At 40.2% G+C, this 230,686-nt stretch carries 220 protein-coding genes, 5 tRNA genes, 1 other RNA gene, 3 pseudogenes, 1 riboswitch and 1 other annotated feature (1 of these 231 cut by a window edge); of the genes and pseudogenes, 192 read left to right on the top strand and 37 right to left on the bottom strand.

Features of this window, described 5'->3' with window-relative positions; translation table 11 throughout:
- The 26 genes from PCY06_RS02610 to PCY06_RS02485 all read left to right on the top strand — a co-directional run.
- Positions 1-495 carry the 3' end of an ABC transporter permease gene (locus PCY06_RS02610; protein WP_008809356.1) on the top strand. The gene continues 723 nt to the left of window position 1, outside the view, so 495 of the gene's 1,218 nt are visible here — the last part of the coding sequence; the start codon falls outside the window, past its left edge; it ends in the stop codon at positions 493-495.
- Positions 496-513: 18 nt separating this feature from the next.
- A complete protein-coding gene (locus tag PCY06_RS02605; RefSeq protein ID WP_008809355.1) occupies positions 514-1,170 on the top strand; it encodes a response regulator transcription factor in 657 nt (218 codons plus the stop codon).
- Complete coding sequence (locus PCY06_RS02600; RefSeq protein ID WP_012130501.1) at positions 1,167-2,528, top strand: HAMP domain-containing sensor histidine kinase; 1,362 nt, start codon at positions 1,167-1,169, stop codon at positions 2,526-2,528. Before PCY06_RS02605 ends, PCY06_RS02600 begins: the two co-directional genes overlap by 4 nt.
- 638 nt (positions 2,529-3,166) lie before the next feature.
- Complete coding sequence (locus PCY06_RS02595) at positions 3,167-6,340, top strand: CocE/NonD family hydrolase (protein ID WP_082307539.1); 3,174 nt, start codon at positions 3,167-3,169, stop codon at positions 6,338-6,340.
- 391 nt (positions 6,341-6,731) lie between these two features.
- On the top strand, positions 6,732-10,016 hold the full coding sequence (gene rexB, locus PCY06_RS02590; RefSeq protein WP_082307540.1) for an ATP-dependent nuclease subunit B: 3,285 nt from the start codon (positions 6,732-6,734) through the stop codon (positions 10,014-10,016).
- Positions 10,013-13,663: a helicase-exonuclease AddAB subunit AddA gene (addA, locus tag PCY06_RS02585; protein ID WP_301387057.1), complete on the top strand. Its 3,651-nt coding sequence runs from the start codon at positions 10,013-10,015 to the stop codon at positions 13,661-13,663. The genes rexB and addA overlap by 4 nt, the downstream gene beginning before the upstream one ends.
- A gap of 33 nt (positions 13,664-13,696) precedes the next feature.
- Complete coding sequence (locus tag PCY06_RS02580; protein ID WP_061601354.1) at positions 13,697-14,002, top strand: DUF4298 domain-containing protein; 306 nt, start codon at positions 13,697-13,699, stop codon at positions 14,000-14,002.
- A gap of 473 nt (positions 14,003-14,475) precedes the next feature.
- Positions 14,476-15,534 carry a histidinol-phosphate transaminase gene (hisC, locus tag PCY06_RS02575; RefSeq protein WP_082307542.1) on the top strand — a complete coding sequence of 353 codons (1,059 nt, stop codon included), beginning with the start codon at positions 14,476-14,478 and terminating at the stop codon, positions 15,532-15,534.
- 55 nt (positions 15,535-15,589) lie between these two features.
- Positions 15,590-16,579, top strand: a complete 990-nt coding sequence (locus PCY06_RS02570; RefSeq protein ID WP_061601352.1) for an ATP phosphoribosyltransferase regulatory subunit — start codon at positions 15,590-15,592, stop codon at positions 16,577-16,579.
- Positions 16,576-17,220 carry an ATP phosphoribosyltransferase gene (gene hisG, locus PCY06_RS02565; protein ID WP_082307543.1) on the top strand — a complete coding sequence of 215 codons (645 nt, stop codon included), beginning with the start codon at positions 16,576-16,578 and terminating at the stop codon, positions 17,218-17,220. Before PCY06_RS02570 ends, hisG begins: the two co-directional genes overlap by 4 nt.
- Complete coding sequence (gene hisD, locus PCY06_RS02560) at positions 17,217-18,509, top strand: histidinol dehydrogenase (RefSeq protein WP_082307544.1); 1,293 nt, start codon at positions 17,217-17,219, stop codon at positions 18,507-18,509. The genes hisG and hisD overlap by 4 nt, the downstream gene beginning before the upstream one ends.
- A gap of 11 nt (positions 18,510-18,520) precedes the next feature.
- Positions 18,521-19,105 carry an imidazoleglycerol-phosphate dehydratase HisB gene (gene hisB / locus PCY06_RS02555; protein WP_082307545.1) on the top strand — a complete coding sequence of 195 codons (585 nt, stop codon included), beginning with the start codon at positions 18,521-18,523 and terminating at the stop codon, positions 19,103-19,105.
- Between the two features lie 34 nt (positions 19,106-19,139).
- Complete coding sequence (hisH, locus tag PCY06_RS02550) at positions 19,140-19,763, top strand: imidazole glycerol phosphate synthase subunit HisH (protein WP_082307546.1); 624 nt, start codon at positions 19,140-19,142, stop codon at positions 19,761-19,763.
- Positions 19,741-20,463 (top strand): 1-(5-phosphoribosyl)-5-[(5-phosphoribosylamino)methylideneamino]imidazole-4-carboxamide isomerase, encoded by a 723-nt coding sequence (hisA, locus tag PCY06_RS02545; protein WP_082307547.1) that lies wholly within the window; start codon positions 19,741-19,743, stop codon positions 20,461-20,463. Before hisH ends, hisA begins: the two co-directional genes overlap by 23 nt.
- Before the next feature lie 2 nt (positions 20,464-20,465).
- A complete protein-coding gene (hisF, locus tag PCY06_RS02540) occupies positions 20,466-21,224 on the top strand; it encodes an imidazole glycerol phosphate synthase subunit HisF (RefSeq protein WP_082307548.1) in 759 nt (252 codons plus the stop codon).
- Complete coding sequence (gene hisI, locus PCY06_RS02535) at positions 21,224-21,568, top strand: phosphoribosyl-AMP cyclohydrolase (RefSeq protein ID WP_082307549.1); 345 nt, start codon at positions 21,224-21,226, stop codon at positions 21,566-21,568. Before hisF ends, hisI begins: the two co-directional genes overlap by 1 nt.
- 126 nt (positions 21,569-21,694) lie before the next feature.
- Entirely contained in the window at positions 21,695-22,009 is a 315-nt protein-coding gene (gene hisE / locus PCY06_RS02530; RefSeq protein WP_082307550.1) for a phosphoribosyl-ATP diphosphatase, read from the top strand.
- A gap of 33 nt (positions 22,010-22,042) precedes the next feature.
- Entirely contained in the window at positions 22,043-22,792 is a 750-nt protein-coding gene (locus tag PCY06_RS02525) for a PHP domain-containing protein (protein WP_082307551.1), read from the top strand.
- 212 nt (positions 22,793-23,004) lie between these two features.
- On the top strand, positions 23,005-24,267 hold the full coding sequence (locus tag PCY06_RS02520; RefSeq protein ID WP_045773250.1) for a UDP-N-acetylglucosamine 1-carboxyvinyltransferase: 1,263 nt from the start codon (positions 23,005-23,007) through the stop codon (positions 24,265-24,267).
- 47 nt (positions 24,268-24,314) lie between these two features.
- Positions 24,315-24,866, top strand: coding sequence for a GNAT family N-acetyltransferase (locus PCY06_RS02515; RefSeq protein ID WP_060553376.1), 552 nt, complete (start codon positions 24,315-24,317; stop codon positions 24,864-24,866).
- A complete protein-coding gene (gene spxR, locus PCY06_RS02510) occupies positions 24,859-26,136 on the top strand; it encodes a CBS-HotDog domain-containing transcription factor SpxR (RefSeq protein WP_060553377.1) in 1,278 nt (425 codons plus the stop codon). Before PCY06_RS02515 ends, spxR begins: the two co-directional genes overlap by 8 nt.
- A 21-nt stretch (positions 26,137-26,157) precedes the next feature.
- A complete protein-coding gene (locus PCY06_RS02505) occupies positions 26,158-27,015 on the top strand; it encodes a methionyl aminopeptidase (protein ID WP_008809335.1) in 858 nt (285 codons plus the stop codon).
- A gap of 148 nt (positions 27,016-27,163) precedes the next feature.
- The gene (locus PCY06_RS02500; RefSeq protein WP_060553378.1) at positions 27,164-28,057 is read left to right on the top strand and encodes a YihY/virulence factor BrkB family protein; all 894 of its coding nucleotides are present in this window, start codon (positions 27,164-27,166) and stop codon (positions 28,055-28,057) included.
- A gap of 97 nt (positions 28,058-28,154) precedes the next feature.
- Positions 28,155-28,817 (top strand): hypothetical protein, encoded by a 663-nt coding sequence (locus PCY06_RS02495; RefSeq protein WP_060553379.1) that lies wholly within the window; start codon positions 28,155-28,157, stop codon positions 28,815-28,817.
- A 118-nt stretch (positions 28,818-28,935) separates the two neighbouring features.
- On the top strand, positions 28,936-29,385 hold the full coding sequence (locus PCY06_RS02490) for a MarR family winged helix-turn-helix transcriptional regulator (protein WP_060553380.1): 450 nt from the start codon (positions 28,936-28,938) through the stop codon (positions 29,383-29,385).
- Between the two features lie 17 nt (positions 29,386-29,402).
- Complete coding sequence (locus tag PCY06_RS02485) at positions 29,403-30,110, top strand: B3/4 domain-containing protein (RefSeq protein WP_060553381.1); 708 nt, start codon at positions 29,403-29,405, stop codon at positions 30,108-30,110.
- Between the two features lie 94 nt (positions 30,111-30,204).
- On the opposite strand, the gene PCY06_RS02480 is transcribed toward PCY06_RS02485, so the two are convergent.
- Positions 30,205-30,627, bottom strand: a complete 423-nt coding sequence (locus PCY06_RS02480; RefSeq protein ID WP_046165391.1) for a GNAT family N-acetyltransferase — start codon at positions 30,625-30,627, stop codon at positions 30,205-30,207.
- A 31-nt stretch (positions 30,628-30,658) separates the two neighbouring features.
- Positions 30,659-31,096 carry a GtrA family protein gene (locus PCY06_RS02475; protein WP_060553382.1) on the bottom strand — a complete coding sequence of 146 codons (438 nt, stop codon included), beginning with the start codon at positions 31,094-31,096 and terminating at the stop codon, positions 30,659-30,661.
- Positions 31,097-31,124: 28 nt separating this feature from the next.
- Positions 31,125-31,259: riboswitch (PreQ1 riboswitch) on the top strand.
- On the opposite strand from PCY06_RS02475, the gene PCY06_RS02470 reads away from it, so the two are divergent.
- From PCY06_RS02470 to PCY06_RS02420, 11 genes are all read left to right on the top strand, one after another.
- A complete protein-coding gene (locus PCY06_RS02470; RefSeq protein ID WP_045635190.1) occupies positions 31,257-31,766 on the top strand; it encodes a QueT transporter family protein in 510 nt (169 codons plus the stop codon). It overlaps the preceding riboswitch by 3 nt.
- A 146-nt stretch (positions 31,767-31,912) precedes the next feature.
- Positions 31,913-33,871, top strand: coding sequence for an NAD-dependent DNA ligase LigA (ligA, locus tag PCY06_RS02465; RefSeq protein WP_060553383.1), 1,959 nt, complete (start codon positions 31,913-31,915; stop codon positions 33,869-33,871).
- 9 nt (positions 33,872-33,880) lie between these two features.
- Entirely contained in the window at positions 33,881-34,837 is a 957-nt protein-coding gene (locus PCY06_RS02460) for a diacylglycerol kinase family lipid kinase (protein WP_012130475.1), read from the top strand.
- Between the two features lie 18 nt (positions 34,838-34,855).
- On the top strand, positions 34,856-37,153 hold the full coding sequence (gene pulA / locus PCY06_RS02455; RefSeq protein WP_082307553.1) for a type I pullulanase: 2,298 nt from the start codon (positions 34,856-34,858) through the stop codon (positions 37,151-37,153).
- 189 nt (positions 37,154-37,342) lie between these two features.
- Positions 37,343-38,725, top strand: a complete 1,383-nt coding sequence (sufB, locus tag PCY06_RS02450; RefSeq protein ID WP_045635193.1) for a Fe-S cluster assembly protein SufB — start codon at positions 37,343-37,345, stop codon at positions 38,723-38,725.
- A 239-nt stretch (positions 38,726-38,964) separates the two neighbouring features.
- Entirely contained in the window at positions 38,965-39,231 is a 267-nt protein-coding gene (locus tag PCY06_RS02445; protein WP_082307554.1) for a chorismate mutase, read from the top strand.
- Positions 39,228-39,602 (top strand): fluoride efflux transporter CrcB, encoded by a 375-nt coding sequence (gene crcB, locus PCY06_RS02440; protein ID WP_082307555.1) that lies wholly within the window; start codon positions 39,228-39,230, stop codon positions 39,600-39,602. The genes PCY06_RS02445 and crcB (PCY06_RS02440) overlap by 4 nt, the downstream gene beginning before the upstream one ends.
- Positions 39,599-39,925 carry a fluoride efflux transporter CrcB gene (gene crcB, locus PCY06_RS02435; protein WP_082307556.1) on the top strand — a complete coding sequence of 109 codons (327 nt, stop codon included), beginning with the start codon at positions 39,599-39,601 and terminating at the stop codon, positions 39,923-39,925. Before crcB (PCY06_RS02440) ends, crcB (PCY06_RS02435) begins: the two co-directional genes overlap by 4 nt.
- Positions 39,926-40,040: 115 nt before the next feature.
- On the top strand, positions 40,041-40,388 hold the full coding sequence (gene rplS, locus PCY06_RS02430; protein ID WP_008809321.1) for a 50S ribosomal protein L19: 348 nt from the start codon (positions 40,041-40,043) through the stop codon (positions 40,386-40,388).
- 39 nt (positions 40,389-40,427) lie between these two features.
- Positions 40,428-40,499, top strand: a tRNA-Arg gene (locus PCY06_RS02425).
- A gap of 49 nt (positions 40,500-40,548) precedes the next feature.
- Entirely contained in the window at positions 40,549-41,265 is a 717-nt protein-coding gene (locus PCY06_RS02420) for an alpha/beta hydrolase (protein ID WP_082307557.1), read from the top strand.
- A 432-nt stretch (positions 41,266-41,697) separates the two neighbouring features.
- On the opposite strand, the gene PCY06_RS02415 is transcribed toward PCY06_RS02420, so the two are convergent.
- Positions 41,698-43,896, bottom strand: a complete 2,199-nt coding sequence (locus PCY06_RS02415; protein ID WP_082307558.1) for an LTA synthase family protein — start codon at positions 43,894-43,896, stop codon at positions 41,698-41,700.
- 240 nt (positions 43,897-44,136) lie between these two features.
- Here PCY06_RS02415 and PCY06_RS02410 point away from each other — a divergent pair, with 240 nt between their 5' ends.
- The 23 genes and pseudogenes from PCY06_RS02410 to PCY06_RS02300 all read left to right on the top strand — a co-directional run bounded on the left by PCY06_RS02410 (position 44,137) and on the right by PCY06_RS02300 (position 68,285).
- The gene (locus tag PCY06_RS02410; RefSeq protein WP_082307559.1) at positions 44,137-45,300 is read left to right on the top strand and encodes a class I SAM-dependent rRNA methyltransferase; all 1,164 of its coding nucleotides are present in this window, start codon (positions 44,137-44,139) and stop codon (positions 45,298-45,300) included.
- Positions 45,297-45,974, top strand: a complete 678-nt coding sequence (gene aroD / locus PCY06_RS02405) for a type I 3-dehydroquinate dehydratase (RefSeq protein ID WP_046165407.1) — start codon at positions 45,297-45,299, stop codon at positions 45,972-45,974. Before PCY06_RS02410 ends, aroD begins: the two co-directional genes overlap by 4 nt.
- Positions 45,964-46,821: a shikimate dehydrogenase gene (locus tag PCY06_RS02400; RefSeq protein ID WP_082307560.1), complete on the top strand. Its 858-nt coding sequence runs from the start codon at positions 45,964-45,966 to the stop codon at positions 46,819-46,821. The genes aroD and PCY06_RS02400 overlap by 11 nt, the downstream gene beginning before the upstream one ends.
- 77 nt (positions 46,822-46,898) lie before the next feature.
- Entirely contained in the window at positions 46,899-47,966 is a 1,068-nt protein-coding gene (aroB, locus tag PCY06_RS02395; RefSeq protein WP_082307561.1) for a 3-dehydroquinate synthase, read from the top strand.
- 89 nt (positions 47,967-48,055) lie between these two features.
- Positions 48,056-49,222, top strand: a complete 1,167-nt coding sequence (gene aroC, locus PCY06_RS02390; RefSeq protein WP_082307562.1) for a chorismate synthase — start codon at positions 48,056-48,058, stop codon at positions 49,220-49,222.
- Between the two features lie 16 nt (positions 49,223-49,238).
- Positions 49,239-50,345 carry a prephenate dehydrogenase gene (locus PCY06_RS02385; protein WP_082307563.1) on the top strand — a complete coding sequence of 369 codons (1,107 nt, stop codon included), beginning with the start codon at positions 49,239-49,241 and terminating at the stop codon, positions 50,343-50,345.
- A 17-nt stretch (positions 50,346-50,362) separates the two neighbouring features.
- On the top strand, positions 50,363-50,701 hold the full coding sequence (locus tag PCY06_RS02380; RefSeq protein ID WP_008809305.1) for a YlbF/YmcA family competence regulator: 339 nt from the start codon (positions 50,363-50,365) through the stop codon (positions 50,699-50,701).
- Between the two features lie 115 nt (positions 50,702-50,816).
- Positions 50,817-51,731, top strand: a complete 915-nt coding sequence (locus PCY06_RS02375) for an L-lactate dehydrogenase (protein WP_045503566.1) — start codon at positions 50,817-50,819, stop codon at positions 51,729-51,731.
- A gap of 137 nt (positions 51,732-51,868) precedes the next feature.
- Positions 51,869-53,152, top strand: a complete 1,284-nt coding sequence (gene aroA / locus PCY06_RS02370; RefSeq protein ID WP_082307564.1) for a 3-phosphoshikimate 1-carboxyvinyltransferase — start codon at positions 51,869-51,871, stop codon at positions 53,150-53,152.
- The gene (locus PCY06_RS02365; protein ID WP_082307565.1) at positions 53,145-53,630 is read left to right on the top strand and encodes a shikimate kinase; all 486 of its coding nucleotides are present in this window, start codon (positions 53,145-53,147) and stop codon (positions 53,628-53,630) included. Before aroA ends, PCY06_RS02365 begins: the two co-directional genes overlap by 8 nt.
- Positions 53,621-54,448 carry a prephenate dehydratase gene (gene pheA, locus PCY06_RS02360; RefSeq protein ID WP_082307566.1) on the top strand — a complete coding sequence of 276 codons (828 nt, stop codon included), beginning with the start codon at positions 53,621-53,623 and terminating at the stop codon, positions 54,446-54,448. The genes PCY06_RS02365 and pheA overlap by 10 nt, the downstream gene beginning before the upstream one ends.
- Before the next feature lie 14 nt (positions 54,449-54,462).
- Entirely contained in the window at positions 54,463-55,794 is a 1,332-nt protein-coding gene (locus tag PCY06_RS02355; RefSeq protein WP_082307567.1) for an LCP family protein, read from the top strand.
- A gap of 85 nt (positions 55,795-55,879) precedes the next feature.
- The gene (gene rlmD / locus PCY06_RS02350) at positions 55,880-57,238 is read left to right on the top strand and encodes a 23S rRNA (uracil(1939)-C(5))-methyltransferase RlmD (RefSeq protein ID WP_105165134.1); all 1,359 of its coding nucleotides are present in this window, start codon (positions 55,880-55,882) and stop codon (positions 57,236-57,238) included.
- A 174-nt stretch (positions 57,239-57,412) separates the two neighbouring features.
- Positions 57,413-57,708, top strand: a pseudogene (locus PCY06_RS02345) (23S rRNA methyltransferase); the annotation flags it as partial.
- A 53-nt stretch (positions 57,709-57,761) separates the two neighbouring features.
- Positions 57,762-59,192, top strand: a complete 1,431-nt coding sequence (locus PCY06_RS02340; RefSeq protein WP_105165135.1) for an N-6 DNA methylase — start codon at positions 57,762-57,764, stop codon at positions 59,190-59,192.
- Between the two features lie 14 nt (positions 59,193-59,206).
- A complete protein-coding gene (locus PCY06_RS02335; protein ID WP_105165136.1) occupies positions 59,207-61,492 on the top strand; it encodes a sensor histidine kinase in 2,286 nt (761 codons plus the stop codon).
- Between the two features lie 15 nt (positions 61,493-61,507).
- Positions 61,508-62,125: a chemotaxis protein gene (locus PCY06_RS02330; protein WP_082307568.1), complete on the top strand. Its 618-nt coding sequence runs from the start codon at positions 61,508-61,510 to the stop codon at positions 62,123-62,125.
- A gap of 5 nt (positions 62,126-62,130) precedes the next feature.
- Complete coding sequence (locus tag PCY06_RS02325; RefSeq protein WP_082307569.1) at positions 62,131-62,712, top strand: HNH endonuclease; 582 nt, start codon at positions 62,131-62,133, stop codon at positions 62,710-62,712.
- A 455-nt stretch (positions 62,713-63,167) separates the two neighbouring features.
- Entirely contained in the window at positions 63,168-63,911 is a 744-nt protein-coding gene (locus PCY06_RS02320; protein WP_082307570.1) for a CPBP family intramembrane glutamic endopeptidase, read from the top strand.
- A gap of 154 nt (positions 63,912-64,065) precedes the next feature.
- Entirely contained in the window at positions 64,066-64,872 is an 807-nt protein-coding gene (locus PCY06_RS02315; RefSeq protein WP_082307571.1) for an alpha/beta fold hydrolase, read from the top strand.
- Between the two features lie 244 nt (positions 64,873-65,116).
- Positions 65,117-65,734 carry an SAP domain-containing protein gene (locus tag PCY06_RS02310; protein WP_082307572.1) on the top strand — a complete coding sequence of 206 codons (618 nt, stop codon included), beginning with the start codon at positions 65,117-65,119 and terminating at the stop codon, positions 65,732-65,734.
- A 39-nt stretch (positions 65,735-65,773) separates the two neighbouring features.
- Positions 65,774-66,628, top strand: coding sequence for an ADP-ribosylglycohydrolase family protein (locus PCY06_RS02305; RefSeq protein ID WP_082307573.1), 855 nt, complete (start codon positions 65,774-65,776; stop codon positions 66,626-66,628).
- Between the two features lie 115 nt (positions 66,629-66,743).
- Entirely contained in the window at positions 66,744-68,285 is a 1,542-nt protein-coding gene (locus PCY06_RS02300; protein ID WP_060970418.1) for an ABC transporter ATP-binding protein, read from the top strand.
- Between the two features lie 234 nt (positions 68,286-68,519).
- Here PCY06_RS02300 and PCY06_RS02295 read toward each other — a convergent pair whose 3' ends face one another.
- Positions 68,520-69,386, bottom strand: coding sequence for an Rgg/GadR/MutR family transcriptional regulator (locus PCY06_RS02295; RefSeq protein ID WP_082307574.1), 867 nt, complete (start codon positions 69,384-69,386; stop codon positions 68,520-68,522).
- Between the two features lie 89 nt (positions 69,387-69,475).
- On the opposite strand from PCY06_RS02295, the gene PCY06_RS02290 reads away from it, so the two are divergent.
- The 12 genes from PCY06_RS02290 (at position 69,476) to PCY06_RS02235 (ending at position 79,870) form a co-directional block, all read left to right on the top strand.
- Positions 69,476-69,628, top strand: a complete 153-nt coding sequence (locus PCY06_RS02290; protein ID WP_185768101.1) for a hypothetical protein — start codon at positions 69,476-69,478, stop codon at positions 69,626-69,628.
- Position 69,629: 1 nt separating this feature from the next.
- A complete protein-coding gene (locus PCY06_RS02285; protein WP_082307575.1) occupies positions 69,630-71,216 on the top strand; it encodes an ABC transporter ATP-binding protein in 1,587 nt (528 codons plus the stop codon).
- Positions 71,217-71,589: 373 nt separating this feature from the next.
- Positions 71,590-72,264 carry a hypothetical protein gene (locus PCY06_RS02280; RefSeq protein WP_082307576.1) on the top strand — a complete coding sequence of 225 codons (675 nt, stop codon included), beginning with the start codon at positions 71,590-71,592 and terminating at the stop codon, positions 72,262-72,264.
- Between the two features lie 66 nt (positions 72,265-72,330).
- Complete coding sequence (locus PCY06_RS02275; protein WP_301387056.1) at positions 72,331-72,999, top strand: hypothetical protein; 669 nt, start codon at positions 72,331-72,333, stop codon at positions 72,997-72,999.
- Positions 73,000-73,143: 144 nt separating this feature from the next.
- Positions 73,144-73,812 (top strand): hypothetical protein, encoded by a 669-nt coding sequence (locus PCY06_RS02270; protein WP_328287959.1) that lies wholly within the window; start codon positions 73,144-73,146, stop codon positions 73,810-73,812.
- A 67-nt stretch (positions 73,813-73,879) separates the two neighbouring features.
- On the top strand, positions 73,880-74,134 hold the full coding sequence (locus PCY06_RS02265; RefSeq protein ID WP_225791190.1) for a hypothetical protein: 255 nt from the start codon (positions 73,880-73,882) through the stop codon (positions 74,132-74,134).
- A gap of 94 nt (positions 74,135-74,228) precedes the next feature.
- A complete protein-coding gene (locus PCY06_RS02260) occupies positions 74,229-74,951 on the top strand; it encodes a hypothetical protein (protein WP_082307577.1) in 723 nt (240 codons plus the stop codon).
- A 755-nt stretch (positions 74,952-75,706) separates the two neighbouring features.
- A complete protein-coding gene (locus PCY06_RS02255; RefSeq protein WP_082307578.1) occupies positions 75,707-77,464 on the top strand; it encodes a glycoside hydrolase family 13 protein in 1,758 nt (585 codons plus the stop codon).
- Positions 77,465-77,547: 83 nt separating this feature from the next.
- The gene (locus PCY06_RS02250) at positions 77,548-78,045 is read left to right on the top strand and encodes a hypothetical protein (RefSeq protein ID WP_082307579.1); all 498 of its coding nucleotides are present in this window, start codon (positions 77,548-77,550) and stop codon (positions 78,043-78,045) included.
- A 46-nt stretch (positions 78,046-78,091) separates the two neighbouring features.
- A complete protein-coding gene (locus PCY06_RS02245) occupies positions 78,092-78,634 on the top strand; it encodes a ClbS/DfsB family four-helix bundle protein (protein WP_082307793.1) in 543 nt (180 codons plus the stop codon).
- Between the two features lie 33 nt (positions 78,635-78,667).
- A complete protein-coding gene (locus tag PCY06_RS02240; RefSeq protein WP_082307580.1) occupies positions 78,668-79,513 on the top strand; it encodes a DUF4300 family protein in 846 nt (281 codons plus the stop codon).
- 45 nt (positions 79,514-79,558) lie between these two features.
- A complete protein-coding gene (locus PCY06_RS02235) occupies positions 79,559-79,870 on the top strand; it encodes a hypothetical protein (RefSeq protein ID WP_072074187.1) in 312 nt (103 codons plus the stop codon).
- A gap of 95 nt (positions 79,871-79,965) precedes the next feature.
- On the opposite strand, the gene PCY06_RS02230 is transcribed toward PCY06_RS02235, so the two are convergent.
- The 3 genes from PCY06_RS02230 to PCY06_RS02220 form a co-directional block, all read right to left on the bottom strand.
- Positions 79,966-80,556, bottom strand: coding sequence for a hypothetical protein (locus tag PCY06_RS02230; RefSeq protein WP_082307581.1), 591 nt, complete (start codon positions 80,554-80,556; stop codon positions 79,966-79,968).
- 122 nt (positions 80,557-80,678) lie between these two features.
- A complete protein-coding gene (locus PCY06_RS02225) occupies positions 80,679-81,479 on the bottom strand; it encodes a hypothetical protein (protein ID WP_061593232.1) in 801 nt (266 codons plus the stop codon).
- An 11-nt stretch (positions 81,480-81,490) separates the two neighbouring features.
- On the bottom strand, positions 81,491-82,195 hold the full coding sequence (locus tag PCY06_RS02220; RefSeq protein ID WP_046165434.1) for an ABC transporter ATP-binding protein: 705 nt from the start codon (positions 82,193-82,195) through the stop codon (positions 81,491-81,493).
- Positions 82,196-82,457: 262 nt separating this feature from the next.
- Here PCY06_RS02220 and PCY06_RS02215 point away from each other — a divergent pair, with 262 nt between their 5' ends.
- The 4 genes from PCY06_RS02215 (at position 82,458) to lepB (ending at position 88,846) form a co-directional block, all read left to right on the top strand.
- Positions 82,458-85,559: a DNA polymerase III subunit alpha gene (locus PCY06_RS02215; RefSeq protein ID WP_082307582.1), complete on the top strand. Its 3,102-nt coding sequence runs from the start codon at positions 82,458-82,460 to the stop codon at positions 85,557-85,559.
- Between the two features lie 71 nt (positions 85,560-85,630).
- Positions 85,631-86,641 carry a 6-phosphofructokinase gene (gene pfkA / locus PCY06_RS02210; RefSeq protein WP_008809277.1) on the top strand — a complete coding sequence of 337 codons (1,011 nt, stop codon included), beginning with the start codon at positions 85,631-85,633 and terminating at the stop codon, positions 86,639-86,641.
- Between the two features lie 52 nt (positions 86,642-86,693).
- Positions 86,694-88,199, top strand: a complete 1,506-nt coding sequence (gene pyk, locus PCY06_RS02205; RefSeq protein WP_045635229.1) for a pyruvate kinase — start codon at positions 86,694-86,696, stop codon at positions 88,197-88,199.
- An 89-nt stretch (positions 88,200-88,288) separates the two neighbouring features.
- A complete protein-coding gene (gene lepB, locus PCY06_RS02200; protein ID WP_082307583.1) occupies positions 88,289-88,846 on the top strand; it encodes a signal peptidase I in 558 nt (185 codons plus the stop codon).
- A gap of 101 nt (positions 88,847-88,947) precedes the next feature.
- On the opposite strand, the gene PCY06_RS02195 is transcribed toward lepB, so the two are convergent.
- A complete protein-coding gene (locus PCY06_RS02195; RefSeq protein ID WP_082307584.1) occupies positions 88,948-90,135 on the bottom strand; it encodes a cation diffusion facilitator family transporter in 1,188 nt (395 codons plus the stop codon).
- Positions 90,136-90,337: 202 nt separating this feature from the next.
- Between PCY06_RS02195 and pcrA the strand changes: the two genes are divergently transcribed.
- The 19 genes from pcrA (at position 90,338) to PCY06_RS02100 (ending at position 108,793) form a co-directional block, all read left to right on the top strand.
- Positions 90,338-92,626, top strand: a complete 2,289-nt coding sequence (gene pcrA / locus PCY06_RS02190) for a DNA helicase PcrA (RefSeq protein ID WP_082307585.1) — start codon at positions 90,338-90,340, stop codon at positions 92,624-92,626.
- Entirely contained in the window at positions 92,623-93,021 is a 399-nt protein-coding gene (locus tag PCY06_RS02185; RefSeq protein WP_045635234.1) for an NUDIX pyrophosphatase, read from the top strand. Before pcrA ends, PCY06_RS02185 begins: the two co-directional genes overlap by 4 nt.
- Positions 93,022-93,119: 98 nt before the next feature.
- On the top strand, positions 93,120-94,400 hold the full coding sequence (locus tag PCY06_RS02180; RefSeq protein WP_061595938.1) for an O-acetylhomoserine aminocarboxypropyltransferase/cysteine synthase family protein: 1,281 nt from the start codon (positions 93,120-93,122) through the stop codon (positions 94,398-94,400).
- A 36-nt stretch (positions 94,401-94,436) separates the two neighbouring features.
- Entirely contained in the window at positions 94,437-94,853 is a 417-nt protein-coding gene (locus PCY06_RS02175; RefSeq protein ID WP_082307586.1) for a GNAT family N-acetyltransferase, read from the top strand.
- 328 nt (positions 94,854-95,181) lie between these two features.
- A complete protein-coding gene (locus PCY06_RS02170; protein WP_105165138.1) occupies positions 95,182-95,793 on the top strand; it encodes a TetR/AcrR family transcriptional regulator in 612 nt (203 codons plus the stop codon).
- Positions 95,794-95,811: 18 nt separating this feature from the next.
- Positions 95,812-97,578, top strand: coding sequence for an ABC transporter ATP-binding protein (locus tag PCY06_RS02165; protein ID WP_082307587.1), 1,767 nt, complete (start codon positions 95,812-95,814; stop codon positions 97,576-97,578).
- A complete protein-coding gene (locus PCY06_RS02160; RefSeq protein ID WP_125369538.1) occupies positions 97,571-99,316 on the top strand; it encodes an ABC transporter ATP-binding protein in 1,746 nt (581 codons plus the stop codon). Before PCY06_RS02165 ends, PCY06_RS02160 begins: the two co-directional genes overlap by 8 nt.
- 135 nt (positions 99,317-99,451) lie before the next feature.
- On the top strand, positions 99,452-100,582 hold the full coding sequence (hemW, locus tag PCY06_RS02155) for a radical SAM family heme chaperone HemW (RefSeq protein WP_082307589.1): 1,131 nt from the start codon (positions 99,452-99,454) through the stop codon (positions 100,580-100,582).
- A 3-nt stretch (positions 100,583-100,585) separates the two neighbouring features.
- On the top strand, positions 100,586-101,326 hold the full coding sequence (locus PCY06_RS02150) for an acyl-[acyl-carrier-protein] thioesterase (RefSeq protein WP_048775732.1): 741 nt from the start codon (positions 100,586-100,588) through the stop codon (positions 101,324-101,326).
- Between the two features lie 11 nt (positions 101,327-101,337).
- Positions 101,338-102,108, top strand: coding sequence for a TIGR01457 family HAD-type hydrolase (locus PCY06_RS02145; RefSeq protein WP_082307590.1), 771 nt, complete (start codon positions 101,338-101,340; stop codon positions 102,106-102,108).
- Positions 102,101-102,721, top strand: a complete 621-nt coding sequence (locus tag PCY06_RS02140) for a TIGR01906 family membrane protein (protein ID WP_082307591.1) — start codon at positions 102,101-102,103, stop codon at positions 102,719-102,721. The genes PCY06_RS02145 and PCY06_RS02140 overlap by 8 nt, the downstream gene beginning before the upstream one ends.
- Positions 102,722-102,744: 23 nt before the next feature.
- On the top strand, positions 102,745-103,701 hold the full coding sequence (locus PCY06_RS02135; RefSeq protein ID WP_082307592.1) for a CPBP family intramembrane glutamic endopeptidase: 957 nt from the start codon (positions 102,745-102,747) through the stop codon (positions 103,699-103,701).
- Positions 103,702-103,807: 106 nt separating this feature from the next.
- On the top strand, positions 103,808-104,497 hold the full coding sequence (locus tag PCY06_RS02130; RefSeq protein WP_082307593.1) for a hypothetical protein: 690 nt from the start codon (positions 103,808-103,810) through the stop codon (positions 104,495-104,497).
- A 123-nt stretch (positions 104,498-104,620) separates the two neighbouring features.
- Complete coding sequence (gene rpsP / locus PCY06_RS02125; RefSeq protein ID WP_008809260.1) at positions 104,621-104,893, top strand: 30S ribosomal protein S16; 273 nt, start codon at positions 104,621-104,623, stop codon at positions 104,891-104,893.
- Positions 104,894-104,911: 18 nt separating this feature from the next.
- On the top strand, positions 104,912-105,151 hold the full coding sequence (locus PCY06_RS02120) for a KH domain-containing protein (protein ID WP_008809259.1): 240 nt from the start codon (positions 104,912-104,914) through the stop codon (positions 105,149-105,151).
- 347 nt (positions 105,152-105,498) lie between these two features.
- A complete protein-coding gene (locus PCY06_RS02115) occupies positions 105,499-106,050 on the top strand; it encodes a putative immunity protein (RefSeq protein WP_061596894.1) in 552 nt (183 codons plus the stop codon).
- Positions 106,047-107,396: a TrkH family potassium uptake protein gene (locus PCY06_RS02110; RefSeq protein ID WP_012000707.1), complete on the top strand. Its 1,350-nt coding sequence runs from the start codon at positions 106,047-106,049 to the stop codon at positions 107,394-107,396. Before PCY06_RS02115 ends, PCY06_RS02110 begins: the two co-directional genes overlap by 4 nt.
- A 10-nt stretch (positions 107,397-107,406) precedes the next feature.
- Complete coding sequence (locus PCY06_RS02105; RefSeq protein ID WP_061596895.1) at positions 107,407-108,072, top strand: TrkA family potassium uptake protein; 666 nt, start codon at positions 107,407-107,409, stop codon at positions 108,070-108,072.
- A 166-nt stretch (positions 108,073-108,238) separates the two neighbouring features.
- Complete coding sequence (locus PCY06_RS02100) at positions 108,239-108,793, top strand: GNAT family N-acetyltransferase (protein WP_008809255.1); 555 nt, start codon at positions 108,239-108,241, stop codon at positions 108,791-108,793.
- Positions 108,794-109,046: 253 nt separating this feature from the next.
- Here PCY06_RS02100 and PCY06_RS02095 read toward each other — a convergent pair whose 3' ends face one another.
- The gene (locus PCY06_RS02095) at positions 109,047-109,505 is read right to left on the bottom strand and encodes a hypothetical protein (protein WP_045503390.1); all 459 of its coding nucleotides are present in this window, start codon (positions 109,503-109,505) and stop codon (positions 109,047-109,049) included.
- 198 nt (positions 109,506-109,703) lie between these two features.
- Here PCY06_RS02095 and rimM point away from each other — a divergent pair, with 198 nt between their 5' ends.
- The 4 genes from rimM (at position 109,704) to PCY06_RS02075 (ending at position 115,545) form a co-directional block, all read left to right on the top strand.
- Complete coding sequence (gene rimM, locus PCY06_RS02090; protein ID WP_045503387.1) at positions 109,704-110,222, top strand: ribosome maturation factor RimM; 519 nt, start codon at positions 109,704-109,706, stop codon at positions 110,220-110,222.
- Entirely contained in the window at positions 110,212-110,943 is a 732-nt protein-coding gene (gene trmD, locus PCY06_RS02085) for a tRNA (guanosine(37)-N1)-methyltransferase TrmD (protein WP_082307594.1), read from the top strand. Before rimM ends, trmD begins: the two co-directional genes overlap by 11 nt.
- Before the next feature lie 316 nt (positions 110,944-111,259).
- The gene (locus PCY06_RS02080) at positions 111,260-112,192 is read left to right on the top strand and encodes a zinc ABC transporter substrate-binding protein (RefSeq protein WP_045503381.1); all 933 of its coding nucleotides are present in this window, start codon (positions 111,260-111,262) and stop codon (positions 112,190-112,192) included.
- Between the two features lie 8 nt (positions 112,193-112,200).
- Complete coding sequence (locus PCY06_RS02075) at positions 112,201-115,545, top strand: pneumococcal-type histidine triad protein (RefSeq protein WP_045503378.1); 3,345 nt, start codon at positions 112,201-112,203, stop codon at positions 115,543-115,545.
- 170 nt (positions 115,546-115,715) lie between these two features.
- Here the strand turns inward: PCY06_RS02075 and pepT are convergent, their stop codons facing one another.
- Complete coding sequence (gene pepT, locus PCY06_RS02070; protein WP_082307595.1) at positions 115,716-116,942, bottom strand: peptidase T; 1,227 nt, start codon at positions 116,940-116,942, stop codon at positions 115,716-115,718.
- Positions 116,943-117,084: 142 nt separating this feature from the next.
- Here pepT and hemH point away from each other — a divergent pair, with 142 nt between their 5' ends.
- Together hemH and PCY06_RS02060 are read left to right on the top strand one after the other, a co-directional pair.
- Positions 117,085-118,185, top strand: a complete 1,101-nt coding sequence (hemH, locus tag PCY06_RS02065) for a ferrochelatase (RefSeq protein ID WP_105165139.1) — start codon at positions 117,085-117,087, stop codon at positions 118,183-118,185.
- Positions 118,186-118,264: 79 nt separating this feature from the next.
- A complete protein-coding gene (locus PCY06_RS02060; RefSeq protein ID WP_061596898.1) occupies positions 118,265-118,474 on the top strand; it encodes a hypothetical protein in 210 nt (69 codons plus the stop codon).
- A gap of 156 nt (positions 118,475-118,630) precedes the next feature.
- Here PCY06_RS02060 and PCY06_RS02055 read toward each other — a convergent pair whose 3' ends face one another.
- A complete protein-coding gene (locus PCY06_RS02055; protein ID WP_012000697.1) occupies positions 118,631-119,278 on the bottom strand; it encodes a hemolysin III family protein in 648 nt (215 codons plus the stop codon).
- Complete coding sequence (locus PCY06_RS02050) at positions 119,253-119,717, bottom strand: DUF1836 domain-containing protein (RefSeq protein ID WP_045503364.1); 465 nt, start codon at positions 119,715-119,717, stop codon at positions 119,253-119,255. The genes PCY06_RS02055 and PCY06_RS02050 overlap by 26 nt, the downstream gene beginning before the upstream one ends.
- Before the next feature lie 120 nt (positions 119,718-119,837).
- Here PCY06_RS02050 and yaaA point away from each other — a divergent pair, with 120 nt between their 5' ends.
- Positions 119,838-120,566 (top strand): peroxide stress protein YaaA, encoded by a 729-nt coding sequence (gene yaaA, locus PCY06_RS02045; protein ID WP_082307596.1) that lies wholly within the window; start codon positions 119,838-119,840, stop codon positions 120,564-120,566.
- Between the two features lie 226 nt (positions 120,567-120,792).
- On the opposite strand, the gene PCY06_RS02040 is transcribed toward yaaA, so the two are convergent.
- Complete coding sequence (locus tag PCY06_RS02040) at positions 120,793-121,341, bottom strand: NADPH-dependent FMN reductase (RefSeq protein WP_105165166.1); 549 nt, start codon at positions 121,339-121,341, stop codon at positions 120,793-120,795.
- Between the two features lie 84 nt (positions 121,342-121,425).
- Positions 121,426-121,872, bottom strand: coding sequence for a MarR family winged helix-turn-helix transcriptional regulator (locus PCY06_RS02035; protein ID WP_045635360.1), 447 nt, complete (start codon positions 121,870-121,872; stop codon positions 121,426-121,428).
- 81 nt (positions 121,873-121,953) lie between these two features.
- Here PCY06_RS02035 and PCY06_RS02030 point away from each other — a divergent pair, with 81 nt between their 5' ends.
- The 9 genes from PCY06_RS02030 (at position 121,954) to PCY06_RS01990 (ending at position 131,643) form a co-directional block, all read left to right on the top strand.
- Positions 121,954-122,442 carry a DUF5590 domain-containing protein gene (locus PCY06_RS02030; protein WP_061602111.1) on the top strand — a complete coding sequence of 163 codons (489 nt, stop codon included), beginning with the start codon at positions 121,954-121,956 and terminating at the stop codon, positions 122,440-122,442.
- Positions 122,439-123,617: a pyridoxal phosphate-dependent aminotransferase gene (locus PCY06_RS02025; RefSeq protein WP_082307597.1), complete on the top strand. Its 1,179-nt coding sequence runs from the start codon at positions 122,439-122,441 to the stop codon at positions 123,615-123,617. The genes PCY06_RS02030 and PCY06_RS02025 overlap by 4 nt, the downstream gene beginning before the upstream one ends.
- 3 nt (positions 123,618-123,620) lie before the next feature.
- Positions 123,621-124,082: a hypothetical protein gene (locus PCY06_RS02020; protein ID WP_082307598.1), complete on the top strand. Its 462-nt coding sequence runs from the start codon at positions 123,621-123,623 to the stop codon at positions 124,080-124,082.
- A gap of 235 nt (positions 124,083-124,317) precedes the next feature.
- Positions 124,318-124,782, top strand: a complete 465-nt coding sequence (locus tag PCY06_RS02015; RefSeq protein ID WP_048774647.1) for a hypothetical protein — start codon at positions 124,318-124,320, stop codon at positions 124,780-124,782.
- 216 nt (positions 124,783-124,998) lie between these two features.
- Positions 124,999-125,364 carry a VOC family protein gene (locus PCY06_RS02010; protein ID WP_061595919.1) on the top strand — a complete coding sequence of 122 codons (366 nt, stop codon included), beginning with the start codon at positions 124,999-125,001 and terminating at the stop codon, positions 125,362-125,364.
- 21 nt (positions 125,365-125,385) lie between these two features.
- The gene (gene asnS, locus PCY06_RS02005) at positions 125,386-126,732 is read left to right on the top strand and encodes an asparagine--tRNA ligase (protein WP_061595918.1); all 1,347 of its coding nucleotides are present in this window, start codon (positions 125,386-125,388) and stop codon (positions 126,730-126,732) included.
- Positions 126,733-126,890: 158 nt separating this feature from the next.
- Positions 126,891-128,078 (top strand): MFS transporter, encoded by a 1,188-nt coding sequence (locus tag PCY06_RS02000; RefSeq protein ID WP_061595917.1) that lies wholly within the window; start codon positions 126,891-126,893, stop codon positions 128,076-128,078.
- A gap of 96 nt (positions 128,079-128,174) precedes the next feature.
- Positions 128,175-129,917, top strand: coding sequence for an ABC transporter ATP-binding protein (locus PCY06_RS01995; RefSeq protein ID WP_082307599.1), 1,743 nt, complete (start codon positions 128,175-128,177; stop codon positions 129,915-129,917).
- Positions 129,907-131,643 (top strand): ABC transporter ATP-binding protein, encoded by a 1,737-nt coding sequence (locus tag PCY06_RS01990; RefSeq protein WP_061595915.1) that lies wholly within the window; start codon positions 129,907-129,909, stop codon positions 131,641-131,643. The genes PCY06_RS01995 and PCY06_RS01990 overlap by 11 nt, the downstream gene beginning before the upstream one ends.
- A 119-nt stretch (positions 131,644-131,762) precedes the next feature.
- Here the strand turns inward: PCY06_RS01990 and PCY06_RS01985 are convergent, their stop codons facing one another.
- Entirely contained in the window at positions 131,763-132,350 is a 588-nt protein-coding gene (locus PCY06_RS01985) for a DUF4097 family beta strand repeat-containing protein (RefSeq protein ID WP_061595914.1), read from the bottom strand.
- Complete coding sequence (locus tag PCY06_RS01980) at positions 132,337-133,740, bottom strand: MFS transporter (protein WP_061595913.1); 1,404 nt, start codon at positions 133,738-133,740, stop codon at positions 132,337-132,339. The genes PCY06_RS01985 and PCY06_RS01980 overlap by 14 nt, the downstream gene beginning before the upstream one ends.
- A 190-nt stretch (positions 133,741-133,930) precedes the next feature.
- Here PCY06_RS01980 and PCY06_RS01975 point away from each other — a divergent pair, with 190 nt between their 5' ends.
- Together PCY06_RS01975 and PCY06_RS01970 are read left to right on the top strand one after the other, a co-directional pair.
- The gene (locus PCY06_RS01975) at positions 133,931-134,566 is read left to right on the top strand and encodes a TetR/AcrR family transcriptional regulator (RefSeq protein WP_046165477.1); all 636 of its coding nucleotides are present in this window, start codon (positions 133,931-133,933) and stop codon (positions 134,564-134,566) included.
- 332 nt (positions 134,567-134,898) lie between these two features.
- On the top strand, positions 134,899-135,627 hold the full coding sequence (locus PCY06_RS01970) for a TraX family protein (RefSeq protein ID WP_061595912.1): 729 nt from the start codon (positions 134,899-134,901) through the stop codon (positions 135,625-135,627).
- A 280-nt stretch (positions 135,628-135,907) separates the two neighbouring features.
- Here the strand turns inward: PCY06_RS01970 and PCY06_RS01965 are convergent, their stop codons facing one another.
- The 3 genes from PCY06_RS01965 to PCY06_RS01955 form a co-directional block, all read right to left on the bottom strand.
- Positions 135,908-137,434, bottom strand: a complete 1,527-nt coding sequence (locus PCY06_RS01965) for an ATP-binding cassette domain-containing protein (protein ID WP_061595911.1) — start codon at positions 137,432-137,434, stop codon at positions 135,908-135,910.
- A gap of 382 nt (positions 137,435-137,816) precedes the next feature.
- The gene (locus PCY06_RS01960) at positions 137,817-138,785 is read right to left on the bottom strand and encodes an NAD(P)/FAD-dependent oxidoreductase (RefSeq protein ID WP_061595910.1); all 969 of its coding nucleotides are present in this window, start codon (positions 138,783-138,785) and stop codon (positions 137,817-137,819) included.
- A gap of 111 nt (positions 138,786-138,896) precedes the next feature.
- Entirely contained in the window at positions 138,897-140,213 is a 1,317-nt protein-coding gene (locus PCY06_RS01955; RefSeq protein WP_061595909.1) for an FAD-containing oxidoreductase, read from the bottom strand.
- A gap of 192 nt (positions 140,214-140,405) precedes the next feature.
- On the opposite strand from PCY06_RS01955, the gene PCY06_RS01950 reads away from it, so the two are divergent.
- The 6 genes from PCY06_RS01950 to rpsU all read left to right on the top strand — a co-directional run bounded on the left by PCY06_RS01950 (position 140,406) and on the right by rpsU (position 144,633).
- Positions 140,406-140,759: a DUF1304 domain-containing protein gene (locus PCY06_RS01950; protein ID WP_061598807.1), complete on the top strand. Its 354-nt coding sequence runs from the start codon at positions 140,406-140,408 to the stop codon at positions 140,757-140,759.
- 108 nt (positions 140,760-140,867) lie between these two features.
- The gene (locus PCY06_RS01945) at positions 140,868-141,245 is read left to right on the top strand and encodes a BlaI/MecI/CopY family transcriptional regulator (protein ID WP_008809223.1); all 378 of its coding nucleotides are present in this window, start codon (positions 140,868-140,870) and stop codon (positions 141,243-141,245) included.
- A gap of 14 nt (positions 141,246-141,259) precedes the next feature.
- Entirely contained in the window at positions 141,260-142,699 is a 1,440-nt protein-coding gene (locus PCY06_RS01940) for a M56 family metallopeptidase (RefSeq protein WP_008809222.1), read from the top strand.
- A 205-nt stretch (positions 142,700-142,904) separates the two neighbouring features.
- The gene (locus PCY06_RS01935) at positions 142,905-143,636 is read left to right on the top strand and encodes a polyphosphate polymerase domain-containing protein (protein WP_008809221.1); all 732 of its coding nucleotides are present in this window, start codon (positions 142,905-142,907) and stop codon (positions 143,634-143,636) included.
- 10 nt (positions 143,637-143,646) lie between these two features.
- Complete coding sequence (locus PCY06_RS01930) at positions 143,647-144,330, top strand: DUF4956 domain-containing protein (protein ID WP_008809220.1); 684 nt, start codon at positions 143,647-143,649, stop codon at positions 144,328-144,330.
- 126 nt (positions 144,331-144,456) lie between these two features.
- The gene (gene rpsU / locus PCY06_RS01925) at positions 144,457-144,633 is read left to right on the top strand and encodes a 30S ribosomal protein S21 (RefSeq protein WP_000048054.1); all 177 of its coding nucleotides are present in this window, start codon (positions 144,457-144,459) and stop codon (positions 144,631-144,633) included.
- A gap of 108 nt (positions 144,634-144,741) precedes the next feature.
- On the opposite strand, the gene mscL is transcribed toward rpsU, so the two are convergent.
- Complete coding sequence (mscL, locus tag PCY06_RS01920) at positions 144,742-145,122, bottom strand: large conductance mechanosensitive channel protein MscL (protein WP_008809218.1); 381 nt, start codon at positions 145,120-145,122, stop codon at positions 144,742-144,744.
- A 205-nt stretch (positions 145,123-145,327) separates the two neighbouring features.
- Between mscL and dnaG the strand changes: the two genes are divergently transcribed.
- The 8 genes from dnaG (at position 145,328) to PCY06_RS01880 (ending at position 151,465) form a co-directional block, all read left to right on the top strand.
- Positions 145,328-147,109: a DNA primase gene (dnaG, locus tag PCY06_RS01915; protein ID WP_020992610.1), complete on the top strand. Its 1,782-nt coding sequence runs from the start codon at positions 145,328-145,330 to the stop codon at positions 147,107-147,109.
- A gap of 2 nt (positions 147,110-147,111) precedes the next feature.
- The gene (gene rpoD, locus PCY06_RS01910; protein ID WP_008809216.1) at positions 147,112-148,224 is read left to right on the top strand and encodes an RNA polymerase sigma factor RpoD; all 1,113 of its coding nucleotides are present in this window, start codon (positions 147,112-147,114) and stop codon (positions 148,222-148,224) included.
- 52 nt (positions 148,225-148,276) lie between these two features.
- A complete protein-coding gene (locus PCY06_RS01905; protein WP_008809215.1) occupies positions 148,277-148,615 on the top strand; it encodes a metal-sulfur cluster assembly factor in 339 nt (112 codons plus the stop codon).
- Between the two features lie 114 nt (positions 148,616-148,729).
- Positions 148,730-149,077, top strand: a transfer-messenger RNA (tmRNA) gene (gene ssrA, locus PCY06_RS01900).
- A gap of 8 nt (positions 149,078-149,085) precedes the next feature.
- Positions 149,086-149,173: transfer RNA gene (locus tag PCY06_RS01895), tRNA-Ser, on the top strand.
- Between the two features lie 217 nt (positions 149,174-149,390).
- Positions 149,391-149,771, top strand: a complete 381-nt coding sequence (locus PCY06_RS01890) for a CidA/LrgA family protein (protein ID WP_008809214.1) — start codon at positions 149,391-149,393, stop codon at positions 149,769-149,771.
- Entirely contained in the window at positions 149,764-150,462 is a 699-nt protein-coding gene (locus PCY06_RS01885; protein WP_008809213.1) for an LrgB family protein, read from the top strand. Before PCY06_RS01890 ends, PCY06_RS01885 begins: the two co-directional genes overlap by 8 nt.
- Before the next feature lie 433 nt (positions 150,463-150,895).
- On the top strand, positions 150,896-151,465 hold the full coding sequence (locus tag PCY06_RS01880) for a TlpA disulfide reductase family protein (RefSeq protein WP_008809212.1): 570 nt from the start codon (positions 150,896-150,898) through the stop codon (positions 151,463-151,465).
- 150 nt (positions 151,466-151,615) lie between these two features.
- Here PCY06_RS01880 and mnmE read toward each other — a convergent pair whose 3' ends face one another.
- Positions 151,616-152,989: a tRNA uridine-5-carboxymethylaminomethyl(34) synthesis GTPase MnmE gene (gene mnmE / locus PCY06_RS01875; protein ID WP_082307600.1), complete on the bottom strand. Its 1,374-nt coding sequence runs from the start codon at positions 152,987-152,989 to the stop codon at positions 151,616-151,618.
- 232 nt (positions 152,990-153,221) lie between these two features.
- Between mnmE and rpiA the strand changes: the two genes are divergently transcribed.
- The 10 genes from rpiA to PCY06_RS01825 all read left to right on the top strand — a co-directional run bounded on the left by rpiA (position 153,222) and on the right by PCY06_RS01825 (position 162,719).
- A complete protein-coding gene (rpiA, locus tag PCY06_RS01870) occupies positions 153,222-153,899 on the top strand; it encodes a ribose-5-phosphate isomerase RpiA (protein WP_061410659.1) in 678 nt (225 codons plus the stop codon).
- Between the two features lie 12 nt (positions 153,900-153,911).
- Positions 153,912-155,123, top strand: coding sequence for a phosphopentomutase (locus PCY06_RS01865; RefSeq protein WP_082307601.1), 1,212 nt, complete (start codon positions 153,912-153,914; stop codon positions 155,121-155,123).
- A 116-nt stretch (positions 155,124-155,239) separates the two neighbouring features.
- The gene (locus tag PCY06_RS01860) at positions 155,240-156,049 is read left to right on the top strand and encodes a purine-nucleoside phosphorylase (protein WP_053794576.1); all 810 of its coding nucleotides are present in this window, start codon (positions 155,240-155,242) and stop codon (positions 156,047-156,049) included.
- 4 nt (positions 156,050-156,053) lie between these two features.
- Positions 156,054-157,289, top strand: a complete 1,236-nt coding sequence (locus PCY06_RS01855; protein WP_185759687.1) for a chloride channel protein — start codon at positions 156,054-156,056, stop codon at positions 157,287-157,289.
- Positions 157,286-157,996 (top strand): GMP synthase, encoded by a 711-nt coding sequence (locus PCY06_RS01850; protein WP_012000656.1) that lies wholly within the window; start codon positions 157,286-157,288, stop codon positions 157,994-157,996. The genes PCY06_RS01855 and PCY06_RS01850 overlap by 4 nt, the downstream gene beginning before the upstream one ends.
- A gap of 333 nt (positions 157,997-158,329) precedes the next feature.
- Positions 158,330-159,043 carry a purine-nucleoside phosphorylase gene (deoD, locus tag PCY06_RS01845; protein ID WP_082307603.1) on the top strand — a complete coding sequence of 238 codons (714 nt, stop codon included), beginning with the start codon at positions 158,330-158,332 and terminating at the stop codon, positions 159,041-159,043.
- Complete coding sequence (locus tag PCY06_RS01840; protein WP_082307604.1) at positions 159,040-159,801, top strand: hypothetical protein; 762 nt, start codon at positions 159,040-159,042, stop codon at positions 159,799-159,801. Before deoD ends, PCY06_RS01840 begins: the two co-directional genes overlap by 4 nt.
- Positions 159,802-159,812: 11 nt before the next feature.
- Positions 159,813-160,544 carry an NAD-dependent protein deacylase gene (locus PCY06_RS01835; RefSeq protein ID WP_082307605.1) on the top strand — a complete coding sequence of 244 codons (732 nt, stop codon included), beginning with the start codon at positions 159,813-159,815 and terminating at the stop codon, positions 160,542-160,544.
- A gap of 130 nt (positions 160,545-160,674) precedes the next feature.
- Positions 160,675-161,694, top strand: a complete 1,020-nt coding sequence (locus tag PCY06_RS01830; protein WP_082307606.1) for a hypothetical protein — start codon at positions 160,675-160,677, stop codon at positions 161,692-161,694.
- 38 nt (positions 161,695-161,732) lie between these two features.
- Positions 161,733-162,719, top strand: coding sequence for a hypothetical protein (locus tag PCY06_RS01825; RefSeq protein WP_082307607.1), 987 nt, complete (start codon positions 161,733-161,735; stop codon positions 162,717-162,719).
- A gap of 143 nt (positions 162,720-162,862) precedes the next feature.
- Here PCY06_RS01825 and PCY06_RS01820 read toward each other — a convergent pair whose 3' ends face one another.
- Positions 162,863-163,771 (bottom strand): LysR family transcriptional regulator, encoded by a 909-nt coding sequence (locus PCY06_RS01820; RefSeq protein ID WP_082307608.1) that lies wholly within the window; start codon positions 163,769-163,771, stop codon positions 162,863-162,865.
- Positions 163,772-163,958: 187 nt separating this feature from the next.
- Here PCY06_RS01820 and PCY06_RS01815 point away from each other — a divergent pair, with 187 nt between their 5' ends.
- The 10 genes from PCY06_RS01815 to nt5e all read left to right on the top strand — a co-directional run bounded on the left by PCY06_RS01815 (position 163,959) and on the right by nt5e (position 174,570).
- Positions 163,959-164,765 (top strand): dihydroorotate dehydrogenase electron transfer subunit, encoded by an 807-nt coding sequence (locus tag PCY06_RS01815; protein WP_082307609.1) that lies wholly within the window; start codon positions 163,959-163,961, stop codon positions 164,763-164,765.
- Between the two features lie 9 nt (positions 164,766-164,774).
- Positions 164,775-165,713 carry a dihydroorotate dehydrogenase gene (locus tag PCY06_RS01810; RefSeq protein WP_082307610.1) on the top strand — a complete coding sequence of 313 codons (939 nt, stop codon included), beginning with the start codon at positions 164,775-164,777 and terminating at the stop codon, positions 165,711-165,713.
- Between the two features lie 249 nt (positions 165,714-165,962).
- On the top strand, positions 165,963-166,655 hold the full coding sequence (pyrF, locus tag PCY06_RS01805) for an orotidine-5'-phosphate decarboxylase (protein ID WP_008809197.1): 693 nt from the start codon (positions 165,963-165,965) through the stop codon (positions 166,653-166,655).
- 78 nt (positions 166,656-166,733) lie between these two features.
- Entirely contained in the window at positions 166,734-167,363 is a 630-nt protein-coding gene (gene pyrE, locus PCY06_RS01800) for an orotate phosphoribosyltransferase (protein WP_061593183.1), read from the top strand.
- Positions 167,364-167,497: 134 nt separating this feature from the next.
- A complete protein-coding gene (locus PCY06_RS01795) occupies positions 167,498-169,051 on the top strand; it encodes a glycosyltransferase family 39 protein (RefSeq protein ID WP_082307794.1) in 1,554 nt (517 codons plus the stop codon).
- 2 nt (positions 169,052-169,053) lie between these two features.
- Positions 169,054-169,806, top strand: coding sequence for a DUF4336 domain-containing protein (locus tag PCY06_RS01790; RefSeq protein WP_061598805.1), 753 nt, complete (start codon positions 169,054-169,056; stop codon positions 169,804-169,806).
- 34 nt (positions 169,807-169,840) lie between these two features.
- Complete coding sequence (locus tag PCY06_RS01785; protein ID WP_082307611.1) at positions 169,841-170,494, top strand: uracil-DNA glycosylase; 654 nt, start codon at positions 169,841-169,843, stop codon at positions 170,492-170,494.
- Positions 170,495-170,502: 8 nt separating this feature from the next.
- On the top strand, positions 170,503-170,967 hold the full coding sequence (locus PCY06_RS01780) for an 8-oxo-dGTP diphosphatase (RefSeq protein ID WP_082307612.1): 465 nt from the start codon (positions 170,503-170,505) through the stop codon (positions 170,965-170,967).
- A 12-nt stretch (positions 170,968-170,979) separates the two neighbouring features.
- Positions 170,980-172,248 carry a dihydroorotase gene (locus tag PCY06_RS01775; RefSeq protein WP_082307613.1) on the top strand — a complete coding sequence of 423 codons (1,269 nt, stop codon included), beginning with the start codon at positions 170,980-170,982 and terminating at the stop codon, positions 172,246-172,248.
- A gap of 141 nt (positions 172,249-172,389) precedes the next feature.
- Positions 172,390-174,570 (top strand): cell surface ecto-5'-nucleotidase Nt5e, encoded by a 2,181-nt coding sequence (nt5e, locus tag PCY06_RS01770; protein ID WP_082307614.1) that lies wholly within the window; start codon positions 172,390-172,392, stop codon positions 174,568-174,570.
- Between the two features lie 17 nt (positions 174,571-174,587).
- Here the strand turns inward: nt5e and plsY are convergent, their stop codons facing one another.
- The gene (plsY, locus tag PCY06_RS01765) at positions 174,588-175,232 is read right to left on the bottom strand and encodes a glycerol-3-phosphate 1-O-acyltransferase PlsY (protein WP_046165506.1); all 645 of its coding nucleotides are present in this window, start codon (positions 175,230-175,232) and stop codon (positions 174,588-174,590) included.
- Between the two features lie 162 nt (positions 175,233-175,394).
- Between plsY and parE the strand changes: the two genes are divergently transcribed.
- The 12 genes and pseudogenes from parE (at position 175,395) to PCY06_RS01705 (ending at position 185,710) form a co-directional block, all read left to right on the top strand.
- Positions 175,395-177,338, top strand: a complete 1,944-nt coding sequence (gene parE / locus PCY06_RS01760) for a DNA topoisomerase IV subunit B (protein WP_082307615.1) — start codon at positions 175,395-175,397, stop codon at positions 177,336-177,338.
- Between the two features lie 51 nt (positions 177,339-177,389).
- Complete coding sequence (locus PCY06_RS01755; protein WP_012000638.1) at positions 177,390-177,740, top strand: hypothetical protein; 351 nt, start codon at positions 177,390-177,392, stop codon at positions 177,738-177,740.
- 140 nt (positions 177,741-177,880) lie between these two features.
- Positions 177,881-178,714 carry an aminoglycoside 6-adenylyltransferase gene (locus PCY06_RS01750; RefSeq protein ID WP_012000637.1) on the top strand — a complete coding sequence of 278 codons (834 nt, stop codon included), beginning with the start codon at positions 177,881-177,883 and terminating at the stop codon, positions 178,712-178,714.
- Positions 178,695-179,429: a CPBP family intramembrane glutamic endopeptidase gene (locus PCY06_RS01745; RefSeq protein ID WP_012000636.1), complete on the top strand. Its 735-nt coding sequence runs from the start codon at positions 178,695-178,697 to the stop codon at positions 179,427-179,429. The genes PCY06_RS01750 and PCY06_RS01745 overlap by 20 nt, the downstream gene beginning before the upstream one ends.
- 52 nt (positions 179,430-179,481) lie before the next feature.
- A complete protein-coding gene (gene parC / locus PCY06_RS01740) occupies positions 179,482-181,932 on the top strand; it encodes a DNA topoisomerase IV subunit A (RefSeq protein WP_012000635.1) in 2,451 nt (816 codons plus the stop codon).
- 173 nt (positions 181,933-182,105) lie between these two features.
- Entirely contained in the window at positions 182,106-183,128 is a 1,023-nt protein-coding gene (locus tag PCY06_RS01735) for a branched-chain amino acid aminotransferase (protein ID WP_012000634.1), read from the top strand.
- A 98-nt stretch (positions 183,129-183,226) separates the two neighbouring features.
- A complete protein-coding gene (locus PCY06_RS01730) occupies positions 183,227-183,457 on the top strand; it encodes a DUF2969 domain-containing protein (protein ID WP_008809182.1) in 231 nt (76 codons plus the stop codon).
- Between the two features lie 53 nt (positions 183,458-183,510).
- Positions 183,511-183,591: transfer RNA gene (locus tag PCY06_RS01725), tRNA-Tyr, on the top strand.
- 50 nt (positions 183,592-183,641) lie between these two features.
- Positions 183,642-183,713, top strand: a tRNA-Gln gene (locus PCY06_RS01720).
- Between the two features lie 163 nt (positions 183,714-183,876).
- On the top strand, positions 183,877-185,082 hold the full coding sequence (gene rpsA / locus PCY06_RS01715; protein ID WP_008809181.1) for a 30S ribosomal protein S1: 1,206 nt from the start codon (positions 183,877-183,879) through the stop codon (positions 185,080-185,082).
- A gap of 85 nt (positions 185,083-185,167) precedes the next feature.
- Positions 185,168-185,239: transfer RNA gene (locus PCY06_RS01710), tRNA-Arg, on the top strand.
- A 53-nt stretch (positions 185,240-185,292) separates the two neighbouring features.
- Positions 185,293-185,710 (top strand): annotated as a pseudogene (locus PCY06_RS01705) (NUDIX hydrolase).
- A gap of 43 nt (positions 185,711-185,753) precedes the next feature.
- On the opposite strand, the gene PCY06_RS01700 reads toward PCY06_RS01705, so the two are convergent.
- Positions 185,754-186,740: an L-lactate dehydrogenase gene (locus tag PCY06_RS01700; RefSeq protein WP_008809179.1), complete on the bottom strand. Its 987-nt coding sequence runs from the start codon at positions 186,738-186,740 to the stop codon at positions 185,754-185,756.
- Between the two features lie 196 nt (positions 186,741-186,936).
- Between PCY06_RS01700 and gyrA the strand changes: the two genes are divergently transcribed.
- The 3 genes from gyrA (at position 186,937) to radC (ending at position 190,913) form a co-directional block, all read left to right on the top strand.
- Positions 186,937-189,390 carry a DNA gyrase subunit A gene (gene gyrA / locus PCY06_RS01695; RefSeq protein ID WP_012000631.1) on the top strand — a complete coding sequence of 818 codons (2,454 nt, stop codon included), beginning with the start codon at positions 186,937-186,939 and terminating at the stop codon, positions 189,388-189,390.
- A 3-nt stretch (positions 189,391-189,393) separates the two neighbouring features.
- A complete protein-coding gene (locus PCY06_RS01690; protein WP_060970992.1) occupies positions 189,394-190,149 on the top strand; it encodes a class A sortase in 756 nt (251 codons plus the stop codon).
- Between the two features lie 83 nt (positions 190,150-190,232).
- The gene (radC, locus tag PCY06_RS01685; RefSeq protein WP_045503208.1) at positions 190,233-190,913 is read left to right on the top strand and encodes a DNA repair protein RadC; all 681 of its coding nucleotides are present in this window, start codon (positions 190,233-190,235) and stop codon (positions 190,911-190,913) included.
- Positions 190,914-190,932: 19 nt separating this feature from the next.
- On the opposite strand, the gene PCY06_RS01680 is transcribed toward radC, so the two are convergent.
- The 6 genes from PCY06_RS01680 to PCY06_RS01655 form a co-directional block, all read right to left on the bottom strand.
- Positions 190,933-191,598, bottom strand: coding sequence for a redox-sensing transcriptional repressor Rex (locus PCY06_RS01680; RefSeq protein WP_041789693.1), 666 nt, complete (start codon positions 191,596-191,598; stop codon positions 190,933-190,935).
- An 84-nt stretch (positions 191,599-191,682) separates the two neighbouring features.
- Positions 191,683-191,916, bottom strand: coding sequence for a DUF4649 family protein (locus PCY06_RS01675; RefSeq protein ID WP_060553542.1), 234 nt, complete (start codon positions 191,914-191,916; stop codon positions 191,683-191,685).
- A gap of 34 nt (positions 191,917-191,950) precedes the next feature.
- Positions 191,951-192,298 (bottom strand): DUF1831 domain-containing protein, encoded by a 348-nt coding sequence (locus PCY06_RS01670; protein WP_045503199.1) that lies wholly within the window; start codon positions 192,296-192,298, stop codon positions 191,951-191,953.
- Positions 192,288-193,415 carry a cysteine desulfurase family protein gene (locus PCY06_RS01665; protein ID WP_082307616.1) on the bottom strand — a complete coding sequence of 376 codons (1,128 nt, stop codon included), beginning with the start codon at positions 193,413-193,415 and terminating at the stop codon, positions 192,288-192,290. Before PCY06_RS01665 ends, PCY06_RS01670 begins: the two co-directional genes overlap by 11 nt.
- Before the next feature lie 9 nt (positions 193,416-193,424).
- Complete coding sequence (locus PCY06_RS01660) at positions 193,425-194,381, bottom strand: ribose-phosphate diphosphokinase (protein WP_105165167.1); 957 nt, start codon at positions 194,379-194,381, stop codon at positions 193,425-193,427.
- A gap of 71 nt (positions 194,382-194,452) precedes the next feature.
- Entirely contained in the window at positions 194,453-195,022 is a 570-nt protein-coding gene (locus PCY06_RS01655; RefSeq protein WP_301386954.1) for a CYTH domain-containing protein, read from the bottom strand.
- Positions 195,023-195,120: 98 nt separating this feature from the next.
- Between PCY06_RS01655 and PCY06_RS01650 the strand changes: the two genes are divergently transcribed.
- The 6 genes from PCY06_RS01650 to PCY06_RS01625 all read left to right on the top strand — a co-directional run bounded on the left by PCY06_RS01650 (position 195,121) and on the right by PCY06_RS01625 (position 200,379).
- The gene (locus PCY06_RS01650) at positions 195,121-195,786 is read left to right on the top strand and encodes a GTP pyrophosphokinase family protein (RefSeq protein ID WP_061601304.1); all 666 of its coding nucleotides are present in this window, start codon (positions 195,121-195,123) and stop codon (positions 195,784-195,786) included.
- A complete protein-coding gene (locus PCY06_RS01645; RefSeq protein WP_012000622.1) occupies positions 195,770-196,594 on the top strand; it encodes an NAD kinase in 825 nt (274 codons plus the stop codon). Before PCY06_RS01650 ends, PCY06_RS01645 begins: the two co-directional genes overlap by 17 nt.
- Positions 196,584-197,471, top strand: a complete 888-nt coding sequence (locus PCY06_RS01640) for an RluA family pseudouridine synthase (protein WP_301386953.1) — start codon at positions 196,584-196,586, stop codon at positions 197,469-197,471. Before PCY06_RS01645 ends, PCY06_RS01640 begins: the two co-directional genes overlap by 11 nt.
- 21 nt (positions 197,472-197,492) lie before the next feature.
- Positions 197,493-198,470 (top strand): phosphate acetyltransferase, encoded by a 978-nt coding sequence (gene pta / locus PCY06_RS01635; protein ID WP_301386952.1) that lies wholly within the window; start codon positions 197,493-197,495, stop codon positions 198,468-198,470.
- A 65-nt stretch (positions 198,471-198,535) separates the two neighbouring features.
- Positions 198,536-199,684, top strand: a complete 1,149-nt coding sequence (gene mutY, locus PCY06_RS01630) for an A/G-specific adenine glycosylase (protein WP_082307619.1) — start codon at positions 198,536-198,538, stop codon at positions 199,682-199,684.
- A 29-nt stretch (positions 199,685-199,713) separates the two neighbouring features.
- Positions 199,714-200,379: a hypothetical protein gene (locus PCY06_RS01625; RefSeq protein WP_225791191.1), complete on the top strand. Its 666-nt coding sequence runs from the start codon at positions 199,714-199,716 to the stop codon at positions 200,377-200,379.
- Between the two features lie 107 nt (positions 200,380-200,486).
- Here PCY06_RS01625 and PCY06_RS01620 read toward each other — a convergent pair whose 3' ends face one another.
- The 5 genes from PCY06_RS01620 to PCY06_RS01600 form a co-directional block, all read right to left on the bottom strand.
- Positions 200,487-200,834 carry a PedC/BrcD family bacteriocin maturation disulfide isomerase gene (locus PCY06_RS01620; RefSeq protein ID WP_082307620.1) on the bottom strand — a complete coding sequence of 116 codons (348 nt, stop codon included), beginning with the start codon at positions 200,832-200,834 and terminating at the stop codon, positions 200,487-200,489.
- Between the two features lie 111 nt (positions 200,835-200,945).
- Positions 200,946-202,664 (bottom strand): phospho-sugar mutase, encoded by a 1,719-nt coding sequence (locus PCY06_RS01615; protein WP_053794585.1) that lies wholly within the window; start codon positions 202,662-202,664, stop codon positions 200,946-200,948.
- Positions 202,665-202,900: 236 nt separating this feature from the next.
- Positions 202,901-203,464 (bottom strand): ECF transporter S component, encoded by a 564-nt coding sequence (locus tag PCY06_RS01610; RefSeq protein WP_045773368.1) that lies wholly within the window; start codon positions 203,462-203,464, stop codon positions 202,901-202,903.
- The gene (gene coaC / locus PCY06_RS01605; RefSeq protein WP_082307621.1) at positions 203,448-203,999 is read right to left on the bottom strand and encodes a phosphopantothenoylcysteine decarboxylase; all 552 of its coding nucleotides are present in this window, start codon (positions 203,997-203,999) and stop codon (positions 203,448-203,450) included. The genes PCY06_RS01610 and coaC overlap by 17 nt, the downstream gene beginning before the upstream one ends.
- Complete coding sequence (locus PCY06_RS01600; protein WP_082307622.1) at positions 203,996-204,688, bottom strand: phosphopantothenate--cysteine ligase; 693 nt, start codon at positions 204,686-204,688, stop codon at positions 203,996-203,998. The genes coaC and PCY06_RS01600 overlap by 4 nt, the downstream gene beginning before the upstream one ends.
- 152 nt (positions 204,689-204,840) lie before the next feature.
- Here PCY06_RS01600 and PCY06_RS01595 point away from each other — a divergent pair, with 152 nt between their 5' ends.
- The 23 genes from PCY06_RS01595 (at position 204,841) to rplL (ending at position 224,723) form a co-directional block, all read left to right on the top strand.
- Entirely contained in the window at positions 204,841-205,365 is a 525-nt protein-coding gene (locus tag PCY06_RS01595; protein WP_012000612.1) for a hypothetical protein, read from the top strand.
- Positions 205,366-205,547: 182 nt separating this feature from the next.
- Entirely contained in the window at positions 205,548-207,218 is a 1,671-nt protein-coding gene (locus PCY06_RS01590; RefSeq protein ID WP_082307623.1) for a formate--tetrahydrofolate ligase, read from the top strand.
- 71 nt (positions 207,219-207,289) lie between these two features.
- Positions 207,290-207,826 (top strand): GNAT family N-acetyltransferase, encoded by a 537-nt coding sequence (locus PCY06_RS01585; protein ID WP_082307624.1) that lies wholly within the window; start codon positions 207,290-207,292, stop codon positions 207,824-207,826.
- A complete protein-coding gene (locus tag PCY06_RS01580) occupies positions 207,823-208,431 on the top strand; it encodes a DUF5052 family protein (protein WP_008809155.1) in 609 nt (202 codons plus the stop codon). The genes PCY06_RS01585 and PCY06_RS01580 overlap by 4 nt, the downstream gene beginning before the upstream one ends.
- A 3-nt stretch (positions 208,432-208,434) precedes the next feature.
- On the top strand, positions 208,435-209,088 hold the full coding sequence (locus tag PCY06_RS01575; RefSeq protein ID WP_046165532.1) for a DNA alkylation repair protein: 654 nt from the start codon (positions 208,435-208,437) through the stop codon (positions 209,086-209,088).
- Positions 209,085-209,609 carry a GNAT family N-acetyltransferase gene (locus PCY06_RS01570; protein ID WP_008809153.1) on the top strand — a complete coding sequence of 175 codons (525 nt, stop codon included), beginning with the start codon at positions 209,085-209,087 and terminating at the stop codon, positions 209,607-209,609. Before PCY06_RS01575 ends, PCY06_RS01570 begins: the two co-directional genes overlap by 4 nt.
- Before the next feature lie 228 nt (positions 209,610-209,837).
- The gene (locus PCY06_RS01565; protein WP_037622288.1) at positions 209,838-210,023 is read left to right on the top strand and encodes a hypothetical protein; all 186 of its coding nucleotides are present in this window, start codon (positions 209,838-209,840) and stop codon (positions 210,021-210,023) included.
- 243 nt (positions 210,024-210,266) lie between these two features.
- Positions 210,267-211,343, top strand: coding sequence for an aspartate-semialdehyde dehydrogenase (locus tag PCY06_RS01560; RefSeq protein ID WP_082307625.1), 1,077 nt, complete (start codon positions 210,267-210,269; stop codon positions 211,341-211,343).
- A gap of 211 nt (positions 211,344-211,554) precedes the next feature.
- Positions 211,555-212,490 (top strand): 4-hydroxy-tetrahydrodipicolinate synthase, encoded by a 936-nt coding sequence (gene dapA, locus PCY06_RS01555; RefSeq protein WP_060553553.1) that lies wholly within the window; start codon positions 211,555-211,557, stop codon positions 212,488-212,490.
- Between the two features lie 53 nt (positions 212,491-212,543).
- Positions 212,544-213,143 carry a hypothetical protein gene (locus PCY06_RS01550; protein ID WP_060971010.1) on the top strand — a complete coding sequence of 200 codons (600 nt, stop codon included), beginning with the start codon at positions 212,544-212,546 and terminating at the stop codon, positions 213,141-213,143.
- Between the two features lie 290 nt (positions 213,144-213,433).
- Positions 213,434-213,772, top strand: a complete 339-nt coding sequence (locus PCY06_RS01545; protein WP_008808609.1) for an ATP cone domain-containing protein — start codon at positions 213,434-213,436, stop codon at positions 213,770-213,772.
- 114 nt (positions 213,773-213,886) lie between these two features.
- Positions 213,887-214,738: a ribosome biogenesis GTPase YlqF gene (gene ylqF, locus PCY06_RS01540; RefSeq protein WP_082307626.1), complete on the top strand. Its 852-nt coding sequence runs from the start codon at positions 213,887-213,889 to the stop codon at positions 214,736-214,738.
- Positions 214,725-215,489, top strand: a complete 765-nt coding sequence (locus PCY06_RS01535) for a ribonuclease HII (protein WP_082307627.1) — start codon at positions 214,725-214,727, stop codon at positions 215,487-215,489. The genes ylqF and PCY06_RS01535 overlap by 14 nt, the downstream gene beginning before the upstream one ends.
- A gap of 17 nt (positions 215,490-215,506) precedes the next feature.
- Positions 215,507-216,325 carry a PRD domain-containing protein gene (locus PCY06_RS01530; protein ID WP_082307628.1) on the top strand — a complete coding sequence of 273 codons (819 nt, stop codon included), beginning with the start codon at positions 215,507-215,509 and terminating at the stop codon, positions 216,323-216,325.
- Positions 216,322-216,900 (top strand): sugar O-acetyltransferase, encoded by a 579-nt coding sequence (locus PCY06_RS01525; protein WP_082307629.1) that lies wholly within the window; start codon positions 216,322-216,324, stop codon positions 216,898-216,900. Before PCY06_RS01530 ends, PCY06_RS01525 begins: the two co-directional genes overlap by 4 nt.
- A 126-nt stretch (positions 216,901-217,026) precedes the next feature.
- Positions 217,027-217,869: a DNA-processing protein DprA gene (gene dprA, locus PCY06_RS01520; RefSeq protein ID WP_048780056.1), complete on the top strand. Its 843-nt coding sequence runs from the start codon at positions 217,027-217,029 to the stop codon at positions 217,867-217,869.
- Positions 217,870-217,952: 83 nt separating this feature from the next.
- Complete coding sequence (gene topA, locus PCY06_RS01515; protein ID WP_105165140.1) at positions 217,953-220,046, top strand: type I DNA topoisomerase; 2,094 nt, start codon at positions 217,953-217,955, stop codon at positions 220,044-220,046.
- A gap of 110 nt (positions 220,047-220,156) precedes the next feature.
- Entirely contained in the window at positions 220,157-220,840 is a 684-nt protein-coding gene (locus PCY06_RS01510; protein ID WP_060971042.1) for a SatD family protein, read from the top strand.
- Positions 220,824-221,531, top strand: coding sequence for a DUF3307 domain-containing protein (locus PCY06_RS01505; protein ID WP_060971043.1), 708 nt, complete (start codon positions 220,824-220,826; stop codon positions 221,529-221,531). Before PCY06_RS01510 ends, PCY06_RS01505 begins: the two co-directional genes overlap by 17 nt.
- A gap of 19 nt (positions 221,532-221,550) precedes the next feature.
- On the top strand, positions 221,551-222,042 hold the full coding sequence (locus PCY06_RS01500) for a hypothetical protein (protein ID WP_061598776.1): 492 nt from the start codon (positions 221,551-221,553) through the stop codon (positions 222,040-222,042).
- A gap of 152 nt (positions 222,043-222,194) precedes the next feature.
- A complete protein-coding gene (gene trmFO, locus PCY06_RS01495; RefSeq protein ID WP_061598855.1) occupies positions 222,195-223,529 on the top strand; it encodes a methylenetetrahydrofolate--tRNA-(uracil(54)-C(5))-methyltransferase (FADH(2)-oxidizing) TrmFO in 1,335 nt (444 codons plus the stop codon).
- A 77-nt stretch (positions 223,530-223,606) separates the two neighbouring features.
- Positions 223,607-223,742: a sequence feature (ribosomal protein L10 leader region), on the top strand.
- 38 nt (positions 223,743-223,780) lie between these two features.
- Positions 223,781-224,281, top strand: a complete 501-nt coding sequence (gene rplJ / locus PCY06_RS01490; RefSeq protein ID WP_012000594.1) for a 50S ribosomal protein L10 — start codon at positions 223,781-223,783, stop codon at positions 224,279-224,281.
- Between the two features lie 73 nt (positions 224,282-224,354).
- Positions 224,355-224,723 (top strand): 50S ribosomal protein L7/L12, encoded by a 369-nt coding sequence (gene rplL, locus PCY06_RS01485; RefSeq protein ID WP_008808621.1) that lies wholly within the window; start codon positions 224,355-224,357, stop codon positions 224,721-224,723.
- Positions 224,724-224,971: 248 nt separating this feature from the next.
- Here rplL and PCY06_RS01480 read toward each other — a convergent pair whose 3' ends face one another.
- Together PCY06_RS01480 and PCY06_RS01475 are read right to left on the bottom strand one after the other, a co-directional pair.
- Entirely contained in the window at positions 224,972-225,226 is a 255-nt protein-coding gene (locus PCY06_RS01480; protein ID WP_002933831.1) for a hypothetical protein, read from the bottom strand.
- A gap of 482 nt (positions 225,227-225,708) precedes the next feature.
- Positions 225,709-225,903, bottom strand: a pseudogene (locus PCY06_RS01475) (IS30 family transposase); the annotation flags it as partial.
- A gap of 141 nt (positions 225,904-226,044) precedes the next feature.
- On the opposite strand from PCY06_RS01475, the gene PCY06_RS01470 reads away from it, so the two are divergent.
- Positions 226,045-230,686: YSIRK-type signal peptide-containing protein (locus PCY06_RS01470; RefSeq protein WP_301386951.1), on the top strand; the 4,642-nt coding region annotated here is incomplete at its 3' end.

The following is a 230,686-nucleotide window of genomic DNA, read 5'->3' as shown; positions in this document are numbered from 1 at the left end:
GCAAAAAAAGTTGGAGATTATCTCAATCAACAAGTCCCTAGTTCTGATTATATGTTTGGGGTGCTGAATTTACAGGAATTTGAACGCCAATTGGATAATTTGAACCAATCAAACTTTGTACTTTTGGCAGGTATTGCCAGCATTTCCCTTCTGGTTGGAGGGATTGGTGTTATGAACATTATGCTAGTCTCTGTTACAGAAAGGACTCGTGAAATTGGTATTAAGAAGGCTTTGGGAGCAAGACGAAAAATCATTCTCAAGCAGTTTTTAATTGAAGCAGTTATCTTGACCTTGATGGGTGGATTTATAGGAGTAGTGGCTGGAATCCTATCTGGTTTTGCTATTACTCAGTCACTGGCTTATCCTTACATTCTTTCCCTCTTCTCAGTCTTTGTAAGTTTGCTATTTTGTTGTATAATAGGGGTAGTATTTGGATTGCTACCAGCCGTCAAGGCGTCCAAGCTTGATCCAATCGAAGCTTTGCGCTTTGAATAGAAGTAATAAGGAGTCGTTATGTATAAGATTTTGGTCGTAGAAGATGATACTACTATCAACCAAGTCATATGTGAATTTTTAAAAGAAAGTAACTACAGTGTTACGCCTGTTTATGATGGCGCAGAGGCTCTACGTCAGTTTGAAGAAGAGACTTTTGATTTAGTCATTTTAGATATGATGTTGCCATCCGTTAGTGGTTTAGATGTCCTCAAGGAAATCCGTAAGACATCGCAGATCCCAGTCATGATTTTAACTGCTCTAGATGATGAATATACCCAGCTAGTGAGTTTTAATCACTTGATCAGCGATTACGTGACTAAGCCTTTTTCACCTCTCATTTTGGTGAAAAGAATAGAAAATATTTTACGTCGAACTGCCGTTTATTCTGAAATTGTCATCGGTGATTTGCGCGTGGTTTTAGAGGATTGTACGATTTTCTGGCAAGGAGAAAAGCTAGCTCTGACCAAGAAGGAGTATGAAATTCTAGAAGTTCTTGCTAAACGTAAGGGCCATTTAGTGACAAGAGACCAGCTTATGAATACTATTTGGGGCTATAGTGAGCTAGATAGTCGTGTCTTGGACAATCATATCAAGAATATTCGCAAGAAAGTTCCTGGAATTCCTTTGTCAACCATTACTGGTATGGGCTATCAATTGGGTGGAGATCAGGCGTGAAGATTGTAAAAAAGAATTTCCTGCTGACTAGTTCGATTATCTTTGTCGTTGTCACAGTAGTGCTAGCTAGTCTCTATTTTGCTATGCCAATCTATTATGAACAAGTAAAGAGTAGAGAAGCAAATCATGAATTTGAACAAGTGACTCAGCAAATGAAGGGAAAGTCGATTGACGAAATGAAATCTCTTCTCACTGATTATAGTCATAAAAATAATCGAATCTGGTTTAATTTGACAGATGCCAAAGATCAGGTCGTTTACCCGACTGTTGAAGTAAGTGAAACGCAAGATTCCTTACAACTAACAATCCTTCCTACCATGGCTGATGGAACAGCTAAGCATAAAAGTATCAGTAAGAAGCTTAAAACATCAGATGGAAAAATCTTGACCCTGCAGGGAGAATATTCTCTGCAGCCCGTCAGTGATGCCAGTCATATTTTGCTCAATCTCTATCCTTTTGTTTTAGTCGTATCCCTTAGCCTAGGAGGACTTTCTGCCTATCTTTACAGCCGGACCTCTAGTCAGCGGATAAAGGATATATCGGCTGCAACTCGTCAGATGACCAGTTTAGCGCCGGATGTTGTTTGTGTGGCTAAAGGAAAAGATGAAATCGCTGAACTCGCCCAGGATATCAATCACCTTTATGCCAACCTGCTGACAAGTATGGAAGCGTTGAAAGTAGAAAATGAAAAGGTTGCAGAGAGTGAAAGGGAGAAGGCAGAATTCCTTCGTATGACTTCCCATGAGTTAAAGACGCCAATAACCAGTATGATGGGAATGATTGACGGTATGATATACGGTGTGGGGGAATTCAAGGATCGAGATACCTACCTTCATAAATGTCGAGAAATTTTAGAAGAGCAATCTGCTCTGGTTCAGTCCATCTTAGCTATCTCTAAAATGGAGATGGGAACAGAGGTGACTGAGGAAGTCTTTTCGTTGAAGCAGGTTCTAGAAGAAAATCTCGGCGCCTACAAACTGATGGCAGACATGAAGCACTATCAGTTCCAAGTTAGTTTAGAAGAGGCTAATATGAAGGGCAATAAGATCTACCTGGTTAAGGCGATCAAAAACCTGATCGATAATGCATTTAACTACACCGTTAAAAATGGGAAAATCTCAATCCGCCTTGAAGAACACCTCTTGGTTATTGAAAATCAGGCTGAGCGCGTTTTAGATGAGACTCAGATTCAGCAGATTTTTCAACCATTTTACAGACCAGATTATAGCCGAAATCGGAAAGATGGAGGGACTGGCCTGGGACTCTTTATCGTTCAGCAAATTTTAGATAAGCATCAGTTTGCTTATAAGTTTGAAGCTGTTGATGGTAAATGGATGCGATTTAGCATTTCCTTTTAATTGAAAACTCTTAGACAAGCAGGAATAGACTTTACAATCTAATAAGAACACCACAGAACAATGTGGTGTTCTTATTTTTTTTTGATTTTGTGTAAAATAGACAAAGATAGATTGACAGCGCTTACATATAGTGTTAGAATGAAGCTGTAGTTTGCTGAAGAATAATAGTAAGAGGCCCTCAGAAAGCCTCTTTGACTGTAGTTAAATGAGAGTCAATAGGATTTATTTGATTAAGAGGTGTTTTCAGTATAACGTGAGTCTTAGAAAAGTATGATGAGTAGTTTGGCTTGATTTATCAGTAATTTGCTAGTTTATGTTTTGCAGTATCTGATACTAATTGGCCTTTAAAATAGTGTATTACAGTTTAATTTCCTAATTGTTTCTCCTCTTCAATGATCTTGCTTTCTATTTAAGTTTAAGAAATAGAGCAGATATTTCCAATAAGGAGGGGGAGTCATCTTGCCTTTTTAAAAGAGGCGTTTTATAAAGTGAAAGAGGGGTGGAGCGCTTCAAGCTTTTGAAAGTCCTGAATGTATTTAAAAATTTTTTCGTTATTTGTTTATCAGACGGCAGTGAAGGAAATTGTATCTACTAGCCTTGACTGCTGATTTTGAAAACATGGTATAAGGAGTCATTTTATGAAAAAATCAACCATTGTTTCGATTGTAGCTGCAAGTTTATTGATTAGTCCTCTTGTTTTGGCTCGTCACGTTCAAGCAGATGAAGTTGGCACAAATAGTGTCGAGCCAGTCTTGGCGACCGGTACGGATCAAGAGTCTAGTCCTGATAAATCGGTATCTGAGCATGTAGAATCAAGTGAGAATGCTGAAGTTAATAAGGAAAGCTCTACTGAAGGTGTAGGGCAAAAAGCGGTTGTTGAGGAAGCAATTGATTCCAATCAATCTATAGGTGAGAAGGAAAATCATTTCGATAAAGCAGTCCCCGAGTCTTCAAATGTGTCGGATAAATCAGCTACGGACAAGGGAGCGGTTCCTGAAAAGCCAGTAGCAGATACTGGTAGTGATACTGAAAAGAAAGTTGATTCAAGGATAGAGAACAATGCAACAGCTGTAGATTCGAGTAGAGAGCCAGGAAATGATAGAAGTGCTACTAGAGTGTCTAATCCACCTAAGACGACCTTAGCAGACTTGTCAGAAGTAACTGGTCAAGCAAGGACTGAGGAAGATTCTAAGAAGGAAGCAACAATCAGCGAAGCTGTTAATCAACTTTTGAAATGGGCATCGACAAAAGAAGGACAAGTTGGTTCAACTGACCAGGATCGTTTAGCCTTCGCTAAGAGTCTAGGAATGATTGACCAAAAGGCGAAAGGATCCGATCCAGTTACAGACCTTGTTACTATGGTTGCTGCAGCGAAAAAACTCCATGCTGCTTACAGAGCAGAGCGCAAGACACCTCTCTTTATGAATGGTAGAGCACAGCCTATTTTCCCATTTACTCGTGGTGATGATCCTGAACATTATTCATATGAGAATAGTGATATTGTCCGTTATGTTGTTTATGTTGAAACGGACTATGATACAGATGGAGATGGGAAACCAGACTTGGTAAAGACTTTCGTCCAAGTTCCAAAGGCTGCTGTTAAAGGTGATTATAAAGCTCCGACAATCTTTGAAGCTAGCCCATACGTTGCAGGTACGACAGAAGAACGTACCCTAGAAGGGCTGGGTCTCAAAGAAGGTGGCAAATTTGATATGGCTAAGCTCTATACCAAGCCAGACAAGAGAAAAGCAGTCAAAGAAGTTTCGACAGAAGAGGTTGCAAAAGCGACTAAACCTAAAGATTGGTACTATGTCAATCCACGTGAAAGCTCTGATGATTATACTCATTATGATTATGAAAACCTGAACTGGTACAATTATTACCTAGTCCGTGGTTATGCGGTTGTAACAAGTAGTGGATTGGGCTCAAAAGGGTCAGATGGAATCAATACAACTGGCTCTGATTTAGAAGTTGCTGCCTACAAGAGTATTATCGAATGGTTGAATGGCAAACGCAAGGCCTATGCAGATAAAACAAGCAATAGGGAGGTTAAGGCGGATTGGTCGAGTGGCAATGTTGCCATGACTGGTTTGTCTTGGGCTGGAACAACAACTTTTGGGGTCGCATCTACTGGTGTAGAAGGTCTTAAAACCATTGTACCGGCAGCGGGAATTGCCAGTTGGTATGATCACTTTAATAGTCAAGGATCTCCACTTGATACGGGAGCTTCAAATGATCTATCTTGGTTGTCTGTTTATACCTCTGGTCGGATTTTAGACAAGGATGACTGGGATAAAATTAAAGACTACTATGCTGCTTATATCACGAAACTCAACGAGCTGCAACACAAGGATGGTCATAATTATAATGAAGAATATGCTAAGCGTGACTATACCCTAAATGCAGCCAATCTAAAAGCTGCTCCCTTGCTGATCCAAGGGCTTAATGATGATAATGTTAAACCAAAACATTTTGAATTAATGCTAGAAGCATATAAGAAGGCAGGTATAGATCCAAAAGTATTGCTCCACCAAGGAAATCACGTTTATCCATCTACTCGCTGGGCAGGAACTACAGTGGCTGGTCAAGCCTTTAACGATTTAATGAACCAATGGTATAGTCATTATTTATTTGGTCTTCAAAATGGCATCGAACATCTTCCGCAGGTGACTGCTCAGGACAACCTAGATCCAACCAAGTGGCGTCGATTTGATAAATGGGAAACAGACAATAAAATCACTGCTCGTGCCTATTCCAAGAGAGAAGATGTGACTGTATCCAGTGATTTTTATGGTACAGGTGAAAATTGGACTACGAGAAACCAAGACGCAGCCTTTCATTCATCCGCCGTCAGTGCTTCATATGCAGCTCCTGTCGATCGTGATATTACCATTAAAGGCCATATTCCTCTTCATTTTAGTGCAGCCTTCTTGAAAGGTGATAAGAAGCATGCTCATGTCAGCGCGACTTTGATGGATGTATCTGATGAGGAATTTGATGTTGTCAAAGAAGAAATCACTTATGATAAGAACGGTTATAGTACTCGTACACTAGAAAAAGAAACGGTTGATGAAAAAGGAGATTGGCATGGTAGCAATCTAGACAGTCTTCCGGTTAAAGAATACAAGACGCATAAAGTGAAAAGCGTGGTTATTTCTAGAGGCTGGATGAACTTGGCTAACCCAGATTCAGGTTTTAATTCGGCAAGTTCTAGACATTCAATCGATCTAAAAGAAAATGAGTACCACAACTACACTATGTACTTGCAACCAAACTTGTATACTGTTAAAAAGGGTCATCGTCTGGTCCTAACCTTACATGCTTTTGACCCAGATTACATTTATTATGCTGATCCATACGAAGTCAAGTTTAAGACAGATTCTATTTCTGCAAAGATACCAATTGTAGAAGAAAGTCAATCTCTCTTACTTCGTTATCAGCCAAATGAGAAAGATACCGAGTACGCTAAGTTAGCAGACCGTATCCTAGCAATTGCTAAAAAGAATCCTGCAGTAGAAAAGGACAATCAGCAGGACAAGGGAAGTGGCTCTGATCTTAAGCCAGGAGGACAAATGGATCAACAACCACCAGTAGGACGGGACTCTATGGAATTCCGTAAAGAACAAAAGGTTGAAATCGCTAATCTTGAACACAAAGAAAATGATGCTTCTTCAAAAGAAGTGGCTCTTTCAAGGGAAGCAAGACTTCCTGAAACTGGTCAAAAAGCAAATTCTTGGTCAATCTATGGTATGCTAAGCTTACTTTTAGCCGGCTTATGGAAAGTGATTAGTGGACGTAAAGAAGAGAAATAATAGGATTGAATCATTTTATTTACACTTGGCTTTTCACTTCTTGCTTACTAGATTAAATTCTAAGCCTAAATAGGAAATACCGAACTCTAATGAATCTTCAGTAGTTTGGAGCAAACCGTTTTTATAGAAAAAAGACTGGTTTTGCAATCTAGCTGATAAATCGCACCCTGAAAGTTAGAAATGATCTAACCTTTAGGGTGTTTTCATTTGAAATATTCTAAGCTGGTTGAAGTTTCCGCTGTTTAAAAAAGTAGGAAAAATAAGTAGATGCAAGACGTCTCATCTAGTTGTTAGAGGATGAAAAAGGATTAGTTGAATGTGTATAGCTAAGAGTCAAATCCCTGCAAAAATGATATAATAAACCTATATTTTCTAGAGGAAAAGGCAGGTTATGAAATTACTTTATACAGATATTCGCCATTCTTTGACCAAGGTTTTAGTGGCTGAGGCTGAGAGTTTGGTGGCGACTGGTAAGCGAGTCTTTTATATTGCGCCAAATTCGCTTTCTTTTGAGAAGGAGCGGGCGGTTTTGGAGTGCCTGAAGAACAAGGCATCCTTTGCCATTACGGTGACGCGCTTTGCCCAGATGGCTCGGTATTTTGTCCTCAATGATGTTCGGCAGGGGCAGAGTTTGGACGATATTGGTCTGGGAATGCTGATTTATCGGACCTTGACAGAGTTAGATGATGGAGAGCTTAAGGTCTATGGACGGATTAAGAAGGATTCCCAGTTTATCCAGCAACTGATGGATCTTTACCATGAATTGCAGACGGCCCAGATGTCCTTTGCGGATTTGGAATTTCTTGAGGAGCCTGAGAAGCGAGAGGATCTGGTCAAGATTTTTACAGCGGTAACTGCTGCTCTGAATGAGGGTGATTTTGATTCGTCTTCTCAGATTGCGGCTTTTGCTCAGCATATTCTAGCTGGCGACACAGATGAGGAGCTGGCAGATTTGGCCCTGGTCATCGATGGCTTTACGCGTTTTTCTGCTGAAGAGGAATACTTGGTCGGTCTCCTGCATCGAAAAGGTGTGGAGATTGTCATCGGGACCTATGCCAGCCAAAAAGCCTATCGAGCAGCTTTTCGTGAGGGCAATCTCTATCAGGCCAGCGTGGATTTTTTGAGAAAGCTGGCCGAGGACTATCAGGTCAAGCCTGACTATATCCCTCATGCGGAAGCAGAAGATGCCTTTGGGCGGATTTCTAAGATTTTGGAGAGTCGTTATGACTTTTCAGAATCAACGGTTAGTCTTAGTGAGACGACAGACCGCTCGCAGCTTCAGATTTGGGCTACTATGAACCAGAAAGAAGAGCTGGAGTATGTGGCTAAGTCCATCCGGCAGCGAGTTCATGATGGTGTGCGTTATAAGGATATTCGTCTACTCTTAGGGGATGTGGAAGCCTACCAGCTTCAGCTCAAGACCATTTTTGACCAATATCAGATTCCTTACTATTTAGGGCGGAGCGAGTCAATGGCCCAGCATCCGCTGGTTCAGCTTGTTGAGTCTTTAGAGCGGCTCAAGTGCTATAACTTCCAATTGGAAGACCTGCTCAATCTCTTAAAGACAGGTCTCTACGGAGATTTGACTCAGGAGGAGCTGGATCATTTTGAGCAATATCTGCGCTTTGCGGACATTAAGGGAGCCGGCAAGCTAGCCAAGGATTTCACGGCTAATAGCCAAGGAAAATTTGACCTTGACCGTCTCAATCACATTCGCCGCCGGGTCATGGCTCCACTGCAAGACTTTTTCAAATCCCGCAGCCAGACGGCGTCGGGGCTCTTAGCTAAGTTTACGGAGTTCGTCCAAGCAGCTCGTTTGTCGGATAATTTGACAGCTCTGCTGCAGGGAGAAAGTCAGCAGGAACAGGAGCGCCATGAGGAAGTCTGGAAGGCTTTCAGCCATGTCTTAGAGCAGTTTGCTCAAGTCTTTGTAGAAAGTAAGGTCAAACTAGACGATTTTTTGGCCTTGGTCTTATCAGGCATGCTTTTGTCCAACTATCGGACGGTGCCAGCGACGGTAGATGTGGTCAAGGTCCAGTCTTATGACCTGATAGAGCCTCTAGCAGCACCTTATGTCTATGCGATTGGACTAACCCAGGAGCGTTTTCCTAAAATCGCGCAAAACAAGAGTTTGCTTAGTGATGAAGACCGGGCTCGGCTCAATGATGCGACGGATTCTCAGGCGGAATTGCAGATTGCTAGTTCAGAAAATCTCAAGAAGAATCGCTATACTGCTCTGTCGCTGATTAATTCTGCTACCAAAGAGCTGGTCTTGTCTGCGCCGGCCTTGGTCAATGAAGTAGAGGATAGCATGTCGACCTATCTGCTGGAATTGACTGCAGCTCCGCTTTCTTTGCCTATCATTGTCAAAAAGCCTCAGGCTTCCAGTGACGATATTGGTAGCTACAGAGCTCTCTTGTCTCAAATTATCGAGCTCCACCAAGAGGTGATTGACCGAGAGTGGACAGCAGAGGAGCAGACTTTTTGGGCGGTGGCTGTGCGGGTTCTCCGCAAGAAATTGGCAGCAGAAGGCATTAGCATTCCACAAATCAGCAAGGAACTGAAAACGGAGTCTCTGCAACCGGAAACTCTGCAAGCTCTTTATCCAAAAGATCAGCCCCTCCGACTTTCAGCATCTGCTTTAAACGAATACTTCAAAAATCAATATGGCTATTTCATCAGATACGTTCTGGGATTACAGGAAGAGTGGACTATTCATCCGGATGCTAGAAGCCACGGAAATTTTCTGCATCGAATTTTTGAGAAAGTACTTCAGGAGGATACTAGTCGAGACTTTGACCAGCGACTAGAAGTGGCAATAGACGAAACCATGCGGGAGACCGAATTTGAAAGTCTATACAATGAATCTAGCGAGAGTCTCTTTACTCGTCAATTGCTACTAGATACTGCTAAGTCAACTGGTCAAGTTCTGGCTCAGTCAGCTGGGATTGAAACGATTGGAGAAGAAACAGTCTTTGGGAACAGTAAAGAGCCTTTCCTTATCTTGGAAGATGGCAGAGCTGTTAGTGTTCGAGGCAAGGTGGATAGAATTGACCGTTTGCTAGCTGATGGGAGTCTGGGAGTCGTGGACTATAAGTCCAGTGAGACTAAGTTTAGCTACGAAAAATTTTTTAATGGTCTGAATTCTCAGCTTCCGACTTATCTAGCGGCTATCCAGGAACTCCAAGGTCAGCAGGAAGGTAGAGATCTTTTCGGTGCCATGTACTTGCAAATGACAGAGCCTATTGTTGCCCTTAAAGATACCAAAGAGCTAGGAGATGCGGTCAAGGAAGTTGCGAAAACCATGCAGTACAAGGGTCTCTTTTTAGCAGACAAGCTGGCCACTTTGGGTCCTGTTTATGAGAAGAGTAAGGTTAATAGTCTCAGTCAAGAAGAACTGGCTATTTTACTAGCTTATAATGAAATTCTCTATAAAAAAGTAGCTGAAGGCATTCTAGCTGGCCACTTTGAGATCAATCCCTATACAGAAAATGGCCGGAATATAGCACCTTATGTCGATCAGTTTAAGGCTATTACAGGCTTTGAAGCCAATCGCCACCTAGGCCAAGCCAGACAGTTAGATAAATTAGATTTGACTAAATTTGAAAAACGTCCAGTTGGTGAGAAATTGCGCCAAGCATGGATAGAAAAGATGAGGGAGGAGTTGAAAAAATGAGGAAGAAGTCTTTTTTAAGTCCAGAAGAAATCAGTCAGCTACAGCATTTTGAAGCCACTTCTAATAAAGAACAAAAACGGACTGCTGAGCAGATTGAGGCTATTTATTCCTCAGGTCAAAACATCCTAGTCTCTGCATCAGCTGGGTCAGGGAAGACCTTTGTCATGGTTCAGAGGATTATTGACCAGATCTTCCGTGGAGTATCCATCCAGGAACTCTTCATCTCAACCTTTACCGTAAAAGCGGCAGGAGAACTCAAGGAACGTCTAGAAAAAGAGTTAAGTAAAGTCCTCAAAGAAAGTCAGGATGAAGAACTTAAACAGCACCTAGCTCAGCAGTTAGCGGCTATTGCCACCGCTGATATTGGGACCATGGACTCTTTCACACAAAAGCTTCTTAATAAGTATGGCTATCTTCTGGGCCTGGCCCCTAATTTTCGTATTCTCCAGTCAGCTAGTGAGCAGACTATGCTACAAAATGAAGTCTTTCAGCAGCTTTTTGAGCAATATTATACTGGTGAGCAGAAGGAAATTTTTGAAAAGTTAGTCAAAAATTTCACGGGCAAGAAAAAGAACATCTCTGGTTTTCGCCAGCAAGTCTACGCCATTTACCAGTTTCTTCAATCAACCAGCAATCCTCAGAGATGGTTGCGGGACTTTTTCCTTAAAGGCTATGAGGAGACAGATTTTTCGCGTGAGAGAGACAAGATTTTACAGCAAGTGAAAAGGGCTCTCTTTGACCTCGAAGATTATTTCCGTTTTCATTTGGATCACGAGGGACGTGAATTTGCGGGAGCTAAATACCAGGAAAATGTGTTGCTTGCGCTAGATAAATTGGGGAGTTTGCAGGAATCGTCCTCTGAGCAGGACTATTTCCACGTATTAAAAGATGTTGTTCTTTTATCACGGGCTAGTGGCGGCCGAGCCTTGACCATCACTACTCGCAAGGAAGAACTAAAAGAGTTGGCTGATACCTTTAACCAAGGACGTAAAGAAAGAATCGAGCATTTGCGAGGTCTTGAGTCCAGCCTCTATCAATTTGAGTTCCTTGAGAAGTACCAGGATGATAGTCTGCCTCTTTTAGATTTGCTACGCGATTTCATGAGTGACTTTACTCGAACTTATCTGGAGCGAAAAAAAACAGAGAATGCTTTTGAGTTTGGGGATATCAGCCATTTTGCGATACAGATTTTAGAGGACTTCCCACAGGTAAGAAGCTTTTATCAGGAGCGTTACCACGAGGTCATGGTCGATGAGTACCAGGATACCAACCATACCCAGGAGCGAATGTTGGAGCTCCTATCTAACGGCCATAATCGATTTATGGTGGGGGATATCAAACAATCCATCTATCGTTTTCGTCAAGCAGATCCCCAGATTTTCAATGATAAGTTTCGGCTTTATCACGCAGATCCGAGCCAAGGGAAACTGATTGTCCTCAAGGAGAATTTCCGTAGTCATGTAGAGGTACTAGAAGCAACCAATGATGTCTTTAAGAGACTGATGGATGAGCAGGTCGGGGAAATCAACTATGATGAGACCCATTATTTGGTGGCGGGAAATCCGACGAAAGCATCACCTAATCCAAAAAATAGGGCTGAATTCCTCCTTTATGATTCGACGGTAGCAAGCGAGGAACTAAGCGAGGAAAGCATCTCTGCTGGAGAAGTGTCTCTAGTTATCAAGGAAATCATTCGACTGCATGAGGAAGAAGCGGTTGCCTTTAAGGACATTACTCTTTTAACGGCTTCTCGGACTCGAAATGATATAATTTTGGATGAGTTTGCTAAGCACAATATTCCTCTTGTACCAGATGGAGGAGAAGACAATTACCTCCAATCTGTCGAGGTCATGGTCATGCTGGACACTTTGCGAACGATCAATAATCCCTTAAATGACTATGCCTTGACAGCCCTACTCAAATCAGCAATGTTTGACTTTGGAGAAGATGAGCTGGCTCGAATAGCGCTACAGAAAAGTCAGGAAAAATCGCAGGAAAATCTCTATGAGAAGTTAGAAAATGCCTTGACTAATCAAGGATTGCATCCAGACTTAATCTTGCCAGACCTTAAAAAGAAGTTAGTTCTCTTTCAAAAGACGCTCTTATCGTGGAGAACCTTTGCTAAAACTCATTCTTTGTACGATCTGATTTGGAAGATTTATCAAGACCGCTTTTATTATGACTATGTTGGTACCTTGCCCAATGGAGCCCAGCGTCAAGCAAATCTCTATGCCCTCTCACTCAGAGCTAATGACTACGAGAAATCAAGCTTTAAAGGGTTGTCTCGATTCATCAGCATGATTAATAAGATTTTAGAGAACCAGCACGATTTGGCTAGCGTTCCCTATGCCGCACCGCAAGATGCGGTTCATTTGATGACAGTCCACAAGAGTAAGGGACTAGAGTTCAAGTATGTCTTTCTGCTTAATATGGACAAGGCCTTTAGCCGCCAAGATACCAGTTCTAGCATTATCTTGAGTCGTAAAAATGGGATTGGGATTAAATATATCGCTGATGTAGAGGTTGAATATCCAGAAGAAGTAAAAACGAGATCAATCCGTTTGTCGATGGACACGCTACCCTACCAACAAAATTTAGAAGAAATCAAGCTAGCTAGTCTTTCCGAGCAGATGCGCTTGCTTTATGTAGCTATGACACGGGCTGAAACCAAGCTCTACTTAGTTGGAAAAGGCAGTCAAGAAAAACTTGAGAAGCGAAGCTGGGGGCAGGTAGAAGAGGGACGTTTATCAACTTCCATACGTAGTCAGCTAACTTCTTTCCAAGATTGGATTTATGCTATACAGACTGTTTTTTCAGAAGATCAGCTTGCTTTTGATTTGAGATTTGTCAGCGATGAAGATTTGACTGCTGACAAGATTGGCCAGATCCACCATTCAAATCCCTTTGATGCGGATGATTTGACAGACAACCGTCAGTCCGATGATATCGGCAGGGCTCTGGATATCTTAGAAAGTGTAGATCGACTAAATAGCCAATATCGCTCTGCTATTGAGCTACCTAGTGTGCGAACGCCAAGCCAGATTAAGAAGTTTTATGAGCCAATCATGGATACGGAAGGCCTGGATATCATGGATGAGCGAGTAGCTTTTCGGCCTCAGCCTAGCTTTGTCTTACCTGATTTCGGCAGGAAAGCCAAAGTGACTGGGGCGCAAGTCGGTAGTGCTGTTCATGAGCTTATGCAAAGGATTCCTTTAGATCAGAAGCCGGACATGTCGGTTTTAAAATCAAGTCTGAAACAAGTTCAAGCAGAAGAGTCTGTAAAAAAACAGATTGACCTCAACAAGATTGCAAGTTTCTTTGAGACTCAGCTTGGTGAAATCTTGCTAGCTAACTCAGATAAGTTGCATCGAGAAGCACCATTTGCCATGCTTAAGAGGGACGAAATCAGTGGTCAGGAATTTGTTCTTCGGGGGATTCTGGATGGCTACTTGCTCTTTGAAGATCGAATTATCCTCTTTGATTACAAGACGGATAAATACAAGGAAGCATCTGAGTTGATAGCTCGCTACCATAGTCAGCTAGACCTATATGCTCAAGCTCTCAGTCGTTCATATGGTATTTCTCAGATTGAAAAATATTTGATTCTGTTGGGCGGTGAGCACTTGCAGGTGGTTCAGGTGGACTGATTGGTTGGTTGATTTCAGAAAGGAAAGAATTAGATGGAGCAGTTAGAACGAATTCAAAAAATGGAAGGACATCTGAATAAATATGCTCAAGTCCTAGCAGATGCTCAGAAAGCTCTAGATCAACTGGAGCGCTGTCAAACTGAATATATTCAGCTGAGGGACTATTATACTAGTCAGAAATTTTTTGATGATTTAGAGTTCTCGAATGGACCGGATTTCCCTGAAAATATAGCTTGCGGTGTCTTAAGCGAAGATGCTGTCTATGACCTAATGGGGGAGCATTTTGAAACAGCGATTAGTCTGCTGGATTTGTCCAGTTCCATGCTAAAAGAACGATAATATGTTTTAAAAATACAAATAAAATTAATAATTTTCATTTTTCTCTTGCTTTTTATTTAAAATTCATGTAGAATATTCAACAATAAATTGAAAGCGATGAGAGAAAAAGTCTAAGACAAGAAACAGAGAGTGCCTATTGGTGAGACGGCATCCAATCCTTAGACGACACATTCTTGAGTGCGGGTGCGAAATCTGTCAGTAGACCAAGACTAGTGTCCGACGGCTGATTACCGTTATCAATCTGGAGTCTCGTACTCCCAGAGGGTCCTCAGGCGACTGGGGTCCGAATAAAGGTGGAACCACGTGTCAACGTCCTTGCAAAGTTTTTTTGCGAGGGCTTTTTATTATATTTAAACTAGAAGATTCCCCTATTTTTCTTTAGCAAAGCGGTAAATTTCGTCTTTCATTTATTGGAAGTTCTAAAAGATAATCAGAGTCAGATAATGGCTAGTGTGTGAAAGAGAGGTGGCAAAATGGTTAAGCTAAAAGGTCTCAGGCAGATCAATCCTTATGTAGCGGGGAAGCAGCCCAATGAGCCAGATATGATTAAGCTCAATACCAATGAAAATGCTTATGGACCAAGTCCTAAGGTGGCAGAGACCCTGCAGAACTTTGATGCCCAGGAGTTGCGCAAGTATTCCAGTTTGGATCAGGCGGAGCTCTGTCAGGCTTTGGCTACAAATTTGGGTGTATCACCCGACCAGCTCATTATCGGTAACGGGAGTGACGACATCTTGTCCATGGCTTTTCTGGCTTTCTTTAATAGCGACGAGTCGGTCTTATTTCCGGACTTGACCTATGGTTTTTACAAGGTCTGGGCAGACCTCTACCAAGTGCCTTTTCGAGAAATCCCACTGACAGCTGATTTTGAGGTCCATCCGTCAGATTATTTTGGAGATAATGGTGGCATTATCCTAGCCAATCCCAATGCCCCAACGGGGATTTATCTACCGCTGAATCAGTTAGAGGAAATTCTGGCGTCCAATCAGGATGCGGTAGTGGTGGTGGATGAGGCTTATATTCACTTTGGCGGTCAATCTGCCTTGCCTCTGCTAGACACCTATCCCAACCTCTTTATCACACGGACCTTTTCCAAGGATGCTGCCTTAGCTGGTCTGCGAGTGGGCTACGGTATCGGTCATCCAGACTTAATAGCTGTCATGAAAGCTGTCAAGGATTCCATTAATCCTTACTCGGTGGATCTGTTGGCAGAGCGCTTGGCCCTTGCTGCGGTGGAAGATTGGGATTATTATCTGGAGACTGGCAGAGCCATACAAGAGACCCGAGATTGGTTTGCTGGGGAATTGTCTGCGCTGGATTTCCAAGTCCTGCCTAGTCAGACCAACTTTGTCTTAGCCCAGCCTAGTGGAATTTCTGTAGCAGAGCTTTTTCAGCAGTTAGAGGAGCGTCGGATTTATGTGCGGTATTTTCCAAAAGCAGAACGAATCAAGGATTTCCTGCGCATCTCTATCGGACGGCGAGAGGAGATGGAAAAAGTCCTGGCAGCTATCAAGGACATTTGCAGTAGCTGAGAGTTAGACTCAAAGCCATCCAGTGTAAAAATAGAGCAAGAAAGGAAAGCAGCCTATGAATAAAATCACCCTTCCGATTGGCATGCATGACAAGCTTTTCAAGAGAGCGCGTGTGACCTACGAGATTGAGCGGGACATTAGTGATTTTCTGATGGCTCAGGGCTTCAATCGGATTGACACACCGACTTTGGAGCACTTTGAGGTCTTCAGTGACCATGTGGAGCCCCATCATTATCATCTTTTCGATAAAAAAGGCGAGCTATTGGTGCTACGGCCAGATGTGACCAGCCAGATTGGTCGGGTTATTGCTTCGACCAGGGTGCATACGCCGACCAAGTTTTCCTATTCGGGCAAGGTCTTTCACTATCAAGAAGAGCTGCGCGGTCTTGCCAATGAGCTCAGCCAAGCTGGTATTGAGATTATCGGCTATCCAGCTCGCGAGGCAGTACTTGAGGCTATCAAGACAGCCAAGCAGTCGCTGGATTTGGCGCAGGTTAAGTCTTATCAATTTGAGTTTTCCCATGCAGCAATCCTGCAGACAATCCTAGAGAGTTTGACCTTGGATTCGCAGGAGGAGGCCCAGCTGCTAGATTATATTCGTAAGAAAAATAGGACGGGACTCTTTGAATTCACCCAGACCAGATCGAGTGGATTTGATGATTTTTTGCAGGAGCTGCCCCATCTGTTCGGCCCTAGCCAACAGGTTTTAGCCAGGGCTAGAGAGATAGTTGACAACGAGCGGATATTGATGGCTTTAGATGATGTAGAGCAGGTTCTGCAGAGCCTATCAGGCTTGCTGGATCAGACAACCATGGACTTGGGGCAGGTAGCGACCATGCCTTACTATACTGGATTGACCTTCAAGGTCTTTGGCGACCGAGTGCCAGATGCTTTTCTATCTGGTGGTCGCTATGATCAGCTTTTCAAGCGCTTCGGGGCAGCAGAGCTGACAGCTATCGGCTGGTCCCTAGACATTGACAGTGTTTATCAGGCCATTCATGATGACCTGCCGGGCGAGGGCGGAAAGGAAGGTGATGGCAGATGAGTCAGATTACTATTGCCCTGACCAAGGGACGGATTGAGGAAGATACGGTCAAGCTCTTGGCCCAGGCTGGCTTTGATATGTCCTTCATGGGAGACAAGGGGCGCAACTTGATTTTTGAAAGTCCAGACAGTCGCTTTCGATTTCTCTTGGTCAAAGGGCCTGACGTGACGACCTATGTGCGCCATGGAGTCGCTGATTTGGGCATTGTCGGCAAGGATATTCTCTTTGAGCATCCGACCGGCTATCTGGAACTGCTGGATCTGAACTTTGGCCTTTGTAAATTCTCACTGGCCTCGGTGCCCAGCTATGACCCTCATGATCATAAGCGCAAGCGGATTGCGACCAAGTACCCGACGGTGGCGACTAATTATTTTAATCAAAAGGGGGAAGATGTGGAAATCATCTCCATCCAAGGCAGTGTGGAGATTTCACCGGTGCTGGGTCTGGCGGATGCCATTGTCGATATTGTGGAGACGGGGCATACCCTGTCAGCTAACGGCCTGCTGGTTTTTGAAGACATTTGCCGAGTATCAGCCCGGCTCATTGCTAATCAGGCTTCCCTGAAAAATAACCCGGATATCATGCCTTTTGTGGCAAGGATTGAATCCCTAGTAGGAAGAAGAGAGGTGGCTTTTAAATGACAATTATCAAGCGTTTAAGCGGAAGTAACGAAGAAATTTCACGGATTTTATACGAAGAGCAGCTGCAGCTTAGTCAGCAGAACTTAGATGTGGAAGAAGCGGTGGCTGAGATCATAGAAAGAGTCAAACGAGACGGTGACCAAGCTTTGAGAGACTATACCAAGCTCTTTGACAAGGTTGAGGTGACAGACTTTGAGATTGGGCAGGAGCTGATTGACCAGGCCTTTGAGGAGATTGATCCAGAGGTCCTGGCCGCCCTGAAAAATGCCCAAGTTAATATCGAATCCTACCACCGCCAGCAGTTGGAGACTGGTTTTGAGGACAGTCCCAGTGAGGGTGTTATCCGTGGTCAGTTGATTCGGCCAATTGAGCGGGTTGGCACCTATGTACCTGGTGGCACCGCAGCCTATCCGTCCTCCGTCCTCATGAATGTTATCCCAGCCAAGATTGCTGGTGTCAAAGAAATTATCATGATTACACCGCCCCAGGAGCATTTTACCCCAGCGATTTTGGTCGCTGCCAAGCTGGCTGGTGTGGATCGGATTTTCCAAATTGGCGGAGCCCAAGGTGTAGCAGCTCTGGCTTATGGTACTGAGACCATTCCCAAGGTGGATAAGATAACTGGACCGGGCAATATCTTTGTAGCTACGGCCAAGAAGATGGTCTATGGTGTCGTGGGAATTGACATGATTGCTGGGCCTTCAGAGATTGGAGTCATCGCGAATCGTTCAGCCAGTCCTGTCTATGTGGCAGCTGACCTCCTGTCGCAAGCCGAGCACGACAAGCTGGCTCGGGCTATTCTGGTGACCGATTCAGAGGAGCTGGCGGACCAAGTCGAAGCAGAGCTAGATAGACAACTGAAAGAGCTGCCGCGAGAGGAAATCGCGCGTGCTTCGATTGAGAATAACGGCCGCATTATCCTTGCGCCTTCCAAGGAAGCCATGTTTGAGCTTATGAATCAGGTGGCACCTGAGCATTTGGAAATTGCCATGGACGATGCTTACAGCTATCTAGATCAGGTTGAAAATGCTGGCTCTGTCTTTCTGGGGCATTATACTAGCGAGCCAATTGGTGACTACTTTGCGGGAGCCAATCACGTTTTGCCGACAACCAGCACCAGCCGTTTTTCATCAGCTCTGGGTGTCTATGACTTCATCAAGCGCATCCAATACACCCAGTACAGCCGTGCTGCTGTAGGGGCAGCTGACAAGGATATTACTAGTCTGGCCTATGCAGAAGGCCTGCAGGGACATGCCAAGGCCATTGAAGCTCGCAGACAGGAAAAATAAAAGGAGTTGCCATGAGACAAGCTGAAATCAAGCGTAAAACACAGGAGACCGATATTGAACTGACTGTCATTCTCGACCAACAGGAGCCGGTAGCTATCGATACTGGTGTCGGATTCTTTGACCACATGTTGACCCTTTTTGCCCGCCACAGTCGAATTTCTCTGACGGTCAAGGCTGAAGGCGACCTTTGGGTGGACAGCCATCATACAGTCGAGGATGTGGGTATCGTATTAGGACAGGCTCTGCGTCAGGCTTTGGGAGACAAGGCAGGTATCAACCGCTACGGCACTAGCTTTGTGCCTATGGACGAAACCCTAGGCATGGCCAGTCTGGATTTATCCGGTCGGTCTTATCTAGTCTTTGAGGCTGATTTTGACAATCCCAAGCTTGGGAATTTTGACACCGAGCTAGTAGAGGAATTTTTCCAAGCCCTAGCCTTTAATCTGCAGATGAACCTGCACCTGAAAATCCTTCATGGCAAGAACAGCCACCACAAGGCGGAAAGCCTCTTTAAAGCGACTGGCCGAGCTCTGCGGGAGGCTATTACCATAAATCCAGAGATACATGGAGTCAACTCCACCAAGGGCTTGCTCTAGCTTGCCCTTCTGAGTGAAAGGAGTTGATGTAGAGATGATGATTGTTATTGATTATGACGCGGGAAATACTGCCAATGTCCTCCGTGCTCTGGCTCAGGTCGGAGTAGAAGCACGCCTGTCAGCTAATCCGCAGGAAATTTTAGCTGCCGATGGCTTGATTTTACCAGGTGTCGGTGCTTTTCCTGCGGCTATGCAGGAGTTGGAAAGGCGAGGGCTGGTCTCTGTTATCCAGCAGGCGGTGGCTGATGGCAAGCCTCTCTTGGGGATTTGCTTAGGCATGCAGCTCCTGCTGGAGTCTGGATTGGAGAATGGTCAAAGCTCTGGGCTGGGCTTGATTCCCGGTGTTTGCCGCCGGATTCCGGACCAGGCTGGTCTGCCTGTACCTCACATGGGCTGGAATGACTTAAAGATCCAGCAGTCGTCTGCTTTGACAGCTGGTCTTGATGGCCAGTCAGTCTATTTCGTCCATAGCTACTATACGGATGTTCCGGAGGAGTACTTGGATGTGACGGCTGATTATGGGCTGCCTATCCCAGCCATGATTCACCGAGGTTCGGTCTTTGGCTGCCAGTTTCACCCAGAAAAGTCAGGTGCTGTTGGCCTCGGTATCCTAGAGAAGTTTAAGGAGTATGTCTATGAAAATACTGCCCGCTATTGATATCAAAGACGGTCAGGCCGTCCGCCTTTTAAAAGGGGATTTTAGCCAGAAGACAGTAGTCAATCCCGATGTCTTGGAGCAAGCTCGAGTTTTCAAAGAAGCCGGGGTTAGCATGATTCATGTGGTTGACTTGGACGGCGCCTTAGAAGGTCGGGCGGCCAATCGAGATCTGATTGCCCAGATTAAAGCGGAAACAGGCCTAGCCATCCAAGTCGGGGGCGGCATCCGCAGTCTGGAGCAGATTGAAGATTATCTGGCAGTCGGCATTGACCGTGTCATTATTGGCTCTATGGCTGTTAAGAATCCTGAATTTGTTGATGCTGCGCTGGAGCGCTTTGGAAGCAGCAAAATCGTGATTGGCATTGATGCGAAAGAGGGGCTGGTTGCGACTGAGGGTTGGCTGGAGACCAGCAATCAGGACTATATCAGCCTAGCGCTGGCCATGGAAAAAATCGGCGTCCGCCTCTTTGTCTATACGGATGTGGACCGAGACGGGACTCTCACTGGTCCCAATATCCAGCATTACCAAAAATTGCTGGCGTCCCTCAAGCATGCTCATGTCATTGCTTCTGGCGGCATCCAGTCAGCGGATGATTTAGAAGAGCTGAAAAAGCTAGGCTTGGCTGGAGCCATTGTGGGCAAGGCCTATTACAGTGGACGAATTAGCTTGAATCAGATCAAGGAAGCAGAAAGGGGCTAGCCATGCTGAAAAAACGAATTATTCCCTGTCTGGATGTCAAGGACGGCCGGGTGGTCAAGGGCATCAACTTTGTCAATCTGACTGATGTGGGCGATCCAGTCGATGCGGCCAAGGCCTACTATGAAGCTGGCTGCGATGAGTTGGTCTTTCTGGACATTACCGCTACTCATGAGGAGCGGGATACGACGGTCGAGATGGTCCGGCGCGTGGCGGAGCAGGTTTTCATTCCCTTTACCGTCGGGGGCGGCATTCGCACGGTTGAGGACATGAAGCGGATGCTGCAGGCTGGGGCGGATAAGGTTGCAGTTAATTCCTCAGCACTGGCAAATCCTCAGCTTTTGGCTGACTGCGCTGAGAAATTCGGCAGCCAATGTGTGGTGCTGGCCGTGGATGCTAAGAAAGAAGCGGATGGCAGCTGGCATGTCTATCTAGCTGGCGGCCGCAAGGACAGCGGTCGCGACCTGTTAGACTGGGTTCAAGAAGCTGTCGGTCTTGGAGCGGGGGAAATTCTTTTGACCAGTATGGACAAGGACGGGACCAAGTCTGGTTTTGACTTGCCAATGCTGGAAGCCGTCTCTCAAGTGGTTTCCGTTCCTATCATCGCCTCTGGTGGTGCTGGCAGTAGCCAGCATATCCTAGAAGTTTTTGAAAAGACTGCAGCGACAGGTGCTTTAGCAGCTTCGATTTTCCATTATGGTCAGGTCTCCATCTCAGATACCAAAAAAGCCATGCTGGAAGCTGGATTGGAGGTGCGCCTCTAATGACAGAAGTAAAGTTAGATTTTCAAAAGCAAGGCGGTCTTATACCTGCCATTATCCTAGACCACACCAGCAAAGAAGTTCTCATGTTGGCCTATCTCAATGAAGAAGCCTACCATCTGACCCGCACCAGCGGTCAGATGTGGTACTGGAGCCGGTCACGTCAGGAGCTTTGGCATAAGGGGGCCACCAGCGGCCACTACCAGACTGTCAAAAAAATCACAGCTGACTGCGACCTAGATACCCTGCTGATCGAGGTAGACCAGCTGGGAGCAGCCTGTCATACCGGTGCTAGATCCTGCTTTTTCCATTCAATCTGGGAAGAGGATGGCAGCAAAGCTGACTAAAAGCTCCCTTACTTTAGTACTTGGTAAATGCAAAAATAAAACTAAGAAGTCAGTATCAAGCCACCAGCCTGCCATTGGAAAGAATTGCTTTTTATAGTAAAATAAGGACAGTAACAAGGAGATACTATGCTAGAAACTCTCTATCAAGAAGCCCTCAAACGCAAAAAAGAGCCCAAGGAAGGCTCCTATACCAGCTATCTCTATGACAAGGGGCTGGACAAGATTCTCAAAAAAGTCGGGGAAGAAGTGACAGAAGTAGTCATTGCGGCTAAAAATGCTGATAAGGACGAGATTGCCAATGAGACAGCTGATCTGCTCTACCATATGGCGGTCGCTCTCGTCGAGACTGGCGTCAGTCTGGAAGAGGTAGAGGCCGTCCTCCAGGCCCGTCAAGGCAAGCAGAGCCGGATTCATGACCGACCTGAAATTGACCAATACTAAACGGATATAAGATTTGCAGAAAGGCGGTCCAGCATGCGCGACAACCATCTTCATACCTATTTTTCCTATGATTCTGAGGCGGATTTCTGTGACTATCTGGACCATTACGAGGGCGAGATTGTCACCACTGAGCACTATGATTTGTCCAATCCCTACCCTTACGAAGCTGCCTCGCCCCACGATGATGTGCCTGACTATGAGGCCTATTCAGCAAAAATAGCAGAGCTGAACCAGCAATATTGCAACCGCATCAAAAAGGGCATTGAAATTGGCTATTACGCTCCGCGTAAGGGCGATATCTTAGCTTTCCTAGCGGACAAGGAATACGACCTGAAACTATTGTCCGTCCACCACAATGGCAGCTTTGACTATCTGGAAGAGCCAGTCCTGCAGCTGGATAAGATGGAATTAATTCCCCGCTACCTAAGAGAGTTAGAAGAGGCTATTGAGGCTGTACCAGCAGATGTCTTAGCTCATTTTGACTATGGTTTCCGAAAATTTGCGCTTACCGTAGAAGAGTTAAAGACTTTTGAACCAGAGCTGCGACATCTTTTTCAAAAGATGATTGACCACGATCTGGCCTTTGAGCTCAACTGCAAGTCCATGTATCTATATGGACACGAGGAACTCTATATCTATGCTCTCTCTCTAGTCAAGGAGCTTGGCGGTCAGCGCTTTTCAGTGGGATCAGACGGCCACAAGCTGGAGCATTTTAGACTGGGTTTTGATCAGATTCAGAAAATCTTGGAAGCCTTTGAAATTGGGGAAGATGAGCTCATCTAACGTCCGTTAGACCTGCCTATGCTAATAAAGAAACAAAATATGAAATAGGACGTTCTAAAAAGTGCCTATTTACCTAACTGTTATTCAAGAGAGAAGAAAGAGTCTTCTCTCTTTTTAAAATCTCTGTCTTACGAAAAGAATAGGCAAAAACAGGTATCTGTGATATAATAGATAGGAATTCTATGTATGAAAAAGCTTGAGAGAGAAATAAAATGAGAAAAATAGTGATAAATGGTGGCCGTCCTTTAAAAGGTGAGGTTACGATTAGTGGTGCAAAAAATAGTGTAGTAGCTTTGATTCCAGCTATTATTTTGGCAGATGGCATTGTGACTTTAGATGGAGTGCCAGCTATTTCAGACGTTGATAGCTTGATTGACATCATGGTAACCATGGGAGCTAGTGTGAAGCGAGATGGAGACAGTCTTGAGATTGATCCGCGCCAGGTTCAAAGTATGGCGATGCCCTATGGTAAAATCAATAGCCTCCGCGCTTCCTACTATTTCTACGGAAGTCTTTTAGGACGCTTTGGAAAAGCAACTGTAGGTCTTCCAGGTGGATGTGACCTTGGACCTCGTCCGATTGACCTTCATTTGAAAGCTTTCGAAGCTATGGGAGCTCAGATGACTCAAGAAGGTAATGCCATGCATCTGGAAGCCGAGACTGGACGCATGCGAGGAGCAAGCATTTACATGGATACAGTAAGTGTCGGTGCGACGATTAATACTATGTTAGCTGCTGTTCGAGCATCTGGTCGGACGGTTATTGAAAATGCAGCCCGTGAACCTGAAATTATTGATGTTGCTACTCTTTTGAATAATATGGGTGCCCATATTCGTGGTGCTGGTACAGATATTATCACAATCGAAGGTGTAGATAAGCTTCATGGGACTCGTCATCAGGTTATTCCAGATCGAATCGAAGCAGGGACTTACATTTCACTGGCAGCAGCAGTCGGCCAAGGGGTTCAGATTAATAATGTCTTGTATGAGCACTTGGAAGGTTTTATCGCTAAGCTAGAAGAAATGGGCGTTAGAATGACTGTCTCAGAAGACAGCATCTATGTTGAAGAGCAAAGAGAACTCAGAGCTATCAATATTAAAACCGCTCCATATCCAGGGTTTGCTACTGACTTACAGCAACCAATCACTCCGCTTTTGTTGAAAGCTAAAGGACGGGGCATGATAATGGATACGATTTATGAGAAGCGAATTAATCACGTGCCTGAGCTTGCTAAAATGACAGCTAAAATCTCTTCAACCAGTCATCAAATTATCTATGAAGGACCAAATCAGCTACATGGTGCTGCTGTAAAAGCTACTGACTTACGCGCGGGAGCGGCATTGGTTATTGCAGGTTTGATGGCTAAAGGCCGTACAGAGATTACCAATATTGAGTTTATCCTTCGTGGCTATTCTAATATTATTGAGAAGCTGAAAAATTTGGGTGCCGATATTGAGTTGGTAGAAGAAGCGTAAGGATACAAGAATAGGATATATACGAAAGTATTGTCTAAAGGTAGCTTATGAATATTTGGACAAAACTAGCTGAATTTGCTTTTATTGAAACAGACCGCCTGCTACTCAGACCCTTCTCTTACCAGGATGCAGAAGATTTCTATGCCATAGCCTCCAATCCGCAGAATCTGGAGTTTATCTTTCCGAGTCAGTCTGGTCTGCAGGAAAGCCAGTATGTAGTAGCTAACTTTTTTATGAAGAATCCTCTTGGTGTTTGGGCAATCTGTGATAAAGAAAGCCAGCAAATGATAGGTTCTATCAAGTTTGAGAAGTTAGATGAAATTAAGCAAGAAGCTGAGCTGGGCTATTTTTTAAAAAAGGATTATTGGGGAGGGGGACTAATGACCGAATGTGTCAAAGAGATTCTCTTTCTATCTTTTAGCGAATTTGACCTAAAAAGGCTAAGCATTGTCACTCATCAGGAAAATCTAGCTAGTCAGCGTGTTGCTCAAAAGGCGGGTTTTAAAATGTGTCGACAATTTAAAGGAAGTGACCGCTATACACGCAAGATGAGAGACTATATCGAATTTCGCTATGAAAGAGGTGATTTTTATGAGTAAACACCAGGAAATTATCGCTTATTTGGAGAAACTTCCTATTGGTAAAAGAGTCAGTGTTCGTAGTATTTCGAACTATCTAGGAGTCAGTGATGGAACGGCTTACCGAGCGATTAAGGAAGCTGAAAACAGAGGCTTGGTTGAGACTCGTCCTCGTAGCGGTACTGTTCGAGTGAAATCTAAAAAAGTTGTTCTAGAGCATCTGACCTATCATGAAATCGCTGAAATTACTCGTTCAGAAGTATTAGCTGGACAGGCTGGTTTAGATAAGGAATTCAGTAAGTTCTCTATTGGAGCTATGACAGAGCAAAATATTATGCGTTATCTGACTGAAGGAGGTCTCTTGATTGTTGGGGATCGGACTGAGATTCAACGCTTAGCTCTAAAGAATGAAAATGCTGTCTTGGTTACAGGGGGATTTCGAGTTGAAGAGGATATTTTAACTCTTGCAGATCGGATGGGAATCCCGGTCATGCGGACCCAGCATGATACCTATACAGTAGCGACAATCATAAATCGTGCGCTTTCCAATATCCAAATAAAAACAGATATTTTAACAGTTGAACAGGTCTATCGTTCTAGTCATGAATATGGCTTTTTAAGGGAAACAGATACAGTTCGAGATTATTTGGAGCTGGTGCGTAAAAATCGTTTCAGTCGCTTTCCGGTCATTAATCAGCATCAAATGGTGGTTGGAGTAGTGACGATGCGGGATGCAGGAGATAAATCACCCCATACAAATCTGGATAAAATTATGACAAAAAATCCTTTTATGACAGGTTTGAAGACGAATATTGCCAATATTAGTCAACGGATGATTGCAGAAGATTTTGAGATGATTCCTGTTATACGAAGCAATCAAACCTTGCTAGGAGTCATTACTCGGCGGGATATTTTGGAAAAAATGAGTCGGGAGCAGGTATCGAGTCTGCCAACCTTTAGTGACCAGATTGCTCAGAAGTTAGTTCAGAACGCTAATGGTTTCTCCTTTACAGTAGAGCCTTTTATGCTGGAAAATAACGGGGTTTTATCGCATGGAGTTCTAACAGAAATCTTAAATACTGCAACTCATCAGCTGGTGGCTTCTAATGGACGAAGTTTAATTATTGAGCAGATGATGGTTTACTTTTTACAAGCTGTTCAATTGGATGACTACTTGACTTTGACTTCCCGTGTGGTGCATGAAACAAGACGTTCAGCAATTATAGATTATGATGTCTATTTAGACCATCAATTAGTAGCTAAAGCGACTATGACAGTGAAAATAAACTAAGAAGAGGAATAAAATCTAAGAATGATTACAATAAAATCGCAACGCGAAATTGATTTAATGGCAAAAAGTGGGGAGTTTCTCGCTTCTATTCATCGAGGTTTGAGAGACTTGATTAAGCCAGGGATCGATATGTGGGATATTGAAGAATACGTCCGCAAACGCTGTAAAGAAGCAAATGCTTTGCCCTTGCAGATTGGTGTAGAAGGCAGCATCATGGACTATCCGTATGCTACTTGCTGCTCTCTAAATGATGAAGTGGCTCATGCTTTTCCCCGTCATCAAAAGCTGGTAGAAGGTGACATTATCTGTGTAGATATGGTTGTCGGATTGGTTGATAAGGCTGAATTAGATGTTTCAAAACTGGATTTTAATAAGGTCTCAGAAGTCAAAAAATACACAGAAAGTTTTCGTGGCGGTGTTGCAGATTCTTGCTGGGCTTATGCAGTTGGGAAAGTCAGTCCAGAAGCTCAGCAACTCATGGATGTGACCAAAGAATGTCTTTACCGAGGAATTGAAGCAGCACAAGTTGGTAATAGAATTGGCGATATTGGTGCAGCAATCCAAGAATACGCTGAAAGTCATGGTTATGGTGTTGTGCGAGATTTGGTTGGTCATGGAGTTGGTCCGACTATGCACGAAGAACCAATGGTACCCCACTATGGTCGAGCAGGACGTGGTTTGCGTCTAAGAGAAGGGATGGTATTGACCATCGAACCTATGATTAATACTGGTACTTGGGAAATTGACACAGATTTTAAGACTGGCTGGGCCCATAAGACTCTTGATGGTGGTTTGTCTTGCCAATACGAACACCAGTTTGTCATCACCAAAGACGGTCCAGTGATTTTGACCAGTCAGGGTGAAGAAGGAACTTATTAGAAAACATAGGAGGTTGGGATAAGGCGTTCCTAGCCTCTTAACTTTGTCCGATAGAGACTGAGAACCGTAGCAAAAAAGACTTCTTGCTATTAGAAAATAAAAAAGAAATAAATGATGGGCCTTTGCCCTAGTTTTAGAAAGGAAGCTCATGAAAAAAATAGTCGAAAAACTGAAACAACAGCATTTTTTACGGGCTTTTATAGGCTTTTATGATAAGTCTGAAATAGGCATCACCAGTATAGCTGTAGCCTACTATTTTTTGATTTCGGCCCTTCCTTTATTATTGGTTTTAGCCAATATTTTGCCCTATTTTCAAGTTCAAACGGATGCCCTCTTGAATTTGTTAAACGATATGCTACCAGATTCGCTTTATCCCATGGTGGCTAAAGCTGTGAAAGCCGTTTTTGGTCAGCCGTCTTCTGGTTTACTAGGTTTCTCCATCTTGTCAGCTCTCTGGGCTTTTTCCAAATGTATCTCATTTTTGCAAAAGGCTTTTAATAAGGCTTACGGTGTCACAAAAGGCCATGGCCTGCTTCGAAACCGCCTGTTTAGTTTTGTAGTGAGTATTGGTTTACAGATACTCTTGATCCTTTCCATGATTCTATCTGTTTTTGGTCGAAGTATTCTAACTGTGGTATACAATGTTTTTGATTTAGATGTCTCTTTTTACAGACAAATCACTACTATAACTGAAGGTCTTGTTTTCCTAGTTCTCTTTCTAACCTTAGTTGCTCTCTATTATCTTTTGCCTAATGTTAAGATAAACAAACTTCGTTACGTCTTGCCAGGAACCATCTTTGTAGTGGGAATTCTCTTTGGCCTATTGAATTTATTTAGTGCCTATTTAGAAGCGTATATGAACCACTTTATTAATGTCCGTTTTTTCGGATCAGTAGTTGTCATCATCATCATGTTATGGTTCATTATTGTTTCTAAAATATTGATTATCGGTGCTATTCTCAATGCGAGTATCCAAAGTTGCTCTGAGTCCGAGTTTCAATTAGATAGAATAGGAAGTTTTTCCTTTAAAAAGAAAGACTAGCCCAATGTCAATCTAACGGATGGCCAGAAAAAACTCCATAAAAAAGTCTTTTACTTATCACCAAACTTTATTAGCAGATGAGAAGGGAGAAACATCCATGAACTCTGAAAAAAATGCCGCAATACGATCAGAAGTTTTCAAGCAAGAGCTTGCTTCTAGTCTATTGTCTAAAAAGGTATCTACGATAAAGAAAGTAGCTAAGCAAATTAGACGCCAACGCATAGAAGGCCTGGATCAAGCATTAGCTGAAGCTCTGGACTTTGTTATGACAAAACCAAGATCATGGGAAGCTCAGCATGAGTTGATTTTAACCATTGCGGCGACAGAATGTACTAGCTTAATACCTTATCTGGAGAAATTAGTTCAAGGAAATTACTCAGCGACTGTTCTCTATCGAAGCTTGGCTTTAGCTATCGTATATTTGCAAAATAAAGACAGGAAAGAGTTGAGCTATGTATACTCTATATTAGAAAGTGGCAACCAGAACTTATTTGCTGGAGCTTTGCTAGGCTTGAATCAAAGAGAAGTTGTACTCAGTCATGAGGAAGTCCAAGACTTCTATAGTGTAGCTAAACGTGAAGTATACTTAGAGAACTTCAGGCAGGTCATTTCTCCAATTCAGGTCCTAGTATCAATGGCTTACCTGTTTGAGGACAGGGAGCGACAAGAACTGATTAGCTACTGTCAAGAATTGAATTCTGCATTTTTCTCTAGTATCATTACTAATCTTAATAAGAATAAGAAGATTCCTTACTTGTAAGGATTTTGATATAGATCTCTTAAAGAGGATTTTCCTCTTTTTTCTTTTTAGATGATTTTATTGCATTTGCAATAAAATATGCTATAATAGTTTCAAATAAAAGTTTAAAGGAGGGGATATGTCAGTATTGCGGGAAATTGGGATTATTGCCCGAGCTTTGGATTCCATTGCTAATATTGAGTTCCGTGACATAGAGCTAGCACGAGGTCAATATCTTTATCTGGTGCGAATCGCGGAGAATCCAGGAATTATCCAAGAGGAGCTATCGGAGCTGCTCAAGGTGGATCGCTCAACGGTTGCTCGCTCTGTTAAGAAGTTGGAGGCCAAGGGATTGATCCAGCAGAAGGCAACCAAAGACAACAAGAAGAACAAGGAATGGTTTGTGACGGAAAAAGGGGAAAAACTCTATCCTTTTATTCTAGCGGAGAATAACTATTCTGAAGAGACATCCCTGCAGGGCTTTTCTCAGGCGGAAGTTAAAGCCTTGGAGAAAATGCTGGTCCGAGTACGTGAAAATATCACAGGTGACTGGGAAGCCGTCAAAAAAGGACAAAAAAGAAACTATTAAGATTAAAGAGGTGCATCATGAATATTACAGTTGAAAAAGCATTTTGGGAAGTATTTCCAGAAGCGCAGATTAGTGTTTTAGTAGTCAAAGGACTGGATAATAGTGTGGATGAAAGTGAGGATCCATATTTCAAATCCCTGCTGGATAAGGGAGTGAAACGAGCTGAGGACTTTATCTTAGATGAGAACTTCACTCAAAATGAAGTCATTCAAGAGTGGCGGCAGGCCTTCAGCAAATTCAAGACCAAGAAAGGAGCGCGTTCCTCTATCGAAGCTCTGCTCAAGCGGGTTAGTCAGGGACGGGAATTTCATCCCATCAATCCTTTGGTCGATATCTACAACAGTGTTTCGCTCTCTTATGCAGTTCCTTGTGGCGGTGAGGATTTGGATAAGATTGTCGGAGGTCTTCATCTAGGAAAAGCCAAGGGTGGGGAAGCCTTTTTCCCATTGGGTGCTGAGAGTGACGCACCGGCACTGCCAGAAGAAATCATCTACTACGATGAAGAGGGAGCTGTCTGCCGTTGCCTTAACTGGCGAGAAGCCCAGCGGACTATGCTAACAGAGGAAACCAAGAATGCCATCTTGGTTATTGAGGCCATCAATAAAGAGCAAGCAGTACGCGCCCAAGCTGCCATGACAGAACTCCAGACTCTGATTGAGGACTATTTTGGCATCAAAGGTGAAATCACCCATCTGACTGCTGAACATCCCAATCTGGAAATTTAAAAATAAAAAAATCTGGATCAGAATTATCTGGTCCAGATTAATTTATGTAGGGTAGATCTTTTTTATAAATAGTTGCCAGAATCCCCCTTTCTCATCAGTTCTCAGGTCCTAAATCTTTCGTAAAATAGTACCTTTTTCCGCTATAAGGATATTCTTTCAGGGTAAATACTTCTTGATAACCATGTTTTTTATAAAAATCAGGTGCCTGAAACTGATAGGTATTGACGAATGAATAGGTGCAGTTTCTGACTAGGGCCTCTTTTTCCGCCTGATCCAAAATTTTTGATCCAATACCTTTCCCGCGAAGGTCTTCTTTGACAAATAGATATTCGATTTCAAGCCAATTTCCAAAAGTTTCTCCGGTCAAGCCAGCTATGAGATTTCCTTCTTCATCCTCTAAATAAATGTCCAGAGCTTGGCTTTCTGACGGTTCTCTTTTTGAGCGGTTATAGGTTCTGAGTAAGTTTCTCAGTTCTTCTCTTTTAGCTGAGTCACCATTTTCAAATTTCAAGTTCATTTCTGCCTCCATGGAGCTCTTTCCGAGGTCTTTAGTTCTTTTTCTCAAAGACAAAGAGTTTGCTGAAAACGTAGTTTAGAACAATAATAAGCACCTGAGCGATAAAGGTTTCAATAGTGTTGACCATTTTGATATTATGATTAACAAACTGGCCGATAATCTGCGGGAAGCTAGTCACAAAAATAAAGGTCAAGAGTAAATTTAAACCCATCGTAGCCAATCGGGCCGTGAAAAACTTGACTAGTCTATCAGGCCAGCCTTTTCTTTCCTGCTTAAAAACAATAGTGTCATTGGTCGCAAAGGCAAAGAGAATACCGAGAACATCACCGATTATCGTAGCTAGTATTTCGTTTCCGGTCACTTCATAGCAGAGCATACGGCTCGCAACAGATACGATAGTTGTTGCCACACCAAAAAAGAGATAGGATAGGATCTCGTTGTCAAAGAATTTTTTAATTAAGGATTTCATAAAGATAGTCTATCATATTTCAAATATTTATGCTATACTAGTTGAGTTGCCGAGTTTGTAAGGGAGAGGCTTGTCTTTCTTCTTATTCCTAGCAACCCTTGGCGCTTAGCTTCTTTCGCCAAGCATATTACACGCGGTAAAACCGCTAAAGGAGAATTTGATGAAAAAATTAACTGCCCGTGATATGGTGCAAATTGCTCTTGTAGCAGCTATTTACATTGCTCTTACAATCACACCACCCTTCAATGCGATTAGCTTTGGCGCTTATCAGTTTAGAATTTCTGAAATGATGAACTTTATGGCCTTTTACAATCGTAAATACATTATTGGTGTAACAATCGGTTGTATGATTTCCAATTTCTTTAGCTTTGGTATCTTAGATGTTTTTGTTGGTGGGGGGTCAACTTTAGTTTTTCTAACTCTTGGGGTTGTCCTATTTAGCAAAGTTAAGCCGGGCTATCTGCTCAACGGTTGGCTTCGAAAAGACTTCTTTTTGTTCTCTATTTTCTTTTCGATTTCAATGGTGACAATTGCTATTGAATTGAATATTGTTACTGGAGCACCATTCTTACTTACATGGTTTACAACAGCTATTGGAGAATGTGCATCTCTACTTGTCGGAGCTATCTTGATTGATAAAATCAGTAAGCGCATTGACCTAACCCAATAAAAACGAAAAGGCTTATTAGGTTTGTGAAATCTGAGGCCTTTTTTCTTGTCGTTAAAGCTAAGAGAAACTTTGATTGATAGGCCTTTTTCTTCGCTTTTTAAGGGAAAAAATAGGGCGAATAGAGATATTTATGATAAAATAAGAGTATGAAAGATAGAATGTCTGAGTTAGTTTCCCTGCTCAATCGTTATGCTCATGAATATTATACAAAAGATGCGCCAAGTGTGTCAGATAGTGAGTATGATCAGCTTTACAGGGAACTGGTTTCATTGGAAGAGCAATATCCAGACGAGATTTTACCAGAGAGCCCGACTCACCGAGTGGGTGGAAAAGTTTTAGATGGTTTTGAAAAATACCAACACCAGTATCCTCTCTATAGTTTGCAGGATGCTTTTTCACGTGCAGAATTAGTTGCCTTTGATGAACGAGTAAGAAAAGAATTTCCAGATGCGTCCTACCTTTGTGAACTGAAAATTGATGGTTTATCTATTTCACTGGCATATGAAAATGGTATTTTGGTAGCAGGAGCGACTCGTGGTGACGGATCCATTGGTGAGAACATTACGGAGAATCTCAAGCGTGTCAAGGATATTCCTTTGACCTTACCAGAACCCTTGACTATTACAGTACGTGGGGAATGCTATATGCCAAAGGCATCTTTTGATGCGATAAACCAGCTTCGTCAGGAAAATGGGGAGGCAGAATTTGCCAATCCAAGAAATGCAGCAGCAGGGACCTTGAGACAGCTGGATACATCAGTTGTAGCCAAGCGCAACCTAGCAACATTTCTCTATCAGAAAGCCAGCCCAACATCTGAAGCGACTCAGGAGGATGTCCTTGAAAAACTGAGTCAGCTTGGCTTTTCTGTCAATGAAAAACGGATATTGGCTAGCACTATAGACCAAGTCTGGGACTTTATCGAAAAGGTTGGTCAGGAGCGGGACAGTCTGCCATATGAGATTGACGGTATTGTCATCAAGGTCAATGACTTGGCGGTGCAAGAAGAACTTGGTTTTACTGTTAAGGCGCCTAAGTGGGCTATTGCTTATAAATTTCCTGCGGAAGAAAAAGAGGCTCAGCTTTTATCTGTAGACTGGACAGTCGGTCGGACTGGAGTGGTAACACCTACTGCTAATTTAACACCGGTTCAGTTGGCGGGGACTACTGTTAGCAGAGCGACTTTACATAATGTAGATTACATAGCTGACAAGGATATTCGTAAAGGAGATACCGTCATCGTATATAAAGCTGGAGATATCATTCCAGCTGTCTTGCGTGTGGTAGAAGGCAAGCGTGTTTCAGATGAACACTTGGATGTACCTAGCCAGTGTCCGAGTTGCCAGAGCGATTTGCTCCACTTTGAAGATGAGGTTGCCTTGCGATGTATCAATCCGCTCTGTCCTGCCCAAATCATGGAAGGATTGGCGCACTTTGCCAGTCGTGATGCTATGAATATTAGTGGCCTGGGACCGGCAGTGGTTGAAAAGCTCTTTGCTAAGGATTTGGTTCGAGATGTGGCAGGCATTTACCGCTTAAGCATCGAAGATTTACTCCAGTTAGAGAACTTTAAGGAAAAATCAGCTAATAAATTATATAATGCTATTCAGGCTTCTAAGTCAAACTCAGCCGAAAAACTCTTGTTTGGCTTAGGTATTCGCCATGTTGGTAGTAAGGCTAGTCGGATTTTACTGGAGAAATTCCATGATATTCCAAGCCTTGCTCAGGCAGAGCAAGAAGAGATTGCCAGCATTGATAGTCTTGGCATGGTGATTGCTAAAAGCCTGCACAGCTATTTTGCCCAAGAGGGAACACAGATCCTGCTGAAGGAGCTAGAAGAAGCTGGAGTTAACTTGGCCTACCTTGGTGAAAAAGTGGCTGCAGATGCAGTCCTATCGGGTAAAACAGTTGTTTTAACAGGAAAATTAGAAACATTAACACGAACACAAGCTAAAGAAAAACTTCTTCGTTTAGGAGCCAATGTTGCTGGCAGTGTTTCCAAGAAAACGGACTTGGTTATTGCTGGAGCGGATGCAGGTAGTAAATTGGCTAAGGCCCAAGAATTGGGAATCGAAATCCAAGATGAAGTATGGCTTGAACAGTTATAGAGGCACTGTATGAAAGATGTAATAAAACGAGCAAGACTCATTTACAACCCGACATCTGGTCAGGAAATTATCAAAAAGAATATTGCGGAAGTGCTGGACGTTTTAGAGGACGTAGGCTATGAAACCAGTGCTTATCAAACGACGCCAGAGCCTCTTTCTGCGCAAAAAGAAGCAGAGCGGGCTGCTAAAGCTGGTTTTGATTTGATTATCGCAGCGGGAGGGGACGGCACCATCAATGAAGTCGTAAACGGAGTAGCCCCCTTGGAAAATCGGCCTCGCTTGGCCTTCATCCCGACAGGTACAACCAATGACTATGCGAGGGCACTGAAGATTCCTATGGGAAAACCTGTCGAAGCTGCAAGAATCATTGCTAAAAATCAGACCATCAAAATGGATATCGGCCGTGCCTTTGGGCAAAAATATTTCATTAACATCGCAGCGGCCGGTACTTTAAGTGAGCTGACCTATCGTGTTCCAAGTGAAGCTAAATCTCGCTTGGGCTACTTTGCCTATGTTGCCAAAGGTGCGGAAATGTTGCCACGTTCTAAATTCCGCAAGGTCCGTATTACTCATGATCATGGTGTTTTTGAAGGTAAGATTTCACTCATGTTTGCAGCACTGACCAATTCTATTGGAGGCTTTGAGCAAGTTGCTCCAGATGCCAAATTAGACGACGGAAACTTTACCTTGATTTTGGTCAAAACAGCCAAACTTTTTGAAATGCTGGCCCTACTGATTCAGGCCATTAACGGTGGCCAACACGTGACAGATGTCAATGTCGAATACTTAAAAACAAGTAAACTAAAACTAGAAGTTTTAGACAGCAAAGAACCATTTATGCTTAATCTTGATGGCGAATATGGTGGAGATACCCCTGTTGAATTAGAAGTCTTCCACAATCACTTAGAATTTTTTGCCAATATCGATGAAATCAGCGACGATGCTCTTTGTTCAGAAAAATCATGATGAACCTAGGAGATAAAAATGCCAGACTACCAGGTCTTAGTCCATTACCATAACCCCACTGATGATTACCTTTCGTACAATATATGGCAGTGGCAGGAAAACCAAATCGGAAAGGAAGCTTCATTTTCTAATTTTGATTATTTTGGGCGAAGTGGACTTGTTACTTACCAAAGTGAGACAAACTTGGATTATGTCCATTTGATTATAAAAAAAGCAGACTGGTCAAGCCAGACCATTGATTATACCATTCGTCTCTTGCCGGCTCACCTGGTTACAGAAGTTTGGATTCTTGAGGGAGACCATCAAGTCTATTATTCTAGGCAGGCGGCAATCACTAGCCACTATTACAAATACAGAAATCCTCACGCTTTTGATATGGCGGTTTCTTCCAAGGAATTTGACCGTCACTGGGGCTATCAGGGAAGTTTAGGTGTCTTTTACCAAGCTGACAAGACTGAATTTAAACTTTGGGCACCAACGGCAAAAGCGGTTGAAGTGGTCATCTATAAAGATGCCAGCAACCAAGCCAGCATTTGGAAAACTATTTCTCTAAATAGAGGCCGAGATTTCTCAACAGACCACACAAAGAATACAATCGGAGTGTGGCAAGGGAGCATTTCTGAAGACCTAGCCAAGCGTGCCTACCAATATCGGGTGATCTTTGATCATGAAGAATACTTGACTCGGGATCCATATAGTCAGGCTACTAGTCCTGATGGTAAACGAACAGCTATCGTGACAGACCAAGAACGAAATCCACTTGGATTTCAAGTTAAGCAGGGACAAGAAGCCCACTGGCGCGTGAAGAATGCCTGCCAAGCAGTTATCTATGAGATGCATATCCGTGACCTAAGCCAGTCAGAAAGCTCAGGTGTCACACCAGCTTATCGCGGAACCTTCCTCGGTGCTTGTCAAACAGGTACGACAAATGGCACTGGTCAAGCGACAACCTTTGATCATATTCGTGACTTGGGTGTGAATTATGTCCAGCTCCAGCCCATTTCAGATCGTCATAAAGACTATGATGAAAATGGGCAGGTAACCTATAACTGGGGATACGATCCGCAGAACTATAATGCCCCAGAAACTAGCCTTTCTAGTAACCCATCTGATCCAGCTCAGGCTATTCGTGATTTAAAAACCTTGATTCAAGCCTATCATGATGCTGGTATCGGAGTGATTCTTGATGTAGTCTATAATCACAGTTACTCTACCTTTGACTCTCCTTTTCAAGCCAGTGTTCCCGATTATTACTATCGAATGAATCCAGATGGCTCTTTCCAGAATGGAACCGGAGTCGGGAGTGAAACCGCGAGCGAGCATGAGATGTTCCGTAAGTATATGATTGATTCACTTTTGTATTGGGTCAAAGAGTATAATGTGGATGGTTTCCGGTTTGATTTGATGGGGATCCACGATGTAGAGACCATGCAGATCATTCGAGATGAGTTGGACAAGGTAGACCCACGTATCCTGACTTACGGAGAAGGATGGGATATGGGGACAGGCCTCCTGCCTCAAGATAAGGCCAAGAAAGACAATGCCTATCAGCTTCTAGACATTGGATTTTTCAACGACAATGAGCGAGATGCTATTAAAGGTGCTGAGGTGTTTGGAACCTTGAAAGCTGGATTTGTCAGTGGACAAGGGACGGAAAATATCATTGCCAAGGCTATTTTAGGAAGTAGTGAGTTAGGTAGCTACCTCATGCCAAATCAGGTCGTCAATTATGTCGAAGCTCATGATAATTATAATCTACATGACTTACTAGAAGAATTCCATCCACATGATGATCTAGAAACGCTTACCAAGCGGATTGAACTGGCAACAGCCATGAATATTCTTATGCAAGGCTTAGCCTTTATGGAGCTAGGACAGGAGTTTTCTCGAACTAAGTTGGTGGGAACAGGACCAAATGGCCAGGTGACCCAAGCAGATAAAGAAAGAGCTATGAATAGCTACAATGCGCCAGACCAAGTCAACCAGGTGGATTGGAATCTACTTTCGAAACATCAAGACAGTGTCAATTTTATCCGCAAGATTATCCAACTAAAAACGACCAGGAAAGAATTTTCTTACTCGACTTACGAAGAAATATACCAGCATGTCTATGTTCGTCATGCACAGACAAATAGTGGTCTTATCATTTTTGAAGTCAAGGACAAGAAGCATTATTTAGTCGTCTTTAATGCTAGTGGCACACCTTATCGCTTGGAAAATGCGGACCAGCTCAAACTAGTCGTCAGCAATAACCGTAGCAAAATTAAGACAGAAGTTGAGAACTTAACTGCTAGCGTTTTTGAGATCTTAGCTTAAGTAGATTCATTTTAGATGACCTTATTTTATAAAATCATTGAAGCAGAATGGGAGAGATCAGATCCCTTCTGCTTTTTTGCTAGTTCAAATGGAACAACCGGCTCTTATTTTCTGACAATTCTAATCTAGAAGAGTATAATAAGAGTAGGAACCCATGTGATTCTTTCTGTATGGAGAAAGGAGGCTTTTATGCCACAACGTGATTATGCTTTCGGTTTTCATGATGATATAGCACCGCTTTATTCGACTGGAAAAGGATTGACAGAAGCAGTTGTTCGTGAAATATCCGCCATCAAAAAGGAACCCCAGTGGATGCTAGACTATCGCTTACGCTCTTTAGAGCTATTTAACAAATTGCCCATGCCGGACTTTGGTCCTGATTTGTCAGGTATTCGCTTTGAAGATGTCATCTATTACCAGAAACTAAGCGGAGAGCCAGCTCGTAGTTGGGATGACGTTCCTGAAGAAATAAAAAGGACCTTTGATCGTCTGGGAATCCCAGAAGCAGAAAAGCAATTCCTATCTGGTGCTGTTGCCCAGTACGAGTCTGAGGTTGTCTACCACAATATGAAGGAAGAATTCGAAAAGTTAGGAATTATTTTTACTGACACGGATACAGCAGTTCAAGAGTATCCAGAGCTAGTCAAGCAATATTTTGGAACAGTCGTGTCAAATGCTGAACATAAGTTTGCAGCCTTAAATGGAGCAGTCTGGTCAGGCGGAACCTTTATCTATGTTCCTAAAAATGTACACTGTCAAATTCCTGTTCAGACCTATTTTCGGATCAATGGAGAAAACGCAGGTCAGTTTGAGCGCTCCCTCATGATTATCGAGGAGGGTGGCTCCATCCAGTACATCGAGGGTTGTACAGCACCAACCTATACGACCAATAGTCTTCATGCTGCGACTGTTGAGATCATAGTCAAAAAGGATGCATTTTTCCGCTATACGACCATCCAAAACTGGTCGGATAATGTCTATAATCTAGTAACAGAGCGGGGCACTGTCGAAGAAGGTGGCACCTTGGAGTGGATTGATGGCAATCTAGGTAGCAAGGTTAACATGAAATATCCTTGCAGTATTCTCAACGGCCGTAATGCACGAACTTCTGTCCTCTCTATGTCCTTTGCCAACTATGGCCAGCACTTGGATGCAGGTTGTAAGGTCTTTCATAATGCACCCAAGACTTCCAGTACCTTGATTTCTAAATCAGTGGCCAAGGATGGTGGAAAGACTGATTATCGCGGTCAGGTTCGCTTTGGCAAGAATAGTGCTGGCTCCAAGTCGCATATTGAGTGCGATACCATTCTGATGGATGGTGAGTCCAGTTCCGACACCATTCCCTTTAATGAAATCCATAATTCCAACGTCGCCCTAGAGCATGAAGCCAAGGTTTCCAAAGTGTCTGAGGACCAGCTCTACTATCTGATGAGTCGCGGTATCAGCGAAGAAGAAGCCACAGCTATGATTATCAATGGTTTTATGGAACCCATCACCAAAGAACTCCCAATGGAATATGCCGTCGAACTCAACCAACTCATCAATATGAGCATGGAAGGCTCAGTTGGTTAAAAAGGTCCAGTGGACCTTTTTAATCTGCGGATAAAAACTCGCCTTTGCGGGTTCCCTTTAATCTAAGGTCCGGGGCAACCTTGAAATCTGTAGACAAGAATCAATTGTGATGATAAAAGAGGGCTCGCGCTAAGGGTCCTCTTTCTTACAAAATGCTTCTAAACTTGACTCACTTTCCAAGAAAACTAGAAAAACATCCAGAATTTTGATATGATAGGTAAAATATAAGGAGGTAACGAATGAATCTAGAAGAACTGAGACAAGAAATCAATCAAATAGACGATGAACTCGTAGTCTTGCTGGAAAAACGGATGAATCTCGTTAGCCAAGTGGCCACTTACAAGCAGAAGTCAGGTAAGGCAGTGCTGGACACTAAGAGAGAAGAAGTCATTTTAGGCAGAGTAGCAGATCATGTTGAAAATCCGGTTTACAAAGATACGATTCTTGCTACCTTTAAGGATATCTTGAAGAACTCCCGTGCTTATCAGGAGCAGAAAAAAGCATGAAGGAAGTGAAAAATTCTCTCGCCATCTGCTTAGCTGCTATGCTAGGTGGCTGGTTTCGTTATTTAATCTCTTCCTTCGTCACCTTCACTGGACATTTTCCCTTAGCTACACTCTTGGTCAACTACTTGGGGACCTTCATTCTGGTTTATTTGGTAAAGGGCTATCTAGCAAACAAGCAAGTGTCTAAACGTTTTATTCTGGCTATATCGACAGGCTTTTGTGGTGGCTTGACTACATTTTCAAGTCTCCTTTTAGACTCCATTAAACTGCTGGACGTAGGGCTATACACGGACTTTATCCTCTATCTAGTCTTGAGCATTGGCGGTAGTTTGTGGATTGCCTTGTGGGCGGGAAAGAAGGTGGGCCTATGATTTGGCTTATGATTACAGCTTGCGGTGGTGGCGCTCTCGTTCGTTATTTTCTTTCTAAGGTCAATAGCAGAGCTGTTTTGCCAGTAGGGACTTTGATGGCCAATTTACTAGGAGCTTTTTTGATTGGATATTTCTATAACCATGTTCAAGACAAGCAACTTTATACTATCCTAACAACTGGCTTTTGCGGTGGATTGACGACCCTATCTACTTTCAATGCTGAGCTGGTAGCTCTCTTTTCCAACAAGAAGAAATTCACCCATTATCTGATATTGACTTATTGTTTAGGATTTTTAGCTATTATTTTAGGAATTTTTATCTAAAAATCTTTACATTTACCGGAATTTTGATATAATATTCTTTGTGCAAATGGAGCACAAAAAAACGACTAATCCGCTTTGGTCATGAATCATAAGATTAGTAAGATAGGAGTAAAAAATGAATCCATTAATCCAAAGCTTGACTGAAGGTCAACTTCGTACTGATATCCCTGCATTCCGTCCTGGTGACACTGTACGCGTTCACGCGAAAGTTGTCGAAGGAACTCGCGAACGTATCCAGATCTTTGAAGGTGTCGTTATCGCTCGTAAAGGTGCTGGCATCTCAGAAAACTACACAGTTCGTAAAATTTCTAACGGTGTAGGTGTTGAACGTACTTTCCCAATCCACACTCCACGTGTTGATAAGATTGAAGTCGTTCGTTACGGTAAAGTGCGTCGCGCTAAATTGTACTACCTTCGTGCATTGCAAGGTAAAGCGGCTCGTATTAAAGAAATCCGTCGTTAATCTTAGAAAGCTCTGTCACATGGCAGAGTTTTTCTCTAGGTCCCCTTAGTTCAATGGATATAACAACTCCCTCCTAAGGAGTAGTTGCTGGTTCGATTCCGGCAGGGGACATTCTAAAAGCCTGTCTAAGGCTTTTTTTATACTTTCAGGAGGGAAAGTGATGACTTATTATTTTATTGGTGGTCTGGGATGCAATGTTTATTACCCACAAGACTTTTTTACAGCTCTAAAACTTCCTATTGTATATCTGGATTTATATGGTCAAGAAATTCGCCAAGAAGCAGACTTGGAAGAGTGGTTTGCTCTGCAGGTTGATTTGACTGAAGAAGTGACGCTGATTGCACATTCCCTAGGAGCTGATTTCGCGGTTTATTTGGTATCCGTCTTTCCTTCTGTTAAGAAATTAATTCTGCTGGATGGTGGCTACTTAAACCTAGACAAAATATGTAATCTGGAAGAAGAAATAGCAGATGCTCTTACCTATTTGGAGAAAACTTCCTATAGCAGTATTGAGGAAGCTGTTTCATTGGAGCGATACGAGGCAAAACATTGGTCAGAGAATTGTTCCAAAGCTGTTAAAGCCAATCTTGCCTTTAATGAAAAGTATCAGGTATGGAAGTTGGGAATTTCTCAGCAAATAGTGAAGAATTTGCTGACGCTGAGACGACTTATGTACGGATGTTTATCTAAGCTTAGAGACTGCCAAATCCATTTATTTATTCCTCAGCAAACTAAATCTGATCCTAGTTGGAAAGTTAAGGCTTTACAAGAACTTCCAGATAATGTTCAACTAGCAGAAGTTAAAGATTGCGGACACAATATCTATGGTGACAATCCTTTGGGGCTAGCTAAGATGGTAAGGTCTGTTTTAGATTGAGGGCTAGAATATAAAATAAAGAGAAGTCACTGTTGAAAGTCTCTCGATAGGGATTATTTAGTTTAGTGTTTTAAGTCTTAAGATAGAAATAACTATTTTTCTTCCTCTACTGCCTAATAACTCCCTTGTAAATAATTAAGAAAGCGTTACATTTTTAGTTGAGTTGTTTTGGATTTGGTTATAAAATAGTTTTAATATAATAATCTTTTCTTTGGAGTGTATAAAGATAACAGAGGGAATAAACAATCTCTAGAAAAACATTCTTTTGATGTGGCAGAAATCATGCATGGCTTCCGTTTGTCTCTCCTTTCATTGTGAAAATTTTTATGAACCAAAGATACTTATTTATTATTTATATAATATATTTAGTTGTTCTCTTTCATATCTATCCAAAAAAAAAACCACCTATTAGGTGGTTTTTTTCAGTATCTATCACTGCTTACTAGAAGAACTTGAGCTACTTGAGCTGTCGCTGCTGGATTCAGAACTGTCTTCTGAGGAGCTGGTGCTTTCAAATTGTTCTGGGTGGAGCGCTCGATAGCTTGGAGCATCAAAGAGATCAATAGTCGATTCGCCCTTGCGTTGGCTGTAGAGACTGGTTGATTGGTCTCCTTTTTCTTCCTCGATTTTCTTCAATGCTTTGAAAGAGTGGTTGTAAGAGTATTTCTTGACATCTACCTTGCCCAAGTCGTTACCCTTGTAGAAGCGAATCAAGTCACCGGTTTGAATAGCGTCACTAATCTTCAGCTGAGTATTGGCAGCATTACGAATGTCATCCAGTTCTTTCTTGATGGTTTCGTCTGGATTGGTAATTTCCTCACCGGTTTGAGTGTAGTAGGTCCGTCCGTTGAAGCTAGTGTATTTTGGTGTGACAAAGTTATTGCTGGATCGGAAAGCTGTAATTTGCTGATGCTGAGTTGATAGCATATCCTGGCCGACCTGAAGGTAGTTTTTAGAGTCAATACCCAGCAAATGCTCCAATGTTGGCAGCATATCTACTTGACCACCGTAGGTATCAATTATCTTTCCTTTGTCCATGCCAGGAATTACGACCATGTAAGGGACGCGCTGCATCATGGCATTGTCGTAGTTGGACCAAGTTTCAGAAGTCTTTCCTACAAGAGGGGCCAAGTTAGGATTACGGGTTTGGGAAATTCCAAAATGGTCTCCATAGAGAACGATAATAGAATTGTCATAGAGGCCGGATTTTTTGAGATAATCAAACAAAGCCTTGACAGAAGAATCTAAATAGTTGGCAGTAGCAAAGTAGCCATTGATGGTCTCATCCTTTGTCTTAGCCAGAGGGAATCCAATCTCGTCACCAATCAAGCTAGTCGTGTAAGGATAGTGGTTGGAAACCGTGATATATTTAACATAGAAAGGCTGCTGTAGACGCTCCAGATATTTGATAGAATCTTTCAGCATAATCTTGTCATTTAAGCCGTACTGGAAGGAGTTAGTGTCGTCCTGCTTAGTAAAGTAAGACGCGTCAAAGAAATAGTTATAACCCCATTGTTTATAGGCTGTATTACGATTCCAAAAGCTTCCAGCATTACCATGGAAAACAGCAGAAGTATAGCCGCCATTTTTGGAAAGAATAAAAGGTGCTGCTTGCTGAGTATTGGTACCACCGTAGTTAACCATGAAGGAGCCTTGGTTGAGACCGAAGAGTCCAGTTTCAATCATGGTTTCAGCATCAGAAGTCTTACCAGCCTTAACCTGGTTGAAGACATTTGAGAAAGCCAGAGTCGAATTGGAGTGGTAGAGGGAGTTGAGGAAAGGTGTCACCTCATACGCTTTTCCATCTGCCTGTAGCTTATAGTCGATCAGAAACTGCTGGAAGCTTTCCAGATGGACATAGATAACATTGCGACCTTTGGCAATGCCAAAGTAATCCTTGTTGGGTTCTGCATAGTGATTCTGAATGTATTCTTCTACAGGTTTCAAATCTTCAGCAGATGCTTTGGAGCGCTCCTTGTTGGCTTGATAGGTTTGATTTCCACTGTAGCCTAGAAAGGCTGGAAGTCCCAGTGCCCGAACGACATAGTAGTTTGAGAAACCACGGGTCAGGAGCTGAGGACGGTCAATTTCCGCCAAAAAGAGATTGGCTGTAAAGAGCATAGTAGAAAGTGCTGTGATGGCAAAGCTAGCTCTCTTATTAAATGGACGATGGTCAACCCTGATGAGCTTTTTATACATGAGGTAGCCCAGAATCGGAAAATCAATCAGATAGATGATATCCCATGGTCTAAATAGGCCGAGGGCAGCTTCACCCAAACCAGCAGAAACACTGCTGGAAGCCATCATGGTATTGACGGTTACAAAGTCACTGAATTCGCGGTAGTAGACGGCATTTGAAAACAGCCAGATAAAGAGCAAAGTATAAATAAAAATTGAAAATCCATAGAATATGGCGCTTCTTTTGAAATAAAGCGCTAAGCCAATAAATAATAAGCCTAAGGGTATAGGATTTACAAAGGCTAAGAAGGCCTGATAAAATCCTTGGATATCCAAATTAAAATCGACAGTGTATGCCCACATGGTTTTTAACCAGTAGAAGCAAAGCAAGGTCAAGACAAAACCTAGTCTGGTACTCATGAAATTGAGTAATTTCCTAGTCATTTTTTTCACAAAAGTACTTCCTTGTCTTATTTCCTAAATTTTTCTGTATCGTATTAAGTATATCACATTTTGCTTTATAGGGTGAACGAAAAGTATAAGCTTTGCCTAAATTAACAGTTAGTCATAATTTTCTGAGGTGAGCTGGTTAAGAGGTAAAAGAAGTAGGAGATAGAGGGAGCTAATGTTACTAAGGGCCTGCTTTACGTAATTTTTTTGAAATATTTCTCAATATTTGATATAATTTAGAATATGAAAAAGCTTACGGTTTCTCGTTATAAGGAAGAAAAGATTCGGCAGGGTGCCCTGCTTTTAGAAAAAGAAGACTTTCCAGAGCTATCTTTTGATCATCAAGCTGTGGAGCTGGTATCAAGCCAAGGAAAGTTTCTGGGATGTGGTTATATCTCAAAGCAGAACAAGGGACTTGGCTGGCTTGTTTCTAAGCAAAAAGTAGATTTTGATAAAGATTTTTTTATTTCCTTATTTGAGAAAGCCAAGGAAAAGCGTCGTTTTTACCGTCAGGCGGAGAATATTACTGCATACCGCCTCTTTAATCAAGAGGGCGACGGTTTTGCAGGATTGACTGTTGACCAGTACGGAGACTATGCTCTCTTTTCTTGGTACAATCCTTTTGTCTTTTCTTTAAAGGAAGAAATCCTTCAAGCTTTTCAAGAAGTCTTTCCAGAATTAATGGGAGCTTATGAAAAAATTCGTTTTAAGGGGCTGGACTACGAGTCAGCCCATGTCTATGGAGCTGAAGCACCAGAGGTCTTTACAGTTTTGGAAAATGGTGTGGCTTATCAAGTATTTCTAAATGATGGTCTCATGACTGGGATTTTTCTAGATCAGCATGAGGTTCGGGCCAGTCTTGTTGATGGTTTGGCCACTGGCAAAAGCTTGTTAAATATGTTTTCCTACACAGCTGCTTTTTCTGTTGCAGCTGCTATGGGAGGTGCTAGCCAGACGACCTCAGTTGATTTAGCAAAACGTAGTCGGGAACTGTCCGAAGCACATTTTCAAGCCAATGGTCTGACTTTAGACAATCATAGGTTTGTGGTTATGGACGTTTTTGATTATTTCAAATATGCTAAGCGACATGGCCTCAGCTATGATGTCATAGTGCTAGATCCACCAAGCTTTGCCCGTAATAAAAAGCAGACTTTTTCTGTCGCGAAAGATTACCATAAGCTTATCAAAGAATCACTGGAAATTTTAAATCCAAAAGGAATACTGATTGCCAGTACCAATGCGTCTAATGTGACGCGTGCTAAATTTAAGAAAGAAATTGAAAAAGGTTTTGCAGGAAAGCACCATCGTTATATCAAAGAATATGGTTTGCCGGCAGACTTTAGTTATAATAAGAAAGACGAAAGTAGTAATTACTTAAAGGTTTTTACGATTAAGGTAGAAGAATGAAGTTAGTTGTCTCTGTCACCCCTAGAAATTTAGAAGAAGCTCAACAGATCGACGCGCAACGTTTTGTGGATGCGGATTTGATCGAGTGGAGAGCAGATTTCTTGGAAAAAGAAGAAATCTTGAAGGTTGCACCAGCGATTTTTGAAAAATTTGCTGGTCGCGAACTGATTTTTACACTTCGGACCAAGGATGAAGGTGGTCATATTCAGCTATCTGATGACGAGTATGTGGAAATGATAAAAAAGGTAACCCAACTTTATCAACCAGATTATGTGGACTTTGAGTATTTCTCCCACAAGGACAAAATCGATGAAATGCTGGAATTTCCAAACCTGGTCTTGAGTTATCATAACTTTGAGGAAACTCCTGAAAATATGATGGAAATCTTGTCCGAGCTGACTAGCTTAACGCCTAAGGCTGTCAAAGTATCAGTGATGGCTAATAGTGGTCAGGATGTTTTGGACTTGATGAACTATACTCGTGGCTTTAAGACTTTAAATCCTGAGCAGGAGTATGTAACTATTTCTATGGGAAGGGTTGGACGCATCTCACGAATTGCATCTGATTTGACGGGTTCTTCTTGGTCTTTTGCTAGTTTAGATGAAGCAACAGCACCAGGGCAGATTTCTTTGAGCAGCATGAAAAAAATCCGGGATATTTTAAATGAAAATTGATGGATACACTCGTTTGGCTGCTGTCATAGCTAAGCCAATCAAGCACAGTATTTCGCCCTTTATTCATAATATGGCTTATGCCCTTACAGATACCAATGCGGTTTATCTGGCTTTTGAGGTGGATAGGAAAAATCTGGAACAGGCCGTTGAAAATATTCGTCTTCATCAGATGTTGGGAGCCAATATTTCTATGCCCTATAAGCAAGAGGTAATTACTTATCTTGATGAGCTTGATGAATCAGCCTTGCTTATTGGCGCGGTCAATACAGTAGTCAATCAAAATGGTCGACTTATCGGATATAATACAGATGGGCTTGGTTTTTTCAGAAGTTTGTCTAACTTTCATATCAAGGGAAAAAATCTGACAATTCTTGGCGCTGGAGGTGCAGCTTCCGCTATTATTGGTCAAGCTGTACTGGATGGAGTGGAAAAAGTCTGTGTTTTTGACCTTAGAGATAGATTGGCAGTACATCAAGAGAAAATAGAACAACTGTCTCGTCATCTGGGTCATCCCATTCGATTACTAGCTGTTGAAGATCTAGCAGCTCTTTCTGATGCAGTCAATCAATCAGATTTATTTATCAATGCGACAGGTCTGGGGATGGATGGAAAATCACTACCTATTCCAAGCGATTTTGCTTTTCCTAAGGGACTGTTAGTAGCCGATATGACCTATTGTCCGGCTGAGACACCATTTCTGCGCTTGGCTAGAGAGCAAGGCCTGCAGACTGTAAATGGTCTGGGTATGTTGCTCTATCAAGCAGAAAAAGCATTTGAACTAATGACAGGTAAAAAGATGCCATCTGAAGAAATCAAAAAAGCCTTGATAGAAAAATTGGAAATATAATTTATAGTAGATAGTATGGGACATTCTTGGACTTTGTAGGCTTTGGGTGTCCATTTTCATATATAAAGGAGGCGCGTATGAAACTGAATGTAAATCTTCCTCATCATCCCTATGATATCATCATTGAAAATGGGGCATTATCTCAGGCAGGAAATTGGCTGAGTCAGCTTTGGCAGCCTCAGAAACTAGTAATTATCACAGATAATCGGGTGGCTAGACTCTACGCAGAGAAGGTTAAATTGAGTTTGGAAGCTACTGGCTTTGAGGTCTTTACCTTTGATTTTCTTGAAGGTGAAGCTAGTAAAAATCTAACAACTGTTAATAAAGCTTATGAATTTTTGGCAAAGGTTGGTCTGACTCGTAGCGACGGTATTGTAGCCTTGGGTGGCGGAGTTGTTGGTGATTTGGCAGGTTTTGTCGCTTCGACCTACATGAGAGGCATTCATTTCGTTCAGATTCCGACCAGTCTGACAGCTCAAGTAGATTCTTCTATTGGTGGTAAGACAGGCGTCAATACTCCCTGGGCCAAGAATATGGTCGGAACTTTTACCCAGCCTGACGGAGTGCTGATTGACCCTCAAGTCTTGCAGACCTTGGGCCAGAGGGAACTGATAGAAGGTATGGGCGAGGTGGTCAAGTACGGCTTGATTGAAGACAAGGAACTCTGGGATGAGCTTTCAGAAATGGATGGCAGTCCAGAGTCGATTTTGGAGCATGCGGAGAGCATCATTTACCATTCCTGTGATGTCAAGCGTAAGATTGTGGTTGAGGATGAGCTGGATAATGGTGTCCGCCTTTATCTGAACTTCGGCCATACCATTGGGCACGCCATTGAAGCAACAGCAGGCTATGGTCAGGTCATGCACGGTGAAGCTGTAGCGATTGGTATGGTACAGGTTTCCCGTGTCGCTGAAAAGCAAGGCCTCATGCCAGCTGGGATTACAGAAGACATCATCCGTATGTGTCAGAAGTTTGGCTTGCCGGTGGATTACCAGCCTTGGAATGAGAATGCTCTTTATCAGGCTTTGACCCATGATAAGAAGGCCAGAGGCAACTCTATCAAGCTAGTACTGGTTCCTGAGCTGGGCTCGGCTAGCATTCACCAGATTCCGCTGGAAGAGATGAAAGAATTTCTGAAAAAATAAGTGCCTGATGGAACCTGAGACAATTGGACAGTTTGGATAATAAATAGACTGACTGCCCAGGTTTTCCATCCCAGAATAGGAGAAAATGTATGAGATACTTAACAGCAGGAGAATCCCACGGACCACGTCTGACAGCAATTATTGAGGGAGTGCCGGCTGGTCTTCCTCTGACCGCTGATTATATCAATGCTGAGCTCAAGCGCCGTCAGGGTGGGTACGGTCGTGGTGCCCGCATGAAGATTGAAAGCGACCAAGTCGAGATTACATCTGGAGTTCGCCATGGCTTGACCATGGGTGGCCCGATTACCCTCAATGTCACGAATCTGGATCATCAGAAGTGGTTGGAGATTATGAGTGTCGCAGATGTGGATGAAAAGAAAAAAGGGCTCCGCAAGATTACCAAACCACGCCCTGGCCATGCGGACTTGGTCGGAGGTATGAAATACCGCTTTGACGATTTGCGAAATTCCCTAGAGCGTTCTTCAGCTCGTGAAACGACCATGCGTGTAGCAGTCGGAGCAGTAGCCAAGCGTTTGCTGGAAGAAATCGGTGTAGAGGTAGCCAGCCATATCGTAACCTTCGGTGGCATTGATATTGATGTGCCGAATAATCTAACTGTAGCAGAAATCAAGGAAAGAGCCGCCAAGTCAGAGGTTTCCATTGTCAATCCTGAGCGCGAAGAAGAAATCAAGGCCTACATTGACCAGATTAAGAAAGACGGTGATACCATCGGTGGTGTCATTGAGACTGTCGTTGGCGGTGTTCCGGTTGGTCTGGGCTCCTATGTCCAATGGGACAAGAAGCTGGATGCCAAGATTGCTCAGGGAGTCGTGTCCATCAACGCTTTTAAGGGAGTTGAGTTTGGTGTGGGCTTTGAAGCCGGTCGTCTCAAGGGCAGTCAAGTAATGGATGAAATCCTCTGGTCTGAGGAAGATGGCTTCACTCGCAGAACCAATAATCTAGGTGGCTTTGAGGGCGGTATGACCAATGGTCAGCCAATCGTGGTGCGAGGTGTTATGAAGCCCATTCCAACCCTTTACAAGCCACTGATGAGCGTAGATATTGAGACCCACGAGCCTTATAAGGCAACAGTGGAGCGGAGCGATCCTACGGCTCTGCCAGCAGCGGGTGTTGTCATGGAAAGTGTGGTGGCGACAGTTTTAGCCACCGAAGTTCTGGAGAAATTCTCTTCGGACAATCTGGAAGAACTGAAAGATGCTGTAGCCCGCCATCGGGAATTTGTCAAGAACTTTTAGAAGTAAGGAGAAGGGCATGGAGAGAAAAACGGTCTATATCGCTGGTCTGGGACTGATTGGAGCTTCCTTGGCTCTGGGCATCAGGCGAGCTCATCCTGAGATTGAAATTCTCGGCTATAATCGAAGTGAGGAATCGCGCAGGGTTGCCTTAGAGCGAGGAATGGTAGACCGGGTAACGGATGATTTTGCCGCTTTTGCTCCATTGGCTGATGTGATTATTCTGGCTGTGCCCATCAAGCAGACCATAGCATTTATCAAGGATCTAGCGGATCTGAACCTGAAGGAAAATGTTATCATCTCTGATGCTGGCTCAACCAAGGCTGAGATTGTGGCAACTGCAGAAAAGTATCTGCAGAATAAGCCCGTCCGTTTTGTCGGAGCTCATCCTATGGCCGGAAGTCACAAGACCGGAGCCAAGGCAGCCCATGTCACCCTCTTTGAAAATGCCTATTATATCTTCACGCCCTCAAGCCTGACCAAGCCTGGTACTCTTGAAGAAATGAAGGACTTACTGAGCGGTCTCCAGGCCCGCTTTATCCAGGTAGATGCAGCCGAGCATGACCGAGTGACCAGTCAAATCAGCCATTTTCCGCATATCCTAGCCTCCAGCCTTATGGAGCAAACTGCAGCTTATAGCCAAGAGCATGAGCTGACCCAGTCTTTTGCAGCCGGTGGTTTTCGAGATATGACGCGGATTGCGGAGAGCGAGCCAGGTATGTGGACCTCTATCCTCTTGACAAATCCTCAAGCCATCTTGGAGCGGTTGGAAGATTTTAAAAAACAGCTAGACAAGGTAGCCGCAGCGATTGAGGCTAAGGACGAGACAGCTATCTGGGAATTTTTCGACCGAGGACGGCAGAGTCGCAAGCAGATGGAAATTCATAAACGAGCTGGTGTAGATAGCTTTTATGATCTTTTTGTCGAGGTGCCTGATGAAGAAGGAACTATTCTTAGCGTCCTAGAACTACTAAGAGGGATCTCAGTTGTCAATATTAGAATTAATGAGGAAAATAGAGAGGATACCCACGGTATTCTACAAATCACCTTTAAAAATCGTCAAGATTTAGAAAAATCTGCTAAAATAGTAAGAGAAAATACAAGATATCAGGTATTTTTAAATTAAAGAAATGGAGAAATACTATGTCAAATATTTATGATTTAGCCAATGAACTCAACCGTACTTTCCGTGAACTACCTGAGTATAAGGCAGTTTTGGAGAGCAAGGCAGCCATTGATGCAGATAGTGAAGCCAAGTCTCTTTTTGACGATTATATTGCTTTTCAAGGAAAAATCCAGCAATTAATGCAGACAGGACAAATGCCGACACCAGAGTTGCAAGAAGAAATGAAGTCATTTGGAGAAAAGATTCAAGCCAATGCGATTGTGACTGAGTTTTTCACGAAGCAGCAACAACTTTCTGTTTACTTGTCTGATATTGAACGTATTGTCTTTGAGCCAATTCAAGATTTGATGAAATAAAAGCTGACGGTCTGTTTTCTCTTTTGAGTCAACAGGCTTTTTGCTTCAAAGACTTGCATTTTGATGCTTTCTGAGTATAATGAATCATAACGAAAGGGAAATGGGAGGAATTTCTATGTCACGAAAAGTTGCTATTATTGGAATGGGAAATGTTGGAGCTGCGGTTGCCCACGGCTTGATTGCTCAAGGAGCTTTTGATGATTATGTGCTGATTGATACGAATGAAGCTAAGGTCAAGGCTGACGCTTTAGACTTTCAAGATGCTGCAGCCAATCTCAATCATCATGCCAATATCACAGTTAATTCTTATGAAGCCTTAGCAGATGCTGATATTATTATTTCAGCTTTGGGGAATATCAAATTACAAGATAATTCTAATGCTGACAGATTTGCAGAGTTGCCTTTCACTTCAAAAGAGGTGATTGAAGTTTCCAAAAAAATCAAGGAAGTAGGCTTTAAAGGGATTTTGATTGCCATCACAAACCCAGTTGATGTCGTGACCAGCTTATACCAGCATTATACAGGCCTTCCGAAAGAAAGAGTGATTGGGACAGGTACCTTGCTGGATACTGCAAGGATGAAGCGGGCAGTTGGAGTCCGTTTTGGAGTCGATCCTCGTAGCGTTTACGGCTATAATCTGGGCGAGCACGGAAATTCCCAGTTTACCGCTTGGAGCCAAGTTCGAGTTAAGGGGCAACCTATTAGCAAGCTGACTTCAGAAGAAGTTTTAGAAGAAATTGGCACGGAAGCTATGAAGGGCGGTCATACCGTCTTTTACGGGAAAAAGTACACTTCCTACGGGATTGCTAGTGCAGCTATCCGTCTGGCTTTGGCTGTCATTTCAGATGCCCATGAAGAACTTCCTGTGACAAATTACTATGCACCGCTTGATACTTATCTAAGTTATCCAGCTCTTGTTGGTCGTTCAGGTATTATCGAACAGTTGCAATTGACTTTGACAGAAGAGGAAGAAGCTAAATTAGCTCGTTCTGCCCAATTTATTCAAGATAAGTTTTCAGAACATATTTAATCAGTTAAAAAAGGACCTAATCCTATAACACTCTAATAGATTTAGAGTGTTTTTTGTCTTTAGAAAAGGCTGATCTTCATTTGTTTTCATGCTCTATTTGTGTTAAAATGAAAGGAAACAATTGTGCGAGGTATTCCATGAAACTAAGGACAAATGCAAAAGGTTTAAGAGGAAGTTTGCGTGTGCCAGGTGATAAGTCTATCAGCCATCGCTCCATTATTTTTGGAAGTTTGGCCAAGGGTGTCACCAAAGTTCATGATATTTTGCGTGGAGAGGATGTCCTCTCAACTATGCAGGTGTTCCGAGAGATGGGAGTTCAAATCGAGGATAAGGGAGATCTTGTTGAAATCCATGGCTGTGGCTTTGATGGTTTACAGGAACCTCAACGTCCGCTTGATATGGGGAATTCAGGCACCTCTATGCGCTTGATTGCTGGTGTTTTAGCTGGTCAAAACTTTTCTGCTCAGATGGTAGGAGATGACAGCTTGTCTAAGAGACCCATGGATCGTATCAGCCTGCCTTTGCGACAGATGGGAGTTGAGATTGCTGGCCAAACAGAGCGGGATTTACCTCCTTTGACCATTCATGGCAATCCAAGCCTAAAACCCATTCAGTATCAATTGCCTATTGCTTCGGCTCAGGTGAAGTCGGCCCTCATTTTTGCAGCTCTGCAAGCGCAGGGGGAGTCTCTGATTATCGAAAAAGACTTGACACGAAACCATACGGAAGATATGCTCTTACAATTTGGCGGCCAGCTAAAGGTGGACGGCAAGGAGATCAGAGTAGCGGGTAAACAAGAACTGCAAGCTCAAGAAGTCGTTGTACCTGGAGATATTTCTAGCGCAGCTTTCTGGCTAGTAGCCGGTTTGATTGTTCCAAACTCTAAAATCACTCTAACCAATGTCGGTATCAATGAGACTCGAACAGGCATCTTAGATGTGATCCAAGCTATGGGAGGCAAGTTGTCAGTGTCTGAGGTTGATGAAGTAGCCAAGTCGGCAACCATCACTGTTGAAAGCTCGGAACTTCATGGAACAGAAATCAGTGGAGAACTAATTCCTCGCTTAATCGATGAGTTGCCTATCATTGCTTTGCTAGCGACACAAGCTGAGGGACAAACCTTGATCCGAGATGCTGAGGAGTTGAAAGTTAAAGAAACGGACCGCATTCAGGTTGTAGCTGATGCACTCAATAGTATGGGAGCGGACATCCAGCCGACAGCGGATGGAATGATTATCCAAGGGAAAACACTTTTGAAAGGAGCTTCCGTTCATACATATGGAGATCATCGAATTGGTATGATGACTGCCATCGCAGCACTTTTAGTAAAAGATGGAAACGTGGAGCTTGAGAGGGCAGAAGCAATCAATACTAGCTATCCGGACTTTTTTGCTCATTTGGAGGGATTGTTAAGTGACTAAAATACTATTAGGTTTTATGGGAGCAGGAAAGACGACAGTTGGTCGTATACTGGATCCTAATTTTCACGATATGGACGAGTTAATCACTGATGAGATTGGTATGTCAATCAATGATTTTTTTGCCGTAAAAGGTGAGGACGCATTTCGAAAGATCGAAGCAGAGATGCTAGAGAATCTATTGATGAACCAGGCTGAAATTATTTCTCCTGGTGGAGGAATTGTGGTCAATCCACATAACCGAGACCTGCTTGAAAAGAATCCATACAATATTTATCTACGAGTGGATTTTGATACTCTGTATAAGCGCATTGAGAAAGATCTTGCCATGCAGCGGCCACTCTATTTAAACAATACACGAGAAGAATTTAAGAAAATTTTTGAGGCTCGTTTACCTCTTTACGAGAAAATTTCCACGCATATCATTGATGTGGCAGGAAAAACACCAGAAGAAATTGCGGAGACGATTCGATGCTTGTAGGCTATCTTGGGCCCAAGGGCTCTTTTTCTCATCAAGTGGCTCAGAAGGCTTTTCCAGAAGCACATTTAGAGCCCTATCCAAACATCACAGAAGTCATCAAGGCTTATGAAAGAGGTCAAGTGGACCTATCAATTGTTCCAGTTGAAAATTCGATTGAAGGAAGTGTTCATGAGACTTTGGACTATCTCTTTCATCAGTCCCAGATTCAAGCTGTAGCAGAGTTGATTCAACCAATTAAGCAGCAGCTCCTAGCCTGTCAGACTGATGGACCGATAGAGACCATCTTTTCTCACCCACAAGCTCTTGCTCAGTCTAAGACTTATATTCAGGAGCATTATCCGTACGTTAAGTTGGAAGTAACTGCTAGTACAGCTGCAGCAGCGCGTCTAGTAGCAAAACATCCAGAGAAGCCTTATGCTGCTATTGCACCAGAAACGGCTGCTGAGGAGTATGGCTTGCAACTTGTGGCAAGAGATATCCAAGAAATGAGTGAAAATTTCACACGTTTTTGGGTTTTAGGTTGTAAGAGACCGGAGTTCGCTTTAGAAAAACTTGCTCCCAAAAAGACCTTGGGATTGACTTTGCCGGACAATATACCGGGTGCTCTCTATAAGGCCTTGTCTGTCTTTGCTTGGCGAGGGATTGACTTGACCAAGATTGAAAGTCGACCTCTAAAGACAGCACTGGGAGAATATTTCTTTATCATTGATGTCAATGGTGAACAGGAGTCTCTGCTCCAATTTGCTCTGGAAGAATTAACAGCCATCGGAATTACTTATAAAATTTTAGGACAGTATAGTGTCCATCTTATTGCATAAATGTCGGGGGAAATATGGCGAAACAACAAGACAATCTGAGCCATCATGAACAATTACGTTTAGATTATTTATATAAAAACTTTCATTACTTAAACGAGCGGGAACAGGAAGAATATAACTATCTGATGCGTAAGGCTCAGGGAGAAATTTTTGAGCCTAGCTACAGAGAAGAGGAAAAACCTGTTTCTGACAAGTTGGAAGACTCTTTACCTGTTTACCCAAATAGAACAAGCCGCAGAAAAGATCGGCAACAGACTGAAAAAGCTGAGAGGCCTAAAAAACGGCGAATAGAAAAGCCAAGTCAGACTGACTCAGGTCCCGAGGGAGAGGAAAAGAAACCCAAAAAACGCAAGAAAAAATGGACCTTTGGTCGCGTTTTGAAATGGTTGCTTACTTTTATCGTTCTCGTATTGGCTGGAATGCTTGTCATGTTTATTAAAGGAGTCTGGTCAGTACCAGCTGAAAATAAACCAACAGCTGAAGTCTTTCATGGTGAAGATAGTCCAAATGGAACCAATATCCTTATTTTAGGGACAGATGGTCGTGTTGGGCAGACTTCTGACGAAACGAGAACTGATACCATCATGGTTCTCAATGTTGGGGGCAAAGATAAGAAACTGAAATTAGTCAGCTTTATGCGGGATACTCTCGTTAATATTGAAGGTGTCAGTCAGCCCGGCGAGTATGATCAGAAGCTCAACTCAGCCTATACCATTGGTGAGCAAAATAATCACCAGGGGGCAGAATTGGTGCGTGAAATGCTCAAGGATAATTTTGATATCAATATCAAATACTATGCTCTGGTAGACTTTTCAACCTTTGCGACAGCTATTGACACGCTCTTTCCAGAAGGCGTTGCTATGAATGCTCAATTTTCAACGATTGATGGCCAGCCTGTAACGGAAGTAGAAGTCCCAGATGATCTCAATATGAAGGATGGCGTGGTTCCCAATCAAACGATTAAAGTCGGTCCGCAACAGATGGATGGCAGAACCTTGCTCAACTATGCGCGTTTTCGTAAGGACGACGAAGGTGACTTTGGTCGGACTCGTCGCCAGCAGGAAGTATTGACAGCAGTGATTCAGCAATCCAAAAATCCAATGAAACTCTTTTCAGGCTCAGAGGCTTTGGGTAAGGTCTATGCAATGACCTCTACAAATCTACCTTACACTTTCCCTTTGACCAATAGCTGGTCTCTCTTGAGTGGGGCAGCTAGTGGAGTTGAACGTGTCACCATTCCTGACTTAGGTGACTGGCAAGATGCCTATGACATGTACGGTGGCCAAGGCCTCTTGATCGACTTTGAAGCCTATAAGGCTAAATTACAGCAAATGGGCTTGAGATAGATATCTATGATATAATGGAAGGTAGGACAAGTTTCTACCTTTTCTTTTTGGAAATGGCAGAGCGATAAAGCAGAAAGAGAAAAATATGTTAAAGAAAAATGATATTGTAGAAGTTGAAATTGTGGATTTGACACATGAGGGAGCAGGAGTGGCCAAGGTCGATGGCCTGGTTTTCTTTGTAGAAAATGCTCTACCGACTGAAAAAATCCTTATGCGAGTCCTCAAGGTCAATAAAAAGATTGGCTATGGGAAAGTTGAAGAATACCTTACACATTCTCCACATCGTAACCAAGACCTTGACCTAGCTTATCTACTCTCAGGTATCGCTGATTTGGGGCATCTAGCCTATCCAGAGCAGCTCAAGTTTAAAAGCAAGCAAGTCAAGGATAGTCTCTACAAGATTGCAGGAATTTCGGATGTAGAAGTTGCTGAAACGCTTGGTATGGTGAATCCAGTCAAGTATCGAAATAAGGCGCAGGTGCCTGTTCGTCGAGTGAATGGTGTCTTGGAAACTGGCTTTTTCCGTAAGAATTCGCATGACCTTATGCCCCTTGAAGATTTCTTTATTCAAGATCCTGTCATTGACCAAGTCGTGGTGGCTCTTCGAGATCTGCTCCGTCGTTTTGATTTGAAGCCTTATGATGAAAAGGAGCAGTCTGGCTTGATTCGGAACCTCGTTGTGCGACGCGGGCACTACTCAGGACAAATCATGGTCATTTTAGTGACAACTCGTCCTAAAGTTTTCCGTGTTGAACAGTTGATCGAACAAATCATCAAGCAGTTCCCAGAGATTGTGTCTGTCATGCAAAATATCAACGACCAAAATACCAATGCTATTTTCGGGAAAGAATGGCGGACACTGTACGGCCAAGACTATGTTACCGATCAGATGTTGGGAAATGACTACCAAATCGCTGGGCCAGCTTTTTATCAGGTCAATACTGAAATGGCAGAGAAGCTTTATCAGACAGCTATTGACTTTGCAGAGTTAAGGGAAAATGATGTGGTGATCGACGCTTATTCTGGCATTGGAACGATTGGCCTCTCTGTTGCGAAACATGTTAAGGAAGTCTATGGAGTTGAGGTCATCCCAGAAGCAGTTGAGAATAGCCAGAAGAATGCTGCATTAAACAATATCACAAATGCCCACTATGTCTGCGACACAGCTGAAAATGCAATGAAGAATTGGCTCAAGGAAGGCATCCAACCAACCGTTATCTTGGTTGATCCCCCACGCAAGGGATTGACCGAAAGCTTTATCAAAGCAAGTGCCCAAACAGGAGCAGACCGCATTGCTTATATTTCATGTAATGTCGCAACCATGGCGCGTGATATCAAACTCTACCAAGAATTAGGATATGAATTGAAGAAAGTCCAGCCTGTAGACTTGTTTCCTCAAACGCATCATGTTGAGTGTGTGAGTTTGTTAGTGAAACGCTGTTAAACCTCAAAAGGTTCACCCAAACCTTTTGAGTCCCACAAACGCATCATGTCGAGGCGGTATCACTGCTTGTACGAGCTGAGGCATCAGCGAAGTAGAAGCAGATGTTCTGCCCATGGGATAGCCGTCGTAGAGTAAGGAGTTTACGACTAAACGATACGGTAACAGCGAACTGCTGAGTGCGTAGTACTTTTGTCCAAACTCGATGTCGATAAGCATATAGATGGATAAATTAAGCTTAATAGGCTCGATTTGACAAGTGCTGAAAGTAAAACAATCAAGGAATATAAATGTTGAAAAAGTTTGATTTAAAGGTTTCGACACATTTTATTGCACAGATTAAAAAGAAATTTGGTATTGTACTGAGGGAGCATTATAATAAATTGGAAAAAGAGAATTAGTTTATTCCACAATGCATACCGGAAAAAGAGGAAACTATCATCGATGCTTTAAGGTATTTTAAGATGATTTAATAGAAAAGGTACTAATTCAAGTTAAAAATTATATTAAAAAGGAGAGCAAATATATGGAAAGTATTAATATTAATTGTCAAGTGTTTACTCCTCACAATATTGTCGTTGAGATATTAAATCAGGTCGGGTATATAGAAAAGCTATATGGAAAAAAGGTTCTAGAAAATTCTTGTGGTGATGGAGCTTTTCTTGTTGAAATTGTCGATAGATACATTATTGACTGCTTAAAACAAAATTTTTCTAAAGATAAAATAATCTATGGATTGGAAAATGATATATATGGAAATGAAATAGATGAGAAGCACAAAGTGAATTGTATAGATAATTTAAATAGGGTTGCGCAAAAATATAATATTGATTGTGTTAAATGGAATATTGCACAGAATGACTTTTTAAAAAGTTCTATTATCGAAAAATTCGATTTTATTATAGGAAACCCTCCGTATATAACATATTCAGATTTAAATAAAACTACAAGATCTTTCATTAAAAAGAATTTTATAGTGTGTTCAGATGGGAAACCAGATTATTATTATGCTTTTATTGAAATGTCTATAAAACTATTAGCTGATGATGGTAAATTAGCATATCTGATACCTAATAACATTTTTAAGAATAGATTTGCAGATAGATTACGTATCTTTATGTTACCTCATTTGTCAGTAATAATTGATTATACAACAGAAAAACTCTTTGAAAATAAATTAATTTCTTCTGCTATTATTATTTGTAATGGCACACAGAACAATAACGATATTCAATATGTAGATAAGGTAAAAAAGCGAGAAATAACATTGCATAAAAATAGTTTAACAAATAAGTGGATTTTTAGAAAAAAAGAAGTAGTTAAAAAAAAGGAAAAAAGAAAATTTGGTGATGATTTTAATGCAATGTGTTCGATTGCTACGTTATTAAATGAAGTATTTATAATAAAAAAATATGAAGAATATAATGAACATATATTGGTTAATGGGTATAAAATTGAAAAATCGGTATTAAGAGAAGCCGTTAGTCCGAGATCATTGCAGTATGCCCGAAAAGAATTTTTGATTTTTCCATACTCATATGGAGAAAATAATAGTATATTGCGCTTTGAAGAATCAGAGTTTATTCAACAATTTCCAGGAGTGTATAACTATTTAAAATCCTTTAGTGAAAGATTAAATAAGCGTGATAAAGATAAAAATGCACAATGGTTCGAGTTTGGAAGATCACAAGCATTAAGCCATCTTAATCAAGAAAAATTATTGTTATCTACTTTGATAACAGAAAAAGTTAAAATACATCACATTACTAAAAATCAAGTACCTTATTCAGGGATATGTATATATCAAAAAGGAGATTTGTCATTAGAAATTGCAGAAAAGATTTTGAAAAGTGATGAATTTTTAAATTATGTTTATGATATAGGGATTAATGCTAGTGGAACAACAATGAGGATTACAGCAAGAGATGTTATGAATTTTGAATATACTTTGGATTAGGAAGGGAAATTACCATGGAGAAGATACCATTCAATGTAGATGCTTATACAGCTCGTTTAATAGGACGGGAAAATGTATCAAAATTAAACGGTGCCATAATTGAATTAGTTAAAAACACATATGATGCGGATGCTACGATTTGTGTCTTATATTATGAAAAAACAACTAATTCGCTATATATCGCAGACAATGGTTGTGGTATGACAAAGGATGTAATTATAAAACACTGGATGACTATTGGAAGATCGACAAAAAAGTATAGATTTATTAGCAAATCAGGTCGAATACAAACTGGAGCAAAAGGAATTGGAAGGTTTGCTTTAGACAGGATATCTGATACATGTGAAATGTTTACTGTTTCTGCGGAAGGAAAGTTAATTTGGAAGGTTGATTGGGAGGATTTTTCAAAGAGTGATAATATTACAGATGTAACAGCAGATTTGTATGAACCAACTGAATCAATAGATGGGTTTCTTGATTCAGTTATTAATTACGAAGTAAAAAATATAATATTAAGTAATTTAAAAAACACGGGAACTATTTTTAGGTTAACTTCTTTAAGAGACTCATGGAATGATAATGTTATAAAAAAAATCAAGGACGATTTAATAACATTAATACCATATGAAATGAAAAGTGAATTTCAAGTATATTTCTTCGATGAACAAAACTCAAGTGAAGATGCTGATGTATTAGATGTTGAGAATGCTTTTTCCTATGATTATAAAATTAAATTTAATGTTCTGAAAGATGGAAAAACTTATATTGAGATACATAGAAATGAATTTGACTTTGGTGATAGATTTGATGAAATAATTACACAAGCTGAATTTACTTCAGAAGATGAACAGTATTTTAAAGGCAAATATATTTGTATAGAAACAAACTTTGCACATATGCTACCAAAACGTGGGGAGCAGTTTAAAAATACAATTGGTGAATTTTCCGGAGTTTTATATTTTGAAAAAGTGACTTCTTCAAAAACAGATGCTGAAAAATATTTCTATAAATTGTCGAACAATCGTAATAATAAGAGGGATATTTTTGGGGGAATAAAAATATATAGAGATAGTTTTAGAGTGAGACCTTATGGAGAACCCAAAACATCTGATTATGACTGGCTGCTATTAGCTGGTAGAAAAAATAAATCTCCTGCTGCACCTTCACATCAAACAGGTGCGTGGAGGGTTAATACTGATCAAATAATTGGATCAATTTTTATTTCTCGCATGAATATTACATTACCAGATCAATCCAATAGAGAAGGTATTGTAGAAACAAAGGAATTTGTATTATTAAAAGAATTTTTAATTAATGTAATTCAGGAATTTGAAAAAGATAGACAATATGTTTTTCGTAAGTTAGATGCTCGCTATGACAAAATAATGGAAGCTGCAAGGATACAAGCCGAAATTAATAAGAAGGCAGAAGAAGCAAAAGCAGCTAGAGAAGATAAGAAATTTTTAGGTGATAGCAGTGGACGCAATCAAAAGTCAGAATCTGCTAAAAATTTCATAGATCCAGAAGAAGCTAAGACTGTTTTAGATCATAAAGATACAGTTATTAAAAACTTAGAAGATGAGAATAGATTGCTAAGAACATTAGCTACAACTGGTATAGTTACTAACACTTATGTCCACGAAATTAAAGATATAACTCATAAGCTAAGCATGAAGATTGTTTTGGCTAAAGAAGCTTTGGAATTAGATAGTAACTTGCAAGATGTGTTAAAATATCTAAATGAAGCTAATGTAATGAGAGAATCATTAAGTTCATGGTTCAAGGTAACAATAGGTTCTGTAACACGCGATAAAAGAACTATGAAAAAAACAGATTTAAATCTTCTGATATCACAAACGGTAAAGTCATGGGAAGAAACACTTAAAAACGTTTCAATAGATATAGAATTTCAAGGTTCAGAAATACAATTAAAATGTTTTCCTTATGATATCGAAAGCATTTTTAGTAATCTGATTGCTAATAGTGTTAGTTCTTTTGAATCCTGTTTTTCAGATAATAAGAGTATAAAAATTGTAGTATCTGACTCAGATAAAGAAATTATTATCAAATACAGCGATTCCGGACAAGGGCTATCTGAAGCCTATAAAAAAAATCCAAGGAAAATATTAGAACCTATGGAAAGTGATAGAAGAAATGAAATGGGAGAAACTATTGGCACTGGTATGGGGATGTGGATTATAAATAGAACTGTTGCTGACTATAATGGAAGTATAGATTTATCTGATAATATGAAACATACTTCTGGATTCTATGCCACTATAAGATTAATAAAGAAATAGAAGTGGAGGGCTGACATGTATAGAATAGGATTTATTGATGATGATAGAAATTCATATGAGGATTATCGAGTACGTTTAGCAAGAAAAGATATTGAATTACTATATCCGGATGGCATTACTGAAATGCCAGAAATGATAGAGTGGCTTTTGTCTAATTGTATTAAATGTCTTATTATAGATTATAAACTTAATAATAAATTTAAGTTTTTAGGGACTGAATTAATTGCTTACATAAATGCGAAAGTCCCTGATTTACCATGCTTAATATTAACTAATTACCCTGAAGAATCGATACGTGAAAATTTAGTAATTATAAATTTGATTGAAGACAGAAATGTTTTAGCCGCAGATGATATAGAAGAGTTTACAAGAAAAATCAAACAGGCTGTTGATGTTTTTGAAAATAGATTACATAAATATCATATCAGTTATGAGGAACTGCTTAAAGCAAAGAAAAATGGTTCTATATCAGCAATAGAAGAAGAACAATTTATAGATCTGTATAAATTATTACGCGCATATGGTGAAGTAGATGACTTGCCAATTCAGCTTTTAAGTAGTGAAGTTAATCAGAAAATTGATGAAATACTTGGAAGAGTAAATGTTTTGGTAGAGGAAGTTGAAAACAGGTAAAAAGTATGCGAATACATGGAAAAAATGAAATCAGTAGAAGTGTTGATGTAAATCAAGAAAATGACTATAAAAAATATGTTCCTCAATTGAGAGAAGACTTTAAACATATATGCGGTTATTGTGGTAAACCAGAAGAGGTTACAACAAAAGGTTTTGAACCAGATCATTTCGTTCCTGACAGAATAGATTCAAGTAGAAAACTTGATTATTCCAATTTAGTATATTCTTGTTTCACATGCAATAGAAAAAAACTCGGCAAATGGCCAACGGAAAATAAAGATAAACCCAATGATGGAGAGTTTGGATTTGTAGATCCTGTATTAAAAGAATATGATACTCATTTAGGCAGAAATAAAGAAGGTAGTATTGAATTCTATACAAATATTGGTAAGTATATGTATAAAAATGCGTTTAGGTTTGATATACGGCCGATGAAGGAAATATGGAAAATTAGTCAATTGATTAACGCAAAGGAAAATTTATTTGAAATTAAGGATAAGCTCACATCAGAGGAATTGATGAAATATTTAGAATTAGATAAGGCTATAGAGGAGTTGAAGAAAATATTATTCGAAAAAAAAGAGTAATAAGATATGATTGCGGTTTTGACTAGATATTAAATCTATAAAATGATGTGTCATGATATAAATTTATATAAAAACAAATGCTGATATATATAGTTCATATACGATATTCTGAAGCGGTAAGTTTATTAGAGAAGTGTAACTGAACTTCAAAAGTTCACTTAACCTTTTGAGTCCTCCCATGCAACAAAATGAGACTGAAGGTCGAGAAGATTCCCTGGGGAGTAGCTTGTCGTAGAGTAAGGAGTTTACGACGAAACGATACGTTAACAGCGAACCGCCGATTGTGTAGCTTTTCTCGTAAAAGCCTAGAAATCTTGGTATGAATCAATTATGAAAAGCCTTGATTGTAAGGCTTTTTTGTGTTTTTATGATAGAATATAGGTAGTTATAATCGAGAGCAACTAAGAAGCAGTAACAAATATTACATATAAAATAATCAAAATAAGGAAGATAAAATGACAGAAATTGACAAAAAGAATTTAAAAAATTATCTTTGTTTTACATTTGGAATTACTTATATAGCTTGGGGGATTCTTGCCATCTTTACTCAATCTCATATTTTAGGATTAGAAACATTTATAGGGAGAATGTTACATATAGTAGGTGCACTTGGTCCAGCTATTGCAAGTGGCTTTTATTTGAAAAGAAATAATATAAAATTTAAACATTTTGTATTTAATAAAAGAAAAAATAGTAGTATTTATTTCATTATTCATTTGTTAGCAATTTTGATACTATTTTCTGTATCTTCCTTAGAATTAAACGGAGTATCAATTTATCTGATGCCATTATTCTTTATACAACTAATTTTTTTTGGTGGTGGACATGAAGAATTAGGATGGAGAGGAATATTACAACCATTACTTGATAAAAAATATACTTATTGGCAATCTAATTTGATTGTAGGATCAATTTGGGGAATATGGCATCTGACTTTATGGTTTATAGTTGGAGAAAGTCATCAAGGATTTCCTTTTATTTTATTTTTTATATATACATTATTTTTAAGTTTTGTTTTAGGGCTTCTTTACCGTCAAACGAAATCTGTGGGATACTGTATATTATTTCATGCATTCGCAAATTTGTTAAATCTCTATTTTGTGTTAAAAATTAATCTTATTTTTATTATCATTTTTATTGGTTATTTGATTTATACTATATTGGCGAGTAATAGAATTAGTAAGGAAACAACATTTTAAAATTTAGATCAGGATATCCATTATTGAAAGTAACGTGTGGTCATTCTAGATAATCAATGTTAGAGACTTTTCTATTTGATGAGACATCACTGCTTGTACGAGCTGATTAAACAGGGGTGTAGCTAGTGAAAGTCCTACAGTAAGGAGTTTAAACATGAAATTCCATGAATTTGGTGATAAGAATTTGCCTCCTATTTTACTGATACATGGTGGTGGCAGTTCTTGGTGGAATTATCTTCGTCAAGCACGAATCTTGTCAGAAGAATACCGTATTATTCTACCCACTTTGAATGGCCACGGCGAGGAATATCAACTTGATTATGTTTCTACTGAAGATTCTGCTTTGGAGATTCTAGACTATATCAAAGCAAACTGTGATGGGAAATTATTTGCAATCGGTGGTGTTTCACTTGGTGGTCAAATTGCCATAGAGCTTTTGTCTTTAGACAGTGAAATTGCTGAGAAGGCCATCATAGATGGAAGCCTCTGTATTCCTCAACCAAGGTTAGCTAAAATCAGCGTCTTTCTAGTGTCTCTATTTGGTAAACTGATGTTCAATAAATTCTCTTGCAAACTTCAGTTAAGCATGATGAACAAACTCTATCCTAAACTGGCTTATCCAGAGGAAATAAAAGCTTATTATTTGGAGGATTTGCCAAGGACGCCTATCAAAACATTGGTGACCATTTACAAAAACTATATGGGATGTTACAAGTTGAAAGATATGATTTCTGCTAGCAAGGCTCAGGTTCTGTATATCTATGGTGAAAAAGAATTGAACTGTGTGAAAGAATCAGCGAAATTATTTCATCAGCTACATTCAAACACAATTTTGTATGAAGCAAAGGGCTATAACCACGGTTATTTATCAGCTTACCTGCCTTATGAGTGGATTGATTTGGTGGTGCCATTTTTAAAGAGTGACTCATTAGAAATGTGTAACGAATCTGATATGCCATAAGGAGGAAACGGATGCTAGGGCAATTATTGGAAACATTGTAGGTTCAGTTTACGCATGGAACAATATCAAAACGAAGAATTTTTCCTTTATTTTGTGAGGATTATTTTTTCACGGATGATACGGTAAGTCCGAACCGCTGAATGTGTAAGCTTGTTAGCGAAACGTAGCTAGTCCTCAGAATAAAGAAACTAAAACTCCATTATTTAGAAATGAAAACCTAAACTGTTTTTAAGGAGGTGTTATATTGATAGAAAGCAGACCTGAGTTTGAAAAAATCACATCCTTTGATGAGTTTAATAAATACTATTGGTATCGTGATGAACTTTCACAGATATGCAAGTCATTAGGGCTTGAATATAGATGTACAAAACAGGAACTCAATCATATTATTGAGCAGTACTTTAAGGGGAAATTGATTAAAAAATCAACAGTGAAAAGGAAAAAGAAACAAGTAGAAGTCGTTGCCTTAGATACGCCCTTACTTGAATGTGGATTCTCCTTTAATGCACACTTTAGAGAATATTTTTCAACTTTAACAAGTGTTTCCCCCTTTAAATTTACTGCTGATATGGCTACAGCTTGGAGAAAAGTAAAAAGAGAACATGATTTAAGTTTTACCATTCAAGATATGTTAAAAGTTTATTATGGAAATTCAGATTATGCCAAGTATGATCATTCGGTTTGTCAATGGAATCAGTTTTTAAAGGATTTCTGTGCAGACGAAAATAGTGCCAACTACTCGAATAAACTAAAAGTAGCTTCTATTCTTTGGAAAGAAGTTAGAAATTCAAAAAATGAAAAAATTTACTCAAAGAATCTTTTAACTGAATATGCTGATAAAATAAGAGAGTATGACAAGTAGAAATGTCAGTCTAAACCAATAGTTCGTAAGGAGGATACCATGCTAGGAGCAATTATTGGAGACATTGTAGGTTCTGTCTATGAGTGGGATAATATTAAGACAAAGGATTTCCCTTTATTTCGTGAAGACAGCTTTTTCACAGATGACACTGTTATGACCTGCGCTGTTGCTGAGGCTATTATGAAGGGTGGTCAGAAAGATAACTTTATTGACGCCATGAAGAAATATGGCAAAATGTATCCCGATGCAGGCTACGGTGCTCGGTTTAGTAGTTGGATCAATAGTGACAATCGTGATCCTTACAATAGCTTTGGAAATGGATCTGCTATGCGTGTTTCTCCCTGTGCTTGGGTTATGGACTGTGGTTTTTGTGCGAGAACTGGTATGACACCATCAGCTAGGGAGTTTGCACGACTTTCTGCAGAAGTCACCCATAATCATCCTGAAGGTATCAAAGGCGCCATGGCGACAACTGATGCGATCTTTCTGTGTCGTTATTACTTTGGAGGTTATTGTGGGGATTATGAGCAACCAATCAACGACAATCCTACAGAGTGTAAAAGACGGATCAAGGATTATATTGAGCAGGAGTACGGTTACAATCTATCTCAAACTCTAGATGAAATCCGCCCTACTTACCGTTTCAATGAAACTTGTCAGGATACCGTACCCCAGGCCATTATTGCATTTCTGGAAAGTAGAGACTTCGAAGATGCTATTAGAAATGCCATCTCCCTTGGTGGCGATAGTGATACTCTTGCTGCAATAACGGGGAGCATAGCTGAGGCAGCATATGGTATTCCTGATTGGATCAAGGAAAAGGCCTATTCCTATCTGGATGAACCGTTAAAGGATGTAATTAGCCGATGGAAAAAGTTCATTCTAGGAGGATAATAGAGGCTTTTGGTGTTACATACACATTTTATACAAAATATTAAGCCCTTATATCCCTGTCTAGATAAAAAACGACTATCTAAGTTGGTAAATAACTTCAGGAGGTTTATGCGTTATGCTTAGATCTTATGTAACTAAAAAGTATTTATTCTTCTATTTTGTGGCGATTATGATTACCTGGCTGGAGGCTGTCATTACACCAGCTTTGATTCAGTATATTGTCTCTAGTTTTACCAATCACCAGTTGCATTTGCTGTGGCAGGTCTTGATTTGGGGGATTGTGGGAAATTTGATTCTCTTGCTGGGTTTGGCGGGGAAACGCTATTACTATGCACGAGTGCTGACGGACTTCAAGTCGGGCATTAAGCAGGCCATCTTTCAGACTTTCTTATATAGTCGTCGGATAGCGGATGAAGAGGTCTTGTCCGACCTAGAAAATGATGTGAAACAGCTAGAAAATAACTATATTGAGCCTACTGTCATTATCATTTCTTCTTTGGGATTTACAACCGTCTCCATCTCTTATGCACTCTGGACTAATTTTTATCTCGGCTTGCTCTTTATCATTTTTTATTCGATACCAGTTCTTTGTAGCAGCATAGGTTCTAAACGCTTGGATGCGATTACTAAGCAGAAGTCCATGGCTAACCAAGGCTATGTCTCTCAAGTGACCAATATGATTGCAGGTGCTCGTCCCATACGGCATTATCGGGCACAAAGCTTGTTTTACAAACGGTTTACCAAAGATTTACACAAGGCTTTAGAGCAAGAAGTCGCCTATGAAAAGCAACGGACTTTAAACAGTCTCTTTATCAATGGGATTGATGCCTTTTGCTCGGTCGCGCCGATTGTCATTGGTGGTTTCATGACCTATTATAACTACCTAACTGCAGCCAGCTTTGTTGGGATTTACCTAGTATCGCACAATATCGGCTACCAATTTCAGGAGCTATCTTATTTTATCAATACTAGAAAATCAGCCAAGTCTCTCTGTGATAAATTTCAAAAACTGCTGGGAGAGGAGTTGACGAATCCTTCTGTTCTTGAAGGTTCCGTCTTTCCTATCCAGCTAGAGCAAGTCAGCGTAGAGCGTGATGGCCAAGAAATCTTAGCCCCTTGTGACCTTACCATTGAGGAAGGGGAAAAGATTGCCATTATCGGAGAAAGTGGGTCTGGGAAAACAACCTTACTGAACCTCATCTATGGAGAAATCAAGACTAGTCAAGGTCGGATTCACTATCACGGACAAGAGTTAAGCTCGGATGAACTTTATCAGGCTGGAGCCTACATTCTCCAGTCCAGTCACGTTTTTGATGGATTGACACTGGAGGAAAATATCGCTTTGGGCCAAGAATTGGATTCTGTAAAGATGGAGGAAATTCTGCAGCAAACCGGTTTGAAAGGTCTCCAAGGCAAAACACCTAGCAACCAAACTCTGTCAGGCGGTGAGAAGCAGCGGCTAGAAATTGCTCGCGCGCTCTATCACAATCGTCAATTTATCCTGGCTGATGAGGTCAAGGCCAATCTGGATCTTAAAAATCAAGAGAAAATCAGTCAACTCCTTTTCTCTCTCCCACAAGCACTTGTAGAAGTGATTCATCACTACAGCGAAGAGGACTTGAAGCGCTATGATAAGGTGATAAAACTGGATAAATAGGATGATACATAGTTTACAACAAGGAGTGGCAGAGGCCACTCTTTGTTGTGAGTTGGTGAATAGGATATAAATAGGCTACACTGTATTAGACATAGAATTTCCATTCTAGTGGAAAACATTTTCTATATGGAGTCTAGTTTAGTGTAGCCTATTTATTTTATGCTGAGTATGAATAGATCAGAGGTGATTGCAACTTGAAAACTAGGATAATTTTTGGAAATTAAATAGGTTTCGTCACTTACTTAAATTAGAATGTTGCTTAGTAATTTTTTTAAAGTAATCATCCCATTCGTTCATCGTTTCGGGACTGAGAATGATATTAACTGTTTCTAGGATTGTACTATGTGTTTTTATGGCTTTTTCCCTATTTCCCCATAGATAGTCATACATAGCCTGAAGTTCATGTAGATAAAGCTTTTCAAATAAAAAGTAGTTTGGATATTTCTTTTGGAACAGTAAGCATAAAAGTTTTTGACTTGCTCCTTGCTCTTTTCGTTCAATAAAAGCAGAAAGGCAGTTTAGGACTGTATCAATCTTGATTCGATCAAGGTTATTTTTTGGTGATTGAGGAATACTATCTAGAATGGTATTAGTAAATACTACCAGAGCTTCAGTTGTGAAATATGGAACGAGATTTCCAAATAGCCCTACGTCAAGGTTCGTCCAATATTCTAATGAAAAAAAGTAGTCAGTCAACTGAAGTATGACCTCTTGTTTAACTGTCTCATGTTGTAGTTCACAGATCATAACCTCAAGAACGAGTGAGATAATAAGATAAATATATTGCTCTTTTTTTGAAGATAACTCCAAAAGCTCTTTTTTTACTTTAGAGAGTGTCTGAATATCGTTATTACTCAAAGCATCCTCTATTTGTTGTATTATTTTGTAAAAATCATCATCTTGAAAATCCTTCCACTCAAAAAATTCATTAATTTCAACTATCATGAATCCTAACAGTTTAAAGAGTACATCTTTAGAAAGGTTCGTATGGCCGTTTTCAAAGTCAGAAATACTTGTTGCAGAGCCAGCAATTTTGCCGAGTGTTTTCAGGGAAAGTTTTCTTTGCTTTCGAATTACTTTAAATTTTTCTCGATTATTCATGTTCGGATTTCCGAAAATTCTCTTTCTTAAGTTTCTAACATTATATAATAGAAGCATTAAAAATGAAAGGAGAAGAAGCATGGTTGTAAATGAAATTATTAATACGCGCTTGTCCAAAACGTGATATTTTTAACGAACGTAGCTTTGATGAAAAATGCAAACAAATACAACAAAATATTATACAAAATTTTGAACTCGCTATCTTATCTAATAAAGTAAACTACGAATTAAAGGTTGAATGATATGAAGACAATTCTAGAGAATATCTCAAAATTAAAATTATTTGTCTATATACTGTTTTCCATGCTCTATTCTTTACAAGGCTTACTTACGTCTTTTCTCATACAGATTGCAGGGGAAATTGACGTGAATAATACTCAGATGGTTCTAACATTTGGACTGGGAGGAGTGCTGTTATATATATTTGTTTATGCATGTATGTATATAAATAATATCCTAGTACGTGCAATAATTGAAGATTTTAATGTCCTAATTTCTAAAAAGGCCATTGAAAATTTTTATCAAAAAAGATTAAATTATACCTCTGAAGAGCTAAACTCCTTTTTGACACAGGATATTCCAATGTTTTGGCAGGAATACTTAGTTTCTTTGATCGTTTATCCCATCTACGTATTATCTATTCTTGCTTCAGTGTCATATCTCCTCATACAAAATATCCAAGTAGGTCTGCTATTTACAATCGGGGGATTTTTAATGATTATACCTCAGTTTATATTTAATAAAATGTTACAGAAGAGAGGAGAAGAGCTAAGCACTGCGAGAGTAAATAGTATGACATCTATTACAGATTTTACAAAAGGAATAGATACAATTCGTAGTAATCAAGCAAGTAAACAGTTTTCATCCCATGTTTTGGACGAAATCAAGAATACGGAGAAAAAACAATACCGATATTATACAAGTCATAATCTGGTCATGTTTTGGACGGGGCCTCTGAAAGGAATTGGCTTAGTGGTTCCACTAATGATAGGTTTGTTTTTTATTAAGTCAACTTCTATCACACTTACAACTTTACTAGCCATGATGACTGCGTCCATGAATTTAATTTCTCCATTACAACAACTTTTAGAAGGAACCTCTAGCTTGCAATCAGCTAAGTTTATTAGGGATAAGATGGTTTTCATTTTAAATATGAGAAATAATGATGATGAAGAAATAGAAATTAAAACTTCAAAGGAAAAATTGAGGATTTATGGTAGAAATCTTAGTAAGTCATTTGAAGATAAACTCATTTTTGAACGATTATCTTTGGACATTCCTTTTGGAAAAAAGATTTTATTGTCAGGAGCGAGTGGTAGTGGGAAATCAACCTTGTTTAAAATTTTAAGTGGTGAAGATACTGAATTTTCCGGAAGTTTATATTTTGAAAATGAAAAAGGAACTTGTTATGAACCATCCTATAACAAGGTGTCTTTAATACATCAAAAACCGTATATATTTAATGGTAGTTTAAGAGATAATTTAACATTATTTCAGGAAATTTCTGATAGTAATTTGTGTGATGTTTTGCAGAAAGTGAACCTTTTAGAAGAGTTGGGGAATAATCTTGAGACTCAACTTGATGGTCAAAACTTATCTGGTGGTCAAATGATGAAATTAGAAATTGCGAGATGCTTGCTCAGAATTAAGCCGATCTTACTTGTTGATGAAGTGACTGCTTCATTGGATGATATGAATGCTAAAGAAATTCGTGCACTGATCTATTCCCAAAATTGTACTATTATAGAAATTGCTCATAAATTTACAGAAGATAGTTATGATGATATAATTAGGATTGAGGATTATAAGTCTAGTGATCCTAATCAATAAAAGGTTACCGATAGCTATCAAATGCCTTGTTATTCTGAATTACTTGATATGACACTTCAAATAGAATTTCTATATACAAATAATGGTTATAAAGTAAGGTTCACAGCTATTGATCCCGATTAGGAAATTGGAATTTATATTGTTCGATAAACAATATCCTTGATAATGTATTAATACAGACATTTAAGTTTTTTCTTGAATGTCTTTTTTGAGCTAGTGTAAGTATGAACATTTAAAAAATATTAAGCTTTCATATTGATGCGTTGATTGCCTTTAAATGAAGTTTATAAGTGAATATAAATGGTTATCGAAAGTCATTTCTAGTATGTTCATGCTATAATAGACTCAGCTTTCGTTATTTTAGGAGATATAAATGAAAAAATATAAGCATTTATTATATTTCGCTAGCTTGGTAATTATCCTGATATCATTTTTTTCATTGAATGGATGTAGTTTGGGTGGTGAAACCATTCCCAAAAATAGAACAAAGGAACAGTACGAATTTGAAAAAACTTTTGAGCCCATGTTTAAATTTTTGGAACAAGACAAGAAGGAGTTTACTGGACTAAAGTCATACAGTAGTGAAGTTTATATAAAAAATAAAGATGAATTCAAAAAATACGAAGTGGACTTAGATATCTCTCAAGCTGATATTAAGGGGGATTACACAGTAACACTTGGGGACACTAAGGAGACAGTTCCTGTTACATATTCTAATGGTAAACTGAATTATAGCTCGGAGATAAGTCCTTTATTTGATGAAGAAATTCTTAACTTAGTTGTTCAAAGAGATTATTTCACTTCCTTAGATGTGGAAAAAACATTTAAGAGTGCGGAAACGGAATTGAGTGATATTATTTACCAACCAGAAAATCAATCAGAGTTATATAAAAAAATAGTGGAAAAGTATAACCTTCCATCTGACGCAAAACTTTCAGTTAGTCTTGGATATGCGTACTATGACAGATACGATATCCTTCTAAGTATAGAATCTAAAGAAAAATTGATACAAATCAGCACTGCAATTTATTTTGTGAAAGAAAAGTGATTCCTTGAAGTTAATTAAAAATATTGTAAGATAAAAATACCACTCATTACTATTTAGGAGATATAAATGAAAAAATATAAGCATTTATTATGGCTTTCTAGCTTGGTCATCATACTGATATCACTATTGTCATTGAATGGATGTAGTTTGGGTGGTGAGACCATTCCCAAAAACAGAACAAAGGAACAGTACGAATTTGAAAAAACGTTTGAATCTATGTTTAGATTTTTAGAACAAGACAAGAAAGATTTTACTGGGCTAAAGTCATACACTAGTAGAGTTTATATAAAAAATCAAGATGAAGTCAAAAAATACGAAGTGGACTTAGATATCACTAAAGCTGATATTAAGGGGGATTACACAATAACAACTAGGGACACTAAAGAGACAGTTCCTGTTAATTACTCTAATGGTGAACTAAATTATGGTTCAGAGAGAAATCCTTTATTTGATGAAGAAATCCTTAATTTGGTTGTGAAAAGAGATTATTTTGCTTCTTTGGATGTGAAAGAAATCTTCAAGACTGAGAAAACAGAATTTCGTGAGATTATATATCGGCCAGAAAAGAACTCTGACCTCTATAAACACCTAAAAAGCAAATATGATTTACCAGAGGAAACAACATGTGTAGTAGTAGTAAGTCATTCCAGCTCCACCATATATAGAGCAACTATTCACCTAAAATCTAATCAAAAGATTGTACAAATTAGTAGTATTATTTTTGAAAAAGAATGAGATTTTTATGAACGGAATTGAAAAGAGTAATCACTGAGTTGAAATGTCAGTAGTCTTATCGGAAGCTTCTCAGGATTGAAAACATCATAGTTATAGGAAGTCGAGAAATTTAATAAGGATTTATTAGGTTAATTAGAAATTTTTTTGAGGATAATTTTGGAATTAAAATTTAAAAATTCAAGTATGACGTGCTTTCAAATTGTTCAGATAGCTCAAGAATCGAAGAAGTATGTCATGGATACGAGTACTATAAGCCCCAAGAGCTATTACTGGGGATTCAAAACAGATACGATTACAGTGGACATGGTAGAGATTGAAAAGAATAATAACCAATTCGAAATTAAACCTAGCAGACCAGTAAGCGCGACAATGGGAGCCGTAATCGTTCAACCAATCGTCAAGGTTAGCTATGATGCACTGAAAAATTTTTTTATTCACAATAATATTAGTGAACAAATATTATTAAAGTTATTACTCTTTGCAATTTCTATGCTGATTTCTTATTTTGCCATTCTGATTTCATTAAAGTTATCCCATAAAAAAGCAGATAAATGGATTCCTCAAAACAGCAATAAATACATAGTTACATTCACAACTATTCAGAAAAGTAACGGAGGAGTATATCCTTTGGTTGGAGCAATTGCCCTTTGTTTACTTTTCTTTCTTGGTTTGAATAATGGAACAGAAGGAGCTTTTTTGGTGATTAATGGAATCGTATCGTTATTCTTTTTCATGTTTACTCTAGGAAGTTTTCCAATTGCTCATCCATACAAGCATGGTCAAATTGAGGTTGAAAAGATTGAGAAAATATAGAATAAATGACATTGGAAATAGTATTGATTCAGGTATTAAATCCATTCAGAAAGTGTTTGGGTGGTAAATGATTCATTTAAAGTTTAAGAATGTTAATACGGTGGCGTATAGCATTGTAGAAATAGAAAATAAAAAGTATCTTATGGACTTAGGTTCAATGAGAGGGAAACACTATTCTCTCGGACTGCAGCCTAACTTAATCACTCTTGATATAATTGAGTTGATTCTCTCTGATGATAGTTTTGATATTAAGTCTAAAACAAAGATAGGAACAACTACTATATCTATTATGGTACAGCTATTGGATGGCTTTAAAATCTAATCAATCTATAACGGATGCAGCTAAGAATGCCTTAATAAACACAACAGATGCAATTGGCAATTGCTTAAAAACAGTAGGAGGGTGGTTTAGTTAATTGGTGAAGGTGAATACGAAAGGTAAGAAAAAGATTACTGATATAGAAAGAGAAAGATACCATGGCCCTTTGATCACACATGGTGTCAGTTTAGGTTATATTAAATTATATCCATGGATTAGCTTACCAATTAGTTTATTTTTATATTTTGGTGGGGGCTATGAGGATAATATTGGCACTATTAAAGCAGTATTTCTTATATGCATTATTATTAATGTGGCTAGTGTTTTTTTTGCTTGTTTTAACTCTTTAATCAATCGCTTTAAGTCGTTGACTTATATTTTAATTGCTTTAGTGTCCTGGACAGTACTGGTCTGCCTAACCTTTATCGGATTATTGATGTTCATCTCAAACGGAGATTCTATTAGTGCACGAACTGTCTATGATTCAGATTTGAGTCTATTTTATGTTATACCAATGTTGTTACTTTTTATCTTTGCTTGTGGCCTCTATGCTTGGTACTACCTCCCAAAGAATCAAGGAAAAGTCTGGGCTTTTAATCAAGTAAAAGAGGGAGATAGAAAGAAAACATGGTGGAATAATTTTGCTATAGCTTTTACGGGGGCAACAATCATTCCCTCTCTCCTAACAGGCTATATTCAAAATGCTTTTGGTATTTTATTGGGAATTTTATTTACCTTGACTTTGCCAGCTGTTATGGTAGATGCAGTTTATGCAGCTATTTATGTTAAAAAGCACCCTAATAGTGATGAATTAGCTTAAAAATAAAAATGGTTAAGAAATATGGAAATAAGACCTAAAAAGTTAGTTCTTCATAATCCATTTGGTTATGAAGAAAGTTTGTGTAAACTACCATATTCAATTTTCAGCCTATGCCAACGATAATCCTAAGCAGTCTTTAAAAGCGGAGTTGTATTTTCCAGATGCAAGTATTTCACCTTTTACTTTGATTAAACTCGACCCTTTTAAAGACAAAAATAAGAAGATGTCACGGTGGTTAATAGGTGAGATCGAGTTGTCGGACGACCCTTCTTGGAAAAAGAAACAACAATGAATTATCTAGCAGTATGAAAAAATATGCTCTTTATAGAAAATTTACGATTAAATTGGCTGTTATTCTCATTTCTTGTACAGCTTGAATAGTGAAAGATACCTCTATATTTTCCAAATTACCTATCATTTCTGGTTTATTTAAAGTGGATGTTGTTTGAAATGGCAACATCAAATATATTAAGGAGCGAAATATGAAGATATATTCTGATGTTGATGACGAAGGATTAGATAACTTACTAGTAGAATTAAGATACTAAGAAATTCACTAGAAGTGTACTCGGTACAAAAAGAGTTGCAATAAAGGCCAAAGCCTTGTCTCCAAGGCTTTTTAATATACCCTACCTTACCTCCTATTCCCAAACTTTGACAATGGCTTGCAATCATTTTTTTAAAATAGTATACTAGAGTCACGTTATGAAAACGTTTGCTTTAAAAATTGAAAGAGAAAGTTTAGGAGACAAAATATGGAATTAGCAGCCATTTACCATAGACCGGAGTCGGAGTATGCCTATCTTTATAAAGAAGGTCAAGTGCATATCAGAATTAGGACTAAGAAAGAGGATATAAAGAAAATCGTTTTGCACTATGGGGATCCCTTTATCTTTATTGAGGATTCTTATGAAGATGTGAAAGAGATGGTCAAAGTGACCTCTGATGCCTTATTTGATTATTGGCAAGTAGCGGTCTCTGTGCGCTTTGCTCGGATCCAGTATCTTTTTGAGCTTGAGGATAAAGAAGGTCAAAGCATCTTGTATGGAGATAAAGGTTTCACTGACAATAGTCCAGAAAACCTTGCTTTAGAGGGTAATGGTTTTAAACTCCCTTATATTCATGAGATTGATGGTTGCCAGGTTCCTGACTGGGTTTCAAAAACGGTCTGGTATCAGATTTTTCCTGAAAGATTTGCCAATGGAAATGCCGAGCTTTCACCAGAAGGAGCCCTAGATTGGGATTCGTCAATCACGCCTAAAACTACGGATTTCTTTGGTGGAGATTTACAGGGGATTATTGACCATCTGGATTATTTGCAAGACCTAGGGATTACAGGACTTTATCTTTGCCCTATCTTTGAATCTCCAAGTAATCACAAGTACAATACGACTGATTACTTTGAAATTGATCAACACTTTGGGGACAAGGAAACTTTCCGCCAACTGGTGGAGCAAGCTCATCTGCGTGGTATGAAGGTCATGCTGGACGCGGTTTTTAATCATATGGGTGATCAATCTGCTCAATGGCAGGATGTTCTCAAGCATGGTAAAAATTCAGCTTACAAAGACTGGTTCCATATTCAAGAGTTCCCAGTGACGAATGACAAGCTTGTGAATCCAAAAGAATTGCCTTATCATACCTTTGCCTTTGCCAGCTATATGCCTAAGTTAAATACGGCAAATCCCGAGGTCAAAGACTATCTCTTAAGCGTCGCGACCTATTGGATTGAACATTTTGACATTGATGCTTGGAGACTAGATGTAGCTAATGAGGTTGACCACCAATTTTGGAGGGATTTCCGCAAGGCCGTTTTGGCCAAAAGGCCTGACCTTTATATTCTTGGAGAAGTTTGGCATACCTCTCAGCCTTGGCTAAATGGCGATGAGTTTCACGCCGTCATGAACTATCCTCTATCGGATAGTATCAAGAACTACTTTTTGAGCAGGCGCAAGAAGACCAGTCAATTCATAGCTGAGATTAATTGCCAGTCCATGTACTACAAGCAGCAGATTTCTGAGGTCATGTTTAATCTCTTGGATTCGCATGATACAGAGCGCATTTTAGCGACTGCAAAGGGTGATATCCAGCTTGTCAAATCTGCACTCGCCTTTCTCTTTTTACAAAGGGGGACGCCTTGTATCTATTATGGGACCGAGCTAGAATTGGGCGGAGGTATGGATCCGGATTGTAGACGGGTCATGCCTTGGGACCGGGTTTCAAGTAGCAATGATATGCTCAATTTTATGAAGAACTTGATTCAGCTTCGCAAGGAAACTGCGGACATTATTCAGCATGGGAAATTTACCCTAGAAGAAATCGAGCTTAATGTGCTGGCTTTAGAATGGCAACACGTTCATCAAGCAATCCGAGCTGTTTTTAATCAGTCCAAAGAGAATTATCTATTAGACAGAGATTCAGCTGATTTGGTGAGTCATTGCCAAACTGGTGATGAGAAACTTGTCATCTTACCAAAGGGATTTGTAGTTTATTGTGATGAGTCTAAAAGGTAATGGTGTAGAAACATAGGAACTCGGACAAACAGGCTTTATAAAACTTCTTTTTTTAGTGTTGGAATTTTTCATGGTGGTGTAAGATGAAATCAAAAGAACTTCTGAAGAAAAGACTGATTAATTTAGCTAGCGGAGAATTGGCAGCTGTTTTAGTATTTTGGATGAATTTTTTCCTGCTTAAAAAGTGGATTCTCACTACTAAAGCCTTTATTTCTGTTTCTTTCTCCTTGTTTCTTCTAACTTTTATCTTGATACAAGGTTCCACTTTTTGGTGGATTTTAATCAATAGGATTTCCAATCCGAGATTTGCTGAAAAGTATACTGGAAAGATTTACAAGATATTGAAGAAATTGGATTTTATTTTACTAGCTACTGGAATTTTTGTGATATTATTGAATCACGGAGAAGTTTCCACGTTCATTATTTCTTTTTCGATTTGGATATTTGCTCTTATAGAGTGGGTAAACTACTATCAATTGCAATTGTCCTACAGCTTGAATCCTGCTGTTTTATGGAGATACATCAGATATAGGAAATTGAAAAAGAGTAAAATAGCAAAGGAAATTGAGAAAATCTTATAATGCTGATGATTTCCAAGAACTGAAAGTTGCAAAGGAGTTCAATCTTATACCTAGACCGAAAACTAAAGAAGATTTGATGCTAGCTGCTAAAGAAAACTTTGAGAAGTTACAAACTCTCATTTCCAAATTGTCTGATCAAGAGTTAAATACACCCTTTGATTTTTCTCGGGATGAAAAGAAGAAAGAGGCCCATTGGAGACGAGATAAAAATGTTAGAGATGTTTTGATTCACCTCTATGAATGGCATCAGCTCTTGTTGAATTGGGTGCATTCCAATCAAGAGGGGCAAGAGCAGCCCTTTCTTCCTGCGCCCTATAACTGGAAGACTTATGGAGAGCTGAATCTGGAATTTTGGCAAAAGCATCAAAATACTTCTCTAAAAGAGGCAACTCAGATGTTTCAGAAATCGCATCAAGATGTTTTGGACTTAGCAGACACATTTACAAACGAAGAATTATTTTCAAAAAATGTCTATAAATGGGTCGGAGGGACTGTACTTGGCTCCTATTTTGTAAGTGCAACTTCCAGCCATTATGATTGGGCCATGAAAAAATTGAAGGCTCATCAGAAAAATTGTAAGGCAAAATAGTCTGTAGAAGACAAGAATTAGAGAGAAATAAGAATGAAGAAATACAGCAAAATAATCATGTCCTGCGTCTGCCTGGCTATTGCTTTTGGGCTGGCAGCATGTGCTAGTTCGCAGAAAAATAAAGAAACAAGTCAAACTACATCGACTTATTCAAATCTAAACAGTAAAAAGAGTATCGAAGAAGTTAAGAATTTGTTGGCAGCCGACTTGGATAAAGACAGTGTCGATAACTTTGTCAATCTAGTCAATGACTACAATGGCCTTGTCGGATCGACCGGATTAAGGGGCGATTTCACTAAATTTACCAAAACCGAATATGATGTAGAAAAAATCAATCCTCTATGGCAGGCAAAGAAGGGCGATTTTATCGGGACAAATTGTCGGATTAATACCTATACTTTGCTGAAAAATAGCATCGAAATCCCTCAAATAGAAAAAGATGACGAACTCTTGTTTATTGATAATGATTCGATTGACAAGGGCAAGCTCTTAGATGCTAAGGATAAGGAAGAGTTCAATATTCTATTCTCAAGAGTCAAGACTGAAGCGACTCAAGATGTCAAAGTCCATGCTAAGAAAATGGAGGAATACTTCAAACAGTTCAAGTTTAATGAAAAGGCTCGAATGTTATCAGTCATTGTTCATGATAATCTTGATGGCGACTCCCTTTTTGTAGGGCATGTTGGTGTCTTGGTTCCAGACAAAGACGGATATTTATTTGTCGAAAAGCTGACCTTTGAAGAGCCTTATCAGGCAATCAAATTTGCGACCAAGGAAGATGTCTACAAATACTTGCAGACCAAATATAAGGACTACACAGGGGAAGGCCTGGCTAAGCCCTTTATCATGGATAATGATAAGTGGGTAGAGGGTAAATAGTGTGCTCTGTTAGCATTAAGAAAATAGAAGAGTGAGATTTATCGTATGGAATTAAAAGATTTTACAGAAAAAGAGCAGGAGCAGATTAATCAGGGGCTCAGCACTGCAGAAATTTCCGATAAGGAAGCTGCTAAAAAGATTCTGGCACTCGTGCCCCAAGAATGGATTAAGAGGATTCCTTTCTTTGTTAGAGGGCATGCGACGACTAAGACCGTTGAGCGAGTTGCCAAGCAATATCCTGAACTATACGCTGTCGCTAAGCAGCAAGGCGAACTTCCTGACAAGGAAAGGGAAGAATTGCGCGTGATTATGACAAGCATCTTTGAAGAAAAGATGAATAAACATAAGATTAAGTAAGAGAATTTCAAGTTGGTCTGAAAAAGCCTTACTTAATACTTGCATACAAAAAACAAGTGACGGCGTTAATAAAAGATGCGGTCACTTGTTTTATATTATTTACTTTCAACCTCATTTTGAAAAACTAGGTCAGGTTTCAATTCTAGTACTTTTTCAAAAAATGCCATCAAGTGTTGGTATTTGTTGGGATCGATGATTCCCAAACCAATCTTTTGTTGCTCTTTCCCATTTTTTGTATAAAGGAAGAAATTTTTTGTTTTTACATTGCCAGCATGAACCCACTCAATTTTTAAAGTGATAGACTCAATTTCATCTAAGTAAACAGGCATAAGGAGTCTCTTTTTAACGAGAAAGAGAGCGTCTCGATAGAGATAAAGAGAGTTAAAATCATCTTTAACGAGTGCCTTTTCTTGGATGAGCTGGTGCTGGTCTGTGAGCTCAGGATAGCGTTCGTAAATACTTTGGTATTTTTCTCGGATTTTTTGAGGTGCTTTTATAGCCAAGTGGCCAAAAGCAATAATGATCCCCAAAAGAATAATTCCAAAGATTCCAGAGAATACGAGTCCAATGGTGTCATTTTTTTGGAGAGCAGATGGTAGGTTCAAAAGCAGAAATAGCAGGCCAAGGCTTCCCAAAATAACCCAGATTAGTGAAGACGTAACAGAAGCTTTGATTTCTTTTTGCATGAAAGCAACTCCTTTAAATAAAATAATATACAGTCTTATTGTAACACGAATAAGCGCCCTTGAAAACTAGAGTAAAAAAACAATCAGAAATTTCTGATTGTTCTTTTGATGATTTAAGATTTTTATTCAAGGTTTAGCTTAGTGCGAGTAATATAGTAAACCCCAAAATAGAAAAGAAGAAGTTTTATAATCTCATAAGTATAAGCGGACAGGAATGAAAACTGAATAGGCGGTTGGGAATAAGAACCAACATATTGTGCATAGGTAATCGCATAGATGAAAGGATTTGTGAAATAAAGCTGACGATTCAGTACTCCTATTATAATCCATAGAACAAAGGCAGCTACAAAGGACATTAGAATGCGATGATTTTGGAAAAGCTGGCCAATGGAAATAGACAAGTATAGGAATAATACAAAAGAAATCGAACCTAGAAGCAAATAGAAGGCTATTTGAAGAGTAGGAATCAATGGAATGTAGGAAAGAAGAAGACCAATTTTATTGAGGACATCAACCCCTGAACCAAGAGCTACAAGAAAAGCCATCCAGATGATGCTTAGGAAAATTCCCAAGACGCTCGCAATATACCAAATAGTTGCCATTGTCATTTTTGAAAGGATGATTTGGTGGGCATTTGCGGGCAGTGTCCAAGTCAAGTATGCTTCACGACCAAAAATATTTTGATAGAAACGTCTAATGGTAATGACTAGGTTAGAAATAACAAGTGCAGTACAGGTTGAAAAGAATACAATAGTAAAGAATGAATAGACTGCTGAGACAGCATCATCTGACGTAATTCCACTAGATATACTGTTAGACAGCATCAGACCAAAAATTGATGAGACAATAGCCAGAATCAAGAACAAGACGCCATATAATTTTCCGGCTGCTTTAAATTCATATTTTAATAATTTCCCAAACATAAATCTCTCCTTTAAATTCTAAACTGATCACGGAAGATATGGTCAATAGTGTTGTCGTGTTTTCTGCGAAGCTCATTAGCATCTTCCTGCAACAAGATTTCCCCATCTTTGATAAAGATGACATCATCGAGAATATCTTCGATATCGGAAATCAAGTGGGTAGAGATCAACACAGAAGAATTCTCTGAACGATTTTGAATGATAGTCTTCAAAATATAGTCTCGGGCTGCCGGATCCACACCACCAATTGGTTCATCAAGAACGTAGAGATCAGCCTTTCGACTCATAACTAGGATTAATTGAACCTTTTCTTTATTACCTTTTGAAAGATTCTTCAAACGACTTTTTTCGTCTAATTTGAGATCTTCTAAAAGGTGGTTGGCCTTTTCTTCATCAAAGTCAGAATAGAAGTCTTTGAACATAGCAAATACTTCTTTGATTTTCATATTATCACCAAGATAAGTTGTATCTGGTAGATAAGAGACAACCTTTTTCGTTTTAGGAGAAGGTTTTTCTCCATTGATAAGAACCTGTCCAGAAGTCGGTTGCAGAAGACCATTGATAAGTTTGATGATAGTTGTTTTTCCACTACCATTTGGTCCTAGCAAACCAACAATACGTCCAGGTTGGATATCCAAGTTAACACCAGAAAGAGCTTCAGTCTTTCCATAATTCTTTTGAACATGCTCCAAACGAAGCAAAGATGAAGTTGACATATAAACCTCCTAAAAGATACAAAGCTAACAAGACAGCATCATGCGGTATTGATATTAGATTTGATTCTTAGTTGCCAATATAATTAGTATTATTTGGGCTAAAAATCAATATGCTTTTAAGATATTATATAGTTTGTTAAAAAAAAAATCAAATTTGTTCAGAGATTCCATAGATTTTCTAAGGCTTTTTTTGTCATTGGTTTCTTCTTTTTTTAAATTCTAGTATAATAGAAACTAAAGATTACAAGCGAAGGAGAGGCCAGTGATTGCACAGTTAGATACTAAAACAGTATACAGTTTTATGGACAGCCTCGTCTCAATAAAAAAATATGTGGAAAAGGCAAAAGAATTTGGTTATAGTCACTTAGGGATTATGGATATGGATAATCTCTACGGAGCCTATCATTTTTTAGAAGAAACAAAAGCAGCTGGAATTCAGGGGCTTTTAGGTTTGGACTTGAATTTAGTCAAAGATGGACAGCCTTTGTCCTTACGATTGTTGGCGATAAACAGCCAAGGTTATCGGAATTTGATGAAGGTTTCAACTCTCATCATGCTTGACAAAAAAGAGTGGTCAGATATTCAGCATTTGATGCAAGGTTTGGCTCTGATTGTTCCTGCTTATCCTGGAATTGATGATTTAGATTTGGGAAGAGATTATTACATTGGGGTTTCTCCAACGACTCCTCTTCAAGATTTTTCAAGGCCTACGATACCTCTTTATACTGTCCGCTATTTTGATACAGGAGACTTGGAAACCTTGCAGATGCTGAGGGCTATTCGAGAGAATGTTAGTCTGAGAGAAGTAGGAGATTTGCCAAGCGGTCAGCATTTTTTGCGACCCGAGCAACTTAGGGACGCTTTTGAGCAGACCTTTCCAGAGAGTTTGGAAAATCTTGAAAGGCTGGTCCAGGATGTCCATTATGATATCGATACAGAGTTAAAATTGCCACGTTTTAATCCAGAACGTCCAGCAGTGGAAGAGCTACGAGAGCGCTCAGAAGCTGGCCTGAAAAAGCGAGGCTTAACAAGCTCTCTCTATCAGGAACGCCTTGACCAGGAACTTGCTGTTATTCATAAGATGGGCTTTGATGATTATTTCCTCATAGTATGGGATTTGTTGCGTTTTGGACGTAGTCAGGGCTATTACATGGGAATGGGGCGAGGTTCTGCAGTAGGAAGTCTGGTGGCTTATGCCTTAGAAATCACAGGGATTGATCCAGTCAAGAACAATCTGCTTTTTGAACGTTTTCTAAATCTAGAACGCTTTACTATGCCTGATATTGATATCGATATTCCAGATGTATACCGACCAGAATTTATTCGTTATGTCCGTGATCGTTATGGGACACTGCATGCAGCTCAAATCGTGACTTATTCGACCTTTGGAGCTAAGCAGGCCATTCGTGATGTTTTCAAACGCTTTGGTGTCGCAGAGTATGAGCTGACCAACATCACTAAGAAAATTCGCTTTGGTGATAGTTTGAATACGGCCTATGAAAAGAATATTGCATTCCGACAGATTATCAATAGTAAGTTAGAGTATCAAAAGGCCTTTGACATCGCTAAAAAAATCGAAGGGAACCCCCGCCAGACCTCCATTCATGCTGCAGGTGTTGTTATGAGTGACAATGATTTGACAGACCAGATCCCACTCAAATATGGCGAAGATATGTACATTACTCAGTATGACGCCCACGGAGTCGAGAGCAATGGACTTCTCAAGATGGACTTTCTAGGTTTGCGCAATTTAACCTTTGTCCAGCGAATGAAAGAAGCTGTCCAAAAGAAATATGAGATAGACATCCAAATCGAGTCCATTGATTTGGAAGATAAAAAAACCTTACAACTTTTCGCTACTGGTGATACAAAAGGAATTTTTCAATTTGAACAGCCAGGGGCTATCAGTTTACTCAAGCGAGTTCAGCCTGTTTGTTTTGAAGAAGTAGTCGCTACAACCTCCTTGAATCGACCTGGTGCTAGTGATTATATTGACAATTTTGTCAAGAGAAAGCATGGTCGTGAAGCTGTTGTTTCAATTGATGAAAGCCTAGACGATATCCTGTCTCCAACCTATGGTATCATGCTCTACCAGGAACAGGTCATGCAAGTTGCCCAGCGCTTTGGCGGCTTCAGTCTAGGAAAGGCGGATATCTTGCGTCGAGCCATGGGGAAGAAAAATGCCGTAGAAATGCATAAGATGGAGGAAGAGTTTGTCTCAGGCGCAATGAAGCTTGGACACTCAGAAAAGAAAGCTAAAGAAGTCTTTGCCATCATGGAGAAATTTGCTGGCTATGGCTTTAACCGCAGTCATGCTTATGCTTACTCTGCCTTAGCCTTTCAGTTGGCTTATTTCAAGGCTCATTATCCAGAAGTTTTCTTTGACGTTCTCTTAAATTATTCTAGCAGTGACTATATTACGGACGCACTTAGCTTTGGATTTAAGCTTGCTCCCTTGACCATTAATACAGTTCCTTATCACGATAAATTTGAGGAAAATCAAATCTTTCTAGGTCTGAAAAATATTAAGGGGCTTCCTCGCGATTTAGCTTACTGGATTATTGAAGAGCGACCTTTTACTGGAATTGAGGATTTTCTGCTACGCTTACCATCCCAGTATCGGAAAGAGTCTTCTTTGATTCCTCTGGTTCAGATTGGCCTTTTTGACAGTTTTGAGCCTAACCGTCAAAAGATAATCTCTAATTTGTCGAACCTATTCATTTTTGTGGAAGAATTGGGAAGTCTTTTTGCTGATAGCAGTTATTCATGGACAGAGGCTGAGGATTATAGTCAGGCTGAAAAGTTTGAGCTGGAGCAATCTATTCTTGGTGTTGGCTTATCGGATCACCCTTTAATGACCATTGCCAAAGCGACAACAGAATCCTTTTCTTGGATAGGAGATCTAGCTGAAAACAGCAGGGCAAAAATTCTTGCTCAAGTCCAGTCTATCAAAGTTATTCGGACGAAAAATGGTGAGAATATGGCCTTTTTGCAGGTCACTGACACCAAAAAGAAACTGGATGTGACCCTGTTCCCAGAAACTTATAAGTTACTAGCGAATCGTATAAAAGAAAAAGGTATTTATTTTTTAACGGGGCGTATTCAGGAAAGGGATGGTCGTTTGCAAATGATTTTATCTGAGGCGGTAGAAGCTAGTTCAGAACGGTTTTGGATTCAGCTAGAAAACCATGAATATGATATTCAGATTGCAGAAATCCTCCAACGATTTTCGGGACCGATTCCTGTTGTTCTACATTATGAAAGTGACGGTAAAACAATTGCTACACCTCATTTCCAAGTGGAAAAATCAAAGGATTTACAAGAGGATTTACAAAAATTTACAATGAAAACGATTTATCGCTAAAAAAGGAAGAATTTTCCCCAAGATTGTGGTATAATCAGTTAGAATGTTAAAAGAAAAAGGAGCATAAACGAATGAAACGTATTGCTGTTTTGACCAGTGGTGGAGATGCCCCTGGAATGAATGCTGCCATCCGTGCAGTAGTTCGTAAAGCAATTTCTGAAGGAATGGAAGTATTTGGTATCTATGATGGATATGCAGGTATGGTTGCTGGTTCGATTCAACCATTAACAGCTGCATCGGTAGGAGATATCATTTCTCGAGGTGGTACTTTCCTTCACTCTGCTCGTTATCCTGAGTTTGCGCAAAAAGAAGGGCAACTTAAGGGAATTGAGCAATTGAAAAAGCATGGAATTGAAGGTGTCGTGGTTATTGGTGGTGACGGTTCTTACCACGGTGCTATGCGTTTGACAGAGCATGGCTTCCCGGCTGTTGGTGTACCAGGAACCATTGATAATGACATCGTTGGTACTGATTTTACAATTGGTTTTGATACAGCAGTAACAACAGCAATGGATGCGATTGACAAGATTCGTGATACTTCATCTAGTCACCGTCGTACTTTTGTTGTTGAAGTAATGGGACGTAATGCTGGAGATATTGCGCTGTGGGCAGGTATTGCTACTGGTGCAGATGAGATTATTGTTCCTGAAGAAGGTTTCAAATTTGAAGAGATTGTGGCTAGCATCAAGCATGGATATGAGGAAGGTAAGAAGCACAATATCATTGTTCTTGCAGAAGGTGTTATGTCAGCTGATGAATTTGGTGAAAAATTAAAAGCTGCTGGTGATACAAGTGACCTTCGTGTAACTGAGCTTGGTCACATTCAACGTGGTGGTTCTCCAACCGCTCGTGACCGTGTTCTTGCTTCTCGCATGGGAGCACATGCTGTTGAATTGCTTAAAAAAGGGATCGGTGGTGTAGCCGTTGGTATCCGCAATGAGAAAATGGTTGAAAATCCAATTCTTGGAACAGCAGAAGAGGGAGCACTCTTTAGCTTGGCGGAAGATGGTAAGATTATCGTCAACAATCCGCACAAGGCAGATCTTGCTTTGTCTAGTCTAAATCGTAGTATTTCTATTTAATTTGTTATAAAGGTCAGAATGGCCAAATATATAAAAGGAGTTTCATAAGATCATGAACAAACGCGTAAAAATTGTTGCAACATTAGGTCCTGCGGTTGAAATCCGTGGTGGTAAAAAATTCGGTGAAGACGGATACTGGGGTGAAAAACTTGACGTTGAAGCTTCAGCTCAAAATATTGCTAAATTGATTGAAGCAGGAGCAAACACTTTCCGTTTCAACTTCTCACACGGTGACCACCAAGAACAAGGTGAGCGTATGGCGACTGTTAAACTTGCTGAAGAAATTGCTGGACAAAAAGTTGGTTTCCTTCTTGACACAAAAGGACCTGAAATCCGTACAGAATTGTTTGAAGGTGACGCAAAAGAATATTCATACAAAACTGGTGAAAAAATCCGTGTTGCAACTAAACAAGGAATCAAATCAACTCGCGAAGTGATTGCTTTGAACGTTGCTGGTGCCCTTGACATCTACGATGATGTCGAAGTTGGTCACCAAGTTTTGGTTGACGATGGTAAACTTGGTCTTCGTGTTTTCGCAAAAGACGATGCAACTCGTGAATTTGAAGTAGTCGTTGAAAATGACGGTATCATTGCTAAGCAGAAAGGTGTAAACATCCCAAACACTAAAATTCCTTTCCCAGCACTTGCTGAGCGCGACAATGCTGATATCCGCTTCGGTCTTGAGCAAGGAATCAACTTCATCGCGATTTCATTCGTACGTACTGCAAAAGACGTCGACGAAGTTCGTGCAATCTGTGAAGAAACTGGTAATGGTCACGTTCAATTGTTCGCTAAAATCGAAAACCAACAAGGTATCGACAACTTGGATGAAATCATTGAAGCGGCTGACGGTATCATGATTGCTCGTGGTGACATGGGTATTGAAGTACCATTTGAAATGGTTCCAGTTTACCAAAAAATGATCATCACTAAAGTGAATGCTGCAGGTAAAGTTGTTATCACAGCTACAAACATGCTTGAAACAATGACTGAAAAACCACGTGCAACTCGTTCAGAAGTTTCAGACGTATTTAACGCTGTTATCGACGGAACTGATGCAACAATGCTTTCAGGTGAGTCTGCAAATGGTAAATACCCACTTGAGTCAGTAACTACAATGGCTACAATCGACAAGAACGCTCAAACTCTTCTTAACGAATACGGACGTTTGAACTCAGATTCATTTGAACGTAACTCTAAAACAGAAGTTATGGCTTCAGCAGTTAAAGATGCTACTAACTCAATGGATATCAAATTGGTTGTAACACTTACTAAGACTGGACACACAGCCCGCTTGATCTCTAAATACCGTCCAAATGCTGATATCTTGGCATTGACATTTGACGAATTAACAGAGCGTGGATTGATGTTGAACTGGGGTGTTATCCCGATGTTGACAGACACTCCATCATCAACTGATGACATGTTTGAAATTGCTGAACGTAAAGCAGTTGAAGCAGGTCTTGTACAATCTGGTGATGATATCGTTATCGTTGCTGGTGTACCAGTTGGAGAAGCTGTTCGTACAAATACAATGCGCATTCGTACAGTTCGCTAAACAAATATATAAAACCAATGATTCTCTTGTAATCATTGGCTTTTTTTATTCTGTAAAAAATGGTATAATAGGGTGAAAAAGGAGAGATGATGGTTAAGAGAGATTTGATTCGCAATTTGCTGATCCTTGTGATAGCAATTTTCATTTTTGTTGCCTTGCGTCTATTAGTTTTTACTCCCTATACAATAAAATCACAAGATTCAAACCGCTATCTTACTGAGAATGATTTTGTTTTAGCGATTAGAGGAGAAAAGATTCAGAGGGAAGATTTTGTTCTTTACGAAGTAGATGGTAAGGAATATGTAGGACGAGTGATTGCCAAAGGAAATGATTCATTCATCTATATGGATGACGTCCTATATCTGAATAATAAGATTAAAACTGAGAATTACTTATCTAGTATAAAGGAAAAATACCTGGCAACACCTGGTAACTCAGGTTATTTTACGCATGACTTTAGCTTGCAGACGCTGACTGATTCAAAAACTCGTAAGATTCCGAAGGATTCCTACTTGATATTAAATGATAATCGACAGAATACAAGAGATAGTCGAGAGTTTGGTCTAATTTCAAGCAAGCAGATTCAGGGAGTCATTTCATTCAGAATTTCCCCATTAAAGAAGTTTGGTTTTATTGAGAATAAGTAGAAAACAAAAAAGAAGAGGCTTAGGCCTCTTCTTTTTGGGTATTTAGGTCTTATCCAAGTCAACCTGAGTTAAAGCCTAGGATTATGTCACTTAGGAAATCTTTAATCTCCTTTTCTGGTTTCTTGGTGGAAGATATTTTGCCAGTTTTCATGACGTCTCCAGATGCTTGTGTGAAGAACGTCGCCAATTTGATAACGGATAAGTTTGGTTTTGTGGCTGATAGAAATCAGTTCAAAATTTTTGATCTTTTTTTCTGAGGATTTTTCAGCCTGGAATTCAGCCTTATTTAGCTGACGGCCATCTTGGGAAATGTAGAAAAATTCTTCAGAAAGTAAATTGTCTAACTGACTTCCTTGGTCAACTAGTTGTTCACGCATTAGGAGTTTTTTATAGACATTATCGAGAATTTCATCTTCTGGTATGGGAGCGGGTTCAATGTGAATATCAATATCGAAAATGCCAAATCGTTCCATTAACATCTCTTCAACTTGATCAGCAATTTCGTGACTTTCATAGACGGAAAGGTCTGGGTTCATTTCAAGAATAATATCTAGATAGATATTGCTACCATAAGTGCGACCTCGCTGGGACTTAACTTGTGTGATTTTAGGAATTTCAAGGATGGCTTGCTTATAATCTTGCAAGAGGCTTTCATCGAATCCATCAGAAAGACTGAAGGAGGATTCCATAAAAATATCATAAGCAGTTTTTAAGATGAAGAAAGTAATAATAATGGCTACCAGCTGGTCAACTAGGGGATAGTTCAAGGCGCTCGCTATAATAGCAATTGAAGTACCAAGGGAAGTGATAGCATCTGATAAATTATCTTTTGCTGCTGCTTCTAGGGCTTTAGAGTTGGCTCTTTTTGCAAGTTTTTTATTAAAGAGATAAACCCCAGTCATGATGATGGCTGAAATAAAACCTACGATTGCACCTAGAGGATCGATGGCTGTGACTTGTTTGGAAATAATCTTTTGAACGGTTTCAAATAAGACGTCCAGTCCAACAAAAAACATGATCAGGGAAGTGACTAGGCTTGCCAGGTCTTCAATCTTCCAGTGACCAAACTTATGGTCCATATCAGCTGGTTTTCGAGCCATTCGCAGACCAATAAGAACTGCAATATTAGCGACGATGTCAGAAATGTTATTGAAACCATCAGCAGTCAAACTAGAAGAATGGAGCATAGAGCCTGCAATCAGCTTAGCAGTAGAAAGAAGAATATAGGTGACAATAGCTAGTAAGGCACCCTGTTCTGCCAGTTTGAGGTTTTTTGAGGGATTGTTCATGCTTACTCCTTTCAGATAGTACATTATAGCCTTTTTTTGATTTTTTTTCAAATAAACATTGGTAGGAGGAGCTTATATATAGAGAGCTAGGAGAATGTTGCAACTTTCTTGCTTATTTCTCTTTTTATTCTGCTGACTTTGTACACCCTTCGGAGGTATTTTTTGGTATAATAGTGACATTGACTTTGAAAGAGGAAGAAAAATGCATCCTTTATTAAACGGTATGAATGACCGTCAGGCTGAGGCGGTTCAAACAACAGAAGGGCCTTTGCTGATAATGGCGGGGGCTGGTTCGGGTAAGACCCGTGTCCTGACTCATCGTATTGCCTATTTGATTGATGAAAAGATGGTTAATCCTTGGAATATCCTTGCTATTACCTTTACCAATAAGGCGGCGAGGGAGATGAGAGAAAGGGCTGAAAAACTTAAAACGGAGGCCCAAGATTGCTTAATCGCTACTTTCCACTCCATGTGTGTGCGAATCCTGCGGCGAGAAGCAGATCATATTGGCTACAACCGCAACTTCACCATCGTTGATCCAGGTGAGCAGCGGACTTTGATGAAGCGAATTCTTAAAAATCTCAATCTGGACCCTAAAAAGTGGAATGAGCGCGCCATTCTGGGGACTATTTCCAATGCTAAGAATGACCTGATTGATGAGGTGGCCTATGCAAATCTAGCTGGTGATATGTATACAGAGATTGTGGCCAAGTGTTACACGGCCTATCAAAAGGAATTACGCCAGTCTGAGGCCATGGACTTTGATGATTTGATTATGCTGACCCTGCGCCTTTTTGATCAAAATCCTGATGTCTTGACCTACTACCAGCAACGCTACCAGTATATCCATGTGGACGAATATCAAGATACCAACCATGCCCAGTACCAGCTGGTCAAGCTCTTGGCTTCCCGCTTTAAGAATATCTGTGTGGTCGGAGACGCTGACCAGTCTATCTACGGCTGGCGGGGAGCCGATATGCAGAATATCCTGGACTTTGAAAAGGATTATCCGGAAGCTAAGGTAGTCCTGCTTGAGGAAAATTATCGCTCTACTAAGACCATCCTTCAAGCGGCTAATGAAGTCATCCGAAACAACCGCAACCGCCGTCCCAAAAATCTCTGGACTCAAAATGAAGACGGTGAGGAAATTGTCTACTATCGGGCCAATGACGAGCAGGATGAAGCTCTCTTTGTCGCTCGTACTATTGATCAGCTGAGCCGAGAAGGTTACAGTCATAAGGATTTTGCAGTTCTTTACCGGACCAATGCCCAGTCACGGACGGTGGAAGAAGCCCTGCTCAAGTCCAATATTCCCTATACCATGGTCGGTGGAACCAAGTTCTACAGCCGTAAGGAAATCCGCGATGTTATTTCTTATCTCAATCTCATCGCCAATCCTAGCGATAATATCAGCTATGAGCGCGTGGTCAATGAGCCTAAGCGTGGTGTTGGACCAGGAACGGTGGAGAAAATTCGAGATTTTGCGTCCAGTCAGGAAATCTCTTTACTGGATGCATCGGCCAATATCCTGCTGTCGCCAGTCAAGGGTAAGGCTGCTCAGGCGGTCTATGATTTTGCCAATATGCTTCTGGATTTACGGGAGCGCTTGGATGATTATACAGTGACGGAGCTGGTAGAGGCTGTGTTGGAAAAGACAGGATATGCTGCAGCCTTGGCTGCTCAGGCAACGCTGGAAAGCCAAGCACGGATTGAAAATATCGAAGAATTCCTGTCTGTAACCAAGAACTTTGATGAAAGTCCAGATAATCCTGCTGAGGAGTCTGGCCTGGATAAGCTTAGCCGTTTTCTCAATGACTTAGCCTTGATTGCAGACACAGATGACGGAGATACAGAGAGTTCCGAAGTGACTCTGATGACCCTTCACGCGGCCAAGGGATTGGAATTTCCAGTCGTCTTTCTGATTGGTATGGAGGAAAATGTCTTCCCTCTGAGCCGAGCATCTGAAGATGAGGATGAGCTGGAAGAGGAGCGGCGTCTGGCCTATGTCGGTATCACCCGAGCAGAGAAGATGCTCTATCTGACCAATGCCAATTCCCGTATGCTTTATGGTAAAACCAACTATAATCAACCTACTCGCTTTTTGAGAGAAATCAGCTCAGACCTGCTAGACTATCAGGGACTGGCTCGACCAGCAAACAGCCCCTTTAAGGTCAGTTATATCAATAGCGATACTACCAAATTCGGTCAGGGCATGAGTCTGGCCCAGGCTCTGCAAGAGCGAAAGCGTCAGGCGGCACCAAGTTCGATTTCTACAGGCAGTCTGCCTTTTGGAAAGAGCGGTCAGAACCGGCCATCTAAGCCAGAAGTTGCTTGGGCTATCGGAGATATTGCCCATCATAAGAAATGGGGAGATGGGACAGTTTTAGCAGTCTCTGGTAGCGGAAACAGTCAAGAGCTTAAGATTAATTTCCCAGAAGTCGGTCTGAAGAAAGTGCTGGCCAGCATAGCACCGATTGAGAAAAAATCATGATGAAACAGTCGATTGAAGCCTGGATCTTTCATACAGAGGATCGAGAAATCTTGCTCTTGAAAGTTGAGGATGAGACAGTTTCATTTTGGCAGCCTATTACTGGTGGGATTGAGAGTGGTGAGAGCCCAGAAGAGGCCTGCCTTCGTGAAATAAAAGAAGAAACCGGCTTGCTCTTAGCTTGTTCAAATCTGACTAGTCTTGGAGATTTTACGGTAAAGATTGATGAAAATCTGACCATCCACAAAGATCTCTTTCTAGTTCTGACAGAGCAGAAGGACATCCAGATTTCTGATGAGCATGTGGGATCTCAGTGGGTAGCTTTAGACAAAGTTTCGTCGCAGTTGTACTGGCCCAGCAATCAGGCGACTTTTGAGATGATATCTGAGAAGCTATAAGATATAGCTTCTCTTTATTTCTTTTGATAAGGAAATTCTATTAGTCAAGCGGGGCGTTTAGTGGTAGACTTATCACATAACTATAGTGAGGTGACCTTATGACACGTGAATTTAAATTTGAAACCCTGCAACTTCATGCCGGACAGACAGTTGACCCGACAACCAAGTCACGGGCTCTGCCTATTTACCAGACAACTTCCTATGTGTTTGATGATACTCAGGAGGGAGAAGATCTTTTTGCCCTACGTAAGCCGGGCAATATCTACACTCGGATTACCAATCCGACCCTGTCTGCTTTTGAGGAACGGATTGCGGCTTTGGAAGGTGGAGTCGGAGCTCTAGCAACAGCTTCTGGTATGGCAGCTGTTACCTACACCATTCTAGCTTTGGCCCATGCTGGCGACCACGTAGTAGCAGCCTCTACCATCTACGGTGGTACCTTTAATCTGCTCAAAGAAACCCTGCCTCGCTATGGCATTACCACGACTTTTGTTGATATTGAAAATCTGGCTGAAGTAGAAGCAGCTATTCAGGACAATACCAAGTTGGTTCTGATTGAAAGCTTGGGCAATCCGCTGATTAATATCCCGGATTTTGATGCTTTGGCAGAGTTGGTCCATTCCCACAAGATTCCGCTGATTTCCGACAATACCTTTGCTACACCATATCTGATCAATGTCTTTTCTCACGGAGTGGACATTGCAGTCCATTCTGCGACCAAGTTTATCGGTGGTCACGGAACCAGCATTGGCGGTGTGATTGTGGACAGCGGTCGTTTTGACTGGGAAGCTTCTGGCAAGTTTCCGCAGTTCGTGGACCCGGACCCGAGCTATCATGATATCAGTTATACGCGCGATGTCGGAGCAGCAGCCTTTGTTACTGCTGTGCGGACCCAGCTCTTGCGCGATACGGGCGCAGCCATGTCTCCCTTCAATGCCTTTCTCTTCCTGCAGGGGTTGGAAACTCTCTCTTTGCGTGTAGAGCGCCATGTGTCCAATGCTGAGAAGATTGTGGAATTCTTAGCAGGGCATCCTAAGGTCGAGCAGGTCAATTATCCCAAACTTGCTGACAGTCCATATCATGCTTTGGCAGAAAAATATTTCCCTAAAGGCGTGGGCTCTATCTTCACCTTTAATGTCAAAGGCGGAGAGAAAGAAGCTCGTAAGGTTATTGACAGCCTAGAGATTTTCTCTGACTTGGCCAATGTAGCAGATGCTAAGTCCTTGGTTGTCCATCCAGCTACGACAACTCACGGTCAGATGTCGCCAGATGCTCAGCTGGCAGCAGGCATTACACCAAATCAAATCCGTCTCTCTATCGGCTTGGAAAATGTGGATGACTTGATTGAAGATCTCAAGCTAGCCTTGGAACAATTATAAGATTAGAGAAATTATAGTTTGAAGGAGGTGTTTGGTGTGATCCGTTATGTTTTTAATCCGAAGCTGGATTTTGTGGCAGTGCTAGATCTCTATGCTTCGGTTGGTTGGAGCAATTACACTAATCGACCTCAGCAGTTAGAGCAGGCCTTCCATCAGTCCTTGTTTGTCATGGTGGCCTATGATGAAGATAAGTTGGTTGGTTTGATTCGAGCGGTCGGAGATGGGCTTACCATTGTCTTTATTCAGGATTTGCTGGTGTGTCCACACTATCAGCGTCAGGGGATTGGCCGGAGTCTTCTTGAGCAGACGCTGGTACGATTTAAGGATGTTTACCAAATCCAGCTGGCAACGGAGCAGTCAGACAAAAATCTAGCTTTTTATAGAGAGCTCGGCTTTCGCCGACAGGAAGATTTCGACTGTACTGGCATGATTTATGCACCTAATAAAAAATGAAATTCTAGAGAGAGTGGGACAGAAATCGGTAATTCGTTAGAATTCGATTTCGTCGTCCCACCTCCGCACAGTTGAGTAGGGCTGTAAAAGCTGATGAAATCGGCGTAGTAGAGCCCACTCAACCACTGCGTCTTGCTCGACAATCCAAAGACAATTTAGAGGCTAGGACTTTTGTCTCAGCCTCTTTTGTCATGTTTACAAGAGGAAAAGGAATAGTACTGGACCGACAAAAATATTTCTCGGTCTCTTTTGTTTTTCCTTGACAGTTAAATTGTCAGAATTTATAATAAAAGAAGAAAGGTGATAACGGTGTTATCGAATTAAAATCATGAAAAAAGAAACAGATGAGTTAAACGAAAAAATCTTGGAAAGCGCAAGGAGTGAGTTCTTGACTTATGGCTATCAGGATGCTTCACTTCGGAGAATTTGTCGCGCTGCTGGCTTGACGACTGGTGCTCTTTATAAGCGCTATGAGAGTAAGGACACTCTCTTTGCTACCCTGCTTGAGCCTACTCTGATAGCCTTAGACCAGTATGGACAAGAGCAGAAGCGACGTGACTATGCTTTCCTAGAAGAGGGACATCTGTCTGATATGTGGGACCATCGCTTGGAAGATCTCCAGTCCCTGATGCGGATTCTCTATGAGCATAAGGATATTATGCAGCTCTTGCTCTTTAAATCTCAGGGTTCTTCGCAAGCGGACTTCAGGACGCGTCTGCCTCATTTGGCTTCAGACGAGACTTATCGCTATTTGGAGCTGGCTTACAAAGAGGAGAGAATTAATCATTTGGTCAAATACGAGTTTCTGCAATCGTGCATGACAGCTTATTATACAGCTGTATTTGAGCCTTTGGCGCAAGACTGGCCCCAAGAGCAGGCGCTGGAATTTTGCCATTCCATCATGGACTTGTTTGACTGGGGAGGTTTGCTAGGTTTTTGATAGAAAGAAGGAAATCCTATGAAGAAAAAATCTACTCTTGCTTGGATCTGGGACTTTGTCTCCCTTCATAAGATATATTTTGTGCTCAGTCTGATCTTTGCTTTTGCCTCTGTGCTTTCAGGATTTCTGCCTTATTTCTTTATTGGCGGGATGATTAATCAGCTCTTGGCTGGCAATAAAAACTGGAATTTCTACTTGCAGCAGTCAGCTTGGGCAGGTCTGGCCTGGATTGGCTACTGGGGATTTCACGGTATCTCCACCATGCTGTCGCATACGGCTACTTTTAAGATTCTAGCGGAAATGCGGCGCCGCCTGACAGACAAGCTAGCTAGGCTGCCTCTAGGTATAGTGCTTAGTCAGTCATCAGGCAGTTATAAGAACATTATCGTTGAGCGGGTGGATGCGACCGAAACGACCTTGGCTCACCTGATTCCAGAGTTTACTGCTGGAATTTTTGGTCCGATTATTGTCCTCATTGCCATGCTGGTCATCGATTGGCGGCTGACCTTGCTGTCTCTCCTGACAATTCCTATTGTGGCATTTGCTTATATACGGATGGCTACCAATAGCGAAGCGGACTATCAAAATACTCTGGTCAAGACCAAAAAACTCAATGATACAGCGGTGGAATACATCAATGGGATTGAGGTCATCAAGGTCTTTGGCAAGGAAAAATTTTCATACGATAAGTTTGTGACGGCTGCTAGAGAAGGAGCAGACTGCTTTATTGAGTGGATGCGTAAGTTCAATCTGGAGATGGGCATTGTGACTGCTTTTCTGCCATCAGGCTTGCTCTTTCTGCTTCCGGCTGGCTGTTATTTCTATCTGCAAGGTAGCTTGACTGCTGGCAATTTCATTTTGATGATTATTCTTTCGCTCAGTCTTCTAACTCCTTTGATTTTAGTGGCTAGCTATATGGACGATTTACGGAAAATCGGCACTATTTTTGGTCAAATCATTGATATTTTGGAAAGGCCTGATTTGAAAAGGCCTCAGGAGCTGAGAGAACTTCCAAAAGGAAGGGATCTGGTCATGACGGATGTCAGCTTTGGCTATACGGATGAAGAGGAAGTGCTGCACGGTATTTCGCTAGATATTAAGGCTGGCAGCATCAATGCTTTAGTTGGGCCATCAGGCTCAGGTAAGTCTACAATTGCCAAGCTTCTAGCTTCATTCTGGGATGTCAGTTCTGGTCAGATTACCTATGGTGGCTTGGATATTCGTCAGCTTCCGCTAGACTATTACAGTCGGCAGATTGCTTACGTGACCCAGGATAACTATCTCTTTGATGAGACTATTATGGAAAATATCCGGATGGGAAATCCAGCAGCTTCTGATGAAGAGGTCATCGAGATTGCCCGTCGCTGTGGCTGTTATGACTTTATCATGAACTTGGAAGATGGTTTTGAAACTCAGGTAGGCTCTGGTGGTGGTCATCTATCTGGTGGGGAGCGTCAGCGGATTGCCATCGCCCGTGCCATGCTTAAGGATGCGCCGATTCTTATCTTAGATGAAGCGACTGCTTATACAGATCCGGAAAATGAAGCACGGATTCAGTCCAGTCTAGCTCGTTTGATTGAGGGACGGACCTTGATTGTCATTGCCCACAGGCTGTCTACGATTATGAGTGCAGACCATATAATCCTGGTCAATGATGGTCGGATTGAAGCTAGAGGTCGGCATGAAGAATTGCTGAAAGCAAGTCCGCTTTATGCTTCCATGTGGCAAGCCCATATAGCTACTAGGGGTAGTGATGAGATGGAAGGAGGGCTGACTCATGCTTAATATACTGAAGAAATTCTTTGATTTCTGTACGGCAGAGGACCGTAGGAAATTTTATCAATCCATTTATCTGGGCATCATCAAGTCTTTTATCATCGCTCTGCGAATTCCAGCAATCGGCCTAGTCGTTATGGGACTGATTGAGAAGAATCTCTCTATGCAGACCTTCTGGCTGGCTCTGGCTATCATGCTGGTATCCACTGTACTAAATGTCTGGATTACCCTGAAAATTACCATGCTTCAGACGGAAGCGGGCTATCATACCTGTGCTCAGAAGCGGATTGAAATTGCCGAGCACATGCGCTATCTGCCCATGGGTTACTTTAATCAAAATAGTTTGGGCAAGATTACCAGTGTTACGACTAATACGCTGGAAGGACTATCTGATGTAGCTACGCGAGTGGTTATGATGACTGTGCAGGGCTTTCTGACGACTGGGCTCATAACCGTTTTGGTCTTTCTCTATGACTGGCGGGTTGGTCTGGTTCTCTTGGTGGGTCTCGTCCTCTTTCTCCTGCCCAATACCCTCATGCGTTGGCAAGTTAGCAAGGTTTCTGATGACAAGTATCAGGCGGATATGGACCTGGTAGCCGTTGTTTTAGAGTACAGCCAAGGGATTGCTGAAGTTAAGAACTACAATCTGGTCAACCGTTCTGCCAAGAAGCTGTTCAAGGCTATTGAAGGCAAGAGTCAGCTAGATACCAAAATGACACTAGTGACTTCACCTTACATTGCCCTCCAAGGCATAGTGACCAAGCTGACCGGTCTCTTTATGGGGCTTTTCTCTATCTACTTTTATCTCAATGGCAGTATGGAGCTGCTGGTAGCCATTATGATGATTGTCAGTGGTTTTATGATTTATGAAAATCTGGACGGCGTTGGGTCTTTCTCTTCTCTCCTGCGTATTGTTGATCTGTCGGTTGATATGGTCAATCAAGTCTTAGCTATCCAGCCGATGGACATCAGCGGTCAGGATATTGATCCTAAGAGCAGCCGGATTGAGCTGAGAGACGTTAGCTTTTCTTATGGAAATAAGAAAATCATTGACCGGGTTTCCCTCGCCATTCCAGAAAAAACGACAACTGCCCTGGTTGGACCTTCTGGATCAGGCAAAACAACGCTCTGCAACCTCATTGCCCGCTTCTGGGATGTGGATCAGGGAAGTATTAGTCTAGACGGGCATGATGTTAGGGAATACAGCTATGACAGCCTGATTCGTAATTTCAGCTTTGTCTTCCAAAGCGTCTATCTCTTTGAGGATACCATTGCCAATAACATTCGTTTTGGCAAGCCGGAGGCCAGTCAGGAAGAAGTAATAGAGGCTGCTAAGAAAGCCGCCTGTCATGACTTTATTCTCTCGCTGCCTGATGGCTATAATACCAAGATTGGTGAAGGAGGTGCCAGTCTTTCTGGAGGTGAGCGTCAGCGTATTTCCATCGCTCGGGCTATTATCAAGGATGCGCCTATTATCATTCTGGATGAAGCAACAGCCAATGTTGACCCAGAAAACGAAGAAGCCCTCATGCAGGCTATTCAGGCACTGACTTGCGATAAGACCATTATCATGATTGCCCACCGACTCAAGACGGTTGAGCATGCAGACCAGATTTTGGTGCTAGATCAAGGCCGCATTGTCGAACAAGGCAAACACCAAGACTTACTGGCCAAACAAGGTATCTACAGCAAATTTATCCAAGAAAGAAAAACAGCCGCCAGCTGGCGGATAGATACGGAAAGTTAAAGAATTATCTTAGCTAACAGGAAATTCACATCGTAATTAGAAAAGTAGCAAACTATTTGTTTGCTACTTTTCTAATACCTAATATAAGATAACTTTCTCACTTGACTGTCTATAATATATGGTATAATAAGTACTATGCAAACCAAACCAACCTCTGCTTATGTACACATTCCTTTTTGTACTCAGATTTGTTATTACTGCGATTTTTCCAAGGTTTTTATCAAAAATCAGCCGGTGGATAGTTATCTAGAGCATTTGATCGAGGAGTATGATTCTTACGACATCAAAAAGCTCCGTACCCTCTATATCGGTGGCGGAACTCCGACCGCTCTATCTGCTCCTCAATTGGCTTTTTTACTGGAAAGGCTGACGGATAAGCTTGACTTGTCTTATCTAGAAGAGCTGACTATTGAAGCCAATCCTGGGGACTTGGATCAGGAGAAGATTGCTGTACTTAAAGGCTCGCCTGTCAATCGGGTTTCGTTGGGCGTACAGACCTTCAATGACCGCATGCTCAAGCAGATTGGCCGCAGTCACTCGGAAAGGGACATCTATGAGAATATTGCCAATCTCAAAAAAGCTGGTTTTGACAATATCTCGATCGATTTGATTTATGCCCTGCCCAAGCAGACTATGGAAGATGTGAAAATCAATGTTGCCAAGGCTATTGCCTTGGACATTCCCCACATGAGTTTGTACAGCTTGATTCTGGAAAATCATACGGTTTTTATGAATCGGATGCGGCGTGGGAAGTTGCCTCTGCCCAAGGAAGACTTGGAAGCGGAGATGTTTGACTACATTATATCTGAGCTGGAAAAGGCTGGTTTTGATCATTATGAGATTTCTAATTTTTCCAAACCAGGCTTTGAGAGCCGCCACAACCTCATGTACTGGGACAATGCGGAATATTATGGTATTGGAGCGGGAGCGTCTGGCTATGTCGATGGTGTTCGCTATAAAAACCACGGGCCAATTCGTCATTATCTGCAGGCGGTGGAAGCGGGCAATCCCCGTGTGCAGGAAGAAGTGCTGACACTGAATGAAAAGATGGAAGAAGAGATGTTTCTCGGACTGCGTAAGAAGTCGGGGGTATCTAAAAAGCGCTTTGAGGAAAAATTCGGTCTCTCCTTTGAAGATCAGTACGGAGCTGTTGTGGCTGAACTGACTGAGCAGGGCTTGCTAGTGCCTGACAGAGACATCGTTCGTATGACCAAGAAAGGTCTCTTTTTGGGAGATACGGTTGCTGAGAAATTTATATTGGAGTAAATCATGGGCTTAACTTATCAAATGAAAATGAAAATTCCTTTTGATATGGCGGATATGAATGGCCATATCAAGCTACCGGATGTCATCCTGTTATCCTTACAGGTATCAGGCATGCAGTCGATTGAGCTCGGCGTCAGCGACAAGGACATGCTGGAGCAGTATAATCTAGTCTGGATTATTACGGACTACGATATTGATGTGACACGACTGCCGCGATTTGCAGAGGAGATCACTATTGAGACAGAAGCCTTGACTTACAATCGGCTCTTTTGCTACCGTCGCTTCACGATTTTTGATGAAGCGGGCGAAGCTATTATCCAGATGATGGCAACCTTTGTCCTCATGGATCGGGATAGCCGCAAGGTTCACGCTGTTGATCCTGAGATTGTCGCTCCTTACCAGTCTGATTTTTCCAAGAAATTACTGCGCGGTCCTAAGTATCCAGCTTTGGAGAATCCTGTCAGCAAGGACTACCATGTGCGCTTTTACGACTTGGATATGAATGGGCATGTCAATAATAGCAAGTATCTGGACTGGATCTTTGAGGTTATGGGGGCGGACTTCCTTATGAAGTATATTCCTAAGAAAATCAATCTCAAGTACGTCAAGGAAGTTCGACCAGGTGGTATGATCGCTTCTAACTACGACCTGGAAGGTTTACAGAGCAATCACCAGATTTCCAGTGAAGGTGAAGTGAATGCTCAGGCTTTGGTTACCTGGCAAGAGTTTAATCAGGAAAGTTAGGAAGAGTAGAAATGACTTATAAAGGATATTTGATTGATTTAGACGGTACGATTTATAAGGGCAAGAGCCGAATTCCGGCTGGTGAAGCCTTTGTGCATGAATTGCAGAAACGCGGTATTCCCTATCTTTTTGTGACCAATAATACTACACGCACGCCAGAAATGGTTCAAACCATGTTAGCTGAGAATTTCAACATTGAGACACCACTTGATACCATTTACACAGCAACTCTGGCTACCATTGACTATATGCAGGAGAAAAATCTGGGCAAGAAAGTCTATGTTATCGGAGATGTCGGGCTTAAACATGCCATTGAAGAAGCTGGCTATATAGAAGATACAGAAAATCCTGACTATGTAGTAGTGGGGTTGGATTGGGAAGTGGACTATGAGAAGCTAACAATAGCGACGTTGGCCATTCAAAAGGGTGCTCACTTTATCGGAACCAATCCTGATCTCAATATTCCGACTGAGCGAGGACTGCAGCCAGGAGCGGGTGCTATCAATGCCCTCTTGGAAGCCGCTACTCGGGTTGAGCCAACCTTTATCGGCAAGCCAAATGCCATTATCATGGAAAAAGCCATAGAGCATCTAGGACTGGCGCGTGAAGAAGTGGTCATGGTGGGTGATAACTATCTGACAGATATTCGAGCGGGAATCGATAACGGCATTCCGACCCTCTTAGTTACAACAGGATTTACACTGCCAGAAGAGGTGCCAAATCTGCCGATCCAACCGACATATGTCTTGTCTAGCCTAGCGGAGTGGGACTTCGATGCGTGATAAGGTAAGATTTTCAGCCAGCGTCTTGTGCTTGCTGGCAACAGCTATCATGTTAACCATTTATCTGGCTTGGCTCTTATACCCAATAGAGATTTCTTATTTCAACCTGCCAGATAAAGTATATTTAAAATCAGAGACCATTCAGTATAATTTTAATATTTTGATGAATTACCTGACCAATCCTTTTAGTCAAAAATTGGCGATGCCGGATTTCCGTTCGTCGGCAGCAGGTCTGCATCATTTTCAGGCAGTCAAGTATCTTTTTCACTTGGCGCAAGCTATTTTTCTAATAACTCTGCCTGCTTTGTTTTTCTTTATCAAAAAAGTAGTCAAAAAGGGATTTTTAGGTCTCTACAGACGGGCTTTTCTAATGATTAGTCTTTTGCCACTTGTTCTAACAGGACTGGTCTTCATGATTGGTTTTAACAATTTTTTTACGCTCTTTCATCAAGTTCTTTTTGTTGGTGATAGCACCTGGTTGTTTGATCCTGCCAAGGATCCAGTCATTTGGATTCTACCTGAAGAATTTTTCATGCACGCTTTTATTCTTTTTGCTTTGCTTTATGAGGGAATTTTTTCGACCTTGTATTTCCTGAGCAGAAAGGTTAAATGACTAACTTAATTAAGGAAATATTTATGACAAGTAAAACTAATCAAGAAATCCGCAAGGATGTTGCTCGTTTTTCAGGCTTGTGTCTCTTGTATACTTTAGCTATGTCCGCAGTCGTGACTCTTTATTCAATTGTTACCCTGATGATTTTTATTTATCAGCATAGAGGGGGAGATTTGCAAGCAGCAAAGGAAGCTGCATCACAATTTCTAGCAAATGATGGGGGTATGTATCTTTGTGCGGTACCAGTTGGCCTCTTGATTTTCTGGTTATATCGTAAGAAGCAACTTTTTAGCACTGATCTTAAATATAAAAAAAGATCAATGACATCCAAAGCATTTCTTATTCTGACTAGCTTGCTTTTACTTGCCCAGACATTTTTTAACTTGTTTAGTCAGGTATTTGAATCCTTTTTGAACATTTTTGGCCTCTCATTAATGTCTTCAGTTGAGGCTGCTTCTGCAGATTCGACAACCTGGACGATGTTTTTATACAGTGCTATTGTCGGTCCTATATCAGAAGAGTTGATTTTCCGAGTAGCAGGACTAAGGACTTTTGAAAAATATGGAAAAGTATTTGCCATCAGTTTCTCTTCCCTTTTATTTGGAATTTTCCACGGGAATTTACCTCAGATCATTTTCGCTACCTTTGTTGGTTTTATTTTCTCTTACGTTACTCTAGAATACTCAGTATTTTGGGCCATTGGACTTCACATCTTCAACAATCTTGTCCTTGGAGATGGTTTAGCATTGCTTTATAGCTACTTACCGGGAGTTTTAGTTGGACTTGTGCACGTTATCTTACTCTATGGTGGAAGTGGTCTAGCCCTTTATTTCCTTTACAGTCTTCGCAAAGAGATTTCAGCCTATATAGAAATAAATAAACCTGAGATCGGAAGCTTTCGTTCAGCTTTTATGTCTGTCTGGTTTTGGCTCTTTACGATTTTCATGATTGGAAATGCAATATATATGCTATTTCTTTAATAGTCTGAGAAGGCCTTCTGGGAAATCCAAACCCTGACAATTTTATGGTCTGAGTTGTTGCATAGGAGCGAGTTGGAGTTTCATAGTAGATTCGAAGGAGTGAAATATGAACGAGAGAGTAGCTGAACTCCTAAAAGCAATTTTGATTGCTTTTGCGGTTTTTCTAACTATTGGACTTTTGATACTTTTTTCAACTTTTAATCCCTTAACTTTTAATCTTTTTAAGGCATCCCCTAGCGATATAAGGGAAGGTAATACAAAAATCGAAAAAATTTTCACTTCTCTAGGTTTGAAGCCAGAAAAAGTCGAATCTGATGGAAGCTATCGTTATGAAGGTGGAGGACTTACATTTACTGTTCATTTTTCAGAAGAAATGATTCAGCGTCACCCGGCTCTAAAAGAAAGTCCCAAACGAACAAACAACCGAATTGAGGTATATGTTGTACAGCTAGAGGATATTTCTTATGCTGAGGTCGGGGAAAATTTATTGAATACTGGTTTATATCAGTTTTTAGAAGAAAAAGGTAGGGACTACTATAAAGAGATTGGGAAAGATCAGTCTATAAATTTCTCAATTTTACAATGGAACAATCAGGAAAGACTAAAAAAAAGGATTGAATATTATGAGAAGGCTTTGACCTTGGTTGATATTCAGGACAATTCAGCCATAAGGCACATTGATACGATCACTGTAAAACCCGGTAAAGAATCTCAAATGAAACAATTGATTCGTGAAATGGATGAAGCTGGGTTATTCACTCAAACTCTGGAAAAGAATGATGCAGTTTCCCAGTGAAACAAAAATCAATCCTGTCAAGTTTTTTTCTTGACACCTTCATAAAACTATGGTAAGATAATTTCTGTCAGTAAATAGCTTTGTTATTTACTAAAATATAAAACAGAAAAGAGAAATTTAAAAATGGCAGTTAAAATCCGTTTGACTCGTATGGGTTCTAAAAAGAAACCTTACTACCGTATCAACGTAGCAGACTCACGTTCACCACGTGATGGACGTTTTATTGAAACAGTTGGAACTTACAACCCACTTGTTGCTGAAAACCAAGTGACTTTGAAAGAAGACCGTGTACTTGCATGGTTGGAAAATGGTGCGCAACCATCTGATACAGTTCGCAACATCCTTTCAAAAGAAGGCGTATTGAAGAAATTCCACGATTCAAAATACTCTAAATAATAGAATTGTAGGTTGATTATGGACACGATTGAAAATCTAATTATTGCAATAGTGAAACCTTTGATTTCACAACCAGATGCCTTAACTATCCGAATCGAAGATACTCCAGAGTTTATGGAATATCATCTCGATCTTGATCAAACTGACGTTGGACGTGTTATCGGTCGTAAAGGTCGTACTATCTCTGCCATAAGAACGATTGTCTACTCTGTCCCAACCGAAGATAAAAAAGTTCGCATCGTCATTGATGAGAAATAAGAAGTAGCGGGACCATGTGTCCCGTTTTTTCTATTTCTCTTAGCGAACTGAGTGCCTAGCACGCAAGTGAGGTTAGAGAAATAGATGCAGTTCGAGCTCCGCGAGAACTACGCTCCTTATTATCATTAATGAACCAAGCCGTTAGGCGTAGTTGAATTTAGGGCCATTGATGCAGTTTGAGCTTCGCGAGAACTACGTTCCTTAATTTTCTTGCCGAAACAAGTTATTAGGCGCAGTTGAGTTTAGGACCATTGATACAGTTCGAGCTCTCCGAGAGCTGGGTACTCCATTTAAGAGAAGAACGAAATGCAGGGGCGAGTTTAGAAAAATTCGAAACTGTAGGACATATGAAGCCAGAAGATTATGCTTGGAACGCTCATGAGCGTACGTGTTATGAGAATAGCCAAGTGATTTTACCGAGTCCTTACAAGCTGAAAATCCTAGATGATGGTGAGAAGAGATTGGAATTGGAGCTTGTCTTGGAACAGCTTCCTCAGGGGCAACTGGCTCGATGGGCTATGAAAATGGCGTCAAGCTTTATACCTCTGATTGATGCGGAAGATGAGTCTGAAAAGCAGAAGATTTTGACTCAGGTAAGTGAGGTTTTTAAAGCTCGACTTGATGGGAGGGCATCTGCCTATGAACTAAGGACGGCTGGTTTCTTGGCTAACAAACTGTCGCAGCAAGCCCAATCACAAATCGGTAAATATGCTGCGCGTGTCTTTGCCCAAGCAGTCGCAACAGGCCACATGCGGGGCCATGCTATTGTCGCAGAGGATTATGCCATCAAAGTCAGAAACTTGCAGAGTCCGGATGATTTGCAACTGGCTGCCAAGGAAAGAGAAGGGCAGATAGAGCTAGCCTCTGCTTTTATTAGATCAGGAAAGGAAACTTTATGAAGCATTTATTTTCACGCTTATCACCAGCGCAAAAGATTATCTTGTCTTTTCTTCTGGTGATATTCTGTGGCTCCTTGCTACTCAGTCTGCCTTGGGTGCAGACGGCTAGTTCCCAAGCAGGCTATCTGGATCATCTTTTTACTGCTGTCTCGATGGTCTGTGTGACAGGGCTTTTTACTCGATCGGTCGTGGATACATACAATGTCTGGGGTCAGCTCCTTTGTATGTTGCTGATTCAGATTGGTGGTTTGGGCATCCTGACTTTTATCGGATTTTTCACCATGGAAAGTCGGAAAAAGCTCAGCCTCAAGGATCGTCGTATTCTGCGGGATAGTTTTAGTTATGGTCACAATCGTACCTTAGGTCAATTTGTCCGTTCGATTTTTATCACGACTTTTACTATCGAAGGACTGGGTGCGCTCCTTCTCATGATTCGCTTCATTCCCAAGTTTGGTCTGAGAAAAGGGATTTTTAATTCTATCTTTTTAGCTGTTTCTGCATTTTGTAATGCGGGCTTTGATAATTTTGGTAATGATAGCCTACTAGGCTTGCAGACAGATGTTTTGGTCAATATCACCTTGGCTCTCCTCATCATTACTGGAGGACTGGGCTTTATGGTCTGGTTTGACTTGGCGACTAAATTGGGAGGAAAACAGAAGGGGCTGCACTTTCATACTAAGGTAGTCTTGCTGCTGACTGCTGGTCTCCTCGTTTTTGGGACGGTCACGAGTCTCTGGACAGAGTACAATAATCCTGGAACGATTGGCAATCTTTCCTTTGGCAATAAGCTACTGGTTAGCTTTTTCCAGACAGTCAGTATGAGGACAGCTGGGTTTGCTTCCATAGATTATACGGCTGCTCGTCCAGTAACACTGTTTATCTATCTGCTTCAGATGTTTCTAGGAGGGGCTCCGGGTGGTACAGCGGGCGGTCTGAAAATTACGACCTTCTTAGTTCTTTTGCTTTTTGCCCGAAAGGAAATTCTGGGCTTGCCTCATACCAATATGGGGCGGAGAACGCTGTCTCCTCAGCTAGTGCAGAAGGCTTTTGGTGTGACAGTGATTTTTCAGCTGACATTTCTGCTTGGTCTTTTGGCTCTTGGGCTAGTGACCGATAGCAGTCATCGTTTTATTTACCTGATATTTGAGACTGTGTCGGCATTGGCTACAGTTGGTGTCACGGCCAATATCACTACCAGCCTCAATACAGCTGGTATGATTGTGATTATGTTGCTAATGTTTATTGGACGGGTGGGGCCGCTGACGCTTATGGTCAGTCTTAACCATTATCAACCGAAGAATGCTGCAACCTTGCATTACAGCAAGGCGGACATTATGATTGGATAGGAGAAAAGAAATGGCAAATCAAACAGTTGGAATCCTCGGCTTGGGGATTTTTGGACAGAGTATCATTGAGGCCTTGATTTCTCAAGATGTAGAAATCATTGCGATTGATAATCACGAAGAGACAATCAATCAGTATGAAGACATTATTGCCGTTGGTGTGATCGGGGACATTACTGATATGGAGCTTTTAGAGGCGGCAGACGTTGGGGCGTGTGATACGGTCGTCGTAGCGACGGGAGAAAGTCTGGAATCCAGCGTTCTAGCGGTCATGCACTGCAAAGCATTGGGTGTAAAAAATGTCATTGCTAAGGTCAAGGATGAAGTAACTCAGCAGGTGTTGGAAAAGGTGGGAGCTGATCTGGTTATTCTGCCTGAAGTGGAGGCTGGTATTTCATTGGCCAAGACCATTATCTTTAATCATTCGATTGAGGTTTTCCAGCTGGATGATGATGTAGTGGTGGCTGAGTTTGAACTGCCTGCTAGCTGGGTCGGGAAAACGGTCCGTGAAGTAGATGCTCGCAGGCTTTATCATCTTAATATTATCGGCTACCGTCTGAAAAAACATCAGCCTTTGGAAAGCCAGTTTACTCCAGACTTTGTTTGGCAAGAAGGTGTCAGCATTATGGCTGTGACTGATAACCAGCATTTGGATAATTTACGTGAAATAGTGAAGTAGCAGCTAGAATAAGTCCTCTTCGCTGGGAGTCCAACCGATTCTAACTAGGCATTCGGCACCTTTCTATTATATGAAGAAAAAATCGATACATAGGAGCTCTTTCAGGGCTCTTTTTTGAAACCAGTTGTAAAATTTGTTATACTACCACAAGAAAAGGAGTGATTTTATGAGCTTAACCAGCCAGATCATTACAGCAGATTTTCCAGATTTGGATAAGGTAGAAGCCTTGAATAATGAAGCTTTTCCAGAAGAGGAAAGGATACCGCTCAGTGAATTTTTACGATATGAGGAACAGGAAGATGCTAATTTTTTCGCCTTTTATCATGAAAAGGAATTTGTTGGTTTTGCCTTTGCCATCTCCAACGCGCAAGCCTTTTATGTTAGTTTCTTTGCGATTATGCCCCACCTGCGCAGCCATGGCTATGGCGGTGAAATCATCGAAAAGCTGGTCAATTTCTATCAGCGAACCATGATTTTAGAAATCGAGCGCTTAGATGAGCCGTGTGATAATATTGAACAGCGTCAAGCTCGCTGGGATTTCTATCACAGCAAGGGTTTCCGCTCGTCGAATGCATTTCTAGAATATGACGATCTTAGTTTTGAAATTCTTTATCGAGGGGATTCTTTTGACGAAGAAGCCTACCGAGACATTTTCCACCGACTTCAGGAGGAGAATTATTTCGACTTTGAAATCAAACATAGACGTTTCAGCGATTATTAAAAGGAAGTTCTCAGGAGCTCAATTGAGATTTGGATCAATAAAAGATTGCTTTGTTTTTACTATTAGGTATTTTACCTTGTAAATAAGATGCCCACTCCTCATCTCAGCAGACCCTCCTTCTTATATTTTTTCCATTACCTTAGCATAGATTTTTAGGAAAAACAAGATTTACAGTAATATGATACATTTTTAGGAATAGAAAATGACCGAGATAGAAACTCGGCCAATGAGTAAGCATTGTTTTAGGAATTTATCACCCTAGGATTTGTGCGACCGCATCTCGAACCTCCTGAACAGTTGCGGATTTGCTATGGTCACTAGTATCAAACTCAATGAAATTGCCATCAGCATCAACAGTTCCACCTACAGGCCCTTCGGATCCGTCCACAGATGTTCCGATGGCTGGTGGCAAACTTTTATCCGCATCATCAGTATCAATAACTATGATGCGAGTATTGGACTCGAGATCATCTATCATTGGAAGAGACGATGCGGAGGTCATGTTCTGACTAGCATAGTATTCTAGAAAAGCCTTGATGGTTGGATTGTCAATTTGAGCAATTTTTTCATCAAGGGCTAAGAGATTTCTAGTTTCCCTCGTTTCATTTTCCATTGCTTGGCCTTTTTTGACCTGTGTCAAAGCAGTCAGACTGGCGGCTGTTGTGGCTAGAATAGCAGTAGAGAGCAGGAGTTTACTTAACTTTTTTCCCATAGTCGTCACCAACTTCTTTCTAGTTTTGCGTAAACACACTCGGGTGTTTATAGTGTTAAAGCTCTATATGTATAATTATACGTTAAACAGCAATTTTAATCAAATAAATATAGGGAAGGAAATTCCCCTTTATCTCCCTTGTACATTCCCCTATATCATGATAAAATACTAGGCAGAGTATAATATGTTGGAGTCGAGATGAATTATTTTAATGTTGGAAAAATCGTCAATACGCAAGGTCTACAAGGTGAGATGCGGGTTTTGTCAGTGACGGATTTTGCAGAAGAGCGTTTTAAAAAAGGCAACACCCTTGCCCTGTTTGACAAGAAAGATCAATTTGTCATGGATGTAGAGATTGCCAGTCATCGCAAGGTCAAAAACTTTGATATTATTAAGTTCAAGGGGATGTACCACATCAATGACATTGAAAAATTTCGTGATTTTAGCCTGAAAGTGGCTGAAGAAAATTTATCGGATCTAGAAGATGGAGAGTTTTACTACCATGAAATCATCGGACTTGAAGTTTATGAAAATGATGTTCTTCTTGGTACGATTAAGGAGATTCTGCAGCCAGGAGCTAATGATGTCTGGGTGGTCAAACGCAAAGGCAAGCGCGATTTGCTTTTGCCTTACATTCCGCCAGTGGTGCTGGGAATCAACATCGAGCAAGGTCGAGTTGATGTAGAGATACCGGAAGGATTGGACGATGAAAATTGATATTTTGACTCTCTTTCCGGAGATGTTTGCGCCCTTGGAGCACTCTATCGTAGGAAAAGCGCGAGAAAAAGGCCTCTTAGAAATCAATTATCATAACTTCCGAGAAAATGCAGAGAAGTCTCGCCACGTAGACGATGAGCCTTATGGCGGTGGTCAAGGCATGTTGCTACGAGCTCAACCCATTTTTGATGCTTATGATGCTATCGAAAAGAAGCAACCGCGAGTGATTTTACTGGATCCTGCTGGTCGGACTTTTGACCAAGCCTATGCTGAGGAGCTGGCTAAGGAAGAGGAACTCATCTTCATTTGTGGTCATTACGAAGGCTATGATGAGCGAATTAAGACGCTAGTTACAGATGAAATCTCACTTGGGGACTATGTTCTTACTGGTGGAGAATTAGCAGCTATGACCATGATTGATGCTACAGTTCGCCTGATTCCAGAGGTTATTGGCAAGGAAGCCAGTCATACAGATGACAGTTTTTCGTCTGGGCTCTTGGAGTATCCTCAGTACACTCGGCCCTATGAATATCGAGGGATGGTTGTGCCGGAAGTGTTGATGAGTGGGCATCATGAAAATATCCGCAAGTGGCGTCTCTATGAAAGTCTAAAAAAGACTTATCTAAGACGGCCTGATCTCTTGGAAGATTATAATTTCACAGAAGAAGAAACAGCATTTTTGGATCAAATAAAAGAATCTTTAGAAAGAGAAAATCTTTAAGAATAGTTTAAGATGCCTATTCTATACTGTAACCATCAAATAAAAACTCCTAATTTTATTTGATAGTATCCTAATCTTTTTCATAATAATCTCCCCAAAAGTCACCATCGGTGGCTTTTTTTGTTTTCATAAGGTTTCTGAGAAAAGACGAATATCTTTAAAAATATGAAAAAAATACTTGACAGGATAGTCCAAAAGGCGTAATATGTTAACTGGTTAATAAACCAGTTAAGAAAAAAGCTGTTTTTAAGACATGTTTTAGTGTTTTAGAAATAGCTGTTCATTTGACTAATTATTGAACTGGTTAAGGAGTTTTATGAAAATTAAAAGAATACTTCGTTTAATAGCTCTTGTGATAGTAGGGTTCTCACTTGTAGCTTGTACAAAAAAGGAATCGAGTCCACCTCAGAGCCGTAAGGGGCTCAAAATTGTTACAAGTTTTTATCCTATCTATTCTATGGTGAAGGAAGTCTCGGGTGACTTGAATGATGTCCGAATGATCCAATCAAGTTCTGGGATTCATGAATTCGAACCATCTGCCAGTGATGTGGCAGCTATTTATGACGCTGATATTTTTGTTTACCACTCAAGAACGTTAGAATCTTGGGCGGGTAGTCTGGATCCAAGTCTTGAAAAGTCTAAGGTTCAAGTGGTTGAAGCTAGTGAAGGTATGCAGTTAGAAAAGGTAGCTGGCCTAGAAGATGTTTCTGCTGATAAGGGAATTGATGAAAAGACTCTTTATGATCCTCATACTTGGTTAGATCCTGACAAAGTAGCTGAAGAGGCACAATTAATTGCTCGACACTTATCTAAGTTAGACAGTAAAAATGCTACAAAATATGAGAAAAATGCGTCGAAATTTGCTGAAAAGGCTAAAGAACTGAGTAAGAAGTATCAAGGAGTTTTTAATGGAATTAAGAATAAGACTTTTGTTACGCAACATACAGCTTTTTCTTATCTGGCCAAGCGTTTTGGTTTGAAGCAGCTTGGGATTTCTGGTATTTCTCCTGACCAAGAGCCCAGTCCAAGACAATTAACTGAAATTCAAGATTTTATTAAGACTTATCAAGTAAAGACCATTTTTGTAGAAAGCAATGCTTCTTCTAAATTGGCTGAAACCCTCAAGAAGGCGACAGGGGTTAATCTCAAGGTATTAAATCCTTTGGAAGCCGACCCTGAAAATGATAAGTCCTATCTGGAGAATTTGGAAGATAACTTTAAAATATTAGCTAAAGAATTAAAAAATTGAGGTTTAGAATGAAAAAGAAATATATCATTGGTTCAGTTGCGGCCTTAGCGACCCTAACAATATGTGGATATGCTATTATGCAACATCAATCAGAACAGACAGAATCAAAAAATAAGGTCGCTTATGTAGAGAAAAAAGCAAATAGTAAACAAAATAGCAAAGCTAGAAAGGCTGAAAACTTAAAACCTGACCAGGTTAGTGCCAAAGAAGGTATTGCAGCAGAGCAGATTGTCGTTAAAATCACAGCGGAGGGCTATGTTACTTCTCACGGTGATCACTATCATTACTATAACGGGAAAGTCCCATTTGATGCGATTCTTAGTGAAGAATTGATTATGCGTGATCCCAATTATCAGTTGCAAGAAGCTGATATTGTTAATCAGGTAAAAGACGGTTATATTATCAAAGTAGCTGGGAAGTATTATTTATACTTGACGAATGCTAAAGAAACAACTAATGTTCGGTCAGTCGATGAAATTGCTCGACAACGTCAGCTTCATCCTGGTAAGGAAGACGAAGCTGGAGTCGAAACGGATGGTAAATCAAGTCAAAATCAATCCAGAAAGACGCAGGACTTTAGTCGCCCAAGTGCTTCGTTTGCTGCTGGGAAAAGAAGTACTTCACCTGTGAATACTGCATCACAGAATAGGGGAGGAGCTTATACGACGGACGATGGTTATGTTTTTAGTCCTTCTGACATTATTTCGGACACGGGTGATGGCTATTTGGTTCCTCATGCTGGTCACATTCATTATATTCCAAAGGGAGACTTATCAGCTGGTGAATTAGCTGCTGCTCAAGCTTATTGGAACTATTTGCAAGGCAGAAATCAACAGGCTTCTTCGACTGATAAACCATCTGTAGAAGAAAATTCGAATCTTGCAAACAATCCTTCTCAAGACCAGAACACAGGCCATATAGCAAATTCCAATCATCAAGCAAATCATGATCCAGCTCCTGTTCCAAGTCAGCCTTCCAAGCCAAATCAAACTGGAGGAGTAGGATTAGTCACTAAACCGAGTGGTCAAGGAACTGAGGTTAGCAAAAACTATCAGGATGAATTGCAGAAGCTTTACGGCATGCCGAAAGAAAAACGTTATGCTGAAAAAGATGGCTTGATTTTTGATCCTGCAAAAATTGCCCACAGGACAGCTGAGGGAGTGGCTATTCCTCACGGGAACCATTATCACTTTATTCCTTACAGCAGCTTGTCAGCTCTAGAAGAAGAGATTGCAAGAAATATTCCAATAGCAGGTCAAAAGACGTATCCTAAGTCAGCTACAAGTACACCTACTCAGCCTTCTAAACCAAGTGAACCAACAAAACCAGTTGAAAAAGATGATCACGGTTTCCATGCTGAAAATGTCATCTCAAAAGATGAGGAAGGATACGTTGTTCAACATGGTGGTCATGCTCACTACTTCTTTAAAAAGGATTTGACAGCAGACCAAATTGCAGCGGCTGAAGCACAGTTGACAAAGCAACAACATTCAGCGCAAGCAAGTCAAGAGAACTCTGATTATGATCGTTTTTCTCGTGATGCGAGCGATGAAGAAAAGATGGCCTATATCTCTAAAACATATGGAGTTCCTCGTGAAGCCATTAAGATTTCTAAAGGTTTCTTCGTCTTTAATAATCCGGATCAAGCTTATGATCCAACCCATATCCATCCATATGCTGTTAGAAAAGAACATGTTCGTATTCCTTTAGAAACTGGAAATCCTGAGTTAGACTTCTTAAACGAACTCTACACAACGGCTCTTCGTTCAGGTTTGTCACCATACAGCATTCAAGTCGAAAACGGTCAGTTTGTCATTCCTCATGGAGATCACAATCATTACATCCGAGTTCAATCTAAAGGGGTTAACTTAGGCTTGAAGAATAAATTGCCTGCTTTACAATCAGCATATCAGGCCGGAGCTTATAGTGAAAAGGCAGTTTTAGAGAAAGTAGACTCACTGCTAGCTGCTAGTCGAACAATCTACGAAAATGATCTCTTGATGCAACGTCGAATTGAGCTTGCTTTAGGGAATTTTGTAGAAACCATGAAGCAGTTACCGAGCAACTCAACGGCTGGTTATTTAGCAAGTTTAGAGCAGTTTGATAAGCATTATATCCATGTGGATAAAAACGCCCAGACTGAGCAACTGACAGAAGTAGATAAGAAGTATCAGGAATTAGTTGATAAGATCAAACGCTTGGAAACAGATAGCTACAATGTTAATAAAGCTTCCTTACTAAGCGACTTGCAAATGGCAAAGGTTGAAAAAAATGAAGATAAGATGAAAGAAATTGATCAGCTTCTGACCAGTCTTCAAGATTATCAAGACCGGACAGGTATGACCTCTGTCGAATATCTTAAGACCTTCTACCTTGCTGTAGATGATGCTCGCCTGCAACCGGAACTACGTAAAAAAGTTGCCGATTTAGCTATGAAACTTTACAAGTCGCAAGCCTTTATCGAGGCTGTGGATCTGAAAGCTTTATTCTTGGATCTCTATCAAACCAAACTAGAAGTTGATAAGGCTCTTGCGAGTGGAGAGGCAAGTCAAGCTAAAGATAAAACTATTCTAGATACTGAAAAAACGGATGATCAGAACTACAAAACAGCCATTTACGGTTTCTTAAAAGAACTTTATGGTGAATTTGCGCCACAGCCAAAAGTAGAAATTCCTGATGCAACCTTCCAAGCACTCTTCCTGCAAGGACAAGCACTTTTAGATAAGGTTAAAGATTCTACTAGTCAAGAAAACTACAAGAATCAATTATTGGCTCTTCAAGCTGATCTTAAAGAAGGACGTAAAGATCGGGAGACCATCTTGGAAGAGCTTAAGTTACTCTTGTCTCAAATGGTTGATACTATTAAAAATCAGCAAGAAGAAACGAATCCAAAAGATCAAGAACTGTATAAGAAAATTTATGCTTTACTGATGGCAGCCCATAAGCTACTTGAAGAGCAAAATGCGTCAGATGAATTATTTACTAAAGTAGATACTTTATTTGATAAGCTTGCAGATAGCAAAGTCAATAAAGAAGAATTGCTTGCTGAAGTTCAATCGTTTGTTGAAGGGCTTCAAAATCAAGGGAAGGTAGAAAAACCAGTTTCTGATACAGCTAAATCAGAAGAAAAAGAATCTGAAACTGTAAAACCTAAGGAAACTCCAACTGATAGTTCATCCAATCAGACATCTAGTGAGCCTAACGAGTCTACTAGTTCATCAAGTGAAAGTTCCACAACAACAGAAGCAGCTAGTCCTGCTTCAGAGCCAAAGGAACAAGGAAGCGAGGCTACTCAAGAAGAGCCAGCTCAGTCTTCTGAACAGGCATCTACGACAAATGAAGTAAGCAACTAATAAATAAAAGATTTATTCTGAGAAGATTCTATAAGATGTTAATAAGATTACCTAGGATTTGTCAGCCGAAATTTTATTCATAGAAGCTTAATCAAATTAGAAGAATAAAAAAACGAACAAGCTAATTTCGAAAAGAATTAGCTTGTTCGTTTTTTATGTTCAAGAGAGGTTTATTTTTCTTGATAAGAGACGATACCGATAATGGTATCGACAGCATGTTCCATGGTTTCTAGGCTGACATACTCAAAGCGGCCATGCATGTTTTCGCCGCCAGCAAAGAGGTTAGGTGTCGGAATACCCATAAAGGAAATTTTTGAGCCGTCAGTTCCGCCACGGATAGGCTCGATAATAGGCTGGATGTCAAGACTTTCCATAACCGCCTTAGCGATATTGATAGGGGTCATGTCCTTTTCAATGACCTGCTTCATGTTGTAATATTGGTCTTTGAGGGTTAAGTTGATACGCTCGCTGCCCAGCTCTAGGTTCATCTTATCAGCAATGGTCCGCATAGTAGCTTTGCGATTTTCAAACGCATTTGTCTCAAAGTCACGAATAATGTAGCTAGCTTGAGCTTCTTCGACAGTACCAGCCAGATTCATCAGGTGGTAGAAGCCTTGGTAGCCCTCGGTCTTCTCTGGTCGGTCGGCTTCTGGTAGCTGGTTGTGGAAGTCAATAGCCAGCTGGAGAGCATTGACCATCTGGTCTTTAGCAGTTCCTGGATGGACATTGCGGCCTTGGAAGGTCAGCTCTGCTCCAGCAGCGCTAAAGGTTTCGTACTGGAGCTCTCCTAGTGGTCCGCCGTCCACGGTGTAGGCAAAGTCCACATCAAAGTCTTCAGCGTCAAACTTATCAGCTCCGATACCGATTTCCTCATCTGGTCCAAAGCCAACTCGGATTTCTCCATGTTTGATTTCTGGATGGGCAGATAGGTATTCGATAGCAGTCATGATTTCAGCAATACCAGACTTATCATCTGCTCCCAAAAGGGTGGTTCCGTCAGTCGTAATCAGGGTTTGCCCCTTGTATTTATGGAGACTGGAAAAGTCCGCAGGATCTAAGCTAAAGCCGGATTGCCCAAGAGGAATCACTCCACCGTCATAATTCTCAATGACCTGTGGCTGGATGTTTTCTGCATTGAAATCCGCTGTATCCATGTGGGAAATAAAGCCAATCTTGCGGGTAAAGCTAGGGTCGTTGGCAGGCAGAGTTCCAATCGCAAAGCCGTTGGGCAGGTAGTAGACATTTTCCAAGCCAACTCGCTTCATTTCAGGGATAAGGACATTGTTAGCAAAGTCCACCTGACTCTGGGTGCTGGGTGTAGTAGTAGATGTCTCGTCTGAGCGCGTGTTGACTTTGACATATGTCAGGAAACGCTCTAAAAGATTAAGATATTTCATAAAATCTCTTCTTTCATTTTGATTTAAATCTATTTTAGCATATTGATATGTTTCTGACAAAGTAGAAAAGAATAGAAAAGTCATACTTATTTTGACTAATATCATGTTATAATAGCAGAGAGCTTTAGAAAAAGAGGGAAATATGACTAAAAAAGCTATTTTGATGATGACCTTTGGTTCGCCAGAAGGTTATACTTTTGAAGACGTTGCTGCATTTTTTACTAATATCCGTCGAGGTGTTCGTCCAAAAGACCAAGAAATTCAACATCTTTACGATAACTATCAGTTAATTGGTGGCAGTCCTTTACAAGAAATTACAAGAGAAGAAGTTGAGCTGGTCAGACAAGCTTTAGCAGGCGAATATGCAGTTTATTTTGCGAATAAATTCTCATCCCCCTTCATCCCAGACCTTATTCGTCAAATGGAGTTAGATGGTATTGAAGAATGTATCTGTCTGATTTTGGAACCACATTATTCTTTTTACTCGGTTATGGGATATGAAAAGTTCATCCACAGTGAGAAAATTCGTTTTAATATTATCAAGGACTGGTACCGTTCAGAAGATTTGTTAAACTTTTGGGTAGATGAAATTAGGAAGATTATCGATAAACAAGTCAAGGGTGAAAGCTTTAAAGTTGTTTTCTCAGCACATAGTGTACCACTATTAGCTCTAGATTTTGAAGATCCTTATATTGATCAAATTGTTGACAATGCACAGATAATTGCAGAACGCTTGGGACTATCTTCTTTTGAATATACTAATACTTGGCAAAGTGAAAGTGATATCGGCCTTCCTTGGATCAAACCAGATGTCTTAGAGTATCTTCGTGATCAGACTGTCCATCCTAAACACTATATTTTTGTTCCGATTAGTTTTATCAGTGAGCATATAGAAGTTCTTTTTGATAATGATGTGGAATGTCAAGAACTGTGTCAAGAGCTTGGTGTAGCTTATCATCGTCCACCAATGCCCAATGCAGATCCCCGTTTGATTGCTGCAATCGTGACGACCATTCGTAAGCATGAAGGAGATGAATTTCAGTATCTTTATCCAGAAGAAACGACCTTTGATGAATTGGCTCCTTCTGAGACAAGTTCTAAGATATTAAAAGAAATAGATGAGCCTCAAATGCCTGAATTTGTAAAAAAACTAATTGAAAAAAAGGGAATTGAAAACGTAAAAATGCCCTATTTTGTTAAGAAAATGCTAGAAAAAAAGGGAAGAATCAAGCATAAAAAATGAATGTATGTTATTCTATTTATTGTTAATAATGAATTTTAGCCTTTTAAAGAGGTAAAATACAAATTTTGAAGGAGTCGATATGTCTTTTAAAAGAGTTATATTTTTAATTTTAGCAGTTTTTGCTGTTTATCATGGTTTTGTAACTCCATTACCTGCTGATTCAGATGTTTCTTATAGGATGGGGGCTCTCACAGCTAATGTGTTACTTCCGGTCTTATTATTGTATTTTGCTTTTAAAAAAGAAAAGCCTAAAAATGAAAAGCTTAAAAAAGAAAAAAATAGAGAATAATTCAACCGAAGTGATATATAAATAGTCAAGAAGTTTGGAACTTATTCTATTTTTAACTATATTTGACTGAAAAGCTCTCTGAGAAAAATTCTCAGAGAGCTTTTACTATGATTATTAGTATATAAGTTTAAAGTAATAATTTAAGACGAGAAATGGTTACATGGTAAAGACAATAGCGATGTATTGAAAAGCAGAGGCGGCAAGAATAAAGAGATGCCAAATCATATGAAAATAGGGTTTTTTCTTGGCATAAAATCCTGCTCCAATGGTATAGCAAAGGCCTCCAGCCAGCATCAATCCCCAGAAAAGCGGGCTCGTTTGGCTAATAATTGGTGGGATAATAAAGACAACCAGCCAGCCCATCATAAGATAAAGAGCAAGACTAAACTTCTCATTGACCTTTTTGGCAAAAATTTTGTAGAGAATACCAAAAATTGTTGTTCCCCACTGGATTAGAATAATCAAATAACCCAACCAGTTATTCATTAAAGCCAAGACAACTGGAGTGTAGCTGCCCGCAATGGCAATATAAATCATACTATGATCTATGATACGTAGGATATATTTATGAGTTGAGCCATAAGACATGGAGTGGTAGATTGTTGATGAAAGAAACATGAGAAAGAGACTGATGACAAAAATGGAGACGCCAATAGCTGATAGTAAGCCATGGACTTCATAGCTATAAATAGCTGATAAGGGGAGTAGGATAAGAGTAAGGACAGAACCTACTGCATGGGTAACAGCATTTGCCACTTCCTCGCCAAAACTCAAACGTTTACTTAATTTCATGGTTAGATTCATTTGGATATGCTCCTTTCAATTCTAGAGATAATTGTCGGGTCTGATGGTAGAGCTTGACTGTTTGACAAGCAGATGAAACAAGGGGATGAATTTCCATATCCGTCTCTTCTTTCATATAGCTAACAAATTGATTGTAAAAGAGTTCGGAACTTTCTTGGTTTTTCACTAGATACTCCACTGTCTCAATAATATCCTGAATAGGAAATACTGGTTTTAGCGTTGTGAGAATAATTAGCCGAGCAATTTGTGTGCGATTGTATTTCTTCTTGATTGGTTTTTGAATGTGTGCATGCTTGACATAATTATTAATCATCGCTGCTGTTAAGACTTTTTCCTGTCCTGGAAAAGCCTTTTGATTGACAGAGTTAACGTATAATAGGACCTGGTCTAAATATAAATCAAGATCAGGTAATTCTTGCCAGAGGGGAAAGGATATCATAAAATATCAACCTTTCTATAATCTAGTATCGATAACTAGATTATATGATATAAAATATAATTAGTCAAGAATAAATCGTAAGGATAGTCAGGAAAATACAAGTTTTGTTATAATGAATCTATGAAAATTTTAATCCCAACAGCAAAAGAACTAAATACTCAAGTCGCTCAGATTGAGCCAGAAAGTTTGTCAGAAAAGACGAAATTAATTATTCGGGCTTTGAGTCAATATTCAGTAGCTGACTTAGCCCAGCTATATCAGATTCGACCAGAAAAAGCAAAAGAGGAATACCAACGTATTCAGAAACTTCAAAATGAAACAGCACTAACCTATCCTGCTCTCTATCTTTTTGACGGTCTTATGTACCGAAACATTAAGCGTAAAAATCTGACCAAGGAAGAAGAGCAGTATGTCCAAAATCATCTCTTGATTACCTCTAGCTTGTATGGAGTGATTCCAGCCTTGGCACCAATTGCTCCGCATCGTTTGGACTTCATGACAAAGCTCAAGGTCGAAAAGCAATCATTGAAAAAGCTGTGGACAGAGACCTATGGCCAAGCTGTTGCAGATCAGGAAATTCTGCTTTCGCTCTTGTCTAGTGAATTTGAGGAAGTCTTTCCTAAAGAGGTAAGAGACAAGATGATCCGCTTCAAATTCATGGAAGAAAAAGATGGAAAACGGAAAATTCATTCGACTATCTCCAAAAAAGCGCGTGGCCAATTTTTAACTGCCTTAATAGAAGAACAAATTCAGAACATAGAAGACATCAAGAAATTAAGCTTTGCTGGCTTTGTATTCCAAGAAAATCTATCGACTGACCAAGAACTCGTTTTTATTAAGCAGGTTTGAAAAAGTGAGGCTTTATTATCAATGAGCTAATGAAGATCTGAAGTACGTTTTTAGAACTAGTCAATCACTTATTGAAAGTTCTTTAACAAGCCCTGAACATCTAATTTAACAAGACGTATCGGACCTTGTATGATGAATACGGTCGATATGTCTGTGTCAGAAGTGCATTCTAAAACCCCTCGCAATATTTTGCGAGGGGTTAGTGTCTTATTGGTTGTTTTTGGATTTAATTGATAGCTGCAAGAAGAGCGTCCGCTTGAGCTTTTAGGCCAGAAAGAGTTTCTGAGCTAGCAACAAATTTACCATCTACCCAAGCAGAATCATTGACTTGAGCTGAGGTGAATTCGCCCACAGCAGTTGTGCGAATAAATGGCAGTAAGTCTTTATAAATAGCAAACATTGGTTCTTGTCCTGCATTCGCAACTGAAGAGACCGTCACAATCTTCTCGTTAATAGCAGAAGCGCCACGAGGATCAGAAAGATCAAGTGAACGAGAGAGCCAGTCTAACAGGTTTTTCACTGAACCAGGAATAGAGAAGTTGTAAACTGGTGAGAAAATCCAGATAGCATCTGCAGCTTGGACCTCTTCACGGACCTTAGCAACAGCTGAAGGCGTTGATTGTTCCAAATCTTGGCTAAAGATTGGAACTTGAGACCAATCAAGATAGGACACGTCAGCTTTACCAGCCAAAGCTTTTTCAGCTTCTTGTGCCAGTTGGTGGTTAAAAGAACCTTGACGAAGGGATCCAACGATAAATAGTACTTTAGACATTATGAGTCCTCCATATTTTTTAATCAAAGAGGGTTAGACCTCTTGTTACCGATTATGTTACAACAAATATTACTAATTAGCAATTATTTAGCTCAGATTTTTATATTTTTTTAAAATTGAAATGAGAGTCTCCTTGTCTTCGTCTGATAAAATAGCCAGGGCATCCTTTACACACAGGATATGCTGAGGAAAGATTTCTTCGATTAATTCCTGACCTTTCTGGCTTAATTCAATCAGATAAGAACGGCGATCATTTGGATCGCTAGTCCGGGAAATCAAACCGTCACGAACCATATTTTTGATGACGACAGTCATATTTCCAGAGGTCGCAAGCATATGGTCTATCAAATCTTGGATTCGCATTTTTCCCTTACTGTAGAGAGTTTCCAGAACAGAAAACTGAGTAGGGGTTAGTTTGTTTTCTTTGATGACTCTTTGTTCAATGGAGCGTATGGTCCGCTCAGCCTTCCTAAAAACAATCATGGTTTTAAGGTCTAGTTTATTTTCTTCTAATAATTCTTCTAGTGTTCTCATAGCCATATTTTATCAATAAATAGTATTAAAATCAATGTGAAAAAGATAGAAATATAGATAGAATTATAGTATAATGGACGAGTGAAAAATAGAAGAAAAAGAAATAAAAAAATCCTTATATGGCAGTACGTCATTGGAATAGGTATTCTTTTAACGGTACTTGCCTTTTCTCTGCTAAATCTATTTAATTTATCAATGGAGCCTTATCGGGCTGCTCGTTCTAATTCCATTGAGTTGGCTCGCAAGTATGCAGGAGTCAGTAAGGTTGATAGCTTTGGTATTTATAATGGGGACAAGACCTATTACAGCTTGCTAGGCGAAACGGATCAAGAAAAGAAAAAAGCCGTCCTGATTGAGAAGGGTTCTGACAAGATTTTCGTTTATGAGCTCAGTGATGGAGCTAGCAAAAAGGAGGCTGAAAGGATAGCAAGGAAAAATGGAGCTGATGCGATTGACAAAGTGACTTTTGGTTATTTGAATGGCCGGCCAATTTGGGAAGTCAAATCTGGAAAGAGTTACTATATTGTCGATTTTGAAAAAAGGAAATTGCTGAGCAAGGAGGGGCTATGAAATTATCTAATCGAGTTTTAAAAATGGAAGAAAGTGTGACCTTGGCTGCAGCGGCCAGAGCCAAAGCTTTAAAGGCTGAAGGCAGAGATATTCTGTCGCTAACTCTTGGAGAGCCGGATTTTCCGACTCCTAAAAATATTCAGCAAGCAGCAGTGGCAGCTATTGAAGATGGAAAAGCTAGTTTCTATACAGTGGCTAGTGGTCTTCCTGAGTTAAAAGAAGCTATTGTTCAATACTTTGCAAACTACTACGGTTATGAAATCAAACCGAATCAAGTGACTGTGGCAACAGGAGCTAAGTTCTCCCTCTACACCTTCTTTATGAGTGTTCTTGATCCAGGTGATGAAGCAATTATTCCTACGCCTTATTGGGTCAGTTACGGCGATCAGATTCAGATGGCTGAAGGAATCCCTGTCTTTGTTCAAGCTACTGAAGAGAACGACTTTAAGATAACTGTAGAACAATTGGAAGCTGTTCGAACTGACAAGACCAAGGTCTTGGTTCTGAATTCACCATCCAATCCGACGGGTATGATTTATACAGCTGAGGAACTTTTGGCTATTGGAAACTGGGCTGTGGAGCATGACGTTCTGATTTTGGCAGATGACATCTATGGGCGTCTAGTTTATAACGGCAATGAATTTACGCCAATTTCTAGTCTATCAGAAGCTATCCGCAAGCAAACAGTGGTTATCAATGGTGTTTCTAAGAGTTATTCCATGACCGGCTGGCGGATTGGCTATGCTGTTGGTGAACCAGAGATCATAGCTGCTATGAGCAAGGTTGCAGGCCAAACCACTTCCAATCCAACGACAGTTGCCCAGTATGCAGCTATTGAAGCTTTGACAGGTAGTCAAGAGACTGTTGAAATTATGCGTCAGGCCTTTGAAGAGCGTCTCAATACGATCTACCCACTTCTAGCTCAAGTACCAGGTTTTGAGGTCATTAAGCCTCAAGGAGCCTTCTATCTCTTCCCTAATGTCAAAAAAGCTATGGAGATGAAAGGTTTTACAGATGTGACAGCCTTTACCACAGCTATTTTGGAAGAAGTTGGGGTGGCTTTGGTGACCGGCGCAGGATTTGGTGCTCCAGAAAATGTCCGTTTCAGCTATGCGACTGATCTGGAAACACTGAAGGAAGCGGTTCAACGCCTGCAGCAATTTATGGAGCGCTAATGCATGAAGAGAATCTCCTGTTTTGCAATGTTGGCAATTAGCCTGTTTTGCTTGACCGCTTGCTCTTTTGTTCATCCAGAGCAGAGGTGGACCACTGTTTCCCAGTCTAAGGAGGGAGAACCCTTTTATAAGTTACAAGTGTCTGGAAAAATGTACCAGATTCTATACAATGACAATGGTTCAGCTAGAAAAACCTGGCATCTAGATAATTATAATCCGATTGAAAATCTTGAGTGTCATACTCTTAATGAAGAAGAGATAAAAGAGTTAGATGGAGCGACAGCCAAGAGAAAACTGTCTGGTCAAGGTTCTGCTAACTTTACTATGGTTTATGAACATTATTCAGGTAGTCAAAAAGAAGTAAGTTATTATCAAGTTGGAATAACTGCCGACAAGAATGGACAAATCAAGCCTTCAGAAAGCAGTATGGCCTTAGTTAAGACTGAAAAAGTTGATTCTAAGTAAACATATAAATGAAAAGCAATTATATTTTAAAAATAGAGGATGGGCTTACAGTCTGTCCTTTTTTGCTTTTCTTCGACTCTAGCTGGTAAGAGGTTGTTTAAAGTGATAGAATAATTCTGAAAGCGTTTGTTCTAGGGCTTCCTTATGTAGAAGTTTAGAATGATGAAATATAACCTTAATATCAGTAAAAGCGTATCTAATATATGTTTTGATTTCTATTAGAAAGGAATGTGGCATGAAACGTAGTTTGATATTTTTAAACCTAATAATATGTTTGCTCCTATTGACGGCTTGTTCTTTCCTTAATGCTGAGCAAGGGTGGACAACTATTTCTGAATCAAAGCCTGGCGAACCTACTTATAGCTTACAAGCCAAGGGTAGACAGTACCGAATCCTTTTTGAAGAAAATGCATCAACCCGAATGGATTGGTACTTGAACGATTATCAACCAGGGTTAGAGTTAAAGTTACGAACTTTAAATAGCGAGCATTTGAAAAATTCTGTCGGTGGACCTTCAGAGCAGGAACTTTCTGGAAAGGGATATGCAGACTTCACTATGGTTTATGAGACTCGTTATAACCCTCAGATTGAGCGGACTTATTTTAAGGTACATATTGAAGTTAATGATAAGGGAAAGGTAAATGCTAAGAAAAGTAGCATGGTTTATGAAAAGTCTGAGAAGGTTGAATTAAAAAAGTAGACTAATTTTACAAACAGCTGTTTTCTTTTTCTGATTTCTTATAGAATAGTATTTTTGGAAAAAGATAGCTTTTAAAGATAGCTTTTTAAAGAATTTTAAATTTTCGTCTCTTCAAGGATGGCTATTGCAATCGCTTTATGGTAAAATATAGAACAGATGTCCAAAAGATTTGTCTTGAAATAAAGTGACATTTAGCAACCAATCTAGGAGGCAGATATGATTGATCATTTTGGCATTACAGTCAAGGATTTGGAAGCCTGCAAGCTCTTTTATCAGCAAGCTTTAGAGCCATTGGGCTACAAGATTGCCTTTGAAATTCCTCAGGCGGTAAGTTTTGCAGAGCCACGAACAGCTCCAGCTGGAGATTTTTGGTTAAGTCAGGGACAATCAGATGCTTCTCATTTTGCCTTTCGTGCTGAGACTAGAGAGCAAGTGGATGCTTTTTATCAAGCTGGTCTAGTAGCGGGAGGTCAAGATAATGGCGCTCCGGGTATTCGTCACCAATATCACCAACCTTATTATGCAGCCTTTGTCTTGGATCCAGATGGTAATAATGTCGAGGCAGTCTGTCACAAAGAATAAAAAATAGAAAAGAGAAAAAAAGTGTCAAAGAAAATCGTAACAATTATTGATGTGAAAAATTATGTTGGTAAAGAAGTGACCATCGGTGCTTGGGTTGCCAATAAGTCAGGTAAGGGTAAGATTGCTTTCTTGCAGCTTCGTGATGGTTCTGCCTTTTTCCAAGGTGTCGCCTTCAAACCTAACTTCATTGAGAAATTTGGTGAAGAAGTAGGACTTGAGAAATTTGATACTATCAAACGACTTAGTCAGGAAACATCTGTTTTTGTGACAGGGATCGTTAAGGAAGACGAACGCTCAAAATTTGGTTATGAGCTGGATATCACAGATATCGAAGTAATCGGAGAGTCAAATGACTATCCAATCACACCAAAAGAACATGGAACGGACTTCCTCATGGACAACCGTCACTTGTGGCTGCGTTCTCGTAAGCAAGTTGCCATGATGCAGATCCGCAATGCCATCATCTACGCTACCTATGAATTCTTTGACAAGAATGGCTTTATGAAGTTTGACAGCCCAATCTTGTCAGGAAATGCTGCAGAAGACTCAACTGAGCTCTTTGAAACAGACTATTTCGGAACTCCAGCATACTTAAGTCAGTCAGGTCAGCTTTATCTGGAAGCAGGTGCTATGGCTCTTGGTCGCGTTTTTGACTTTGGTCCTGTATTCCGTGCTGAAAAATCAAAAACCCGTCGTCATTTGACTGAGTTTTGGATGATGGATGCAGAGTATTCATACTTGACCCATGATGAGTCACTTGACTTGCAAGAAGCTTATGTTAAAGCCTTGATCCAAGGTGTTCTTGACCGTGCTCCTCAGGCTTTGGAAACGCTGGAACGTGATGTAGAACTCTTGAAACGCTATATTGCAGAGCCTTTCAAGCGTGTTAGCTATGATGAAGCGATTGACCTCTTGCAAGCTCATGAGAATGATGAAGATGCAGACTACGAACATCTGGAACATGGAGATGACTTTGGTTCACCGCATGAAACATGGATTTCAAACCACTTTGGTGTACCAACCTTTGTCGTGAACTACCCAGCAGCTATCAAGGCTTTCTACATGAAGCCAGTTCCTGGAAATCCTGACCGTGTCCTCTGTGCAGACTTGCTTGCTCCAGAAGGCTACGGTGAAATCATCGGAGGCTCTATGCGTGAGGAAGACTACGATGCCCTTGTTGCTAAGATGAATGACCTTGGTATGGATACGACAGAATATGAATTTTACTTGGATCTTCGTAAGTATGGAACAGTTCCACATGGTGGCTTCGGTATCGGTATCGAGCGTATGGTAACCTTTGTAGCAGGAACCAAACATATCCGTGAAGCCATTCCATTCCCACGTATGTTGCACCGTATTAAACCGTAAATTAATGAAAACGCCCATGTGGCGTTTTTTCAAGATTGAACAATGAAATAATCCAAAATATAGAATTTTAGAGAAAGAAGAGGTAGGAGTCATGTAAACAGCAGATTAACAAGTGATAAAGGATAGAAATTAAAAAAACACTTGTTAAAGGAGAAAATATGTTTAAAAGAAGTTATCGGAAAAATATCGGTCTTATGGCCGGAGTAGAATTTTTTGCCTTTCTAGGCATTACTAGTTTTTGGATTTTATTTCTAAGTCAAAATGGCATGTCCCTTTGGCAGATTGGGCTTTTGGAGAGTATTTTTCATGCGACTAGCGTTATTTGTGAAATTCCTTCTGGGATGTTGGCGGATCGCTTTTCCTACAAGACCAATCTGTATCTGAGCCGGATAGCCGGGATTGTGTCTTCTGTTCTCATGTTAGTTGGGCAGGGGAACTTCTGGGTTTATGCGTTGGCTATGGTGATTAGTGCTTGGTCCTATAATTTTGATTCGGGGACAAGCGCAGCCATGGTTTATGATTCATCTGTGGAGGCTGGACTCAAGGAACGTTACTTATCCATCTCCAGCTTTATGTCTGGGGTGGCTGAAGCGACCCGGTCTTTGGGAACGGTCTGGGCTGGATTTTTTGTCCATGGACAATTGCATCTGACCTACTATATCATGATTGGCACCTCTATCATCGTTCTTTTCTTGACCTGGATGCTGAAAGAGCCAAGTGTCAAAGCAGAGAAAGCAGAACGCCTGACTATGAAAAAGATTATCTGGGCAGTCAAAGAGGAGTTGCAGAGAAATCCTAGCCTTTTTATCTGGATGATTCTTTCTCAAATCATCGGAACACTGATGTGTATGTTTTATTTTTATTATCAAAATCAATTGCCCGACTTAAAAGATTGGCAGATTTCGGTAGTCATGCTGATTGGCAGTGCTTTGAATATCTTAGCGGTCTATCTGGCGAGTATGATTGGAAAGAAGTATTCTGCCTTGGAACTCTTTCCTACAGTAGTTCTTCTAACTGGAGCAAGCTACCTGCTGTCCTATTTTGGTACACCAATCATCTATATTTTGATTTATCTAATCAGCAACGCCTTGTATGCTCTTTTCCAGCCGATTTTTGACAACGATTTACAAAAACAGCTGCCAAGTGAAGTACGGGCGACCATGCTCAGTGTCTATTCTATGATGTTCAGCCTAAGTATGATTGTCATTTTCCCTGTGACGGGCTGGTTGATCGATCACTTTGGTTTTGACTGGACGTTTATAGTTTTAGGCGGCTTCTTATTTGCTGTAACTCCATTTTTGCATATGGGGCTAAAGAAAATAAGCCAGAGCTTACAAGGAGTCTAATATCAATGTTCTCTTTCTGCTTGTCAGAAGGAGAATATTTTTTAGCCTTTGAAAATTATGGTAAAATAAATACAGTTTAATGGAGAAGTAGGCGGTATGAAAGATTTATTGAAATATTTCAAGGGCTATATCAGGGAGTCTTTGTTAGGGCCCTTGTTCAAGCTCTTGGAAGCCAGTTTTGAACTGCTGGTTCCGATTTTGATTGCGGGGATTGTGGATGAGACCATTCCTAGACACGACAGCTCCCATCTCTACTGGATGGTTTTTCTTTTGATGGGCTTGGCTGCGCTAGGCGTGGTGGTAGCAGTGGTGGCCCAGTATTATTCGTCAAAGGCAGCAGTGGGCTTTACTCGTCAGATGACAGGTGACCTATATCAAAAGATTCTGCGCTTGCCCAAGGCTAGTCGGGATGAGCTGACGACTTCTAGCTTGGTGACTCGATTGACGAGTGACACCTATCAGATCCAGACGGGCATCAATCAATTTCTTCGTCTCTTCCTGCGGGCGCCTATCATTGTTTTTGGCTCCATCATCATGGCCTTTACTATCAGTCCGGTCATTACCTTGTGGTTCTTGCTCATGGTGGCAATTTTAACGGCTACTATCGTCTTCATGTCTCGTCTGATGAATCCTCTATATGCTAAGATTCGTCAACTGACAGACCAGCTGGTCAATCTGACTCGCGAGCAACTGCAGGGCATGCGGGTCATACGAGCTTTCGGTCAGACCCAGTGTGAGATTCAGAGTTTTCGCAATCGCAACGAGCTCTATAAAACCTGGCAAATAAGGACGGGAGCTCTGGCTAGTCTGATTAGTCCTCTGACTTTTCTTACGGTCAATGGTACTCTAATTGCTGTGATTTGGCAGGGGAATACCTTTATCGGCAAGGGCTTGCTGACTCAGGGGATGCTAGTGGCCTTGGTTAATTATTTATTGCAAATTTTGGTGGAATTGCTTAAGCTGGCTATGCTGGTCAATTCACTCAATCAAAGCTACATCAGTGCAGGCCGCATTAGTCAGGTCTTCGAGCAAGCAGAAGAAGATGTCCTGCAGGAATTAGTGCAGGAAACAGCTCTGCCAAATCAAGCCATTAAAGTCCAGCAGGTCAGCTTTTCCTATCCCAATGCGGCTAGTCCAGCCTTGACTGGTCTGACTTTTGATTTGAAAAGAGGTCAGACTTTAGGTGTTATTGGCGGGACAGGTTCAGGGAAGTCTACTCTAGTCCAGCTGCTGGCTCATCTTTATCCTGTGGCTGCTGGTCAGTTGACCATCTTTTCCCAAGGACGCAGTCCTAAAAATCTCAGCGAATGGCGGTCTTGGATCAGTCTGGTGCCTCAGAAGGCGGAGCTTTTCCAAGGAACTGTTCGCTCCAATCTGACTTTAGGTATGTCAAGCAAGCCAACAGACGAAGATTTGTGGCAGGCTTTAGAGATTGCTCAGGCAGCGGACTTTGTCTCTCAGAAGGAAGGTGGCTTGGATGCGACTGTAGAGGCCTTTGGTCGGAATTTTTCTGGCGGTCAGCGTCAGCGTTTAACCATTGCCAGAGCTGTCTTGCAGAGGGCGCCTTTCTTGATTTTAGATGATGCGACCTCAGCTCTGGACTATTTGACAGAGGCTAGACTCTTGCAGGCTATTAAGAATGAATTGACTGAGACCAGTCTGGTCTTGATCTCTCAGCGGACCAATAGCTTGCGCTCAGCGGATCAAATTTTAGTCCTAGATAAGGGAGAACAGGTGGCTCTTGGTCGCCATGAGGAACTCTTAGTCAGCTCGGCCATTTACCGAGAAATTCATCACTCACAGCATAGTCAAGGAGAGGAGGACAAGCATGAAGCATAAGACATCACCTAGCAGCTTGAGGCGTTTGACTCGAGACTTGCTGCAGGCGCGCTGGCTCTTTCTCCTAGCTAGTCTGGGAACGGTGGCTCAAGTGGCTCTGACTGTTCTTCTTCCAGTTTTAATCGGAAATGCGGTTGATAGTGTTCTTCTTCCTCAAGCGGACCAGCATTTGGTGCCGATTTTGGGCCAGATGTTGTTAGTCATCTTAGCCAATACGCTGATTCAGTGGCTCAATCCCTTGCTCTATAATCAGCTGGTCTATCGCTATAGCCAGCAACTCCGGCAAGGTGTTATCAAGAAAGTTCATTATCTGCCTTTGGCTTATCTGGACCGGCAGGGAACAGGTGATTTGGTTAGTCGGGTGACGACTGATTTGGAGCAGCTCAGCAATGGTTTGCTTATGGTTTTTAATCAGTTTTTTGTGGGTTTGCTAACAATTTTAGTGACCATAATTAGTATGGCTCAGTTGGACTTTTTCCTCTTGCTTTTGGTTCTGCTTTTGACGCCCCTTTCTCTCTTCTTAGCTCGCTTTATTGCCAGAAAGAGTTTTAGCTTTTTCCAACGACAGACACAGGCGAGGGGAGCACAGACCCAGCTGATTGAGGAAAGTTTGACTCAAGAAAGTCTGATCCAGGCCTTTAATGCTCAGGAGCAGTTTGATACAGCTTTTACCCGCAGTAATCAAATCTATGCAGACTATTCGCAGGCGGCTATTTTCTATTCATCAACAGTCAATCCTTCGACTCGTTTTATCAATGCCCTGATCTATGCTTTGATTGTAGGCTTTGGGGCTGTCCGAATCATTCAGGGAACAGGTTTTACGGTTGGGCAGCTGGTAACTTTTCTCAACTATGTCAACCAGTACACCAAGCCTTTCAATGATATTTCGTCTGTCATGTCAGAATTGCAGAGCGCTTTAGCTTGTGCAGAGCGAATTTACAGCGTTTTGGACCAAGAAGAAATAGCAGAGTCTGGTCAGGAAATCCTCCAGTCTGAAGATGTCAAAGGACAGATTAGCTTTGAGCATGTGGCTTTTGGCTATGACCCTGGCAAAGAGCTGATTCAGGATTTGAATATAAGGATTCCAGCAGCTAGCAAGGTCGCAATTGTCGGGCCAACTGGTGCTGGTAAGTCAACCCTGATCAATCTCCTCATGCGCTTTTACAATGTAGACAGTGGTCTTATTTCGCTAGACGATGTTCCCATTAGTCATTACACCAGAGCTTCTTATCGTCAGCAGTTCGGTATGGTACTGCAAGAGACTTGGCTCAAGACGGCGACCATTCACAACAACATAGCTTTTGGCCGGCCAGACGCAAGCCGAGAAGAGGTCATTGCAGCTGCCAAGGCGGCAAATGCGCATTTCTTTATCCAGCAGCTGCCTCAGGGCTATGACACCTATCTGGCGGATGCTGGGGACTCACTTTCTCAAGGTCAGCGGCAGCTCTTGACCATTGCGCGTGTCTTCCTTTCCGTTCCTAAAATCCTAATCTTGGATGAGGCGACTTCCTCCATTGATACTCGGACAGAAGTCTTGATTCAGGAGGCTTTCAGCAAGCTCATGGTGGGACGGACTAGCTTTATCATCGCCCATCGTCTGTCCACTATTCAAAATGCGGACATCATCCTCGTCATGGTAGACGGCAATATCGTCGAACATGGTAATCATCAGGAGCTCATGGCAGCCAGAGGCGTTTATTACCAAATGCAGACGGCGCAGGAGTAGAAGGGAAGCTTTATTAAAGTTCACAGATTGATGCTAAACAAGACTTAAAGAGTTGGAATTTCCAACTCTTTTTGCTTATAGACCAAGTTTGCCTAACTTGTTTTCTGCTAAAAATCAGTCTATGAAATAGTTATATTTCCCATATTGCAGTTTAGATCAAAGATAGGAGACTCACAATTAGTATTTTTTTGCTTAAGAGAGGTATTCGTATAGCTAAGACCATTTATAGTGATAAGGCCACTATTGACTTTCAATTTGTAAGAGGAGGATATCTGATATCCCGGAAAAATTATATTTCCCATATCACATGTGAAATTAGCGTTCTGTTGAATAGTACCTTGAAGCGATGTATTCCCCATGCCACAAGCTAAATTACAAGTATTACATTCTAGATTGTTAATAAAAACACTCCCTCTAGCTGTATATAGATTAATATCATCAGCTTTGAGCCATTGAAATGTTGCTGTGCTATCTTCAACTTTAACGTTGTAAGTCTCAACCTTGTTGAAAGGAATCGAAATAGTGATTTTGGGAATCATCCAGAAACAGATTGTTTTAAATACATTCATTTCTTTCAGGATAAATTCGGAATCATTGATTATATTTTTATAATCCTCTCGGGAGCAATTTTTAAAGGATAATTTGAATTCTTTTCCTTTTTTTACTTCAAAGTCAGTTCGGCTTACATCAATTTCAATTCTTTTCATGTTTTATATCCTTTGTTTGTAAATAAATATCCCGTTTTGCAAATAATAAGGAAAGGAGAAGTAGGGCGAATAGATAAGGAATCCATACTTTATAGATAGATAGGTAAGCTTCGGATATTTTCTGAGGAGTATGGACCGTTAGAATTTTGATATTATTTGTAAGTATAGAGATAAATACGGAAACTCCTATAACTGATCCAATTTGCCTTACAACACTAATGACGCTTTGAGAAGCCGTTAACAATTCTCCATCTAATGTAGAAGCTGCTAAAACATTAATAGGCCCTGCAATAATACCAAAGCCAATCCCCAAAACTAATGTTGAAAAACTCATGGTTAGTGTATTGTTAGGATCTAATGTTATCAATAATATGTAAGAAATAAGAATTGCTAGCAGACCAATAAATACCAATAAGCGAGGACCAAGTTTATTAATTGCTAGGCTTCCCAAGCCTCCAAAAATGAAAACAGTTAATGACATCGGGAGTAGTATTAGAGCAGCATCTAATTCGCTCTTCCCTTGAACAGTAGTAAAGAAGGTTGGTAGAATAACAATAACTCCAATGTAGAAAAATTGAGCAATAAATGCGACTAATGAGGCAGATGAAAATTCTTTGATCCTGAATAAATTCAGATTAATCATTGGAGAGGAATTTTGTTTTTCTATAATAATAAATAGAAAACCTGTGATGATAGAAATACTAAAGCAGGTGATGGTCTTCCAGTCATTGAAACCCCAATCTCTTACTTTAATTAACCCGAGAGTCAATAAGCAAAGCGATATCATAGAAATCAAACTACCATACCAATCAATTCTGGTTGAAACTGTAGTATCTTTTTTAAAGTCAAAAGATTTTATCAATAATAGAAGAGCAATTATAACAATGGGAATATTTATAAAGAATATCCAATGCCAAGATAAGCTATCGGTAATAATACCTCCAAGTGTAGGACCAATTGCAGCTGCTCCTCCTTGAGTGAGTCCTAAAGCGGCAACGATTTTAAATCTATCTTCAACTTTCCAAGAAGAAATTCCTAGTATATTTCCTACTGGTAATAAGATTGATGCTCCTAGACTAGCAATAACTCTACCTAAAATAAGCTGATAAAATTCCATTGCCAATCCAGAAATTAAACTTCCGATACCAAAGAGTACTAATCCAATAATAAGAATTTTTCCTTTCCCGTAAATATCTGCTAATTTACTCAATGGGATAGTACATGTAGCAAAAATAATGGTATAAATGTTTAAAGCCCAAGATAAACTGTCAAGCCCAATATTTAGTCCTTTCTGTATAGCAGGCAACGTAATGTTCATGATAGTTGTGTCAAGCATGACTAAGAAAATAGCTAAACACATTGCAATAGTTATTATAGTTTTTTTATTCATTGCAATTCTCCTTTCTTAAACATGAGTTTTAACTCATGTTTAATTGTACTCCTTTTTATTTTTCTGTCAAGAAAAAATGAGCATTTACTCATTTTTTAAAAAATAAAATAGCATATTATTGCTATTCATGGCATTTAAAAGAATTTTTACTGGAAGTGTGATATCATAAGAGAAAGATTGCTTAGAAGGGATGAAAGTATTGTCGAAGAAACTAGTTCGAAAACCTGTTCAAAAAAGAAGTTTAGATAAATTAAACACGATTTTAGCTGTTTCGAAAGAATTATTTGCAAAAAAGAATTATTTTAATGTTACCACAAATGAAATTGCAAAAGAAGCGGGGATTTCAATAGGGACACTATATTCTTATTTTTCAAATAAAGAAGAGATTTTATCTTTAATATTAAAAGACTACAATGAATCGTTTATTGTAATCTTTAACCAACTGAATACTAGTGAAAATTTGGAGCTATTCAGTAGTGATTACAAAGGCTGGATTGAAGAATTAATTGATAATTTAATTAGTTTAGAAGATAAAGAGTTTCACGCGCAAATTGAGATGCTTTCTTATTCCATTCCTGAGGTTAAGGAAATACAGGATCAGCACAATGATAAAATGAAAGAACTCACTTATCAATGTTTGAAACATTATGTAGGTAATAAAGAAATAACAAATCTAAAATCTATTTCTAATATCCTATTTAATTTTATCACCTCTATTGTAGATGAAATTTTGTATTCCTCGCATTCAGACGAAGAGATAACTGTTTTAAGGAAGACCTCGTTAGATTGCATAGCTCTAATCTTAGAAAACTTACTTTATAGTTAAAACGATAAAAGAGGCTGGGACAAAAGTCTAACCTTAAATATAAAAAGCGAACAAAACGGAGTTATCTGACACTCAGAAGTCTGTCTTGTTCACTTTTTTGTCTAATCTATCGATTTTAAAAATTTATAATAAAGAATTCCTAAAATCAAAATCTTTTTGTCCCAGCCTCGTTCAGTCTTATTTGTCAAGAAAAATCAGAAGTATTCATCGATGAGGTAAAAAGGTGAAATTCCAACTTACAAAATTGTAAGAAAAATGAGAGAAATGTAAGCTAAAGAAATGGAAAAAAGAACCTCTTTCTTGTATCATAGGAAAGGAAAAAGGAGGATCCTATGAAAAAAATAATTGACAATAGCAGTTTGAAACTGCTTGCTATGCTTGCCATGCTGATTGACCATATCGCCTGGGTATCTTTTCCACTGGCTACCAATATGAATATTCTCTCTCCTAACTGGCCGGCCAATAGTATGCACATAATAGGCCGCCTGGCTTTTCCAGTCTTTGCCTTTTGTATCGCGGAAGGATATCGGCACAGTCATGATGTGAGCAAGTATATGAGACGATTGGGGCTGCTGGCTCTTATCAGTATCATCCCTTTCTCTCTGATGGGCTGGGTTACTGGTCTTGGCTTTATCATGCAAAATACGGTTGTTACTCTCTTTTTGGGGCTCTGTGCTCTTTATTACAGTGATCAGCAAACAGCAACCTGGAGAAAAGTTCTAATTATTCTACTCTGTTTTACTCTGTCCATTATCGCTGACGGCGGACTGACGGGAGGAGTTTTTGGTATCTATGCCTTTGCAAAGATTAAAGACCCAATCTTCCGAAAAATTGGCGGTGTCTTGGTACTGAACAGTGTGCAAATCCTAATTTTGGTCTTCAATTTCTCCTATGATGGTCTGGCTGATCTGGCTGCCACCTGTCTTCTGTTTCTCCTCGTGACCTCTTTCTACAACGGTCAAAAAGGGGCCAATATTGGAAAAGTATTTTACTGGTTTTACCCCCTTCATTTGCTCGCCCTGTCTCTGTTTCGAATTGCCTTTCTCTTATTTCTAATGTAGTTAATGAATGTGTTAAAAGTTGCAGTAGAAATACCTGTTAAGTTAATTTTTCTTTTGGTAAGTCTCAATAATAGAGTAAAAGAGTCTGGGACAATAGTCTCTTTGCTACAAAAAAGAGTTTGAGACAAAAAAATTTCAATTTTTAAAAATCTTAATTATTAAGCCCTTCTAATCTATAATTAAATGCGAAAAGCGAACAAAGCAGAATTCTGATTACCAGAAAACTAGTTTTGTTTGCTTTTTATATTTGAGGTCGGACTTTTGTCCCAGCCTCTTTTGCTTATAGTTCAACTTCTTCCAATCCCTCCTCCGTCAGTCTATAAATCTTCTGGCAGACTTCTTTGAGGAAGATACGATCGTGGGAGACAGCGATAATGGCGCCAGGATAGGTCGCCAAAAGCTGGCGAACCTGAGGCTGAGAGGTGGGAGAGAAGTTGCGGGTTGGCTCGTCCAGAAGGAGGACATTGGGACGGTCTAAGACTAGTTTGAGCAGAAGGAGCTTGGCTTTTTGGCCACCAGAAAGCTGCCCAATCGGGTGGCGAGCCTCGTCGCGCGTGAACTGGAGACTAGCTAGATGAGTCAGGATTTTCTCCTCCTGAGCCTTGTCGCCAGAGGGAGCCAGAAAGTCCAAGGGACTGCTTCCATCAGTTAGCAAGTCGCCATAATGCTGGGGCATGTAGCCTACTAGCATATCTGTCCGCTCACGCAGGATCTTCCATATTTCCTTAAGCAGAGTAGATTTGCCTGCACCATTAGCACCAATCAGTCCGATTTTTTCCTGACCGCAGACCTCCAGAGTCAGGTTCTCCGCCAGTTGTCGTTCGTTTGTTTCCAGTTTCATTCCTTCTAATTTCAGGATTCTTTTGGTCAATGGCAGAGCTTCTATATCTGAGAAGTGAAGACTGATGGCATCTTCCTGTGTTGGGATTTCAGTCATTTCAGCGCCTGCCTTTTCAAATCGTTTGCCCTGCGAGAGAATATTTTTCATCTTCTTAGCCACCAGTCGACCTGCAGTAGCGTCATGGGTGTTTCGTAAAGTATGCTCCACACTCTGCTTAACCCGTCGGTGTTTTTCCATGGTCTTGGCGTGTTCTTCCCGCTCTTTCCGTGCCAGTTGTCCTTGTTTCTCAAAAGCCTCCTGACGCTGCTGGCGGTAATTTTCATAGTCCAGACTCTTGACGCTGGTTCTGGCCTCCTGTTTCTTTTTGATTCGCTCCAGATGAACAATCTTAGTTGCGGCTTGAGCGAGAAAGTGCTCGTCGTGAGAGACGAAAAGGACCGTTCTCTGGCTGTGGCTGATAAAGTTTTCCAGCCAAGTTAGAGTTTCGAGATCAAGGTCATTAGAGGGCTCGTCAAGAAAGAGAATGTCCCAATCACTGGCTAGTTTCTTGATGAGCTGGACTTTAAGCTTTTCTCCTCCAGATAGGCTAGAGAGCTGCTGCTGACTGGCAAAACGCTGGCTGTCAAAGTTGAGCTCCCCAGCATAGCGGTAGAGCTTGGCATAGTCCAGCTCAGTCTCAAAATCAGCAAAGAAATAATCATTGAGCGTCAGTTGGGCATCTTCTGAAGGCAACTGCTGGGGCAGGTAGACAGCAGCAGTATAGGACTTATCAATTTGTCCGCTGTAGCTGACATAGGAGCTGACCAGTCGCTCGTCTAGCAAGAGCTTGAGCAGGGTGGACTTGCCATTGCCCTCCTCACCGATAATAGCGACCTTGTCTCCTTGATTAACAGTCAGTGACAAATCTTTGACTAACTCCTTCAGGTCTTTTAGGTGGGTGATGGTTAGATTTCTTATTTGAAGCATAGATGTCTCCTTCGTTTTTTAACACAAAATACAGCCCTGCTTTATTTAGCAGAGCTGTTTTTAATTGCACAAAGCAGACACAGGAGTGTCCAAGTAGGATTATTCGTTCATAGGCTTCCAGCTTATACTGTCATAGGAGCGACAGGATTAATCTAAAGATAAGCAAATAGAAGCTAGAAAGCACAAAAAATGAACATCCCGCGGATATGCAGAAACATGACAAAATCTACTAAATAAAGTTTCCTTTAAAAAATAGACTTAATTTTTCATGTCTCCGTGTACCTCCGAAATATACTTGACTACAGTTTAGCAGAAGGAACTAAGAAAGTCAATAGAAAACAAGGCTGAGACAGTATATCCCAACCTCGATTGCGTTTTTATATTATAAGCTTGTTGAATGTTTGGGTTGGACTTTTTGCTCAGGATAGATATGGTTAATAGCATTGTTGATAGCAGTAGGTGCCTCACCCAGTCCAGTCGCAATTAAGTCGATCTTACCTTCGTAGCTGCAGCAGTCCCCAGCTGCATAGATACCTGGTACGGAGGTTTCTTGCTTGCTATTGACCAAAATCTTGTGACGGTTGAGCTCTAGGCCCCAATCTTTGAGATTGCCGACAGAGGATTTAAAACCGTAATTGACAAAGAGATGATCTAGAGGTAAAAGCTGACTTTCCTCTCCCTTGACTTGGCTGATTTCCAAGTGGGTAATCTTGCCATTTTCACCGACCAATCGACTAGGTACAAATGGTGTCTTAATCTTAACACTAGAAGCCTTGAGTTCTTCCACACTATGCTCCAAAGCTCGGAAGTTATCCCGACGGTGAACCAGGCTGGTTTCTGCGATTTTTTCAAAAGCTAGCGCCCAGTCAACAGCTGAGTCGCCACCGCCTAGAACAACAACCTTTTTGCCAGCGTACTGGCTGATATTTGACACATGATAGTGGAGGTTGCTGTAGCTCTCAGCATCATCTAGCTCCAAAGCTCTCGGTTTGAAAGCACCACCTCCCATGGCGATGATAATTGTTTTGGTCTGATGTTGGTTTTTAGAAGTTGTAATAGTGAATCCTTCTTCACCTTTGACGATATCCAGCACTGTTTCATTGAGGCAGATTTCAGTCTGGAAAGTTTCCAGCTGCTCAATCAGACGATGAGTCAACTCTTCTCCGGTTAGATTGGTAAAGCCTGGCACATCCAGAATCTTCTTCTCTGGATAGAGAATGGCTGGCTGACCACCCAGCTGAGGCAGGGAATCAATGATTTTAACCTTGGCTTGGCGCAGATGAGCGTAAAAAGCTGCGAATAGGCCAACTGGACCGCCACCGACAATCGTAATATCATACAGTTCAGACATAATTTTCCTCAATCTTTTTAAAATAAACTAGCATTATTGTACCACAAAAAGGAGGAGAAATGTAAGTGAATATGTTTACCTAATATTAAAAGCCCCAGCTGGGGCTTCAAATTAGATAGCAAATAAATCATTGAGGTTTTCAGCCAGCGTTGGGTGGGTGAAGATTTGCTTGCTAAAGTAAGTGTAAGGAATTTTATTATCCATGGCTACAGTCAGGATATTGATAATTTCCTGAGCTCCAGCTGAGAAGATAGTCGCTCCAACGATTTCCTTGGTTTCAGTGTTGACAACAGCCTTGAAAGCACCGCGCAAGTCAGCATTGACATGTCCGCGGGGCATTGCTGCGACTGGAATCTCCTTAACTGCAATCGGAAGTCCTTGTTCTTGCGCTTCCTTTTCAGTCAATCCGATTTGAGCCAAAGGCGGTGTGATAAACATGCTGGTAGGGACATTTTTACGGTCTTCCAGTGTGTAGCTGCCGTCGCCAGCCAGATAGCTATAAAGGATACGGAAATCATCCAGTGAGATATAAGTGAACTGCAGACCGCCATTGACGTCGCCCACTGCAAAAACGCCGGGTACAGATGTCTCCAAATGCTTATCGACCTTAATAGCTCCGCGTTCTGTCAGCTCAATGTCAGTATTTTCCAGATGAAGCGGTTCAACATTTGGCTTGCGACCAGTAGCATAGAGCAGGGCGTCAAAGTGAAATTCTCCATCTTCTGTCACAACGACAACTTCATCGCCGTCATTTTTAACTTGTGTGGTACGAACATTTTGTAAGAGCTGGATTCCGTCTTCTTTCATGTATTGCTTAGCCAGAGCAGCGATAGAAGGCTCTACTCGAGGGAGAAAGACAGGGGCAGCATCCAGAACAGTTACTTGACTGCCTAATTTATTGTATAGTCCAGCAAATTCTAGGCCAATGTTACCACCACCTAGAACTCCCAAGCGTTTAGGAAGTTCTTTCAGGTTTTGGATACCTGTTGAATCATAAACATTTTTAGTTTCAGTCAATCCAGGAATTGGTAGGACATTGGAAACAGCACCAGTATTGATGACAATGGTTTCAGCTGTCAGTTCCTTTTTCTCATCTCCAGCTACAATCTCGATGACTTTATTGGAAAGGAAATGAGCTTCGCCATCGATGATGTCGACACCAGCACCGCTAACTCCGGCATAGTTTTTACTATTAAGGCGACTAGTTACAGCATTCTTTTCAGCCATGACTTGGTCAAAAGTTAAGCCTTTTTCAGCTGCGACTAAGAGAGTTTTGGTTGGGATGCAGGCGATATTGATACAGGTCCCCCCATACATAGCCTTGCTTCGCTCAATCAAGGCAACTTTTTTTCCTTGGGTTGCCATTTTAGCTGCCAAAGTTTTACCAGCCTTACCAAAGCCGATAACAATCAAATCATAAGTTAACATAATTTACCTCCATTTTCCAAAAAAATTTTACCACATCTATTCAGAAAATGCTGGTTTTTGCTACGCCTATTTTATTTATGTTTTTTATTTGACCTTTAAAAGTGATATGTATACGTTTTGAGCAAGATTTGCCTTTCATGTTGATTTCTATGTTATACTGATTAAATTAGATTTTAAAAGAAGGAGGACAAGATGTCTATTTTTACAGTTGCTTTGGCAATTTTAGTTTCTTTAGAATTTTTTTATATCATGTATTTGGAGACCTTTGCAACAGCTTCAAAATCAACAGCCCGAGTCTTTAACATGACTCAGGAGGAGCTTGAGAGAGAATCAGTTAATACTCTTTTTAAAAACCAAGGAGTCTATAATGGTTTGATTGCTGTCTTAGTTTTACTAGCTGCTTTTACCCAAGATTCTTTTTGGATGGCTATCTTTATGATTTACATTATCTTAGTGGCGGCCTATGGAGCATTGACTAGTGATCCTAAAATCTTGCTTAAGCAGGGAGGATTGGCTATACTAACCTTATTAAGTATATTTTTCTAAAAAAGTGGGGAATATTTATTTCTCACTCTTTTTTTCATAATGATTGACTTTTTAATTAGACAAGTGTAGAATAAAGGTAAGAATAGAATATAGAAAGACGGGAAGACTATGAAAACATCCATTAAACGTTTGCCTGACGGAGAATTTACTATTTTAAAAGTAATTTGGCAATTGCCAAACCCAACAACATCTGCCCAAATTATGGAAAAACTGGGCGAAGATAACCATTGGAAACCCCAGACCCTGTTAACTGTCTTGGCTCGTTTAACGGAAAAAGGCTTTTTAGAAAGTGTCCGTAAGGGACGTGAAAGACAGTATACGGCCATTATCTCAGAGGATGAATACTTAGAAGTAGAAACTTCAGATTTTCTGAAGCGTTATAGTGGTCATTCCATGGGTGGCCTTGTTAAAACTCTCTTTTCATCTAATTCATTGTCAGACAATGAATTAGACGAGTTGAGGAGTTTACTTGATCAGAATAAATAAGTGGAGTTATCACCATGAAGCAATTCCTTTTATCTTTTTTGTTAACTAGCGTTTCTACCTCGATTTTAGTAATCTTGCTTAGTTTACTTTTTGCGCTTTTTAAGACGAGAGTCTCAGCCAGAGCAAAATATGTCATTTGGTTTTTGGTTTTGCTTAGTTTTCTCTTCCCATTCCGCCCTCAGTTTGGTTCAGGTTTGATTCGGATGAATGCAGGATCGACTATCAATACAGTGGCTACACAGCTTTCTTCTGGAACTGCGCAAGTGCCTTCTCAAGTTTCTGAAAAAACGATTCAGCCCAATCTATGGCAAGCTTTTCTAAATTTGCCTTGGTTCGAGATTCTTATTGCTATATGGTTGCTAGGGTTTGTCTTTAGCATTGCACGATATGCTTATTCCTACATTCTTTTTAGAAAGATGCTGAAACGCTGGGGGACCCCTGTTGAGGATGAAGGGACTTTGGCTCAATTACAAAAGATTCAAGAAGAAATGGGAGTAAAAAACAAGGTTCGTTTGCTTCACTATCCTATGTCACAAAGCCCTATGTTGATTGGTTTCAGAGATATATTGATTGTATTACCAGAATCAGACTACACCGAAGAGGAGCTACAACTGGTTTTCAGGCATGAACTGACGCACTACAAACACCATGATGTCTTGGTTAATCTTTTGGCAATCCTTGTTAAAAGCCTTCATTGGTTTAATCCAATAGTCCGTCTAGCCTGTCGTGAAACCCAAGAAGTAGGAGAAATGTATTGTGATTATGACGTCTTAAATGATCAGGATATGCACTACCGGACTTTTTATGGAGAGACCATTTTAACCATGATTGATCGCAGTAAAAAGACGCCGATTGCTCTGACGACCTGCTTTTACTCTGAAAAATTTAATCTAAAGAGAAGGATTATCAGCATTATGGATAGCCGTCTACCTAAGAAGTTATGGTCTACTGTTTTCGTAGTAGCCGTTTCAGTTCTCTTGCTTTTGACTAGCTCGGTCTTTGCTATTGAAACTTCTGCAATTAATGTTCAACAAACACAGAAAGTAACCAGTCAAAAAGTATCCAAAGAATATAGTCAAGATCAGGCTTTGGCTGTTGCCTTGAAAGATTCAGGTCTTGGCCAAAAAGATATTAAAGATTTAAAAATTGTTCGAGATAAAGACAATTACCAAATCTATTTTTCTCACGGTCAAACTGCCCATGAGGTTCTAATCAATGCAAAGAATGGAAAAGTTTTAAAATCTAAACAACATACTGTTGTCGAAAAGACTGTGACAGTTGAGAAAGAAGTCCCAAGTTCTAATCATACTTCAACAGATACTAATCAGCCAGCTGTGACGACGCCTAGTAGTAGTTCGAGTGTCACAACAGTTCCATCTCCAAGTAAGAGTCAGACGTCATCTTCTCGAGATGATGACGATAAAGACGACGATGATGATAAGGATGACGATTAAAATTAACTCTACCTATTTGGGTTTGATAAGAACCTTGATGGGTAGAGTTTTATATTTTTTGAAAAATCTCTTGACAAACTAAATCTACAAGTGTAGAATATAACCATAAACGACAAATGTAGAAATAAAATTTTTAAAATTTGAGCAGCCGCTCTCTTTCTTTTAAATCATTAAACTACATTTGTAGAACAAAAGGAGAATCCCCATGAAACAAAAGAAGATTCAAACAAACTTTCAGCGTATCGAGACTAAGTATATCTTAGACCGGGCCACATTAGAGCGTTTAGAGGCTGAGATGGCGCCTTATTTTATTGCTGATGACTATGCAAGATCCACTATAACAAATATCTATTTTGATAATGATGATTTTCAGATGATTCAAGATTCAATTGCTCGCAAAGGTGGGCGTGAAAAGTTACGTATGAGAACTTATGCAGAGCAACCTACAGATGATTGCCAAGTTTTCTTAGAAATTAAGAAAAAGTCTGAAGAAGTAGGATTTAAGTATCGCCTAGTCTCTAATCCAGTTTCTGTTGTAAATTTCATTGAAAATGGATTAGCTGATGCGACTATTTCTGATGATCGAGTGAAGGCAGAAGTAGAAGCATTACAAGAACGCTATCTAGATTTAAAACCCAAAATGGTGATTAGCTATGATCGTTATTCTATGAAAGGATTAGAGGATAAGAAGGTGCGTGTGACCGTTGATTCAAATATTCGATATAGAGATTATGATGTTGAGTTGACTTCTGGACGCTATGGCTGGCCTTTGCTAGAAGATGGAAAAGTCATTATGGAAATTAAGGTCCCTGGTCAATATCCTCAATGGATGGCTGACATTCTCAATAAATTTGGTCTTATAGATCAATCCTTCTCAAAATATGGCAAAGCATATCTACAGACAAGAGAAAGATTAAGCCACACAGTCAAGTCTTAAGGAGATCTCAATGCTCAATCAGTTATTTAATAGTATTTATTCCTCGGCTGAAGTGAAAATTAATCCCTTAGCTCTGATTTTTTCAATGATCACAAGCTTGATTTTAGGGATTGTTTTAGCAAAGGTATATAAACGTCAAACGATTTATACAAAAGAATTTGTGATTACTTTGTCTCTGTTACCTGCTATTATTTCTATTATCATTTTCTTAGTTAATGGGAATTTAGGTACCAGTGTTGCAGTAGCAGGAACTTTCAGTTTGATTCGCTTTCGATCTGCTGCAGGAGGATCAAAAGAGCTCTTGGCAGTCTTTATGGCAACAGCCATCGGAATTACAACAGGGATGGGATTTGTTGCTTTAGCTGTCGTTTTTACCCTATCAATTTCCTTTGTTTGGTTGATTTTTGAAAAAATGAATTTTACTTCTGTTAGCCAGACAAGACGATATGTGGAAATGAAGGTTCCAGCTAATTTTGATTATGAATTGCTCTTTGAAGCTATTTTTTCAGCTAACTGTAAAAGTGTTGAAATGACATCAATTGAAGCAGCTGAAAAGCAATTGATCAAGTTGGAATACGTCATTGATTTATTACCGGAGATAAGTGATAGTAAGCTCATGCAGCAGTTTCTAGTCTATGATAAGGTTTTGTCAATGACTATTTCCAAAGCTGCTAAAAAGAAAAAAACATTGTAAAGTGAATTTTAGAGTAATTTTTTAAAATCTCAAAAGAACAGACACATAGTATTCAATAAAAACTTGACATGAATTCCCTAATATGATATCATTAACTAGATTCTGAACTTGAAGGGAGTGAAAAACATGTCAAAAACAGTAGTACGTAAGAACGAATCTCTTGATGACGCTCTTCGCCGTTTCAAACGCGCTGTTACTAAAGCTGGTACTCTTCAAGAAACACGCAAACGTGAATTCTATGAAAAGCCTTCTGTAAAACGTAAACGTAAATCAGAAGCAGCTCGTAAGCGCAAGAAATTCTAATTGAAATAAAAAACAGCCCTTAGGCTGTTTTTTTGTTAAAGAGCTATTGCGTTATTGTAGGAATGCAATAAAAAAACCTGAACATATACTTTCAGGTTTTTCGTTATATTATTTTTTTTCAAGCAAAGCTTTGATTTCTTGAAGTACTTCAAGTTCAGTTGGAGCTGGTTCTTCTTCGACAACTTCTTCTTGTTTTTTACCGAAGCTTTGAGCTTTTTCAGCAGCCTTAACAATGAAGAAAAGAACTGTTCCGATAACAAGGAAGTTAATAACCGCACTTAGGAAGTTACCATAGGCAATACCGTTCCAAGATAATTCAGCAATTTTATCTACACCAGCAGCGCTCAAGGCTGGGTTTAAAATAAGTGGTGTGATAATGTCATTTACTATTGAAGTAACAATTGCACCAAAAGCAGCACCAATGATAACAGCAACAGCTAGGTCAACTACGTTGCCACGAAGTAAAAAGCTTTTTAACTCTTTTAACATAGAAATATCTCCTTTTTTTAATCAGTCTCTATTATAATGAAAATAACAACCTTTTGCAAGTGGTTGGTTTTATAGGATTGTTAAATTTTCATGTCTATCTTTTAAAGTATATTTATTTGTAAATCTGTAGCTGATATTTTACTTTTTTGTTAATTTATTATAAAATATAACATAGTATTCTATGGTAAATTGGAGGTATTGTCGGGTGATTGATAAAGAAATCATTTCTGATATTAAAAACAGCGTCAATATCGTCGAAGTCATAGGAGAAGTTGTTGCTCTGACTAAGGCTGGACGCAACTTTCTTGGACTATGTCCATTTCATGGAGAAAAGACACCTTCCTTTAATGTCGTTGAAGATAAGCAGTTTTACCACTGTTTTGGTTGCGGCAAGTCGGGAGATGTTTTTAAGTTTATCGAAGAATATCGTGGCGTTTCATTTATGGAAGCTGTCCAAATAATTGCTGAACGATCGGGTATTCAACTTGCAGTTGATAAAAATGATCTATCCCAACCAAAAAGACAACACCCGCATCAAGCTCTCTATGATATTCATACTGAGGCTGCAAAATTTTATCACGCTGTCTTGATGACGACCAAGATGGGAGAAAAAGCCAGATCTTATCTTTACAAACGTGGATTGACTGATGAGATCATTAAGCATTTTCAGATTGGTTTAGCCCCTAGTGAGGGCAACTATCTTTATCAGAGTATGGTTGGAAAATTTGATGAAGCAACCATTATGAATTCGGGTCTGTTTAATCTAGCAGAAAGTAATCTAGTTTATGATGCTTTTCAAAATCGTATCATGTTTCCTTTGGCCAATGATAATGGCCAAGTAGTAGCATTTTCCGGAAGGATTTGGAAAGAATCTCCTCAGACTGATGGTCATCAAGCTAAGTATAAAAATAGTCGCAGCACAGCTATTTTCAATAAGAGTTACGAACTCTATCATTTGGACAAGGCAAAACCAACCATAAAGAAAAGTCATGAAGTCTATCTGATGGAAGGTTTCATGGATGTCATTGCTGCTTACCGGGCAGGAATAGAAAATGCAGTTGCATCAATGGGGACGGCCTTGACACATGAACATGTTCAGCATCTTAGCAAGTATTGTAAAAAGGTCATCTTATCTTACGATGGTGATAAGGCTGGACAGGCAGCAACTGTTAAAGCTTTGGATGAATTAAAAGACTTGGCTGTTGAGATTGTCTCTATTCCAGATCAGATGGATCCAGATGAATTTGTTCAAAAAAATTCTCCTGAAGAACTACAACATTTGCTAACCAAAACTCGGATAAGTGATGTGGAGTTTCTAATTCGCTATCTGAAACCGGAAAATACAGAGAATTTGCAAGCTCAGATTGAATTTGTTGAGAAAATGGCTCCGATCATTGCTCAGACCTCATCAATTACGGCGCAAAATTCTTATATTTATATGCTGGCAGAACTTCTACCAGACTTCGATTACCAGCAAGTTGAGCAGGCTGTTAACAATAGTCGCTTGAGTAATCGAAAGAGTCAGCAAGAACAGGTTTATCAACAGCCTCATTTTCAGACAAATCTTCCGCTTTCTAAGCAAGTGTCTCGTTTAGTAAAAGCTGAGAATCACCTTCTTAATCGAATGATTGAATATCCTATTGTTTTGAATGATTACCGTTTGAGAGAGGATTTTCAGTTTGCAACACCTGAATTACAGATTCTATACCAGATACTTTGCGAAAATGGTGAAGTGACATCACAAGATTTGTCCGAGCAATCAGATGGGGTCCAGCAAGCCTGGTATCGTATTTTAGAAGAAGATTTACCTAGCGAAATTGCGGATAATGAATTGGCAGAAGTAGAGTCTATCAGAGATAAAGAATTGCTCCGTAAGGAAAATCAAATAATTGGGAAAAAAGTCCGAGAAGCATCTCATAATGGTGATGTTGATACGGCTATTGAAGAACTGGAGCGCTTGATCGCTCAGAAAAGAAGAATGGAGTAGGAATGGCTACAAAACAAAAAGAAGTAACAACATTTGACGTACAAGTTGCAGAATTTATTCGAAACCATAAAAAAACTGGTACGGCAATTGATGATGAAATTAATGATAAATTGATTATTCCTTTTACCTTAGATGCAGATGGTATCGAAGATCTATTGCAACGTATCCAAGATGCAGGGATCTCTATCACAGATAAAGAAGGGAATCCAAGTGCACGTGTTTTACACAACGAAGAGGAAGAAGCAGAGCTGACTGATGAAGAACTTTTAGGTAGCAATTCAGCTAAAGTCAACGATCCTGTTCGTATGTACTTGAAAGAAATTGGAGTCGTTCCACTTTTGACAAACGAAGAAGAGCAAGAATTGGCAATCTTGGTAGAGCAGGGGGATACTGAGGCTAAGCAACGTTTGGCTGAAGCCAACCTTCGCTTGGTAGTTTCTATTGCAAAGCGTTATGTTGGACGTGGCATGCAGTTCCTTGACTTGATCCAAGAAGGAAATATGGGCTTGATGAAGGCTGTTGACAAGTTTGACTATACCAAAGGATTTAAGTTTTCAACATATGCAACTTGGTGGATCCGTCAGGCCATTACTCGTGCGATCGCTGACCAAGCTAGAACAATCCGAATTCCAGTTCACATGGTAGAAACGATTAACAAGCTAGTTCGTGAGCAACGTAATCTCTTGCAAGAATTAGGTCAAGATCCAACACCTGAGCAGATTGCTGAGCGTATGGATATGACACCAGATAAGGTTCGTGAGATTCTTAAGATTGCTCAGGAGCCAGTTTCGCTGGAAACACCTATCGGTGAGGAAGATGATAGCCATCTGGGTGACTTTATCGAAGACGAAGTAATTGAAAATCCAGTTGATTATACAACTCGTGTTGTTCTTCGTGAGCAGCTGGATGAAGTTTTAGACACCCTTACAGATCGTGAAGAAAATGTTCTTCGTCTGCGTTTTGGTTTGGATGATGGGAAAATGCGGACCTTGGAAGATGTTGGTAAAGTCTTCAATGTGACCCGTGAACGCATCCGCCAAATCGAAGCTAAAGCCCTACGTAAACTACGCCACCCAAGTCGTAGCAAGCCACTCCGTGATTTCATTGAAGATTAAAAAATGATGAAATGTTGATTCTACAGATATGAACTAAATAGGAGATGATAGGATGGCAGAGCAAAAATATACAGCAGAAGAAATTGATGACATTAAAAACCGCATTCTTGAAAGTTTGGAACAAGTAATCGACCCTGAGTTGGGGATTGATATTGTCAATTTGGGATTGATCTATGAAATTCGTTTCAACGAAGAAAATGGTGAGACAGAAATCGACATGACTCTAACAACTATGGGATGTCCTTTGGCTGATCTACTGACAGATCAAATCCACGATGCTCTTGAAGAAATTCCAGAAGTAACTAAGGTTGAAGTTAAGCTAGTTTGGTATCCCGCTTGGACTGTTGAAAAAATGAGCCGTTACGCAAGAATTGCACTTGGAATCAAATAAAAATTAATCTCGAATCTAACTGGGTTCGAGATTTTTTTCTAAAGTAAATCATTAATATCTGATCTGAAAAAATTGCAATTTTGCTGAAATATGATATAATAATTCTATTGTCTTGGGGTCGTTACGGATTCGACAGGCATTATGTGGCACATTTTGCGACTCATCTTGCGGATGTAAAACGCCAGTTAAATATAACTGCAAAAAATAATACTTCTTACGCTTTAGCTGCCTAAAAAACAGCAGGCGTGACCCGATTCGGATTGCTTGTGTCTGATGACAGGTCTTATTTTAGCAAGCTACGGTAGAATCTTGTCTAGGGATTTTACAAGAGATTGATAGACTCGCTTGATTTGGGCTTGAGTTATGTGTCAAAATCAAGTTAAAACAATACATAGCCTATGGTTGTAGACAAATGTGTTGGCAGATGTTTGGACGTGGGTTCGACTCCCACCGGCTCCATATTTAAAAATGGAAGATTACTCAAGAGGCTTAAGAGGCTGTGTTGGAAACGCAGTAGGCGTGTAAAAGCGTGCGTGGGTTCGAATCCCATGTCTTCCGTAATATTTATAAGGCGCCCATTGGCGTTTTTTTGTTGGCTTAAAAGGATTGGAATTTTTTGGCTGATTGGATGGCTAAATCTAAAATTGGACTCCTATTTAGACTTTCTCATATGCAGAAGAAAGATGGATTCGTTTCCATCTTTTTATTTTTGTAAAATATATTGAAATTTTTCTGAAAAGTAGTAGACTGTTACTTAGAAAAGTGAGGGGACTTCATGAAATTATACGTACAATTGATGATTATCTTTTCGATTTCGTTACTTGGAGAGGGAATTTCAACTATTTTTCACTTACCAATTCCAGGTAGCATCATCGGATTAATTTTGTTATTTTTAGCTTTAGAATTCAAATGGCTACGCCTACGTCATGTAAATATGGTTGGTAATTTTTTACTGGCAAATATGACTATTCTTTTTTTGCCAGCAGCAGTAGGTATTATGGATAAATTTCATATCATAGCACCATATCTCCTGCCCATCATTTTGATTGTTGTCTTGGCAATTGTTCTGAACGTTGTGGTCATTGCCTATACAGTGCAGTTTATTAAGAGACGTTATGAAGGTGATTATGAAGAAAGGGGAGCAAGACATGACTAGTGTAGTTACTAATCCTTTGTTTGGCTTGGCTTTGTCTATCTTAGCTTATCTTATTGGAATGTTGATTTTTAGACGTTTTCCACATCCTTTGACGACCCCATTGTTGCTGGCAACAATTTTAGTGATTCTCTTTTTATCTTGGACTGGGATTTCTTACAAGGATTATTATATCGGAGGATCATACTTGAATAATCTGATTGTACCTTCGACAGTTGCTTTAGGGATTCCGCTTTACAAGACTTTCCATTTAATGAAACACCACGCTAGAAGTATCTTATTAGGTATCTTTTTATCAGTTTTGGTAAATACAAGTTTTACAGCACTTGTAGCAAAATTTTTTGGAATGGACTTTTTCTTAGCTATTTCTTTGTTTCCAAAGTCAGTAACCACTGCAATGGCAGTTGGTATTGTGGATAAGATGCAGGGGATTACAACAATTACTTTGGTAGTTGTTGTAGCTACTGGGATTTTGACGAGTGTAATGGGTCCTAGTATCTTAAAACTTCTTAAAATTGAAGATCCGGTTGCTATTGGCTTAGCACTTGGGGGGACAGGGCATGCAGTCGGAACAGGAGCGGCCTTTAAATATGGTCAAGTTGAGGGAGCTATGGCTGGTTTGGCTATTGGAGTGACAGGTTTAATGTATGTTTTTGTCAGTCCTTTAATTGCTGGGCTTATTTTAGGAAAATAAGAGGGATAACCTCTTTTTTTTTGATAAATTCTTATCTTATTGAAATGTCGTTTTAAGTTGTTATAAAATGAAATACTTTTAAGAAGTTGGATAGGAAGATGGAAGTCAGTTTTAGATATAAATAGAGAAGAATGGGAATGGTACTCAATATCTTTAGACTAGCCAAGTTATAAGCGAGAAAACTCTGATAAATCAAGCATTTTAATGGATGAATTAGTTCAAACAATGATGTTATGGATTGTAAAATGCTCTAGTATATCTTTTAAGTTAAAGTTGTTGATGTGGTACAGTGAAACTGATATAATAAATTTACTACTGGCGCGTTATACAAAAATATTTTCAATAGTTTAGAACAATATTTTTTGAGCGTTTATAGACTGCAATCTCTTATATTTATTAAATATTTTGAGATGGATTATTATGAGGTGAGAAAATGTTAAAAGATAAATGGTGGTTGCCCTTTCTGACTGTAGGAGTCATTGTTGCGGCAGTTTTTGCTATGCTTTATTTTTCTGGAACTAAAAAGAACGATAAAGCTTCTACACAGACAAGTGGAAGTGCAGCTGTAGAACATGTATTGACAGGTCAGCAATTGCCAGAGTTTGAAATGGAAGATCAGCTAGGGGCTTTAAAGAAGAGTTCAGAGTTTTATGATAAGCCTATGCTGGTAGTAGAGTGGGCTAGCTGGTGTCCTTATTGTCAGCGACAGCTACCAGAAATTCAAAAAGTATACGAAAAGTATAAAAATAAAATAAATTTTGTCATGTTGGATATGCTTGATTTTCATAAGGAAACAAAGGAACAAGCGGATCAGTATGTCAGTGAGAAAGGCTATACCTTCCCGTATTACTATGATGCAGGTGAGAAAGCAGCGGATATCCTCCATGTTCAATCAATTCCTGGAATTTACCTAGTCGATAAGAATCAAAAAGTAAGAAAAGTGATATTAAACTTTCATGACGAAGCAGCGCTCGAAAAAGAGCTAGAAGAGATTTTAAAATAAAGAACTAAATGGAGAGCTTATAATAGACTCTCTAAGTAGCTTTCGATAAATAATAAAAGGTATGAATCTTTGTAGGACACAAGAATCATACCTTTTATTTTATTATAGATAGGTGTTGTTAAAATAGAGTTTAATGCCTATATAGAAATCTTATTTACCCAAGCAGAATTGGCTGAAGAGTTGGGTTATGAGTTCGTCTGGTGCGGCGTCACCAGTGATTTCACCGAGGATTTCCCAAGTACGGGTCATATCAACTTGGAGAAGGTCTACCGGCATACCCATTTCCAATCCTTGGTTGACGGCTTGCAGGCTTTCCAGAGCTTTTTCAATCAAGGAGATATGGCGTGCGTTAGACAGGTAGGTGGCGTCTTGTTCGACGATACCAGCATTTTCAAAGAAGAGTTGATTGATGCGTTCTTCAATTTTGTCGATATTTTGGTTGTGAAGGACAGAAATCTTGATAGCATCTGCTGGCAGCTGGTCCAGCTCAATCTTTTCTTCGAGGTCAGTCTTGTTAAGTAAGACGATACGATTGCTATCTTGGCTGATTTCAAGCAATTGTTTGTCCTGATCTGTCAAAGGCTCGCTGGCATTGAGAACTAAGAGGACCAAGTCGGCTTCCTGCAGAGCTTTTTTAGAGCGCTCAACTCCAATTTGTTCTACAAGGTCATCGGTTTCCCGAATTCCTGCTGTATCAATAAGCTTGAGCGGTACTCCCTTGATATTGACATACTCCTCAATCACATCCCGAGTCGTACCCTCGATATCAGTCACAATGGCCTTGTCCTCGCGCAGGAGATTGTTGAGCAGACTGGACTTGCCAACATTAGGTCTGCCGATGATAGCAGTGGAAATGCCTTCGCGTAAAATCTTACCTCGTCTTGCAGTATTGAGAAGATTGCTTAGCAGAGCCTCGAACTCAGCTGTTTTCTCTCGCATCAATTGGGTCGTCATCTCTTCCACATCGTCGTACTCCGGATAGTCAATGTTGACCTCGACCTGAGCCAAAGTGTTGAGAATTTCCTGACGAGTATTGTTGATAAGATTGGAGAGAGACCCATCCAGCTGCTTGACAGCATTGTTCATGGCTTTATCGGTCTTGGCGCGGATGATATCCATAACTGCCTCAGCCTGAGTCAGGTCCACTCGACCATTCAAAAAGGCCCGCTTGGTAAACTCACCAGGCTCTGCCATTCTAGCTCCTTCTCGGATAACTAGTTGCAGGATTTCATTAGTAACCGCAATTCCCCCGTGAGTGTTTATTTCAATGATGTCCTCGCGTGTAAAAGTCTTGGGTGAGCGCATAGCACCGACCATAACTTCATCTAGTACTTCATGGTTTTGAGGGTCGACAATATGGCCGTAGTTGAGCGTGTGGCTAGCTACCTTACTTAGATCTTTTCCTTTGAAGATTTTTTGGGCAATAGCAAAGCTGTCAGTCCCGCTTAACCTGACAATACCGATAGCCCCTTCGCCAAGAGGAGTAGAAATCGCAGCGATTGTATCAAATTCTCTGGTAATCATACTGTATTTTTCCTTGTGTTTTAAAATCAATTACCTTAATTGTAACGCAAAAACGAAAGGGGAGCAAGGTTTTGATTTAACTATGGCAATTTTCAAAAAATTATTAGAAATTAGGAAAATGCTTTCATGTTCTATAAAATAGTGCTATACTATAAACAGATTGATTCTTTTGGCTAGGCAAAGAACCTTTTTTTTACGGTTCAAACGCCTGAAAAATGCAAAGGAGGTCAAAATGGAGAATCTAAAGAAGATGGCGGGTATTAAGGCTGCTGAGTTCGTGACAGATGGTATGGTAGTTGGACTTGGAACAGGTTCGACCGCTTATTATTTTGTTGAAGAAATTGGCCGTCGTATAAAAGAAGAAGGACTGCAAATTATTGCAGTAACAACTTCAAGTGTAACCAGCCAGCAAGCAGAAGGTTTGGGAATTCCACTCAAATCCATTGATGAAGTGGACTTAGTTGATGTGACAGTTGATGGGGCAGATGAGGTTGATCCAAACTTTAATGGTATTAAAGGTGGTGGGGGCGCTCTCCTTATGGAGAAGGTCGTTGCAACACCGACAAAAAGCTACATTTGGGTAGTTGATGAGAGTAAATTGGTTGAGAAGCTAGGAGCTTTTAAGCTTCCAGTCGAAGTTGTCCAGTATGGTGCAGAGCAAGTTTTCCGTCGCTTTGAACGTGCAGGTTACAAACCAGCCTTTCGTCAGAAAGATGGTCAACGCTTTGTTACAGATATGAAGAATTTTATCATTGACCTAGATTTGGGTGTGATTGAAAATCCTATTGAGTTTGCCCGTGAATTAGACCACATTGTTGGTGTAGTTGAGCACGGTCTCTTTAACCAAATGGTAGATAAGGTTATTGTAGCAGGAAAAGCTGGTGTTCAAGTTTTAGAAGCTAATAAATAAAAGGAGGATCTTATGGCAAAATTTAATCGTATTCACTTAGTAGTTATGGACTCAGTTGGTATTGGTGCAGCACCAGATGCTAACAACTTTGTTAATGCTGGAGTGCCAGACGGTGCTTCAGATACTCTGGGACATATTTCCAAAACAGTTGGACTTACAGTCCCTAATATGGCTAAGATTGGTCTGGGAAATATCGAACGTCGTGTTCCTTTGAAGACAGTTCCTCAGGAAGCAAATCCAAGTGGCTATTATACTAAACTTGAGGAAGTATCACTTGGAAAAGACACGATGACTGGCCACTGGGAAATCATGGGACTAAATATTACTGAACCATTTGATACTTTCTGGAATGGTTTCCCAGAAGAAATCTTGACTCAGATTGAAGAGTTTTCTGGACGTAAAGTTATTCGTGAGGCTAATAAACCTTATTCAGGAACAGCAGTTATTGATGACTTTGGTCCTCGTCAGATGGAAACAGGCGAGCTAATTATCTATACCTCTGCTGATCCAGTATTGCAGATTGCTGCTCATGAAGAAGTGATTCCATTGGAAGAACTCTATCGCATTTGTGAATATGCTCGTTCTATTACTTTAGATAGACCTGCTCTCTTGGGACGTATCATTGCCCGTCCGTATGTGGGTGAACCAGGAAACTTCACTCGTACTGCTAACCGTCATGACTACGCAGTATCACCATTCGAGCCAACTGTACTTGATAAGCTTAACGAAGCGGGAATTGCTACTTACTCTGTTGGTAAGATCAACGACATCTTCAACGGAGCTGGAATCAACCATGACATGGGCCACAATCAATCTAATAATCATGGGGTAGATAATCTTGTCAAAGCATTGAAGGACGAAAACTTTAAAGAAGGTTTCTCATTTACTAACTTGGTAGACTTTGATGCTCTTTATGGTCACCGTCGTAATCCACATGGTTATCGCGACTGTTTGGAAGAGTTTGATGCTCGTATTCCTGAAATCATTGAAAATATGCGTGAAGATGACTTGCTCATGATTACTGCTGACCATGGTAATGACCCTACCTACGCTGGTACTGACCATACTCGTGAATATATCCCTCTCTTAATTTTTGGAAAATCTTTAAGTAGTCACGGTCATATCCCTGTTGGACACTTTGCCGATATTTCAGCTACTGTTGCTGAGAACTTTGGAGTGGACAAGGCAATGATTGGTGAAAGCTTCTTAGATAAATTGGTGTAAGAAGACAGGACTAAGCTAATAAAAATAGCATCGTAATAATAGGCTAGTAGGCAATAGAAATACCTTTGAGAATTAGTTTATTGCTTTATAAAACAATAGATAGGTGAGGAATATTAATGTCATTATTAGAAAAAATCAATGAAACAGCTGCTTATTTGAAAGGTAAAGGAGTTGAAGCTCCTGAGTTCGGTTTGATCCTTGGATCAGGTCTTGGAGAATTAGCTGAAGAAATCGAAAACGCAGTAGTGGTAGACTACGCTGAGATTCCAAACTGGGGTCGTTCAACTGTCGTTGGCCACGCTGGTAAATTAGTCTATGGAGACTTGGCGGGTCGCAAAGTATTGGCGCTTCAAGGCCGTTTCCACTTCTATGAAGGAAATCCGTTGGAAGTTGTCACTTTCCCTGTTCGCGTGATGAAAGTCCTTGGTTGTGAAGGGGTTCTTGTAACCAACGCTGCTGGAGGTATCGGATTCGGACCTGGTACATTGATGGCTATTACTGACCATATCAATATGACTGGTCAGAACCCATTGATCGGTGAAAACTTGGATGACTTTGGTCCACGTTTTCCAGATATGTCAAAAGCCTACACACCAGAATACCGCGCTACTGCCCATGAAGTGGCTAAAAAACTCGGTATCAAGCTTGATGAAGGTGTCTATATCGGTGTAACTGGTCCGACTTATGAAACACCAGCTGAAATCCGTGCTTACAAGACTTTGGGAGCAGATGCTGTTGGCATGTCTACTGTGCCAGAAGTAATTGTGGCAGCTCACTCAGGTTTGAAAGTTCTTGGAATTTCATGTATTACTAACTATGCTGCTGGTTTCCAAGAAGAACTTAACCACGAAGAAGTTGTAGAAGTCACTGAGCGAGTCAAAGGCAACTTCAAAGGCTTGCTTAAAGCTATTCTTGCTGAATTGTAATGCTATGAAAATGCGTCTCCAAAGACTGCCATATGGATTGCGCCTGCTTCTAGTGACTGTCGCATTGGGAATAGGAACAGGTCTGGTTGGAATTGCCTGCCATTATCTATTAGAAGGCGTACAATGGGTAGCATTTGGTCAACATAGGTTGGACTTGCTACAACAATTTGAACAAGCTGGTGGGGTCCGTAGGTTCCTAGTTTTGTGTACGGCAGGGTGTTTGGCGGCATGTTTTTGGTATGTCCTACAGAGACGCTATAAAATTCTGTCAATTCGAAAGCAAATTGAGTTGGTTGGAGATGTGAGTCCATCGCCCTTAGTCCAGATTCTTCATGCAGTTATGCAGATAGCAATTGTAGGGGCAGGCGCTTCTGTCGGAAAAGAAGGAGCCCCACGTGAGTTTGGGGCTCTTCTTGGGAGTTGCTTGTCTAGGGAATGTTCCTTAACTCTTAAAGATCAGAAAGTATTGATCGCTTGTGGTGCAGGTGCTGGACTCGCAGCTGTTTATCAAGTTCCATTTGCTAGTAGTTTATTTGTCTTTGAGACCTTAGGACTTGCCTATAGTTGGCAGAACTTTTTGCTGGTTTTGACTAGTACTTATCTGGCAACTTGGGTTGCTCGGCCCATTGTTGGTCATGATGCTATCTATCACTTGTCAACAGTCTCTTGGTCGGCCAGCAGTTTCTTGCAGGCTATCTTGATTGCTTTAATAGTAACTCCGTTGGCTCTGGTCTTTAGTTCTCTAGCCAAGTTGGCTAGTCGTAAACGACGGAAGGATGAGTCGATTCTTTGGGCTCTTCCTCTAGCCTTTCTAGTGCTGGGGGGCCTTGTATCCTTTTTCCCTATCTTTATGGGAAATGGTCAGGTACTAGCGCAAGCCTTGTTATCTCGCCAGCCGGTTCCCTATCTTCCACTGGCTCTTGCAATGAAGGGGCTTCTGGTTTATCTCCTCTTACGCAATGGTGCCTATGGGGGAACCTTGACACCATCATTTGCCTTGGGGATTGGATCTGGCTACTTAGTGACCTTGCTTTTGACAGTAGTTGGCATTCATCTGGATCCAGCTCTAGGAATGCTATTAGGAGCAACAGTCTTTTTAGGGACGACCTTACAAGCTCCTCTGACGGCTATTGCCCTAAGTCTTGGATTTACAGGTCAGGATTGGATTTTGACAATACCGCTTGTACTAGCGGCAGGAATGTCTTACGTGATTAGAAAGAGATGGGAGAAGGAACAATGAAGGTACATTTTGTACTGCATGAAACATTTGAAGTGCCAGGCGCTTATCTCAAATGGGCTCTGGAACGAGGTCATCACATTACAACAACAAAGGTTTACGAAAAAGAACCTCTTCCTGAAACAATTGACGGGATTGACTTTCTGATTGTCATGGGTGGTCCTCAATCTCCCGATGAGGATAGAGAAAACTTCCCATATTATGATCCAAAGGCTGAGCTTTCTTTTATGAAAGAAGCGATTGCTGCAGATATCTATATTGTTGGTGTTTGTCTTGGTGCGCAGCTTTTATCTGTTGCTTATGGTGCGAAGTATGAACATAGTCCAGAGCGTGAGATTGGTATTTTTCCAATAACTCTAACTGAAGCTGGTTTAAAAGACGAGCATGTCAAAATTCTCGGACCAACTCTAATTACCGGACACTGGCATGGTGATATGCCTGGGCTGACAGAGAATGCTGTTGTTCTTGCGACGAGTCAAGGTTGTCCACGTCAGATTATTCGCTTCAGTCCGAAACATTATGCCTTTCAGGCTCATTTGGAATTTGATCCAGAAGCTGTTGAACTATTAATTGCAGCGGATGGTGAAGAGGTCTTGGAAGACCAAAGCCAAAAATTGACCTTTGTCCAAAATCCTGAAGTCATTCGAGCTTATGATTATCAAGAAATGAATACAAAACTGTATGCATTTTTAGATTCATTGGTAAACTAGGAACTACAGAAAGGCAGAGCATTTGAGTTTGTAGTCAAACTCGGTCTAACTGTTCTGCGACATATTTAAATTTAAAATTAAGAAAGAAAGGTAGAGTAAGGTGTTCTAATTTGAACACGAGCGGAAAGCTTTTCTAAAAAGATTGAAAGGTAGGGTAGTTTGGTTTTGAATTGAACCCGAGCTATTCTCCTATTTATCATCAAAATTAAGAAAGAAAGGAATTGAACCCACCCTAAAAGCAGTGGGAAAAAGATAGTTGGTCTAGCGAGCATCGCTCACTGCGCCCAACTCCTATTTTCCCTTCGCTTTTTGACGGGTTTGGTATCTTATATTATGTCTATCCATATTGCTGCTCAGCAAGGTGAAATTGCTGATAAAATTCTTCTTCCGGGGGATCCTCTTCGTGCTAAGTTTATTGCGGAGAACTTCCTTGAAGATGCTGTTTGTTTTAACGAAGTGCGTAACATGTTTGGTTACACTGGTACTTATAAAGGTCACCGTGTATCTGTCATGGGAACTGGGATGGGAATGCCTTCGATTTCTATCTATGCGCGTGAGTTGATTGTTGACTACGGGGTGAAAAAATTAATCCGTGTGGGAACTGCGGGTTCTTTGAATGAGGATGTCCATGTCCGTGAATTGGTTTTGGCGCAGGCAGCTGCAACTAACTCCAACATCATCCGTAATGACTGGCCACAGTATGATTTTCCGCAAATTGCTAGCTTTGATTTACTAGACAAGGCTTATCATATTGCCAAAGATCTCGGTATGACCACCCATGTTGGGAATGTCTTGTCATCAGACGTCTTTTATTCAAATTACTTTGAAAAGAATATTGAGCTTGGAAAATGGGGAGTTAAGGCTGTGGAAATGGAAGCAGCAGCGCTTTACTATCTTGCTGCCCAACACCATGTTGATGCGCTAGCTATCATGACTATCTCTGATAGTTTGGTCAATCCAGATGAAGACACTACTGCAGAAGAACGTCAAACTACCTTCACCGATATGATGAAGGTTGGTTTGGAAACCTTGATTGCTGAAGCATGAAAGTAGATGCTAAAGAAGCTATTCTCTTTGCTATCTCCCGCTATGACTATGCTTATGCCCTTAAACTGGCTGAGCGAGCAGGAAAGTCTACCCAGTCTGACTTGCTTCGCCTTCTTAGGGCACTAGCAGAGCGAAGAGAGCTCAACATACAATCTATCATGAATCTAAAGTTGGAAATCACTGGAATGAATCCAGCTGATTTTCAGCTTTTTTGCCATGAAAATGAAGCAGACGAGCAGCTGGCTAATTACCTTTATGACCTAGATGCAAAATTGAGAAATGAACAATTGATTGACTTTGTTCGAGCAGTTAGTCCGGCCATTTATAGGATTTTTATGCGGTTGATTCGCATGCAGTTGCCGGATATTGACAGCTATATTCATAATTCTAGAGAGGCCAGTTACGACCGTTGGAAGTTTGAAAAGATGCGAAATTCTGATCATCCTGTCCTGCAAAATTTCCATACGGAAAGCACGGTCAACTCTTCTAGCTTGACAGAATTAATTTTGCAGTTGAATTTCCCTGAATCTGTCAAAGAGTCAGCTGGACAACTAAGAGAGTTAGAAAAGTCAGTCCGCAATCCGCTTGCCCACCTTATCAAGCCTTTTGATGAGGAAGAATTGCACAGGACGACAGGTTTTTCGTCTCAGCACTTTATGGAGCTTCTGGTTGATTTGGCGCAGGAGACAGGCATAGTTTATCAGAGGGAGCCTTTTTACTTCGATCGAGCAAATGCGATCGTAGAAAGTCTCTTATAAGGAGTAGTAGGATGGATAAGATTGCAAGGCTGCAAGAATTGATAGATCAAAGCAGGGATATCGTCTTTTTCGGTGGGGCTGGAGTTTCGACTGAATCCAACATTCCGGACTTTCGCAGTTCTGATGGGATATACAGTGTCAAGCTAGGACGGCATTTTACAGCAGAGCAGCTAGTTTCTCACACTATGTTTGAGCGCTATCCGCAGGAGTTTTTCGACTTCTACAAGAAGTACCTGCTCTATCCAGATGCCAAGCCCAATGCAGCCCATGCCTACTTGGCGGATTTGGAGAAGGAAGGCAAGCTCAAGGCTGTTGTGACTCAAAATATCGATAGCTTGCATGAAATGGCTGGTTCGAAAAAGGTTCTTAAACTTCATGGCAGTGCGGATAGAAATTACTGTCTGAATTGTCAGCGGTTCTATGATTTGGACGGTTTTCTGGCTCTGGATGGTACAATTCCTCACTGTCTTGACTGTGGAGGCATTGTAAAACCTGATGTGACTCTTTATGAAGAACCTCTAGATATGGAAGTTTTCCAGCAGGCTGCTCAAGCTATCCAGAAAGCAGACTTGTTGATAATTGGCGGTACTTCCTTGGTCGTCTATCCAGCAGCAAGCCTCATCCAATACTTTGTAGGAAAGCACCTTATCGTCATCAACAAGACCAGCATCCCTCAAGACAGTCAGGCGGACCTGGTCATTGAAGGGAAGATTGGCCAAGTATTTTCTCAATTAAGACAATAAAAGAACACCTGAAAGAAGTGGAAATCCACTTGTTTTAGGTGTTTTTTGATTAAATGTTCTCTCATTAGGAAGTCTATAATAATGATGGTGATTATGATATAATGAAATTAATTTCCCAGGAGGTGAGGAGTTGAAAAAGGTAAAAAAAGTGAAGCGTAAAATTCCACTTACTATTAAAGTTTTAGTTTGTTTTGCTATTGGACTTTATATTTTGCTTCGATATTATGTTGCTCCTGGCTTATTTGATAGCAAAAATCAATACATCAAAGTATATAATTATCAAACTAGTTCGATAAAAGCTAGACAGTCAACCATAAAAGAAATAAATCTTGAATTTATTTATGAGAAAGAGGCTGAAGTTCCTGAGGGACTAACTTGGTCAGAAATAACTTTGACAAATGCTGATCGCTATTATAAAAGTAGGGTCATTTTGAATGCTAAATTGGATGACGGGACAAGTGTTTGGATTCCGCTAAAAAAATTTTCTGAAACGGGTCCAGCTTTTAGCGATAAATTTTACATTGATGATGAACTTTTTCTAGACATGACCCAAAGATTTCCAGGCTTAAATAAGGCATATATGTCTGGTTATAGGCTCGTCTTTCTCTCTGGGATGCTATATACTGGGGATACATTATACCAAATTCCAAAAGCATCCGATGTAACTCGTTTTGACCTCAAAAATCCTAGAACAGGTAAGTTACAGACCTATTATGAGTATGGAAATCCTCCAGGAAAAACAATATTTCCGATTTATTTGAAAGTTGAAAGAAGAGCGAATCAGGACGGATTGCAAGAATTTTATGATGATTATAACACCAGTAGTCTTGGTTATTGGGATAAGAGCTCTGACATCCCTAGAAAAATGCTTAGTCATGATTTTACTTTTCTATATGCTAAATGGTATTATTCCGATGCTTTAACTAATCTTCCTGTGAGTGTCAAACTGACGGGTTCAAAATTTAAAATCTCTGTTACAAGGACTCAACTACTGGATTATGGTTATGGTAAAGTAAAAGTACGAAAGGCGACCAAGTTATATTCAGAAGAAAATAAAGACGAATACATCAAAGAAGTTCTAGACGATCTTGATACTTTTGTAAAATCCAATGATGACGCTTTAACAAAAAGATATAAAAATAAAAAATAAGCTATCATTTTATGAAATTAATTTCCCAGGAGGTGAGTATGAAGAAGTTGAAGATTAAGAAGAAATATATCTTTCTCGCTTTAATTAGTTTGTTTATTGGCTATATTGGTCTTCGCTATTATATCAAGCCAGAGTGGTTTGATTCGGAACACATTTATCATAGAGTTTATAATTTAAAAGTTAGTCATAAAAAGGGCCAGAAAAAGATTATACAAGATATTAATATTGAGTTTGTTCATTTTAATGAGGAAAGACCTGTCGATGGTCAATGGTCAGAATCTATAAGAACTGATTTAAAATCTGATTTGAATTATACAATTATACATTTGTCCTTTACTGATAATACAAAAATAGATATCTTATTTGACCGTTATAATAGCGGTTCACTCTTTAAATCGGATGGCTTTAATTATAAACAGTTTAATAAATTATCACTTCGTTTTCCGGGAATTGACCACGGAGATGGTAGTGAGTTTAGAAACTACCTGATGATTTACCAAGGGGATACGATCTCCCAAAATTATGGTAATCAATATGAAGTTACGAGTTTCCAGTTGAAAAATCCACAAACTCATAAACTTCAAACCTACTATGAATATGACGTTACACCCGAATCTAATATTTTTCCACCAGTTTATTTTTTACAAGATACTTCACATTCAGCAGAAGAACGTCAAAAATTTTTTGATGATTATCAACCTAATGATAGTAGAAATTATTGGATACGAAGTTCTATGAGATTTTTTAGTGGTACTGATAGTTTATGGAATAACAGGCTAAATATCGAGCTTGAAAGCTATCCCTATCAATTATTTTATTCTGAACGGTTTGAAAACTTACCAATACACCTTGATATGACAGGTGATAACTTTAAAATGGTTGTAACTGAAACGTATGTGATGGATCATAAAGATAATAGTAATGGTATTAGGGTTCAGTCTAGATCAAAAACTTATACAAATGAGAATAAGGACCAATATGTAACTGAAATACTAAATAATAAGGAAAAAACTAACGTCAGATAGTATAAAGCTATCTGACGTTAGTTTTTAAAGGTGTAATTTCCATCAGTAGTATTCGGATTTGAATTGTAGTTTACGGCCAGGAGTCCAAGGATAAATATAATTGTAGCAAAAGCTAGAATTGTTTTTACCTTCATAGTCTCTCCTTATTTATCAAATCGGACTTCCTCAAGTAAGTATTCGATAAATTTCTCACCCATTTTAGATAGGCTGGCTTTTTCATGTTTGATGTAGACCAACTCGATTGGGTCGTCAATATCAAGAGGGATAGAGACGATGTTGTCACCGTTGAGGTTGCTATTGAGGATACCGGTCGCAATGGTGTAGCCATCCAGACCAATCAAGAGATTAAAGAGGGTGGCACGGTCGCTGACCACGATAGACTTTTTGTGATGCTCTTGGGAGAGGATTTCTTCTGAGAAGTAGAAAGAGTTGTGGGTCCCTTGGTCGTAGCTGAGATAAGGGAAGTTTTCTAAGTCGGATAATTGAACTAACTTTTTCTTGGCAAGTGGATTAGACTTGCTGACAAAGATATGGGGCTGGGCTGTGAAGAGATGAGTTGCAATCAGATGATTGTCGTCCAACATTTTAGATAAAACATCTCGGTTATAACCGTTTAAGAAGAGTACACCAATTTCGCTACGGAAGTTTTTGACGTCATCAATGATTTCCCAAGTCCGAGTTTCCCGAAGGAAAAGCTCATATTTTTCCATATCACTTTTCTTAAGGAGGGAGACAAATGCATTGACTACAAAAGCATAGTGTTGGGCAGATACGCTGAAGAGTTCGCGATGGGCGACAGGATTCTTGTACCGTTCCTCTAGAAGTTGTGTTTGCTCAACCACCTGACGAGCATAAGATAGAAATTCCATGCCGTCTTTGGTTAAAGTGATTCCCTTAGGATTTCGTATGAAAATATCAATCCCCATCTCGTTTTCAAGGTCTCGTACTGCATTAGAGAGACTAGGCTGGGTAATAAATAGTTGCTTGGCAGCTTCATTCATGCTGCCAGTTTCGACGATTTTGATAATATAGTGTAGTTGTTGAATTCTCATAGGTCTATTTTATCATAATAGGATTGACAAAACATCTATTTAGTTGTAGAATATGATAAATTTAAACCTTTAATCAAGTCCAGTGAGGCAGCAAGGTAGGAAAAACGATATAAGAGGCAATTGACTGCCTTGTTTTTTGCGAAACCTTGCTGTGGCGAGGTTTTTTCTTGTAGAAAGTGAGGTTGTCATGGTTAGTGACAGTTGCAAAAAGAGATTTGGCAAGATTATGCTGGAGCAGATGGAGCTACTGGAGCAAGTAGAAATTGCACCTAATATTTTTTCCATGCTCCTAAAGGGCCAAATGGTTAACCAGATGCAGGCTGGGCAGTTTTTACATATTCGAGTACCAGATGACAGCAAGCTTTTGCGCCGGCCGATCTCAATTGCTGAGATTGACCGAGATAATCTGACTTGTCGTATCATTTATCGGATAGAAGGTGGCGGGACGGCTATTTTTTCTCAACTGCCAGTCGGCTCGTTTCTTGATGTTATGGGGCCTCAGGGCAATGGCTTTGATTTGAGCCCCGTAAGGGCAGGTGACCACGCTTTGATTATCGGTGGTGGGATTGGTGTCCCTCCCCTGCTCGAGGTTGCTAAAGAATTGCATGCTAAGGGAGCTCGAGTGACAGCTGTACTGGGATTCTCTGATAAATCCGCTGTCATTTTGGAAGCAGAAATGAAAAAATACGCTGAGGTCATTGTCACGACGGATAACGGTTCTTATGGTCGTCAGGGCTATGTATCAGCTGTTGTAGATAAATTGCCCCAAGACTATGCTGCTGTCTATTCCTGTGGAGCGCCAGCTATGCTTCAGTACGTCGATCGTAAGTTTCAGGATCATCCGCATGCTTATCTCTCTATGGAATCTCGTATGGCGTGTGGTATGGGTGCCTGCTATGCTTGTGTCGTTCATGTAGCTGGTCAGGATGAGTCAGTCAATAAACGGGTTTGTGAAGATGGTCCGGTCTTCGAAACGGGCACGATTATTGTCTAGGAGGAAAAAATGAGTGATAAACGTTTAAGAGTTTCCTTGCCAGGCTTGGACCTAAAAAATCCAATTATTCCAGCATCTGGCTGCTTTGGCTTTGGACAAGAATATGCCAAGTACTATGACCTAGACTTGCTGGGTTCTATCATGATAAAGGCTACGACTTTGAAGCCCCGCTTTGGTAATCCTACACCGCGGGTGGCAGAAACGCCAGCTGGTATGCTTAATGCTATTGGTTTGCAAAATCCTGGCGTTGAAGTTGTACTGACTGAAAAACTACCCTGGCTGGAAAAGCATTATCCCGGCCTGCCAATCATCGCTAATGTAGCAGGCTTTTCAAATCATGAATATGCCACAGTGGCTGGGAAAATTTCTCAAGCCTCCAATGTCAAGGCTATTGAGCTCAATATCTCCTGTCCTAATGTTGACCATGGAAATGCTGGACTGTTGATTGGCCAAGTTCCAGAGTTGGCTTACGAAGCAACCAAGGCAGCAGTAGATACTTCTGCTGTACCTGTCTATGTCAAATTAACTCCGAGTGTGGCGGATATCACTCAGGTAGCCAAGGCCGTTGAAGATGCTGGAGCTGCTGGATTTACCATGATTAACACCTTGGTAGGTATGCGATTTGACTTGAAGTCACGCAAGCCTATTATCGCTAATGGCACAGGTGGTATGTCGGGTCCGGCTGTCTTTCCGGTAGCACTCAAGCTGATCCGTCAAGTGGCGCAGGCAAGCAAACTTCCTATCATTGGTATGGGGGGAGTTGATTCAGCGGAGGCTGCTCTGGAGATGTTTATAGCGGGCGCTTCAGCCATTGGGGTGGGCACTGCCAATTTCACGGATCCATATGCCTGCCCGACCATCATTGAAAATCTGCCTAAGGCGATGGATAAATACTGCATCGAAAGTCTTGAAAGCTTTCGTAAAGAAGTTCGAGAGAATTTGCTTTAAAGTTACATTTTTGCTTGACAATCTTGCTGTGAAATTATAGAATGAACTAAATATAACCTTTAAAGAAGTCCAGAGAGGCTACTAAGGATCATACGTTTGAATGGCAAATTCTGTCACATTTTCGTGTAACCTTGCTCTCAGGCAAGGTTTTTTCTATATTTTCGAGTCTAGTGTGAAGATATAGTTGACAACAGGAGTACCTAGCGGAGTTCTTTAAAGCTAATAATCAAAAAAGGAGATTATCCCTACATGCGTGAAGAACGTCCTATTATCGCCCTCGACTTTCCATCTTTTGACGATGTCAAAGCTTTTCTGGAGCATTTTCCAGAAGATGAAAAACTTTTTGTAAAAATCGGTATGGAATTCTTCTATGCTATCGGTCCAGAAATCGTTCATTATTTGAAAGGTCTTGGGCACAGTATTTTCTTGGATTTGAAGCTACATGACATTCCCAATACTGTGCGCTCAGCCATGTCTGTCTTAGGAACTTTTGGTATCGACATGGTGACGGTCCATGCGGCTGGTGGTGTAGAGATGATGAGCGAAGCCAAGAAGGTCTTAGGGGATAAGGCTAAGTTGGTTGCGGTGACTCAGCTGACTTCGACAAGTGAAGAAGATATGCGTGATTGTCAAAACATCCAAACTACGGTTCAGGAGTCTGTTGTAAATTATGCTCGGAAGGCTAAAGAAGCTGGCTTGGATGGCGTAGTTTGTTCAGCTCAAGAGGTTGAACTAATTAAGGCAGCAACTGCCAAAGACTTTCTCTGTGTGACGCCGGGTATTCGGCCAGCTGGATCAGAAATTGGCGACCAGAAACGGGTTATGACACCACAGGAAGCCCATCAAATCGGTAGTGATTATATTGTAGTCGGTCGTCCGATTATCCAAGCTGAAAATCCATGGGATGCTTACCACGAGATTAAGAAGCAGTGGAATAGTTAAGCAAAACAATGTATTCGATTTAAATTGTCGTACGAAATTGACAGCATCATAAAATTTCAAATTTATAAGGAGCAAAAAATGACTTTAGCAAAAGAGATTGCGCGTGATTTATTGAAAATCAAAGCTGTGTATTTGAAGCCAGAAGAGCCTTTTACATGGGCATCAGGCATCAAGTCACCTATATATACGGACAACCGTGTGACCTTGGCTTATCCAGAGACTCGGACCTTGATTGAGGATGGTTTTGTCGAAAAGATTCGGGCGGAATTTCCTGATGTAGAAGTCATTGCTGGAACTGCGACAGCGGGCATTCCTCACGGAGCCATTATCGCAGATAAGATGAACCTGCCATTTGCCTATATCCGCAGCAAACCAAAAGATCACGGAGCGGGCAATCAAATCGAAGGTCGCGTAGCGCTTGGGCAGAAGATGGTTGTCATTGAGGACTTAATCTCGACTGGTGGTTCGGTCTTGGATGCTATCGCTGCAGCGAAACGAGAAGGTGCGGATGTGATTGGCGCAGCAGCTATCTTTACCTATGAGCTACCAAAAGCTGAAAAGAATTTTAATGATGCAGGTGTCAAATTGGTGACTTTATCAAACTATACAGAGTTGATTCACCTAGCTGAGCAAGAAGGTTATATCAATGCTGAAGGATTAGCCTTATTGAAACGCTTTAAGGAAGATCAAGAAAATTGGCATCTGTAAGACTTTGTTCTGCTTAAATTTAAACGCTATTTCATATTGAAGCAGATACTTTATCTTTGCCAAAAGAAAAGCAGCAGTCTTTTGATTGCTGTATTTTCTTAGCTAAAAACCTTGATTTTTGCTATAATAAGCCTATGTCAAAGATTTATCGTCTATCATTTTCTATTTTACAAAAAATCATGTTAGTCCTTGTGGTACATTGGTTTTTTGTTTCAATCTTTTATATCAGTGAGATGAGTTATTGGGCTTATCCAATTTTTGCTATCTTACTGCTTGGGGCTTATTATTACCGTAAAGAAGTTTTGAAAATATACCGCTATTTGATGCGACATAAGATCGCGATTATGGTGGCTGTAGTAGTCTTTCAGCTCATTATGATTTGGTCGGCTGAGTTGCTGGTGCGTCGGGATGCAGCAGTTATTCTGAACGGGGCATTTCGCTTGCTCAAAGAGACATCGATTTCAAGCTATATCACTCGTAACCCAAATAACTTGCCTCTCTTTCTCTACGAACGCTTTTTCTACAAGCTGTTTGGAGAGTCGTCTGCGCTTTGGATAATGCAGGGGCTTAACATGGTGTATGCTAATCTAACAGCGTGTATTTTGTATAAGGGTAGTCAAAAATTCTTTAATCAAAAAACAGCTGATATCGTTTTTAGTCTTTATGTACTTTTGGCTGGATTTTCTCCTTATTTCTTCTCTATGTATACGGATATTCCGCCACTGCCCTTTATTTCTTTACAGATTTTCTTAATTTTTGGAATCTTTAAAGCTGACAGTATTAAGAAATTGACTGCCTTAAGTATATCATTGGGTTTGCTCACAGGCTTCTTGTATTTTGTTCGCCCGACAGTCATGATTCTCTTGATTGCCTTCTTCGTAACATTCTTTTTGCAGAAGCAGTGGAAAAATTTTCTTTTGGTTTTATCAATATTTGTCCTTGCTTTTGGGATAACCTATAGTGGACTTCATACGGCTATTAAGAACCAGAATGAAGTGACAATTATTCAAAAAGAAGGATTAGCTAAGGGACCGCTTCTCTTTATCAATTTGGGGCTTACATACATAGGTCATAATCAAGCAGATATGAAAGAAGGGTTGCTCCAATATATTGAACCCAACAAAAGAGATGACTATAATAATGGCATGTTTGCTAAGGAAAATGTCATTAAGGAAATTAAGCGTCGCTTGAAGGAATATACACCCGCGACATTTTGGGGGCACTTATATTACAAGCAATCTCTAACGGTGGCAGAAGGGACTCTGGGTTGGCTCTATCGGGATGTTGAAAATGAAAAGACACCATTTATTAATCCTTTATACGAAATGACCAAAAACAATCCACTTGCTCAGTTTGTTCGAACATTTTTTTTAAGCATTGATAAGAAGGAGTATGTCTATTACGCTCTTATCAAGCAGCTAGTTTGGATTGTTATGAGTCTAGGTCTCGTTATGACTTTGTGGAAGTACCGACCAGATGATCGCGTCAATTTTTTGAATCTTGCTGTTTTTGGAGGCTTACTCTTCCTACAGATTTTTGAAGGTGGGAAAACCCGTTACCTCATCCAATTTTTACCACAGATTTTACTGGTTTCTGCTCTTGGTTTAAGTCAGTATTCTCAAGATTTGAAGAAAGTCGTCTGCTACTTAAAAATTTCCCAACGAAAGTCTTTGAAAAGGAATGATTAAAGATGAAAAGACCTGTTCCTATCTATGAACCGCTTTATACCTTGAAGCCCATTGCTGAGAATATCTGGATTGTCGACGGTGATTTGATTGAGATGGATGCGGTGCTGACAAAGTTGCCTTTTTCTACCCGCATGACGGTCATCAAGTTAGCAAATGGCCAGCTCTGGTGCCATTCACCAATCCAACCAAATCAAGCCTTGTTTGACCAGTTGGACGCTTTGGGACCAGTTGCACACCTTGTTTCACCTAATAAGATTCACTATGCCTATATAGCTGACTGGAAGAAGCGTTATCCTAAGGCGATTACTTGGTCTAGCCCAGGAGTGGAAGAGAGAGCAGTCAAGCAGAAAATCCCGGTCTCTTTTGATGAAAAGCTGACAGATAAGGCTCCACAAGCTTGGGAAGACCAGATAAATCAGTTGGTTTTCAAGGGAAGTGCTTATATTGAGGAAGTTGTCTTTTTTCACAAGGACAGTCAAACCTTAATCTTGACAGATTTGATCGAGAATTTTGAAACAGAGCATTTTGCAAGTCCGCTTCGCAGCAAGGCTTATAAATTAGTGCGTGTTGCGGCTCCGGATGGGCAGACCCCTATTGACTATCGTATGACCTTTATCGGTCATCAAAAAGAAGCTAAGGAGTGCTTGGAGCAGATGTTGGCATGGCAACCAGAAAAAATTATACTAGCTCACGGTTCTTGTTTTCTGGAAAATGGAACAGCAAAACTCAGAAGAGCACTTAGGTGGATTCGATAAAATATCCAATCCTAGGAAATGAGAGGAGACATATATGCAACATTCAGCTTGGCACACTTTGATTAAGGAGCAGCTACCTGAAGGTTATTTTGCAAGAATTAATCATTTTTTAGATGAAGTGTATGCTTCAGGGACTATTTACCCACCTCGGGAAAAGGTGTTTAATGCGATTCAGACGACAGATTTAGCAGATGTTAAGGTGGTTATTTTGGGGCAGGATCCTTACCACGGACCGAGACAGGCGCAGGGCTTGAGTTTTTCGGTGCCTGATGACATTCCAGCTCCGCCTTCTTTGCAGAATATTCTCAAAGAACTGGCTGATGATATCGGAGTGAAAGAGTCGCATGATTTGACTTCCTGGGCTCAGCAGGGTGTTCTCTTGCTTAATGCTGGGCTGACAGTGCCTGCTGGTCAGGCAAATGCGCATGCCGGTTTAATCTGGGAGCCTTTTACGGATGCTATTATCAAGGTAGTCAATGCAAAGACCGATCCAGTTGTCTTTATCCTCTGGGGTTCTTACGCTCGCAAGAAAAAAGCCTTGATAAGTAATTCGCAACATTTGATAATCGAGTCGGCTCACCCAAGTCCGCTGTCCGCTTATCGTGGTTTTTTTGGTAGCAAACCTTTTTCTCGTACCAATGATTTTTTAGTGGCTAAGGGATTGGAACCTATCAATTGGTTAGCTTAGGAGGTAGTATGGTTCAGTTAGCAACGATTTGTTATATTGATAATGGCCGGGAGTTTCTTATGTTGCATCGCAACAAAAAGCCCAATGATGTCCATGCTGGGAAGTGGATTGGTGTTGGTGGCAAGCTAGAGCTAGGAGAAACTCCGCAGGAATGCGCTACGCGCGAGATTCTAGAGGAGACGGGACTAAAGGCCAAGCCCGTTCTCAAAGGCATTATTACTTTTCCAGAGTTTACTCCTAATTTGGACTGGTATACCTATGTTTTTAAGGTGACTGAGTTTGAGGGGGAACTGATTGACTGCAATGAAGGTACTTTGGAATGGGTGCCCTATGACCAGGTCTTATCTAAACCAACCTGGGAAGGCGATCATACCTTTGTTGAGTGGCTTTTAGAAGACAAGCCTTTCTTTTCTGCAAAGTTTGTTTATGACGGGGATAAACTGCTGGATACGCATGTGGACTTTTACGAATAAGGAGATAAGACGATGCTATTAATCAAAAACGGACGAGTTATGGATCCTAAGACTGGTTTTGACCAAATTACTGACCTCTTGGTTGATGGGAAAAAGATTGTTAAAATCGGTCAAGGTTTGCAGGCTGAAGATGCAAAAGTCATTGATGCCAGTGGTTTGGTTGTGGCTCCAGGTTTGGTGGATATACATGTGCATTTCCGGGAGCCAGGCCAGACTCATAAGGAAGATATTCATACGGGAGCCTTGGCAGCAGCTGCAGGTGGCTTTACGACTGTTGTTATGATGGCCAATACCAATCCGACCATCTCTACGGTTGAAACCCTGAAGGAAGTACTGGAGTCGGCTAGTCGTGAAAATATCCATATTAAGTCAGTCGCAACGATCACAGAGAATTTTGATGGGCAGCATCTGACAGATTTCCAAGGTCTCTTGGCAGCTGGTGCAGTAGGTTTTTCTGATGACGGTATTCCATTGACCAATGCTGGCATTGTCCGCCAAGCCCTCGTGGAAGCACGTAAAAATAACACCTTTATCAGCTTGCATGAGGAAGATCCCAATCTCAACGGCATACTCGGTTTCAATGAGCATATCGCTAAAGAGCATTTTCATATCTGTGGCGCGACAGGTGTGGCAGAATACAGTATGATTGCTCGCGATGTCATGATTGCTTATGATGCAAAGGCTCATGTGCATATCCAGCATTTGTCCAAGGCTGAGAGTGTAAAGGTGGTGGAATTCGCTCAGAAGCTAGGTGCTCAAGTCACTGCTGAAGCAGCACCTCAGCACTTCTCAAAGACAGAAGCTCTACTATTGACCAAGGGTAGCAATGCTAAGATGAATCCGCCTCTGCGCTTAGAATCGGACCGTCTGGCGGTTATTGAGGGGCTCAAGTCTGGTGTCATTTCTGTTATTGCGACGGACCATGCTCCACATCATGCTGACGAGAAAAATGTTGAAGACATCACTAAAGCGCCTTCTGGTATGACTGGGCTTGAGACTTCGCTTTCTCTGGGACTGACCTACCTAGTTGAGGCTGGTCATCTGAGCTTGATGGAACTTTTGGAGAAAATGACAGTCAATCCAGCTCAGTTGTATGGTTTTGATGCTGGCTTCATTGCTCAGGATGGTCCTGCTGATTTGACAATATTTGACCCAGAAGCCGATAGACTTGTGACTGATCACTTCGCCTCCAAGGCTGCCAATTCGCCTTTCGTTGGTGAAAAGCTTAAAGGCCAAGTGAAGTTTACCATCTGTGATGGGGAAGTTGTCTTTGAAGGATAAACTAAAGAAATCTGAGATAAATAGGATCTCAGATTTTTTTGTTTAGATACGAACAAAAATAGGTAAATCACAGAAAATAATTCACTTTTACTCTCTTTTTCGATATAATAAAACTAATAAAAAAGAAAAAGAGGACGGTTTATGCAAAAGAAAAAAATTCTTTTACCGCTTTTATTGCTTGCTCCAGCATTTCTAGCTCATCAGGCATATGCAGATGAACAAGTAGCTTCTGAACCTAGTCAAGAAGTTGCAGCAGCAACTTCAGCTCAAGAAGGGAATGTCCCAGATGGAGCTATTGATACAAGTGCGCAGGGTGAAGAAAGCGCTTCCGGACAACAAAGTGATTTGCCTGAAGCAAATATTATCCATACAAATGACGTTCACGGCCGTATTGTTGAAGAAAAAGGAGTTATTGGAGACGCTAAATTAGCAGCCGTTATTGAAGAGGAACGAAAAAACAATCCTTCAACTCTTGTAGTTGATGCGGGAGATGCTTTCCAAGGTTTGCCAATTTCAAATAGTTCCAAAGGTGAGGAGCGTGCTAAACTACTTAATGAGATGGGCTACGATGCGATGGCCGTTGGGAACCATGAGTTTGACTTTGGTCTAGATGAAGCTAAGAAATATAAAGAAATTCTTAATTTTCCTCTTTTAAGCTCTAACACCTATGTAAATGGTGCCCGCTTATTTGAAGCATCAACTATCGTAGATAAAGATAAGAATGTTGTAGGTGATGAGTTTGTGGTAATCGGTGTGACAACACCAGAAACTGCAACCAAGACTCATCCCAAGAATGTTCAAGGCGTAACTTTTAAAGATCCAATTTCAGAAGTTAATTCAGTTATTGATGAAGTAGAAGCTCGCGCTGCTGCCGAGGGGAAAATATACAAGAATTATGTGGTTTTGGCTCACTTAGGTGTTGATACGACTACTCCAGTAGAGTGGCGTGGATCTACTTTAGCTGAAGCTCTTTCAAATAATCCAAAGCTCAAAGGCAAACGTGTAACGGTTATTGACGGTCACTCTCATACAGTTCAATCTACAACCTATGGAGACAATGTTACTTATAACCAAACGGGAAGTTATTTGAATAACATTGGTAAAATTACTTATAAGGCTAATCAATTATTGGGAAATCCACAACAAATCTCTGCAGCTTCTACTAAAGATGTTGTACCAAATGCTAAAATAGCAGCTATGGTCAAGAAAATTAAGGAAGCTTATGATGCTGAAAATGCTAAAGTGGTCCGTGATAACAGTCCAGTTGAGCTAAACGGCCAGCGTGAAAATGTCCGGGTTCGCGAGACCAATCTTGGTAATGTGGTGGCGGACGCCCTTTACGAATACGGCCAAACTGGATTTAGCCATAAAACAGATCTTGCTGTGACAAACGGTGGTGGTTTGCGTGAAACGATTGCCAAAGATAAGCCAATTACAAAAGGCGATGTGATCGCGGTTCTTCCTTTCGGAAACACCATTTCTCAAATCAAAGTAACAGGTCAAAACATTGCTGATATGTTTGCTAAATCTCTTGGATCTATCTTACAAGAAAAAAATGGCCAGCCTGTTTTAGATGAAAATGGGCAACCCCTTCTTGAACCAAGTGGAGGCTTCCTACAGGTTTCAGGTGCTAAGGTTTATTACGATACAACCTTGCCTGCTGAAAAACGTATTTTGCATATTGAAATTAAAAACCCAGAAACCGGTAAGTATGAAAACTTAGACCCTGCTAAAGAATACTATTTGACAACAAATGATTTCTTAGCAGCAGGTGGTGATGGCTACACCATGTTGGGTGGTGCGCGAGAAGAAGGCCCTTCTATGGACGTTGCTTTTGCTGACTATCTAGCTAAAGCAGATTTAAGTGCATATTCGGTTATAAATCCAAATTCCCGTACGATTTCTATTTCTTCTAAAAAAGATAGCGATGGAGATGGAGTTTCTGATATTGAAGAAATCAAAAATGGAACTGATCCATCTGATCCAAAATCTTATCCTGGCAGAACAGATGTTCCAAATGGCCAGTCTAATCAGAATCAAAGTGGCCAAAACTATCAACCTCTTCCAAATTACTCTTCAAATGGCAATGTAGTTCAACCGTCTCCTAAACCAGCAGGCACAGTAGACCCTGCAAAAGAAGAGAAGAAGGAAGAAGTTGTTACAAACAGTAAGCCTTTGACAGTTAATGTTGCTAAAACATTTACATCATCTAAGGCTAGACTTCCTGAAACAGGAACAAAAGAGTCACCAGCTTTACTGATTGTAACCTTGTTTACTGCTTTCTTGGGAATCTTTGGTTTCAAGAAAAGTCAAGAAGACTAAAAAATAAGCCCTAGGGCTTATTTTTTTGGTACTTGTTTAGTGATATTGATTCCCCAAGGGATAAGATTCTCTGATTTATTTTTAATTCTTTCCATGTTATCTCTATGTCGAATCAGAATAATTGATGCTAGAAGAATAATGATTAGAGTAAAAAGAAGATCGTAATTAGGAAGGATAATTCCTAATAAAGGAAATATAAGAACGGAAATAATCGCAAAGCCAGCTACAACAATGCTAGCCAAAGAAATCATACTTCCCAAGTAAAGCGTTACAATAAAAATAATAATCAGATAGGAAAAGAAGAGGGGAGAAAATCCAAGAACAACACCTGCACTTGTAGCAACAGCCTTGCCTCCCTTAAATTCAGCAAAAATTGGGAAGGTGTGGCCAAGAACAGCTATTAGACCAAAAATCATGGGTGATATACCATTGATATGGAGAAAAAGTGGAAGTAGGGTTGCAAGAGTTCCTTTTAGAAAGTCGATTGCAAAAGTAACAGTTCCAGCTGTCTTTCCTAAAATACGGAAAGTATTAGTTGTGCCGGTATTTCCACTACCGTATTCTCGTAAATTCTTTTTAAAGAAAATCTGTCCAATCCATAAACCAGTTGGAATTGAACCCAGTAAATATGCCAAAATTAGGCCCAAAATTGTATTTATCATAAATTTATTATATCACGAATTTTGCTTTGTATTTAACAATCTAGTAAATTATTTGTCTAATCCGATAAAAATGTTTATTTCAAGGCTTTTGTGACAAAAACTTTTGCAAAATTTTATAAAAACTTGTAAGATAGTAAGGATGAATAATGCAGGAGGTTCCTTGTGTCAAAAAAGGAAATCAATATTAATAACTACAATGATGATGCCATTCAGGTGCTAGAAGGGTTGGATGCGGTCCGTAAACGTCCGGGGATGTATATTGGATCGACCGACGGAGTAGGTCTCCATCATCTAGTCTGGGAAATCGTGGACAATGCAGTCGATGAAGCCTTATCTGGATTTGGTGATCGCATCGATGTGACTATCAATAAAGATGGGAGCTTAACAGTATCTGACCATGGACGCGGGATGCCAGTTGGTATGCACGCTATGGGAATTCCTACTGTTGAGGTCATTTTTACAGTATTACATGCTGGTGGTAAGTTTGGTCAAGGTGGTTATAAAACTTCGGGAGGACTCCACGGGGTTGGTTCTTCGGTCGTTAATGCCCTATCTAGCTGGTTAGAAGTAGAAATTACTCGTGACGGTACAGTCTACAAGCAGCGCTTTGAAAATGGCGGAAAACCAGTTACCACACTCAAGAAAATCGGTACTGCACCTAAGTCCAAGTCTGGAACCAAAGTGACCTTTATGCCGGACGATACGATTTTTTCAACGACAGACTTCAAGTACAACACTATTGCCGAGCGGCTTAAGGAATCTGCTTTCCTTCTTAAGAATGTTCGCTTGTCTTTGACCGATGAGCGGACTGGCGAAAAAGTAGAGTTCCATTATGAGAATGGTGTTGAAGACTTTGTCAGCTACCTCAATGAAGATAAGGAAACATTGACTCCAGTTCTCTATTTTGAAGGAGAGGAAAGTGGTTTCCAAGTTCAAGTGGCTCTCCAGTATAATGACGGTTATTCAGATAATATCTTATCCTTTGTTAATAATGTCCGCACCAAGGACGGTGGTACTCATGAGACGGGGCTCAAGACCGCTATTACCAAGGCTATGAACGACTATGCCAGAAAGACGGGTCTGCTCAAGGAAAAGGATAAGAATCTGGAAGGTTCAGACTACCGCGAGGGTCTATCTGCCGTCTTATCAATCTTAGTTCCTGAGGAGCATTTACAGTTTGAAGGCCAGACCAAGGACAAGTTAGGTAGTCCCTTGGCTCGTCCTGCTGTGGACTCCATTGTCTCTGACAAGCTGACTTTCTTCCTCTTGGAAAACGGTGAGTTGGCATCAAACCTCATCCGCAAGGCTATCAAGGCTAGAGATGCGAGAGAAGCGGCCCGCAAGGCGCGTGACGAAAGCCGTAATGGCAAGAAAAATAAGAAAGACAAGGGCTTACTCTCTGGTAAGCTAACTCCGGCCCAATCTAAGAATCCAGCTAAGAATGAACTCTATCTGGTAGAGGGTGACTCTGCCGGTGGCTCTGCCAAGCAAGGACGTGACCGTAAGTTCCAAGCCATCCTGCCACTGCGCGGTAAGGTTATCAATACTGCTAAGGCTAAAATGGCTGACATTCTTAAGAACGAAGAAATCAATACCATGATCTACACAATCGGAGCTGGTGTTGGTTCAGACTTTACCCTTGAGGATGCCAACTATGACAAGATCATCATCATGACCGATGCGGATACTGACGGTGCCCATATTCAAACCTTGTTGCTAACCTTTTTCTATCGCTATATGCGTCCGCTGGTTGAAGCTGGCCGTGTCTATATCGCCCTTCCTCCTCTTTACAAAATGTCCAAGGGCAAGGGAAAGAGTGAGGTTGTTGAGTATGCCTGGACTGATGGCGAGCTGGAAGACCTGCGTCGCAAGTTTGGCAAAGGAGCTATGCTTCAACGCTACAAGGGGTTAGGTGAAATGAATGCCGATCAACTCTGGGAGACCACTATGAACCCTGAAACTCGCACTCTCATCCGTGTCACCATCGAAGACCTTGCTCGCGCCGAACGCCGTGTCAATGTCCTCATGGGAGACAAGGTCGAACCACGCCGCAAGTGGATTGAGGATAATGTTAAGTTTACGCTAGAGGAAGCAACAGCTTTTTAAAATTTATTTAACTAATCATTATAAATAATTACTATATTTAGGAGTTTTATTATGAAAAAAATCTATACACTTGCATTGCTTGTATTTTCAGTATTTATCCTAGCTGCTTGCTCTTCACAGGAAGCTTGGCTTAATGGTACTTGGAAGGGTGAAAAAAACAAAAAAACGTATGTTTTTGAAGAAAAGCAGGGTAAATGGACCATTTTAAATGGTAAGGAAAAAATTGCTGAAAAAGGCGAAGTAAAAGATAAAAAAGGGGATCAATTCAGCATTGTTGATGCTAATGGTAATCGTCATCAGATAAAAAAAGTTGATGAAAATACTATTGAATATCAACCTTTTACATCTGATGGCATTTCTGCAACTAATGGAGAAAGTTTTAAATTTAAAAAGGATAAGTAGTACTATTTGTAGCTGATTAGAGTATTGGCTAAACGACTATTTTAGAAATGGTCGGTCAAATCTTTCGAGACATGCAGGAATCTGCTTTGCCAACTTTGATTGCTATATAAAGAAGCTCCAATGTAAAGATAGGTATTCCCATGAAAACTGAAACCGAGATGTTTGATGTGATTTTGCAAACTGCAAAAGCGCTACAGGTCTACGCTGTCGCTATGTCTGGTTCGCGGTCAAACCCAAATGCTACCAAGGATGAGTTCCAAGACTATGATGTGGTCTACATTGTGGAGGATTTGCATGCTCTGGTGGCCGACCTTGCTTGGTTGGAAAGGTTTGGCGAGCGCGTGATTGAGCAGCATGTTCTACTAGACCATCGTCGCCTCTATCTCATGCTCTTTGAAGATGGCAATCGGATAGATTTGACTCTTTGCCCCAAGGAGCATATCAAAGAGTGGGTGGATAGCGAAGCGGATTTCACGGTGCTGGATGACCCGCAGGGACTGTTTGCTCCTTACGCACCGACACCCAAGCGCTATTGGACGGCACCAGCCAGTGCGACTGACTTTGACAAATCCTGCAATGAGTTCTGGTGGGTGTCAGCTTATGTAGTCAAGGGCATTCATCGGAACCACCTTGTCTATGCGACGGATCATCTGTATGGAATCTGCCAGCAAGAATTGCTCAAGCTTTTAGCTTGGCAAGTAGCAGCGGATAAAGGAACTGTCGATGTTGGCAAGAACTACAAGTACCTCTTTCAGTATTTGCCTGCTGAGAAAGAGAAGGAATTTACAGCCTTGCTTGACTTTTCTGACCAGAAAAAAATTACCAAGTCTCTCTTTGCTACCATGGACTTTTTCCACAAAGAAGCCCAAGCTTTCTCTCTCAAAACCGGCTTCCACTATGACAAAGAAACCGCCGAGAAGATGATTGAGTATGCTAAGGAGAGACTCGAAACAAATGAAACATTTACAAAATAATAAGATAACAAAATTTTTACTGATTAGTTTTCTCATTTCTTGGGGATTTGGTTGGGGATTGCTCGCTTTTCTGACGCAAATGAGCCTCTTAAGTCTACCAAGTCCACTAGGAGTTTTTCTCCATTTACTAGGAGGTTTCGGTCCAACGATTGCAGCCATTTCTTGTTTGCCTCAAAAATCCATTAAAAGCATAGTCTCTTTTATCTTAGGGGACTCAAAGAAATATATTTTGTTATTTCTTTTACTAATTTTCGTGCAGACAGGTGTCATTGCTTTCTCATCTAAGGAGCTTAATCCGGCTTTTCCACTAGGAAATTTGTTTGTTGTTTTTTTGAGTGCAGTCTGTGTTTATGGTGGCGAAGAAGAATTGGGATGGCGAGGCATCTTGCAACCAACTTTGGAAACTAGATTCTCCTTTTGGATTTCCGGTTTGATAACAGGTTGTATTTGGGCAATATGGCATGTACCTTTATGGTTTGTGATTGGAAGTTCCCAAAGTAGGATGCCTTTTATATTATTCAGTCTATTTGCAATTTATCTCAGTATTCTTCTAGCAGCTGTTTTCAAAAAGACTAAATCGATCCTTTATTGCGCCATTTTTCACGGCCTAATTAATACCCTACTTAGCTTATTTGTTATTAAAATTAATCTTTTATTCATTCTAGGATTAGTAGGATTGCTCTTCTTTTCTCACTACCTACAAAGAAATAGTTAAATTTATAAAATATAGATTTACTTTACAATAAAACACTAAAAAGAGAATTATTATGTCTAACATTCAAAACATGTCCCTTGAGGACATTATGGGAGAGCGCTTTGGTCGCTACTCCAAATACATTATTCAAGAGCGGGCCTTGCCGGATATTCGAGATGGCTTGAAGCCTGTGCAGCGCCGTATTCTTTATTCCATGAACAAGGACGGCAACACCTTTGACAAGGGCTACCGCAAGTCAGCCAAGTCAGTTGGGAACATCATGGGGAATTTCCATCCCCACGGTGACAGCTCCATCTACGATGCCATGGTCCGCATGTCTCAGGACTGGAAAAACCGTGAGATTCTCGTTGAGATGCACGGTAACAACGGCTCCATGGACGGTGATCCACCGGCAGCTATGCGTTATACTGAGGCGCGGCTGTCTGAGATGGCTGGCTATCTTTTGCAGGATATCGAGAAAGATACTGTTCCTTTTGCTTGGAACTTCGACGATACCGAGAAGGAGCCGACTGTTCTGCCGGCAGCCTTTCCTAACCTTTTGGTCAATGGAGCAACTGGGATTTCCGCTGGTTATGCGACTGATATTCCACCCCATAATCTAGCCGAAGTCATTGACGCGGTCATCTATATGATTGACCATCCGTCTGCCAAGGTTGACAAACTCATGGAGTTTCTGCCTGGTCCAGACTTCCCGACAGGAGCTATTGTTCAAGGTCGTGATGAGATTAAGAAAGCGTACGAGACTGGTAAAGGTCGCGTCGTGGTGCGTTCCAGAACTGAGATTGAAAAGCTGAAGGGTGGTAAAGAGCAAATCGTCATCACCGAGATTCCTTACGAGATTAATAAAGCGGTCTTGGTCAAGAAGATTGACGATGTGCGGGTCAATAACAAGGTGGCCGGTATTGCTGAGGTGCGGGACGAGTCCGACCGAGACGGCCTTCGCATTGCCATCGAGCTCAAGAAAGACGCCAATACCGAGCTGATTCTCAATTATCTTTTCAAATACACTGATTTGCAAGTTAATTACAACTTCAACATGGTGGCTATTGACAATTTCACGCCTCGCTTGGTGGGGATTGTACCAATCTTGACCAGTTATATTGCCCACCGCAAGGAGATTATTCTAGCTCGAAGCCGCTTTGACAAGGCCAAGGCTGAGAAACGGCTCCATATTGTGGAAGGATTGATTCGGGTTATTTCCATCTTGGACGAGGTGATTGCCCTGATTCGTGCTTCTGAAAACAAAGCAGACGCCAAGGAAAATCTGAAAGTCAGCTATGATTTCACTGAGGAGCAGGCCGAGGCTATTGTCACTCTCCAACTCTACCGTTTGACCAATACAGACGTAGTAGTTCTGGAAGAGGAAGAAGCAGAGCTACGCGAGAAGATTGCAATGTTGGCTGCTATTATCGGTGATGAGCGTACCATGTATAATCTCATGAAGCGAGAGCTCCGCGATGTCAAGAAGAAGTTCGGCAATCCGCGTCTCAGTGAGCTACAGGATACAGCAAACGCTATCGAGATTGATACAGCTAGTCTCATTGTTGAGGAAGAAACCTATGTCAGCGTGACACGTTCTGGTTATATCAAACGGACCAGTCCACGTTCCTTCTCAGCTTCTACCCTAGAAGAGATGGGCAAGCGTGACGATGACCGACTGATTTTCGTCAGTCCAGCCAAGACGACCCAGCATTTGCTAATTTTCACAAGTCTTGGAAATGTTATTTACCGGCCTGTTCATGAGCTGTCAGATATCCGCTGGAAAGAAATTGGAGAACACCTCAGCCAGACCATCAGTAACTTTGATACCAAGGAAGAAGTTATCTATACAGAATTACTGGACAGCTTTGAGGAAGGCACTTACTTTGCAGCGACTAAGTTAGGTCAAATCAAGCGAGTGGAGCGCAAGGAGTTCAGTCCTTGGCGGACCTACAAGTCTAAGTCGCTCAAGTTTGCCAAGCTGAAAAATGAAGATGACCAGGTTATTGCTCTGGCGCCGATTAAGCTGGATGATGTTATGCTCGTGACCAAAAATGGCTATGCCCTTCGTTTCAATATTGAGGAAGTACCTGTTATTGGTGCTAAGGCAGCTGGAGTTAAAGCCATCAATCTTAAGAAGGACGATGTTCTAGCGGCAGCTTTTATCGCCAACACAGACTCGCTTTATATCCTGACTCAGCGTGGTTCGCTCAAGCGAATGGCAGTCGCTGATATTCCTGTTACTAGTCGAGCAAATCGCGGTCTCCAAGTTCTGAGAGAGCTTAAGACCAAGCCGCACCGTGTCTTTGTGGCTGGACCAGTCTTTGGCGAAGCAGTGGACTTTGACCTCTTCACAACAGAAGCAGAAGCCGGCGAGGAGCAGATTTTGCAGGTGCTTTCTAATAAAGGAACTGCCTATGAGATCAATCTAGCTGATCTTAGCCTATCTGAGCGGACTAGTAACGGCAGCTTCATATCTGATAGCATTTCAGACGAAGAAGTCTTCTTAGCTTATATTAAGTAATTATCAAACCAGTTCAAACGAGCTGGTTTTTTTGAATTTTAAAATTTGTTTTCAAACCAAAAATTTAATAACAAAATTTTCTGAAAATTGAAAATAATGCTTGAAAATTTCTTAAAAAGGTGTAAAATAAGGAGTATCTAAAAAATGAAGTTTGGAAGTAGAGGAGTAAGATTATGACTGTAAATCTCGACTGGGAAAATCTAGGATTCTCATATATGAAATTGCCTTATCGCTTTTTAGCTTATTACCGCAATGGTCAGTGGGAGGAAGGCAAACTGACAGAAGATGCGACCCTGCATATTTCTGAGTCTTCACCAAGCCTTCACTATGGTCAGCAGGCTTTTGAAGGACTTAAGGCTTATCGAACCAAGGATGGCAGTGTCCAGCTCTTCCGTCCGGATGAGAATGCTAAGCGCCTGCAACGCACTTGCGATCGTCTCTTGATGCCACAAGTTTCAACTGAAATGTTTGTGGAAGCTTGTAAGGCTGTCGTCCGTGCGAATGAGGAATATGTACCGCCATATGGAACAGGAGGGACTCTCTACCTTCGTCCACTTTTGCTTGGTATCGGAGATATCATCGGGGTAAAACCAGCGGAAGAGTATATTTTTACGATTTTTGCTATGCCAGTTGGAAACTACTTCAAGGGTGGTTTGGTTCCAACCAACTTCTTGATCCAAGATGAATATGACCGAGCGGCTCCACATGGTACAGGTGCTGCTAAGGTAGGTGGTAACTATGCAGCCAGTCTCCTACCAGGTAAGATGGCTAAGTCTCATAACTTTTCAGATGTCATCTACTTAGATCCATCAACTCATACTAAGATTGAAGAAGTAGGATCAGCGAACTTCTTTGGAATTACAGCAAATAATGAATTTGTAACACCGCTGAGTCCATCCATTCTACCGTCCATTACCAAATATTCCTTGCTTTACTTGGCAGAGCACCGCTTGGGCTTGACTCCGATTGAAGGCGATGTTCCGATTAATGATTTGGATCGCTTTGTTGAAGCCGGAGCTTGTGGTACAGCGGCAGTTATCTCACCAATCGGAGGTATCCAACATGGTGATGATTTCCATGTATTCTATAGCGAGACAGAAGTCGGTCCAGTTACCCGCAAGTTGTATGATGAATTAACTGGTATCCAATTTGGTGATGTTGAAGCGCCAGAAGGTTGGATCTACAAAGTTGATTGATAGGAAGAGCCCAAAAGGCTCTTTTCTTCTTAATTACAAGAAATCACTTGCCAGGTTTTTGCTTTTTGTGTAAAATAGTATTTTGAAAGAGGTAAGAAATGAGCAAAAAAGATAAAAAGATTGAAATTCAAATTAATGATAGTAAGGTCAAAGTAGGAGCAGATTTATTTGATGGCTATTCGCTCGTTATTGGTAAAAAAGTAATTGGTGAGATTGCAGAATTAGATGGTCAGTATGCTATAATTAAAAACGGCAATGCAGATGCTTTCTATAAAAAACTTGAAAAGGCTGTAGAAAATTTAATAGAAACCTATAATTTAGGCAAATAAGGTGTTGATTTTCCATTTTTTTCGTGTTATAATAGTTGACGTTGATTGTATACGGAGAGATAGCGAAGAGGCTAAACGCGGCGGACTGTAAATCCGCTCCTTCGGGTTCGGGGGTTCGAATCCCTCTCTCTCCATTAGCGTTCATTTTGACGATGATAAAGTGACTATTGTCAGCGCTCTTTTTTGGGGTATAGCCAAGCGGTAAGGCAAGGGACTTTGACTCCCTCATGCGTTGGTTCGAATCCAGCTACCCCAGTTCTTAGGTGATATATCAGACGAGGGGGATAAAATATCTTAGGGTATTTTATTTCTTTATAAATGGTATAAAAACGGTAAAGATAAATCAACATGTCGTTGCGGGCGCTTAGGAAAATAAAATGGATGTCAAGTGAAAACTTGATTGTTGGAGGATTTTTTAGATGAATGAATTTGAAGATTTGCTAAACAGTGTTAGCCAAGTCGAGCCAGGTGATGTTGTTACTGCTGAAGTATTGACAGTTGATGCAAACCAAGCTAATGTTGCAATTTCTGGCACTGGTGTTGAAGGAGTGTTAACTCTTCGTGAGTTGACTAATGATCGTGATGCTGACATTAACGACCTTGTAAAAACAGGCGAAACACTTGAATTGCTCGTTCTTCGTCAAGTAGTGGGTAAAGATACAGATACAGTTACTTACCTAGTATCTAAAAAACGTTTAGAAGCTCGCAAAGCATGGGACAAATTAGTTGGTCGTGAAGAAGAAGTTGTTACTGTTAAAGGAACTCGTGCAGTTAAGGGTGGACTTTCTGTTGAGTTTGAAGGACTTCGTGGTTTTATTCCAGCTTCAATGCTTGACACTCGTTTTGTACGTAATACTGAACGCTTTGTAGGTCAAGAATTTGATGCTAAGATTAAAGAAGTTGATCCAAAAGAAAACCGCTTCATCCTTTCACGTCGTGAAGTTGTTGAAGCTGAAGCTGCTGCAGCTCGTGCCGAAGTATTTGGTAAATTAAATGTTGGTGATGTTGTAACTGGTAAAGTTGCTCGTATCACTAGCTTTGGTGCTTTCATTGATCTTGGTGGTGTTGATGGTTTGGTTCACTTAACTGAGTTATCACATGAGCGTAACGTATCACCTAAATCTGTTGTAACAGTTGGTGAAGAAATTGAAGTGAAAGTCCTTGACTTAAACGAAGAAGAAGGTCGTGTATCACTTTCACTTAAAGCTACAACACCTGGACCATGGGATGGTGTTGAACAAAAACTTGCTGCTGGTGATGTAATTGAAGGTACTGTTAAACGCTTGACAGACTTTGGTGCTTTTGTTGAAGTATTGCCAGGTATTGATGGTTTGGTTCACATCTCACAAATTTCTCACAAACGTGTTGAAAATCCAAAAGATGTCTTGTCAGTTGGCCAAGAAGTAACTGTTAAAGTTCTTGAAGTTAACCCAGCTAATGAGCGTGTATCACTTTCTATTAAAGCTCTTGAAGAACGCCCTGCGCAAGAAGAAGGACAAGAAAAAGAAGAAAAACGCCAATCACGTCCACGTCGTCCTAAACGTCAAGAAAAACGTGACTTTGAACTTCCAGAAACTCAAACTGGATTCTCAATGGCTGACTTGTTTGGTGATATCGAATTATAAGATAATTTAGAAGTTGAGTTTTCTCAACTTCTTTTTCTTTTTTGACTTGTATTTTTAGTGAAAATTAGTTATAATAAATGAGTTGCCACCCTTAGTGTAATGGATATCACGTAAGATTCCGGTTCTTGAGATGGGAGTTCGATTCTCTCAGGGTGGATGACTTAAAATTGGACTCTTCGGAGTCTTTTTTCTTTCTTGGAGGAACATGCAATGACAGTAAAATTAATTGCCCATAGCTTGATCGAGAAAGACGGGAAGTATTTGCTTATCAAACGCTCGAAAATAAAGCGAGGCCTCCCTAATGTCTATCCATCTTATTGGGATATTCCAGTCGGAAGTGTAGAAGAGAATGAACTGCCTAGAGAGGCCGCTCTACGTGAGACTATGGAGGAGGTTAATCAAAACCTTCGGATTGATAAGATTATCCATGAAGATAGTCAGTTTGATGCTAGCAAAGATACTGTTTTCACACGCTTAGTTTATGCGGGTAGAATTTTTGGAAGAGCGTGATATTATATTAGATCCAGAAGAGCACACAGACTTTGTCTGGATTTCTTCTTTGAAAGACCTAGAGAGCGAGCTCATCGTACCTTATTTGATAGATATTTTTGCTGACAAATCTGTATAAAGCAAAAAAAAACATCCCCTTTTAACAAGGAGATGTTTTTTTCTTAGTTTTTAGAAGCTGCTTGGAATTCTGGATTTTTCCATGCTTCATCAATGATTGCTTGTAACTCTTTAGCAGAAGCTTGCATTTTTTGAGTTTCAGCATCGTTCAATGGGATATTTACTGGACGTACGATACCGTGAGCACCAACGATTGCCGGTTGACCGATAAAGACGTTTTCAACTCCATATTGGCCTTCTTGGAAGACAGAAAGTGGTAGAACGGCATTTTCATCATCAAGGATAGCTTTAGTAATACGAGCAAGGGCAACTGCGATACCGTAGTATGTAGCACCTTTTTTATTGATGATTGAGTAAGCGGCGTCACGGACTGAAATGAAGAGGTCTACAAGATCCGCTTCGTTCAAGTCACGGTTAGCTTGTAACCATTGTTCTAGTTTTACACCAGCTACGTTAGCGTGTGACCAAACAGCGAACTCTGAGTCACCATGTTCACCCATGATGTAGGCATGGACTGAACGAGCATCAACACCGATTTTAGCTGCCAAAGCTTGACGGAAACGAGCTGAGTCAAGTGATGTACCAGAACCAATGACACGTTCTTTAGGGAAGCCAGAGAACTTCCAAGTAGAGTAAGTTAAGACATCAACTGGGTTAGCAGCTACGAGGAAGATACCATCGAAACCAGAAGCAACAACTTGCTCAACGATAGATTTGTTGATAGCAAGGTTTTTACCAACAAGATCAAGACGAGTTTCGCCTGGTTTTTGGGGAGCACCAGCTGTGATAACAACAAGGTCAGCATCCGCGCAGTCTTCGTATTTTGCTGCATAAATTTTCTTAGGTGAAGTAAATGCAAGCGCATGACTAAGGTCCTCTGCGTCACCAACTGCTTTTTCAAATAATTGTGGAATTTCAATAATACCGAGTTCTTGTGCAATTCCTTGGTTAACAAGAGCAAATGCGTATGAAGAACCTACGGCACCATCACCGATAAGGATTACTTTTTTATGTTGTTTTTCAAGAGTCATCTCTAAAATCTCCTTTTATTTTTTTACGGGTTTGTCCCAAACAAGTCTATTCTATCACTTTTAACATGCTTTGTCACGGCAGATGGTCATCTTTAAAAGATGTAAACGTTTTTAGGATCAAGGCTATTTACTGAAAAAATGTTTAAAATATGATATAATAGTACAGTTATATAAAGTGAAAAGAGGCATTTTTTTAATGCAAGATAAGAATTTAGTAAATGTCAATCTAACGAGTGAAATGAAGACAAGTTTCATTGACTATGCTATGAGTGTTATCGTTTCTCGTGCACTTCCAGATGTTCGTGATGGATTAAAACCGGTTCATCGTCGGATTCTTTATGGAATGAATGAGCTGGGAGTTACTCCTGATAAACCACATAAAAAATCAGCCCGTATTACAGGTGATGTTATGGGTAAATACCATCCGCATGGTGACTCATCGATTTATGAAGCTATGGTTCGGATGGCACAATGGTGGAGCTATCGCTACATGCTTGTTGATGGCCATGGAAATTTTGGTTCCATGGACGGAGATGGAGCTGCTGCTCAGCGTTATACAGAAGCACGTATGAGCAAAATTGCTCTTGAGATGCTTCGTGATATCAACAAGAATACTGTTGACTTTATCGATAACTATGATGCTAATGAGCGAGAACCAATAGTCCTTCCTGCCCGTTTTCCAAATCTTTTGGTTAATGGTGCAACTGGTATTGCTGTTGGTATGGCGACTAATATTCCGCCGCATAATTTAGCAGAGTCTATTGATGCGGTTAAGCTGGTCATGGATAATCCTGAAGCAACAACCCGTGATATTATGGAAGTTTTGCCTGGGCCTGATTTTCCAACAGGAGCCCTAGTTATGGGCAAATCAGGTATTCACCGTGCCTATGAAACGGGGAAAGGCTCGATTGTTTTACGTTCTCGTACTGAAATTGAAGAAATGAAAAATGGTCGCGAGCGGATTGTTGTAACCGAGTTTCCTTATATGGTTAATAAGACTAAGGTTCATGAGCACATTGTTCGCTTAGTACAAGAAAAACGTATTGATGGTATAACAGCTGTCCGTGACGAGTCTAATCGTGAGGGTGTCCGTTTTGTCATTGAGGTTCGTCGGGATGCGTCTGCTCATGTCATTCTAAATAATCTCTTTAAATTGACACAAATGCAGACCAATTTCAGCTTCAATATGTTAGCTATCCAAAATGGTGTTCCTAAAATACTCTCTCTTCGTGAGATTCTTTTAGCTTATATCGAGCACCAAAAAGAAGTTGTGACTCGTCGAACAGCCTTTGATAAAGATAAGGCCGAGGCTCGCGCTCATATTTTAGCAGGTTTGCTGATTGCTCTTGACCACATCGATGAAGTTATTCGCATTATTCGCAACAGCGAGACGGATGCTGAAGCACAGGCTGAATTAATGGCTAAGTTTGAATTGTCTGAACGTCAAAGTCAGGCTATTCTCGATATGCGCTTGCGTCGTTTGACTGGTTTGGAACGCGATAAAATTCAGTCAGAATATGATGAATTGATTGCTCTAATAGCTGATTTGGCAGATATCTTAGCTAAACCTGAAAGAGTTCTTACAATTATTAGAGAAGAATTGGATGAAGTGAAGCGGAAATTTGCTGATGAACGTCGTACAGAGCTTATGGTAGGAGAGGTTCTCTCTCTAGAAGATGAAGATCTGATCGAAGAAGCGGATGTTTTGATTACCTTGTCAAATAAAGGATACATCAAACGTTTAAACCAAGATGAGTTTACAGCTCAGAAACGTGGTGGCCGCGGTGTTCAAGGGACAGGCGTCAAGGATGATGACTTCGTCAAGGAACTTGTTTCAACTAGTACTCATGATCGTCTACTCTTCTTCACTAATAAGGGGCGCGTTTATCGTCTGAAAGGATATGAGATACCTGAATATGGCCGGACTGCAAAAGGTTTACCAATTGTGAATCTCCTGAAATTGGATGAAGGAGAAACAATTCAAACTATTATCAATGTGGAACAGGATCATAGCCAAGACTCTTATCTCTTCTTTACGACTCGTCTAGGGGTAGTCAAGCGTACTAGCGTAGCCGATTTTGCTAATATTCGTCAGAATGGACTCAAGGCTTTGAATTTGAAGGATGAAGACGAGCTGATTAATGTTTTCCTAACTGATGGAGCTGCTGATGTTATTATCGGAACAAAATTTGGTTATTCTGTTCGCTTCAATGAGACAGCTGTTCGTAACATGAGTCGTATTGCAACTGGTGTACGTGGTGTTAACCTAAGAGACGGTGACCAGGTTGTTGGAGCAGGTGTTGTGTCTGACAACGATGAAGTTCTTGTTATTACTGAGAAGGGTTATGGTAAGCGAACTCTTGCTAGTGAATATCCGACAAAAGGCCGTGGTGGTAAAGGGATTAAAACAGCTAATATTACAGAGAAAAATGGTCCTTTAGCTGGTTTAATGACAGTCAATGGTCAAGAAGATCTGATGATCATAACCAATACTGGTGTGATTATTCGGACAAGTGTTGCAAATATTTCACAAACTGGTCGCTCTACAATGGGTGTTAAGGTTATGCGTCTTGATCAGAATGCTCAGATTGTTACCTTTACAACTGTAGAAGCAGATGATAAAGAAGAGTTGCAAGACGAGAAGGAGTAAATTATGGGCAGAGGATCACGAAGAGCCAAGAAGAAACGTAGTAGACGTAATATTATATTAAATATTCTTTCGGTTATCTTACTGTTAGTTGCACTTGCCCTAATTTTTAATTCTTCAATTAGAAATATGATTATGGTTTGGCATACAAACAAGTACCAGGTTTCTAAAGTATCTAAGAAAGAAATTGAGAAGAATAAAGCAAGTAAAGGTAGTTTCAATTTTGAAAAAGTTGAACCTCTATCGACTGAAGCAGTTTTAAATGCTCAATGGAAGGCACAACAACTTCCTGTTATCGGTGGGATTGCGATTCCTGAACTGTCCCTTAATTTACCAATTTTTAATGGACTTGAGAATGCAGGTCTTTATTATGGCGCTGGTACTATGAAAGAAACTCAGCAAATGGGAAAAGGAAACTATGCTTTAGCTAGCCACCATGTTTTCGGGATTACGGGAGCCAATGAAATGCTCTTCTCCCCTCTTGATCGAGCAAAAGCTGGTATGAAGATTTATCTGACAGATAAAGATAAAGTTTATACTTATTCAATAACTAGTGTTGAAAACGTGGAACCTGAAAGGGTAGATGTGGTTGATGATGCAGCTGATGGTACAGCAGAGGTTACTTTGGTAACCTGTGAAGATGCTGCGGCAACTTCTCGTACAATTGTTAAGGGTGTTTTAGAAAGTGAAACTCCATACAAAGAAACACCGAAGAAGATTTTGAACTACTTCAATAAATCATACAATCAAATGCAACTATAAATCTTATAATAAAAAAGAAGGAAGCATAAGTTTAATGCTTTCCTTTTTTCTTTTGCGAATAAATAGATTGTAAGGAGGTTTTTATGTACAGTATATCATTTCAAGAGGAATCATTATTACCACGGGAACGATTAGTAAGACTAGGAGCAGAGCAGTTAAGCAATCAGGAATTGCTTTCCATTCTCATTCGTACAGGAAATAAAAAAGAAAATGTATTCCAAATAGCTAGTAAAATTTTATCATCCGTATCAAGTTTGACTGAACTCCGTCATATGACTCTGTCTGAACTACAGGGGATATCTGGTATTGGACAAGTAAAGGCTATTGAACTACAGGCCATGATTGAGTTGGGCAGTCGTATTTCAAAAGCGGAGAATTTTGAAGGAGAACGTATACTGAGTAGTCAAAAACTTGCTAAGAAAATGCAACAGGAATTAAGTCATAAAAAACAAGAGCATTTGGTTGCACTTTATTTGAACACACAAAATCAGATTATTCATCAACAAACTATTTTCATTGGAAGTCTGACTCGGAGTTTAGCCGAACCTAGAGAGATTCTTCATTATGCGATTAAGCATATGGCGACATCAATTATCTTGGTCCATAATCATCCTTCAGGCGCAACTAGGCCAAGTAGGGACGACGATCAGGTGACAGAGAAAATAAAAGAAGCCTGCGAAATGATGGGCTTCGTTTTATTGGATCATTTAATTGTGGGAGGGGATAGCTATTATAGTTATCGAGAGGAAACAGACCTCATTTAAGGACGATTAGCTATAGTACTTAATCATGTTCTTTTTTCATAAAGTAGAGGAGAGTTTGAAGTTCGCTTGTCAAGTCGACGTACTGAACCACAATTTCTTTTGGTAGATGAAGATGCACAGGTGAAAAACTCATAATCCCTTTTATTCCAGCATCGACAAGAATATTGGCTACTTCCTGGGCTTTTACACTTGGAACAGTTAAAATTGCTGTCTTGATGTCTGCATCCTTGATTTTTTCTTTGATTTGAGAAATGCCATAAATTGGAATACCATCAGGGGTTTTTGTTCCAACTTCTTTGTGACTATCAACATCAAAAGCCATGACAATTTTCATCTTATTTCTTTCGTGGAATCGGTAGTGGAGAAGAGCGTGCCCCATATTACCAACTCCTACAAGCATGACATTGGTGATTGAGTTATCATTAAGTAAATCGGCAAAAAAATTCATTAATTTCTTAACATCGTAGCCAAAACCTCTGCGTCCAAGTTCACCAAAATAAGAAAAATCTCTTCGAACAGTAGCAGAGTCAATACCAATTGCTTCAGCAATTTGTTTGGAACTGGCTTTTTCTATTTTTTCTGCATTAAAGCGTTTAAAAATACGGTAGTAGAGGGATAAACGCTTTGCAGTCGCACGAGGAATAGTTGAATTTTTTTCGGTTTTCACAAAATCACGTCCTTTCATTTCTATTTTATAGAAAGTTTGTGAAAAAATCAACTATTTTAAAAGAATCCAAGGAACTAAAAATAAAAAAGAAAACTAAGGATTTTAGTTTTCTTTTTTACTTTCGTAAGCCGATAAATCAAACTGTAACATGGTTCGATAAAGATTGCCTATTTTTCCTACATAGGGAACTTCTATCCCCTTATATGTCAATGAGAGGACCGTTAAGTCATCTGGGATAGTGACACAGCCTGAAAAAGCTAACATGAATTCATCAAAATCAAGATAACGAACGATTCGTTCGACCTTATAAGAATCTAAGTATTTAAGTTCAATCATGGATATTCTCTGTAATTCTTGAATAAATGTTGGATTATTGTTCCGTCTTTGTAAAAATCTCTCTTTCAACTAAGCTATCCATCAAAAAGTAGAATTTCTGCTGGAGAATCTTTTGATCTTCTGATTTAAAAATATTAACTAGACGAAGACCTGATTTATCTGTGATATTAATTTTAAAACCAGACAAGTCTTTATTGAAAATAATTTTTAATAAAAATCCTTGACCACTATTTGGAATTTCCTCTAAGAGGCGAGTTAGTTCAAAGTTTCCCACTTTTGTTTCGGCAAAGGTATTATCTTTTAATGTAAATTTTTTAACATTTGGATTTACTTCATAACTGTATAAACAATCTTTTAATGCTACTGACTTTTCAAAGGCCATGTGTTTCTCCTAAAATTTCTTTTATTTTTTTTGTTAAAATGTGTATTTCTTGAATTGTATTTTGATCAGAAAAACTGATTCTAAAGGATTCTTTTAATCGGGGGGAAGTCTCACCATAAAAAGCTGACAAAACGTGGCTTGGCTCAATCGCTCCAGCAGTACATGCTGATCCTGTGGAGACAGAAATTCCTGCCATATCTAACTTCATCAGCAGGATATCGTTTGCCTGACCTGGAAATCCCATGTTAACCACATGAGGTAAATGAGGCTCCTGTTCATTGAGATAATAGTCGATAGTACCAAGTCCTTGCAAAAGTTCGTATCGAAGCTCTTGAATATGACTGAAGTTTTCGGCTATATGTTCAATATTATTTTCTAGTGCTGTAGCCATTCCAGCAATGGAAATGATGTTTTCCGTACCAGCTCTTTTTTTATCTTCCTGACTTCCACCGTGAAGTAGATTATCAAAGTGGAAATCTCTTGCATATAAGAAGCCAGTTCCTTTAGGTCCGTGAAATTTATGGGCAGAAGCGCTTAAAAAATCAATTCCTAATTCTTCTGGATAGATTGGAATCTTTCCCATAGCTTGAACCGCATCTACATGAAATTTAGCTGGATGATCTTTTAAAACTTCTCCAATTTCCTTAATAGGTAGTAGATATCCGGTCTCATTATTAGCAAACATGGTAGAGACGAGAATGGTGTCAGGACGAAGTGCATCCTTTATATCTTTTACTCGTATCTTTCCGTCGACTGGTTGGATAAAAGAAATCTCAAATCCGTATTTTTCAGCTAAATGCTGCAAGGGTTCTAAAACAGAATGATGCTCAATTGCTGTCGTAATAATGTGTTTTCCTAGATCTTGATGCTTGAGAGAATAGCCTTTTAGTATGGTATTATTGCTTTCAGTAGCACCAGAAGTAAACAGAATATTTTTTGCATTAGTTTGCAATATCTTAGCAATAGTCTCCCTGGCTTGTCTGAGAATCTTACTAGCCTCGCGTCCATGTTGATGAGTGCTAGATGGATTTCCATAGACCTGTACCATTAAGTCAGTCATCTTTTGGATAGCTACAGACGACAGAGGGGTCGTGGCTGCATTGTCAAAATAAATCATTTTCAATCCTTATTTTTTATTATATGCAAAGAGAGGACTGACTGGTTTTCTCTCTTGGATGCGGACAATAGCATCAGCAATCAACTCACTTGCTGTGATATACTGGATGTTTCTTGGAGTTTTTTCTTTGGTGTCTACAGAATCGGTTACTAAAATTTCTTTGATCGGAACAGCATCTAATTTTTCAGCGGCACCGTCAACGAAGAGACCGTGGCTTGAAACCGCATAGATTTCGGTTGCTCCTTCTCGATCGACAATTTTAGCAGCTTCAGTAAAGGTACGTCCAGTATTCAAGATGTCATCAATTAAGATCGCTTTCTTACCAGCTACCTCACCAATAATATACCCTTCATTGCGGTGAGCATCGTCTTGAGCATAGTCAATAATAGCGATAGGAGCATCTAGATGTTCTGCTAAACTGCGAGCTCTCTTAACACCTGAGTTCTTTGGACTTACAACGACAACATCATCACCTGTTAAGCCTTTATCGCAATAGTGTTTTGCAAAAAGAGGAACAGTGTAAAGATTGTCAACAGGAATGTCGAAGAATCCCTGCACTTGAACAGCGTGAAGATCAAGAGTCAGTACTCGATTCACACCTGCTTTTACTAACATATTTGCTACTAGTTTTGCTGTGATTGGCTCCCTAGGCGCCGCTGTACGGTCTTGACGAGCGTAACCAAAGTAAGGAATTACAACATTAACTGAGTTAGCACTGGCACGATTACAAGCATCTACCATGATGAGCAGTTCCATCAAATGGTTGTTTACTGGAAAACTTGTAGATTGAATGATGAAAACATCAAAGCCACGTACGCTTTCTTCGATGTTGACTTGGATTTCTCCATCAGAGAACTGACGTGATGAAAGTTTCCCAAGCGGTACTCCAGCAGCTTTTGCAATCTTCTCAGCGATAGCATGATTTGAGTTGAGCGAGAATAATTTCATGTTCTTTTTGTCATTGATTGAACCAAACATACCTAAAGATAACTCCTTTAATTTTCTGATTACTATTTTATCAAAAATATAAGATTTTTTCAGCTATTTGGCAAGTTTTTAGCAAATCTAGCGATCTTGCTTTTTAGAGGTGTGTATGGGAGATTGTTTTCTTGTAGAAAGTCAAAGAAATTAACTTTTCCATCTTCAGCATCTTGAACTTCAAGTTCTATTTCATAATCGTGAACATCAAAATAAAAATTTTCATCCAGTGCTAGAAGTCCAAACTCATGTTTCATTTCTCTGCGAATGGTGGTTAAGTGGCCTAGGATATTTAATTGATTCAGCTGAATCTTCGTTTTTTTCAAGTTTTCAAGAATCTGTCCCTCTGGTAGAGTCATATTCTCAATTATTGAATGAACTTCATCAGCTGATAAAGCTTGGTTGTATTCCATTGTTCCTACCCCTTGTGATACCTTCAAAGTCAGCTCAGCTGAATCCTCAAAACGACGGATACGTAAGGCCATTTTGTGGTCTCTAATAAAAAAATCGGGACTATCGATATAATAATTTGTTTGTTTTACAGGGGTAATATCTTTGAAAAGTGGTAGCAGACTGTCGAATTGTTCTTTGTTTAATCCGGATTTGTATTCAATCTCTAAATGGTTCATTGTTGATCCTTTTCTTTCGTTTGAAAACGATTTATGTTATAATAATAGACGTATTTATTTTATATAAAATAATTAAAAATGACAAGGTGAGCGCGTTTATGGAGTGGGAACAATTTTTAGACCCTTATGTCCAAGCTGTTGGTGAGTTAAAAGTCAAACTGCGTGGGATTCGAAAGCAATACCGCAAGCAACAACGACACTCACCTATAGAATTTGTAACCGGTAGGGTCAAGTCTATTGAAAGTATTCAAGAGAAGATGGTTATGCATGGAATAAGTTTAGAAAACTTAGCCCGTGATATGAATGATATTGCAGGACTTCGAATTATGGTTCAATTTGAGGATGATATCACTGAAGTTCTGAAAGTCTTGCGTCAGCGGAAAGATATGAAGATTGTTCTAGAGCGAGATTATATCACTTATAAGAAGCCAAGTGGCTACCGTAGCTATCATGTGATAGTTGAATATCCTGTTGATACAATTGACGGTAATAAAGTTGTCTTGGCTGAAATTCAAATTCGGACCTTAGCCATGAATTTTTGGGCGACAATTGAGCATTCTCTGAATTATAAATATAAGGGAGAATTTCCTCAAGAAATTAAGGAAAGATTGGAAATAACAGCTCGAATTGCCTATGAATTGGATAAAACAATGGGTGAAATTCGCCATGATATTCAAGAGGCTCAAGTTCTGTTTGATCCGCCTTATCGGAAGTTAAATGATGGCGTAGGAAATAGTGACGATACAGATGAAGAATACAGATAAAAAGATTGCAGTTTTTAGCAATTATAAACCTCAAAGTAAAGAAGTCTGCCAATTATTGATTAAGAAACTAAGGCAGAATCGTTTCATTTTAACCGATAAAAATCCTGATATAGTTATTTCTGTAGGTGGAGATGGCATGCTCTTGTCAGTTTTTCACAAATATGAAAAACAATTAGATAAAGTTCGTTTTGTCGGTGTTCATACTGGACACTTAGGGTTTTATACTGATTATCGAGATTTCGAAATTGACAAGTTAATAGATAATCTAAAATTGGACACAGGTGCTCAGGTTTCCTATCCGATTTTAAATGTTAGAATTTTTCTTGAGGATGGTTCTGTAAAAACTAAACTAGCTTTGAATGAAGCTACAATAAAGCGATCAGATCGGACTATGGTCGCTGATGTCATGATTAACCATGTGGCCTTTGAACGCTTCCGAGGGGATGGGATTTCAGTTTCTACTCCGACAGGCAGTACGGCTTACAATAAGTCCTTAGGTGGAGCAGTTCTCCATCCGACAATCGAGGCCTTGCAAATTGCTGAGGTGGCTAGTCTTAATAATCGTGTATATCGTACTTTGGGCTCGTCTATTATTGTTCCCAAAAAAGATAAGATTGAAATCTTTCCAACTCGAAATGATCAGCATACGATTTCGGTGGATAATAGAACTTATACTTTCAAGCATATTGCTAAGGTTGAATTTCAAATAGATAATCATAAAATACATTTTGTCGCTAGCCCAAGTCATACGAGCTTTTGGAACCGAGTTAAGGATGCCTTTATTGGAGAAGTAGACGATGAGATTTGAGTTTATTGCAGATGAACATGTCAAAGTCAAAACTTTTCTCAAAAAACATGATGTTTCAAAGGGGCTTCTTGCTAAAATTAAGTTTAGAGGCGGAGGTATTTTAGTAAATGACGAACCGCAAAATGCAATTTACTTGTTAAGCATTGGTGATAAAGTTACGATCGATATTCCCAAGGAAGAAGGTTTTGAAAGTTTAGAAGCGATTTCGAAAAAACTAGAAGTGGTTTTTGAGGATGATCATTTTTTAATACTTGATAAACCAGCTGGAGTCGCAAGCATTCCTAGCGTGAACCATTCTAATACTATGGCTAATTATGTCAAAGCTTATTATATAGATTCTGGTTATGAGAATCATCAAGTCCATATTGTGACACGTTTGGACAAGGATACTAGCGGTCTTATGCTATTTGCCAAACACGGCTATGCCCATGCACGATTGGATAAACAATTACAAAAAAGAGCTATTGAGAAGCGTTATTTAGCCCTGGTTAAGGGAGATGGTCTTTTAGAAAAAGAAGGGGAAATTATTGCTCCGATTGCGCGTGATGAAGATAGTATTATTACACGAAGAGTTGCCAAAGGAGGTAAATATGCTCATACTAGTTACAAGGTGATTGAGCAATTTGGCAACATCTATCTAGTGGATATTCACCTTCATACAGGAAGGACGCATCAGATTCGAGTTCATTTTTCACATATCGGCTTTCCACTTTTGGGAGACGATTTATATGGTGGAAGCTTAACTGAAGGTATCAGTCGCCAAGCTCTTCACTGTCATACTTTGAAATTTTACAATCCATTCAGTGGAGAGGAAATTGGACGTGCCAGTCCTCTTCCAACAGATTTTGAACATGTAGTTCAGACATTTAAAAATTAATTAAGAGGAGATTAACAAAATATGAAAATTTTTGATGATATTCGTGATGCCTTGCAGGATAAAGAAGTGAAAATTGTCTTGCCTGAAGGAGAAGAACCTCGTATTCTTCAAGCAACTAAGCGCCTTGTAAAAGAAACTAGTATTACTCCAGTTCTTTTGGGTAATCCTGAAAAAATTCGTATTTATTTAGAAATAGAAGGAATAACAGAAGGGTATCAGGTCATTGATCCTACAAACTGTTCTTGCTTTGAGGAAATGGTGGAAGCTTTTGTCGAGCGTCGTAAAGGAAAAATTACTGCAGACGAAGCGCGTCAATTGTTGAAGGAAGATGTCAATTATTTCGGTGTTATGCTAGTCTATCTTGGTAAGGTTCAAGGAATGGTTTCAGGCGCTATTCACTCTACAGCAGCGACTGTTAGACCTGCTCTTCAAATCATCAAGACTTTGCCATGGGTTTCGCGCACTTCTGGTGCCTTTCTAATGGTTCGTGATAATGAGCGCTACATTTTTAGTGACTGTGCCATCAATATTGATCCAGACGCCAATGTTTTAGCAGAGATTGCTATTAACTCAGCTTTGACAGCACAAATTTTTGATATTGATCCGAAAGTTGCCATGCTCAGCTATTCTACCAAAGGTTCTGGTTTTGGAGAAAAGGTTGATAAGGTCGTAGAGGCAACTAAGCTGGCTCAGGAAATGCGTCCAGATTTGGCTATCGATGGCGAATTGCAGTTTGATGCAGCTTTTGTGCCTGCAACTGCAGAGCTGAAAGCACCTGGTAGTCCTGTGGCTGGTCAAGCGACTGTCTTTGTCTTCCCTAGCATTGAAGCTGGTAATATCGGCTACAAGCTGGCAGAACGTTTAGGTGGCTTTTCTGCAGTAGGCCCTATCCTACAGGGGCTTAATCATCCAGTTAATGACCTTTCTCGTGGATGTAATGCGGATGATGTTTACAAGCTGACCTTGATTACAGCTAGTCAGGCAGTTGGTCATTATTAAACGATATGAGATAATTGGGGGGCGTAAGCTCTCCAATTTTTTTATCCTTATGCTATACTAGATTTATGTTAGATTTGAAAGAATACGGAATTGAGATGTGGGAGGCAGATAAAATTGCCTCTTTTCGCGAGAAATTATTGACTTGGTATGATGAAAACAAACGTGACCTGCCTTGGCGTAGGTCCAATAATCCTTATCATATCTGGGTTTCTGAGATTATGCTGCAACAGACTCGGGTGGATACGGTGATTCCTTACTATGAGCGTTTTCTTGACTGGTTCCCGACAGTAGCTGACTTAGCACAGGCACTAGAAGATAGACTGCTCAAGGCTTGGGAAGGGTTAGGCTATTATTCGCGGGTGAGAAATATGCAAAAAGCAGCTCAGCAGATAATGACAGATTTCGCTGGAAAATTTCCTGATAGCTATGAAGGAATTGCTAGTCTCAAAGGGATTGGACCTTATACGGCTGGTGCTATTGCTAGTATTGCCTTTGGTCTAGCTGAGCCTGCGGTGGACGGCAATGTCATGCGGGTGCTGAGTCGATTATTTGAAGTTGATTTAGATATTGGCCAACCCAGCAATCGGAAGGTCTTTCAGGCTATGATGGAGATTCTGATTGATCCAGATAGACCCGGAGATTTCAATCAAGCACTGATGGATCTGGGGTCAGATATCGAATCCCCTGTTAATCCTCATCCAGAAGACAGTCCTGTAAAGGAGTTCAGCGCAGCTTATTTGCATGGAACTATGGATAAATATCCTATTAAAGCACCTAAAAAGAAGCCTGTTCCGGTCTATCTTCAGGGCTTGATTATCGAAAACGAGCAGGGACAATTCTTGCTTGAAAAGAATGAGGCTACTGGCTTGTTATCGGGTTTTTGGCATTTTCCCTTGATTGAAGTTGAGGAATTTCAAACTGAAAATCAGATGTCCCTCTTTGAGATAGCTGAAAATCAGCCAAGTCTGGATTTGTCTCCTCAAGAAAGTTTTGAACAGGATTATGATTTGATTGTCGATTGGCAGCAGGAGTCTTTTCCAAAGGTGCAACATGTCTTCAGCCATCGCAAGTGGCATATCCAGCTAGCTTATGGCCGAGTTAATGATAGCCAGATCGTAGCTGATGGAGAGGTCATGTGGCTACATCCAGATGAATTTGAGAAGTATCCTTTTGCCAAACCCCAGCAGAAGATGTGGGAGGCATTTAATAAATGAACGTTCATTTCAATTTAGAGCATAGGTTTATGAAGAAAGAATGGGATTATGTAACTTATATGGATTATAGACCAGATTATTCAGATAAAAATTTTATAGGAGCTCGTAGTATATTTGCTAGTATTCTCTATTTTATATTAGCATGTTTCAATTATTTTTTGGCTTTTGCATATTTTGCTTTTATTCGCGAATTATATTCTAATCATGCAAAAATCAGTTCTATCTTAATTTGTTGTTTTATTTGTTACAATTTATTTTTCTTAATTCGTGAGTTAAATTTTAAAATCCTTCATTGGTGTGGCTATCATGCCTTACCTGAGTTAGTTAAGTTCGGTAGCGGAAGCTATTCCTTTCACTTGCCTGTCTTCGAAAGACATACCAAAAACTATAAAGTCTATTACAGTAAAAGATCAAAGAAACATCAATTTCTCTTCTTAGTGAGCTATATTTTATATTTGAATTTAATTTTAGGAGTTCTTTTGCTCTTCTCATGTGCATACTGGGATATGTTCATTGAGAGTTCATCGGAATTTCAAAATTGGCACGCTCTTTTATTTATCTTTTTAATAATCATCCTGTATTTCTGTATTGAAGCTTTATTTAAAAAATATAAACTTTGGTTTAAAAATTATTTTAAACTAGATGATAAAATAGTAGAACACGGCTTTCCGATATATGCTTTGAAAGAAAAATAAAAGACAAACAATATAGTTTGTCTTTTTCGCTTTTAAAATAACTTATAGACCTTCTCGCTCTGTAAGGAGAGAGGCTAATAAACTATCCTTTAGATGGAGATTTGTGCTTAAATTCCGGCAAAAGCTTTAATCTCATCTGCAGTCATAGAAGAATCACAACGAACTGCTACTTGGCCGTCTTGAACATGAACAAAGCCAGGAACCGTCGGAATGCTATATTCAGAGCGGAAGGCTTGCAGTTTCTTTAATTCACTAGCTTCTTCACTGTTAATGAAGTAGATGTGTGCTTTAGTTTCAGCTACGACACCAGCTAATGTTCCAGCAAACTTACGGCAGTAAGGGCAAGTTTTACGACCAACGAAGAAAGTTGCTGTCTCTTTGTCAGCAATCGCTTGACGAGCACGATCAACAGTTGTGACTTCTAAGTCTTTAATATTTTGAGCAAATTGTTCCATAAATCATCCTCTTTTCTTTTGATAAAACTAGTATGCCATAAAGTTTCTAAAATTGCTTAGATTTGATACGAAAAAAAGATGAGATTGGTTGCTCTCATCTTTTATAATTTCTTATTTTACAAAAGCGTTGATTTCCGCTTCGATATTTGCAATCTTAGCTTGTGAATCTTCGTTGCTTTCACCTACAACTGCAATGTAGAACTTGATTTTTGGTTCAGTTCCAGAAGGGCGAACAGCGATCCATGAACCATCCGCAAGTGTGTATTTCAAAACATCACTTGGAGGTGTTGTCAAGGTTGTTACAGTGCCATCTGCAGCAGTAGAAGTTTGGGCTTTGAAGTCTTCTACGACAGTGATAGCTGTTGCATTCCATTCTTTTGGAGCATTGTTACGGAACTTAGCCATGATGGCTTTGATTTGTTCAGCACCGTCTACACCTGAAAGAGTCACAGAGATGGTCTTTTCAGCATAGTAGCCGTACTCTTTGTAGATTTCTTCGATACCGTCAGCAAGTGTCAAACCACGTGAGCGGTAGTAGGCAGCAAGTTCAGCAACGACAAGAACGGCTTGGATGGCGTCTTTATCACGTACGAATGGTTTAATCAAGTAACCGAAGCTTTCTTCAAATCCCATCATGTAAGTGTGGTTGTGTTTTTCTTCGAATTCTTGGATTTTTTCAGCGATAAATTTGAAACCAGTCAAGACGTTGAACATAGTTGCGCCGTAGCTTTCAGCAATCTTCGTTACCAAATCAGTTGATACGATGGATTTGCAGAGAGCAGCATTTTCAGGAAGAGTTCCAGCATTTTTGTGGGCTTCCAAGATGTACTTAGCCATGATAGCACCGATTTGGTTACCTGAAAGGTTGAGGTAGCTACCATCTTTTTGAAGCACTTCCACACCAACACGGTCAGCGTCAGGGTCAGTTGCGACAAGAACATCTGCACCAACTTGACGACCAAGTTCTTCGGCAAGGGCAAAGGCTGCTTGGTTTTCTGGGTTTGGAGACTTAACTGTAGAGAAGTCAGGGTCTGCAGTTGCTTGCGCTTCAACAACTTGAACAGAGTCAAATCCTGCTTGGGCAAGAGCACGACGAGCCAACATTTCACCAGTACCATGAAGTGGTGTGTAGACAATCTTCATGTCTTTACCAAATTCTTCAATCAAAGCTGGATTGATGTTCACATCTTTCACTTCTTTTAGGTACTCTACGTCGACAGCTTCGCCGATGACTTCAATCAAGCCAGAAGCTTTTTCAGCTTCTACATCTGCAACTTCAACAGCGAATGGGTTTTCGATAGCACGGATGTAAGTTGTCAAAGCATCTGCATCGTGTGGAGGCATTTGTCCACCGTCTTCGCCGTAAACCTTGTAACCGTTAAATGGAGCAGGGTTGTGGCTGGCAGTAATCATGATACCTGCGAAACAGTTGAGGTGGCGAACGGCGAATGAAAGTTCTGGAGTTGGACGAAGGCTTTCAAATACATACGATTTGATACCATGTTTTGCAAGAACTGCAGCAGATTCAAAGGCAAATTCTGGAGAGAAGTGACGACTATCGTAGGCAATTGCCACACCACGTTCTTTTTCATTTCCACCTTTTGACTCAATCAAACGAGCCAAACCTTCAGTCGCTTGACGGACAACATAGATATTGATGCGGTTTGTACCAGCACCAATCAATCCACGCATACCAGCAGTACCAAATTCAAGATTGGTATAAAAGGCATCTTCCTTTGTTTTTTCATCCATATTTTCTAAATCTTGACGAAGGTAGTCTGGAAGATCAGCGAAATCGACCCATTTTTGATAATTTTCTTGGTAAGTCATAGAATGTCTCCTTTATTTAAAAAATGAAGAGAGGAAAATCATGATAAATCATCCCGCTCTTGAATATATCTAATCGCTTTCATTGTAGCATATTTTCACTTATTTTGAAAGGTCAGATATAGAAAATGATGAAATACTTTTGAAAAAATTTTTTAAAGAATTTCAAATAAATCATATAGAGGAATTCAAAAAAGGACAGATAGATAACTGCCCTTACAAGATTATTGATTAGAAGATTATTGCTTAACTTTTTCAAGTGCAGGAACGATAGTTATTGTCAAGACTACCGAAATAAGTAACTCTGCAATTGAATTTGCGGATAAAACAACAGCAAGCATAGCTTGGATATTACCTTGATAGACATTTGAAAATAGGAAGAAGATTCCTCCCAAGACAAAAATGGTATTAGTAGCAGAACCAACTGCTCCAGCTAAAGCTAAACCAAGTTTGTTATGTAGGACTTTGTAGACAAGATAAGGAGTGAGACCGATTAAAATGCGGGGCACCATAGCGATCATAAGCGAATGTAGATTTCCGTTTGGTACAAAAGGGCTAAAAAGATAGCTACTAGGAATAAGTACTATGGTGTTAGTAATCACACTAATACATCCCATTAAGAAACCTAAGACCATTCCAACCTTTGGACCGTATAGAATACTAGCAATAATAACAGGTATATGAATAATCGTTGGTTTAATTGGTACTGGCAGAAGGTTGAAAATCACTGAGCTAAGCAGATGCAGTACCAACATAATGGCAAAGAAGATAGCAATTTGAGCAATTTTAGACTGTTTTTTCATAAATAAGTTCCTTTACTGTATCAATAATTGTGTCAATCTCAGCTAGAGCACCTGTCCCCTGATCACCACAGGCTAAAACAGCTTCGCGTGGTTGGATAATCTTCCATCCAAAACGTTGCAGACGCTCCAAATTGTGCTGAGTTAGCGGGTTTTCATACATTTTTGTGTTCATAGCTGGTGCCAAAATTTTCTTGGTTTGAATAGGTAAGGCCAGAGCAGTAGCTGTCACCATATTATCAGCTAAGCCGTTGGCTAATTTAGCGATGGTATTGGCTGTAGCTGGCGCCAGCAAGAAGAGGTCAGACTCTTTGGCAATGGCAATATGATTAACCTTACTAGGATCAGGCTCTTGCATGATATCAAGAGCAACCAACCTTTGTGATAATACTTGCAGAGTTAGAGGTGTGATAAATTCTGTCGCAGCTTGTGTCATGAGGACAGCCACATCAAAGTTCTCTTTCTTTAGGCGACTAGTAATATCTGCTGCCTTGTAGGCTGATATGCTACCACTAACTGCTAGAGTAATCTGAGTCATGTTTTTGCCTCCCTGTGGATATATTGGTAGAGGAGTTGAGCAATCTCAAGCTTGGAATGTGCTTGCGTCACCCTATCTTTTTCAACTAGATAAGCTTCATGCCCTTTCTCAGTAATTTTATTTAAATCATTGGCAACAATAATATCTGCTTTGTTTTTTTGGAGACTGGCTCGCGCAGTCTCAAGTAACTTTTCCTTAGGAACATCAACCAAGAGTTTGAATCCAATCAAGCGAATGTCGGGATTCCATTGTTTTACTAAGGAGATGATTTTTGGTGTTTTTTTAAGGAAAAGTACCTGGACATCATCCTGAGAAGAAATCTTGCTTTCTGAGTTAGACTTATTCAGTAATTCTGTAAGGTCAGAGCTAGCTAAAACTTTATCAAAGCCTGTCATATAAACTGGAGTGTAGTCAGAAACTGCCATAGCATGAATTAGTACATCGTGCGTGTGTACAAGTTGCTCCAGCTTTTCATGAAGCTCTGCGACATTTTCAATTTCTACTGTAGTAAGATTGGGATGTAGTAGAGGACGGACAGCCTTGGAAGTCGTTACTAAAGTCACTCGGTCACCCTTATTTAGGAAAGTTTCGGCTATAATTTTTCCTAACTGTCCAGTTGAATGATTGGTAATAGAACGGACTCGATCGATTTTTTCACTTGTTCCACCTGAAGTAATCAATATATTCATAGCCTTATTTTACAAGAAAAAGTAAATTTAGTAAAATAATTATATTTACAGAAAGCTACTGAGAATTAAAATTTTGAAAACAGATTGAAGTTACTTGTTTCTTATCAAGATTCTGTATGAATGATTGTATGTTATTGAAAAAAGGAGAGAGTATGGAGAAAGAGAATTATCAGTTTGAATATTATGCTGGTTCGAATTTTTATTTTACAAATTTGATGTTTATATTGGTCATGTTTGGATTTGGAATTGTTGCTTTTATAAGTATATACATGGATATTGATAAGGGCATAGAGCATGGTTTGTCGCACTCTACCTTAATGATTATATTCTTAGCTGCGATCTTTGGCGGAATCATACTCTATCTAATAAAAAATATATTTAAAGAAAAAGAGAGTAAGGTACCAATTCTAGCTGGGAAAAAGGATGAGTTCGTCTTTCGCATTGATGATGAACAAATTAGTATTCCATGGAAAGATATTCAAAGAATTTCTTATAAGAAACGTTCCGAATATAGTTCTGAAGGACATAGAAGTGTAAAGCATTATATTTGTCCCTATACCCAAGCTGGTCCTGATTACGAAATTTCAATTGATAAATTAGATGAAGACCAGTATGATATCTACGATGTCTTAAATAAATACCATCCGGAGATTCTTTTGACTGGATTTCTTGATTAAAGGAATTACAACTTAAAGTTTAGATTTCTATAAAGATTCAAGTGAATTTCATAATTTTATCTGATGAATTCTAGTTTTCGCAAAGCAAAACACTAACAATATTTTTTAAAAAGAGTTAAATTGTGTAGGTTTTACTCTTTTTTTGTTATAATCTATATACTAAATGAATGAAGGAGAATTTGATGAAAACAGATATCGAAATTGCTCAAAGCATTGAATTACAGCCTATAGTGGATGTGGTGAAAAAAATTGGCATCGACTATGATGACTTGGAACTATATGGTAAGTACAAGGCTAAGCTTAGCTTTGATAAGATTTCTGAGGTAAGAAAAAATCCAGTTGGTAAATTGATTTTAGTAACGGCTATTAATCCGACTCCAGCAGGTGAAGGGAAATCAACTATTACCATTGGTCTTGCGGATGCCTTGAACAAGATTGGCAAGAAAACTATGATTGCCATCCGCGAACCGTCTTTGGGTCCAGTAATGGGGATCAAAGGAGGAGCAGCTGGCGGTGGCTATGCGCAGGTCTTGCCTATGGAAGATATTAACTTGCATTTTACTGGAGACATGCACGCCATTACGACGGCTAACAATGCCTTGTCTGCACTCATTGATAATCATTTACATCAAGGAAATGCTTTGGGAATTGATCAGCGGCGCATTATCTGGAAACGTGTGGTTGACTTGAATGACCGAGCTCTGCGCCATGTGACTGTTGGCTTAGGTAGTCCAGTCAACGGTATTCCACGCGAAGATGGCTTTGATATCACGGTTGCTTCTGAAATTATGGCAATTCTTTGCCTAGCTACGGATATTGAAGATTTGAAAAATCGCTTGGCAAACATTGTCATCGGTTATCGCTATGACCGCTCACCAGTCTATGTTCGTGACCTTGAGGTCGAAGGTGCCTTGGCTTTGGTATTGAAAGATGCGATTAAGCCAAATCTAGTTCAGACTATTTACGGAACACCAGCCTTTGTTCATGGCGGGCCGTTTGCTAATATCGCCCACGGCTGTAACTCTGTTTTAGCAACTAGTACAGCGCTACGCTTGGCTGATTATACGGTGACTGAAGCAGGATTTGGGGCAGATCTTGGAGCTGAGAAATTCTTGGACATTAAGACTCCAAACTTGCCAACCTCTCCAGACGCAGTAGTTATTGTTGCAACCCTTCGTGCTCTTAAGATGAATGGCGGCGTAGCTAAGGATGCACTGACAGAAGAAAATGTAGAAGCAGTTCGTGCAGGTTTTGCTAACCTTAAACGCCACGTTGAAAATATCCGTAAGTTCGGTATTCCAGCAGTTGTTGCTATTAATGAATTTGTTTCTGATACAGAAGCTGAAATTGCAACCTTGAAGGAACTTTGTGCAGAAATCGGAGTACCGGTTGAGCTAGCCAGTGTATGGGCTGATGGCGCTCAAGGTGGTGTATCTTTGGCTGAGACTGTAGTCAAAACCATTGATGAAGAACCAGCTCATTACACTCGCCTCTATGACAATGATTTATCTATTGAAGAAAAAATCGAAAGAATTGTCACAGAAATTTATCGTGGTTCAAAAGTAAACTTTGAGAAAAAAGCGCAGACTCAGATTCGCGAAATTGTCAAAAATGGCTGGGACAAGCTACCAATCTGTATGGCCAAAACACAGTATAGCTTCTCAGACAATCCTGCTGCTCTGGGTGCGCCAGAAAACTTTGAAATTACCATTCGTGAATTGGTACCAAAACTTGGAGCAGGCTTTATCGTGGCTTTGACAGGAGATGTCATGACCATGCCAGGATTGCCAAAACGTCCTGCAGCACTCAATATGGATGTTGCAGCAGACGGCACAGCGATTGGTCTATTTTGATCATGGTTTAAAAGACTCGTTACGAGTCTTTTTTGGTATAATAATGAAAATACTGAGAACATGGAGTCATTATGGAGATTAGATTAGCTAAGCCATCAGATGCTAGATCCTTGTTAGATATTTATGCGCCTTATATAGAGAAAACAGTCATCACTTTTGAATATGAAGTGCCGACCATTGAGGATTTTGCAATTAGGATTGAGAAAACATTGGAAAAATATCCTTACCTGGTAGCAGAAGAAGATGGTGTGATCTTAGGTTATGCTTATGCTTCGACTTATTATGCGCGTGCCGCCTATGATTGGGCAGTGGAATTATCTGTATATGTCAGTCTAGATTCTAGGGGACAGGGAGTTGGCACTAAGCTTTATGATGCGCTAGAATACCTGTTAGATCAGATGGGATATGTGCATTTTCTAGCCTGTATTTCTCTGCCAAACGAGGCTAGTCTAACTTTGCACCGAAAAAGAGGCTACCAGCAAGTAGCGCATTTCCCTAAAATTGGCTATAAATTCAACCGTTGGCACGATATTGTTTGGCTACAAAAGTCTTTAGAAAAGGATGTTAGACCAATCAAGCTTTTAAAAGAAAGGGAGTCGGAAGTATGAAAAAGAAATATCTAATTATTTTGTTGTTATCCATTGGTTTAATTACCTTATCCGGTTGTCAGATGATTGAGAACTGGATTAAAAATGCCAAAGAGGAATGGATTGGTTTAGAGATGACAGTTCGCACTTATGATGAAAATTCTCAGCTTATTGACCAGATGTCAGGTAAGTCCCTATCCATCTCGCGTAACGAGGAGTTTGATTCAGTTGATGCGGAAGGAAATTCCAAGGAAGACTCTTCTGTGCTAAAAATAACTTTGGGTAAGTATGAGATTGACCATGTGGGCTCTTCTCTGATTGCAGAAGAAAAAGGTTTGAAAGATGTGTTTGCCCAGTATCAAAAGACGGCAGATGTTGAGGAGAATAGTCATTCTGTCCCTGTTTTAAATCGTATGATTTCAGCCTTTAAAAACGACTTTACTGGAAAGAAAAAAGTCATTCTAATTCGCTCTCAAAACGGCACTCCGCTAGCTGCTTATGCTGGCGATCGTGTCTCTCTTGATAAATCTGATGCTCCTAAAACATCTGAGCTGCTGATTGACGGCAAACGTCTCGTGATATATCGCTGTGACTACACTATTTATGATCGTGAATTGCTGGAGTAAGCTATGGATGTAGAAGGATTAAGAAAAGAGTTAAAAGCTGTAGCCATACCTAATGATGCGGTGGCTATGAAAGCCTATATGAAAAATAAATTTGAGTTTCTAGGAGTTAAGACTCCGGCTAGACGGAAGCTCGTAAAAGCTTTTTTCAAACAACAGACTGACTCTGTTATTGACTGGAATTTTATAAATGAAGCTTGGAATAATCCATATCGAGAATTGCAGTACGTAGCGCTCGACTATCTGGAGATTCGCAAGAAACTATTGGCACCATCTGACTTGCCACGTTTAAAAAAACTTGCTCAAACAAAATCTTGGTGGGATACAGTTGACTTTCTAGACCGCTTGGTCGGATCCATTATTGCCCGATTTCCCGAAACCAAAGCTACTATTTTATCCTGGAGTTGTGATGAGGATATCTGGTTGCGGCGCTTGGCTATTGATCATCAGCTATTGCGAAAAGAGGAAACAGACACGGAGCTCTTGGAGAAGATTTTAGTAAATAATTTGGGCCAAACAGAATTCTTTATTAACAAGGCTATTGGCTGGGCACTGAGAGATTATTCCAAAACCAATCCAAACTGGGTCAAGGATTTTATAGAGAGGCATCGAGCTGAAATGGCTGCACTTAGTATTCGAGAGGGAAGTAAGTATTTATGAAACAAGTTTATTTAAAATATCTGGATGAGAAGGATTACTCAGTTTGGCTGGAAGGTTTTTCCAATAGACTACCCTCCCAATCGCCATTTGATGATGGACTTTTAGATATGACAATTTGTACAGAAAGTTGGTTTGCGGATTTGGTGGCTAAGCACCGCAATTTCCGAGAGAAAGACCAGCAGTATATTTGGGGAGTTTATGATGCAAAAAGCGAAAAACATGTAGGTATGGTTAATTTATTTGTGCTGGCTAGAGACGATTTTCAATGGGCGGAAATAGGTTATACGATACATAATCAATATTGGCGTCAGGGCTATGCCAGAGCTATGTTAGAAGAACTCAAGCAAGTCAGTCGCGAACTAGGATTTCATCGCTTAGAAGCACATGTTGATCTACAGAATATCCCTTCGCAAAAATTACTGGAGCAAGCTGATTTCTATCTTGAAGGAGTACGGAAAAAATTCCAAAAAGAAGGTCAAGAGTGGAAGGATAGACAAGTCTTTGTTTATATTTTAGATTAAATACCTTGACAAAGTGGTGAAAGATAGGGTAAACTAGACTTCATGCGATGAGTCGATTGGCTCCTAGGAGCCTTTTGCGCTGAGGAGGTCTACATTCAATTGTAACGCAGGAGCGGACCTTGAGCAGTTGTGTGAACCAGCTGTTCTCATCGAAAGATGCCTCGAATCCCCAGTCTACGGATTGGGGATTTTCTATTGCTCTTGACGAAATGACTTCGAAGAAGGCAGTTGAGCCGTAGAGCAATGGATGCAGTTTGGTTCGTAAGAACAAAAGCTGTAAACTTTGATACCTCTCTTAGAGAGGCAAGACCATTAGTCGAAGCCAAACTTAGAGAAATTGATGCTGATACGGTCGGAGTTGAGAGTGCTATTGCTCTTGATGAAATGACTTCGAAGAAGGCGGTTGAGTCGTAGAGCAATGGATGCAGTTTTGTTCGTGAGGGAAAAGCAGTAACCATATAAAGATTTATTTTTAAGGTAAGAGTTGTTGTGTATGTTGATGTAGATAAATCATTTTATGTAAAATATATAACATATTTAAGATCAAAAAAAATCAATTTTATCCCTTTATAGTCTCAGATTGGATTTACAATTTTTTTAAAAAATAGTATAATTATAGAATATACAAAATTTTTAGAAAATTCAGAGGTAGATTGTATGGGATATACAGTTGCTGTAGTGGGTGCTACTGGAGCCGTTGGAGCTCAGATGATTAAAATGTTGGAAGAATCAAGTCTTCCTATTGATAAAGTGCGCTTTTTAGCGTCTGCACGTTCAGCTGGAAAGATTTTGAAGTTTAAGGGGCAGGATATTGTAATTGAAGAGACTACTGAAACTGCTTTTGACGGCGTTGACATTGCTCTTTTTTCTGCTGGTGGCTCGACTTCTGCAAAGTATGCTCCTTATGCAGTTAAGGCAGGAGCAGTAGTTGTTGATAATACTTCTTACTTCCGCCAAGACAGCAAAACACCACTAGTAGTACCAGAGGTTAATGCCCATGCCTTGGATCGCCACAACGGCATTATTTCTTGTCCAAACTGTTCTACGATTCAAATGATGCTTCCATTGAAAGCAATCGCTGATAAATGGGGAATTGAGCGCGTGATTGTATCAACTTATCAGGCTGTATCTGGTGCTGGTATGGGTGCAATTTTGGAAACGCAGGATCAGTTGCGTCAGGTCTTAAATAATGGTGTTGATCCAAAGGATTTGACTGCTAATATCTTGCCTTCTGGAGGAGACAAGAAGCATTACCCAATTGCGTTTAATGCATTGCCACAAATCGATGTTTTCACTGACAATGACTATACTTATGAAGAAATGAAAATGACCAAGGAGACTAAGAAAATTTTAGAAGATGACTCTGTTAAAGTTTCTGCTACCTGCGTCCGCATTCCAGTCTTGTCAGCGCATTCTGAATCTGTCTATATTGAAACTAAAGAAACTGCCTCTATCGAAGAAATAAAGGCTGCCATTGCAGCCTTTCCGGGTACAGTCTTAGAAGATGATGTTGCTCATCAAATTTATCCGCAAGCTGTCAACGCAGTTGGTAGAAAAGAAACTTTTGTTGGTCGGATTCGCAAGGATCTAGATGTCGAAAATGGCGTTCACATGTGGATTGTGTCTGACAATCTTCTTAAAGGTGCTGCATGGAACTCAGTACAGATTGCTGAGACCTTGCATGAGCGTGGCTTAGTTCGTCCGACTGAAGAGCTTGTTTACGAGCTAAAATAAAAGGTTGATTAGAAAACTTAATAGTTTTCAAAATAGGATAAAGCTAGTTTGAATTTTAATGTTTCTGGTTTTTGTTCAGTTTCTAGATGAGAGAACTGGTAAATAACTAGTATCATTAAGTCAATTAAACCTCAAATAAGTTTTGCTATAACCAAGAGAGGCTGGGAAGAGATTCTTTAGGCCTCCTTTCCTCATATAGAAAGGTTTTCCTATGGCTTATAAAGATTTGCTTAATTGTAAAATAATTACTGCTTTCATTACACCCTTTCATGAAGATGGATCAATTAATTTTGAAGCTATTCCTGACTTGATAGAGCATCTTCTGGCTCACCACACGGATGGGATTTTATTGGCGGGTACAACAGCAGAAAGTCCCACTCTTACTCACGATGAAGAATTGGAATTATTTGCGGCTGTTCAAAAGGTTGTTAAAGGCCGTGTCCCTTTAATAGCGGGTGTCGGTACCAATGAAACACGTGACTCTATCGAATTCGTCAAAGAAGTGGATGCATTTGGTGGTTTTGCAGCTGGTTTGGCTATTGTTCCTTATTATAATAAACCTTCACAGGAAGGCATGTACCAGCACTTTAAAGCAATTGCAGACGCTTCAAACTTGCCTATCATTATTTACAATATTCCTGGACGGGTAGTAGTTGAGATGACTCCTGAGACCATGCTGAGGTTGGCAGAACATCCAAATATTATCGGTGTTAAAGAATGTACTAGTCTGGCTAATATGGCTTATTTGATTGAGCATCGTCCAGAGGAGTTTTTGATTTATACTGGTGAGGATGGTGATGCCTTTCATGCTATGAATCTGGGGGCTGATGGAGTTATCTCTGTTGCTTCTCACACAAACGGTGATGAAATGTTTGAAATGCTGGACGCAATTGAGCACAATGACATCAAAAAAGCAGCAGCTATTCAACGGAAATTCATTCCCAAAGTCAATGCTCTTTTCTCTTACCCGAGCCCAGCTCCAGTCAAGGCTGTTCTTAATTACTTGGGCTTTGCGGCAGGCCCAACTCGCTTACCACTTGTGCCTGCACCTGAAGAAGATGCCAAGCGCATTATTAAGGTTGTGGTTGATGGCGACTACCAAGCAACCAAAGAGACTGTTAAAGGTGTCCTGAGACCGGATTATTGATCGGCAATTTGAGTTTAGAGTTGATATAAATAAGTGAGGTGTAATTTCATAATATGACAGAAAAGTATAGTCAACGAATTGAGGAGTATAAGGCAAAGCGCAGTCTGGAAAAACTTGAGGGGAAGAGAGTTTACGACAAGCCAATTATTCGAACTGGTGATAAGGCCAGTTTTTATGGCGCAGGTTTAATTTTGTTAGGGTTTGGTTTAGGGGCTTTTTATCTACTTCTTAATGTTATAACAGATTGGGATTTAAAACTTTTCTCTCTCATCTGGGAAACACTTGCTGGATTAGGGATTGTTGTCAGTCTTTTTGGAGCTTTTAAAATTGGTCGGTTAGAGTTACATACTGTGTCAATGATAGCAGATAAAGAGAAGAATTTTGACATTAAAAGGGCTTTTAATCTTTATAATGTCGTTCACAAACCAACGAAGAAAGTTTTACTTCAATACGATAGTGAGGATGATAGTTTGATCTCTCTAAACGCTGGGGGTGACTTATTAGTTGAGTTTCTAAGGAAAGTCGAGGAAGAGAAATTACCTTTTAATAAGATTAACAAGACTCTGGAATTAGAAGAAGTATCTGAAAATCACTGGAAAATGCACTATCGTTATAAAAGACAGGACATAGCATTAGAGAAATCCGATATATAATGTTTGGCTTTCTATTTAGTCGTATTTATTTAAACTGAAAAGTGAATTCAGTATCTGATAGTTTATGAAGAGCATTTAAGAAAGGATTGCCAAGTGCTTTCCTTTCTTTTTCGCTTTTTAAAGTCTAAAAAAGAAAGCTACCTTTGAAAAATATTGGAAAAAATTATATAATATTAGGGTGCAGTCAAGCTTTGGGTTTTCTTTTTGAGTAGGCTGTAAATAACTAGATTGGCAGAAGTCATGTTAGTGACTCACATTATATTAGAAATAGATAAATAAAGGAGTTTATTATGCAAGTAATTAAACGCAGTGGTGAAGTTGTAGATTTTGATCCGGATAAAATCTATCAAGCTGTTTTAAAAGCGGCTCAGACAGTATATGTTTTGACTGATGATCTTCGCCAGAATTTAGCACAAGTTACAAAAAAAGTAGTTTTGGATTTGCAAGAAGCTAAAGTTGAACGAGCAACTATCAGTATGATTCAGTCTATGGTTGAAAGCCGTCTCTTGGGAGCAGGCTACATTACTATTGCTGAGCATTATATTTCTTATCGCTTGCAACGAGACTTAGAGCGTAGTGGTTATGGAGATCATATTGCAGTGCACCTTCACTTTGAACAAGTTAGATAAATGATAAAGCCCATTGGGGCTTTTTTGTTTCACTGAGAATTTTTAATCTTGCCTCTTAAAATTTTGAAATATGTTAAAATAGATAATGATGAAATTATTCTGAAAGGAAAAAATATGGCAACGATTCAATGGTTTCCTGGGCATATGTCCAAAGCCCGGAGACAGGTTCAAGAAAGTATTAAATTTGTTGATTTTGTGACTGTCTTGGTTGATGCCCGTCTCCCTTTATCTAGTCAAAATCCCATGCTAACTAAAATTGTAGGAGAAAAGCCCAAGCTTTTGGTTTTAAATAAAGCGGATTTAGCTGATCCTGTCCGTCTCAAGGAGTGGCAGACTTATTTTGAAGGTCAAGGGATTCCTACTTTGGCTCTTAATTCTAAAGAGCAATCTGCCGTTAAAAAGGTCACTGACGCTGCTAAGAAACTGATGGCTGGCAAATTGGCTCGTCAGAAGGAGAGAGGAATTCGCATCGAAACCCTGCGTACCATGATAATCGGTATCCCAAATGCAGGCAAATCAACCCTGATGAATCGCTTGGCAGGAAAGAAAATTGCTGTTGTAGGGAATAAGCCCGGTGTGACAAAAGGTCAGCAATGGCTCAAGTCAAATAAAGATTTGGAAATCTTGGATACACCAGGTATTCTTTGGCCTAAGTTTGAAGACGAGATGGTTGCTCTTAAGCTTGCCCTGACTGGTGCTATCAAGGATAATCTACTGCCTATGGATGAGGTGACGATTTTTGGACTCAATTATTTTAAGGAGCATTATCCTGAAGAGCTAGTAGGTCGCTATAAACAGTTAGATCTAAGTCAAGAAGCGCCAGAGATAATTATGGATATGACCCAAAAACTTGGTTTCCGTGATGACTACGATCGGTTTTATAGTCTTTTTGTTAAAGATGTTCGTGATGGTAAGCTGGGCCGTTACTGCTTGGATATTGTTGGAGAATTAGATGGCAACGATTAAAGAAATCCAGCAACGTTTAGGGTTAGTGACTGATTTGGCTGATCCTTTTCTTGCAGAAGCAGCTAATGATCAGCGTAGTGGAGTTCAAAAGGCTGTTGAAAAGCGTAAAAAGGCTATTCAAGCAGAGTTAGACGAGGAAATGCGTCTGGAGCAGATGTTACGGTATGAAAAAGAGCTCTATCAATCTGGCTACCAAGCTATTGCTGGAATTGATGAAGTTGGCCGTGGTCCTCTAGCTGGTCCAGTTGTCGCTGCGGCTGTCATCTTACCACCAGAATGTAAAATTAAGGGACTCAACGACAGTAAGAAGATTCCCAAGAAAAAGCATCAAGAAATCTATCAAGCAGTTATGGATAAGGCCTTGGCAGTAGGTGTTGGCCAGATTGACAATGATATTATTGACCAAGTCAATATCTACGAAGCGACCAAGCTTGCTATGAAAGAGGCTTTGTCTAAGCTTTTTCTCAAGCCCGATTATCTGCTGATTGATGCCATGAAACTGGATGTTGATATCCCGCAAGATTCCATCATCAAGGGCGATGCTAATTCACTATCTATTGCAGCAGCTAGTATCGTAGCTAAGGTCACTCGTGATCGGCTGATGGCAGACTACGATAAAGAATTTCCTGGTTATGCCTTTGCGCAAAATGCTGGCTACGGAACAAAGAGTCACTTGGAGGGCCTAGAACATTGTGGGGTGAGCCCAATTCACCGGAAGACATTTGAACCTGTTAAGTCTATGCTTGACTAGTCATGAAGAGGTTGGAAATGCAGATTATTAAAATTTTAAACAATAATGTCGTTATTTCTGAAGAAAACCAAGAAGAAATTGTGCTCATGGGAAGAGGGCTGGCTTTTGGTAGAAAAGTGGGACAGGAGATCTCGCTTGATCTGATTGAGAAAAAATTTATTTTGTCAGCAGACAGGAAGCAGTTGATTAACGAAATTGATCCTGAAATTATAGAAATGGCTGGTGAAGTTATTGCATTTGCCCATAAAAAGATTTCTAAGAAGTTAAATCATCATGCTTTTATAGCAATGGCTGACCACATGCATGGAGTCGTTTTGCGAGAGAAGGATGACATCTATTTGAAAAATTTTCTTATGTGGGATATCAAGCGATTTTTTCCGGAGGAATTTGAAGTTGGAAAATATGCAAATCAGCTTCTAAGTCAATATTTTGGTAAAGACTTACCAGATGATGAGGCCGGTTTTATGGCCTTAACAATTGTGAATGCAGAATTAGAGAATGGTGCAGCTGCAAGAGATTTGACCATGTTGATGGAAGAAATCATGACCATTGTCAAGTACAGTTTAGAGATTTCTCTGGATAAGGAAGATATTTATGTACAACGCTTTGTGACTCATCTGAAATTTTTTTGCGAGCGAGTTTTGACAGGCTCTGGATATAGAGACTTAGAAGACAACGAGATGTTTATACTGATGAAGTCTAAATACCCTTGTGCTTTTGAAACAGCTCAAAAAATCGTTGACCATCTTGAAAAAACTCGAAATTACACCACATCAGAAGATGAACAGCTCTATTTAATCATCCACTTATCTCGTATGAAAAGGAAATTATCATGAAGACAGAATATGAAAAAATGATTGCTGGCGAACCTTACCGTCCTCAAGATCAGGAATTAAGGCAGTTAGCGGCTATATCAAAGGAATTTCAATATCGTTTTAACCAAGAACAAGACAGTGTCAAGCGCACGGCTATTATCAAAGAATGGTTTGGCAGCACAGGGGAGAATCTTGCTATGAAGCCCGATTTGGTCTGTGATTATGGAATCAATATTCATCTAGGGGAGAATTTTTATTCTAACTGGAATCTGACTATGTTGGACGTTTGCCCGATTCGCATCGGAGATAATGCTATGTTTGGTCCCAATTGTCAATTGCTAACGCCATTACACCCATTGGATCCTGTTGAAAGAAATTCTGGTATTGAGTATGGAGCTCCCATTACCATTGGTGATAATTTCTGGGCTGGAGGCGGTGTGACTATTCTGCCTGGTGTGACACTGGGAGATAATGTGGTAGTAGGAGCAGGATCAGTTGTGACCAAGTCTTTTGGAGACAATGTTGTTTTAGCTGGAAATCCAGCTCGGATTATCAAAGAAATCCCTAAAACTAAGTCAAATAAAGCCCTGAGCTAATTAACATCCACCTATTTACTTTAAATGCGAACAGATGTTTTTTAGAGAAATTAGTCAGGATATAAAAAAGACTGTAAAACAGTCTTTTTTTGTTGTTTTTTGCGAATATAATAGTGAGGTGAAAAAATGAAAAACTATGATATTTATAAAATGAAACATGCTGGACTGACTAATGGACAAGTTCTTAATGTCTTGAGATATGCTGAAAACAAGGAAAAGGAGCTTTCTTTGCGTGATATAGCGGTGGTTTCAGAGTGCCGTAATCCTGCCCTGTTTATGGAACGATATAAGCAAATTGACGACGATTTCTTAAAGAAATCCTTTGAGGAATTTCCCTCTTTTTCTATCTTGGATGAAATTTATCCATGGGATTTGAGTGAGATATATAACCCACCTGCTCTTTTGTTTTATCAGGGAAATATTGATCTGCTTGAATTGCCAAAAGTAGCAGTAGTCGGAAGTCGTGATAGTAGTAAGCTTGGAAATCAGTCCGTTCAAAAAATTATTAAAGAACTGAATAATGAATTAATCATTGTGAGCGGGTTAGCGCGTGGGATTGATACGGCTGCTCATATGGCAGCTTTACAGAATGGCGGAAGGACTATAGCTGTTATTGGAACTGGATTAGATGTTTTTTATCCTAAAGCCAATAAAAAACTTCAGTCCTATATTGGCAAAAATCATCTGGTTTTATCAGAATACGGTCCCGGTGAACAGCCTTTGAAGTTTCATTTTCCTGAGCGAAATCGAATTATTGCAGGTTTGTGCAGGGGCGTCATTGTTGCTGAAGCTAAGATGAGATCTGGAAGCTTGATAACTTGTGAGCGAGCGATGGAAGAAGGAAGAGATGTATTTGCTATCCCTGGATCAATTCTAGATGGAAAATCTGATGGCTGCCATCATTTGATTCAAGAAGGCGCTAAGTGCATTATGTCAGGCTCTGATGTCCTGTCTGAGTTTGATTTTTAAAACAAGTTTTCCTATAGGAGAATTTAACAGTTGACAAGCCTAGAAAAATAGTTTACACTCTATGAGATTTATTCTGATAGAAGGTGTATAAATTGGTAACAAAAACAAGTAAAAAGTCCACAACCAAGAAAAATCTGGTTATCGTGGAGTCGCCTGCCAAGGCAAAAACAATAGAAAAATACCTGGGAAGGAACTATAAAGTTTTAGCCAGTGTTGGGCATATTCGTGATTTGAAAAAGTCAACAATGTCCATTGATTTTGAAAATAATTATGAACCACAATATATCAATATCCGAGGCAAGGGACCGCTCATCAATGATTTAAGGAAAGAAGCAAAAAAAGCTAAACAAGTCTTTCTGGCAAGTGACCCAGACCGAGAAGGAGAGGCTATTTCATGGCATTTGGCACACATTCTTAACTTGGATGAAAAAGAAAAGAATCGTGTAGTTTTTAACGAAATTACTAAAGACGCAGTCAAGAATGCTTTCAAAGAGCCTCGTCAGATTAATATGGATTTGGTCGATGCCCAACAAGCTCGTCGTGTTTTAGACCGTTTAGTTGGTTATTCTATTTCTCCTATTCTATGGAAAAAAGTCAAGAAAGGTCTGTCAGCTGGTCGGGTTCAGTCTGTTGCTCTCAAGTTAATTATTGACCGGGAAAATGAAATAAATGCTTTCAAGCCTGAAGAGTATTGGACTATTGACTCTACCTTTAAAAAGGGCAGTCGACAATTTCAAGCTAGTTTTTATGGCTTAAATGGCAAAAAAATGAAACTGACCAATAACGATGAAGTGAAAGAAGTTCTTTCACATCTTAAGGGAGATGACTTTAAGGTTGAAAGTGTCGAAAGAAAAGAACGTCGCCGTAATGCTCCCTTGCCGTATACGACTTCTTCTATGCAACAGGATGCGGCTAATAAGATCAATTTCCGGACTCGTAAGACTATGATGGTGGCTCAGCAACTCTATGAAGGTATCAATATCGGTTCTGGCGTTCAAGGTCTTATTACTTATATGCGTACGGATTCAACTCGTATTAGTCCTGTTGCGCAAAATGAAGCTGCTAATTACATTACCGATCGTTTTGGAGCTAAGTATTCAAAACACGGCAGTAAGATTAAAAATGCTTCCGGAGCTCAAGATGCCCACGAAGCTATCCGACCTTCTAGTGTCTTTAATACACCAGAAAGCATTGCGAAATACTTGGATAAAGATCAGCTTAAGCTCTATACACTGATCTGGAACCGCTTTGTAGCCAGTCAAATGACAGCTGCAGTCTTTGATACTATGAATGTTAAAATAGAGCAAAATGGTGTTCAATTTACGGCCAATGGAAGTCAGGTCAAGTTTGATGGTTATCTAGCTATTTATAATGACTCTGATAAAAATAAGATGCTTCCAGATATGGAAAAGGGTGATAGCGTCAAACGTGTCAATACTAATCCAGAACAGCACTTTACTCAGCCACCTGCTCGCTATTCTGAAGCGACTCTTATCAAGACTTTAGAAGAAAATGGAGTTGGCCGGCCGTCTACTTATGCACCGACCATTGAGACTATTCAGAAACGTTATTATGTTAAGCTGGTTTCTAAGCGTTTTGAACCAACAGAACTTGGTGAAATCGTTAATTCGCTGATTGTTGAATTTTTCCCAGGTATCGTAAATGTGAAATTTACTGCTGAGATGGAAGCAAAACTGGACGATGTAGAAGTCGGAAAAGAGCAATGGCAGAAGGTTATTGACGAGTTTTACCGACCTTTCGAAAAAGAAGTAGCCAAAGCTGAGTCTGAAATGGAAAAAATCCAAATCAAGGATGAGCCAGCTGGTTTCGACTGCGAGGTTTGTGGCAGTCCGATGGTCATCAAATTGGGTAGATTTGGGAAATTTTATGCCTGCAGTAATTTCCCGGATTGTCGTCATACTCAGGCTATTGTCAAGGAAATCGGCGTGACTTGCCCGCAGTGCCAAAAAGGCCATGTTATTGAACGAAAAACTAAGCGAAATCGTATTTTCTACGGCTGTGATCGTTATCCAGACTGTGACTTTACATCTTGGGATAAGCCGGTCGGTCGAAACTGTCCAAAATGTGACCACTATCTGGTTGAAAAGAAAGTCCGTGGTGGCGGTAAGCAGGTAGTTTGTAGCAATGGTGATTATGAAGAAGAAAAGGTCAAATAAGTCTTTTTTAGCAATCAATTTAGTCCATTTTAACGGCAAAAACAAAAAATGTCTGTTAAAATGGACATTTTTTGTTTTGTCTGTTATAATAGACAAAAGGAGGTGGTGAAGTGTATATAGCCTTAATTGCAGACGTCATTGACTCAAAACTATTTAAAGAGAGATCAGACTTACAAAAGAGGTTGGAAGCAGTTCTCTTTCATATGAACAATCGCTTTGAAACTTATTTAGCTTCGCGATTAACTTTGACTCTTGGAGATGAATTTCAGGCTCTGTTTACTTTAGATGCACCAATTTTTCAAATTATTGACTGTCTACGTCAAGAGTTGAAGCCTGCTCAGCTACGCTTTGGGATTGGTTTGGGGAAAATAGTGACTGACATTGACCCTTTACAAAGTATTGGTGCTGATGGTCCTGCCTATTGGAATGCGCGAGCAGCCATTAATTTAGTTCATCAAAAGAATGATTATGGAAATACTCAGTTGTATTTTTCTAGTGGAAAAAAGGAAGAAGATTTTCAAATAAATGCTTTATTAGCTGCAGGAGAGGCAATCAAATCAGACTGGCGAGAAAGTCAGGAAGAACTTTTAAGAGGCTTACTCAAACTATCCATCTATAGTGAGGATTTTAGTCAGCAAGAGCTGGCTCAGGCTCTTTCATTAAATCCCAGTGCTCTTTCCAAACGCCTAAAAAGTAGTAGCATCAGAGTCTATCTTCGAAGTAGAGCAGCTGCACTTGCAGCTATCCAAGCCATTGATGTTACAGAAGGAGGTCAGAATGAACGGATTTTCTAGTATGGATTCATATCACCTTTTCGTACTTTTGTTGATTTGTCATTTGTTATCAGATTATTACTTTCAAAGTCAAAAAATGGCTGACAAAAAGGACAAAAACATTCGAGTCCTTGCATTTCATATTTTACTTGTAGGGCTACCTTTATTTGTTTTAACTATTATAATACCAAGTTTGTGGTGGAAGACTTTCATTGTTTTCTTAAGCCATGCTCTTATTGATTATTTCAAACCAATCCTACAAAGGATACTCAAGTTAAAAAAGTCTATCATTTTCGTGCTTGATCAACTCCTTCATTTGGCTATTATCTACGGACTCTCTAATATGAATACTGAGTTTTTGCCAAGTTTCCTTCCATTAACTTTCTTAAAAGCCGTTTTGTTTGTCTTATTGGTAGGAAAGCCAACCAATATTGCTTTTAGAATTTTATTTGGTAAATTTCAACCTGAAACGAGTCTGGAGTTAGATACGATAGATGGGGCAGGAGCCATGATTGGTTTCTTAGAGCGTTTGGTTATCGGAGCTTGTCTTCTTTATGGACAGTTTGCTTCGATTGGTTTAGTGTTTACAGCTAAATCCATTGCCCGCTATAACAAAATATCAGAAAGTCCAGCATTTGCAGAGTATTACTTGATTGGATCCTTGGTCAGTATTTTGTCAGCCTTGCTTGCAGCCTGGATTGGTATAAAGTAAAGTTTTGAAAGAAAATAGTATGAACAATAAATTTGCAGCATTTCTAAAGATTGCATCTCAACTGAACAAGATAGGAATTGTTCCATTGCTAATGGGCTCTTTGGGGCTGGAGCAAGTTACTGGTCAGGACTGGCAGGCGCGGGATATTGATATCCATGTTCATGGTGATGAGCGCGGCTGGGAAGCGCCAGATGAAGAGCGGATTTATGATATGGACAAGATTGAGCCCATGATGGAGAGCTTAGGCTATCGTTTAGTCGATCTACACGAGCATGAATTTCAAAAAGAAGATCTGTCTATTGAATTTGGAGCCATGGAAACCTTGGAGGCATTTTCAGGTGTGCCGCTAGAGAAGCTGACTAGAAAAGAAGTAGAAGGGGTCAAGTTTCTGCTTCCAACTGCAGAGCAATTTTTAGCTATCTACCGCGCTTCTTCCCAAGATTCTTACCGAAATGATAATAACAATCATAAGGATTTTGCTAAGATTGCTTATTTGGAAAGAATGACATAATGATGAACAGACAGGAATTCTCCTGTCTGTCTTTTTTGCTGGCTTTTTGTTATAATGGACCAAGTATTAATTTAGAAAGATTTGTGGGTGCAAACAGTTCAGTGGATTGTTTTGATATGGACTTAGGTTCCACCCAAAGAGGTATTAGTGTCGTGTCTCAATCTTATATCAATGTTATCGGTGCTGGTCTGGCTGGTAGTGAAGCGGCTTACCAGATTGCCAAGCGTGGAATCCCAGTCAAACTCTATGAAATGCGGGGTGTTAAGTCAACGCCTCAACACAAAACTACCGACTTTGCAGAACTGGTCTGCTCCAACTCTCTGCGAGGAGATGCACTGACCAATGCAGTTGGCCTACTAAAAGAAGAAATGCGACGGTTGGACTCGGTCATTTTAAAGTCAGCAGAGGCGACTCGGGTACCAGCAGGTGGTGCTCTAGCGGTTGATAGAGAAGGTTTTTCTCAGATGGTAACGGAGTTGGTGACCAATCATCCCCTGATCGAGGTCATTCGTGAAGAAATCACTGAAATTCCGGAGGATGCCATCACAGTCATTGCGACAGGACCCTTGACCAGCGATGCTTTGGCCGAAAAAATTCACGCGCTCAATGGAGGCGATGGTTTTTATTTCTACGACGCGGCAGCGCCGATCATCGACGTTAATACCATCGATATGACCAAGGTCTATCTCAAATCCCGCTATGATAAGGGCGAAGCAGCCTACCTCAACGCTCCCATGACCAAGCAAGAGTTTATGGATTTCCATGATGCTTTGGTTAACGCTGAGGAAGCACCGCTTAATTCCTTTGAAAAAGAAAAATACTTTGAAGGATGTATGCCAATTGAAGTTATGGCTAAGCGGGGCATTAAAACCATGCTTTATGGACCGATGAAGCCAGTTGGTTTAGAATATCCAGATGACTACCAAGGACCTCGTGACGGAGATTTTAAGACACCATACGCTGTGGTGCAGCTTCGACAGGATAATGCTGCAGGCAGCCTTTACAACATAGTCGGCTTCCAAACTCATCTAAAGTGGGGCGAGCAAAAGCGAGTCTTTCAAATGATTCCTGGCCTTGAAAATGCAGAATTTGTCCGCTATGGTGTCATGCACCGTAACTCCTATATGGACTCTCCAAATCTGCTGGAACAGACTTTCCGCTCTAAGAAACAGCCCAATCTTTTCTTTGCAGGACAAATGACGGGTGTCGAAGGCTATGTTGAGTCAGCAGCTTCTGGTTTGGTTGCTGGTATCAATGCCGCTCGACTCTTCAATGGAGAAGAAGCACTTGTTTTTCCAGAAACGACTGCTATTGGAAGTCTGCCTCATTATGTTACCCATGCTGACAGCAAGCATTTCCAACCCATGAATGTCAATTTTGGCATTATCAAAGAGCTTGAAGGTCCTCGGATCCGTGATAAGAAAGAGCGCTATGAGAAGATTGCTGAGCGCTCCCTGCAGGACTTGTCTCCTTATCTTGATAAATAAGAGGTTTGATTGAAAAAATATTTTAAAAAGATTGCACAAAAGTCTTGCAATCTTTTTTTATCTATGATATGATTATCAATGGTTTGAAAAAACTGCCTAAGACAGTAGGGGAGCTAGACTCATAAAGATCCTACCGAGGACAAAACGTATCATGTAAAAAGAAGCGTATTGTACTTTCGTGTCTAGGTTTGGGCGCGTTTTTCTTTTGGAAAAATTCCCCAAGCAAAATAATTACGGAGGTGAACACACTAATGAGTGAAGCAATTATTGCTAAAAAAGCGGAACTAGTTGACGTAGTAGCTGAGAAAATGAAAGCTGCTGCATCAATCGTCGTTGTTGACGCTCGTGGTTTGACAGTTGAGCAAGATACAGTTCTTCGTCGTGAGCTTCGTGGAAGCGAAGTTGAGTATAAAGTTATCAAAAACTCAATTTTACGTCGTGCAGCTGAAAAAGCTGGTCTTGAAGATCTTGCATCAGTTTTTGTTGGACCATCTGCAGTAGCATTTTCTAACGAAGATGTTATCGCACCAGCGAAAATCTTGAACGATTTTGCTAAAAACGCTGATGCACTTGAAATCAAAGGTGGTGCAATCGAAGGCGCTGTCGCATCAAAAGAAGAGATTCTTGCACTTGCAACTCTTCCAAACCGCGAAGGACTTCTTTCTATGCTCCTTTCTGTACTTCAAGCGCCAGTGCGCAACGTTGCACTTGCTGTCAAAGCAGTCGCAGACAACAAAGAAGACGCAGCTTAATTTTAAGCTACGCAGCGTAGCCTAGCTACGAAAAAATATTTAAAATTAAAAAACTTATTTGGAGGAAATAACAATGGCATTGAACATTGAAAACATTATTGCTGAAATTAAAGAAGCTTCAATCCTTGAATTGAACGACCTTGTAAAAGCTATCGAAGAAGAATTTGGTGTAACTGCAGCTGCTCCTGTAGCTGTAGCTGCTGCTGGTGCTGCTGACGCTGGTGCTGCTAAAGATTCATTTGACGTTGAATTGACAGCTGCTGGTGACAAAAAAGTTGGCGTTATCAAAGTTGTACGTGAAATCACTGGTCTTGGTCTTAAAGAAGCTAAAGAACTTGTTGATGGTGCGCCTGGTATTATCAAAGAAGGCGTTGCAACTGCAGAAGCTGAAGAAATCAAAGCTAAATTGGAAGAAGCAGGAGCTTCAGTTACTCTTAAATAATAGAGTAACGCAAATTGAATGCGAAAGCCTAGTATATTAAGGTTAAGAATTGCTTAAGGTGATTTAAATCTTAAATAGGGGAGTTATTCCCCACCAAATCCCCGCCAAGTTAGATCTTGGCGGGGATTTTTTTCTACAACAAAATAGACTATATAATTCCTTTGTTAGTTTTATCTTATGCAGAAAATATAGTGCTCTCTTATCTAAATCCAATCATCGCCTTCAACTGGTGCATATGCCCACCACACCTAGGCTAAACCAAGATCGGTAGCTTGGATAATATTATTTTGCATAGTAATTAAATTATGATGAAGTGCAAAATCAATGTATTCATCTAACTGATTTCTTTTATCAGCATAGCCTTCTTCAATTAATTTAGAGATTGATTCAGGTAAACTCACGTAATCTAAAAAGCTAGTGAAGTAGGTATCTGTTATTAGTGTTTCACAAATTTCAAAATTTGAACCTTTGAATTCTCTTTGTAAATGATTTTTAATTGACATTCTTTTACTTCTTTGAAATTTATAGTATGTCAGAAAAATGTGTTAAAACTGTTAGCTATACAACAGCCTATATTTTGAGTATGCCATAAAAACGCAGAAAAACTGTTTTTTTCCGTTGATTTCATGAGTAATCGTGAGTGATGTCTACCTAATAAGACGAGCAATCTCTGTAGATTTCTCACCCATCTTGAGATAGCGCTCATTTTACCACATTCAGAGTCTGATAATTAAGAATAGTTTGATTTTTCGTTGGAATGATTAGTGGGTATGTTCATCTACTTTTATACTGAATTGGAGAATTCTTATATATCAGAAGAATATGACTTTTGTGTTATACTTCATCTTACAACAGCAGTTGAATAAAAGTTTAAAAATGTTATAATACATATGTTGAGAGTGGTTAGATCACTTTTTGAAATAAATAATTGGCACATTGTCAAGTCAAGTGCAACAAGTTCATGGATAGACTAGGATTCCATTGTTTAGGCTGTTTGGGCTAGCCCAAACAGAAATTTTGAAGTTTTGTACTGATGAAGTCGCCTAGGTCTTTCGTTAATAGCTGAGAGATATTGAGCGAGTTCTTCGTCAGTCAGCGGATTGAGAGATTTGCCTTTAGGGAGAAACTCTCTGAGGAGCCCGTTGAAGTTCTCATTTGAACCTCTTTCATGTGATGAATGACGAACATATCTTTTCTGTTGCACTTCATTTTACAACACGGGAAATAAATAATTCCTTGAAAACGATTTTCTGTGAGTGCAGGAGTCTCTGTTTTCCTGTGTATTTCATATCGACATTTAAAAAAATAAGGAGGTTGTCTTTTGAAGAGAAAACAACAGGATTTTAGAAAGGAGAAGTACCTTCGTTATAGTATTCGGAAGTACAGCTTTGGGGCAGCATCGGTGGCAATTGCAGCCGGTTTGATGTTCCTAGGTAATGGTGCAGTATCTGCTACGGAGGTACAAGGTTCTGATACTACGGTAACAGTAACTAAATCACCAGCAACACCAGCACCGACTGATAAGTTGGAGTCAGATTTAGCAACAGTGAGATCTGAAGTTGTGACACCACCAACAACAGTATTAGCAGAAAAACCGGAGTCGCTTTCAACAGCGGTGAAACCTGAAGTTGCAACACCAGCAACTGCAGAGAAGGAAGATAAGATAGTAGAAGCTAAAAAAGCTGATAAGACTGCTCTGACTAAAAAAGTAGTTGAGTTAGAAGCAAAAGTTGCGTCTGCAAAGAAAGCTGATGCAACAGCGATAGTTACAGCAAATGAAGTATTGACTGCTGCAAAGGCAGTTCTTGCAAACGAAACTGCAAAACAGGCTGATATTGATGCAGAACTTGCTAAAGTTGAAGCTTTGATCACGGTTGTAGTTGAGTCAGACGAAGCTGGGAAACAAGTTGAGGAAACAGCAACAACTACAGCAGTCAAACCAGTGGCGACCACTGCTACAGAAAAAGCTGTAGAAGAATCTAAAAAGGTTTTGGAACAGGTCACGTCAGAAGCGGAAGTGACAAATGTTCTTGCAGATGAAGCAGTTCGTAGAAATAAGGTTGAAGACGCAAGCAAAGCAGCCATCGAAGCGGCAGTAGTCAACAATAAAGCAGCTATTGCGGAAGCTAAGAAAGTTTTAGCAGCTGATAACGTTACCGCACAGCAAATTAACACCCAACTATCACGCTTAAATGATTCCATTCTTGCTGTCTACAATGATCTGAAAAAAGCAGGAGTTGGAAAAGACGGGAATTTTGGAGTAGCTTTGGCTGCTCAAGATTTCTATGCTGAAGAAGGAACAAATGTCTCTCGTGTCTCAGAAATAAATGCTTCAAATCACACAGGTAAGGATACCTATACGATTCCAGTACAAGAAATTAAATTAATTACGGGTACTGATGCTACAGGGCTAGAGATTGAAGTCTATTCTAATCAGCGGGTTGGTAATGATACAAATGCTGGAAATGGGATGCATACAGAACAAGGTGGAAAGACTGGTCATAACAACAAAGGACGTGTAGACTATCCATTAACCCCTGATGCCGCTAAAAAATTAGCAGAAGAAGCCCCTCTTTGGAGAAACAAACTCCGTGCGGATGGGTCAAGAATTTTAAACGCTGCAACATCGATTTACTCTGCTAATGGTGGTTATGAATACCTAGCTACAGAAATTTATGGATTGGGTTACGAACAAGGAATTGATCGTGTACTAATTAAAGGCTTGAAAGATCGTATCGCTGTTTCTGAAAATGCCAAGCAAGCTGGTTGGAGTTTAACTTCTGTAACTCCAACTAACCTTGTGCCGGGATTGACATACGATTCAGAAACAGACACAATTCAAGGAAAAGTTATAGCGGATATTGAAAATGGAGTTTATGATTTACGATTTAATATTACTGCGACCAATACAGATGGTCGTACGGTAACTTTCCAAATTCAGAATCTTCGTGCTGGTTGGGTCGGGTGGCAAGATAGTACGCCTCCTAAAATAAAATCAGATTCTAAGCGTTATGATCGTAATGTTGGTGACGATGCTAATGTAAATATTCAATTCTATGATGAGTCAGGTGCAAGTGCAACACCAGCAAATAGTCGAGGAACTTATAACTATACGACGGTTGAAGGCAAAGTTGTAAGAGTACCTCAAAGATTCTCTAAATCAGTAACAGGAGTTTCGGGATATAATACTATTGGTGAAGCATTAGATGATTCCAAAGTATTAATTCCAGGAACTAAATATAGTGTTGCGAATAGTACTTCTGAAGAGCAAGCTGCTGATCAAACGAATATGGGGAGAGGAATCATTTCTGGGAAATTAACTGAAGCAGGAATTTACACAGTCTCCGTATTTGCAAAAGATTATGATAAGTTGGCTAATAATAATGTCTGGAACCAATCTGGACAAGAAGCACATGCTACTGTAACATTAGTTGTGAAACCAAAGGTTGAGGTTCAAAACGTTGAAACTTACTCAACGGTTGTACCAGTTAAAATTTCTAAAGGTGCGTCAAGTGCTAAGATAACAATGCCGGATGGTACTGTAACCAATCTAAAAGCAGTTAATGGCAAATGGCTCGTAGACAGTGGTTCAACCAACACAGCTGTTTCTGAGAATCAAGAATTAGGTACTGTTGATTCAGATACAGTATTTAATATTCCTGTGACATCAGAGGCAACTGCCAAAGTTGGTGTGAACAATATTAAAGTGGAAGCATCTGTTGAAAATGTTAAGGGAACTTTCTTACGTGAACAAGTTGAGTTAAATGGAACGGATGGGCAAAAACATACTGCGACTTTTAATAAGGCTACCGGACACTGGGAGTTACCTGGCGACTATGCTGAAAGTAAAACACTGAATGGTGATGGTACGACAAGATGGACTAAACGTCAAGTGTACACAGAAGCTCAGCAAGACGGTGGTATGAAATTTTATATCTATGAGTACATTCGACAGCTTGATAGCACTGGGAAAGTGACAAGTGTAGAAACGCCAACTCGTCCAGAAACGATTTATGTTTCTAGGAATACTAATCAGGTAGGAGATGGAATGTCAGTAACTGTCACTTACGATAAACATTCAAATACCTGGGCGTCATCTGATGGAACTGAAGTGACTGCTACTAAGCTTGAAAATGACTCTTGGGAAGTTCATACTAAGTCAGGATTTGGTGGTATTATTAGAGGGACGATTGCAACAAATACTGATGTGGCAACTGTAGTAAATACAAAACCAACAGCAACTTCACAAGATTATACTTCAACAAAAGGTACAGTTGTTGACCTTCGTAATGAAGCAAAAGCTGCAGTAAGCATCTCAGACTCTGAAGATACTAAATATGGAAAAACTACCTATATCACTCGAATCACAGTAACATCGCCTTCAGGAGTTCAAAAAGTATTTGATACCAAACAAGATGCAAATAACTATAATATTGCTAGTGGATATAGCTTAAATGAAGTAGGAGTATATACTGTTAAGATTGATGTTATTGATAGTAATGGAAATTATACTACTGAAGCAACAATCGGTGGAACTGAGTCGGGAGTTGATCATGGAGTTGATTCATCAACCGCTACAACAACCTACCATATTACAGTAACTGATACGATTGAAGGACATAATGTGACTTCGACTGATATTCAAGGTGCTACTCAAAATGAAACTCCAACCTTTACATCTGTTGGAGATGGATCACCAGTAAAACCGAGTGCTTCTTCGCCTGCTAAGTTAGTAGATCCAAAAACAGGTGGATTTGTTGATACTCTAACAATTGATGGTCAGGGTACCTACTCAATTAATAATGAAACAGGTGAAGTAACTTTTGTTCCATTGAAGACATTTACCGGTACAGCTACACCTGTCACAGTTTCACTTACTGCCAAATTAGGAAAAGATGCAGATGATACTGATATTACAGCAACTGCTACAGCAACGTATACTCCAACTGTAATACCTGTTAAACCAACTTCTACAGACGATGAATCTGAAGGACCTAAAGGGCAAAAACAAAACGGTACACCAACTTTTACTGGTGGTAAAGTTGAAGTAAACGGTGTAGAAAAGACTGTTGAAATTGATGAAAATGTTAAACCAACCTTTGATGATGGGACAACTAAGAAAGTTGTTCCGGGAGAAGGAACTTATACCATTGATGAAAATGGTGTGGTAACTTTCACACCAGAAAAAGACTTTGTTGGGAAGGCTTCAGGAGTTACAGTCAAACGAGTTGATAAGAACGGAACAGAAATAACTGCAAAATACACTCCGACTGTCCGTCCAATTACTTCATTTGTAGATACTAAGGGGAATACATTAGTTCCAACCGAAGACGGTGAACAACCTAAGAAAGATATTCCAGGCTACCGCTTCGTAGAGACTAAGAAACTTCCAAACGGCGACACAGAACACGTTTATGAGAAGGTTAAGACTAGTCATAAGGATAAGGAAGGCAATGAAATTCCAGGCCACCCAACCGAAGACGGTGAACAACCTAAGAAAGATATTCCAGGTTACCGCTTCGTAGAGACTAAGAAACTTCCAAACGGCGACACAGAACACGTTTATGAGAAGGTTAAGACTAGTCATAAGGATAAGGAAGGCAATGAAATTCCAGGCCACCCAACCGAAGACGGTGAACAACCTAAGAAAGATATTCCAGGCTACCGCTTCGTAGAGACTAAGAAACTTCCAAACGGCGACACAGAACACGTTTATGAGAAGGTTAAGACTAGTCACAAGGATAAGGAAGGAAATGAGATTCCAGGCCACCCAACCGAAGACGGTGAACAACCTAAGAAAGATATTCCAGGCTACCGCTTCGTAGAGACTAAGAAACTTCCAAACGGTGACACAGAACACGTTTATGAGAAGGTTAAGACTAGTCATAAGGATAAGGAAGGCAATGACATTCCAGGTTATCCAACCGAAGACGGCGAACAACCTAAGAAAGATATCCCAGGTT

Source organism: Streptococcus sp. SG1 (assembly GCF_030439935.1).
Classification (GTDB): Bacteria; Bacillota; Bacilli; order Lactobacillales; family Streptococcaceae; genus Streptococcus; species Streptococcus gordonii.
This window is presented reverse-complemented; position numbering and strand designations above follow the sequence as displayed.

What these genes read in the sequence shown, in the direction of transcription:
- PCY06_RS02605 (WP_008809355.1), top strand. Translation starts at nt 514, where the DNA reads ATGTATAAGATTTTGGTCGTAGAAGATGATACTACTATCAACCAAGTC.
- PCY06_RS02595 (WP_082307539.1), top strand. Translation starts at nt 3,167, where the DNA reads ATGAAAAAATCAACCATTGTTTCGATTGTAGCTGCAAGTTTATTGATT.
- rexB (WP_082307540.1), top strand. Translation starts at nt 6,732, where the DNA reads ATGAAATTACTTTATACAGATATTCGCCATTCTTTGACCAAGGTTTTA.
- addA (WP_301387057.1), top strand. Translation starts at nt 10,013, where the DNA reads ATGAGGAAGAAGTCTTTTTTAAGTCCAGAAGAAATCAGTCAGCTACAG.
- PCY06_RS02580 (WP_061601354.1), top strand. Translation starts at nt 13,697, where the DNA reads ATGGAGCAGTTAGAACGAATTCAAAAAATGGAAGGACATCTGAATAAA.
- hisC (WP_082307542.1), top strand. Translation starts at nt 14,476, where the DNA reads ATGGTTAAGCTAAAAGGTCTCAGGCAGATCAATCCTTATGTAGCGGGG.
- PCY06_RS02570 (WP_061601352.1), top strand. Translation starts at nt 15,590, where the DNA reads ATGAATAAAATCACCCTTCCGATTGGCATGCATGACAAGCTTTTCAAG.
- hisG (WP_082307543.1), top strand. Translation starts at nt 16,576, where the DNA reads ATGAGTCAGATTACTATTGCCCTGACCAAGGGACGGATTGAGGAAGAT.
- hisD (WP_082307544.1), top strand. Translation starts at nt 17,217, where the DNA reads ATGACAATTATCAAGCGTTTAAGCGGAAGTAACGAAGAAATTTCACGG.
- hisB (WP_082307545.1), top strand. Translation starts at nt 18,521, where the DNA reads ATGAGACAAGCTGAAATCAAGCGTAAAACACAGGAGACCGATATTGAA.
- hisH (WP_082307546.1), top strand. Translation starts at nt 19,140, where the DNA reads ATGATGATTGTTATTGATTATGACGCGGGAAATACTGCCAATGTCCTC.
- hisA (WP_082307547.1), top strand. Translation starts at nt 19,741, where the DNA reads ATGAAAATACTGCCCGCTATTGATATCAAAGACGGTCAGGCCGTCCGC.
- hisF (WP_082307548.1), top strand. Translation starts at nt 20,466, where the DNA reads ATGCTGAAAAAACGAATTATTCCCTGTCTGGATGTCAAGGACGGCCGG.
- hisI (WP_082307549.1), top strand. Translation starts at nt 21,224, where the DNA reads ATGACAGAAGTAAAGTTAGATTTTCAAAAGCAAGGCGGTCTTATACCT.
- hisE (WP_082307550.1), top strand. Translation starts at nt 21,695, where the DNA reads ATGCTAGAAACTCTCTATCAAGAAGCCCTCAAACGCAAAAAAGAGCCC.
- PCY06_RS02525 (WP_082307551.1), top strand. Translation starts at nt 22,043, where the DNA reads ATGCGCGACAACCATCTTCATACCTATTTTTCCTATGATTCTGAGGCG.
- PCY06_RS02520 (WP_045773250.1), top strand. Translation starts at nt 23,005, where the DNA reads ATGAGAAAAATAGTGATAAATGGTGGCCGTCCTTTAAAAGGTGAGGTT.
- PCY06_RS02515 (WP_060553376.1), top strand. Translation starts at nt 24,315, where the DNA reads ATGAATATTTGGACAAAACTAGCTGAATTTGCTTTTATTGAAACAGAC.
- spxR (WP_060553377.1), top strand. Translation starts at nt 24,859, where the DNA reads ATGAGTAAACACCAGGAAATTATCGCTTATTTGGAGAAACTTCCTATT.
- PCY06_RS02505 (WP_008809335.1), top strand. Translation starts at nt 26,158, where the DNA reads ATGATTACAATAAAATCGCAACGCGAAATTGATTTAATGGCAAAAAGT.
- PCY06_RS02500 (WP_060553378.1), top strand. Translation starts at nt 27,164, where the DNA reads ATGAAAAAAATAGTCGAAAAACTGAAACAACAGCATTTTTTACGGGCT.
- PCY06_RS02495 (WP_060553379.1), top strand. Translation starts at nt 28,155, where the DNA reads ATGAACTCTGAAAAAAATGCCGCAATACGATCAGAAGTTTTCAAGCAA.
- PCY06_RS02490 (WP_060553380.1), top strand. Translation starts at nt 28,936, where the DNA reads ATGTCAGTATTGCGGGAAATTGGGATTATTGCCCGAGCTTTGGATTCC.
- PCY06_RS02485 (WP_060553381.1), top strand. Translation starts at nt 29,403, where the DNA reads ATGAATATTACAGTTGAAAAAGCATTTTGGGAAGTATTTCCAGAAGCG.
- PCY06_RS02480 (WP_046165391.1), bottom strand. Translation starts at nt 30,627, where the DNA reads ATGAACTTGAAATTTGAAAATGGTGACTCAGCTAAAAGAGAAGAACTG.
- PCY06_RS02475 (WP_060553382.1), bottom strand. Translation starts at nt 31,096, where the DNA reads ATGAAATCCTTAATTAAAAAATTCTTTGACAACGAGATCCTATCCTAT.
- PCY06_RS02470 (WP_045635190.1), top strand. Translation starts at nt 31,257, where the DNA reads ATGAAAAAATTAACTGCCCGTGATATGGTGCAAATTGCTCTTGTAGCA.
- ligA (WP_060553383.1), top strand. Translation starts at nt 31,913, where the DNA reads ATGAAAGATAGAATGTCTGAGTTAGTTTCCCTGCTCAATCGTTATGCT.
- PCY06_RS02460 (WP_012130475.1), top strand. Translation starts at nt 33,881, where the DNA reads ATGAAAGATGTAATAAAACGAGCAAGACTCATTTACAACCCGACATCT.
- pulA (WP_082307553.1), top strand. Translation starts at nt 34,856, where the DNA reads ATGCCAGACTACCAGGTCTTAGTCCATTACCATAACCCCACTGATGAT.
- sufB (WP_045635193.1), top strand. Translation starts at nt 37,343, where the DNA reads ATGCCACAACGTGATTATGCTTTCGGTTTTCATGATGATATAGCACCG.
- PCY06_RS02445 (WP_082307554.1), top strand. Translation starts at nt 38,965, where the DNA reads ATGAATCTAGAAGAACTGAGACAAGAAATCAATCAAATAGACGATGAA.
- crcB (WP_082307555.1), top strand. Translation starts at nt 39,228, where the DNA reads ATGAAGGAAGTGAAAAATTCTCTCGCCATCTGCTTAGCTGCTATGCTA.
- crcB (WP_082307556.1), top strand. Translation starts at nt 39,599, where the DNA reads ATGATTTGGCTTATGATTACAGCTTGCGGTGGTGGCGCTCTCGTTCGT.
- rplS (WP_008809321.1), top strand. Translation starts at nt 40,041, where the DNA reads ATGAATCCATTAATCCAAAGCTTGACTGAAGGTCAACTTCGTACTGAT.
- PCY06_RS02420 (WP_082307557.1), top strand. Translation starts at nt 40,549, where the DNA reads ATGACTTATTATTTTATTGGTGGTCTGGGATGCAATGTTTATTACCCA.
- PCY06_RS02410 (WP_082307559.1), top strand. Translation starts at nt 44,137, where the DNA reads ATGAAAAAGCTTACGGTTTCTCGTTATAAGGAAGAAAAGATTCGGCAG.
- aroD (WP_046165407.1), top strand. Translation starts at nt 45,297, where the DNA reads ATGAAGTTAGTTGTCTCTGTCACCCCTAGAAATTTAGAAGAAGCTCAA.
- PCY06_RS02400 (WP_082307560.1), top strand. Translation starts at nt 45,964, where the DNA reads ATGAAAATTGATGGATACACTCGTTTGGCTGCTGTCATAGCTAAGCCA.
- aroB (WP_082307561.1), top strand. Translation starts at nt 46,899, where the DNA reads ATGAAACTGAATGTAAATCTTCCTCATCATCCCTATGATATCATCATT.
- aroC (WP_082307562.1), top strand. Translation starts at nt 48,056, where the DNA reads ATGAGATACTTAACAGCAGGAGAATCCCACGGACCACGTCTGACAGCA.
- PCY06_RS02385 (WP_082307563.1), top strand. Translation starts at nt 49,239, where the DNA reads ATGGAGAGAAAAACGGTCTATATCGCTGGTCTGGGACTGATTGGAGCT.
- PCY06_RS02380 (WP_008809305.1), top strand. Translation starts at nt 50,363, where the DNA reads ATGTCAAATATTTATGATTTAGCCAATGAACTCAACCGTACTTTCCGT.
- PCY06_RS02375 (WP_045503566.1), top strand. Translation starts at nt 50,817, where the DNA reads ATGTCACGAAAAGTTGCTATTATTGGAATGGGAAATGTTGGAGCTGCG.
- aroA (WP_082307564.1), top strand. Translation starts at nt 51,869, where the DNA reads ATGAAACTAAGGACAAATGCAAAAGGTTTAAGAGGAAGTTTGCGTGTG.
- pheA (WP_082307566.1), top strand. Translation starts at nt 53,621, where the DNA reads ATGCTTGTAGGCTATCTTGGGCCCAAGGGCTCTTTTTCTCATCAAGTG.
- PCY06_RS02355 (WP_082307567.1), top strand. Translation starts at nt 54,463, where the DNA reads ATGGCGAAACAACAAGACAATCTGAGCCATCATGAACAATTACGTTTA.
- rlmD (WP_105165134.1), top strand. Translation starts at nt 55,880, where the DNA reads ATGTTAAAGAAAAATGATATTGTAGAAGTTGAAATTGTGGATTTGACA.
- PCY06_RS02340 (WP_105165135.1), top strand. Translation starts at nt 57,762, where the DNA reads ATGGAAAGTATTAATATTAATTGTCAAGTGTTTACTCCTCACAATATT.
- PCY06_RS02335 (WP_105165136.1), top strand. Translation starts at nt 59,207, where the DNA reads ATGGAGAAGATACCATTCAATGTAGATGCTTATACAGCTCGTTTAATA.
- PCY06_RS02330 (WP_082307568.1), top strand. Translation starts at nt 61,508, where the DNA reads ATGTATAGAATAGGATTTATTGATGATGATAGAAATTCATATGAGGAT.
- PCY06_RS02325 (WP_082307569.1), top strand. Translation starts at nt 62,131, where the DNA reads ATGCGAATACATGGAAAAAATGAAATCAGTAGAAGTGTTGATGTAAAT.
- PCY06_RS02320 (WP_082307570.1), top strand. Translation starts at nt 63,168, where the DNA reads ATGACAGAAATTGACAAAAAGAATTTAAAAAATTATCTTTGTTTTACA.
- PCY06_RS02315 (WP_082307571.1), top strand. Translation starts at nt 64,066, where the DNA reads ATGAAATTCCATGAATTTGGTGATAAGAATTTGCCTCCTATTTTACTG.
- PCY06_RS02305 (WP_082307573.1), top strand. Translation starts at nt 65,774, where the DNA reads ATGCTAGGAGCAATTATTGGAGACATTGTAGGTTCTGTCTATGAGTGG.
- PCY06_RS02300 (WP_060970418.1), top strand. Translation starts at nt 66,744, where the DNA reads ATGCTTAGATCTTATGTAACTAAAAAGTATTTATTCTTCTATTTTGTG.
- PCY06_RS02295 (WP_082307574.1), bottom strand. Translation starts at nt 69,386, where the DNA reads ATGAATAATCGAGAAAAATTTAAAGTAATTCGAAAGCAAAGAAAACTT.
- PCY06_RS02290 (WP_185768101.1), top strand. Translation starts at nt 69,476, where the DNA reads ATGAAATTATTAATACGCGCTTGTCCAAAACGTGATATTTTTAACGAA.
- PCY06_RS02285 (WP_082307575.1), top strand. Translation starts at nt 69,630, where the DNA reads ATGAAGACAATTCTAGAGAATATCTCAAAATTAAAATTATTTGTCTAT.
- PCY06_RS02280 (WP_082307576.1), top strand. Translation starts at nt 71,590, where the DNA reads ATGAAAAAATATAAGCATTTATTATATTTCGCTAGCTTGGTAATTATC.
- PCY06_RS02275 (WP_301387056.1), top strand. Translation starts at nt 72,331, where the DNA reads ATGAAAAAATATAAGCATTTATTATGGCTTTCTAGCTTGGTCATCATA.
- PCY06_RS02265 (WP_225791190.1), top strand. Translation starts at nt 73,880, where the DNA reads ATGATTCATTTAAAGTTTAAGAATGTTAATACGGTGGCGTATAGCATT.
- PCY06_RS02255 (WP_082307578.1), top strand. Translation starts at nt 75,707, where the DNA reads ATGGAATTAGCAGCCATTTACCATAGACCGGAGTCGGAGTATGCCTAT.
- PCY06_RS02250 (WP_082307579.1), top strand. Translation starts at nt 77,548, where the DNA reads ATGAAATCAAAAGAACTTCTGAAGAAAAGACTGATTAATTTAGCTAGC.
- PCY06_RS02240 (WP_082307580.1), top strand. Translation starts at nt 78,668, where the DNA reads ATGAAGAAATACAGCAAAATAATCATGTCCTGCGTCTGCCTGGCTATT.
- PCY06_RS02235 (WP_072074187.1), top strand. Translation starts at nt 79,559, where the DNA reads ATGGAATTAAAAGATTTTACAGAAAAAGAGCAGGAGCAGATTAATCAG.
- PCY06_RS02230 (WP_082307581.1), bottom strand. Translation starts at nt 80,556, where the DNA reads ATGCAAAAAGAAATCAAAGCTTCTGTTACGTCTTCACTAATCTGGGTT.
- PCY06_RS02225 (WP_061593232.1), bottom strand. Translation starts at nt 81,479, where the DNA reads ATGTTTGGGAAATTATTAAAATATGAATTTAAAGCAGCCGGAAAATTA.
- PCY06_RS02220 (WP_046165434.1), bottom strand. Translation starts at nt 82,195, where the DNA reads ATGTCAACTTCATCTTTGCTTCGTTTGGAGCATGTTCAAAAGAATTAT.
- pfkA (WP_008809277.1), top strand. Translation starts at nt 85,631, where the DNA reads ATGAAACGTATTGCTGTTTTGACCAGTGGTGGAGATGCCCCTGGAATG.
- pyk (WP_045635229.1), top strand. Translation starts at nt 86,694, where the DNA reads ATGAACAAACGCGTAAAAATTGTTGCAACATTAGGTCCTGCGGTTGAA.
- lepB (WP_082307583.1), top strand. Translation starts at nt 88,289, where the DNA reads ATGGTTAAGAGAGATTTGATTCGCAATTTGCTGATCCTTGTGATAGCA.
- PCY06_RS02195 (WP_082307584.1), bottom strand. Translation starts at nt 90,135, where the DNA reads ATGAACAATCCCTCAAAAAACCTCAAACTGGCAGAACAGGGTGCCTTA.
- pcrA (WP_082307585.1), top strand. Translation starts at nt 90,338, where the DNA reads ATGCATCCTTTATTAAACGGTATGAATGACCGTCAGGCTGAGGCGGTT.
- PCY06_RS02185 (WP_045635234.1), top strand. Translation starts at nt 92,623, where the DNA reads ATGATGAAACAGTCGATTGAAGCCTGGATCTTTCATACAGAGGATCGA.
- PCY06_RS02180 (WP_061595938.1), top strand. Translation starts at nt 93,120, where the DNA reads ATGACACGTGAATTTAAATTTGAAACCCTGCAACTTCATGCCGGACAG.
- PCY06_RS02170 (WP_105165138.1), top strand. Translation starts at nt 95,182, where the DNA reads ATGAAAAAAGAAACAGATGAGTTAAACGAAAAAATCTTGGAAAGCGCA.
- PCY06_RS02165 (WP_082307587.1), top strand. Translation starts at nt 95,812, where the DNA reads ATGAAGAAAAAATCTACTCTTGCTTGGATCTGGGACTTTGTCTCCCTT.
- PCY06_RS02160 (WP_125369538.1), top strand. Translation starts at nt 97,571, where the DNA reads ATGCTTAATATACTGAAGAAATTCTTTGATTTCTGTACGGCAGAGGAC.
- hemW (WP_082307589.1), top strand. Translation starts at nt 99,452, where the DNA reads ATGCAAACCAAACCAACCTCTGCTTATGTACACATTCCTTTTTGTACT.
- PCY06_RS02150 (WP_048775732.1), top strand. Translation starts at nt 100,586, where the DNA reads ATGGGCTTAACTTATCAAATGAAAATGAAAATTCCTTTTGATATGGCG.
- PCY06_RS02145 (WP_082307590.1), top strand. Translation starts at nt 101,338, where the DNA reads ATGACTTATAAAGGATATTTGATTGATTTAGACGGTACGATTTATAAG.
- PCY06_RS02140 (WP_082307591.1), top strand. Translation starts at nt 102,101, where the DNA reads ATGCGTGATAAGGTAAGATTTTCAGCCAGCGTCTTGTGCTTGCTGGCA.
- PCY06_RS02135 (WP_082307592.1), top strand. Translation starts at nt 102,745, where the DNA reads ATGACAAGTAAAACTAATCAAGAAATCCGCAAGGATGTTGCTCGTTTT.
- PCY06_RS02130 (WP_082307593.1), top strand. Translation starts at nt 103,808, where the DNA reads ATGAACGAGAGAGTAGCTGAACTCCTAAAAGCAATTTTGATTGCTTTT.
- rpsP (WP_008809260.1), top strand. Translation starts at nt 104,621, where the DNA reads ATGGCAGTTAAAATCCGTTTGACTCGTATGGGTTCTAAAAAGAAACCT.
- PCY06_RS02120 (WP_008809259.1), top strand. Translation starts at nt 104,912, where the DNA reads ATGGACACGATTGAAAATCTAATTATTGCAATAGTGAAACCTTTGATT.
- PCY06_RS02115 (WP_061596894.1), top strand. Translation starts at nt 105,499, where the DNA reads ATGAAGCCAGAAGATTATGCTTGGAACGCTCATGAGCGTACGTGTTAT.
- PCY06_RS02110 (WP_012000707.1), top strand. Translation starts at nt 106,047, where the DNA reads ATGAAGCATTTATTTTCACGCTTATCACCAGCGCAAAAGATTATCTTG.
- PCY06_RS02105 (WP_061596895.1), top strand. Translation starts at nt 107,407, where the DNA reads ATGGCAAATCAAACAGTTGGAATCCTCGGCTTGGGGATTTTTGGACAG.
- PCY06_RS02100 (WP_008809255.1), top strand. Translation starts at nt 108,239, where the DNA reads ATGAGCTTAACCAGCCAGATCATTACAGCAGATTTTCCAGATTTGGAT.
- PCY06_RS02095 (WP_045503390.1), bottom strand. Translation starts at nt 109,505, where the DNA reads ATGGGAAAAAAGTTAAGTAAACTCCTGCTCTCTACTGCTATTCTAGCC.
- rimM (WP_045503387.1), top strand. Translation starts at nt 109,704, where the DNA reads ATGAATTATTTTAATGTTGGAAAAATCGTCAATACGCAAGGTCTACAA.
- trmD (WP_082307594.1), top strand. Translation starts at nt 110,212, where the DNA reads ATGAAAATTGATATTTTGACTCTCTTTCCGGAGATGTTTGCGCCCTTG.
- PCY06_RS02080 (WP_045503381.1), top strand. Translation starts at nt 111,260, where the DNA reads ATGAAAATTAAAAGAATACTTCGTTTAATAGCTCTTGTGATAGTAGGG.
- PCY06_RS02075 (WP_045503378.1), top strand. Translation starts at nt 112,201, where the DNA reads ATGAAAAAGAAATATATCATTGGTTCAGTTGCGGCCTTAGCGACCCTA.
- pepT (WP_082307595.1), bottom strand. Translation starts at nt 116,942, where the DNA reads ATGAAATATCTTAATCTTTTAGAGCGTTTCCTGACATATGTCAAAGTC.
- hemH (WP_105165139.1), top strand. Translation starts at nt 117,085, where the DNA reads ATGACTAAAAAAGCTATTTTGATGATGACCTTTGGTTCGCCAGAAGGT.
- PCY06_RS02060 (WP_061596898.1), top strand. Translation starts at nt 118,265, where the DNA reads ATGTCTTTTAAAAGAGTTATATTTTTAATTTTAGCAGTTTTTGCTGTT.
- PCY06_RS02055 (WP_012000697.1), bottom strand. Translation starts at nt 119,278, where the DNA reads ATGAATCTAACCATGAAATTAAGTAAACGTTTGAGTTTTGGCGAGGAA.
- PCY06_RS02050 (WP_045503364.1), bottom strand. Translation starts at nt 119,717, where the DNA reads ATGATATCCTTTCCCCTCTGGCAAGAATTACCTGATCTTGATTTATAT.
- yaaA (WP_082307596.1), top strand. Translation starts at nt 119,838, where the DNA reads ATGAAAATTTTAATCCCAACAGCAAAAGAACTAAATACTCAAGTCGCT.
- PCY06_RS02035 (WP_045635360.1), bottom strand. Translation starts at nt 121,872, where the DNA reads ATGAGAACACTAGAAGAATTATTAGAAGAAAATAAACTAGACCTTAAA.
- PCY06_RS02025 (WP_082307597.1), top strand. Translation starts at nt 122,439, where the DNA reads ATGAAATTATCTAATCGAGTTTTAAAAATGGAAGAAAGTGTGACCTTG.
- PCY06_RS02020 (WP_082307598.1), top strand. Translation starts at nt 123,621, where the DNA reads ATGAAGAGAATCTCCTGTTTTGCAATGTTGGCAATTAGCCTGTTTTGC.
- PCY06_RS02015 (WP_048774647.1), top strand. Translation starts at nt 124,318, where the DNA reads ATGAAACGTAGTTTGATATTTTTAAACCTAATAATATGTTTGCTCCTA.
- PCY06_RS02010 (WP_061595919.1), top strand. Translation starts at nt 124,999, where the DNA reads ATGATTGATCATTTTGGCATTACAGTCAAGGATTTGGAAGCCTGCAAG.
- PCY06_RS02000 (WP_061595917.1), top strand. Translation starts at nt 126,891, where the DNA reads ATGTTTAAAAGAAGTTATCGGAAAAATATCGGTCTTATGGCCGGAGTA.
- PCY06_RS01995 (WP_082307599.1), top strand. Translation starts at nt 128,175, where the DNA reads ATGAAAGATTTATTGAAATATTTCAAGGGCTATATCAGGGAGTCTTTG.
- PCY06_RS01990 (WP_061595915.1), top strand. Translation starts at nt 129,907, where the DNA reads ATGAAGCATAAGACATCACCTAGCAGCTTGAGGCGTTTGACTCGAGAC.
- PCY06_RS01985 (WP_061595914.1), bottom strand. Translation starts at nt 132,350, where the DNA reads ATGAAAAGAATTGAAATTGATGTAAGCCGAACTGACTTTGAAGTAAAA.
- PCY06_RS01980 (WP_061595913.1), bottom strand. Translation starts at nt 133,740, where the DNA reads ATGAATAAAAAAACTATAATAACTATTGCAATGTGTTTAGCTATTTTC.
- PCY06_RS01975 (WP_046165477.1), top strand. Translation starts at nt 133,931, where the DNA reads ATGAAAGTATTGTCGAAGAAACTAGTTCGAAAACCTGTTCAAAAAAGA.
- PCY06_RS01970 (WP_061595912.1), top strand. Translation starts at nt 134,899, where the DNA reads ATGAAAAAAATAATTGACAATAGCAGTTTGAAACTGCTTGCTATGCTT.
- PCY06_RS01965 (WP_061595911.1), bottom strand. Translation starts at nt 137,434, where the DNA reads ATGCTTCAAATAAGAAATCTAACCATCACCCACCTAAAAGACCTGAAG.
- PCY06_RS01960 (WP_061595910.1), bottom strand. Translation starts at nt 138,785, where the DNA reads ATGTCTGAACTGTATGATATTACGATTGTCGGTGGCGGTCCAGTTGGC.
- PCY06_RS01955 (WP_061595909.1), bottom strand. Translation starts at nt 140,213, where the DNA reads ATGTTAACTTATGATTTGATTGTTATCGGCTTTGGTAAGGCTGGTAAA.
- PCY06_RS01950 (WP_061598807.1), top strand. Translation starts at nt 140,406, where the DNA reads ATGTCTATTTTTACAGTTGCTTTGGCAATTTTAGTTTCTTTAGAATTT.
- PCY06_RS01945 (WP_008809223.1), top strand. Translation starts at nt 140,868, where the DNA reads ATGAAAACATCCATTAAACGTTTGCCTGACGGAGAATTTACTATTTTA.
- PCY06_RS01940 (WP_008809222.1), top strand. Translation starts at nt 141,260, where the DNA reads ATGAAGCAATTCCTTTTATCTTTTTTGTTAACTAGCGTTTCTACCTCG.
- PCY06_RS01935 (WP_008809221.1), top strand. Translation starts at nt 142,905, where the DNA reads ATGAAACAAAAGAAGATTCAAACAAACTTTCAGCGTATCGAGACTAAG.
- PCY06_RS01930 (WP_008809220.1), top strand. Translation starts at nt 143,647, where the DNA reads ATGCTCAATCAGTTATTTAATAGTATTTATTCCTCGGCTGAAGTGAAA.
- rpsU (WP_000048054.1), top strand. Translation starts at nt 144,457, where the DNA reads ATGTCAAAAACAGTAGTACGTAAGAACGAATCTCTTGATGACGCTCTT.
- mscL (WP_008809218.1), bottom strand. Translation starts at nt 145,122, where the DNA reads ATGTTAAAAGAGTTAAAAAGCTTTTTACTTCGTGGCAACGTAGTTGAC.
- rpoD (WP_008809216.1), top strand. Translation starts at nt 147,112, where the DNA reads ATGGCTACAAAACAAAAAGAAGTAACAACATTTGACGTACAAGTTGCA.
- PCY06_RS01905 (WP_008809215.1), top strand. Translation starts at nt 148,277, where the DNA reads ATGGCAGAGCAAAAATATACAGCAGAAGAAATTGATGACATTAAAAAC.
- PCY06_RS01890 (WP_008809214.1), top strand. Translation starts at nt 149,391, where the DNA reads ATGAAATTATACGTACAATTGATGATTATCTTTTCGATTTCGTTACTT.
- PCY06_RS01885 (WP_008809213.1), top strand. Translation starts at nt 149,764, where the DNA reads ATGACTAGTGTAGTTACTAATCCTTTGTTTGGCTTGGCTTTGTCTATC.
- PCY06_RS01880 (WP_008809212.1), top strand. Translation starts at nt 150,896, where the DNA reads ATGTTAAAAGATAAATGGTGGTTGCCCTTTCTGACTGTAGGAGTCATT.
- mnmE (WP_082307600.1), bottom strand. Translation starts at nt 152,989, where the DNA reads ATGATTACCAGAGAATTTGATACAATCGCTGCGATTTCTACTCCTCTT.
- rpiA (WP_061410659.1), top strand. Translation starts at nt 153,222, where the DNA reads ATGGAGAATCTAAAGAAGATGGCGGGTATTAAGGCTGCTGAGTTCGTG.
- PCY06_RS01865 (WP_082307601.1), top strand. Translation starts at nt 153,912, where the DNA reads ATGGCAAAATTTAATCGTATTCACTTAGTAGTTATGGACTCAGTTGGT.
- PCY06_RS01860 (WP_053794576.1), top strand. Translation starts at nt 155,240, where the DNA reads ATGTCATTATTAGAAAAAATCAATGAAACAGCTGCTTATTTGAAAGGT.
- PCY06_RS01855 (WP_185759687.1), top strand. Translation starts at nt 156,054, where the DNA reads ATGAAAATGCGTCTCCAAAGACTGCCATATGGATTGCGCCTGCTTCTA.
- PCY06_RS01850 (WP_012000656.1), top strand. Translation starts at nt 157,286, where the DNA reads ATGAAGGTACATTTTGTACTGCATGAAACATTTGAAGTGCCAGGCGCT.
- deoD (WP_082307603.1), top strand. Translation starts at nt 158,330, where the DNA reads ATGTCTATCCATATTGCTGCTCAGCAAGGTGAAATTGCTGATAAAATT.
- PCY06_RS01840 (WP_082307604.1), top strand. Translation starts at nt 159,040, where the DNA reads ATGAAAGTAGATGCTAAAGAAGCTATTCTCTTTGCTATCTCCCGCTAT.
- PCY06_RS01835 (WP_082307605.1), top strand. Translation starts at nt 159,813, where the DNA reads ATGGATAAGATTGCAAGGCTGCAAGAATTGATAGATCAAAGCAGGGAT.
- PCY06_RS01825 (WP_082307607.1), top strand. Translation starts at nt 161,733, where the DNA reads ATGAAGAAGTTGAAGATTAAGAAGAAATATATCTTTCTCGCTTTAATT.
- PCY06_RS01820 (WP_082307608.1), bottom strand. Translation starts at nt 163,771, where the DNA reads ATGAGAATTCAACAACTACACTATATTATCAAAATCGTCGAAACTGGC.
- PCY06_RS01815 (WP_082307609.1), top strand. Translation starts at nt 163,959, where the DNA reads ATGGTTAGTGACAGTTGCAAAAAGAGATTTGGCAAGATTATGCTGGAG.
- PCY06_RS01810 (WP_082307610.1), top strand. Translation starts at nt 164,775, where the DNA reads ATGAGTGATAAACGTTTAAGAGTTTCCTTGCCAGGCTTGGACCTAAAA.
- pyrF (WP_008809197.1), top strand. Translation starts at nt 165,963, where the DNA reads ATGCGTGAAGAACGTCCTATTATCGCCCTCGACTTTCCATCTTTTGAC.
- pyrE (WP_061593183.1), top strand. Translation starts at nt 166,734, where the DNA reads ATGACTTTAGCAAAAGAGATTGCGCGTGATTTATTGAAAATCAAAGCT.
- PCY06_RS01795 (WP_082307794.1), top strand. Translation starts at nt 167,498, where the DNA reads ATGTCAAAGATTTATCGTCTATCATTTTCTATTTTACAAAAAATCATG.
- PCY06_RS01790 (WP_061598805.1), top strand. Translation starts at nt 169,054, where the DNA reads ATGAAAAGACCTGTTCCTATCTATGAACCGCTTTATACCTTGAAGCCC.
- PCY06_RS01785 (WP_082307611.1), top strand. Translation starts at nt 169,841, where the DNA reads ATGCAACATTCAGCTTGGCACACTTTGATTAAGGAGCAGCTACCTGAA.
- PCY06_RS01780 (WP_082307612.1), top strand. Translation starts at nt 170,503, where the DNA reads ATGGTTCAGTTAGCAACGATTTGTTATATTGATAATGGCCGGGAGTTT.
- PCY06_RS01775 (WP_082307613.1), top strand. Translation starts at nt 170,980, where the DNA reads ATGCTATTAATCAAAAACGGACGAGTTATGGATCCTAAGACTGGTTTT.
- nt5e (WP_082307614.1), top strand. Translation starts at nt 172,390, where the DNA reads ATGCAAAAGAAAAAAATTCTTTTACCGCTTTTATTGCTTGCTCCAGCA.
- plsY (WP_046165506.1), bottom strand. Translation starts at nt 175,232, where the DNA reads ATGATAAATACAATTTTGGGCCTAATTTTGGCATATTTACTGGGTTCA.
- PCY06_RS01755 (WP_012000638.1), top strand. Translation starts at nt 177,390, where the DNA reads ATGAAAAAAATCTATACACTTGCATTGCTTGTATTTTCAGTATTTATC.
- PCY06_RS01750 (WP_012000637.1), top strand. Translation starts at nt 177,881, where the DNA reads ATGAAAACTGAAACCGAGATGTTTGATGTGATTTTGCAAACTGCAAAA.
- PCY06_RS01745 (WP_012000636.1), top strand. Translation starts at nt 178,695, where the DNA reads ATGAAACATTTACAAAATAATAAGATAACAAAATTTTTACTGATTAGT.
- parC (WP_012000635.1), top strand. Translation starts at nt 179,482, where the DNA reads ATGTCTAACATTCAAAACATGTCCCTTGAGGACATTATGGGAGAGCGC.
- PCY06_RS01735 (WP_012000634.1), top strand. Translation starts at nt 182,106, where the DNA reads ATGACTGTAAATCTCGACTGGGAAAATCTAGGATTCTCATATATGAAA.
- PCY06_RS01730 (WP_008809182.1), top strand. Translation starts at nt 183,227, where the DNA reads ATGAGCAAAAAAGATAAAAAGATTGAAATTCAAATTAATGATAGTAAG.
- rpsA (WP_008809181.1), top strand. Translation starts at nt 183,877, where the DNA reads ATGAATGAATTTGAAGATTTGCTAAACAGTGTTAGCCAAGTCGAGCCA.
- PCY06_RS01700 (WP_008809179.1), bottom strand. Translation starts at nt 186,740, where the DNA reads ATGACTCTTGAAAAACAACATAAAAAAGTAATCCTTATCGGTGATGGT.
- gyrA (WP_012000631.1), top strand. Translation starts at nt 186,937, where the DNA reads ATGCAAGATAAGAATTTAGTAAATGTCAATCTAACGAGTGAAATGAAG.
- PCY06_RS01690 (WP_060970992.1), top strand. Translation starts at nt 189,394, where the DNA reads ATGGGCAGAGGATCACGAAGAGCCAAGAAGAAACGTAGTAGACGTAAT.
- radC (WP_045503208.1), top strand. Translation starts at nt 190,233, where the DNA reads ATGTACAGTATATCATTTCAAGAGGAATCATTATTACCACGGGAACGA.
- PCY06_RS01680 (WP_041789693.1), bottom strand. Translation starts at nt 191,598, where the DNA reads ATGAAAGGACGTGATTTTGTGAAAACCGAAAAAAATTCAACTATTCCT.
- PCY06_RS01675 (WP_060553542.1), bottom strand. Translation starts at nt 191,916, where the DNA reads ATGATTGAACTTAAATACTTAGATTCTTATAAGGTCGAACGAATCGTT.
- PCY06_RS01670 (WP_045503199.1), bottom strand. Translation starts at nt 192,298, where the DNA reads ATGGCCTTTGAAAAGTCAGTAGCATTAAAAGATTGTTTATACAGTTAT.
- PCY06_RS01665 (WP_082307616.1), bottom strand. Translation starts at nt 193,415, where the DNA reads ATGATTTATTTTGACAATGCAGCCACGACCCCTCTGTCGTCTGTAGCT.
- PCY06_RS01655 (WP_301386954.1), bottom strand. Translation starts at nt 195,022, where the DNA reads ATGAACCATTTAGAGATTGAATACAAATCCGGATTAAACAAAGAACAA.
- PCY06_RS01650 (WP_061601304.1), top strand. Translation starts at nt 195,121, where the DNA reads ATGGAGTGGGAACAATTTTTAGACCCTTATGTCCAAGCTGTTGGTGAG.
- PCY06_RS01645 (WP_012000622.1), top strand. Translation starts at nt 195,770, where the DNA reads ATGAAGAATACAGATAAAAAGATTGCAGTTTTTAGCAATTATAAACCT.
- PCY06_RS01640 (WP_301386953.1), top strand. Translation starts at nt 196,584, where the DNA reads ATGAGATTTGAGTTTATTGCAGATGAACATGTCAAAGTCAAAACTTTT.
- pta (WP_301386952.1), top strand. Translation starts at nt 197,493, where the DNA reads ATGAAAATTTTTGATGATATTCGTGATGCCTTGCAGGATAAAGAAGTG.
- mutY (WP_082307619.1), top strand. Translation starts at nt 198,536, where the DNA reads ATGTTAGATTTGAAAGAATACGGAATTGAGATGTGGGAGGCAGATAAA.
- PCY06_RS01625 (WP_225791191.1), top strand. Translation starts at nt 199,714, where the DNA reads ATGAAGAAAGAATGGGATTATGTAACTTATATGGATTATAGACCAGAT.
- PCY06_RS01620 (WP_082307620.1), bottom strand. Translation starts at nt 200,834, where the DNA reads ATGGAACAATTTGCTCAAAATATTAAAGACTTAGAAGTCACAACTGTT.
- PCY06_RS01615 (WP_053794585.1), bottom strand. Translation starts at nt 202,664, where the DNA reads ATGACTTACCAAGAAAATTATCAAAAATGGGTCGATTTCGCTGATCTT.
- PCY06_RS01610 (WP_045773368.1), bottom strand. Translation starts at nt 203,464, where the DNA reads ATGAAAAAACAGTCTAAAATTGCTCAAATTGCTATCTTCTTTGCCATT.
- coaC (WP_082307621.1), bottom strand. Translation starts at nt 203,999, where the DNA reads ATGACTCAGATTACTCTAGCAGTTAGTGGTAGCATATCAGCCTACAAG.
- PCY06_RS01600 (WP_082307622.1), bottom strand. Translation starts at nt 204,688, where the DNA reads ATGAATATATTGATTACTTCAGGTGGAACAAGTGAAAAAATCGATCGA.
- PCY06_RS01595 (WP_012000612.1), top strand. Translation starts at nt 204,841, where the DNA reads ATGGAGAAAGAGAATTATCAGTTTGAATATTATGCTGGTTCGAATTTT.
- PCY06_RS01590 (WP_082307623.1), top strand. Translation starts at nt 205,548, where the DNA reads ATGAAAACAGATATCGAAATTGCTCAAAGCATTGAATTACAGCCTATA.
- PCY06_RS01585 (WP_082307624.1), top strand. Translation starts at nt 207,290, where the DNA reads ATGGAGATTAGATTAGCTAAGCCATCAGATGCTAGATCCTTGTTAGAT.
- PCY06_RS01580 (WP_008809155.1), top strand. Translation starts at nt 207,823, where the DNA reads ATGAAAAAGAAATATCTAATTATTTTGTTGTTATCCATTGGTTTAATT.
- PCY06_RS01575 (WP_046165532.1), top strand. Translation starts at nt 208,435, where the DNA reads ATGGATGTAGAAGGATTAAGAAAAGAGTTAAAAGCTGTAGCCATACCT.
- PCY06_RS01570 (WP_008809153.1), top strand. Translation starts at nt 209,085, where the DNA reads ATGAAACAAGTTTATTTAAAATATCTGGATGAGAAGGATTACTCAGTT.
- PCY06_RS01560 (WP_082307625.1), top strand. Translation starts at nt 210,267, where the DNA reads ATGGGATATACAGTTGCTGTAGTGGGTGCTACTGGAGCCGTTGGAGCT.
- dapA (WP_060553553.1), top strand. Translation starts at nt 211,555, where the DNA reads ATGGCTTATAAAGATTTGCTTAATTGTAAAATAATTACTGCTTTCATT.
- PCY06_RS01550 (WP_060971010.1), top strand. Translation starts at nt 212,544, where the DNA reads ATGACAGAAAAGTATAGTCAACGAATTGAGGAGTATAAGGCAAAGCGC.
- PCY06_RS01545 (WP_008808609.1), top strand. Translation starts at nt 213,434, where the DNA reads ATGCAAGTAATTAAACGCAGTGGTGAAGTTGTAGATTTTGATCCGGAT.
- ylqF (WP_082307626.1), top strand. Translation starts at nt 213,887, where the DNA reads ATGGCAACGATTCAATGGTTTCCTGGGCATATGTCCAAAGCCCGGAGA.
- PCY06_RS01535 (WP_082307627.1), top strand. Translation starts at nt 214,725, where the DNA reads ATGGCAACGATTAAAGAAATCCAGCAACGTTTAGGGTTAGTGACTGAT.
- PCY06_RS01530 (WP_082307628.1), top strand. Translation starts at nt 215,507, where the DNA reads ATGCAGATTATTAAAATTTTAAACAATAATGTCGTTATTTCTGAAGAA.
- PCY06_RS01525 (WP_082307629.1), top strand. Translation starts at nt 216,322, where the DNA reads ATGAAGACAGAATATGAAAAAATGATTGCTGGCGAACCTTACCGTCCT.
- dprA (WP_048780056.1), top strand. Translation starts at nt 217,027, where the DNA reads ATGAAAAACTATGATATTTATAAAATGAAACATGCTGGACTGACTAAT.
- PCY06_RS01505 (WP_060971043.1), top strand. Translation starts at nt 220,824, where the DNA reads ATGAACGGATTTTCTAGTATGGATTCATATCACCTTTTCGTACTTTTG.
- PCY06_RS01500 (WP_061598776.1), top strand. Translation starts at nt 221,551, where the DNA reads ATGAACAATAAATTTGCAGCATTTCTAAAGATTGCATCTCAACTGAAC.
- rplJ (WP_012000594.1), top strand. Translation starts at nt 223,781, where the DNA reads ATGAGTGAAGCAATTATTGCTAAAAAAGCGGAACTAGTTGACGTAGTA.
- rplL (WP_008808621.1), top strand. Translation starts at nt 224,355, where the DNA reads ATGGCATTGAACATTGAAAACATTATTGCTGAAATTAAAGAAGCTTCA.
- PCY06_RS01480 (WP_002933831.1), bottom strand. Translation starts at nt 225,226, where the DNA reads ATGTCAATTAAAAATCATTTACAAAGAGAATTCAAAGGTTCAAATTTT.